This is a genomic window from Psychroflexus salinarum (genome assembly GCF_042677225.1).
Taxonomy (GTDB): domain Bacteria; phylum Bacteroidota; class Bacteroidia; order Flavobacteriales; family Flavobacteriaceae; genus Psychroflexus; species Psychroflexus salinarum.
The window spans coordinates 57,672-254,729 of sequence record NZ_JBHTIV010000023.1; the positions used below are offsets into that span (position 1 = coordinate 57,672).

At 35.2% G+C, this 197,058-nt stretch carries 165 protein-coding genes, 1 tRNA gene and 1 pseudogene (1 of these 167 cut by a window edge); 103 read left to right on the top strand and 64 right to left on the bottom strand.

Annotated elements, in window-relative coordinates; translation table 11 throughout:
• Positions 1-1,192 carry the 3' portion of a pyridoxal phosphate-dependent decarboxylase family protein gene (locus tag ACFQ0R_RS12440; protein WP_379658702.1) on the top strand. The gene continues 197 nt to the left of window position 1, outside the view, so 1,192 of the gene's 1,389 nt are visible here — the last part of the coding sequence; its start codon lies off the left edge, out of view; the stop codon is at positions 1,190-1,192.
• 184 nt (positions 1,193-1,376) lie between these two features.
• Here the strand turns inward: ACFQ0R_RS12440 and ACFQ0R_RS12445 are convergent, their stop codons facing one another.
• Positions 1,377-1,910 (bottom strand): DUF2911 domain-containing protein, encoded by a 534-nt coding sequence (locus ACFQ0R_RS12445; protein ID WP_379658703.1) that lies wholly within the window; start codon positions 1,908-1,910, stop codon positions 1,377-1,379.
• A gap of 232 nt (positions 1,911-2,142) precedes the next feature.
• On the opposite strand from ACFQ0R_RS12445, the gene gyrB reads away from it, so the two are divergent.
• The 4 genes from gyrB to secDF all read left to right on the top strand — a co-directional run bounded on the left by gyrB (position 2,143) and on the right by secDF (position 9,279).
• A complete protein-coding gene (gyrB, locus tag ACFQ0R_RS12450; RefSeq protein WP_379658704.1) occupies positions 2,143-4,083 on the top strand; it encodes a DNA topoisomerase (ATP-hydrolyzing) subunit B in 1,941 nt (646 codons plus the stop codon).
• A 10-nt stretch (positions 4,084-4,093) separates the two neighbouring features.
• Positions 4,094-5,110, top strand: a complete 1,017-nt coding sequence (locus tag ACFQ0R_RS12455; protein WP_379658705.1) for a DUF6588 family protein — start codon at positions 4,094-4,096, stop codon at positions 5,108-5,110.
• 26 nt (positions 5,111-5,136) lie between these two features.
• Positions 5,137-6,060 (top strand): malate dehydrogenase, encoded by a 924-nt coding sequence (locus ACFQ0R_RS12460; RefSeq protein WP_379658706.1) that lies wholly within the window; start codon positions 5,137-5,139, stop codon positions 6,058-6,060.
• Between the two features lie 186 nt (positions 6,061-6,246).
• Complete coding sequence (gene secDF / locus ACFQ0R_RS12465; protein ID WP_379658707.1) at positions 6,247-9,279, top strand: protein translocase subunit SecDF; 3,033 nt, start codon at positions 6,247-6,249, stop codon at positions 9,277-9,279.
• 81 nt (positions 9,280-9,360) lie between these two features.
• Here the strand turns inward: secDF and ACFQ0R_RS12470 are convergent, their stop codons facing one another.
• The 3 genes from ACFQ0R_RS12470 to ACFQ0R_RS12480 all read right to left on the bottom strand — a co-directional run bounded on the left by ACFQ0R_RS12470 (position 9,361) and on the right by ACFQ0R_RS12480 (position 12,473).
• The gene (locus tag ACFQ0R_RS12470) at positions 9,361-10,365 is read right to left on the bottom strand and encodes a 3-oxoacyl-ACP synthase III family protein (RefSeq protein ID WP_379658708.1); all 1,005 of its coding nucleotides are present in this window, start codon (positions 10,363-10,365) and stop codon (positions 9,361-9,363) included.
• 134 nt (positions 10,366-10,499) lie between these two features.
• Positions 10,500-11,807: an ABC1 kinase family protein gene (locus tag ACFQ0R_RS12475; protein WP_379658709.1), complete on the bottom strand. Its 1,308-nt coding sequence runs from the start codon at positions 11,805-11,807 to the stop codon at positions 10,500-10,502.
• A gap of 3 nt (positions 11,808-11,810) precedes the next feature.
• Complete coding sequence (locus ACFQ0R_RS12480) at positions 11,811-12,473, bottom strand: TetR family transcriptional regulator C-terminal domain-containing protein (protein ID WP_379658710.1); 663 nt, start codon at positions 12,471-12,473, stop codon at positions 11,811-11,813.
• Between the two features lie 157 nt (positions 12,474-12,630).
• On the opposite strand from ACFQ0R_RS12480, the gene htpG reads away from it, so the two are divergent.
• From htpG to ACFQ0R_RS12520, 8 genes are all read left to right on the top strand, one after another.
• Entirely contained in the window at positions 12,631-14,523 is a 1,893-nt protein-coding gene (gene htpG, locus ACFQ0R_RS12485; protein WP_379658711.1) for a molecular chaperone HtpG, read from the top strand.
• 153 nt (positions 14,524-14,676) lie between these two features.
• Complete coding sequence (gene thrS, locus ACFQ0R_RS12490; protein WP_379658712.1) at positions 14,677-16,623, top strand: threonine--tRNA ligase; 1,947 nt, start codon at positions 14,677-14,679, stop codon at positions 16,621-16,623.
• Positions 16,624-16,683: 60 nt separating this feature from the next.
• A complete protein-coding gene (gene infC, locus ACFQ0R_RS12495; RefSeq protein WP_379658863.1) occupies positions 16,684-17,199 on the top strand; it encodes a translation initiation factor IF-3 in 516 nt (171 codons plus the stop codon).
• 28 nt (positions 17,200-17,227) lie between these two features.
• A complete protein-coding gene (rpmI, locus tag ACFQ0R_RS12500) occupies positions 17,228-17,425 on the top strand; it encodes a 50S ribosomal protein L35 (protein WP_093367423.1) in 198 nt (65 codons plus the stop codon).
• 82 nt (positions 17,426-17,507) lie between these two features.
• A complete protein-coding gene (gene rplT, locus ACFQ0R_RS12505) occupies positions 17,508-17,852 on the top strand; it encodes a 50S ribosomal protein L20 (RefSeq protein ID WP_224464196.1) in 345 nt (114 codons plus the stop codon).
• Between the two features lie 171 nt (positions 17,853-18,023).
• Positions 18,024-18,263, top strand: coding sequence for a hypothetical protein (locus ACFQ0R_RS12510; RefSeq protein ID WP_379658713.1), 240 nt, complete (start codon positions 18,024-18,026; stop codon positions 18,261-18,263).
• A gap of 64 nt (positions 18,264-18,327) precedes the next feature.
• On the top strand, positions 18,328-19,098 hold the full coding sequence (locus tag ACFQ0R_RS12515; RefSeq protein ID WP_379658714.1) for an ABC transporter substrate-binding protein: 771 nt from the start codon (positions 18,328-18,330) through the stop codon (positions 19,096-19,098).
• 69 nt (positions 19,099-19,167) lie between these two features.
• Positions 19,168-19,977 carry an alpha/beta fold hydrolase gene (locus ACFQ0R_RS12520; protein WP_379658715.1) on the top strand — a complete coding sequence of 270 codons (810 nt, stop codon included), beginning with the start codon at positions 19,168-19,170 and terminating at the stop codon, positions 19,975-19,977.
• Here ACFQ0R_RS12520 and ACFQ0R_RS12525 read toward each other — a convergent pair.
• Positions 19,974-20,675 carry a DUF4197 domain-containing protein gene (locus tag ACFQ0R_RS12525; RefSeq protein ID WP_379658716.1) on the bottom strand — a complete coding sequence of 234 codons (702 nt, stop codon included), beginning with the start codon at positions 20,673-20,675 and terminating at the stop codon, positions 19,974-19,976. The genes ACFQ0R_RS12520 and ACFQ0R_RS12525 overlap by 4 nt on opposite strands.
• Positions 20,676-21,437: 762 nt before the next feature.
• Positions 21,438-22,346, bottom strand: coding sequence for a T9SS type A sorting domain-containing protein (locus ACFQ0R_RS12530; protein ID WP_379658717.1), 909 nt, complete (start codon positions 22,344-22,346; stop codon positions 21,438-21,440).
• 176 nt (positions 22,347-22,522) lie between these two features.
• Here ACFQ0R_RS12530 and ACFQ0R_RS12535 point away from each other — a divergent pair, with 176 nt between their 5' ends.
• Together ACFQ0R_RS12535 and ACFQ0R_RS12540 are read left to right on the top strand one after the other, a co-directional pair.
• Positions 22,523-25,957 (top strand): methylmalonyl-CoA mutase family protein, encoded by a 3,435-nt coding sequence (locus ACFQ0R_RS12535; protein ID WP_379658718.1) that lies wholly within the window; start codon positions 22,523-22,525, stop codon positions 25,955-25,957.
• 300 nt (positions 25,958-26,257) lie between these two features.
• Positions 26,258-28,444, top strand: a complete 2,187-nt coding sequence (locus tag ACFQ0R_RS12540) for an amino acid permease (RefSeq protein ID WP_379658719.1) — start codon at positions 26,258-26,260, stop codon at positions 28,442-28,444.
• A 279-nt stretch (positions 28,445-28,723) separates the two neighbouring features.
• Here ACFQ0R_RS12540 and ACFQ0R_RS12545 read toward each other — a convergent pair whose 3' ends face one another.
• Both ACFQ0R_RS12545 and ACFQ0R_RS12550 read right to left on the bottom strand, forming a co-directional pair.
• On the bottom strand, positions 28,724-31,477 hold the full coding sequence (locus ACFQ0R_RS12545) for a cation-translocating P-type ATPase (RefSeq protein WP_379658720.1): 2,754 nt from the start codon (positions 31,475-31,477) through the stop codon (positions 28,724-28,726).
• A 179-nt stretch (positions 31,478-31,656) separates the two neighbouring features.
• Complete coding sequence (locus ACFQ0R_RS12550; RefSeq protein WP_379658721.1) at positions 31,657-40,347, bottom strand: GH36-type glycosyl hydrolase domain-containing protein; 8,691 nt, start codon at positions 40,345-40,347, stop codon at positions 31,657-31,659.
• Positions 40,348-40,822: 475 nt separating this feature from the next.
• On the opposite strand from ACFQ0R_RS12550, the gene guaB reads away from it, so the two are divergent.
• Positions 40,823-42,289, top strand: a complete 1,467-nt coding sequence (guaB, locus tag ACFQ0R_RS12555; RefSeq protein WP_379658722.1) for an IMP dehydrogenase — start codon at positions 40,823-40,825, stop codon at positions 42,287-42,289.
• A gap of 73 nt (positions 42,290-42,362) precedes the next feature.
• Here the strand turns inward: guaB and ACFQ0R_RS12560 are convergent, their stop codons facing one another.
• Positions 42,363-42,890, bottom strand: a complete 528-nt coding sequence (locus ACFQ0R_RS12560; protein ID WP_379658723.1) for an OmpH family outer membrane protein — start codon at positions 42,888-42,890, stop codon at positions 42,363-42,365.
• Between the two features lie 53 nt (positions 42,891-42,943).
• Positions 42,944-43,396, bottom strand: coding sequence for an SRPBCC family protein (locus ACFQ0R_RS12565; RefSeq protein ID WP_379658724.1), 453 nt, complete (start codon positions 43,394-43,396; stop codon positions 42,944-42,946).
• Between the two features lie 114 nt (positions 43,397-43,510).
• Here ACFQ0R_RS12565 and ACFQ0R_RS12570 point away from each other — a divergent pair, with 114 nt between their 5' ends.
• From ACFQ0R_RS12570 to ACFQ0R_RS12600, 7 genes are all read left to right on the top strand, one after another.
• Entirely contained in the window at positions 43,511-45,442 is a 1,932-nt protein-coding gene (locus ACFQ0R_RS12570; protein ID WP_379658725.1) for a peptidylprolyl isomerase, read from the top strand.
• The gene (locus tag ACFQ0R_RS12575; protein ID WP_379658726.1) at positions 45,432-46,292 is read left to right on the top strand and encodes a hypothetical protein; all 861 of its coding nucleotides are present in this window, start codon (positions 45,432-45,434) and stop codon (positions 46,290-46,292) included. The genes ACFQ0R_RS12570 and ACFQ0R_RS12575 overlap by 11 nt, the downstream gene beginning before the upstream one ends.
• Entirely contained in the window at positions 46,273-47,709 is a 1,437-nt protein-coding gene (locus tag ACFQ0R_RS12580) for a peptidylprolyl isomerase (protein WP_379658864.1), read from the top strand. The genes ACFQ0R_RS12575 and ACFQ0R_RS12580 overlap by 20 nt, the downstream gene beginning before the upstream one ends.
• 1 nt (position 47,710) lies before the next feature.
• Complete coding sequence (locus ACFQ0R_RS12585) at positions 47,711-48,664, top strand: AAA family ATPase (RefSeq protein ID WP_379658727.1); 954 nt, start codon at positions 47,711-47,713, stop codon at positions 48,662-48,664.
• Positions 48,665-48,893: 229 nt separating this feature from the next.
• The gene (locus ACFQ0R_RS12590; RefSeq protein ID WP_379658728.1) at positions 48,894-51,161 is read left to right on the top strand and encodes an aconitate hydratase; all 2,268 of its coding nucleotides are present in this window, start codon (positions 48,894-48,896) and stop codon (positions 51,159-51,161) included.
• A gap of 66 nt (positions 51,162-51,227) precedes the next feature.
• A complete protein-coding gene (locus ACFQ0R_RS12595) occupies positions 51,228-51,794 on the top strand; it encodes a TlpA family protein disulfide reductase (protein ID WP_379658729.1) in 567 nt (188 codons plus the stop codon).
• Between the two features lie 46 nt (positions 51,795-51,840).
• On the top strand, positions 51,841-52,323 hold the full coding sequence (locus tag ACFQ0R_RS12600) for a glutathione peroxidase (RefSeq protein ID WP_379658730.1): 483 nt from the start codon (positions 51,841-51,843) through the stop codon (positions 52,321-52,323).
• 3 nt (positions 52,324-52,326) lie between these two features.
• Here the strand turns inward: ACFQ0R_RS12600 and ACFQ0R_RS12605 are convergent, their stop codons facing one another.
• From ACFQ0R_RS12605 to ACFQ0R_RS12615, 3 genes are all read right to left on the bottom strand, one after another.
• Positions 52,327-53,499, bottom strand: a complete 1,173-nt coding sequence (locus ACFQ0R_RS12605; RefSeq protein WP_379658731.1) for a hypothetical protein — start codon at positions 53,497-53,499, stop codon at positions 52,327-52,329.
• Positions 53,500-53,621: 122 nt separating this feature from the next.
• A complete protein-coding gene (locus tag ACFQ0R_RS12610; RefSeq protein ID WP_379658732.1) occupies positions 53,622-54,110 on the bottom strand; it encodes a dihydrofolate reductase in 489 nt (162 codons plus the stop codon).
• Positions 54,111-54,121: 11 nt separating this feature from the next.
• Positions 54,122-54,511 carry a 2TM domain-containing protein gene (locus tag ACFQ0R_RS12615; protein ID WP_379658733.1) on the bottom strand — a complete coding sequence of 130 codons (390 nt, stop codon included), beginning with the start codon at positions 54,509-54,511 and terminating at the stop codon, positions 54,122-54,124.
• 44 nt (positions 54,512-54,555) lie between these two features.
• On the opposite strand from ACFQ0R_RS12615, the gene ACFQ0R_RS12620 reads away from it, so the two are divergent.
• The gene (locus tag ACFQ0R_RS12620; RefSeq protein WP_379658734.1) at positions 54,556-55,650 is read left to right on the top strand and encodes an aminotransferase class V-fold PLP-dependent enzyme; all 1,095 of its coding nucleotides are present in this window, start codon (positions 54,556-54,558) and stop codon (positions 55,648-55,650) included.
• Here ACFQ0R_RS12620 and ACFQ0R_RS12625 read toward each other — a convergent pair.
• The 7 genes from ACFQ0R_RS12625 to ACFQ0R_RS12655 all read right to left on the bottom strand — a co-directional run bounded on the left by ACFQ0R_RS12625 (position 55,647) and on the right by ACFQ0R_RS12655 (position 62,932).
• Positions 55,647-56,615 (bottom strand): L-histidine N(alpha)-methyltransferase, encoded by a 969-nt coding sequence (locus tag ACFQ0R_RS12625; RefSeq protein WP_379658735.1) that lies wholly within the window; start codon positions 56,613-56,615, stop codon positions 55,647-55,649. The genes ACFQ0R_RS12620 and ACFQ0R_RS12625 overlap by 4 nt on opposite strands.
• A 15-nt stretch (positions 56,616-56,630) precedes the next feature.
• Entirely contained in the window at positions 56,631-57,773 is a 1,143-nt protein-coding gene (gene egtB / locus ACFQ0R_RS12630) for an ergothioneine biosynthesis protein EgtB (RefSeq protein ID WP_379658736.1), read from the bottom strand.
• 74 nt (positions 57,774-57,847) lie between these two features.
• Positions 57,848-58,672 carry a thymidylate synthase gene (locus tag ACFQ0R_RS12635; protein WP_379658737.1) on the bottom strand — a complete coding sequence of 275 codons (825 nt, stop codon included), beginning with the start codon at positions 58,670-58,672 and terminating at the stop codon, positions 57,848-57,850.
• A 120-nt stretch (positions 58,673-58,792) separates the two neighbouring features.
• A complete protein-coding gene (locus ACFQ0R_RS12640) occupies positions 58,793-60,490 on the bottom strand; it encodes a NupC/NupG family nucleoside CNT transporter (protein ID WP_379658738.1) in 1,698 nt (565 codons plus the stop codon).
• Positions 60,491-60,493: 3 nt separating this feature from the next.
• Entirely contained in the window at positions 60,494-61,111 is a 618-nt protein-coding gene (locus tag ACFQ0R_RS12645; protein ID WP_379658739.1) for a bifunctional nuclease family protein, read from the bottom strand.
• A gap of 88 nt (positions 61,112-61,199) precedes the next feature.
• Complete coding sequence (locus ACFQ0R_RS12650; protein WP_379658740.1) at positions 61,200-62,168, bottom strand: electron transfer flavoprotein subunit alpha/FixB family protein; 969 nt, start codon at positions 62,166-62,168, stop codon at positions 61,200-61,202.
• 17 nt (positions 62,169-62,185) lie between these two features.
• On the bottom strand, positions 62,186-62,932 hold the full coding sequence (locus tag ACFQ0R_RS12655; protein WP_379658741.1) for an electron transfer flavoprotein subunit beta/FixA family protein: 747 nt from the start codon (positions 62,930-62,932) through the stop codon (positions 62,186-62,188).
• 155 nt (positions 62,933-63,087) lie between these two features.
• On the opposite strand from ACFQ0R_RS12655, the gene ACFQ0R_RS12660 reads away from it, so the two are divergent.
• From ACFQ0R_RS12660 to ACFQ0R_RS12670, 3 genes are all read left to right on the top strand, one after another.
• Positions 63,088-64,065, top strand: coding sequence for a pyruvate dehydrogenase complex E1 component subunit beta (locus ACFQ0R_RS12660; protein WP_379658742.1), 978 nt, complete (start codon positions 63,088-63,090; stop codon positions 64,063-64,065).
• Between the two features lie 65 nt (positions 64,066-64,130).
• Entirely contained in the window at positions 64,131-66,623 is a 2,493-nt protein-coding gene (locus tag ACFQ0R_RS12665) for a DUF5686 and carboxypeptidase-like regulatory domain-containing protein (protein WP_379658743.1), read from the top strand.
• Between the two features lie 72 nt (positions 66,624-66,695).
• Positions 66,696-67,673 (top strand): hypothetical protein, encoded by a 978-nt coding sequence (locus tag ACFQ0R_RS12670; RefSeq protein WP_379658744.1) that lies wholly within the window; start codon positions 66,696-66,698, stop codon positions 67,671-67,673.
• A 774-nt stretch (positions 67,674-68,447) separates the two neighbouring features.
• Here the strand turns inward: ACFQ0R_RS12670 and ACFQ0R_RS12675 are convergent.
• Positions 68,448-68,681, bottom strand: a complete 234-nt coding sequence (locus ACFQ0R_RS12675; RefSeq protein WP_379658745.1) for a hypothetical protein — start codon at positions 68,679-68,681, stop codon at positions 68,448-68,450.
• Between the two features lie 11 nt (positions 68,682-68,692).
• Positions 68,693-69,736 carry a hypothetical protein gene (locus ACFQ0R_RS12680; protein WP_379658746.1) on the bottom strand — a complete coding sequence of 348 codons (1,044 nt, stop codon included), beginning with the start codon at positions 69,734-69,736 and terminating at the stop codon, positions 68,693-68,695.
• Between the two features lie 126 nt (positions 69,737-69,862).
• On the opposite strand from ACFQ0R_RS12680, the gene ACFQ0R_RS12685 reads away from it, so the two are divergent.
• The 6 genes from ACFQ0R_RS12685 to ffh all read left to right on the top strand — a co-directional run bounded on the left by ACFQ0R_RS12685 (position 69,863) and on the right by ffh (position 76,450).
• A complete protein-coding gene (locus tag ACFQ0R_RS12685) occupies positions 69,863-70,384 on the top strand; it encodes an RNA polymerase sigma factor (protein WP_379658747.1) in 522 nt (173 codons plus the stop codon).
• Between the two features lie 43 nt (positions 70,385-70,427).
• Entirely contained in the window at positions 70,428-71,312 is an 885-nt protein-coding gene (locus ACFQ0R_RS12690; protein WP_379658748.1) for a FecR family protein, read from the top strand.
• Positions 71,299-73,827, top strand: a complete 2,529-nt coding sequence (locus tag ACFQ0R_RS12695) for a TonB-dependent receptor plug domain-containing protein (RefSeq protein ID WP_379658749.1) — start codon at positions 71,299-71,301, stop codon at positions 73,825-73,827. The genes ACFQ0R_RS12690 and ACFQ0R_RS12695 overlap by 14 nt, the downstream gene beginning before the upstream one ends.
• A gap of 132 nt (positions 73,828-73,959) precedes the next feature.
• Entirely contained in the window at positions 73,960-74,376 is a 417-nt protein-coding gene (locus tag ACFQ0R_RS12700) for a DUF2141 domain-containing protein (RefSeq protein ID WP_379658750.1), read from the top strand.
• Between the two features lie 122 nt (positions 74,377-74,498).
• Positions 74,499-75,005 carry an inorganic diphosphatase gene (locus ACFQ0R_RS12705; protein ID WP_379658751.1) on the top strand — a complete coding sequence of 169 codons (507 nt, stop codon included), beginning with the start codon at positions 74,499-74,501 and terminating at the stop codon, positions 75,003-75,005.
• 116 nt (positions 75,006-75,121) lie between these two features.
• Complete coding sequence (ffh, locus tag ACFQ0R_RS12710) at positions 75,122-76,450, top strand: signal recognition particle protein (RefSeq protein ID WP_379658752.1); 1,329 nt, start codon at positions 75,122-75,124, stop codon at positions 76,448-76,450.
• Between the two features lie 39 nt (positions 76,451-76,489).
• Here ffh and ACFQ0R_RS12715 read toward each other — a convergent pair whose 3' ends face one another.
• The 6 genes from ACFQ0R_RS12715 to ACFQ0R_RS12740 are packed head-to-tail and all read right to left on the bottom strand — an operon-like array spanning position 76,490 to position 80,542.
• Positions 76,490-76,906, bottom strand: a complete 417-nt coding sequence (locus tag ACFQ0R_RS12715) for a YkvA family protein (RefSeq protein ID WP_379658753.1) — start codon at positions 76,904-76,906, stop codon at positions 76,490-76,492.
• Entirely contained in the window at positions 76,869-77,936 is a 1,068-nt protein-coding gene (locus ACFQ0R_RS12720) for an AI-2E family transporter (RefSeq protein ID WP_379658754.1), read from the bottom strand. Before ACFQ0R_RS12720 ends, ACFQ0R_RS12715 begins: the two co-directional genes overlap by 38 nt.
• 3 nt (positions 77,937-77,939) lie before the next feature.
• Positions 77,940-78,365, bottom strand: a complete 426-nt coding sequence (locus ACFQ0R_RS12725) for a VOC family protein (RefSeq protein WP_379658755.1) — start codon at positions 78,363-78,365, stop codon at positions 77,940-77,942.
• Between the two features lie 23 nt (positions 78,366-78,388).
• Positions 78,389-79,090 carry a pseudouridine synthase gene (locus ACFQ0R_RS12730; RefSeq protein WP_379658756.1) on the bottom strand — a complete coding sequence of 234 codons (702 nt, stop codon included), beginning with the start codon at positions 79,088-79,090 and terminating at the stop codon, positions 78,389-78,391.
• Positions 79,091-79,092: 2 nt separating this feature from the next.
• The gene (locus ACFQ0R_RS12735; RefSeq protein WP_379658757.1) at positions 79,093-79,941 is read right to left on the bottom strand and encodes an alpha/beta fold hydrolase; all 849 of its coding nucleotides are present in this window, start codon (positions 79,939-79,941) and stop codon (positions 79,093-79,095) included.
• Positions 79,942-79,978: 37 nt separating this feature from the next.
• On the bottom strand, positions 79,979-80,542 hold the full coding sequence (locus ACFQ0R_RS12740; protein ID WP_379658758.1) for a hypothetical protein: 564 nt from the start codon (positions 80,540-80,542) through the stop codon (positions 79,979-79,981).
• Between the two features lie 111 nt (positions 80,543-80,653).
• On the opposite strand from ACFQ0R_RS12740, the gene ACFQ0R_RS12745 reads away from it, so the two are divergent.
• A complete protein-coding gene (locus ACFQ0R_RS12745) occupies positions 80,654-81,286 on the top strand; it encodes a 7-carboxy-7-deazaguanine synthase QueE (protein WP_379658759.1) in 633 nt (210 codons plus the stop codon).
• A 110-nt stretch (positions 81,287-81,396) separates the two neighbouring features.
• Entirely contained in the window at positions 81,397-83,334 is a 1,938-nt protein-coding gene (locus ACFQ0R_RS12750; protein ID WP_379658760.1) for a CHRD domain-containing protein, read from the top strand.
• A 52-nt stretch (positions 83,335-83,386) separates the two neighbouring features.
• Here ACFQ0R_RS12750 and ACFQ0R_RS12755 read toward each other — a convergent pair whose 3' ends face one another.
• Positions 83,387-83,926: a pyridoxamine 5'-phosphate oxidase family protein gene (locus ACFQ0R_RS12755; protein WP_379658761.1), complete on the bottom strand. Its 540-nt coding sequence runs from the start codon at positions 83,924-83,926 to the stop codon at positions 83,387-83,389.
• 69 nt (positions 83,927-83,995) lie between these two features.
• Between ACFQ0R_RS12755 and guaA the strand changes: the two genes are divergently transcribed.
• Together guaA and ACFQ0R_RS12765 are read left to right on the top strand one after the other, a co-directional pair.
• Positions 83,996-85,525, top strand: coding sequence for a glutamine-hydrolyzing GMP synthase (guaA, locus tag ACFQ0R_RS12760; RefSeq protein ID WP_379658762.1), 1,530 nt, complete (start codon positions 83,996-83,998; stop codon positions 85,523-85,525).
• The gene (locus ACFQ0R_RS12765) at positions 85,525-87,450 is read left to right on the top strand and encodes a LysM peptidoglycan-binding domain-containing protein (RefSeq protein ID WP_379658763.1); all 1,926 of its coding nucleotides are present in this window, start codon (positions 85,525-85,527) and stop codon (positions 87,448-87,450) included. The genes guaA and ACFQ0R_RS12765 overlap by 1 nt, the downstream gene beginning before the upstream one ends.
• A 17-nt stretch (positions 87,451-87,467) precedes the next feature.
• On the opposite strand, the gene ACFQ0R_RS12770 is transcribed toward ACFQ0R_RS12765, so the two are convergent.
• A complete protein-coding gene (locus tag ACFQ0R_RS12770) occupies positions 87,468-88,418 on the bottom strand; it encodes an NAD(P)H-dependent flavin oxidoreductase (protein WP_379658764.1) in 951 nt (316 codons plus the stop codon).
• Between the two features lie 9 nt (positions 88,419-88,427).
• On the bottom strand, positions 88,428-89,621 hold the full coding sequence (mnmA, locus tag ACFQ0R_RS12775) for a tRNA 2-thiouridine(34) synthase MnmA (protein WP_379658765.1): 1,194 nt from the start codon (positions 89,619-89,621) through the stop codon (positions 88,428-88,430).
• Between the two features lie 159 nt (positions 89,622-89,780).
• On the opposite strand from mnmA, the gene ACFQ0R_RS12780 reads away from it, so the two are divergent.
• Positions 89,781-91,094, top strand: coding sequence for a fasciclin domain-containing protein (locus ACFQ0R_RS12780; protein WP_379658766.1), 1,314 nt, complete (start codon positions 89,781-89,783; stop codon positions 91,092-91,094).
• A 70-nt stretch (positions 91,095-91,164) separates the two neighbouring features.
• Here the strand turns inward: ACFQ0R_RS12780 and yidC are convergent, their stop codons facing one another.
• The 3 genes from yidC to ACFQ0R_RS12795 form a co-directional block, all read right to left on the bottom strand.
• Positions 91,165-93,093, bottom strand: coding sequence for a membrane protein insertase YidC (yidC, locus tag ACFQ0R_RS12785; RefSeq protein WP_379658767.1), 1,929 nt, complete (start codon positions 93,091-93,093; stop codon positions 91,165-91,167).
• Positions 93,094-93,204: 111 nt separating this feature from the next.
• Complete coding sequence (locus tag ACFQ0R_RS12790) at positions 93,205-94,809, bottom strand: CTP synthase (protein ID WP_379658768.1); 1,605 nt, start codon at positions 94,807-94,809, stop codon at positions 93,205-93,207.
• A gap of 81 nt (positions 94,810-94,890) precedes the next feature.
• Entirely contained in the window at positions 94,891-95,115 is a 225-nt protein-coding gene (locus tag ACFQ0R_RS12795; RefSeq protein ID WP_379658769.1) for a DUF3820 family protein, read from the bottom strand.
• A 123-nt stretch (positions 95,116-95,238) separates the two neighbouring features.
• Between ACFQ0R_RS12795 and sucC the strand changes: the two genes are divergently transcribed.
• Entirely contained in the window at positions 95,239-96,432 is a 1,194-nt protein-coding gene (sucC, locus tag ACFQ0R_RS12800) for an ADP-forming succinate--CoA ligase subunit beta (protein ID WP_379658770.1), read from the top strand.
• 55 nt (positions 96,433-96,487) lie between these two features.
• On the opposite strand, the gene ACFQ0R_RS12805 is transcribed toward sucC, so the two are convergent.
• From ACFQ0R_RS12805 to rpe, 4 genes are read right to left on the bottom strand one after another with little or no spacing between them, the layout of a single operon-like run.
• The gene (locus ACFQ0R_RS12805; protein WP_379658771.1) at positions 96,488-97,552 is read right to left on the bottom strand and encodes a flavin-containing monooxygenase; all 1,065 of its coding nucleotides are present in this window, start codon (positions 97,550-97,552) and stop codon (positions 96,488-96,490) included.
• Positions 97,553-97,601: 49 nt separating this feature from the next.
• Positions 97,602-98,513 (bottom strand): hypothetical protein, encoded by a 912-nt coding sequence (locus tag ACFQ0R_RS12810; RefSeq protein WP_379658772.1) that lies wholly within the window; start codon positions 98,511-98,513, stop codon positions 97,602-97,604.
• 48 nt (positions 98,514-98,561) lie between these two features.
• Positions 98,562-99,521 (bottom strand): YpdA family putative bacillithiol disulfide reductase, encoded by a 960-nt coding sequence (locus ACFQ0R_RS12815; protein ID WP_379658773.1) that lies wholly within the window; start codon positions 99,519-99,521, stop codon positions 98,562-98,564.
• A gap of 1 nt (position 99,522) precedes the next feature.
• Positions 99,523-100,185, bottom strand: coding sequence for a ribulose-phosphate 3-epimerase (gene rpe / locus ACFQ0R_RS12820; RefSeq protein ID WP_379658774.1), 663 nt, complete (start codon positions 100,183-100,185; stop codon positions 99,523-99,525).
• 118 nt (positions 100,186-100,303) lie between these two features.
• Between rpe and ACFQ0R_RS12825 the strand changes: the two genes are divergently transcribed.
• From ACFQ0R_RS12825 to ACFQ0R_RS12835, 3 genes are read left to right on the top strand one after another with little or no spacing between them, the layout of a single operon-like run.
• Positions 100,304-100,627 carry a DUF6122 family protein gene (locus ACFQ0R_RS12825; RefSeq protein ID WP_379658775.1) on the top strand — a complete coding sequence of 108 codons (324 nt, stop codon included), beginning with the start codon at positions 100,304-100,306 and terminating at the stop codon, positions 100,625-100,627.
• Between the two features lie 42 nt (positions 100,628-100,669).
• The gene (locus ACFQ0R_RS12830) at positions 100,670-101,458 is read left to right on the top strand and encodes a hypothetical protein (protein ID WP_379658776.1); all 789 of its coding nucleotides are present in this window, start codon (positions 100,670-100,672) and stop codon (positions 101,456-101,458) included.
• Positions 101,459-101,462: 4 nt separating this feature from the next.
• On the top strand, positions 101,463-102,077 hold the full coding sequence (locus tag ACFQ0R_RS12835) for a deoxynucleoside kinase (RefSeq protein WP_379658777.1): 615 nt from the start codon (positions 101,463-101,465) through the stop codon (positions 102,075-102,077).
• A gap of 116 nt (positions 102,078-102,193) precedes the next feature.
• Here ACFQ0R_RS12835 and ACFQ0R_RS12840 read toward each other — a convergent pair whose 3' ends face one another.
• Positions 102,194-102,592 carry a pyrophosphohydrolase domain-containing protein gene (locus ACFQ0R_RS12840; RefSeq protein ID WP_379658778.1) on the bottom strand — a complete coding sequence of 133 codons (399 nt, stop codon included), beginning with the start codon at positions 102,590-102,592 and terminating at the stop codon, positions 102,194-102,196.
• 37 nt (positions 102,593-102,629) lie between these two features.
• Between ACFQ0R_RS12840 and ACFQ0R_RS12845 the strand changes: the two genes are divergently transcribed.
• The gene (locus ACFQ0R_RS12845) at positions 102,630-102,860 is read left to right on the top strand and encodes a hypothetical protein (RefSeq protein ID WP_379658779.1); all 231 of its coding nucleotides are present in this window, start codon (positions 102,630-102,632) and stop codon (positions 102,858-102,860) included.
• Positions 102,861-102,935: 75 nt separating this feature from the next.
• The gene (locus ACFQ0R_RS12850) at positions 102,936-103,862 is read left to right on the top strand and encodes a 2-hydroxyacid dehydrogenase (RefSeq protein ID WP_379658780.1); all 927 of its coding nucleotides are present in this window, start codon (positions 102,936-102,938) and stop codon (positions 103,860-103,862) included.
• A gap of 16 nt (positions 103,863-103,878) precedes the next feature.
• On the opposite strand, the gene crcB is transcribed toward ACFQ0R_RS12850, so the two are convergent.
• Genes crcB through pepT form a run of 3 tightly spaced genes read right to left on the bottom strand, consistent with a single transcriptional unit; the run spans position 103,879 to position 106,585 of the window.
• Entirely contained in the window at positions 103,879-104,259 is a 381-nt protein-coding gene (crcB, locus tag ACFQ0R_RS12855; protein WP_379658781.1) for a fluoride efflux transporter CrcB, read from the bottom strand.
• A complete protein-coding gene (locus tag ACFQ0R_RS12860) occupies positions 104,259-105,296 on the bottom strand; it encodes an AraC family transcriptional regulator (RefSeq protein WP_379658782.1) in 1,038 nt (345 codons plus the stop codon). The genes crcB and ACFQ0R_RS12860 overlap by 1 nt, the downstream gene beginning before the upstream one ends.
• 53 nt (positions 105,297-105,349) lie before the next feature.
• Positions 105,350-106,585: a peptidase T gene (pepT, locus tag ACFQ0R_RS12865; RefSeq protein ID WP_379658783.1), complete on the bottom strand. Its 1,236-nt coding sequence runs from the start codon at positions 106,583-106,585 to the stop codon at positions 105,350-105,352.
• Positions 106,586-106,694: 109 nt separating this feature from the next.
• Between pepT and ACFQ0R_RS12870 the strand changes: the two genes are divergently transcribed.
• From ACFQ0R_RS12870 to rlmN, 4 genes are all read left to right on the top strand, one after another.
• Positions 106,695-107,717 carry a quinone-dependent dihydroorotate dehydrogenase gene (locus ACFQ0R_RS12870; RefSeq protein WP_379658784.1) on the top strand — a complete coding sequence of 341 codons (1,023 nt, stop codon included), beginning with the start codon at positions 106,695-106,697 and terminating at the stop codon, positions 107,715-107,717.
• Positions 107,718-107,722: 5 nt separating this feature from the next.
• A complete protein-coding gene (locus ACFQ0R_RS12875) occupies positions 107,723-108,340 on the top strand; it encodes a LysE family translocator (RefSeq protein WP_379658785.1) in 618 nt (205 codons plus the stop codon).
• Between the two features lie 171 nt (positions 108,341-108,511).
• Positions 108,512-109,375, top strand: coding sequence for a hydroxymethylglutaryl-CoA lyase (locus ACFQ0R_RS12880; protein ID WP_379658786.1), 864 nt, complete (start codon positions 108,512-108,514; stop codon positions 109,373-109,375).
• Between the two features lie 45 nt (positions 109,376-109,420).
• On the top strand, positions 109,421-110,467 hold the full coding sequence (gene rlmN / locus ACFQ0R_RS12885) for a 23S rRNA (adenine(2503)-C(2))-methyltransferase RlmN (protein ID WP_379658787.1): 1,047 nt from the start codon (positions 109,421-109,423) through the stop codon (positions 110,465-110,467).
• Between the two features lie 56 nt (positions 110,468-110,523).
• Here rlmN and ACFQ0R_RS12890 read toward each other — a convergent pair whose 3' ends face one another.
• Entirely contained in the window at positions 110,524-111,327 is an 804-nt protein-coding gene (locus tag ACFQ0R_RS12890) for a choice-of-anchor J domain-containing protein (RefSeq protein ID WP_379658788.1), read from the bottom strand.
• A gap of 167 nt (positions 111,328-111,494) precedes the next feature.
• On the opposite strand from ACFQ0R_RS12890, the gene ACFQ0R_RS12895 reads away from it, so the two are divergent.
• Both ACFQ0R_RS12895 and dnaG read left to right on the top strand, forming a co-directional pair.
• Positions 111,495-112,472, top strand: a complete 978-nt coding sequence (locus tag ACFQ0R_RS12895) for a polyprenyl synthetase family protein (RefSeq protein ID WP_379658789.1) — start codon at positions 111,495-111,497, stop codon at positions 112,470-112,472.
• A gap of 146 nt (positions 112,473-112,618) precedes the next feature.
• Entirely contained in the window at positions 112,619-114,571 is a 1,953-nt protein-coding gene (dnaG, locus tag ACFQ0R_RS12900) for a DNA primase (protein ID WP_379658790.1), read from the top strand.
• A gap of 1 nt (position 114,572) precedes the next feature.
• Here dnaG and nadE read toward each other — a convergent pair whose 3' ends face one another.
• Positions 114,573-115,355 (bottom strand): NAD(+) synthase, encoded by a 783-nt coding sequence (gene nadE / locus ACFQ0R_RS12905; protein ID WP_379658791.1) that lies wholly within the window; start codon positions 115,353-115,355, stop codon positions 114,573-114,575.
• A gap of 82 nt (positions 115,356-115,437) precedes the next feature.
• Here nadE and gldB point away from each other — a divergent pair, with 82 nt between their 5' ends.
• From gldB to ACFQ0R_RS12920, 3 genes are read left to right on the top strand one after another with little or no spacing between them, the layout of a single operon-like run.
• On the top strand, positions 115,438-116,394 hold the full coding sequence (gene gldB, locus ACFQ0R_RS12910) for a gliding motility lipoprotein GldB (RefSeq protein ID WP_379658792.1): 957 nt from the start codon (positions 115,438-115,440) through the stop codon (positions 116,392-116,394).
• A 2-nt stretch (positions 116,395-116,396) separates the two neighbouring features.
• On the top strand, positions 116,397-116,750 hold the full coding sequence (gldC, locus tag ACFQ0R_RS12915) for a gliding motility protein GldC (protein WP_379658793.1): 354 nt from the start codon (positions 116,397-116,399) through the stop codon (positions 116,748-116,750).
• Positions 116,737-117,105 (top strand): GTPase, encoded by a 369-nt coding sequence (locus tag ACFQ0R_RS12920; RefSeq protein WP_379658794.1) that lies wholly within the window; start codon positions 116,737-116,739, stop codon positions 117,103-117,105. Before gldC ends, ACFQ0R_RS12920 begins: the two co-directional genes overlap by 14 nt.
• On the opposite strand, the gene yihA is transcribed toward ACFQ0R_RS12920, so the two are convergent.
• The gene (gene yihA / locus ACFQ0R_RS12925; RefSeq protein ID WP_379658795.1) at positions 117,106-117,705 is read right to left on the bottom strand and encodes a ribosome biogenesis GTP-binding protein YihA/YsxC; all 600 of its coding nucleotides are present in this window, start codon (positions 117,703-117,705) and stop codon (positions 117,106-117,108) included.
• An 11-nt stretch (positions 117,706-117,716) separates the two neighbouring features.
• The gene (locus ACFQ0R_RS12930; protein ID WP_379658796.1) at positions 117,717-118,481 is read right to left on the bottom strand and encodes an alpha/beta fold hydrolase; all 765 of its coding nucleotides are present in this window, start codon (positions 118,479-118,481) and stop codon (positions 117,717-117,719) included.
• A 344-nt stretch (positions 118,482-118,825) separates the two neighbouring features.
• Here ACFQ0R_RS12930 and mraZ point away from each other — a divergent pair, with 344 nt between their 5' ends.
• The 15 genes from mraZ (at position 118,826) to ACFQ0R_RS13005 (ending at position 137,991) form a co-directional block, all read left to right on the top strand.
• Positions 118,826-119,281 carry a division/cell wall cluster transcriptional repressor MraZ gene (gene mraZ, locus ACFQ0R_RS12935; protein WP_379658797.1) on the top strand — a complete coding sequence of 152 codons (456 nt, stop codon included), beginning with the start codon at positions 118,826-118,828 and terminating at the stop codon, positions 119,279-119,281.
• Positions 119,274-120,176, top strand: coding sequence for a 16S rRNA (cytosine(1402)-N(4))-methyltransferase RsmH (rsmH, locus tag ACFQ0R_RS12940; protein WP_379658798.1), 903 nt, complete (start codon positions 119,274-119,276; stop codon positions 120,174-120,176). Before mraZ ends, rsmH begins: the two co-directional genes overlap by 8 nt.
• Before the next feature lie 2 nt (positions 120,177-120,178).
• Entirely contained in the window at positions 120,179-120,493 is a 315-nt protein-coding gene (locus tag ACFQ0R_RS12945; protein WP_379658799.1) for an FtsL-like putative cell division protein, read from the top strand.
• Between the two features lies 1 nt (position 120,494).
• Positions 120,495-122,459: a penicillin-binding protein gene (locus tag ACFQ0R_RS12950; protein ID WP_379658800.1), complete on the top strand. Its 1,965-nt coding sequence runs from the start codon at positions 120,495-120,497 to the stop codon at positions 122,457-122,459.
• Complete coding sequence (locus ACFQ0R_RS12955) at positions 122,456-123,919, top strand: UDP-N-acetylmuramoyl-L-alanyl-D-glutamate--2,6-diaminopimelate ligase (protein ID WP_379658801.1); 1,464 nt, start codon at positions 122,456-122,458, stop codon at positions 123,917-123,919. Before ACFQ0R_RS12950 ends, ACFQ0R_RS12955 begins: the two co-directional genes overlap by 4 nt.
• A 3-nt stretch (positions 123,920-123,922) precedes the next feature.
• Positions 123,923-125,143 carry a phospho-N-acetylmuramoyl-pentapeptide-transferase gene (gene mraY, locus ACFQ0R_RS12960; protein ID WP_379658802.1) on the top strand — a complete coding sequence of 407 codons (1,221 nt, stop codon included), beginning with the start codon at positions 123,923-123,925 and terminating at the stop codon, positions 125,141-125,143.
• Positions 125,144-126,487, top strand: a complete 1,344-nt coding sequence (gene murD / locus ACFQ0R_RS12965) for a UDP-N-acetylmuramoyl-L-alanine--D-glutamate ligase (protein WP_379658803.1) — start codon at positions 125,144-125,146, stop codon at positions 126,485-126,487.
• A gap of 6 nt (positions 126,488-126,493) precedes the next feature.
• Complete coding sequence (locus ACFQ0R_RS12970; protein ID WP_379658804.1) at positions 126,494-127,735, top strand: FtsW/RodA/SpoVE family cell cycle protein; 1,242 nt, start codon at positions 126,494-126,496, stop codon at positions 127,733-127,735.
• The gene (gene murG, locus ACFQ0R_RS12975) at positions 127,732-128,829 is read left to right on the top strand and encodes an undecaprenyldiphospho-muramoylpentapeptide beta-N-acetylglucosaminyltransferase (protein ID WP_379658805.1); all 1,098 of its coding nucleotides are present in this window, start codon (positions 127,732-127,734) and stop codon (positions 128,827-128,829) included. Before ACFQ0R_RS12970 ends, murG begins: the two co-directional genes overlap by 4 nt.
• Positions 128,826-130,178, top strand: a complete 1,353-nt coding sequence (murC, locus tag ACFQ0R_RS12980) for a UDP-N-acetylmuramate--L-alanine ligase (protein ID WP_379658806.1) — start codon at positions 128,826-128,828, stop codon at positions 130,176-130,178. Before murG ends, murC begins: the two co-directional genes overlap by 4 nt.
• On the top strand, positions 130,165-130,887 hold the full coding sequence (locus tag ACFQ0R_RS12985; RefSeq protein WP_379658807.1) for a cell division protein FtsQ/DivIB: 723 nt from the start codon (positions 130,165-130,167) through the stop codon (positions 130,885-130,887). Before murC ends, ACFQ0R_RS12985 begins: the two co-directional genes overlap by 14 nt.
• A gap of 9 nt (positions 130,888-130,896) precedes the next feature.
• Positions 130,897-132,291 (top strand): cell division protein FtsA, encoded by a 1,395-nt coding sequence (gene ftsA / locus ACFQ0R_RS12990; RefSeq protein WP_379658808.1) that lies wholly within the window; start codon positions 130,897-130,899, stop codon positions 132,289-132,291.
• Between the two features lie 27 nt (positions 132,292-132,318).
• Positions 132,319-134,175, top strand: coding sequence for a cell division protein FtsZ (gene ftsZ / locus ACFQ0R_RS12995; RefSeq protein WP_379658809.1), 1,857 nt, complete (start codon positions 132,319-132,321; stop codon positions 134,173-134,175).
• Positions 134,176-134,308: 133 nt separating this feature from the next.
• Positions 134,309-137,677 (top strand): S8 family serine peptidase, encoded by a 3,369-nt coding sequence (locus ACFQ0R_RS13000; RefSeq protein ID WP_379658810.1) that lies wholly within the window; start codon positions 134,309-134,311, stop codon positions 137,675-137,677.
• A gap of 161 nt (positions 137,678-137,838) precedes the next feature.
• Entirely contained in the window at positions 137,839-137,991 is a 153-nt protein-coding gene (locus ACFQ0R_RS13005) for a hypothetical protein (protein ID WP_379658811.1), read from the top strand.
• A 522-nt stretch (positions 137,992-138,513) separates the two neighbouring features.
• Here the strand turns inward: ACFQ0R_RS13005 and ACFQ0R_RS13010 are convergent.
• The 4 genes from ACFQ0R_RS13010 to ACFQ0R_RS13025 form a co-directional block, all read right to left on the bottom strand.
• Complete coding sequence (locus tag ACFQ0R_RS13010; RefSeq protein ID WP_379658812.1) at positions 138,514-140,214, bottom strand: DUF885 domain-containing protein; 1,701 nt, start codon at positions 140,212-140,214, stop codon at positions 138,514-138,516.
• A gap of 300 nt (positions 140,215-140,514) precedes the next feature.
• Positions 140,515-140,910, bottom strand: a complete 396-nt coding sequence (locus ACFQ0R_RS13015; protein ID WP_379658813.1) for an ice-binding family protein — start codon at positions 140,908-140,910, stop codon at positions 140,515-140,517.
• Between the two features lie 574 nt (positions 140,911-141,484).
• Positions 141,485-142,168: a hypothetical protein gene (locus ACFQ0R_RS13020; protein ID WP_379658814.1), complete on the bottom strand. Its 684-nt coding sequence runs from the start codon at positions 142,166-142,168 to the stop codon at positions 141,485-141,487.
• A 671-nt stretch (positions 142,169-142,839) separates the two neighbouring features.
• A complete protein-coding gene (locus ACFQ0R_RS13025) occupies positions 142,840-143,643 on the bottom strand; it encodes a sulfite exporter TauE/SafE family protein (protein ID WP_379658815.1) in 804 nt (267 codons plus the stop codon).
• Between the two features lie 131 nt (positions 143,644-143,774).
• Here ACFQ0R_RS13025 and ACFQ0R_RS13030 point away from each other — a divergent pair, with 131 nt between their 5' ends.
• The 3 genes from ACFQ0R_RS13030 (at position 143,775) to ACFQ0R_RS13040 (ending at position 146,425) form a co-directional block, all read left to right on the top strand.
• Positions 143,775-144,224, top strand: a complete 450-nt coding sequence (locus tag ACFQ0R_RS13030; protein ID WP_379658816.1) for a GatB/YqeY domain-containing protein — start codon at positions 143,775-143,777, stop codon at positions 144,222-144,224.
• Positions 144,225-144,278: 54 nt separating this feature from the next.
• A tRNA-Arg gene (locus ACFQ0R_RS13035) sits at positions 144,279-144,352 on the top strand.
• Between the two features lie 288 nt (positions 144,353-144,640).
• Entirely contained in the window at positions 144,641-146,425 is a 1,785-nt protein-coding gene (locus ACFQ0R_RS13040; RefSeq protein ID WP_379658817.1) for an SLC13 family permease, read from the top strand.
• Here ACFQ0R_RS13040 and ACFQ0R_RS13045 read toward each other — a convergent pair.
• Positions 146,400-146,735: a DUF202 domain-containing protein gene (locus tag ACFQ0R_RS13045; RefSeq protein WP_379658818.1), complete on the bottom strand. Its 336-nt coding sequence runs from the start codon at positions 146,733-146,735 to the stop codon at positions 146,400-146,402. The two genes, ACFQ0R_RS13040 and ACFQ0R_RS13045, sit on opposite strands and share 26 nt — an antisense overlap.
• A gap of 309 nt (positions 146,736-147,044) precedes the next feature.
• Here ACFQ0R_RS13045 and ACFQ0R_RS13050 point away from each other — a divergent pair, with 309 nt between their 5' ends.
• The 14 genes from ACFQ0R_RS13050 (at position 147,045) to ACFQ0R_RS13115 (ending at position 163,066) form a co-directional block, all read left to right on the top strand.
• Positions 147,045-148,199, top strand: coding sequence for a hypothetical protein (locus ACFQ0R_RS13050; protein ID WP_379658819.1), 1,155 nt, complete (start codon positions 147,045-147,047; stop codon positions 148,197-148,199).
• A gap of 4 nt (positions 148,200-148,203) precedes the next feature.
• Entirely contained in the window at positions 148,204-149,502 is a 1,299-nt protein-coding gene (locus ACFQ0R_RS13055) for an erythromycin esterase family protein (RefSeq protein WP_379658820.1), read from the top strand.
• A 72-nt stretch (positions 149,503-149,574) separates the two neighbouring features.
• Positions 149,575-151,074: a malate:quinone oxidoreductase gene (locus ACFQ0R_RS13060; RefSeq protein WP_379658821.1), complete on the top strand. Its 1,500-nt coding sequence runs from the start codon at positions 149,575-149,577 to the stop codon at positions 151,072-151,074.
• Between the two features lie 79 nt (positions 151,075-151,153).
• Complete coding sequence (locus tag ACFQ0R_RS13065; protein ID WP_379658822.1) at positions 151,154-151,786, top strand: protein-L-isoaspartate(D-aspartate) O-methyltransferase; 633 nt, start codon at positions 151,154-151,156, stop codon at positions 151,784-151,786.
• 45 nt (positions 151,787-151,831) lie between these two features.
• On the top strand, positions 151,832-152,425 hold the full coding sequence (locus tag ACFQ0R_RS13070) for a DNA polymerase ligase N-terminal domain-containing protein (protein ID WP_379658823.1): 594 nt from the start codon (positions 151,832-151,834) through the stop codon (positions 152,423-152,425).
• A complete protein-coding gene (gene ligD, locus ACFQ0R_RS13075) occupies positions 152,425-153,432 on the top strand; it encodes a non-homologous end-joining DNA ligase (protein WP_379658824.1) in 1,008 nt (335 codons plus the stop codon). The genes ACFQ0R_RS13070 and ligD (ACFQ0R_RS13075) overlap by 1 nt, the downstream gene beginning before the upstream one ends.
• The gene (gene ligD / locus ACFQ0R_RS13080; RefSeq protein ID WP_379658825.1) at positions 153,429-154,241 is read left to right on the top strand and encodes a non-homologous end-joining DNA ligase; all 813 of its coding nucleotides are present in this window, start codon (positions 153,429-153,431) and stop codon (positions 154,239-154,241) included. The genes ligD (ACFQ0R_RS13075) and ligD (ACFQ0R_RS13080) overlap by 4 nt, the downstream gene beginning before the upstream one ends.
• A gap of 199 nt (positions 154,242-154,440) precedes the next feature.
• A complete protein-coding gene (locus ACFQ0R_RS13085) occupies positions 154,441-155,604 on the top strand; it encodes a baeRF7 domain-containing protein (protein WP_379658826.1) in 1,164 nt (387 codons plus the stop codon).
• A 116-nt stretch (positions 155,605-155,720) separates the two neighbouring features.
• Complete coding sequence (locus ACFQ0R_RS13090; RefSeq protein ID WP_379658827.1) at positions 155,721-156,809, top strand: AI-2E family transporter; 1,089 nt, start codon at positions 155,721-155,723, stop codon at positions 156,807-156,809.
• A gap of 12 nt (positions 156,810-156,821) precedes the next feature.
• Positions 156,822-157,364, top strand: coding sequence for a macro domain-containing protein (locus ACFQ0R_RS13095; RefSeq protein ID WP_379658828.1), 543 nt, complete (start codon positions 156,822-156,824; stop codon positions 157,362-157,364).
• 39 nt (positions 157,365-157,403) lie between these two features.
• Positions 157,404-158,639: an APC family permease gene (locus ACFQ0R_RS13100; protein WP_379658829.1), complete on the top strand. Its 1,236-nt coding sequence runs from the start codon at positions 157,404-157,406 to the stop codon at positions 158,637-158,639.
• A 519-nt stretch (positions 158,640-159,158) separates the two neighbouring features.
• Positions 159,159-161,003, top strand: coding sequence for a flavohemoglobin expression-modulating QEGLA motif protein (locus tag ACFQ0R_RS13105; RefSeq protein ID WP_379658830.1), 1,845 nt, complete (start codon positions 159,159-159,161; stop codon positions 161,001-161,003).
• Complete coding sequence (locus tag ACFQ0R_RS13110; protein ID WP_379658831.1) at positions 161,003-162,052, top strand: glutathione synthetase; 1,050 nt, start codon at positions 161,003-161,005, stop codon at positions 162,050-162,052. Before ACFQ0R_RS13105 ends, ACFQ0R_RS13110 begins: the two co-directional genes overlap by 1 nt.
• A gap of 87 nt (positions 162,053-162,139) precedes the next feature.
• On the top strand, positions 162,140-163,066 hold the full coding sequence (locus ACFQ0R_RS13115; protein WP_379658832.1) for a succinylglutamate desuccinylase/aspartoacylase domain-containing protein: 927 nt from the start codon (positions 162,140-162,142) through the stop codon (positions 163,064-163,066).
• 92 nt (positions 163,067-163,158) lie between these two features.
• On the opposite strand, the gene ACFQ0R_RS13120 is transcribed toward ACFQ0R_RS13115, so the two are convergent.
• Positions 163,159-163,362 carry a dodecin family protein gene (locus tag ACFQ0R_RS13120; protein WP_379658833.1) on the bottom strand — a complete coding sequence of 68 codons (204 nt, stop codon included), beginning with the start codon at positions 163,360-163,362 and terminating at the stop codon, positions 163,159-163,161.
• Positions 163,363-163,814: 452 nt separating this feature from the next.
• Between ACFQ0R_RS13120 and ACFQ0R_RS13125 the strand changes: the two genes are divergently transcribed.
• The 7 genes from ACFQ0R_RS13125 to ACFQ0R_RS13155 all read left to right on the top strand — a co-directional run bounded on the left by ACFQ0R_RS13125 (position 163,815) and on the right by ACFQ0R_RS13155 (position 170,169).
• Positions 163,815-165,971 carry an APC family permease gene (locus ACFQ0R_RS13125; protein WP_379658834.1) on the top strand — a complete coding sequence of 719 codons (2,157 nt, stop codon included), beginning with the start codon at positions 163,815-163,817 and terminating at the stop codon, positions 165,969-165,971.
• Between the two features lie 57 nt (positions 165,972-166,028).
• Positions 166,029-166,904, top strand: a complete 876-nt coding sequence (locus tag ACFQ0R_RS13130) for a TolB family protein (protein WP_379658835.1) — start codon at positions 166,029-166,031, stop codon at positions 166,902-166,904.
• A gap of 107 nt (positions 166,905-167,011) precedes the next feature.
• On the top strand, positions 167,012-167,683 hold the full coding sequence (locus ACFQ0R_RS13135) for a gliding motility protein GldB-related protein (protein ID WP_449314344.1): 672 nt from the start codon (positions 167,012-167,014) through the stop codon (positions 167,681-167,683).
• 818 nt (positions 167,684-168,501) lie between these two features.
• Positions 168,502-168,777: a hypothetical protein gene (locus tag ACFQ0R_RS13140; RefSeq protein ID WP_379658837.1), complete on the top strand. Its 276-nt coding sequence runs from the start codon at positions 168,502-168,504 to the stop codon at positions 168,775-168,777.
• Positions 168,778-168,919: 142 nt separating this feature from the next.
• Positions 168,920-169,339: a hypothetical protein gene (locus tag ACFQ0R_RS13145; RefSeq protein ID WP_379658838.1), complete on the top strand. Its 420-nt coding sequence runs from the start codon at positions 168,920-168,922 to the stop codon at positions 169,337-169,339.
• On the top strand, positions 169,336-169,749 hold the full coding sequence (locus ACFQ0R_RS13150) for a hypothetical protein (RefSeq protein ID WP_379658839.1): 414 nt from the start codon (positions 169,336-169,338) through the stop codon (positions 169,747-169,749). The genes ACFQ0R_RS13145 and ACFQ0R_RS13150 overlap by 4 nt, the downstream gene beginning before the upstream one ends.
• Positions 169,750-169,752: 3 nt before the next feature.
• The gene (locus tag ACFQ0R_RS13155) at positions 169,753-170,169 is read left to right on the top strand and encodes a hypothetical protein (RefSeq protein ID WP_379658840.1); all 417 of its coding nucleotides are present in this window, start codon (positions 169,753-169,755) and stop codon (positions 170,167-170,169) included.
• Positions 170,170-170,172: 3 nt separating this feature from the next.
• Here the strand turns inward: ACFQ0R_RS13155 and ACFQ0R_RS13160 are convergent, their stop codons facing one another.
• Positions 170,173-170,724 (bottom strand): 2'-5' RNA ligase family protein, encoded by a 552-nt coding sequence (locus ACFQ0R_RS13160; protein ID WP_379658841.1) that lies wholly within the window; start codon positions 170,722-170,724, stop codon positions 170,173-170,175.
• Between the two features lie 356 nt (positions 170,725-171,080).
• Positions 171,081-171,851 (bottom strand): DUF4382 domain-containing protein, encoded by a 771-nt coding sequence (locus ACFQ0R_RS13165; RefSeq protein ID WP_379658842.1) that lies wholly within the window; start codon positions 171,849-171,851, stop codon positions 171,081-171,083.
• A 500-nt stretch (positions 171,852-172,351) separates the two neighbouring features.
• Here ACFQ0R_RS13165 and ACFQ0R_RS13170 point away from each other — a divergent pair, with 500 nt between their 5' ends.
• The 6 genes from ACFQ0R_RS13170 (at position 172,352) to ACFQ0R_RS13195 (ending at position 177,664) form a co-directional block, all read left to right on the top strand.
• On the top strand, positions 172,352-173,023 hold the full coding sequence (locus tag ACFQ0R_RS13170) for a peroxiredoxin (protein WP_379658843.1): 672 nt from the start codon (positions 172,352-172,354) through the stop codon (positions 173,021-173,023).
• 342 nt (positions 173,024-173,365) lie between these two features.
• The gene (locus ACFQ0R_RS13175) at positions 173,366-174,370 is read left to right on the top strand and encodes a Tll0287-like domain-containing protein (RefSeq protein ID WP_379658844.1); all 1,005 of its coding nucleotides are present in this window, start codon (positions 173,366-173,368) and stop codon (positions 174,368-174,370) included.
• The gene (locus ACFQ0R_RS13180) at positions 174,363-175,139 is read left to right on the top strand and encodes a carbonic anhydrase (RefSeq protein ID WP_379658845.1); all 777 of its coding nucleotides are present in this window, start codon (positions 174,363-174,365) and stop codon (positions 175,137-175,139) included. Before ACFQ0R_RS13175 ends, ACFQ0R_RS13180 begins: the two co-directional genes overlap by 8 nt.
• An 88-nt stretch (positions 175,140-175,227) precedes the next feature.
• Positions 175,228-175,587, top strand: coding sequence for a zinc ribbon domain-containing protein YjdM (locus ACFQ0R_RS13185; RefSeq protein ID WP_379658846.1), 360 nt, complete (start codon positions 175,228-175,230; stop codon positions 175,585-175,587).
• A gap of 25 nt (positions 175,588-175,612) precedes the next feature.
• Positions 175,613-176,290 carry an aspartate/glutamate racemase family protein gene (locus ACFQ0R_RS13190; RefSeq protein WP_379658847.1) on the top strand — a complete coding sequence of 226 codons (678 nt, stop codon included), beginning with the start codon at positions 175,613-175,615 and terminating at the stop codon, positions 176,288-176,290.
• Between the two features lie 126 nt (positions 176,291-176,416).
• Entirely contained in the window at positions 176,417-177,664 is a 1,248-nt protein-coding gene (locus ACFQ0R_RS13195) for an NAD(P)/FAD-dependent oxidoreductase (protein WP_379658848.1), read from the top strand.
• 371 nt (positions 177,665-178,035) lie between these two features.
• Here the strand turns inward: ACFQ0R_RS13195 and ACFQ0R_RS13200 are convergent.
• From ACFQ0R_RS13200 to ACFQ0R_RS13235, 8 genes and pseudogenes are all read right to left on the bottom strand, one after another.
• Positions 178,036-178,209 (bottom strand): annotated as a pseudogene (locus ACFQ0R_RS13200) (helix-turn-helix transcriptional regulator); the annotation flags it as partial.
• Positions 178,210-178,302: 93 nt separating this feature from the next.
• Positions 178,303-178,587: an integrase core domain-containing protein gene (locus ACFQ0R_RS13205; protein ID WP_379658865.1), complete on the bottom strand. Its 285-nt coding sequence runs from the start codon at positions 178,585-178,587 to the stop codon at positions 178,303-178,305.
• Between the two features lie 12 nt (positions 178,588-178,599).
• Positions 178,600-179,076 (bottom strand): transposase, encoded by a 477-nt coding sequence (locus ACFQ0R_RS13210; protein ID WP_379658849.1) that lies wholly within the window; start codon positions 179,074-179,076, stop codon positions 178,600-178,602.
• A gap of 151 nt (positions 179,077-179,227) precedes the next feature.
• Positions 179,228-179,632 (bottom strand): transposase, encoded by a 405-nt coding sequence (locus ACFQ0R_RS13215; protein ID WP_379658850.1) that lies wholly within the window; start codon positions 179,630-179,632, stop codon positions 179,228-179,230.
• 224 nt (positions 179,633-179,856) lie between these two features.
• Complete coding sequence (locus tag ACFQ0R_RS13220) at positions 179,857-180,969, bottom strand: porin (RefSeq protein ID WP_379658851.1); 1,113 nt, start codon at positions 180,967-180,969, stop codon at positions 179,857-179,859.
• A 176-nt stretch (positions 180,970-181,145) separates the two neighbouring features.
• Positions 181,146-184,376, bottom strand: coding sequence for an efflux RND transporter permease subunit (locus ACFQ0R_RS13225; protein WP_379658852.1), 3,231 nt, complete (start codon positions 184,374-184,376; stop codon positions 181,146-181,148).
• A gap of 5 nt (positions 184,377-184,381) precedes the next feature.
• Complete coding sequence (locus tag ACFQ0R_RS13230; RefSeq protein ID WP_379658853.1) at positions 184,382-185,452, bottom strand: efflux RND transporter periplasmic adaptor subunit; 1,071 nt, start codon at positions 185,450-185,452, stop codon at positions 184,382-184,384.
• Positions 185,442-186,770 carry a TolC family protein gene (locus ACFQ0R_RS13235; protein WP_379658854.1) on the bottom strand — a complete coding sequence of 443 codons (1,329 nt, stop codon included), beginning with the start codon at positions 186,768-186,770 and terminating at the stop codon, positions 185,442-185,444. The genes ACFQ0R_RS13230 and ACFQ0R_RS13235 overlap by 11 nt, the downstream gene beginning before the upstream one ends.
• A gap of 559 nt (positions 186,771-187,329) precedes the next feature.
• Between ACFQ0R_RS13235 and ACFQ0R_RS13240 the strand changes: the two genes are divergently transcribed.
• From ACFQ0R_RS13240 to ACFQ0R_RS13255, 4 genes are all read left to right on the top strand, one after another.
• Positions 187,330-188,535 (top strand): DUF4856 domain-containing protein, encoded by a 1,206-nt coding sequence (locus tag ACFQ0R_RS13240; RefSeq protein WP_379658855.1) that lies wholly within the window; start codon positions 187,330-187,332, stop codon positions 188,533-188,535.
• A gap of 74 nt (positions 188,536-188,609) precedes the next feature.
• Positions 188,610-189,734 carry an imelysin family protein gene (locus ACFQ0R_RS13245; RefSeq protein WP_379658856.1) on the top strand — a complete coding sequence of 375 codons (1,125 nt, stop codon included), beginning with the start codon at positions 188,610-188,612 and terminating at the stop codon, positions 189,732-189,734.
• A 65-nt stretch (positions 189,735-189,799) separates the two neighbouring features.
• Complete coding sequence (locus tag ACFQ0R_RS13250; RefSeq protein WP_379658857.1) at positions 189,800-191,164, top strand: HTTM domain-containing protein; 1,365 nt, start codon at positions 189,800-189,802, stop codon at positions 191,162-191,164.
• Complete coding sequence (locus ACFQ0R_RS13255; protein WP_379658858.1) at positions 191,145-193,574, top strand: TonB-dependent receptor domain-containing protein; 2,430 nt, start codon at positions 191,145-191,147, stop codon at positions 193,572-193,574. Before ACFQ0R_RS13250 ends, ACFQ0R_RS13255 begins: the two co-directional genes overlap by 20 nt.
• 134 nt (positions 193,575-193,708) lie before the next feature.
• Here ACFQ0R_RS13255 and ACFQ0R_RS13260 read toward each other — a convergent pair whose 3' ends face one another.
• Both ACFQ0R_RS13260 and ACFQ0R_RS13265 read right to left on the bottom strand, forming a co-directional pair.
• The gene (locus tag ACFQ0R_RS13260; protein ID WP_379658859.1) at positions 193,709-196,006 is read right to left on the bottom strand and encodes a TonB-dependent receptor domain-containing protein; all 2,298 of its coding nucleotides are present in this window, start codon (positions 196,004-196,006) and stop codon (positions 193,709-193,711) included.
• 48 nt (positions 196,007-196,054) lie between these two features.
• Complete coding sequence (locus tag ACFQ0R_RS13265; protein ID WP_379658860.1) at positions 196,055-196,438, bottom strand: hypothetical protein; 384 nt, start codon at positions 196,436-196,438, stop codon at positions 196,055-196,057.
• A 311-nt stretch (positions 196,439-196,749) separates the two neighbouring features.
• Here ACFQ0R_RS13265 and ACFQ0R_RS13270 point away from each other — a divergent pair, with 311 nt between their 5' ends.
• On the top strand, positions 196,750-196,878 hold the full coding sequence (locus ACFQ0R_RS13270; RefSeq protein WP_379658861.1) for a hypothetical protein: 129 nt from the start codon (positions 196,750-196,752) through the stop codon (positions 196,876-196,878).
• Positions 196,879-197,058: the final 180 nt, after the last annotated feature.

Genomic DNA, 197,058 nt, shown 5'->3' on the forward strand with positions numbered 1-197,058 from the left:
TATTTTGGTAAAAGCCGCCGTGCCGGTAGATCATCCAAGACATCTTGCGTTTGTGCCAGCTGCACCAACGCGAGCAGCCGTTTTGTTTGATTTGGTAACTTCTGCCGCTAGTATTCATGGCGCTTACTGGATGACGGGCGGTGGCGGCATATTTTGTGAAAACAGAGCTATGGAATGGCTGGTTTCTCTTACGGGAATGCCAGAGGGAACTTTCGGTGTTTTCACCAGTGGAGGAACGGCAGCCAACCTTTCTGCTATTGTCGCCGCTAGAGAATACTGGAGATCGCTCAATGATGATAATAAAAAACTAAAAGGGTTAATCATCACTTCCAGCGGAGCTCATTCTTCAGTGAAAGCTATGGCACAGGTAATAGATGCCGATATTATCATGGTAGACGATAATGCTGAGCACAAGCTCACTAAAGAATGCCTTGAAAAAGAAATTAAAAACTTATCAGACTTTGATAGAAAACGACTGTTTGCAGTTGTAGCTACAGGTGGAACTACCAATGCTGGCATTATTGATGATTTAGATGGAGTTGCTAAGGTTGCAGAAAGAGAAAAACTTTGGTATCATGTCGATGCTGCCTATGGTGGTGCTGCTTTAGCAGCGCCTTCTGTAAGACATCTTTTCAATGGTATAGAAAAAGCAGATAGTGTAACAATAGATCCTCATAAATGGATGTTTTCCCCTTACGATTGTGGGGCTATTATCTACAAGAATATGGATTTGGCCAAAAATGCTCATTCTCAAAAAGGAGCGTATTTGGATATTTTCAAGGATGAGGGAGCTCAGGGTTTTAACCCTTCAGATTATCAAATCCAGTTGACTAGAAGACTTCGAGGTCTACCATTATGGTATTCACTTGCAATGCATGGAACAGATCGTTATACCAAAGCGATTGAGAGAGGATTAGAACTTGCAAACAACGCTGCTAAGCAGATAGAGCAATTGCCTCATGTGGAGCTTATTCGTGAGCCAGGACTTTCCTGTGTATTATATTCAAGGATTGGTTGGAGCTCAGAAGATTACAGAGAATGGACTTATAAAAATCATGATAGTGGTTTCGCTTTAGTCACACCTACAAAATGGACTTCTGATGAAGGAGAGATTACCTGTGCCAGATTTTGTTTTATAAATCCAGATACCACAGAAAAAGACATCAAGGAGATTTTAGAATCCATGAAATAAATTTATACACCTAGCTTATTCTGAATTTGAATTCAGTTAACTTGAAGGTTTAAGATACATTTCTTAATCCTTCAAGTTAACCTAATGACCCAATTTTTTATTGAAATAAATTTCAATTTATCTGAATTAATTTTGTCTGTGTGTTTTGGACAGGCAGGTCCAGTTGTTAACCACTTCAAGTATATTATTGAGCTTTCTGAATTGGAACCTCTATAAATGTATCGTCCCATCCCATCAATAGGTCGGACCCGTCTACCGAAGGTTTAAACGTGATAGAGAAATTTTCAACAGAAGCAGCTGTTTGTTTCGCAGGGACTGTAGTTCTTAAAATATCTAAAGAATCGTCGTAACTATATGCGCCCCAAACATTTATTTTCTCATTAATGATTATTATCCATTTCTTTTCTTCGGGAATGGTGTAGAGAGAGTAGGTTCCGGCTTCAATTTCAGTTCCATTAAAAAGAACATCTTCATAAAAAGTAATCTCAGTAGCTTCATTGGCGCCAGTTCTCCATACTTTGTTATAAGGAACAAGTTCTCCGAAAATGACACGATCTTTTTTCTTAGGTCTGCTGTAGATAATTCTTGCCAAAGGCGAGTTATCTTGATTCCTGGTGATAACAGCATCCATTGGACTCTTGTCAATATCAGAAAAGTCCTGAGCTGAAGCAGAAAACGTAATTAGAAAAACAATTAGGCAGCTATTAAATAGTTTCATAAGTCAAATTTTTAGACAAGTGTAGTTTTAAGTTTTGTCTTTGTAAGTTTAAATCTTGTTAAAGTAATATTTATACCGTTACAGAAACACCATTCTAAGCTGAATTTATAAAATGAAGGCTTTACTACCGTTTCCAATTTTAACTTCAACAAAATGGATTTAATAGCGTTAACCGTATCAAAAAACACATCCAATTCACTATATTTGTTCGTTGTTAAACTAATAATAAATTATGAGCGAAGAAGTCAAAAAACATAATTATTCGGCTGATAGTATTCAGGCTTTAGAGGGAATGGAGCACGTAAGAATGCGTCCATCCATGTATATAGGAGATGTTGGAGAAAGGGGTTTGCATCACCTCGTTTACGAAGTGGTCGATAACTCTATAGATGAAGCTATGGGTGGTTATTGTGATAAAATTGACTTGATTATAAATGAAGATGGTTCTATCACCACATCCGATAACGGTCGTGGTATTCCTATCGACATGCACAAGAAAGAAGGTGTTTCTGCACTTGAAGTAGTTATGACCAAAATTGGAGCTGGAGGTAAGTTCGATAAAGATTCTTATAAGGTTTCTGGTGGACTTCATGGAGTTGGAGTTTCGGTAGTAAACGCACTTTCTGTAAAGCTACATGCGCGTGTGTTTAAAGACGGCAGAATTTGGGAGCAGGAATATGAAAGAGGTAAAGCGATTTACCCTGTTAAACCTACTGGAGAAACTGAACTAAAAGGGACTGAAATTACCTTCAAGCCAGATTATGAAATTTTTCAAGAATCGGTTGAATTTAAGTATGAAACTCTGGCAAAACGCTTAAGAGAATTGGCTTTCCTTAATAAGGGTATTAAAATTTCAATCGTAGATAAACGTCAAACCGATGACAACGGCGAATACAGAAGTGATAATTTTTATTCAGAAGAAGGCCTAAAAGAATTTATACGTTTCATTGATGCTAACCGCGAGCCAATCATTTCTGAAGTGATTGCGATGGAAGGTGAGAAGAATGATATTCCTGTGGAGGTCGCTATGGTTTATAACGACTCTTACGGAGAAAATCTTCATTCTTATGTGAATAATATTAATACTCATGAAGGAGGAACTCATCTTTCTGGATTCAGACGAGGTCTTACAGCAACTTTAAAAAAGTATGCCGATAACTCTGGAATGCTAGATAAGCTTAAATTTGAGATTACAGGTGACGATTTCAGAGAGGGACTTACAGCTATAGTTTCAGTAAAAGTGTCGGAGCCACAATTTGAAGGACAAACGAAAACCAAGCTAGGTAATCGTGAAGTAACTTCTGCTGTTTCCCAGGCGGTTACTGAAATGTTAGAAATTTATTTAGAAGAAAACCCTAATGACGCCAAAACCATTGTTCAAAAAGTGATTTTGGCAGCGCAGGCAAGACACGCCGCTAAAAAAGCACGTGAAATGGTTCAGCGTAAAACGGTGATGAGTGGTGGTGGTTTGCCTGGTAAGCTTTCAGATTGCTCTGAGACCGATCCAAATGCCTGTGAAGTTTTCCTAGTTGAGGGAGATTCGGCGGGTGGAACAGCCAAACAAGGTAGAGATCGTAATTTTCAGGCTATTCTGCCATTAAGAGGTAAAATTTTAAACGTTGAAAAAGCGATGCAACACCGTGTTTTTGAAAATGAAGAAATAAAAAATATTTACACAGCCCTTGGAGTAACCATAGGAACAGAAGACGATACAAAAGCACTAAACCTTTCTAAATTAAGATATCATAAAGTGATTATTATGTGTGATGCCGATGTGGATGGTAGTCACATTGCCACTTTAATCTTGACTTTCTTCTTCAGATACATGAAAGAACTCATCGAGGCGAGTCATATTTATATTGCAACGCCTCCTTTATACCTGATCAAAAAAGGGAGTAAAAAACGTTATGCCTGGAGTGAGAAAGAAAGAAACGAAATTGCAAACGAATATAAAGGCGGAGTAAGTGTTCAGCGATACAAAGGTCTTGGTGAAATGAATGCCGAGCAACTTTGGGATACCACGATGAATCCAGAAAATAGGATTTTAAGACGTGTTACTATAGATGACTTAGCAGAAGCTGATAGAATTTTCTCTATGTTGATGGGGGATGAAGTTCCGCCTCGTAGAGAATTTATAGAGCAAAATGCTGTGTATGCAAATATCGATGCATAATAGATTATACATGAAAAGCAAAAAACTTCTCTTTATAATTTTTATTCTACTTTCATTTATGAGTTCATACTCTCAAAATGGAATCGAAAATCTGTTATCTTCTGGTTTAGATGATGCTAATAGATTTGCGAATGCCTATACAAAACCAGGCTCTGATGCAGTCATTTATGGACTTGCCAATGGTTGGTACAATACTGCTAAAGTAAAAGGACTTGGAAGTTTTGAGATTTCAGTCATAGGTGGGGTTTCGCAAATAAATGAAGATAAAACTTCATTTGAATTAAATCAAGACGATTATAATTCATTACAGTTTGAATCGGGCAGCAACTCTCAACAAGTTGGGACTGTTTTCGGTCAAAACTCCCCAGATGTAAGTATGAATATTTCAGAGGGAGGTCAAACAATTGGTTCTATTACCCTACCGCAAGGTCTGGGTTCTGAAAACATTGAGTATCTTCCAAATATTATGTTACAAGGTAGCGTTGGTTTGCTATTTGGTACTGAGTTAAAGTTAAGATTCTTACCAGAGGTTGAGGCTAAAGATGTGACTTCACAGTTTTACGGAGCTGGTTTGCAGCATGAGTTTACAAGCTGGATCCCTGGTATTAAAGTATTACCCATCGCTATATCTGGTTTTATTGGTTACAATAAATTTGAAGGTGAATACAGGTTTTCAGAACAATCTACTTTGGTTTCGGGGTCCAATCAGTCTATCCGTACAGACATAGATTCTTGGCATTACGCCTTAATAGCATCTACAAAACTACCTGTAATTAATTTTTATGGAAGCATAGGGACTGTGTCAGGTTCTGCAGATACAAGATTAAAAGGTGAGTACACTGTAAACACAGGAGTTTCACAAATTCAAGGAGCTACACTTGTGGATCCTTTGAATATTAATTACTCAGTTAATGGATTTAGAGCAACTTTGGGAACCAAATTATCATTGGCATTTTTTAAACTAAACATAGATTATAGTTTCCAGGAATTCAATAGTTTAAATGTTGGAGTCAATTTTGGAATTTAAATATTAATTATAAAAATAAATTTAAGATGAAAATTACAGTAGTAGGTGCTGGCGCAGTTGGCGCTAGTTGTGCAGAGTATATTGCAATCAAAGATTTTGCTTCAGAAGTAGTTCTTCTGGATATTAAAGAAGGATTTGCAGAAGGTAAAGCTATGGATTTGATGCAAACAGCAACTCTAAACGGATTTGATACAACTATCACTGGTACAACAGGAGATTACACCAAAACAAAAGATTCTGAAGTTGCAGTTATTACCTCTGGTATTCCAAGAAAACCAGGAATGACTAGGGAGGAACTTATAGGAATAAATGCTGGTATTGTAAAAGATGTAGCAACTCAGCTTGTTAAGCATTCTCCAAATGTTACCATTATTGTAGTAAGTAATCCGATGGATACTATGACTTACTTAGCACACAAGGAATTAAACTTGCCTAAAAATAAAATTATAGGTATGGGTGGTGCTTTGGATAGTGCGAGATTTAAGTACAGATTAAGTGAAGCTTTGGATTGTCCGGCTTCAGATGTTGACGGTATGGTCATCGGTGGACATAGTGATACTGGTATGTTGCCTTTAACTCGATTAGCTACACGAAATAGTGTTCGTGTAACTGAGTTTCTTTCCGAAGAAAGATTGTCGAAAGTTTCAGAAGATACTAAGGTTGGTGGAGCAACTTTGACCAAATTGCTAGGAACAAGTGCCTGGTATGCTCCAGGAGCTGCAGTTTCATCTTTAGTTCAGTCTATTGCTTGTGATCAGAAAAAAATGTTTCCTTGTTCTACACTTTTAAACGGAGAATATGGGCTAAATGATTTATGCATTGGAGTCCCTGTTATTATAGGTAAAAATGGGATCGAAAAGATTGTAGAAATAGAGCTCAATGACGAAGAAAAAACAAAACTGAACGAAAGTGCTGAAGCAGTTAAAAAGACTAATAGTCTTTTGGAATAACTTCAAACTTTTTTAAACACAACAGACCTGACCATCGTCGGGTCTGTTATTTTTTTGTTTAAAAGTATATTTTTAGGGGGTGAAATAGGGTTTCAAAAGTTAAAATTATCTTTAATAAAAAAATTGCCATTTCTATATCGAAAACCTATATTTGCCTGATTTTATAACAGCACTAATAATTTAAAAATGCAGAATAAAGGACTCATTAAGCTATTTGCTATCTTATTTGGTTTGGTAAGTATTTACCAATTGTCATTTACATATATAGCCAATAATGTTGAAGATAAAGCTGAATCTTACTCAGAAAGACAAATCCCCAAGAGTGAAGAAAACTTCACAGAAAAACGAGCAGTTGTTGCAGAACAATACTTAGACTCTATTGGTGACCAGTCAATTTTTGCTGGTATCACTTACAATACTGCCAAAGACAAGGAGCTTAATAAAGGTTTGGATTTAAAAGGTGGTATAAACGTTATTCTTCAAATTTCGGTTGAAGATCTTTTAAGGGGTTTGGCGAATAATTCCAAAGACCCAGCTTTTAATCAAGCCTTAGCAGAAGCACAAGAAGCTAGGAAAAACAGTCAGGACAGTTATTTAGAGCTGTTTTTTGAAGCATTTGAAACCAAAGAAGGAGCGAGCTTAGCTTCTCCAGATGTTTTTGGTACCAAAGCCCTTGCTGATGAGATAAGTTTTGACATGACAAACAGTCAAGTAAGACCTATCATTAATAGAAAGATTGATGAGAGTATAACTTCAGCCTTTGAAGTCTTAAGAGAACGTATCGATAAATTTGGTGTTACACAGCCTAATATTCAGCGTTTAGGAGATTCAGGAAGAATTCTTATTGAATTGCCTGGAGCTAAAGACATAAGCAGGATTCAAAACCTACTACAGAGTACAGCTCAACTTGAATTTTGGGATGTTTATCAAGCAAACGAATTCTCTGATTATTTAGTGAATGCAGATGCAATTATTGCTGAAAACATTAAAAGCGAAGTTGAAAAAACTGAGAATGAAAAAACTCAATCTACAGAGCAAGAAGAAGAAACTACTGATGAAGATGATTTAGAGGATTTATTATCGACTGAAGAAGATACTGACGAAGATCTTTCTAAATCTAATCCATTATTAAGCCTTGTTCAATCTGTCGGACAACCACAAGGTCCTGTTATTGCTTATTTTGCGATAAAAGATACAGCTAAAGTCAATTCTTATTTAGCTATGCCTCAGGTTAAATCTCAATTACCTTCAGGTAAAAAATATGCTGAATTTGTTTGGGGAAAACCACCTAAGGATTCCGAAATTATTGAACTTTATGCACTAAAAGGTAATAGAAATAATGAGCCACAAATGAGTGGTGCAGTAATCACAGATGCACAACAGACTTATGATCAAGTTGGACGTGTTGCTGTAAGTATGCAAATGGACGGTCGTGGAGCGAAAATTTGGGAGGATATGACTGGCAGAGCTTCTGCCCAAGGTTCTCAAATAGCTATTGTCTTAGATGATTTGGTTTACTCCGCTCCTGGAGTTTCGAGTGGTGCAATCTCTGGAGGTAGAAGTGAAATTACAGGTCAATTTACGATTGAGGAAGCACAAGATTTAGCCAACGTATTAAGAGCTGGTAAATTACCTGCTTCTGCTGATATTGTGCAAAGTGAAATTATAGGTCCTTCATTAGGACAGGAAGCTATTGATAGTGGAATACTATCATTCATTATTGCATTGGTTTTCGTTCTAATATATATGATATTCTATTATGGTAAAGCTGGTTTATATGCGGATATAGCTTTAGTAGTTAATATTCTATTCATTTTCGGAGTACTATCAGGTCTTGGGGCTGTATTAACTTTACCTGGTATTGCAGGTATCGTTCTTACTATTGGTATGTCTGTGGATGCAAACGTTCTTATCTTTGAGAGAATTCGAGAAGAGCTAGCTAAAGGAAAGACGCAAGCCGAAGCGATAAGCGATGGTTTCAAAAATGCATTATCTTCTATTCTTGATGCTAACATAACTACAGGTCTTACAGGTATTATTTTACTTACGTTCGGTACAGGACCTATCAAAGGTTTTGCAACCACCTTACTTATAGGTATCGTTACATCACTATTTTGTGCTATATTTTTAACACGTTTATTTATTTCAGGTGGAGGTAAAAAAGGAAAATCACTTCCTTTTTCTACTGGAATCACAAAAGGCTGGTTTCAAAATATAGACATCAATTTCTTGAAAAAAAGAAAAATAGCATATATCATCTCAGCTATCGCTATCTTGATAAGTATTGGGTCTTTAGCAACTAAGGGTCTTAATCAAGGTGTAGATTTTGTTGGAGGTAGAAGTTATACTGTTAGATTTGACCAGGCAGTCAATCCTTCTGAAGTTGAATCTAAACTTGTAGGAGAGTTACAAAGTGTTGAAGCAAAAACATATGGGTCTTCTAATCAACTTAAAATAACCACTAATTTTAAAATTGAAGAAGAGGGAACTGTTATCGATGATGAAATTCAATCAATTTTATTTAATGGTTTACAAGATTATCTGCCTAACGGAATTACACTACAGGAATTTAAAATAGGTGATAGCAATTCTGATAAAGAATACGGTATTATGTCTTCTATCAAAGTTGGACCAACCATTGCAGATGATATTAAGACAGCTTCTTATTATGCTATTTTGGGATCACTTATCGTTGTATTTTTATATATTCTTATAAGATTTAGAAGATGGCAATTTTCTTTGGGTGCGGTAGCAGCTGTTATTCACGATGTGATAATAGTGTTAGGTTTATTTTCTTTATTATATAATGTATTACCATTTAGTTTGGAGATCGACCAAGCTTTTATAGCAGCTATCCTTACAGTAATTGGTTACTCATTAAACGATACAGTTGTTGTGTTTGATAGAATTCGAGAATTCTTTAATGAGCATCCATCTTGGAAAATGGATAAACTTATTAACCTAGCAGTAAGCTCAACAATAAGTAGAACAATAAATACATCTTTGACAACACTTGTAGTATTGATAGCAATATTTATTTTCGGGGGTGACAGTATAAGAGGATTTATGTTTGCTCTTATAATTGGAGTAATCGTAGGTACTTATTCTTCTGTATTCATAGCTACTCCAGTGATGTTTGATTCAGTTAAGAAAAAAGGAATCGATCTAGCGGATAAAATGCCACAAGAGGAGGAACAAAAAGAAAAATTAAAGATGTAAAAATTCATTAATCAAAAAAAAATCCTGTGAAATTATTTCACAGGATTTTTTTTTGATTAAAACTCAATGAGTGATAACTTTTTACCAGCGAATTATCACACTTCCCCAAGTAAAACCACTTCCAAAAGCTGCAAGAACAACTAAGTCGCCTTTCTTTATTTTATCCTCTTCCCAAGCCTCAGTAAGTGCTATTGGAATAGATGCAGCAGTAGTGTTGCCGTATTTCTGAATATTATTATGAACTTGATTGTCATCAAGTCCTAGTTTATTTTGTATAAACTGGGATATCCGTAAATTAGCTTGATGCGGAATAAACATGTCGATATCTTCCTTTGTAAGGTTATTAAAGTCAAGCCCTTCTTTTATAACTTCGGAAAATCTAACAACGGCGTTTTTGAAAACTAACTGCCCGTTCATCTTTGGATAATATGGAATGTCTTCTTGGGGGTTTTCTGCTATAATCTCAGGAACCCATTTCTCAGTCGATGGACCTCTCAAAGATAATTCATCGATATACTCACCTTCAGAATGTAAATGCGTTGAGAGAATACCAGATTCATCATCACTTCTGGTAAGTAAAGCTGCACCAGCACCATCTCCAAAAATCACGGAAACGTGTCTACTTCTATTCGTCATATCAAGCCCTCCGCTGTGATTTTCGCTACCTATGACAAGTACATTTTTGTACATGCCCGTTTTAATGAATTGATCTGCCACAGAGATACCGTAAACAAAACCACTACATTGATTTCTTACGTCTAAAGCTGGGCAGGTTTTAATCCCAAGCTTTTCTTGGATTTGGACACCACACCCTGGAAAATAGTAGTCGGGACTAAGTGTGGCAAAAACAATAAGCTCAATGTCATCTTTATTTATTTGAGCTCTTTCAATAGCCTGCTTAGCAGCCTTTAAGCCCATTGTAGATGTAGAGTTTCCATCACCTTTCTTAATATGTCTGCGCTCCTTGATACCAGTTCTTTCTTGAATCCACTCATCTGAAGTGTCCATCAGTTGACTTAAATCGTGATTTGTAACCACATGTTCTGGAACATACTTTCCTAATCCTATTATCTTAGATTTGTACATATTTTTTTTAATTATTTTGCAATGCAAGGTAAGGATTATTGGGCATCACATAATCTTTAAACTAAAAAGAAAACGCTCTCTTACTTATTTCAAAGAGCGTTTTCCAACCAACCTAACCAATAATCTTAAATATTTTATATATATTTTTTATAATCGTTGATGTCAACCTTTGCGTTTAAGTCATGTAGTAAGTTGTAAAGGCCAAAAAAAGTTCTGTTTATGTAAAGGAAATGCTTACTCCCTCTATTACCATTCATTTTTCTCAGTTCTTTATCACTGCTGTATTTTTCACTCAATCCAGAAACTTTACTCCAAAATTCTTCGTCTCCAAAATCGAATGTGTCTTTATGGAATGGACTCGTAAATAAACTCAGCATTTCATGGAATAAAGCTGAAAAGTATTCAATTTCTTTTTCTGAATCGTCTGGTCTTATGATTTCTAATTCTTTCAATTTCTGAAGAAAAAAATCAGGATTATTAATGTTTTCAGGTTCAGCTAATTCAAAATACGGAGTATAGAATTTATTAGGTATGTTTTTGATACAGCCGAAATCAATAGCAATAAGATTATAATCTTTATCAATTAAAAAGTTTCCAGGATGAGGATCGGCATGAACTTCTTTTAATTTGTGAAATTGAAACATGTAAAAGTTCCAAAGTGTTTGACCAATTTCGTTTCCAACCTCTTCAGAAAAGTCTTGTTTTACAAATTCACTGAGATGCTTACCTTCCATCCAATCCATAGTGATGATTCGCTCACTGGATAGATTTTCATAATACTTTGGAAATTTAAGACCTGGAATTACTGCGCAGGCTTCAGAAATACGCTTACTTTGTTCTACTTCTAGAATGTAATCGGTTTCTTCAATTAATTTATCTTCAATTTCCCTAAAGTATTTTTCAGAGTCTTTTCCTTTTAAATTAAACATTCTTGTCGCGACTGGCTTTACCATCGCCAAATCAGAACTTATACTATCGGCCACACCAGGATATTGAATTTTGATGGCATATTTGTTTCCATCTTTTTCAGCTCTGTGTACCTGACCAATACTGGCTGCATTAACAGATTCTGAAGTAAATTTATCGAATATTTCCTCTGGATATTTTCCGTTATATTTTTTAAAAGTTTTTCTTACCAATGGTGCTGAGAGTGGAGGAACACTAAATTGTGCTAAACTAAATTTTTCTACATAAGCGCTTGGTAATAAACTTTTCTCCATAGAAAGCATTTGAGCTACTTTAAGCGCACTTCCTTTCAGATTCTTTAATCCATCATAAATATCAGATGCATTTTCTTCGTCTAAACTCTCTCTAGTTAGTTCTGGGTTGAAAGCTTTTTTGGAATAATATTTCAAATAGTTAGCTCCAATTTTAGTGCCAGTACCAATAAGTTTTGAGGTTCTACTAAATTTTCCCGTAGGAATTTTATCAATTGTTTTCATCTATTACTTCATTGTTTCTTTGTAGAGAAATTTTCCAAAATCGAAGACTTTCTCTAAGGGTGTATTATCAAAAACATCAAAAATCGTGTTTACAGATTTTTCTATCGCTACATCAGTTTTTTCAAAATCTGCTGATTTGTCGTCTTTCCAAAATTTGAGTAAAAATAAAAACTGAATCCAAGCACCTTCGGAATAAATTTTTTCATTTCGTTTTAAGAAGCTGTAATTTTTTTCATCGTTATCATCTTCAATTAGTTCCTTGGCAAAAGATTTTATATTTCTCCTAAGACCTTTAAGTTGTTTTAAATTTTTAAGATGTTCATCACTTTCTTCGATCACATAAAGAACATAACTTCTATTTGCAGTTAAGATTTCAAAAAAAGTGTAGAAAAAAGTCAACATTTTTTCTCTGCTGCTGTAAGATTCAATCTCTTCATTATTTGTCATTAAAGTATGAGCATTTTCAAAAAAGCTTTCCCAAATCTCTTCCCTCAAAGCTTCAAAGTTTCCGAAATACTTATAAAAATCTTTTTCCTCAAACTTATGATCCTTGGCAAATTTGTAAACTGATTTAGGCGTATGCTCATGTTCTAATACATGATCCATATAATAGGTTAGAATATCAATTTTTGATATTTTCTTTTCAACTTTAGTTTTAGCTGCCATAATAAATAGTTTATATACAAATATAATTACTGTTTAATCTTGAGGCGTCAACTTTAAACGAAATCTTTTGTTAAATATACAGTTTTCTGTCAGTTTGTCATAAAAGGACATGCGGTATTCGGTTTGTTATCAATGTATAAAATCAAATACAAAACATATGGCTACAGGTAATATTAATGTATCAGTGGAAAACATTTTTCCACTTATTAAGAAATTTCTTTACAGCGATCACGAAATCTTTTTAAGAGAACTTATTTCTAACGCAACCGATGCGACTCTTAAAATGAACCATTTAGTTAGAATAGGTGAATCCAAAATAGATATTGGTCAACCTAAAATCGAAATTAAAATAGATAAAGACAATCAAACTCTTCATATTATTGATGAAGGTGTGGGAATGACTAAAGATGAAGTCGAAAAATACATTAACGAAGTTGCTTTCTCTGGAGCTGAAGAATTTTTAGAAAAATATAAAGATTCTGATGCTAAGGATACAGGTATCATCGGTCACTTTGGACTTGGGTTTTATTCTGCTTTTATGGTAGCAAATAAAGTGGAGATAAAAACCAAATCTTGGAAAGACGAGCCAGCAGCACACTGGACCTGTGAAGGGACTACTGAATTTACTTTAGAAGAAGGCGATAAGCTTGAAAGAGGTACTGAAATTGTTCTTCATATCAATGATGATGAGAAAGAATTTCTGGAAGAGCATAGAATTAATGAGCTTTTAATTAAGTATAATAAATTTATGCAAGTTCCTATCAAATTTGGAACTAAAGAAAAAGAACTTCCAAAAGCTGAAGATGCTAAGGAAGATGAAGAGCCAAAAAAAGTGACTGTTGATAACATTATCAATAATCCAAATCCAGCGTGGACTAAACAACCTGCAGAACTAGAGGATAAAGATTATAATTCATTTTATAGAGAATTATACCCAACCCAGTTTGAAGAGCCGTTATTTCATATTCACTTGAATGTAGATTACCCTTTCAACTTAACTGGTATTTTATATTTTCCAAAATTGACAAACGACTTGTCGATTCAAAAGGATAAAATTCAGCTATATCAAAACCAGGTGTTTGTAACTGATAATGTAGAAGGTATTGTTCCAGAATTTTTGACAATGCTGAAAGGTGTTATCGATTCTCCAGATATCCCGCTTAACGTTTCAAGATCTTACTTGCAGGCTGATGGAGCTGTGAAAAAAATCGCTAGCTATATCACCAGAAAAGTAGCTGATAAATTAAAATCACTCTTTAACGATAACAGAGAAGATTTCGAAAAGAAATGGAACGATATCAAAGTTGTAATTGAATACGGAATGCTGTCCGAAGACAAGTTTTTTGAAAAAGCTCAAAAATTTGCATTGTATCCAACTACAGGAGATCAGTATTTCACTTTTGAAGAACTCAAAAATGATATCACTGAGTTACAGACCGATAAAGAGGGAAAACTAGTTGTTTTATATGCATCCAACAAAGATCAACAACACAGTTACATCAAAAGAGCTGAAGCGAAAGGTTATAAAGTATTGCTGTTAGACTCTCCGATTGTTCCTCACTTGATTCAGAAACTAGAGCAAGAAAACGAGCAAAAAGTGTCTTTCGTGAGAGTAGATAGTGATCACGTAGATAACTTAATCAAAAAAGAAACTGAGCAAGTTTCTAAATTGTCTGAAGAAGAAAAAGAAACCGTAAAAACTAGTTTCGAAACCGTTGTGCCTAAAGAAAGATACACGGTTCAGCTAGAAGCGTTAGATTCTGACACAGCACCAGTCATGATAACTCAGCCAGAATTTATGCGTCGTATGAAAGAGATGCAGCAAACCGGTGGTGGTGGAATGTTTGGAATGGGAAACATGCCAGAGATGTATAATCTTGTGGTCAATATAAACAACCCACTGATTTCAAAAATTCTGAAAGCAAAAGAAGATTCCAAAAAAGAAACGCTGATAAAGCAAACTTTGGATTTGGCATTGCTTTCTCAAAACCTTTTGAAAGGCGAGGAGCTCACCAATTTCGTGGAAAGAAGTTTCAAATTGATAAAATAATAACACAGATGTTTTTAGCTACAAAACCACTTCAGAGAAGTGGTTTTGTGTTTTGAAATAATCAGTTTTATCATGATAATAAAGACCTAAACAAACAAGATTTCATGTTGCAAAGAAATATTAACCTAGTATCTTTGCTTAAAATAAATATCAATGATCAATATTACCTTACCAGATGGAAGTGTGAAGCAATATGAGGATGGAACAACACCTATTCAAGTTGCTTTAAGCATAAGCTCAGGCTTAGCTAGAAATGTGATTTCTGCAAAATTTAATGATACTATTGTAGAAACTACAACTCCACTTCATGAAGATGGTAATTTGGTTTTGCTAACCTTCAATGATGATGAAGGTAAACAAGCCTTTTGGCACTCTACATCACACATTTTGGCGCAAGCTATTGTGAAAATGTATCCAGATGTAAATCTTACTATTGGACCTTCTATTGAGAATGGGTTTTATTATGATGTAGATCTTAATGGAGAGGTTATTTCTGAAAATGATTTTCCTAAGATTGAAGCTAAGATGCTCGAGCTTGCTAGAGGGAAGCATGATTTCGAAATGCGTTCAGTGTCAAAATCTAAAGCTTTAGAGTATTATAAATCTAAAAACAATCCCTTCAAAGTTGAATTGATAGAGAATCTTGAAGACGGTGAAATCACATTTTGTGATCATGATGACTTTACCGATTTATGCAGGGGAGGTCATATTCCAAATACGGGTTTTGTAAAGGCTGTAAAGCTGATGAATATCGCTGGAGCATATTGGAGAGGGGATGAGAATAATCCACAACTCACAAGAATTTACGGGGTTTCATTTCCGAAGCAAAAAGAACTAAAGGAGTATTTAGAATTACTCGAAGAAGCCAAAAAGCGTGATCACAGAAAACTTGGAAAAGAATTAAAATTATTCACTTTTTCTCAAAAAGTGGGGCAAGGTTTACCTCTTTGGCTACCAAAAGGAGCAGCGCTAAGAGATAGATTGGAGAAATTTTTGAAAGACGCACAAGAAGCGGCAGGATACCAGCCAGTGGTTTCTCCGCATATTGGTCAGAAGGAATTATATATGACCTCAGGTCATTATCAGAAATATGGAGAAGATAGTTTTCAAACTATTAAAACTCCCCAAGATGGTGAAGAATACCTTTTAAAACCAATGAATTGTCCTCATCACTGTGAAATTTTTAATTCGCAGGCGTGGAGTTACAGAGATTTGCCACAGCGTTATGCTGAATTTGGGACGGTTTACCGTTATGAGCAAAGCGGGGAATTACATGGGCTTACGAGAGTGAGAGGCTTTACCCAGGATGATGCGCATATCTTTTGTATGCCAGAACAATTGGATGAAGAATTCAAAAAAGTAATCGACTTAGTTCTTTATGTATTTGGTTCTTTAGGATTTGAAAACTTCACGGCTCAGGTCTCTTTAAGGGATCCAGAAAATCCTTCAAAATACATTGGATCAGATGAAAATTGGACAAAAGCAGAAGCAGCTATTTTAAATGCTGCTGAAGAAAAAGGACTTAATTATAAAGTAGAGACTGGAGAAGCTGCCTTCTATGGCCCGAAGTTGGATTTCATGGTGAAAGACGCTTTAGGAAGACAGTGGCAGTTAGGAACTATCCAAGTGGATTATAACCTTCCAGAGCGATTTGAATTGGAATACAAGGGAAGTGACAACGAAATGCACAGGCCGGTGATGATACATAGGGCTCCATTTGGTAGCTTAGAGCGTTTTATAGCGATTCTGCTTGAACATACAGGTGGTAATTTCCCTTTATGGTTGATGCCAGAACAAGCTACTATCCTATCAATCAGTGAGAAATATGAAAATTATTCTAAAAAAGTTTTAAGTTTACTGAAAAAACACGAAATTCGCGCTACGTTTGACAATCGAGGTGAGACCATGGGTAAGAAAATCCGTGAAGCCGAAATGAATAAGATTCCTTATATGTTGATTGTTGGAGAAGCGGAAGTTGATAATGATACCGTTTCAGTAAGAAAACATGGCGGAGATGATTTAGGTGAAATGCCTATAGAAAGTTTTGCCAAGATTTTAAATGCAGAGACAGAAAAAGAAATTTATAAATTCGAAGTTTAATTAAAAAAATATTTAGCCATAGCAATACGTAGAAAAAAATCAAGACAGGCCCCGAGGCAGATCAAAGAGAATCCTCATAAAATCAACGACAAGATAAGAGCTCCAAAGGTTCGTGTCGTTGGTGAAAATGTTGACGTAGACATCTATTCACTCAAAGAAGCTTTGGCCATGGCCGAAGAACAAGAGTTAGATTTAGTAGAAATTTCTCCTAAAGCAGATCCTCCTGTTTGTAAAGTTATGGATTACAAGAAATTCTTGTATGAACAGAAAAAAAGAGAAAAACAGCTCAAGCAGAAAACAACCCAAGTAGTTGTTAAGGAGATTCGTTTTGGTCCAAATACAGACGATCATGATTACGAATTCAAAAAGAAAAATGCTGAGAAATTTCTTAAAGATGGAGCAAAATTAAAAGCTTTTGTGTTTTTCAAAGGTCGTTCCATAGTCTTTAAAGATAAAGGTCAAATTTTACTTTTAAGATTAGCTCAAGATTTAGAAGATTTAGCTAAAGTAGAGCAAATGCCAAAATTGGAGGGTAAAAGAATGATTATGATTCTTGCCCCAATTTCTAAAAAATAATTGCGATAATCCTTAATATATATTCCAGATGCCTAAGATGAAAACAAAGTCGAGTGCTAAAAAACGTTTTAAACTTACCGGAACAGGTAAAATAAAACGTAAACATGCATTCAAAAGTCACATTTTGACCAAAAAGTCAAAAAAGAGAAAATTGAAGTTAACTCATAGCGGTTTAGTAGATAAAGCCGATGAGCACAGCATCAAAACTCAATTACGCTTAAAATAAGCAAACAAGGTTAATTATTAATCCATGGAGATAGGCTCATAAAATGTTATTCATAACTGCCTACTACAAAAAACTTTAAAATATGCCAAGATCAACAAATTCTGTCGCTTCCAGAGCCAGACGTAAAAAAATAATGAAGCAAGCAAAAGGATACTACGGACGTCGTAAAAACGTTTGGACAGTAGCCAAAAACGCAGTCGAAAAAGCAATGTTATATGCTTACAGAGACCGCAAGACCAAGAAAAGAAATTTTAGATCACTTTGGATCATAAGAATTAATGCCGCTGCGAGATTACACGGTTTATCTTATTCTCAATTTATGGGAAAAGTAAAAGCTCACAACATAGAATTGAATAGAAAAGTCCTTGCGGATTTAGCTATGAACAATCCTGAAGCTTTTAAAGCTGTAGTCGATCAAGTAAAATAAATTCTAATTTATTATCGCAATTAAAAAAGCACTTGTTTGTAAAAACAAGTGCTTTTTATTTTTAATCAGTCTAATAATGTATTGTAACGATTTGCTTAATTTTTAACAAAATTACTTTCGCTTCTGTCTATATTGGTTTTAAAATCGGAATAATCCTTAAAACTTAATCATATGGCTATCAGATTTGCGAACAATTGCAGCAATTGTAAAAATTTAGTTGAAAAAACATTTTGTAGTAAGCATGAGGTGTTGGTGTCCCAAAAATACACCTGCGATTTATTTGATATGAAAGCTGAACTTAAAAATGAAAGGAGTTGTACGAATTGTGAGAAACACGAAACTTCAAATTGTGCACATCCTTCTAAAGCGGCTCCCGGAATGTTATGTTCTTCCTGGGCACCTTCAGCATAATTAAATTAAAAACATTAAATTTATACCAGCAGATAAATATCTGCTGGTTTTTTTTAGTTAATTTATGAAAGACCAGTTAAACAGAGCCTTACATTTTGATATTACTCCCGGACGCATCGTATGCCTGGTGCCAAGTCTTACCGAAATGCTGGTTGATTTAGGATTACAGGATAAAATTGTGGGCGTGACAAAATTCTGTGTACATCCCAAAGACATCAGGACAACAGCTGAAATTGTTGGTGGGACCAAAACCATTAAGACAGAAAAGATTGAAGAGTTAAAGCCTGATTTTATTTTAGCCAATAAGGAAGAGAATGATTTCGATATCGTTGAAATCCTTTCGAAAGATTATCTAGTTTACGTTAGTGATATAAATTCAATTGAAGATTTACTTCAGTTGATTTGGGATCTGGGTGAAATCTTTGCTATACCGAACAGGTCTAAGCAGCTTGCCGATGACATCAAAACCAGTTTTATCAATTTCAGAAGAGAAGTGAAAAATTATCCAAAACTGAAAGTAGCTTATTTTATTTGGCGAAATCCTTGGATGGTTGTGGGATCATCTACATTTATCGATTATATGCTAAAACTAAACAATTTTGATAATGTGTATGATGACTTGCCGCGCTATCCTGAAGTCAGTATTCATCAATTGAAATCTGTAGATTATGTATTCCTGTCGTCGGAGCCATTTCCCTTTAAAGTCCAGCATAAAAAGGAATTTGAAATGAATACTCACAAAATACACATTGTAGATGGAGAATATTTCAGCTGGTATGGATCAAGGTTAGTTAAAGCCTTCGACTACTTTAAACAGCTCAGGGACAAATTATAAAGTTTTGCTAGGATTCGGAGACTTTATTTCAGTAATCAGATATCTGTGTATATTTGAAAAAATTATAAATTGATACACCATAACATTTATCTTCATAAATCATCTCAACAGTGGGTGACATTTGTGCATGGTGCTGGCGGAAGTTCTTCGATATGGTTCAAGCAATTAAGAGCTTTCAGAGCTCAATTTAATGTGTTGCTTCTCGACCTGAGAGGTCATGGAAATTCCAATCCTAAACTCCAAGATTCTCTTGATGAAAATTATACATTTGATGCTATTACAAATGATATTGTAGAGGTTTTGAACATCAATGGGATTCAAAAGTCTCATTTTGTTGGCATTTCTTTAGGTACAATTTTAATCAGAAATTTAGCTGAAAATTATCCAGAACGGGTCTCTAGTATGATTATGGGCGGAGCAATTATGAAAATGAATGTGAGGTCTAGATTTTTGATAAATGTGGGAGTAATTTTTAAATCTGTAGTCCCTTACATGATTTTATATAAACTGTTTGCTTTTATTATCATGCCCAGGAAGAACCATAAAAAATCCCGGAATCTCTTCGTAAATGAAGCTAAAAAACTTTACCAAAAAGAATTTATCCGTTGGTTTAAATTGACTTCAGAAATAAATCCTTTGTTAAAATTTTTCAGACAAAAAGCTATCGATATCCCTTCTTTATATATGATGGGCGAACAGGATTATTTGTTTTTACCAGCTGTGAAAAAGATTTCTGAAACGCATAAAGAAGCCAAATTGTTTATTTTAAAGAATTGTGGACACGTAGTCAATGTAGAACAACCGAATGTGTTTAATACAAAAGTTATTGATTTTATCAAAAATTTGGAACCCTTACCATATCGACTAGAAACTACTTAGTCTTGTAGAGCAAAAACCCGTCTCAACAGATCTGTAGATCTTTCATTTAAATTATTCCTGATTTGGATTTCTTCTAATCCAATCATTTTGTAAACTCCCTTTAAAGCTTCATTGGTCACATAATCTGTAAGATTTGGATTGACGCTTTTCGTAAAGGGCACTTGGTTATATCTCTGAATCACATTTTCCCAAATTTGGTCCGCGCCAACTTTTTGAAAATTATCTTTCACGATAGGTTTAAACTTTAGGTACAATTCAGTCTGAGTTTTATCTTTCAAATAAGCAGTAGCAGCCGTTTTTTCTCCGAGCAATATGTTCCGCGCCTCTTCAAATGTCATGTCTTGTATAGCATTCAAAAAGATGGGAGTAGCTTCTTTTACGGCTTGTTGAGCAGTGGTGTTGAGAGCTTTGATACCTTCATCAGCCAAATTACCAAGACCTAACTTACGCATGGTGCTTTCGACAGAAGACAATTCTTCTAGAAGCCCAATTCTGACAAGAGAATTATTATAAAAGCCATCTTCTTCAGTTAATTTAGATACTTCTTCATCTACACCCTTTGATAAAGCTTGCTGGAGCCCATTTGCAATTATCTGATCACTAATTACTTCAGACCTTACAATCTCTTTAGAAAGCTGCTCTAGTTCTGAGCAGGAAAAAAGCAATAACATCAAGAATAAAAAAAATATTTTTTTCACTTTTTCACTTATTTCTAGGTTCAATAGTTGTACTGATCTTTAAAGGGAAAAAATACAAACAACTGACCAGTTCAAAGATATCAAATCCAAAGTCTTGTACAAATTAGATTAAATTAACTTGCCGAAGCAGAGCTACTTAAAGTTTACACAATATTCATTGTAGGGAGTTAAAGAGGAGCATTTTTAAATGGGGAGTATATCATTTTGAGTCTTTAGTTGATTATGCTCAAATTAAAACAGATCTTAGCCATAATGTAAGATAATTCAGGTTCGTTTTTCTCAAGATCGAAAATTGTCTTTTCCTGAAATTGGTTAACCAAAATCAATCATTTTATTCAGGATCAAGATGAAAGGCAAACCACAAGACTGTTCAAAAAAAAAGAGTATCAAAACTTAACTTTTGATAACGGCAAAGAGTTTGCTAAGCACTATGAAATAGAAGAGTTGCTTAAGGTAAATATTTGTTTCAATACTTTATACCTCTCAAGGTAAAGGCGTAGTGAAAAATAGAATAGGTTTTATTAGGAGATTTTTTTCATAAGAAAATCAAACTAAGGAACATATAAGAACAGAGAATAAAAATAGAAAGATTACTAAATTACAGCCCTATTATATTAGAAAGTTTAATTATAAAACCTTATGAAGACTAAAAATAAGTTTATTGCACTTATGAGTTAAATAGAGCATTAAATAAATAAGCCTGCAATTCTATTGCAGGCTTATTTTGGTTTATTCAAAATTCATTTATTTGAAAAAATCAAGTTATTTAATAATCTTCTTAACAGCTTTTTGGTTTCCAATTGAAATTTCTACTAGATAAGTTCCTGAATTTAAATTACTAAAATCAACTTCTGCATTTAAACTTTTAGGTGCTTGAGATACTACATTTTGACCCAAAATATTGAAAACATTGATTTTATCAATTGTTTCCAAAGCAACAATGTTTAATTTATCCACCACGGGGTTTGGATATGAACTAATTTTAAGTGAACTAAAATCCGTTGAGGAAAGAGTTCCTTCATCAAATAAAATATCATCAATGTAATAATTATTATTTGCATCAACAGCAAAAAAGTCAATACCTCCTAAAACAGCATCAGCTTGAAAAGCAGCTGGTGTTGGATTAGCTACTACTCCATCGACTGTTAATTGATATGTTGGAGCAGGACTTGCGTCTAAGTCGAAAAATATTGATACATCAAACCATTGTCTTTCTGGATAATTGAATTCATATCCTCCTTGGTCGTCAACTCCAACTCCAGGGTCAATCCCATCAGGATTGAATGTTATATTTCCAGAATTAAACACGCCTGTAATGGTACCATTAGGTAATTCACCTTGGATATTGAAATATCCACCTCTGCCAGTTGGAAGATACATCTTAAATTGTAATGTGTATTGACCAGTAGTTAAGTTTCCTAAATCTAAAATAGCATCTTGTGGTCCAGGACCAGCTCCAATAAATCCAGATTTCGACCCTGAGAATGATTGGTTTGAAACTACTTCTATACTCTCCTCTGGTAAATATCCATCCGACCACGTTCTCCAGACACTAGGATTTTGTTGCTCCATGGGACCTAGATTGTAACTCTCAAAATCATCATCAATGATTTGTGAATTCATGTTTGTTATTAAAAATAATAACGGAATAAATAAGTAAACTTTTTTCATAATTATGATATTTAAATTAATTTATTTACAAATATAGTATTTTTTGTATTAAATGTTTAATCACTTTAGAATACTGGTAAACTTATTATTTCGTTATTCTAACCTTAAATCCTCAGCTTTAAATTGAATATTTCGTAATTTCACACCGCAAAATCTATATATAATTTAATATCATAATGGAGCAACAAAAACCATATACCCCACAACATCAAATTCGAATTGTCACTGCCGCCTCTTTATTTGACGGCCATGATGCTGCTATCAACGTGATGCGACGCATTATTCAATCCACTGGAGTGGAAGTGATTCATCTTGGACACGATAGAGGTGTTGAGGAAGTCGTTAATACTGCTATTCAGGAAGATGTGAATGCGATTGCCATGACTTCTTACCAAGGAGGTCACAACGAATATTTTAAATATATGTATGATTTGCTTCAGGAGAAAGGAGCAGGGCACATTAAAATCTTTGGTGGTGGAGGTGGAGTTATCCTTACAGAAGAAATTGAAGAGTTGATGGAGTATGGGATTACCAGAATTTATTCTCCTGACGATGGGCGTGAAATGGGATTGCAGGGCATGATTAATGACTTGGTCAAACAAGCTGATTATCCAACGCCTAAACTGAAAGCTCCTGAAAAAACCAAAGAAAATTTAGATCAAAAAGACGTTAACACCATCGCCAGATTGATTTCACTTGCTGAAAATCGACACGATGAATTTTTAGAGGTTTTTGAATCTATTCAAAAAAATAATAAAAATAAAGTACCAGTTTTAGGAATTACTGGGACCGGTGGTTCTGGAAAATCTTCTCTAGTCGACGAGTTGGTTCGTCGATTTTTAGTTGATTTTGAAGATAAACAAATCGGGATTATCTCAGTAGACCCCTCCAAAAGAAGAACGGGCGGAGCCCTGCTTGGGGACAGAATTCGCATGAACGCCATCAACTCTCCGCGAGTGTATATGCGTTCGTTAGCAACAAGACAATCCAACCTGGCATTGTCTAAATACGTTCAGGAAGCTGTGGAAGTTATGAAGGCGGCCAACTATGACCTTATCATATTAGAAACTTCAGGTATTGGACAAAGTGATACTGAAATCTTAGACCATTCTGATGTCTCACTTTATGTCATGACCCCAGAATTTGGTGCAGCAACTCAGCTAGAAAAAATTGATATGTTGGATTTTGCTGATTTAGTAGCTATCAATAAATTTGATAAACGTGGTGCCAAAGATGCCTTAAGAGATGTGAAAAAGCAATACCAGCGCAATCACAATCTGTGGGATTCCAAACCAGAAACCTTACCTGTTTATGGAACTATTGCTTCTCAATTTAACGATCCTGGAATGAATGTTCTTTACAAAAGGATCATGGATCAATTGTCAGAAAAAACATCTACATCACTCAAAAGTGATTACCAAATCACCGATGAGATGTCGGAGAAAATATTTGTGATTCCACCTGCAAGAACACGTTACCTTTCAGAAATTTCAGAAAACAACCGTTCTTACGATGAAAAAGCAAACTCACAAGTGGAAGTCGCACAAAAGCTTTACGGAATCTTCAAAACTCTTGAAAGCGCGACTGATTCTAAACTTGAATTAGATAAAAATGGGATCGAAGAAGCGCATTTGAAAGAAGCAACTACTTCAGAAAATGAAACTTTAGTCGATCTGCTCAAAAAAGAATTCGATCGAGTAAAAATGGATTTCGATCCATACAACTGGGAGAAAATTTTAGATTGGGAAAATGTTGTTCAGAAATATACCGATGAGGTTTATACCTTTAAAGTAAGAGACAAAGAAATTAAAATTGATACGTACTCAGAGTCTCTTTCACATCTTAAAATCCCTAAGGTAGCTCTACCAAAATACAAAGCTTGGGGAGATTTGCTCAAATGGTTATTGCAAGAAAACGTACCAGGAGAATTTCCTTATACAGCAGGGCTTTACCCATTCAAAAGAACTGGAGAAGATCCTACGAGAATGTTTGCAGGAGAAGGTGGCCCTGAACGTACAAACCGAAGATTTCATTACGTAAGTGCTGGTTTACCAGCAAAACGTTTGTCCACAGCTTTTGATTCTGTGACGCTTTACGGAAACGATCCAGACCACCGACCAGATATCTATGGAAAAATCGGTAATGCAGGAGTTTCTATTTGCTGTCTGGACGATGCCAAAAAACTTTACTCCGGATTCGACCTGGCTGATGCCATGACCTCTGTGAGTATGACTATAAACGGACCAGCGCCTATGCTGCTCGGTTTTTTTATGAACGCAGCCATCGATCAGCAGTGTGAGAAATACATCAAGGAAAACGGTCTAGAAAAAGAAGTTGAAGCCAAGATCAAAAAGATATACCAAGAAAACGGCAGCGAGCGTCCAACTTATCAGGGTGAACTTCCAGAAGGAAATAATGGACTTGGATTGATGCTACTTGGGGTTACTGGGGATATGGTGTTGCCTGCAGATGTTTACCATGAAATCAAAATGGAAACCATCGCCGTGGTTCGAGGTACGGTTCAGGCTGATATCTTAAAAGAAGACCAGGCTCAGAACACCTGTATTTTCTCAACTGAATTCGCGATCCGTTTAATGGGGGATGTTCAGGAGTATTTTATAAATAACAAAGTCAGAAACTTCTATTCGGTTTCTATTTCGGGTTACCACATTGCTGAAGCTGGGGCTAACCCAATTACGCAACTGGCTCTGACTCTCTCCAACGGGTTTACATACGTTGAATATTACCTGAGCCGAGGCATGGACATCAATAAATTCGGACCTAACCTGAGTTTCTTTTTCTCCAACGGAATCGATCCGGAATACGCGGTGATTGGCAGAGTGGCCAGACGTATCTGGTCTAAGGCTATGCGAGATAAGTATGGTGCGAATTCGAGAGCACAGATGTTGAAATATCACATCCAGACCTCAGGAAGATCGCTTCATGCCCAGGAAATCGACTTTAATGATATCCGTACGACCCTACAAGCGCTATATGCGATTTACGATAACTGTAATTCGTTACACACCAATGCCTACGATGAAGCGATCACCACACCAACAGAAGAGTCGGTAAGACGTGCTATGGCAATTCAGCTGATTATCAATAAAGAATTAGGGCTTGCCAAAAATGAAAATCCAATTCAGGGTTCTTTTATCATAGAAGAATTGACAGATCTTGTCGAGGAAGCTGTATTGCTGGAATTTGACCGGCTTACAGAGCGCGGCGGGGTGCTTGGCGCTATGGAAACCATGTACCAGCGCAGCAAAATTCAAGAGGAAAGTCTGCATTACGAAACCCTTAAACACACGGGAGAATTCCCAATTATTGGAGTGAATACATTTTTGAGTTCCAAAGGTTCGCCAACGGTAAAACCAAGGGAAGTCATCCGAGCTACTGAAGAGGAAAAAGAATACCAGATCAACACCCTTACCAAGTTGCATCATGTTTATGAAGACAGAGCACAGGATCAGCTGAAACGCATTCAGGAAGCTGCTATCAAGAATGAGAACATGTTCGAAGAATTGATGGAAGCCACCAAGTACTGTTCTTTGGGACAAATCACTGAAGCCTTGTTTGAAGTCGGTGGCCAGTACCGTAGAAATATGTAAACTGAGGGCTCTATTTTGCAAGCTTAAGCTTGTAAAATGGGTACGAATCGCTTATTCAGATGAATGAAGTGATTTCGAGATATTATAAAAAAGCCTGCCCCTGATGATATCTTTCAGGGGCAGGCTTTTTTTATGGTTAACCACTGCAATCCCTCACACAGAGTTTTTCAAAAGATTTAAAATAAAGCAGATTTTATTTTTTTCACTGTTTGAGTTTAGGTTAAAAATCATAATTTTAATAATCTGATAAGTATTGTACATGCAATACCTTGAATAAAATTTGCTTAAATAAAGACTGATTTGAATTCGGAACAAAGTAAAAAAACCTTTGGTACTTTTGCTGGTGTATTTACACCAACTACGCTCACAATTTTAGGTGTGATAATGTACATTCGATACTCCTGGGTGGTAGGTAATGCAGGAGTTGGCGGTGCTATTGGTATTGTCTTACTTGCAGTTGCAATCACCTTCACCACAGCGCTGAGTTTGTCCTCTATTACAACCAATGTGCGTATTGGGAGTGGGGGAGCGTTTAGTTTAATCTCTCAATCTTTGGGAGTAGAAATAGGCGGTGCCATAGGTATACCGTTCTATTTTGCTCAGGCCATTGCTGTTGCTATGTATGTTTTCGGGTTTCGAGAAGGTTTACAAATGCTTTTACCAGAGTTTAATCCTTTGATACTTGATGCAGCTGTTTTTTCGGTAATCATGGTGATTGCTTTTATCAGCACAAGTTTCGCATTTAAAATCCAGTATATTATTTTAGGAATTATAGTGCTCTCTCTGGTTTCTATTTTTGGATCACTTTTTATTCATGATTTAAATTATGACTTTCAATGGATCGGAGATTTTGCAGGCTCTGGCGATGGTACGGGAGGTGATTCTTTTTGGATAGTATTTGCGGTGTTTTTTCCGGCTGTTACAGGCGTCATGGCAGGGGCTAATATGTCTGGAGACCTGACCAATCCCCGAAAAAGCATTCCATATGGTACACTTACATCAGTGGTTTTGACTACGATAATATACATCTCTCTTGCTTTTGTAGCAGCTTTAATTGCAAGTCCAGAGGAACTTGTGAACAATTATAATATTTTCATTGAAAAATCACTATATCCTCCTATTGTTTTAGCCGGTTTACTGGGTGCAACTTTATCTTCTGCACTTGGCTCATTTGTGGGAGCACCAAGAATTTTACTTGCTTTAGGCGAAAAAAATATTCTACCCAAAAGTAAATTTATAGCTAAGCGATCATCACGAAGAGGTGAGCCCGTACATGCCATGTTAATTACAGCAGTCATTGTTATTATTGGATTGTCACTTCGAAATCTTAATACCATTGCTCCTTTAATTACTATGTTTTTCATGATTACTTACGCTATGGTCAATGTTATAGTTTTGATAGAGCAATCTCTCAATTTACCCAGCTTTAGACCTACACTCAGGCTGAGTATGATTATTCCTGCTCTGGGAGCTTTGGGTTCTATTGCTATGATGTTTATTTTAAACGTTATGGTAGCTATTTTTTCACTGGTATTCATCATTGTTTTTTATTTATACCTGATGAGCCTGAGGCTTAAATCTGAAGCTGGTGACTCCAGAAGTGGTTTGTTTACAGCTTTAGCAGAATGGGCTACAAAGAAGAGCAACGAGCTAAGAAAAGAGAAGGAGGTAAGGTCCTGGCGGCCGGACCTGTTGGTTCCTGTTATAAGAGCTAAGGACTTAAGAAGTTCATTTAAACTCATTTATTCTATCATAAAGCCTCAAGGGTCGGCAAAGATTTTGCTGCTGAAAAATACAGATGAAAAAGAGCAGAGGTATCTCCAGTCATTTGTCATAAAATCAGTCAGAAAATTTTCTGAGCTGAAATTATCGGCTTCTTATACCATGGTCGATAATGAAGGCTTTAATCCCACCGTAAATGCAAGTATGCAATCCTTAAATGCAGCCTTTTTTAAACCAAATACAATCTTTGTAAGTTTGGATTCTTCCGATTATGTGCCAGAAAATATAAATAAGTTGTATCAGGATACGCGCAAGAATGATTACGGTATGCTTTTGTATATTCCCTATTCTACGGCAAGCCTGGCTATAGAGAAAAGTATTCACCTTTGGTTAAAAAATATTCCGTCAGACTGGAAAGAATCTTTTGACATTGGGAATAATAATTTGTCAATTTTGACATCAATTCTCATGTCTCAAAACTGGAAAGGAACGCTCAATGTTCATGTCGTTTGTGAAGAGGAGAATTGTTTTACTTCAGATGATATAAAGAGATTAAATTATATGGTGAGATTTCCGAAAAATACAAATCTGGACGTGAGGCAAGGGGATTTGAAAGAGCATGTTGCCAGAGGTCGGAGCGCAGATATTAATATTTTTACCACATTTGAGGATATGAAAATTGAAGATATGGTTGAGCTCGTGAATTCATCCAGAATCTCAGGCCTTTTTTGTTTGGACTCTTCGCAAATCAATGCATTGGTTTAGAGAAAAACTATTGAGATAAGAATGCAGGATAAAGATTTTGCTGAATAGTTAGAGTATTTAGAAACGAGCGAACACTTTACAAAGCTTATAAGCGGACTTATATAAATTGACAAAAAATTGATTACAGAGCCAGGAGGGAAAACCCGGTCATAATTAGTAAAAAAGACCCAGTAAAATGATCGCTGAATAATAAGACACATGTTATATATTTCAGAAAGCCCATTACTATCAACTGCAAATAAGACTAATGGCTAATTTTTGTATTATAACTACTAAACTTTAAAATTCCTTCCAAATAGCTTTGATGCTCTGTATAATCACAGTAGGCGTGATACTTGCAATTGCGATGAGTATCCAGATTTTCGATTCGAGTTGCTGAAAAGAAAAAATAGAAGCCAACGCTGGAACAAAATAAGATGTCATTACAGCAGCAAAACACAATGCAATAGCCATCCATACCCATTTGTTACGAGTCACCTGGTTATTGAAGAAATTTTCATTAGCTCCACGCATATTAAAGACATGGATAAACTGACAAAAAGCAAGACTAAAAAAAGCAATATTGTTATTTATAGCTTCAGATTCTCCCCAGACATAATGGGAATAGAGATAAGCACCACTTATTGGTATAGCAATGATGACTCCATAAACTATAATCTGTCTCCAACTTTTTTTGGCAAGAATAGGTTCTTTAGGATCTTTGGGAGGCATTTGCATGACTTTAGAAGTTCCTTTTCCAATTCCTAGCGCAAGTGCAGGAAATACATCTGAGAGCAAATTCAGTAAAAGAAGTTGCAGTGGTAAAATAGGCAGTATAAAAAGTGTAAAACTCATCAAGGCAATAATAAAGATCTCAGCAAGATGATAGGATAATTGGTATACAACAAATTTGCGTATGTTACCGAAGATGATACGACCTTCCCTGATAGCTTCCACAATAGAACCGAAAGCGTCGTCCTTCAGAACCACATCAGAAACTTCCTGAGCTACCTGAGTTCCTCTTCTCCCCATAGCAATACCTATGTCAGCTTTTTTAAGAGCCGGGGCATCATTTACACCATCTCCTGTCATGCCAACAATCTCTCCTTCTTTTTGATAGTGTTTTATCAAACTGAGTTTTTGTCCTGGATCTACTCTAGAGAAGACAAGCGTGTCTTTAATTTTTTCATTGCCTTTCTTTTTCAATTCTACTTGCAGATTCTTCCCATGGAGAACAACCTTATCCTTTACCGCTTCTTCTTCACATAGATGAGTATGTTTAGCCACATTAAAGGCAGTGCCAGGATGGTCACCAGTGACCATAACTACTTTTATTCCTGCTTTTTTTGCTGTTTCTATAGAATCTGCTACTTCTTTTCTTGGAGGATCTAAAAATCCAATTAGGCCAACAAAAACTAGATCTTGTAAGAAATCTTCTTCTTCTTTTCCGTCTGGTAGGGAATCCGTATTCTTAAATGCAAAGGAAAGTACTCGCAAACCGTCTTCTGCAAGAACATTATTTTTATCTTCCCATTCCTTTTTATCATCTTCTGTAATGTTTTTTACTTCTCCATTTATCAGAATACTTTTGGATCGTTTAAGAATTGCTTCTGTTGAGCCCTTCCCAGAAATGTAAAAACCTTCTTCAGTTTTATGAACTGCTCCCATCATCATCGATTCTGAATCGAATGGATCATGAAGCTCTCGGTTGAGTTTTTTGTTTTTCTGATAAAAATCTGAATCAAACCCTTCCACAAACTGTAATAAAGCAATTTCCAGAGGATCTCCGCTAGCCTTAGATTTTTTAATTTTTCCTTTTGGATTGCCCTTCTCTTTTTTAGAGGAATCATCTTCATCATTATCTAAAGAGGCATCATTAGCTAATACAGAAATTTTAAGGATCTGCCTCAAGTTTTTATTCTTAGCTATGTCTTTGGAACCTTTTAGCTTAGGTGGATTTCCTTTTTCCCATTCCACTTTGGTAATATCTTGCTCGGGGAATTGAAAGGTATTAACCGTAAGTTTATTTTCGGTTAAGGTTCCTGTTTTATCAGTAAAAATAACTGTGGTTTCGCCAAGTGTTTCTACAGCTCCAAGTTGTTTTATGAGCACATTTTTTTTGGATAATCGGAACATACCCCTCGCTAGAGCAATACTAGCTACAATAGGTAAGCCTTCAGGAATTGCAGCAATAGACCAAGCGATAGCAGTTTGGACGAGCTGGTAGATCTCTTTTCCTGCAATCCATCCCAATACAAAAAAAGCAGCTGCCATACCTAAAATAACCCAAATGAGGCTACGGGTTAATTTGTTGAGTTTTTGATTGAGCGGGGTTTCTTTTTCGTTTTGATCTTGAACCAAAGCAGAAATATTGCCGACTTCTGTTTCCATTCCAGTTTTAGTCACTATAGCTTTGGATTTGCCTCCAGTCACAGCTGTTCCTTTATGAAGAATATTTATTCTGTCTGCTACCTGCAGCTCTTCTTTTAAAACCTCAGCATTTTTGCTTACAGGAACCGACTCACCTGTGAGTGGAGATTCATCCACTTGTAACTCAGTGGCTTCAATTATGCGTGCATCTGCTGAGACAAAATCACCAGATTCTACGATAAGTATATCACCAGGAACTACTTCTTCTGCATCAATTTGTTTTTTTTTACCCTTTCTAATTACATTAGCTCGAATTTTATCCATTTCTTTAATGGCTTCCATCGACTTTTGAGCTTGAAACTCCATCCAAAACCCTATAATTGTGTTTAAAAGAAGAACTATGAGGATAGCAATTGCTTCAGGTGTGTCTCCAAAAATAAATGCAACTATTGAAGCAACTGTAAGCAAATAAATAACTGGATTATTGATTTGAGAAATCATGATTTCCCAAATAGAACGTTTTTCTTGTTCTTTGAGTTTATTAGGTCCGTGCTCTTCGAGTTTTTTCTTTGCCTCCTCGATGGAAAGGCCTTTTTCAAGGTTGGTAGAAAGGTACTCTACAATTTCTTTCCATTCTTTGCGATATGCATCTTCGAGAGGACTTCCGCTGTTATTTTCTGCCATCTAATTAGAAGTTAGTTGAGTTTCATGAATCAGACCGTAAGAAGTACAAAACATGTAATTTATCTTTGGTATTATTACTCTTATTAGTTCTGAAATCTAGTTTTGAATACAACCTGTTATATAAAAAAATAATTAATCGATTATGAGTTAAATGAATAAAAATATATAATTATTTTAAATTATACCTTTTTAATTGTCAACATAACTTCATGTCTTTGCTTGTCTTTTTTTATGGGGATAATTGCAGGTAAATTTTTGAAAGTTACATATTCTCCATCAATGCTTCCTTCAAGCATACCCGACTGAAGTCCTTCTGGATTTTCTATAGTAATAGAATAAGTTGTTTTGTTGTTATCTAAAACCATATCAATACTATACTCTTTCCAACTTTTAGAAATGGAAGGTTTCAACAAAATGGAGTCGCCATTTAATTGCAAGCCTAAGACAGATTCTAATGCAACTCTGTACATCCATCCAGCTGAACCAGTATACCAAGTCCAGCCACCTTTTCCTGTAAGTGGGGCTTCACCGTAAACATCTGCTGCTACAACAAAAGGTTCTACCTTGTACTTATCTGCTGATTCCTGGTTAAGTGAATGATTTATAGGATTTATCATATTCAAATAATGAACAGCCTTTTCTCCATACCCCATTTCTGCAAATGCTTTGACTGTCCATAAGGCTGCATGTGTATATTGTCCGCCATTTTCCCTAACTCCCGGAATATAGCCTTTGATGTAACCTGGATCTTTATCAGTTTTATTAAATGGAGGTGTGAGTAAACGAATTAAATCGTCATCTTCAGAAACTAGATTTTCTTCTACAGCAGTCAATGCTTGTTTGCTTCGTTCTTCAGAAGCAACTTCTGAAAAAATAGACCAAGCTTGAGAGATAGCATCTATTCTGCATTCATTATTTTTTGAAGAACCAAGAGGTGTCCCATCGTCATAAAATGCCCTTAAATACCATTCTCCGTCCCAGCCTTCTGTGTTGAGTTTTTCTTTAAGATCTGCTGCTAAAGTGTTGTATTCATCTGCCTTAGAAATATCATTCATTATCCGGCAAACTTTTTCAAATCGTATTAAAATATAATAGATAAAAAATCCAAGCCATACACTTTCTCCTTTTCCTTCTTCACCCACTCGGTTCATACCGTCGTTCCAATCTCCTCCACCTATCAGAGGTAGATCATGAATACCAAATTGAAGTGAAATATCAATGGCCTTACAACAGTGTTCATAAAGTGTACCTTTATCTTGAAGTGTATTTGGATGCAGGTAGGCTTCATGTTCAGAAGGCTTAAGATCTCGTGCAAAAATATAGGTTAATTCCTCTTTTAGGATAGATTCATCATTTGTAGATTGTAAATAAAACTCTACCGCATAAGGCAGCCAGAGACGGTCATCTGTAATTTTGGAACGAATTCCTCTCCCTGTTGGAGGGTGCCACCAATGCAGTACATCCCCTTCTTTAAATTGATGTCTGGCATGCAGCAAAATTTGTTTACGGCACAATTGGGGGTTTACATACATTGCGGCAGTGGCGTCCTGCAATTGATCTCTAAAGCCAAATGCTCCTCCAGCCTGATAAAAAGCGGTACGTGCCCAAATTCGGCTGGATATGGTTTGATACATCAACCAACCATTCATCATCACATCCAAGGATTTATCTGGTGTTGTGACTTGAATTTTTGAAAGCAATTTTCTCCAAAAGCCCTTGATATTTTGAAGCTCCGTGTCTGCCTGTGTAATGTCCGAATAATACTGAATGATCGAATCTGCTTCATTTCTTGTTTGGGTTTCTCCCTCCAGAAAGATGAGAGTTACTTCTTCACCAGAAGCTAACTCAAAAATAGTTTGAATTGCGGAACAAGAATCACCCCCTGTCTGAATTCTGTTTTCAAGAAATTCTGTTGAAGTGATCGCAAGTGGCTTGTCCAAAGAGCAATTTCTTCCAATAAATTGCTGACGGTCTGTTGTGAAACGATAACTAGAATCTTGTAAAGAATTGATGACCGAAGTAAATACGGTTCTCCCTGCAAATTCATTATTGTAATTGTTTCTTGCGTATATAGTTTTTCCATCATCAGAAGCTTCCTGAATAACAAATCGGGAAGCGCTTGTTCTTTCAACACCTAAAACCCTCTCTAAATACCTGAATACAGAAAGTTTCTGTATTTCACTTCCGGTGTTTTTCAAAATGAGTTTAGAAATTTTTACGGATTCATTTTCAGGAACGAATTGTATAAGTTTTTGATCTAGATTATTAGAAGTGAGATGGAAGCTTGTGAAACCAAACCCGTGTGTGACATGGTAAAATCCTGGACCAACAACAGGACCAGGTGTAGGTGACCAGTATTTCTTTGTTTTTTCATCCCTAATGTAAAACGCTTCAGAGTGCAAATCTGTAATCGGATCATTAGACCATGATGTTAGTTTATTTTCCCTGCTGTTTTCACTCCAGGTATAACCAGCGCCACGCTCAGAAACTGTAAAACCAAATTGGCTGTTTGCAATTACGTTAATCCATGGTAGGGGAGGAAAAATATGAAAGCCAGTATCTGGATCTTTTTTAATCAGAATATGATATTCTTTTCCATCTTCAGAGAACCCACCATATCCATTAAAGAATTGCAGTTTATGCTGTTTTTCCTTAAATAAATCATCTGTTATAATCTCTGATTCTTTTAGGGGAGAATACTTTGTTTTTTCACCTTCGATATACCATGAATTGGTTTCTGCAGATTCTTTTGTTTTTGAAAAATCAGGTAAGTTTTTGTCAAAAATAGCGTGAGCTACACTGAATAAGAGCGTGAAATCTTCCTCTTTGATTTTATCAGCCCTACATGTAAATACACCTCCTCTTTTATTGAAAACATCCCGCTCAAGTGAAGACTCAATAGCTAACTGAATTGCATCTTGTACTTCATCTATATACCCAGGGGCATGTTCATTTATAATAAGCAGTTCAGATTCTATACCTCGCATTCTCCAGAAAGCATGTGCCTTGAATAAAGATTTCACATGTTTAAGTTGTTTGGTATCATTGATTCGGAATATAACCAATGGAAAATCACCAGATATTCCATATGGCCAAAGGTCATGCTGTTTTTTCTGATTGAGTTGAAGCAGATATTTATTTGTCCTGTACAAGGGGTCTGCATAGTAAATATAAGAAGACAGTTTATGGAAGTAGTGTGCCTGTCTGCTATTTATTGCAATATGATTTAACTGCACCGGCCCATGTACGGCAGCAAGATCAAAAGCCCTGTTAACAGCTTGCTGGCTGTCATAAATATCAGCCATTTGTATAGCCTCATCTCTTGATCTGGCAAAGCCAAGACCGAATGAAATTTTGATTTTTTGTCCGGTATTAAGCTTAACTTTTTTTCGGAAGCTAACGATCGGATCTGATACATTTCCTTGGGAACCTTTAAAACGGTTTCCGTCATCCATTGCCGTTGGATTGCTTAAAGTTCTGCCTTTACCAATAAAATTTGATCTTTCTGTCTCAAATTCCAGCGAATTAGGTTGGTCATGTTCATTGCAAGCAATAGTATGAACGAGCCAAATTGGTTTTTCTTCCTTACTACGTGGTCTTCTTTTAGCCAAAATAGAATGGTGCATTGGTAAATATTCCGTTTCTACAAATAGTTTAGAGAATGTGGGATGCGCATTATGATCAACTATCCTATTTAGCACAATTTCAGCATAACTAGATATCTCAAGAATACGTTCGCGATCAGAATAGTTGGTTAGAGTTAGTCTTCTGAGTTCGATTTGGTGATCGACAGAAACACAAATTTCAGAGGTTGTTTCAATCCAATCGTCAACCCGAGAACATTCAATTTTACCGTTGTGAAACCAGGTATCATATCTGTCTGGTTTTCGTTTAACTGGTTGATGCATTGCAGACCAAAATTTACCATTTTCTGTATCTTTAATGTAAAAGAAAAATCCAAGAGGATCTTCAGTGGGGTCAGGTTTCCAGGAATTTGTCATGATGCCATTTGAAACTGAGTAACCTGTGCCTGCATGAGTTACCATCGCAGAGAAATTGCCATCTGCGAGAGTATGTAATCTTGGGGGACTTATGTCGAGCTCATTTATTCCAGAGTGTTCTGCTGTACTGCTTGCAGACGATTTCACTCTGGGTTCAAGTTCAGCATCAATAGGGTGCGGTTCTTTGATAGGTACTCCTCTGGGTATTCTTTCCTGTAAAATAAGTTCTAAACTTTTTACTGAAGAGTCAGCATGGAAATTATTATTTATAGTCCATCCATTGAGAAAATTATCAAGTGCTATCAGGCTCATGCCGTGATGATGAACCATAAATATTTTTACTATTTTAAAGGGTTCGTCAGCCAACATGTGTGAGGGGGTGTAATCAATGGCATCGTAGAACCCCAAGAGTCCTAAACCGCCAGATTTTTCAATTCTTTTTAAATTTTGAATTGAAATTTCAGAATCCACCATAAGGGCAAGCAAAGAAGCATAAGGTGACACAACATACTCGTCCGCCAAGCCACGTTTTAATCCAAGCCCGGGTACTCCAAATGAGCGATATTGGTATTGCATATCGATATTGAGAAAATAATAAGCACTTTCAGAAAAACCCCATGGAAGATCCCGTTTGTTGCCATATACTTTTTGCCAATTAATTACATTTTTATAAGTATGGCTTAATATAGTATCTTGAAACGAACGCATAAAAAGTAATGGCATTAAGTATTCAAACATGCTTCCACCCCAGGAGAGCAAAATTTCTTCACGATTAATTTTAGTTAGCCTTCTGCTTAATCGAAACCAGTGCTCAACAGGAACATCTCCTTTTGAAATAGCAATATAAGAGGCGATTCTTGCCTCACTTGCCAAGAGGTCATAGGTGCCTTTATCCAGTTGAGCTGTATCTAGGTTATAACCAATACTGAACAAGCCTCTTTTTTTAAGATATAGAAAAGAAAAATCCATATCCTCAATCATTTTTTCTGAAAGTGATATAATATTATTAGCTAGATTTTGCCATTTTTCCAATAGCTGATAACAATCTCGATTATTGTAATTATCCTTAAGTAAAATGCTTAATTCACGAGGAGAATAAGCATGCACATTAATCTCTTCTGGAACGAGCAGGCATTTGTGTTCAGCAATTGCTTTTTTAATTAGCTTTAATGGACTTTCAATCCAAAATAGCATATTCCTGGTTTTTCTGTCATCCATCAAGTCGTCGGTAGAAAGAAGGTTTACAGCACTTAAGTTTACAGCGTCTTGTTTCAAATCTCTAAGTAGATCAAGATTTGTGTGATGATTTAATTTTGCTTCAGAACTTAGTTTTTCAAGCATTAAATTTGTAAAATGAGAAACCTGATTAAAGGAATTTTCAGGAAGTAGATTCTTGTTATTATACTCATCAAAAATTTCTCTTATCGTAAGGAGGGAATCCTGCAAACCGCCTAAAATATTTTTGTTGATACCTCTTGTGTTCATTACCTCTTCAATTGCTTCTTTAACAACAATTAAACTCGCAGCCAGGTTTCCTGAATCTACAGTGGAGATGTATCTGGGGTTCAAAACTTCTCCAAGCCGTGTCTCATACCAGTTAAAAAAGTGACCATTATATTTATCGAGTAAATTTATAGCCTGTAATGATTTTTGTTGCCTTTCTAATAATTCACCTATCGTTATATAGCCCATATTATATGCTACCTGATTGGATACCAGTCCCAAACCCATATTAGTAGGAGAGGTTTTTTCAACAATCGGTAGCGGTGGATCTTCCTGATAATTATCTGGAGGGAGCCAATTATGTTCTTCATTAACAAAACGTTCAAAATAAAACCAAGTACGACGGGCATACATACGAAGTCTTTGCCGGTCTTTTTCATTTACTGTCGTAAATCGTTTTTTTATAGGTTGGCTGATATACCAAACATAAAATGGCGATCCCACCCAAAATAGTGAAAATGGAGTGACAAACCATAGATAAGATGGTGCAATTGCTATAGCGGTTATGAATATGGCAACACCCAATAATATAGGAATTACCATTAAACGAAGATAGGAAATTAGCGAATTTGGACTTTCACCTTCAGAATGAGAAGCTGTTTCCCATTCAAGTAACCCTTTTTTTGATATAAATAGTCGATACAAGGATTTCAAAACAGCATCCAATTGATTGAATGCTTGATGAGGAAAAATTATAACCGTGGATATAGTCTGAACTGTGTTTATTTTCAGATTATCGATAACTTTCTCCATATAAAGTTGCCATCCTACTCTGGCAGGCCGGTTTAACAGATCGCTCGATAGGTTTACATATATTTGAAACGCCAAGATTCCTAGAGTTGCTCCAATCCAAATCCACCATGAACCCGGCAACAAGAATAATCCAGCAATAAAGAAAATAGTTAAGAATAAAAAATTCAATGATCTTCGAAGATTGTCAAATATTTTCCATTTTGACAGAAGGTTTAATGGATTTCGATTTTCCCCGTCTTGTCCAGGAACTTTAGAAAAAAGCCATGCAGCAATTTGCCAATCACCTCTAGCCCATCTATGAGACCTTCTGGTATAACTATTATAAGTGCTAGGATAATCATCAAACAATTCAATATCGGTGGCAAGTCCTGCTCTTAAGTAACCACTCTCAAGAAGGTCATGGGAAAGTATTCTATTTTCTGGAAATTTTTTACATAAAACTTGATTAAAAACCTTGACATCATAAATTCCTTTACCAGTAAAAATTGCTTCTCCTGATAAATCTTGATAAATGTCTGATACAGCTGCAGAATAAGGATCTATCCCTACATTTCCTGAGAATATTTTTGAAAACCATGTATGTCTAGCCGATTCTGGAGAAAAAGAAATACGCGGTTGTATAATTGAATAGCCTCTGGTAATTCTATTCTTTTTAGGATCATACCATGCCCTGTTAAGTGGGTGAGCAATTGTACTTATGAGTTTTTTTGCTGAATCAGGGGGTAATTTTGTATCAGCATCAAGAGTGATTACGAATTGGACTGGATTTGAACTTAATGAATTCAAAAAATCACCTGTAATAAACGTATAAGATGTTTTTGAAGTTGGGTTACAAATCAATGAATTTAATTCTTCCAGTTTTCCTCGTTTTCTTTCCCATCCCATCCAGACATTTTCCACGTTATTCCATAAGCGTTCCCGATGGAGTATAAAAAACCGATTTCCATACTCTGATGAATGTCTGTTATTTAAATCATTAATTGCATTTTCGGCTGTTTTCAAGATTTCATTTTCGCCTTCCAAACTTTTTTCACTTGCATCTCTAAAATCTGTAAGCAAAGCAAATTGAAGGGTGTAATCAGGGTTTGCTAAAGAATGAATTTCTAAATTTTCAATTTGATGCAAAACATCATCTCTGGAGGTTACCATTGTAGGGATAACCACAAGTGTCCTTGATGTAGTGGGTATTTTCTTCCTATAATTCATTTTCGGAAGTACTCTTGGTGATAGCAAAATGTTGAAAACCCTGTTTATAAGCGTTATTGAAAAATCAAGAGCTGGAAAAAAAGCTACAAGAATTACAATTGCTAAAACTGATATTGAAGAATTAATTGCACCAGTCATCTTTAATAAAACCCACACAAATAGTATTGTAAAACAGAAAAGTGTTATTAGGTATAAGTGGAAATGTTTTTCAAAGAGTCTGATAAATCTTTCCCTTATAGGAAATGAATATCCAACTTTTTTAGTAATTTCATCATATCCATCACCTATAAGAAAATAACCGATATGTTGCATAACACGACTATTATCTGGTAACGGCCCATTATCAGCTTTGGGATTTTTCTTTGCCTGTTCTTTTGCTAATTGCAAAGCACAGTTTGAAACCTCGGTTTCTGAAAGGTTTGAACCTCTGCTCAATTTTTCAATGGTTTGTCGATACCTGTCTCTTGTTTGAAAGTCCATTGCTGAGTATTGCTCGGCAGGGTCCATCATAAGAATACGGTCTATTACAGAACAATCCTCCACAAAATCTGACCAATCCGTTTCAGTTATTTCTCGCAAGGAGACGACTGCATTTTGAATATTTAACTGAAGCCTTGACTGTTTTTTTGCTTCTAAAGTAATTGCATCTTCCAGGACTACATTATATTTACTTATGCGGTAATTGAACCAACGTTTTTGCTCTTCTTCAAGCAGGCCTGTAGAAAATAGATGATTATATAACTCTATAAGGTATAACAACCCCAATTTTCCTGATCTAGCTCTTATCCAATTTGATATAGCATGAGAAAATACTCCAGGTTCCTGCAGATTTTTATTATCAATCTCTTTTATGAATTCGTCAACTTCATTTAAGATTTTTTTTTGATCCAGAATATGTGAGGCTTTTTCTGCCAACATTTGTATAAGAAATAAGCGAATCATAATGGGAATGGCCCAAAGCTCACCCAACTTGAGCGTCTCTTCTTCCTGATATGACCGTATATATTCCAACAAGACTTCATTATCTAAAACATTATCAGTATGAATAAGTATGTTGCGTATTACTTCATAAATTCTGGGATAACCTTTATACTCACCTTCCAATAATACGGGAATAGATTTTTGATATGCTCTTGGAAAATCAACAGAAATTTCAACAATCTGTTCCTGAATAATATAAAAATTATCCAGTAGCCATTTTGATGCTGATGAAATTTCTTTTTCAGATTTCAACCTTTTAGAAAGTGTTCGATAAGTTTCATTTAGAATCTGTTTTGAATCTTGAAGAATTGGCTTAATAGGTTTCGGATTACGGTAAGTAGTTGAAACCTTATGAGTTTTGGCCAAATTGATGGCACTCTCTTTCAGAAAACTGATGTTGAACGAAACTGTCTGTTTATCTTTCATATATATAATAATTGAAAGCTGGTATACCCCGCGTTTTCTGTCAATAAATTCTTCAACTAATCAAATTCTGATCAATATTTAAATCAAAACTCAATTACAGATCTCAAGCTTTATTCTTTAACAAAACCAGTAGTCTTGTTAAAAATAATAAAACTTAATTAAATAAGTGCTATTATATTTTTATAATCCTCTGATTTTTAAGGATTAATGATTGTGAGGAATTTTTAAATCAGAATTTTATTTTACTGTAAGTTTTTATTGCTAAGGAAGCATGACAATTCTTAACTCAAACTTATTTTAAATTTTATCAATCTCTATAAAAAGCAAAATTAAGATCTGAAAAAAAACTATTCAGAAATATTCGAAAAGGCTATCGCTTTTCATTTCTAAATTTCCACCTTCAAAACTAAACCTTAAAGTGTCAGTTGTTTGAGTACAAATTATGTATTTTTGCACGCAATTAAATCTAATTGCAATGACAAATTCAAAAGTAAAAGGACTTGGACTTACCTACGACGATGTTCTTTTGGTTCCTGCTTATTCAGACGTTCTTCCAAGGACAGTTAGTATACAAAGCAAATTCACGAAAAATATAAGCCTTAATGTTCCCATAGTTTCTGCTGCCATGGACACGGTCACAGAATCTAGGATGGCCATTGCAATTGCTAGGGAAGGAGGTATAGGTGTTCTTCATAAAAATATGACGATTGATGAACAAGCACTCAAAGTAAGGCGAGTGAAGCGTGCAGAAAGTGGTATGATCATAGATCCTGTTACTTTGCCAATTACCGCAACTGTGAAGGATGCTAATGACAGTATGAGAGAACACAGTATTGGCGGTATTCCTATCGTTGACGATTCTTATAGGTTGATAGGGATTGTTACCAATCGTGATTTGCGTTTTGAGCAAAAAAACGATAGACCTATCAAAGAAGTTATGACTACAAAAAACTTAGTCACTGTAAGCGAAGGGACTTCTCTTAAAGAAGCTGAGGTTATTTTGCAAAAGCATAAAATCGAAAAACTCCCTGTTGTCGATAAAGACAACAAACTGGTTGGGCTTATTACCTTTAGAGACATCACTAAATTAACTCAAAAGCCTTCTGCAAATAAAGACCAATACGGAAGATTGCGTGTAGCAGCAGCACTGGGTGTGACCAATGATATAGTAGAAAGAGCTTCTGCTTTGGTAAAAGCAGGTGTAGATGCTGTAGTAATTGATACCGCTCACGGTCACACTAAAGGCGTGGTTGATGTTTTAAAAATGATTAAAAATGAATTTCCAAAACTAGATGTTGTAGTTGGAAATATTGCCACTGCTGAAGCAGCTATGTATTTGGTTGAAGCCGGGGCAGATGCTGTCAAAGTAGGAGTAGGTCCAGGCTCTATTTGTACCACAAGAATTGTAGCAGGTGTAGGTTCACCTCAACTTTCTGCTGTAATGGAAGTGGCAGAGGCCTTAAAGGGCTCTGGTGTTCCTGTAATTGCTGATGGAGGTATACGTTATACAGGTGATATTCCCAAGGCTATCGCAGGTGGAGCTGATTGTGTGATGCTAGGCTCACTTTTAGCAGGGACTAAGGAATCTCCTGGAGAAACCATCATTTATGAAGGTAGAAAATTCAAATCTTACCGTGGAATGGGTTCTATAGAAGCTATGGACAAAGGATCTAAAGACAGATACTTCCAAGATGTGGAAGCCGACATTAAAAAATTAGTCCCAGAAGGAATTGTAGGTCGAGTGCCTTATAAAGGTGAGTTAGTAGAAAGTATGGTGCAATTTATCGGTGGCCTAAGAGCTGGTATGGGGTACTGCGGTGCTAAAGACATTGAAACGCTTAAAGAGAATGGAGAATTTGTGCAAATCACAGCTTCAGGAGTTATGGAAAGTCATCCTCATAGTGTTTCAATTACTAAGGAAGCACCAAATTATAGTAGATAAATTATAATTCATATATTAAATAAAAAGCTCGAAATGTAAATTTCGAGCTTTTTCGATTCTATGGTTTACTAATTTATTCTGGGATAACTTCTGCATCTTCTTTTACTTCAATCCCTAATTTCTTAAGAACCTTAAGGGTGATGTCAAATTTTGGATCTATGTAAATGATGCTGTTGTTTTCATCAAAAATTTGAGTAAAACCTTCTTCTTTTACAATTGCTTCTATAGCTGTACCTATTTTATTATATAATGGTCTTAGATATTCATCTTGTTGTAGCTGTAACATTTGTGATGAATTTTGTTGCAATTTCTTAAGATCTTCTTCAAGATCAATAATTTCTTTTTGCTTTATTTTTTTCATCACATCGTTCATGCCTTCTTGATCTTTTTCGTTGTACTCAGCAACAACTTCACGATAGGCAGTATACTTTTCTTGTATAGTGCTATCTAGTTTTGCACTATAAACCTTTAGTTTTTCTTCAACATCTTTTATCTCTGGCATCTGAGACAGGATGTATTCATTATTAACGGTACCAACTTTAGTTTGTGCAAAAGAACTTAAGCTAAAAATCAGTAAAGCAATACAAATTATGTGTTTCATTTTTTTTATTTTTTTACAAATAAAGTCAATATATATAATAAAACAAACCTTACTTAATTTGTTTTCACGCTTTTACCATCTTCTATGAAAGCTTTAAAGTCTTGCTGTACTAGTATTGATCTTTTTTTAAATATATCTGGTAGTATTTTACTCACTAGTTTCATGAACCCAGAGAACTTGAATTCACTGTAGGAGGTCCATTTCGTTTTATTTTCACTCAAGGATTCAAAATAATTTTTTTGAATGCTCTCCATCCCTTTCGAGGAATATTTCCCATGCCATTCTTCTGGGAGATCTTTTTTCAATATGGTTTCAGTCATTTTTATAGATTGACCTTCCATATTGATATAAAGTTTTCTCTTACTGCCTACTTCACCATTTTTACCGCTGATGACTCGACTACGTTTAAGACCTCGTTGCCAATGTGGAAGCAAATCAGGGTCTTCAAAGGCTTCAATAATTTCTTTTATGGGTTTATTGATGATGATTGTTGTGGCATATTTCATATGGCAAGATTAGGTTTATCTTTCTAAAATTGAGAAAGTAAGGCACTTTTTTTAAAAAACTTAAACATTGTGTGCATTGGCATTTTTCTTACTTTTGCGCTCAAAATCTTCAGTATGAAATCACTTTTCAGTATTTGTGTATGTCTCATATGTTTTGTTTTTGCAACCAATGCTCAAGTTAATAATGAAGTTCTCTTTAAAATTAATAATAATGAATATAAGGTTGAAGAATTTGTAAACTCTTATCAAAAAAATGCTGATCTAATCACTTCAACTACTGAGTCTGTTGAAGATCACCTTGATCGTTTTATCAATTTTCATCTAAAGTTAAAATCTGCTCATGCTCACCAACTAGATACTCTTCCTTCTTTTAAAAAGGAGTTTGGAAGATATTATAAGCAAATAGCAGATAATTATATTTCAAATGGTGAAGTAACCGAAGCCATGGTGAGAGAAACTTATGACAGAACCAAAACTGAAGTTAGAGCTAGTCATATCTTATTAAACCTTCCTAAATCGGAAGAGGATACAATGGCTGTTTATCAAAAAGCTTTGATGATAAAAAAGCGTATTGAAAATGGTGAAGATTTTGAAAGTTTAGCGAAACAGTTTTCTGATGATCCTTCGGCTAAAGTTAATGGAGGAGACCTTAATTGGTTTAATACTTTTAAAATGGTTTACGAGTTTGAAGATGCGACATATAATCTTCAAGTTGACGAAGTTTCTGACCCTGTGAAAACCGATTTTGGTTACCATATCATAAAAAAGACTGGAGAGCGACCATCCAAAGGTCAACTGAAAACAGCTCATATTATGTTACTTCCTAGTGATTCACTTCAGGATCCAGAAGTTAGAATTCAGAAGATTTATGAGCGATTACAAGATGGTGAAGACTTTCATGAATTGGCAATAAAATATAGCCAGGATCCTAATACGGCTAGCAGTGGAGGTTATGTTTCCTTATTTAGTCTAGGAGGATTAAATTCAAAAGTCTATGAAAACATGTCTTACGAGCTTGAAAATGAAGGCGACTTTACTAAACCTTTCAAGACGAGATTTGGTTGGCATATAGTCAAACTAATTGAAACAATACCTTTACAGCCTTACGAGGAGGTGAAAGATGACTATAAAAAAAAGCTAAAGAGTTCTTCTCGCTCTAAGTTATTGGTTTCTAAAATCAAAAAGGACTTAGAGGAATTATATGAGGTAGAAATTTATGAGGATGGTGAGAAACATTTTTTGGAGTTAATGAGTGAAAACTTTGCAGAAGGTAAGTGGAAATATGAAGCTGATGAAAATTCGACTTCAAATTATATTTTTCGAGTTGAAGAAAATAAGGTAGATTATAAAACCTTCGGAGAGTATTTAGAAAGGCAGCAACGCAGTTTATCCAAATTGCCAGCAAACAAGATTGTTCTACAAAATGCGATTGATGATTTAGTCTATAGTGAACTTCTTGATTACCATAAGACTAAACTGCCAGAGATTGATAAAGAATTTGGAAAGAAGATCGAGGAGTATAAAAATGGAATTTTGATTTTTGATTACATGAGAACCAAGGTTTGGGAACCAGTATCCAAAGATTCTTTAGCACAAATAGAATATTATAAAAATAACAAAAAGGAGTTTACTATTCCTGCAAAAGCAAAAGGTCAACTATACTCTTCCAAGGATAAAAAGTCACTTAAAGCTCTAAAGTCAGAATTGGGAAATAGAAGAAACGCTGACACTTTGGCTATTGAAATGCCAGACGATATCATTGCTGAAGAAGTAACACTAGCTAAAGATTCACAAAAACTTCCAAAGAAATTTAAATTTAAAGAAGGATGGAGTAAAATATATAAGCATTTGGACCAGTTTATGATAATGAATGTTATAGAAGTTGAAATTCCCAGAATTCCAGAATTTAAAGAGGTGAATGGTAAAATTATAAGTATCCTTCAAGAAGAAAAAGAAGAGCATGTTATTTCAGAATTGAGAAAAAACTATGATGTATTAATTAATGATGAAGTACTAAAAATATTAAAAGAAGAACTTGAAAAATAAACACTTAATAGTATTGATTTTGTTTTCGTTTGCTTTAGGGGCCTGTTCTTTTTTTTCAGAAAAAGAAAATACAGGATATGTTGCTAGGGTAAATACCCATTACCTTTCATTTGAGGAGCTTGATAGTAATATTTCAAAAAACCTATCTCAAGAAGATAGCACAATAGCTGCTAAAAGCTATATTCAAAATTGGGCCACAGATAAACTATTGCTCGACAGGGCAAAACTTAATTTACCGGAAGAAAAGCAAATTGATTATAGAGAGCTAGCAAAAAGATACGAAGAGCAACTCTTTAAGAAAGCCTATAAAGACGCCCTTATAGAAAGGGAGTTGAAAGATAAAATTGATTCTAGTGATGTAAATGATTATTATCAAAATAACAAAGCTAATTTTAAGCTCAATGAAGAGTTAGTTCAATTACGGTATTTGCAGCTAAGTAAAAAAATGAAGGCTTTGAAGGACATAAAAAACCAGTTTTTACGTTTTAATCCTGAAGATATGCTATCATTGCAAGAGAAATCCTTAGAATTCAAATCTTTATCGCTCAATGACTCAATATGGGTTCGAGTATCTGAGGCTATCAAAGAATTTAATGAAAGTAAAGATTTACAAATAGATAAGTCTGAATTTTTTAAACCACAAAATTTTATCGAAATAGAAAATGAAAATGATGTATATTACATTTTTATCAAATCAACTTTAAAAAGAAAAGAGGAAGCGCCGATAAGTTATATTAGGCCTACAATAGAGCAAATATTGCTCAACAGAAAGAAAATTAATATTTCTAAGAAAATTGAAAAAGAGATTACAAAAGATGCTACAAAAAATAATGAATTTGAAGTCTATTAATCTAATTACAGTACTTGTAATTTTATTTACAAGTTTGATGGCTACTGCTCAAGTAACTGTTGATGAAAAAGATAATCTACTCAAAAACTCAGACATTGCTCCAGAAGTACTTGAGGCTACTAAAGTAACAGAGGATGGCAGAATAAAAATTGATGGTGTTGCTGCTGTTGTTGGTGATTATCTTGTTTTAGAAAGTGATATTTCTAAAGCATACTTAGATATGAAAAATCAGCAGGTTGGAGAAATCACCTATTGTGATGTTGCAGAGACTATTATGGAAAACAAACTGTTTGCTCACCACGCAAAGCAGGACAGTTTACCATTCAATCCAGCAAGAGTAGAAAGTTTTACTCAACAACAGATAAGTCAGTTTATAAGTCAAGTCGGAAGTATGGAAAGACTTCTAGAGTTTTATAAAATCGATACTGAGTCTGAACTAAGAGAACAACTCAATGAGATCAATACGCAAAGAATGCTTGCGGAGGAAATGCAGGGATCTATTGTAGATGAGGTTGAAATCACTCCAGAAGAGACCAGAGACTTTTTTGAAGCTATTCCCGAAGATGAAATACCTCTTATCAATGATGAGGTAGAATTGGCACAAATTATAGTCAGACCAAAAGTAGGGGAAAAGGAAAGACAAGCGGTTATTGATAAGCTTAATTCTTATAGAGAGGATGTGTTATCTGGAGGAAGTTTTGCTACCAAAGCTGTTTTGTATTCTGAAGATAGAGGCTCTAGAAGTTCTGGTGGAAAAATCACACTTACCAGAGACGATAATTATGTAAAAGAATTTAAAGATGCCGCTTTTAGTCTCCGAGAAGGAGAAGTAAGTAATCCTTTTGAAACAGAATTCGGATGGCATATTTTGACAGTTGATAAAATACGAGGACAACAAGTAGATGTAAGACATATTTTGCTGTATCCAGAAATTAGTTCTGAGGCTATTGAGAAGGCAGAAGAAGAAATTGAAAAAGTCCGAGAATTAATAGTTGACGGTAAAGTGAGTTTTAAAGATGCTGCAAGAGAAGTTTCAGATGAAAAAGAAACAAGAGAAAGCGGTGGGCAACTTATCAATAACGCTACAGGAGATAGGAGATTTGAACTGACTAAAGTAGATCCAGCAATTTATGGTCAAGTTATAGATTTAAAAGAAAACGAAGTTTCTCCTGTTATAAAAGACACAGAGCCGAGAACTGCAAAGGTATTTTTTAAACTGATTACAGTTACTAAAAAAGTACCGGAACATATAGCAGAATTTAGCGAAGACTATACACGTATTCGTGAACTAGCCCTTCAGCAGAAAAAACTGAAAGAAATTAATACCTGGAAAGAAGAAAAAGTTAAAGACACTTACATTAAGATAAATGGAGATTACAAGACATGCGAGTTTGCAAAGTCTTGGATAAAAGAATGATATGTCGGACGTAGCTGATTTAGATGAGTTTGTAAAGAAGTATAAAGTCTTAAAATCTGAGATTGCTAAAGTAATAGTAGGTCAAGATAAGGTTGTAGATACCTTACTGTTATCTATATTTTCAGGAGGTCATTCTCTTTTAGTAGGAGTTCCTGGTTTGGCAAAGACTTTAATGGTAAATACAATATCTCAAGCTCTTGGTTTGGATTTTACCAGAGTTCAATTTACGCCAGACCTTATGCCAAGTGATATTATAGGCTCAGAAATTCTTGATGAGAATAGATCTTTTAAGTTTTTGAAAGGTCCAGTATTTACTAATATTCTATTGGCAGATGAAATCAACAGGACTCCTCCAAAAACACAAGCAGCACTTTTAGAAGCGATGCAGGAAAAGGCTGTTACTGTTGGAGGCAAAAATTACTTATTATCGAATCCATATTTCGTATTAGCTACACAAAACCCTATAGAGCAAGAAGGAACCTACCCACTTCCGGAAGCTCAGTTGGACAGATTTATGTTTGAGGTTAACTTGAGTTATCCGAGCTTTCAGGAAGAAGTGGATGTTGTAAAAGCTACTACTCAAAATCGTGAGGTTAACATTGAAGCCTTGTTTTCAGCTACTGAAATTATTCAACTTCAGAAGTTGATTAGAAAAATGCCAATTGCAGATAATGTTATAGAATACGCAGTAGGCTTAGTGAGTAAAACTAGGCCTGATATAGAGGAAAGTTCAGAATTTATAAATGCCTACGTAGATTGGGGAGCAGGGCCTAGGGCATCCCAAAACTTAGTCCTTGCAGCTAAAACTCATGCTGCAACACGCGGTAAGTATTCACCAGATATTGAAGATATTCAAGCAGTGGCTTTAGCAATTTTGAGACACCGTGTTGTAAGAAACTATAAAGCTGAGGCCGAGAATATTTCAATAGAAGATGTTATAAACAAGCTGTTATAACAATTATTGATACTCAGTCTAAATTATTTTTTTGAGAGACTAAATCTCACTAATTTCTTTTTCGTTTTTATCAATTTATCAATTTTGTTTTGTAAAAAATGTAAATATGATAATTATGTTTATTAAAAATGATATAAGTGTGAAATATTGTTAGAGATCATGCTCTAATCTTACATATTTTCTAAATTCAAGCAAAAACCTTATTTTTGCAATCTAAATTATATAAACTATGGCTTTTGATATCGATATGATAAAGAAAGTGTATAGCCAAATGTCTGAAAGAGTTGAAAAAGCTCGTGAAGCCGTTGGCAAACCACTTACACTTTCAGAAAAAATTCTTTATTCTCATTTATGGGAAAATAAACCAAATCAAAAATTTACAAGAGGTAAAGATTACGTTGATTTTGCTCCAGACCGTATAGCCTGTCAAGATGCGACTGCACAGATGGCTTTACTGCAATTTATGCAAGCTGGAAAAGATAATGTAGCCGTTCCTACAACTGTGCATTGTGATCACTTGATCCAAGCGAAACAAGGCGCAGCAAAGGATTTGAAAAGAGCTAATGAAACGAGTAACGAAGTGTTTGACTTTTTAGAATCGGTTTCTAGCAAATATGGAATTGGATTTTGGAAGCCAGGTGCAGGGATTATTCACCAGGTGGTTTTAGAAAACTACGCTTTCCCAGGAGGAATGATGATTGGTACGGATTCTCACACCGTAAACGCTGGTGGATTAGGAATGGTAGCTATTGGAGTAGGTGGTGCAGATGCAGTGGATGTGATGGCAGGAATGCCTTGGGAACTTAAGTTTCCAAAGTTAATTGGAGTAAAATTAACAGGTGCGCCACAAGGCTGGACAGCTGCTAAAGATGTTATCTTAAAAGTTGCAGAAATCCTTACTGTAAAAGGTGGTACTGGATGTATTGTTGAATATTTCGGCGAAGGTGCTAAAAACCTCTCTTGTACTGGTAAAGGTACTATTTGTAACATGGGGGCAGAAATTGGAGCAACTACTTCTACATTTGGTTATGATGACTCTATGGAGCGTTTCCTAAGAGCAACTGATAGAAATGAAATTGCAGATGAAGCTAATAAAATAAGAGAACACCTTACCGGAGATCAAGAGGTTTATGATAACCCAGAAGAATATTTCGATCAAGTTATTGAAATTGATTTAAGTACGCTTAGACCTCACCTTAATGGTCCTTTTACCCCAGATTTGGCAACGCCAGTGGGAGAACTAGGAGAAAAGGCTAAGAAAAACGATTGGCCAATCAAAGTAGATTGGGGACTTATTGGTTCTTGTACCAACTCTTCTTATGAAGATTTGACAAGAGCTGCATCTATTGCTAAACAAGCAGTTGACAAAAAATTAATACCAAAATCTGATTTTGGTATTAACCCAGGTTCTGAGCAGATAAGATTTACTGCAGAACGTGATGGTTTATTGAAAGTTTTTGAAGACTTAGGTGCCACTATATTCACTAACGCTTGCGGTCCATGTATTGGTCAATGGGATAGAAGTGATAGAAAAGGAGATGAGAAAAACACGATTGTTCATTCTTTCAATAGAAACTTTTCTAAACGTGCAGATGGAAATCCAAACACTCATGCATTTGTAGGTTCACCAGAGATGGTTGCTGCAATTGCGATTGCAGGTCGATTGGATTTTGATCCTATGAACGATACATTGATTAATGAAGACGGAGAAGAAGTGAAGCTTGATGCTCCACAAGGCATTGAATTACCAGAACTTGGTTTTGATGTAGAAGATAATGGTTATCTAGCTCCTAAATCAGATGGAAGTACTATCAATATAAAAGTGAGTCCAGATTCAAATAGAATTCAATTACTCGATCCTTTCGATCCATGGGATGGAGAAAACTTAATGGGTGCGAAATTACTTATTAAAGCGCATGGGAAATGTACAACAGACCACATTTCTATGGCAGGACCTTGGTTGAAATATAGAGGTCATTTAGATAATATCTCAGATAACTGTTTGATAGGAGCAGTTAATGCGTTCAACATGAAAACTAACTTTGTAAAAAGTCAGTTGGATGGCAAGTATGATGCCGTACCAAAAACGCAACGTGCATACAAAGCTGAAGGAATACCTACAGTTGTTGTTGGTGACCACAACTATGGTGAAGGTTCTTCTAGAGAGCACGCAGCTATGGAACCAAGACATCTTGGTGTAAGAGTTGTATTAGTGAAATCTTTTGCAAGAATTCATGAAACCAATTTGAAAAAACAAGGAATGTTAGGAATCACTTTCGACAATGAGAGCGATTACGATCTAATCCAAGAAGATGATACATTCAACTTCATAGATCTTAAGGATTTCACAGATGGCAAACAATTGACAATCGAAATTGTTCATGCTGATGGATCTAAAGATACTATTAAAGCTAATCATACGTATAATGATACTCAGATTGGCTGGTTTAAAGAAGGGTCAGCATTAAATATGATTAAAAAGCAAAACAAGGCTTAATAAATCATTTTTAAATATATTCACAAGAGCTATCTAATATTAGATAGCTCTTTTATTTTAATTACTATGTCGAAAGAAAAGAATTTTTTACAAAAACACTGGAGCAATATCCTTTTCGGAATATTGATTTTGTTGGTCGTTATACCTCAGACTCGCCAGCCTATTCAGGTGTTTCTAAATCGGATAATTGCTTTTAGTCCTACTGAAATCGACGAAACAGATCGAGAAACTTTAAAAGATTATGAATGGTATTTCAAAAATGAAAACAATAAAACTGTAAATTTTACGCAATCTGAAGGAAAGCCATCCTTGGTCAATTATTGGGCAACATGGTGTGCGCCTTGTATTGCAGAAATGCCAGATCTCCAAAAGCTGTTTACAGATTATAAAGATGAAGTTGACTTTTATTTCATCACTTCGGAAGAACCCAAGGTGGTTAGATCTTTTCTTGAAAAAGAAAATTATAATCTTCCAGTGTATTATTTCCTGTCAAGCCCACCTGATTTACTGAAAAGCTCAAGTTTGCCAACTACTTTTCTTATCGATGCTGAAGGTAAAATTATCATTAAAAAGACTGGAGCTGCCAACTGGTATAGCAAAACAGTAAGAGCAACATTTGATAAATTAAAGTAAAGACCAAAGGTAGGGAGTGAGATTATTTTACATTTGAATAAAAAAAATGAGTAACAGTATACACCAGCTTGTCGCCACAGATATAAAAGGAGAAACTTTTGATTTTTCAACCTTAAAAGGGAATAAAGTCATAGTTGTTAATACAGCTTCAAAATGTGGTCTTACACCACAATATGAGGATTTACAAAAGCTATATGATACTTATAAAGACACCAACTTTAAGATTATAGGATTTCCCAGCAATGATTTCATGGCCCAGGAGCCAGGAAATGATCAGGAGATTTCAAAATTTTGTGTTGAAAATTATGGTGTGTCTTTTCAGATGATGGGGAAAATCAAAGTAAAAGGAGAGGATAAGCACGATGTATATCATTTTTTGACAGATAAATCATGGAACAAAAAGATGGATAGTCAGGTAGAATGGAATTTCCAAAAGTACCTTTTAAATGAAAAAGGTGAACTTGAAAAGGTTGTATCTCCACAAACCTCACCCTTAGATCCAGAGATTGTCGATTGGATTAATAGTTAAATTTTAGAAAGCTTCTCCAACACCTATATAAAATCCATTTTCATCTGGAGTGATAGCATAATCAAATCTCAAGTAGACATCTTTTTGTTGAAATAATAAAAATCTTATACCAGCACCAGTAGCCCATTTTATATCATTAGCTTCTAGTTCATTCCAGTTTGAAAACACGTCTCCAGCACTAGCAAATACGGTTGCTCCTAATCGGTTAGAAAATCCAAGATCTAGGGGTAGCATACGATATTCAATTTGTGCAGCGATTTGATTTTCATCACGAAATCTACCACGAAAGTACCCTCTCATTATATTTTTCCCTCCCATTTGTGAAAGTTGATTAAAAGGAACGTCACCTCCAAAATTGAATTCACCGATAAGTTGCATTGCCAGAACGTTTCTTTTGTTGATCGATTTAAAAAAACGAGTATCTGTAACAATTCTACTAAACTCGACACTGCTTTCCCAAAAGGTATTGTAGTCCAAAAAAGCGATTTCACTAAAAAAAGCGTTTCTCTCATTTAGGACATTCCTTCTTTCGTCGTATATAAGTCCAGCACCAAGTCCAAAGTTTGTAGTTCCTTCTGCTCCAAAAGGAAGAGTAAAATCAACATTTTGATTTCTATTATCTGGATCTTCAAAGTTTACATTATTGAGACTTACAAAGTCAGATTCCAGTCCTACATAAAAATTTTCAGCAATTCTTCTCAAGACGCGCTCCCTTATTTTTATTTGTGTAGCATCTACTAAAGCGATGTTCTCTTCTGGGGCTTTATTTCCTATGCCGTAATATTTGATAGGAAATTTTTCAAAATTAAGATCTCCCAGGAAGAACCACTTATCTTCATTTGAATACATAGCGTGATCAATTCTTAACCCAAATTGAGATTTTAATGTAAAGAAGCCATAGCTGTTTATTTCACTCAAACGATTATCTGTATCTTCATTAGCATAATAAATATAAAGTGAAGCAGCTCCAAACTCTATGCCTGTTTCTGGTCTATATCCTATGATGGGATAAGTAAAGAATTGAGATTTCTCTTGTGAAACTGTATCGTTAACTATTCTGTTGACGTACTCTTTAAGAAAGCCAAACGTTTTAGAATCAGAATCTTTTTCCTGAGCTGATGTATTTGTATTAACTATCAAAGACAATAACCCAATAAAAACATAATATTTTCTCATAAAATTAAAATATCCGTCAAAACTAAATTTTTACATAACTTAGTTTAAATTTATAAGAAGTGATTAACAGATAAGAGAAAAACTTTAGCATTTAATTTTGGATTAGCTTCATCATAAAGCTCTCAAGCAGGTTTTATGTAGGTGAGATAAGTGAAATCATAGTTATGACGTTCATCTTTACTATGGTATTCAGAATGGATAAGCTTCCATTTCGACTCATCGATTTCTGGAAAAAAAGCATCAGCTTCAAAAGTGCCGTGAACTCGTGTCAGTTCAATTTTATCAGCATAAGGCAGAGCTTGTTTGTAGATTTCACCACCACCTATGATAAACACTTCCTTTTCTTCTGAACTAAATTTTAGAGCGTCCTGTAGGCTTTGAACAACTTCGACACCCTCCCTTTTATAATCTTTCTGACGTGTAATAACGATGTGCTTTCTGTTGGGTAATAATTTTGGGAATGTTTCAAAAGTTTTACGTCCCATGATAATGTGGTGATGAGAAGTAATGGCTTTAAATCGCTTAAAGTCATCTGGAAGATGCCATATTAATTCATTGTTTTTGCCTAAGGCATTATTTTCTGCAGCAGCAGCAATCATCGTTATTATCATAAGCTTGTATTCTAATCTTTTTTTTGTGTTTCGGTTTCTATGGGGTGTTTTTGATCCACTTTCTTCTGAAGTTTTCTCACCTTTTCAAGCTGTTTTTCTACAAGTCTATTCATTTGTTTTTCCTCCCATTCTTTGCCCATCAACTCATTAACCATAAATACTTTGATCGCATGGACGATAAGAAAGAACAACCAGATGAGTATAGCAGTTACAAACCAATCCATCCCAAGTGGTTTGAACTCAGATTTGTAACCTATAATTACGTTTAATACAATAAAAATAACAGCACCAGCTATAAAAAATACCAAATGAGTCATCAACTTTTTCTTCTGTTTAATGCGTTGATGTGCATTTTCATAAAGTTCTCTAATCTCTGGGTCAATCGTTTTTTTCGTATCCATTTTAAGTATATTAGGAGTTCAAATTTACTAATACTTTTACTTACATGTCTATAACAAGCTTAAAAAAAGAGTTTCCAATCATTTCATCTTATACTTATCTCAATACTCCTTTTACTGGAATCATACCATCAAGCGTCCAGTCTAAAATACATGAACTTGAAGAAGATTATAGATTGAGAGGAAGTCTATTTAGTAATGATTATGAAGAATCTATAGTCGAGGAAACTAAACATCTTATTGCTGAAATCTATAATGCTAAGCTTGATGCTATTGGTCTTTTGAATAACTTTTCAACAGGACTCAATCTTATATTAAATGATCTCCCTGAGCAGTCCAAGATCGTTTTACTTGCTCAAGATTATCCTTCAGTCAATTTGCCTGTGAAGTCCAGAAACTTCAATGTTTTTGAAGTTGATATCAACCTGAACTTATATGAAAACTTGAAGCAAAAATTTGCTGAAGTCAATCCAGATTTTTTCATATTCAGCATGACCCAATATATAAGTGGGATGCAATTAGACTTAAGAGCTTTAGAACTACTAAAAGAAGAATTTCCTAACATCAATTTCATTGCGGATGCGACTCAATATTGTGGTAGTGAAGCTTTTGATTTTGGAGATTCTCCATTTGATGTGTTTGGAACCAGTGGTTATAAATGGCTTAACGCGGGCTTAGGAAACGCATTTTTCCTAATGAAATCGAGTTTTTTGGAAAAATATGAGTTCAAAACTATCGGAAGTAATTCGCTTACAGCCAAACCAGATGGGAAACCAAGACCTGTAGGTTTTTTAGAACCTGGTCATTACGATGTGATAGCTGTAGCCAGATTAAAATTTGCTTTAGAATATCACTATAAAACTCTTGGTATAGAATTTATAGAGTCAAAAATCAAAGAGTTATCAAAACTCGCAAAATCAGAATTTTTGAAACTGAATTTATTAGATACTACAATTATAGATAAACACTCTCATCAAAATATATTTAGTATTAAAGGTGATCAAAGCCTTGTGGATGAACTGAAAGCTAGAGGAATCCTCTCCGCTTTTAGAGGTGGAAGAATACGTGTAGGTTTTCAGTATTTCAACACTAGAAATGACTTGGATGCTTTGCTAGAAGCTGTGAAAGAACTTAAGAGCTAAAGTTTCTTAAACGCATAATTTTTATAAAATCCATTTTCACTTTCAAAAACTTTATCAATACCTAGGTTTGCTTTTGATGCTAACCATTCTACAGTTTCATCATCATATTTTTGAGAGATTTCTGTATGGATGGTTTCCCATGATTTAAAGTTGATGTTAAGATTTAGTTTGTTTATTCTCACCTCTTGTGCGGCTTTACTAACCAAAAAGCTCTTAGCTGTTCCTGTTTCAGGATCGTAAGTTTCCCAATGAAAAAAGGCATCAAGATCAAAATTACCATCCAGTTCACGATTAATTCTTTCTAATAGATTTTTGTTAAAAGCTTCTGTGATACCGTTGGGGTCATTATAGGCATCGAGTACAGTTTGAGGATACTTCTTTTGATCAAATCCCATAAAAAGCAGATCTTCTGGAGACATATTATTTTGAATCTTTTTCAGAAAATCTATAGCATCTTTATGCATCAAATTCCCGATGTTTGACCCTAAGACCAAAATCACTTTTTGTCTTTTATTATAACTGGACAACTGATTTAACACATCAAAGTAGCTTCCTTGTAGAAGTTCAAAATCAACTTTGGGAAATTCATTTTGTAAAGCAGTCCCAAGCTCGTCTAGCACATTCTGACTAATATCTACAGGCAAATAAGTGAAATTAGCCTTAATGTCAGATAAATGATTTAAAAGGAGCTTTGTTTTTTTGCCATCGCCAGCACCCAATTCTATCAAATCAAACCCGTTTTTAAGACTGAATTTTTCAGCAATAGCTGCGGACTGATTTTTTAGGATGTCATATTCACATTCAGTTAAATAATACTCTGGCATAGCCATGATTTCCTGAAATAATTTATCTCCTTTCTTATCATAAATAAACTTGGAGGACAAATGCTTTGGATACTCAGTAAGCCCTGAGATGACATCCTTTTCAAATGCAGTATAGGTGGTTGGTTTTGTTGTAGGTTCCATGTAGTGTTTGTCGAATTATTTTGCTAGCCTTACGCCGTTTTGTTGCCATCTCATATGAGGATGAAAAAAATTTCTGTATGTTTTTCTAGTATGATCGCCTGAGGTAAAAGCCGAACCGCCGCGAAGTACTTTTTGATTAACCATAAACTTCCCATTGTATTCTCCAAGTGCTCCAGGTGCTTTTTCGTAATTGGGATAAGGCAGATAAGCACTTTCGGTCCATTCCCAGCGATTCCCCCAAGAGAATTGGTCTTGTGATACTTCCCATTCAAATTCTGTAGGAAGTCTGTATCCTTTCCATTGGGCAAATGCAGATGCTTCAAAATAAGAGACGTGACTTAAAACATGATTTTGATTTAATTTTTCTAGACCGGATAAGTGAAATTCTTTCCAGCCTTCTTTGGTTTTTTGCCAATATAGAGGGTGTTCTATTTTTTCATTTTGTATCCAGTCCCAAGCTTCAGCATGCCATAGCAAGGGTTTTTTATAGCCGCCATCATTTATAAATTCTAAAAACTCTCCGTTTGTGACCAAACGATTACTTATTTCAAATTTCTGTAAGAAGACTTTGTGAGCTTTGGTTTCATTGTCATAACAAAATCCTTTTTCCTGATGACCTATTTCAAACAGGCCTTCCTCAATACTTAACCATCTTTGTTGTGAATCTTCAGAAGATTTTTCATCAAAATCACTCTTATAAATAGGATAAAGTGGATTATGGCCAAAACAATATTTGATGTCCATCAGGAGTAATTCCTGATGTTGCTTTTCATGATGAATACCAATTTCAACCAATTTCAAAAGTTCTTTTTCTTCTGAAGTTTCAAGTAGTTCTTTCAAAGCTTTAGTAACATAAGTCCTATACCTGAAAATCTCATCTACAGTTGGTCGAGATAAATTTCCGCGATGAGCCCTCATTACTCTATCTCCTTTGGCTTCATAATAACTATTGAAGAGGTAAGGAAAGTTTTTATTGTAAAGCTTGTAGCCTTTTTTGAATTTGGTTAAAACAAACACTTCAAAAAACCAAGTGGTGTGGGCTAAGTGCCATTTAGTTGGAGAAACAAATTCAACAGGTTGAATGACAAAGTCTTCGGTTTGTAAAGGCTTGCAAAGTTCTTCTGAATATGCTCTCGTTTTAATGAATTCTTGAATCATGAAATTGATTATATTTTTAAAATACTAAAAAAATATGTAGTTGAGATGGGTCTAAATAAAGAATTAACCAAAGTTTAAATTGCTACCTTCCCTTTGATGTGAGGATGAGGATCATAATTTTCTAATTTAAAGTCATCAAATTCAAATTCAAAAATCGACTTCACCCCTGGATTTAATTTCATTATCGGTAATGGTCTAGGACTTCTTGATAGTTGAAGTTCAACCTGTTCAAAGTGATTATTGTAAATATGAGCGTCGCCAAAAGTATGAATGAAATCACCTAATTTTAAGTCGCAAACCTGTGCCACCATCATAGTAAATAAAGCGTAAGAAGCAATATTGAAAGGAACACCCAAAAATACATCCGCACTTCTCTGGTACAGCTGACAAGATAGTTTTCCATTGGCGACATAAAATTGAAAAAAAGCATGACAAGGAGGGAGTGCTGCTTTTCCATTGGCTACATTAGTCTCAAAAGATTTTGAAGTATCCGGCATCACGCTAGGATTCCAGGCAGAAACCATCATTCTTCGGCTATTGGGATTGGTTTTTAACGTGTGAATTAATTCTGAAATTTGGTCAATGTCTTCAGAATTCCAGTTTCTCCATTGTTGGCCGTACACAGGGCCTAAATCTCCATTTTTACTGGCCCATTCATTCCAGATTTTCACCCCATTTTCCTTCAAATATGAAATGTTGGTGTCACCTTTAAGAAACCATAGGAGTTCATAAATGATAGATTTAAGATGAATTTTCTTAGTTGTCACCAAAGGAAAACCTTCGTTAAGATCAAACCTCATTTGGTAACCAAACACACTTTTTGTTCCAGTACCTGTCCTGTCTCCTTTTTGGACTCCGTTTTCAAGAATATGCGAAATAAGGTCGTGATACTGTTTCATAAAATTGGGTTTGTTGTATAAAAATAGAAATTTTATTGATTAGACTTGAAAATTTTCAAAGAGAATTCACCAATTAATTTTTGTATTTTCTACTCGTCTGATGATATTTTTTGAGAGGTATTAGCCTATAATCATTCCAGCTATTGTAGCCGACATTAATGAGGCTAGTGTACCACCAATCAGAGCTCTCATGCCAAATTCCGAAAGTGTTTTTCGTTGGCTAGGAGCTAAAGAGCCAATACCACCAATTTGAATACCAATAGAGGCAAAGTTTGCAAATCCACACAGCATATAAGTTGCCATGATGACTGATTTTTCAAAATTCAAGCTGAGTACGTTTGCTGTATTTTTAAGTTCAGCAAGCTGGATGTATCCTACAAATTCACTAGCTACCAATTTGATACCGAGAAGTTGTCCCATCAACATGACATCCTCTTTAGCCACGCCGATTAACCACATTAAAGGTGCGAAAATAATTCCTAAAATAGCCTCTAGAGAAAATTTACCATAAGGTGTGTTTTCAGCCACGAGAGAGTTTAGACTTGTTAATTCTCCTATCTTTTCAAACCCGTAATTTATAAAAGCAATTAAAGCTACAAAAACAAGCAGCATTGCAGCAACATTGGCTGCTAGTTTTAGACCTTCAGTAGTTCCATTGGCTATGGCGTCAAGAATATTTGATCCAATTTTTTCAGAAGAAACTTCAACATTAGTATTTACTTTTTCTTGTTGAGGGTATAAGATCTTTGAAATAACAATAGCACCAGGAGCTGCCATAACAGAAGCAGCTAGAAGGTGTTTTGCAAATGCTAGTCTCATTATAGGATCATCGCCACCAAGGAAACCAATGTAGGCCGCCAGAACCCCTCCAGCAACAGTAGCCATACCACCAATCATGACCAATAGTATTTCTGAACGTGTCATTCGTTCTAGATAAGCTTTTATCATAAGAGGAGCCTCAGTTTGGCCCAGGAATATATTTCCTGCCACACTCAAGCTTTCTGCTCCAGATATTCCTAACAATTTTGAAAGTACCCAAGCTAAACCACTCACAATTTTTTGTATGATCCCAAGATAAAAAAGAATAGAGGTTAAAGCTGAAAAGAAAATGATAGTCGGAAGAATCTGAAATACAAAAATATAACCGTAAGTACTCGTATCCATTAAGTCACCAAGAAGAAACTCAGATCCCGCTGCTGTAAAATCTAGTATTTTCACAAAAATATTGCCTACAAACTCAAAGGCTGATTGTACAAATGGTATTTTCAAAACACCAATAGCCAAAATCAATTGAGCAAGCAAGCCAAAACCTACTGTTTTCCAATTAATTGCCTTTTTATTCTTGCTTAGAATAAAGGCTATCAGAAGAAGGGTAAACATACCTAAAACTCCCCTCCATAAACTATTGAAGCTGAAATTTTGGTTTGCTATAATTACTTTCGAGTTTAACTCATCATCAGAAGCATTGTAAATTTTGGTATTTTGTTTCTTCAGTCGAAGTTGAAATGCTTTTGAGGATAATGTAAATAAAGAGTCAGAAGTGAACTGGATGGCAAACTTGGTTCTATCTAAAGCTCTTAAGTTTGGAATAAGTTCTAACGTATCATTGTTTACTTGGAAGTTACCTTCATAGATAAGTTCTTTCTGAGCATGTTTGATGCTAAATAAAGAATCTTGAAAACTAATAACTTGTTGATCCTCAAAATAAAAAGTTGAATCTTGATTTTGTTCTAATTCTATTTTCCAATTACCTTGAAATGATTGAGAAAAAAGTAGAGTGGGAAGGCACATTAACAGTGCCCAGGTAATGTTTTTCATTCTTTAGCTTCGTTTAGAAATTTCATCACGAATTTTAGCTGCTCTTTCATAGTCTTCGTCATTTACAGCTTTTTCTAAAAGTTCGTTTAGTTTTTTTGTAGTCATTTGGCTAAACTCACTTTTAAAGGAAGATTTTTTTTCATCCATTTTACTATCTCCAGTATTTTCAAGATTATCTGTGCTGTAAATATCTGCGTCTTGATTTTTATCACTGAGATAAATTCCAGCTTTATCTAAAATATTCTTGTAAGTGAAAATTGGAGCATCAAATCTTAATGCTAAAGCTATAGCGTCGCTTGTTCTCGCATCTATAGTTTCTTCAATGCCATCTCTTTCGCAAATAAGGCTAGAGTAAAAAATGCCATCTACAAGCTTATGTATGATGACCTGCTTTATCAAAATTTGAAACCTATCAGAAAAGGTTTTGAATAAATCATGTGTAAGCGGGCGAGGAGGTTTGATTTCTTTTTCTAATGCTATCGCTATCGATTGTGCTTCAAAAGCGCCAATAACAATAGGCAGTTGCCTGTCACTATCCATATCACTCAAAAGTAAGGCGTAAGCTCCATTTTGGGTTTGGCTGTAAGAAATTCCTTTTATGCTAAGTCTAGCTAAGCTCATACTATAATATATTGAAAAAAAAGGCGGTCTAAATTTAAGAGCTGCTTAAATATTAGACCGCCCTTAATAAGGGCACAATTTATAAAAATTATGAGTTATTCGCCTTAAATTCCTTTAGTTTTTCAATCAATTCAGGAACTACTTCAAAAGCATCACCTACAATTCCATAATCAGCTGCTTTAAAAAATGGAGCTTCCGGGTCTGTATTAATGACAACTTTATTTTTAGAAGCACTGATACCAGCCAGATGTTGGATCGCACCAGATATACCTATTGCGATGTATAAATTGGTTGCGACAGGCTTACCTGTTTGTCCTACGTGTTCACTGTGTGGTCTCCAACCCATATCACTTACTGGTTTAGAACATGCTGTAGCCGCGTTAAGAACATCTGCAAGTTCTTCAATCATTTCCCAGTTCTCAGGTCCTTTCATTCCACGGCCAGCAGAAACTACAACTTCAGCATCTGCAATACTCACCTTGTCTTTATTTTTATCGACAGATTCAACATCGATTCCAAAATTATTGTCTGAAAGTTCTGGAGAAAAATCTTCTTCTGAAATTGATACTTCATTTTCTTTAAGTCCAAAAGAATTACTAGATAATCCCAAAACTTTTATATCCGTAGAGATTGAAGTCATATTGAATGCTTTGTTAGTGAAAGCTGTTCTCTCCACTATAAAACCTTCATCTAGATTTGGAAGGGATACCACATTGGAAGTGTATCCAGCTTCTAGATTTACTGAAAGTAAAGGGGCTAAGTATTTAGCATTAGCACTTTGACTAACAACCACAACTTTAGCCTCTTCTTTTTTGGTTGCTTGAGTAATTACTTCGGCGTAAGCATCTGCATTAAATTTCGAAAGTTTGTCATTAGACACTTTCAAAACTTTTTCTACTCCGTAGTTTTTTAGCTCTTCAACGTTTTCTGCATTAACAGTAACAGCCGTGACGCTAGTTCCCATTAAGTCTGCAATTCCTTTGGCATAAGAAGCAACTTCAAAAGCTGCTTTTTTAAGCTTGGCATTTTCTGATTCTGTATATACTAAAACTGACATAAATATTATTTTTTAAGTTATATAGCTTTTGCTTCGTTATGGAGCAAGTCTATTAATCTATCTAAGTTATCCGCATCCACCATAGTGATTTCTCCTTTAGGTTTTGGTTTTCTGAAACTTTTTGATACAGTTAATGTTTCTGCTGAAGACGGTTCAACGACATTAAGCGGTTTTTTTCTAGCCATCATAATTCCTCTCATATTTGGGATTTTAAGATCGCTTTCTTCAACAAGGCCCTTTTGTCCTCCGATAACTAGTGGTAATGAAGATTTTAAAGTTTCTTTACCTCCGTCTATTTCTCTTATAGCAGTGGCAGTATCACCTTCAACCTCAAGGCTAACACAAGTATTTATGAAATTAGCACCGATTAATTTTGCTAGCATTCCAGGAACCATACCGCCATTATAGTCAATTGATTCTCTTCCTGCAATAATTAAATCATACTCACCATCCTTAGCAACTTTAGCTAGTTCTTTAGCTACTTGAAAGCCATCAAGTGGTTCTGTATCAACTCTATGAGCAGTGTCAGCTCCTATCGCTAAAGCTTTTCTTATAGTAGGTTCAGTTTCTTTTCCTCCAACTGTTACAACATCAACAGAAGCTCCTTGTTTTTCTTTAAACCACATTGCCCTTGTTAATCCAAATTCATCGTTTGGATTAATAACAAACTGAACTCCTGTAGTATCAAATTTTGTATCATTTTCTGCAAAATTGATCTTCGAAGTCGTATCAGGAACGTGACTAATACATACTAATATTTTCATGATTTCGATTTTTTTTCTTGAACTTTACAAATATAGTAGTTTTAAGACAAAAATACTATGCATGCATAATAAAATTTTTACAAGTTTATTATGGTATAAAGAAATTTGAATTGCTATTTTTGTGTTTTCTTTTTAATAAAAGTAAATACACATAAATGAGGACAATTCAATTTAGAGAAGCTATTGTAGAAGCAATGAGTGAAGAAATGCGAGCTGATGAATCTATATACTTGATGGGTGAAGAAGTAGCAGAATACAATGGCGCTTATAAAGCTTCCAAAGGAATGTTAGATGAGTTTGGGGAAAAGAGAGTTATAGATACTCCAATTTCTGAGTTAGGTTTTTCAGGAATTGGGATTGGGTCGGCAATGAATGGTAATCGACCAATCATAGAATTTATGACTTTCAATTTTTCTTTGGTTGGGATTGACCAAATCATAAATAATGCTGCCAAGATGAGACAAATGTCTGGTGGGCAATTCAATATTCCTATTGTTTTTAGAGGCCCAACGGCTTCGGCAGGACAGTTGGGAGCTACTCACTCGCAGGCTTTTGAAAGTTGGTTCGCCAACACTCCGGGCCTCAAGGTTGTTGTTCCTTCAAATCCTTATGACGCTAAAGGTCTTTTGAAGTCAGCTATAAGAGATAACGATCCAGTTATTTTCATGGAAAGTGAGCAGATGTATGGGGATAAAGGAGAAGTTCCTGAAGAAGAATATACCATTCCATTAGGTAAGGCAGATATAAAAAGAGAAGGTACAGATGTGACTATTGTTTCTTTTGGAAAAATCATAAAGGAAGCTTATAAAGCAGCAGAGGAGCTGGAAAAAGAAGACATCTCTTGTGAGATTATTGATATCAGAACAGTACGTCCTTTAGATTACGAAGCAATCCTTAAATCTGTAAAGAAAACTAACAGACTTGTGATTTTAGAGGAGGCATGGCCTTTTGGGAATGTTGCTACAGAAATTACTTATAAAGTTCAAAACGAAGCATTTGATTACTTGGATGCACCAATCGTAAAATTGAACACAGCTGATACCCCAACACCTTACTCTCCCGTTCTGCTAGAAGAATGGTTGCCAAATAGTAAAGATGTTGTGAAAGCGGTGAAAAAAGTATTATATATTTAACATATATCAACTCAAATAATAAGCTTCATTTGTATAAGATTGCATTTGAAGCTTTTTTTTATTTAATGAAAAATATTTTATCCTTCATATTCCTGCTTCTGGCATTATCGTCTTTTGCTCAAACCAAAGTTAGTGGTTATGTTAAAGACACTAGTGGAAATCCTATACCCTACGTAAATGTTTTTTTTGAAAATTCATCTGAAGGTACAATATCCGATGAAAATGGGAAATTTTATCTTGAGTCCAATAAAACATATTCAGTATTAGAGTTTTCTTTCATGGGCTTTGAAAATCTAAAGTTACCTCTTGAAGAAAAATCTACTTATAATATAGAAGTACAACTTAAAGAAAATTCTTCGGAATTAAGTGAAGTGATTGTTTACAGTGGAAAAACTTCAAAAAAAAATAATCCTGCTGTGGATATCCTCAAGAAAATTTGGGAAAATAAACGAGAAAATGGTATCAGGAAGTTTGATCAATATCAATTTGACAAATACGAAAAACTTGAATTTGACCTTAACACCATAGATAGTTCTCTTATAAACTCCAGAATTTTTAATGGTATGGCATTCATTTTTGATGATTTGGATACTAATAATGTTACTGGCAAAACATACTTGCCAATATTTTTAAATGAAGCAGCTTCCAAAGTATATGGCAGTAATGTTCTTGATACTGAAAAGGAAATCCTACTTGGGAATAAAAACTCAGGGTTTAATAATAATCAAAATCTTATTGCATTTATAAAAGACCTCTATGCAGACTACAATATTTACGACAATTACCTGAAGTTTTTCAGTAAAAGCTTTGTAAGCCCTTTATCTACAACTGGAGTTGATAACTATAATTACGTTCTTACCGATAGCACTTACATCAAAGATAAATGGTGCTACAATATTGTGTTTTATCCTAGGCGTAAAGGAGAACTGAATTTCAAAGGTGATTTCTGGGTGAATGATACAACATGGGCTATTAAGAAAATCAACCTTTCAATGTCCAAGGGAGCTAATATCAATTGGGTAAAAGATGTATATATAGAACAAGAATTTGATGTCCTTAACGATTCTGTTTTTTTAATTACAAAAGACTTATTTATGACTGATTTTTCTATAAATAAAAAAGAAGAATCTAGGGGTGTCTATGGAAAAAGAACAACGCTTTACGACAATTATATTTTTGATAATCCCAAAGGAAAAGCCTTTTACAAGTATCAGCCAGATGTTTTCAACGAACAAGTTTACAATAGAGATGATGAATTTTGGACTCAAAACAGACAAGAAAACCTGAATAAGGATGAACGTCAAGTTTATAAAATGCTCGATACTCTGCAAACGGTAGATGCTTTTAAAAGACTTTACAATGTGGGGACTATTTTGGCTACTGGATATTGGGAGCAGGATGGTTGGGATTTTGGACCAGTATTTTCAACCTTCGGTTACAATGAAGTAGAAGGAATCCGTTTGAGAATAGGAGGAAGAACCTATTTCACTCAAAATGATACTTGGAGATTACAAGGTTTTTTAGCTTACGGCTTTGGTGATGATAAGTTTAAGTATGGATTGTCTGGAAAGTGGATGATAGATCCAAAAATGAGACTTATTATCGCTGGAGGAAACCGAAGAGATGTTGAGCAACTTGGAGCTAGTCTTACTAATACAGCAGATGTGTTGGGCAGGAATCTTGCATCTTCATCTGTACTTACAGTTGGTTCCAATACTAGTCTTACAAATATCAATCTTACTAGCTTTTCATTAAGTTTTGAAGCTTTCAAAAACTTCAATTTAAGGTTTGAAGGGAACTTTAAGATTTTGGAATCTGCTTCAGATCAGTTTAGCCTTGATTATTTCTCTAATCCTGAAAGGACAGAGACTAAGTCTGTTACAGAACAAGTGGAAATTTCCACAGTAGCCCAGTTTTCACCAGGTCGTGAAACAACAGGTTATGGTGTTGAAAGAGTTACGGTAAATACAGATAAATATCCAGAATTTTTACTTAATTATACAAGAGGCTTAGGAAATATTACTACATCAGACTTTGATTACGAAAAACTTCAGTTCTATTATAGACAACCTATACAAATAGGAGGGTTTGGTAAATTTGTTTCTAGCATTGAAGTTGGGAAAACCTTTGGTAAAGTGCCTTTGAGTTTGCTGGATATAGTTCCAGGAAATCAAACTTTGTTCTCCATACAAGGAACTTTTCCTCTTCTAGACTTCTATGATTTTGTTACAGATACTTATGCAAGTGTCAATTTTGAACATAATTTCAACGGTAGATTCTTTTCAAGGATACCATTTTTAAGAGAATTGGATTTGAGAGAAATTATTTCCGTTAGAGCAGTTTCTGGAAGTATTTCAGAAGAAAATCAATTACTGAACGCTTCTTTTACAAATCCAATATTAAGGGCACCAGACCAGGAACCTTATTGGTCATATAGTATAGGTGTGGATAATATATTTAGAATATTGAGAATAGACTTTCATTTCAGAGGAAATTATAACGATATTCCAGGAGCTAGAAAATTTGGAGTCACAGGTGGCTTTGGGTTCAGTTTTTAAAAAAAATCAAATTAAACGTAGGGTAGATTTTCTTAGTGTTGTTTTATAAATGAACACAAAAACAATTACACTATGAAAATTTTAAAACCGATAGCAGGAATTTTAGGAATAGCACTTCTATTTTCTTGCTCTTCAGACGACTCAAGTACAGATCCTAATACGGGAAACGTACCAAAATCCAACCTGGAGATTAAAGCTACAGCTTCTGGTGCTTCAAGCCAGGCAAAAGCAGAAAATGTAGAAGTATCAGAATTTTTGATTAATATCAAAAATATCGAATTTGATTTCGCAGATGGCTTTGGAATACCTAGTAATTCATCTGGTAGTTCTGATGACGACGATGATAATCTTTCTTTTGAAGAGTTGCCAAATGAAATTGTAGATTATCTAGATGAGAATTATCCTAACGATCCTTTTTGTAAAGGTGAATTGGAAGATGATGACGAGGATGAAGATCCTTACAGATACGAAATCGAATTACAAAGTGGAACTGAAATTTATTTCAAAGAAGACTTTAGCGTGTATGCTATAGATCCTGATGATGAAGGATGTGAAATTGAAGACGAAGAAGATGATGACAGATTTGATTCTGATGATGAATTCGAACTTAGAGGTCCGTTTGAGCTTAACTTAAGTTCTGGTGAGGTGACTGTAGTAGAAGTAGAAATTCCAGTTGGGGAATATGAAGAAGTCGAATTTGAAATGGACAGAAGTAATAACCCAACAAGCGACTTATACCAAAAGTCAATCTTGATGAGAGGAACGATTTCTGGAACACCTTTTGAATTTTTCCATACATTCAGTGAAGATTTCGAAGTAGACTACGAAGATGCAGGTCAAAACCTTGTCATTACAGAAGACAATAACAATACAGTAGTTTTCGAATTTGATTTAGTATCTGTTTTCAACCTGATAGATCTTTCTAACGCTAAAGATGAAAATGGAAATGGAACTATAGAAATTAGTCCGGAAGACAATGACGGCAACAATCAGTTGGCTAATAGAATTAAAAATGCTATAAAAGATTACGTAGATCTTTTAGATGACTAATTAAAGTTTAGGTCTCAATTTTAAAATCTCTGCTACAATTGTAGCAGAGATTTTTTTGTTTATAGTTTTGAGAATTTCTTCCGAATTTAACTCTGTTCTCTTGAATTATCAAGATAGTTGCCTTTTGATTGTACAAACTTAAAAGAGGTGCTTTGAGCTTCGTTTTCACCTGAAGGGTTTGATGAATTTACATGTTTTTAATCATTTATCATTCACAATTTGAATTCATCTCTGGAAGGGATTTTTTTTGAGTTGCTCTGTCAGTTCATTCTCTTTTCCCAAGATATGGTGGCAGCTACAATGAGTTCAAATAATTTGTAGTATTCTTCTATTTTAAGAGTATTGGTAATCTTAGCGTAATTTTTATCAAGATGAGCATAGTCTTTATCTATAATAGCTGTAATGTAATTTAAATATCTTATCGAATGATATATTCCTGTTATCCTTTATGATCTTACTTAGCCAAAAATGGAGGTCTTTTATTAAAACGTAACGGCAGTGAAACAATAATTCACTTCCGTCTACATAATATTCTCGTCTTTTGAATTGGTCTGAAGCCTATATCATTCAGGAAGATCTATGCTTCCCAGCTTTTTCTACCACTAGAGTAGTTTTTAATAATCTTTCAGTAGCATCTTTATCCATTTTATTTTGTTGAAAAGTGCGTGTTTGCTTTACTAACATTATACCTACACATCAGTTTAATTTTTGAGAATAAAAAAAACTGCTTCCCAATCTATCAGGAAGCAGTTTTGATTAGTTTTTAAATCCAATCTAGTGTTCTATCTCTTTTTTGACCTTAGATTTAATCTGGCTTAAGATAATGAGTATCGCAACAATAGGAATCGTTCCTATGAATAGGGTTGTGGTTTCATCACCAGTAATAAGTCTTGAAATAATAAAACCTAAAAAGATAATCCATATAATAAAAATGGCATAGAAAATTGCATTCAATATTTTCAATTTTGCTTTAAGGTCCTCTTGAGAGGGCTTTTCTTTTTCATCCATATTTTATTAGTTTAAATCTTTTCAAAAATTAATAGGCTCTCTTCTCCGGTATCATCGTCTTTATCCAACAATTCAATTTTATTTGGATTTGCAAAAGCTTCAATGAGCCAGTCTTCATCGAGTTCATCCAAAATATCGCTTTCTTGAAAGTCTATGTCAAAAATGAATTCATCTTCATCAATTTCAGCAAACCAAACTCCTGTGAACGTATTGCCGTTAATTATGTTTTCCGCCAAAATTGTATTATTCGTATCGAATGTAAATCTATAATCTTCATATATAAGAGTTTCATTATTTCCATCATCAACAAAATTGATAATTATAAACTGCCCTGAAGTTATGAAAGTAATAAATTGCTGCAATCTGGAAAAGTTGTTATTATTTAAAAGAGTAGGATTGAAACATTCTGTAGGAAGATTCTCAATAGCAGAGTTCAGGTCTAAATTAGATGATATAGATTGAATATTCCCATTAACAGAAATATTTATTGGATATACGATTTGGTAAAAACTATTATTTTGTCTAAGATTTTGTATTAAGTTGAAAAGTTGAGCTCTGTTACCTACTGTTTTTCTAATGGTAACCGCATTATCTGCATCAAAAATATTCACATTTAAAGGGTAATTATACTCTAAACAATTGATCTCAGAACTTCCCTCTACGCTAGCATTTACCGCATCAAATTCAGCTTGATTTTGAATCGGGACCAATTCGTAATTAGGTAAGGAAACATCCACAGGATAGTTTATCGTAATGGTGTAATCTTCAGTTTGAGAGGATAATTCATCAATGAGAGGTTGATAGTCTGAAAGCTGAGTTAAACTAAATGTAGTTTCAGAATTGACAGTCACCTCAAAAGGGAATTCAAGACTTAGACTATTAGAGTTGTCTATAAAATCATCAAAAGCTGTTGGATTTTGGGTGAGTCTAGCTATAAGTTTACTCAACTCACTCTGGCTGGATAAAGTAGTGCTGTTTTCAACTTGTTCAAACAATTCTTCGTCTTGGCAGCTAGCGAACAGGAATATTAATACTATTAGGTAAAAATGTTTCATCGTTTGTAAATTTATTAAAAACCTTCTTACATATAACAAACAAATTTCATTTTACCCTAAGTATGAGATAGGGAAAATTTATATTAAATTGTTTTATATGTGTCTAGAGTATTGCATATTTAGCCTATGGAAAAACAGCTTGTCGATAATGTCTGCGAAGAAAAAGTTTATGAACGTATTTACAATACTTATTCTGAAGTTATAAACAATTATTTCTATTACAAATTTGGAAATCAAGAGATGGCTGAAGAGTCTGTCCAAGAGGCCTTTATAAAGCTATGGGAAAATTGTAGAAAAGTTCCCTATGCGAAGGCTAAATCCTATTTATATACTATTGCCAACAATTTGTCACTAAACAGATACAAGCATAAAAAAGTAGTTCTTAATTATGCTAAGACAGTTCCTCAACAAACGGAAGACAGGCAAAGTCCAGATTATAAAATGGAAGAGGAAGAGTTTAAAATTAAACTAGAGAGAGCAATTCAAGATTTATCAGAAAAGCAAAGAATTGCCTTTTTACTTCACCGTATTGATAAAAAATCTTATAAAGAAATTGCAGAGATCTTGAATATAAGCGTAAAAGCAGTTGAGAAACGAATGCAAAAAGCTCTCGAAAGTCTTCGAGAAAAAATTGAAGCATTTAAGTAGGGTAGGACAAGATTGAGGTGTTATAGTTATAGAATATAATCCGATGAAAAAAAAATACAATTTAGCCGACTGGCTTGACAATAAAGTGGATGATCAGTCTTTAAAAGATACTGATGGTTTTGATACGCTTAAAAAAATCAAATATTATTCAGCTCAATTTGAAAAACCAAATTTCAAAAAAGCGGAAGTATTTGAGGAATTAAAAGATCGACAAAGCAACCAAAAGAAAAAATTTAATTGGTCTATTGCAGCCTCTATTTTATTGATTGTTGGTATTTCTTCATTAGTCTTTATATTATCAGTTAAAGATTTTACTTCGCAAATCAACTCTCAGCAAACTGTTTTATTACCAGATGATTCAAAAGTTATTTTGGCTCAAAATAGTAAGTTTCAATTTAATAATTGGTTTTGGAATTTTGACAGGACAACTAAACTTAAGGGGCAGGCCTACTTTGAAGTAGCTAAAGGAAAAACCTTCACTGTCAAAACTAATTTTGGAAAAGTAAAGGTTCTAGGAACTCGCTTTGATGTAAAATCAAGAGATTCAATTTTTAAAGTTATATGTTACGAAGGTTCTGTAAACGTTATTTTTAAAAATGAAAAAAATACACTTCAGAAAGGTCAGTTTATAACTTATCAAAATGGCGAAAAAATTGAGCAGAGTAATGTCTACAATGAAAAGCCAGAATGGGTGTCGAAAACTCATCAATTTAAAAGTGTAAGCCTCACAGAAGTAATGCATCAGTTAGAAAAAGATTATCAAATAGAAGTAGATATATCAAAAGTAACTGAAGATAAGAGTTTTACAGGAACATTGCCTTCGGATAGCTTATCCCTTGCTTTAGAGATTTTGAGCAAAACTTATCAAATGAATTTCTCAGTCACCAACGAAAATAAATTTATTTTTGTTGACGATGTTCAAGAGTGAATTTAATACAAACATATTTTTTGTAGTTTTTCTGATTTTAATAGGCTACAACCTTCAAGCTCAATCTTTAGATAAGATTGAGCTTGCTGTCTTGTTGAATGAATTGGAGGATGAGCACGAGGTTAGCTTCAATTATTTATACGAGGATTTAGAAAACCTTGAAGTGTTGAGGCCTCCTAGCGTTTTTTCATTAGAAGAAGTGTTAGATTTTATAAGTCAGCAGCTTACTGTAGAATTTACATTCATTTCAGAAACCAGTATTTCTGTAAATTACTTCAGTACTCTTAATTGCCTGAGTTTTTATGACGCTACAACAAGCAAATCTATAACTGGTGTAGAAGTAAGGTTTAATAAACAAAAATTAGGATACTCCAATACTTTCGGTAAAATTTTTATCGATGAATCTATAGATGTATTACAACTTAAATTTGCTCATCCGAATTATTACGATACTGGCATAAATTCTCCAATACAAAATACAGAATCCTGCAAAACTTTCTATCTGTATCCAGAAATTGAACTTGATGAGGTGTTGATAAAGGAATATTTAACCAAAGGTATTTCTCTGAACTCCGATAATAGCTTGAAAATAATTCCTCAAGATTTTGGAGTTTTGCCAGGTCTTATCAATGCCGATGTTTTGCATAGTTTACAATATGTTCCTGGAATTGTAAATACTGAAGAAACTATTGCTCAAATAAATGTTCGTGGTGGAACTCACGATCAAAATCTTGTATTGTGGAATGGCTCAAGGATGTACCAAACGGGTCATTTTTTCGGGATGATTTCAGCAATAAATCCATTGGTAAATCATGAAATCAAAGTCATTAAAAATGGAAGCTCTGCTTTTTATAATGAAGGCGTTTCTTCTGTAATTGATATTTCTTCAAGAGAACATTCTCAAGAATTTAATCGCACTTTGCAATTAGATTTTTTAAGTGCAAATGCTTCCGCAATGTTTGAATTGAATAACAGATCCAACCTTCAAGTTGCGTTAAGGCGATCGTTGACAGATGTTTGGGAATCTCCAACTTATAGCGGATTTACTGACAAAGTTTTTCAGAATACCGAAATTCAAGATCTTCTTCAGGGCAATGATAACAGGATTACAACTCAGCAAGAGTTACAATTTTTTGATGCGTCGCTCCAATACGATTATGAATTTGACTCCGGAGATAAGTTAAATTTGGATGTTTTAGCAATACAAAATGAACTAACATTTGATGAAGTTTTAGAATCAACTTTAGAACAAAAACGTAACGATTTTAAGCAAAGTAATTTTCTAGCCAATTTAAACTATAAAACCGACTGGAGTGATAAACATTCTTCCTCGTTTGCTTTTAATGCTTCCTTGTATGAATTGGAAGCATTTAATCAATCTGTGCTGTCCAGCCAAGAATTGTTGCAAACCAACCAAGTTGTAGATCTTAAATTTAGCCTTAGAGATTCCTACCAACTTTCAGAGCTTTTTACTTACAGTAATGGATTTCAATTCAGTGAAGTAGGAGTTAGGAACAATAATGAAGTTACCTCACCAGAAGTCATAATCAGAGAAAAAGAAGTGCTTAGAACTTATTCTGGAATTAGTGAGCTAACGTATAATTCCAAAAATGAAAAAATAATGACTCGTATAGGAATTCGAGCTAATTATTACTCAGGTTTTGATGATTTAAGGTTAGAGCCACGAATAAATTTTAGTTACCAAGTAAGTCGTTATTGGCGTTGGAATTTACTTGGTGAAATCAAAAATCAAACACTTACACAAGTTATCGATCAGCAACAGGATTTTCTGGGCGTAGAGAAAAGACGCTGGATTCTTGCTGACGAAGAAAACTTTCCAATTATAAACAATCAACAAATTGAGGCCGGTTTTAATTTCAATAAAAGAGGTTGGTTGTTACAAGGGAGTTTATACCACAAAATAGTTGAAGGAATTTCATCTGGGAGTCAGGGATTCCAAAATCAACTAGAATTCTTGCAAATCAATGGAGATTATGAAGTAACGGGAGCAGAGATATTGGTTCAAAAGCGAGTCAATGATTTTAATTTTTGGTTCAATTTTTCTGTAATGGATAATACCTATGATTTCACTGATTTCAATCCTCAGCAATTTGCCAATAATTTAGAGATTACTCAGAGTTCAGCTTTTGGGACAAGTTATACAACAGATCAATTAAAAATCTCACTTGGTGGTCGCTATTTTGCAGGACGACCAACTACTGAGTTAGATTCTGAAAATCCTATCTTAACACCCGAAACCAACCCGCGACTCAATTTTTTAGATCCCAACGAAAGTAATCTCGAGGATTATCTGCAAATCAATTTTACCGCTACTTACCAATTTCAACTTTCCAATTCTTCAATAAAGACTGGTTTCAGTATTTTGAATTTGTTTAATACCAGCAATATCACACAGCAATTCTTTAGACTAGACAACTCCAATACATCTGTGGAAAATGTTAGAATCAAAAGCCTTGAGTTGACACCCAATGCTTTTATTTCATTTCAGTTTTAGGAATTAGACAGGATTTTCAGTTTCTTCTGAATTAAATACCGTTCATCTAGAGCATTCTTCAGTTCATCAATTATTTCAGAATAAAACTAGAGCTCCTCTTTAATTTCGGATTGAACTTAAAACCTGAAGATCATGAAAAATTTAGTAAGATTAGCTTTAATGCTTGTAATGTTTAGTCATCAAAGTCTCGTTGCCCAAGAAAAAACAACACTTATAGTAGAATTTGAAAACATTCAAAATACTTCTGGTACACTTTATATTGGAGTTTTTGAAAAAGAAGATTTTCTCAAAAGGCCGATTTCTGGAAAAAGAATTGATGTAAAAAACACAACTCATAGTATTCAGTTTAAAGATTTGGATTATGGAGTTTATGCAGTTTCTGTTTTTCAAGATTTAAATGGGAATGGTACTTTAGATAGAAATAGCAATGGTATGCCTTCTGAGCCATGGGCAATGTCGGGCGCAGCAAATCCTTTTGCACCTCCATATTGGGAGGATGTGAAATTTACTTTTGATGAAAAGAATAAGATAATTAAACTCAAAATTTGACTTTAAAGCTATAGCCTGATAAACATTTCTCGTGTATATCAGGTTTATTTGGTTATTGTTGATAGAGTAGTCAAAGTTTTTCTTATTTTTGCCGTCCTTAAAATTTATATAAAATATTGATTATGACATTTGATGTGTTGATAGAGATTCCTAGAGGAAGCAGAAATAAATATGAGTATGATTTCAGACTGAAACAAATACGTTTTGATAGAATGTTACATACGTCTATGATGTATCCAGCAGATTATGGATTTGTTCCTGAAACTTTGGCGCTTGATAACGATCCTATTGACGTACTTGTGTTGTTCACAAATCCTGTAGTTCCAGGATGTGTTGCAGAAGTGAGAGCAGTTGGAGTACTTAATATGTCGGATGAAAAAGGTCCTGATGAAAAAATTATTTGTGTTCCAGTAGCAGATCCTATGGGCGATGATGTTCACAAATTTTCTGACTTAAACCCTCACACCATTAAGGAGATTGAACATTTCTTCAGAACTTATAAGGATTTAGAAGATAAAGAGGTGAATATTGGAAACTGGGGTGATGAGAAAGAGGCTAGCGAACTTGTAAATAAAGCTATTGTTCGTTACAAAGAAAGCGATACGGTTGCTCATAATTTCAGTATATAAAGTCATTCACCATTATAAATAAGCACAGACCACTTCATATGAGGTGGTTTTTTCGTATATTAAATCTTCAATATTAGATTTCAAATTCCTATTTTTGCTAAAATTCAATAGAACATATGTTTGATAGTTTAAGTGATAAGTTAGATAAGGCCTTTCATGTATTAAAAGGTCACGGTCAAATAACAGAGGTAAATGTAGCAGAGACACTTAAAGAGGTGAGAAGAGCACTGGTAGATGCCGATGTTAACTTCAAAACTGCCAAAGAGTTTACCAATACGGTTAAAGAAAAAGCTCTAGGTCAAAACGTATTGAAAAGCTTGAAGCCTAACCAGCTTATGGTTAAAATCGTCAAAGACGAATTAACCGAGATGATGGGGGGCGATGCAGAAGGTATCGATTTATCCGGAAGCCCAAGTGTCATTTTAATGTCTGGTCTTCAAGGTTCTGGTAAGACTACTTTCTCAGGTAAACTGGCTAACTTTCTTAAAACAAAGAAATCTAAAAATCCTTTGCTTGTAGCTTGTGATGTTTACAGACCTGCTGCGATCGATCAATTGCATGTGGTTGGAGAGCAAGTAGGAGTTGAAGTTTTTTCTAATAAAGAAGAAAAAAATCCCGTCACTATTGCCGAAGCTGCAATTGCTCATGCTAAGCAAAATGGGCATAATGTTGTTATTTTGGATACCGCAGGTCGACTTGCAGTGGATGAAGTAATGATGAATGAGATATCAGATATCTATAAAGCTGTTCAGCCTCAGGAAACATTGTTTGTAGTTGATGCAATGACAGGGCAAGATGCTGTGAACACAGCAAAAGCGTTTAATAAAGTACTAGATTACGACGGTGTCATCTTAACAAAATTGGACGGTGACACTCGAGGTGGGGCAGCTATCTCCATCAAATCTGTAGTGAATAAGCCAATAAAATTTATTGGTACCGGAGAAAAAATGGATGCTATCGATGTGTTTTATCCTTCCAGGATGGCAGATCGTATTCTTGGCATGGGTGATGTAGTTTCTCTTGTTGAGAGAGCTCAAGAGCAATATGATGAAGAGGAGGCTAGGAAAATCCAGAAAAAAATTGCGAAAGATAAATTCGGGTTTGATGATTTCTTGAAGCAAATTCAGCAAGTCAAGAAAATGGGTAGCATGAAGGATTTGATGGGTATGATTCCTGGTGCTGGAAAAATGATGAAAAATATGGATATAGATGATGATGCTTTTAAGCACATTGAAGCCATGATCCACTCCATGACTCCGCTAGAGAGAGAAAACCCTACAAGCATAAATGCTAGTCGCAAGAAGAGAATAAGTAAAGGCTCTGGAACATCTGTTCAAGAAGTAAACCAACTGCTAAAACAATTTACTCAAATGAGTAAAATGATGAAGATGATGCAAGGCGGTGGTGGAAAGAAGATGATGCAGATGATGAAAAATCTTCAATAAAGTTATTTCAAGATTTAATAATCTAATTATTTCAAGAATCTATTGTTCTTCAATAGATTCTTGTTCAATTTTCCATTCCTCGTAAGACGTTAAATCTTTGTTTATTAGCTTTAATACAAATCCGAATACAGTTAAATCATCTAGATAACCGACAAAAGGTATAAAATCTGGAATAAGATCTAGTGGATTGATGATGTAAAGTATGGTGAAGATCATCGCCGCTAAAGTTTTCCAAGGTGTTTCAGGATAATTTTTCTGTTTTACATCCTTTAAAAACTGAAACATAAGAATGATTTTATCCTTATATTTTTTCCAATCAGGATGGTTTATTTTTGCAAAGAGTTGATCTTTTTTGTCAAGAGCGACTTTAAAATCAGTTTCTGATACAGACTTGATACCATCTTTCACATAATTTTTATCAACTTTCTTTTTCTTCTTCTTGTCTAATATTTTCATTTAGTTTCTTTTCAGCTTCAGATTCAAACTCTCCGTATTCTTTTTTATAGATCATAACTATCAGTAAAAATAAGGATAATAACAATGGTCCAAAAATTAGACCAATAAATCCAAATAATGGAACTCCAATAACCACACCAATTAAGGTGATAAGTGGATGTTCATTGGCCATTTGCTTAAGAACTACCAGTCTTATGATATTATCAGATGAGCCAACGACTATCAAGCCGTAACTTAAAACACCAATAGCAGAAGCGGTATCTCCCTGATAATACATTAATAGAGTTACTGGAATAAAACCTACAGCTGTCCCTATAAAAGGAATCATAGAGCCTATTGTGGTAATCACAAACCAAAACATGGCTTCAGGAACACCGAAAATCCAATAGCCAATTAATGAGATAACTCCTTGAAACAATGCTACTAAAGGAATTCCGATTGCATTGGCCTTTACTTTCTTAGCGGATTCAGATGCTATTAATTTCAGATTTTCTACATCTATGGGAATATAAGTCTCCATAGAAATAGTAAGTTTTTTCTCATACAGAAGCATGTAGTATAATAAGAAATACATAATACTTATGGCAATAAAGATCTCAAAAGTACCGCCAGCTAGACCTTGAAGATTGCTTGAAAGCCAGTCAGTTATTGCTGAACTATCTATTTTATCACTGATTTTATAACCGCTGATTTCTTCCAATTGAACAAGCTGTGCTTTTGTAGCTTCAACAACTTTTTCAGAATTTTTAATTGCTTTGCTCACTTTTGAAGATAGCATCAAAATTATACCAAGTACTGGTACTAGTATCAAAATAAAGGAGCCTAACATCAAAATGCTCACGCTTAGAATAGCATTCCAGCCTTTGCTAAGCATTCTTTGCATAAGCCCTTTTAGTAATACATAAAAAGTAACTGCTCCCAGAACACCGGAGATATAAGGTAAGATTTCAAAAAAGATAAGTCCTCCTAAAGCTATTATTATTAAGAGGATGAAAAGTTGCCTTACTAATCTTGGCGAAAGCTTTTCCATTTTTTATTTAGCAAAAACTTGGTTCATATCTTTGAAGCTTTTAAATTCAAGAGCATTTCCACTAGGATCTTTAAAAAACATAGTGGCTTGTTCACCTGGTTTATCTTTAAATCTTATATAAGGTTCAATTACAAATTCTATCTTATTTTGTTTTAACCTATTAGCAAATTCATGAAAAGCATCCCATTCTAGTACAACGCCAAAATGTGGAACAGGAACTTCATGACCATCTACAATGCTAAAAGCATCTGGATTGGGTTGATGACTTTTGTCTTCATGAATTACAAATTGATGTCCAAAAAAATCATAATCCACCCAATGAGAATCACTACGGCCCTCCTTGAAGTCTAGTGTGTTTGTATAAAACGATCTTGCTTTGTCAAGATTATTTACTGGAATTGCTAAGTGGAATGGATTTAGAGAGTTCATTTTATTATGATTTAAAAAGTTTACTAACTTTGATAAAGGTCTTTTACTTCGTCTTTTGTGAGATGTCTGTATTTTCCTTTTTCTAAGTCTAAATTAATGTTTTTTATTCTTGTACGTTTCAAAGTCCTCACCCTATAATCCAAAGCCTCACACATTCTTCTTATTTGACGGTTAAGGCCTTGAGTCAAAACAATTTTAAAGCTTCTGTCCCCTAATTTTTCAACTTCACATTTTCTGGATATAGTGTCCAAAATAGGAACACCATTTCTCATTTTAGTAATAAATTCATCTGTAATCTGCTTATTCACAGTAACAAGATACTCTTTATCGTGGTAATGTCTAGCTCTTAGGATATGATTTACAATTTCGCCATCATTTGTCATTAGTATGAGTCCTTCACTCATTTTGTCCAAGCGACCTATAGGATAAAGCCGAGTAGGATAATTTACAAAGTCAACAATATTATTTTTTTCAACTTTAGAATTTGTAGTGCAAACTACACCTTTTGGTTTATTGACTGCCAAGTAAACCTTTTCTTCAGTTTCGAATTCTACCAAATTTCCGTCAACAGATACCTGATCACCAGGATTTACTTTGGTGCCCATTTCAACGAATTCACCATTGATAGTGACTCTACCCTGCTCAAGGAGTTTGTCTGCTTCTCGTCTTGAACAAAATCCAGCCTGACTTAAATATTTATTTATGCGAATTCCGCCTTCACTCATTTCTATTGTTTTAAAAACATTAAAATATCTTTCCGAATTTCATCCTTATTTAGAGAGTGTCCAGCACCTTCTGTAATTTTAAGTGTAGAATGCTTCAGGTTTTTATGTATTGATTTGGCTGCTGATACTGGTGCAACTCTATCAAACTCATCGTGTATAATCAGAGCTTTTTTTTCAATATTTTTTGAAAACTTTGCTATGGAAAATTCATTAAAATGATAGTCAAATTTCTCTTTGAAAAAGTTATCTAATGCCACCATAAAGTTTTCTTTTAGTCCTAATATTCTTTTGTAATCACTCATAATCGCTGTCATTTCTGAAGGTGCTCCGAGTAAAACTATCTTATCTAGGAAAGTACTTTGCTTTAAATATTGATTGTAAATTATGGTCATCGCACCAACACTATGACCTATTATAAAATCTGGCCGATATAATTTCAGCAAACGGTCAAGACATATTGAATATAAAGGAACACTCAGGATTTTGCCTTCAGAATATCCATGAGCCGGACCGTCAAAGGCGATAATATTATAATCTTCTTTTTGTAGGTCCAGAATTAAATCTTTCCATCTGTAAGTATTGCTGTCCCATCCATGTACTAGGATAGCTGTCTTACTATTGCCTTTCCAGTGATAAATCTGTACTTTATTTGACTCAATTTCTATAGAGGTTGCCTTGGCTTTATTCAAGAACTCTTCCTGCTCAGGTTTTACCTTTCCTTTTCTTGGGGAAGAAAATAATTTATAAGCTTTCAAAACCGCCTTTTCAGGTTTTATTCTGAAAAGCGAGTTCAACCTCAATCCTATAATTTTCGGCAAATACTTTTTGACAATTTTTTTTGAAGCTTTCATATAAAGTGAAAATTATAGATTAATAAAAGGATATAACCTACAAGCTAGGCTCCTCAAATCTTAACCAGAAATATTTAAAAGGAGCTTCGTTTGGAATTTGGTTAGCTTCGATTTTAACTTCAGAATCAAATTTTAGCTTACTAGGTAAGTGCTTTTTATCTATTACAATATAAGCACCTATTTCGTCAATGCTTAATATCACACTATTAATACTGTTTTGAATATTATCGATTTTATAATTTTCATAGATTGTTTTGAAATTACTATCGACGCTTAATCCTTTTTTTGTCTTGTATTTTGGATCTAAAATCTGAATTTCATTAATAGTAAAAAGAGAGTCGTTTTGATAATTAGGTTCAATTACAATAGAAACTTTACCTTCTTTATTGAAGACTTCAATTTCATTAACTCTATTCAATCTGGACTCTAAATCAAATTCAGCAATAGAATCATTTTTCAAAATTGTATTTATCTCATTCACTTGAGTTGTTGGTGTGAGAAGACCCAGCCGATTTTTAGCAATAATTGTTTCAGAATTAGAGCTATCACAACTTGTTGTAATAATTATTAATAAAATGGAAATTACTTGTATAAACTTCATTGGGATTTTTTTTCAAAAATAAATAAAGTCACCAACATGAAAGCATGCTTTAGATTATATAAGTAGAGAATTATGTTTTAATTCAAAACTTGCTTTCAGTATCTTTGCAACATGCAAAATAAAAATATAGAGAAACTTGTACATAAAGGAGTGATGCTTCCGCTGATGGAAGAATTTTACACCATACAAGGAGAAGGTTATCATACAGGGACTGCAGCTTATTTTATAAGAATTGGAGGCTGTGATGTGGGTTGCCATTGGTGCGATGTAAAAGAAAGTTGGGATCCAGAAAAGCATCCGCCAACTCAAATTGGCTCTATAATTGAAAATGCAAAAAAGTACAGTAACACCATAGTCATTACTGGCGGAGAGCCATTGACATGGGACATGTCTCAGCTTACAGAAGGTTTAAAGACAAATGGGCTCAATATTCATATAGAAACTTCTGGAGCTTATGACATGACAGGTGTGTGGGATTGGATTTGCTTATCACCGAAGAAAATAAAACTACCGAAACCTGAAATTTATCCTCGAGTGGACGAGCTTAAAGTCATTATCTATAACAAAAGTGATTTTAAATTTGCAGAAGAACAAGCTGAAAAGGTTAGCGAAAACTGTGAATTATTTTTACAACCTGAATGGAGTGTAAGAGAAAAAATGACACCTCAAATTGTTGAATACGTGATGAAGCATCCAAAATGGAGAATTTCTTTGCAAACTCACAAATACTTAAATATACCTTAAATAAACCCCGGCTTAGTTAATAAGTGTTAATAATTACGCTTTATAACAAAAAATTTAAAACCGTAGCTTTCTATCTTTCGTAACTATGTTAAACAAATAAACATATAATTATGAAAAGATTTAAAAACTTTACTTTACTATTATTCATGAGTGTGATTTTTGCCTCATGTGAAAACGATGACGATTTGAATCCAGTCACAGATCCTATTCTGGATAACACAGAATATGATTTAGAAGAAAGGTCTGATTCGGGAGTGAGTGGTGAAGCAACATTTAGCGAACAGGAAGATGGTTCAGTACAACTTATCTTAGAATTAGAAGGAACTTCAAGTGGAAATTCACATCCTGCTCATATTCACATGAATTCTGCTGCTCAGGGCGGAGACATTATTGTGCCTCTAGAAGATGTAGACGGTGAAACTGGGTTAAGCATCACAGAATTTTCCAGTGATGTGGATGGAAATGCAATTAGTTTTCAAGACATTCAAGATCTTGATGCCTACATCAATGTACATTTAAGTGCTAATGATGATACAGTGGTGGCACAAGGTGATATTGGCCAAAATGACCTTACCGGAGAATCAAAAAGTTACGATTTAGACGAGAGAGCCGTTGATGGTATAAGTGGAACTGTTTTATTTGAAGAAAGAATAAGTGGTGAAGCGCTAGCAACGATTAGTCTAGATGGAACTCCAGATGGTGGCGAGCATCCAGCTCATATCCATATGAATTCTGCTGCAGAAGGCGGAGACATTATTTACACTTTTACACCAGTAAATGGAAGCACAGGTATCAGTAGATCTCATGTTGGAGCTTTAGATGATGGAACTGATTTCGTCTATGCTGATGTCTTGGAAGTCGATGGTTACGTCAATGTGCATTTAAGTGCAGATGACTTAGGAACTATCGTTGCTCAAGGTGACATTGGTGAAAACGAATTAACGGGGGAATCTAAAAGTTACGACTTGGACGAGAGAGCTGTTGATGGTATAAGTGGAACTGTTTTATTTGAAGAAAGAATAAGTGGCGAAGCGCTTGCGACTATAAGTCTAAATGGAACTCCAGATGGTGGTGAGCATCCAGCTCATATCCATATGAATACTGCTGTTGAAGGTGGAGGTATTATTTATAGTTTTAACCCAGTAGATGGTACAACAGGAATGAGTCAGTCTCATGTTGGAGCTTTGGATGATGGAACAGGATTCGGTTATGCAGACGTGCTTGATGTGGATGGTTACGTCAACGTACATTTAAGTTCTGCAGATCTAGGAACGATTGTTGCTCAAGGTGACATTGGTCAAAATGAATTGACTGGTGAAGAGAAAAATTACGATCTCGATGAAAGAGCTGTTGACGGAATAAGCGGTTCAGTCTTATTTCAAGAAAGAGTGAATGGTGATGCTTTAGCAACAATTAGTTTAGAAAACACACCTGATGATGGAATGCATCCAGCACACATCCATATGAACACCGCAGTCGAAGGTGGAGGGATACTTTATACTTTTAATACTGTAGATGGGACAACTGGAATGAGCCAGTCTAATGTAGCAACATTAGATGACGGAACTACATTTGGTTATGCAGATGTTCTGGATGTAGATGGTTACGTCAATGTTCACTTGAGTGCAGATGACTTAGGAACTATAGTAGCTCAGGGAGATGTTGGTCAAAATGAACTGACTGGTGAATCTAAAAGCTATGTTTTAGAAGAAAGAGCTGTTCCAGGAATAAGTGGTACTGTCCTTTTTGAAGAAAGAGTAAATGGAGAAGCACTTGCCACTATCAGCCTTATGGGAACACCAGACGGTGGTGAACATCCAGCTCATATTCACGAAAACTCAGCTTCAGAAGGTGGTGGAATTATATACACCTTCAACCCTGTAAATGGAACAACTGGTATGAGTCAATCGAATGTAGCAGAGCTAGATGATACTACATCTTTTGGTTACTCAGACGTACTTGAAGTTGATGGCTACGTCAACGTGCACTTAAGTGCTGCAGATTTAGGAACTATCGTTGCTCAAGGTAACGTAGGAGCTAATGAATAATAGGTATTACTTTTAAGATTATAATTTAAAAGCGGCCAACTGGCCGCTTTTTTTATGGATTCAAAAATTGTCCTTGCCAGTTATCAGACTTGTCAAATCTTGCCCTAATATGATTTGGCCGTTTGAGCTCTAGAGATTCCATGCTTTCTGGTACTAGTTTTAGTAAGCAGAAATGATGCTCATTTTCTTTATAATCCACTTGATCTGGACTATCAATAGGAGTTCCCGGTGGTATTTTGGTAATAAAATCTTTTTGAGACTTGCCCTGAACTTTGCTCCAATAGGATTCATATTCCTTTCCAGACCTTATTATTTTCATTTTACCTTCAACTTTAACTTGAAGGAGTTTTTTGGGATTATAAAATAAAAGACTAACATTGGGATTAAGTTCAAACTGATTGATTTTGTCACTTCTTTCATCGGTGTACATCACCAATTCAAAATCATCTGTTGTGTCTCTTAAAACAACTGTTCTTTGTGTTGGAGAATTCTCTTCGATGCTAGCTAAACTTGGATAGCGAAAGGGATGTTTCTTTTTAAGGTAACCGAACTTAACTTCATTTTTTAAATCTTCTAAAATCTGATTTAGCATTTTTGTTTAAAATTAAAAAAAGAGAGGGTAAACGGAAGCCAGTTTTATCGCAAATTTATACTTTTGCCTATGCAAAAAAATGTCCTTATTCTCGATTTTGGATCGCAGTACACACAGCTTATCGCAAGAAGAGTTCGTGAACTTAATATCTACTGCGAAATACATCCATATAACAAATTACCTGAAGATTTATCTGTTTTTAAAGCAGTTATCCTCTCTGGAAGTCCTTTCTCTTGTAGAAATGATGAAGCTCCACGGCCAGATCTTAGTCAGATAAAAGGGCATATTCCTTTACTTGGGGTATGTTTTGGTGCTCAATTTATGGCTCACAATTTTGGTGGTGAAGTTGCTGGTTCAAATACACGTGAGTTTGGAAGAGCAAATTTATCCTTCATAAAGGATGGTGAAATGCTTTTTGAAAATATTCTAGAACAGTCGCAGGTTTGGATGTCGCATAGTGACAGTATTAAAGATCTTCCAGATCATTTCGAAAGAATTGCAAGTACAAATGATGTTTTGAATGCGGCTTACAAAATTGACGGAGAAGATACATATGGAATTCAATTCCATCCAGAAGTTTATCATTCAACTGATGGTGCACAGTTGCTGGAGAATTTCTTAGTTAAAATTGCTAAAGTTCCTCAGTCTTGGACGCCTTCTGCATTTGTAGATATGACGGTTTCAGAATTGAAAGAAAAAATCGGAAGCGATAAAGTTATTCTAGGTCTTAGTGGCGGTGTAGATTCTACTGTAGCCGCTACCTTACTTCATAAAGCTATTGGTAAAAACCTGCATTGCATTTTTGTGAATAATGGTTTGTTGAGGAAAAATGAATTTGAATCTGTTTTAGACCAATATAAAGATATGGGTCTTAACGTAAAAGGAGTTGATGCTACCGATAGATTTATGGAAGCCTTAAAAGGAATCTCAGATCCAGAGAAAAAACGTAAGGCTATCGGAAATTCTTTTATTGAAGTGTTTGATGATGAAGCTTCGCTGGTTGAAGATGCTACCTTTTTAGCACAAGGCACTATATATCCTGATGTGATAGAATCTATTTCGGTAAACGGTCCTTCAGCTACAATCAAATCTCATCACAATGTTGGAGGACTACCGGATTTTATGAAATTGAATGTAGTTGAACCTTTAAGAATGCTTTTTAAAGATGAGGTTCGACGCGTAGGGGCAGAGATGGGTATTGATTCAAAATTACTAGGCAGACACCCATTTCCAGGGCCTGGATTGGCTATCAGAATACTAGGTGATATAACCAAAGAGAAAGTCCGTATCTTACAAGAAGTAGATGCGATATTTATAGATGGTCTTAGAGAATGGCATCTTTACGATAAAGTATGGCAGGCAGGAGCTATTCTTCTTCCTGTTGACTCTGTAGGTGTAATGGGTGATGAACGTACCTACGAAAAAGTTGTAGCTTTAAGGGCTGTGGAATCTACAGATGGGATGACCGCAGATTGGGTAGATTTGCCTTATAATTTCTTGCAAAAAGTCTCCAACCAAATAATAAATCGAGTTAAAGGCGTTAATAGAGTAGTATACGATATCAGTTCTAAACCGCCTGCAACTATAGAATGGGAATAATGAAAAATTTTTTGCTAAATATCTTTTTACTGCTTTTTGTTTTAAGTTCAACCGCTCAAGACTTAAAAACATATCAAGCCAGTTCTAATGAAGACCTGGAAGATATTGCTTCTAGGTTTCAGGTGGATATGACTACATTAAAAAAGTTAAACCCGAACATCCAAAATGAAAGGGATCTTTCTAAAACTCTTTTAGTGGTTCCTGCTCAACCAAATTTCAAATTGAATCCAAGAATCCAACTTATTGCTTATGAGGTAAGTCCAAAAGAAACGCTTTATAGCATTTCAAAATCTTATAACCTAAAGGTTAAGGACCTTAGAAGTTATAATCCCTTTCTGTATGAAAGAGAACTGGATTACAACGATGTGATAAGAATACCAACTTATGAGCTGAAAGATAAAGATTTGGACATCAATCAAAGTGTGAAGAACTCGGAATTCAGTACTTTGATGCACTTGGTGCTTCCCAAAGAAACCAAATACGGAATTTCAAGAAAATATGGACTGACTGTAAAAGAATTGGAAGATTTAAATTCAGGAATAGATGAAAAGGAAATACAACCTGGACAATTTTTAAAAATAAAGCGTCCAGTTGATACTTTAGAACGTCGACTACCTAAAAACCAAAACTATGCTTTTCTGAAGGTGGATTCTGAAAATTCAATCAAATCTATTTCTGAAAGTTATGATGTTACAGAAAAAGAGTTACTTGAATCTAATCCTTCTTTAAAATTCGAAGGTATGAGTGAAGGACTAGTTTTGAAAATTCCACAAGTAGAAGAAATAGATTATTCAAAATATGAAGTTTTTTCATTGGAAGATAAGCTAAAGTATTTCAATACTAAAAAAATTGCGGTCATGCTTCCTCTGAATTTGGAAAAAACTGAAATTGATACGATTTCATCAAAATCTTTACTCAAGAATAGTGGTTTGCTAAGAATTTCCTTGGACTTTTATGAAGGAATCCAAATGGCAATAGACTCTGCCAAGACAAAAGGTATTTCTGTAAACCTAGATGTTTACGATACAAAAAATGATCCGTATCATGTAAATCAACTACTGAATGAAAATTTTAAAAATTACCAAGCTGTAGTTGGGCCACTTCTAGACCCAAGTCTTAAGATTGTTGCAAATTATCTTGAGCGAGATAATGTTCCTGTCATATCGCCATTAGTCAATCCGAATTTTGAATTTGAAAATTTATTTAATACTCTTCCTAAAGATGAAGAAATGCAAGAAGTACTCATCACTTACTTGCAAAATACTCATACCGACGAAAATTTAGTTATTCTTTCAGATAGTATTTCAAAACCAATACAAAGGAAATACACTTACACGTTTCCCGAAATGAAAATTGTAAAACAAGCTGAAGATGGTTACTTAAAAAGATCAGATTTAAGACCTCATCTAGATTCCCTTGGTACCAATTGGTTTGTTTTGGAAACACGGAACTTGGGAATTACAGAATCTACTGTTTCTTTTCTAAAGTCTTTTCAAAGAGATGGTTTTGATATAAGATTATTTACTTCAAAAAGAGGTGCTTTTTATGATGATGAGATTTCTAATTACTATTTAAGTGACCTAAGATTTACATTTCCATCAATATCTAAAACGCAACTTATATCAGATGACAAAACACATAACAATAGCTTTTTAGAAAAGCATGGTGTTTATCCCAATCGATATGTAATAAGAGGTTACGATGTAATGATGGATATATTACTAAGGTTGTCTTATGCAAAAACTCTTCAGGCATCTGCAGAAATTAAAGGATTTACAGAGTACGCTGAAAATAAATTTAGTTACAAGAAAAAAGAGTTTACAAAAGGATATGAAAATGATGCTATTTACCTTTTACAATATCAAAAAGGTTTAGAAATAAAAACCTTAGATTTAGCTGAATTTCTAGCTATGGATGCAAACTAGATAAACGTTGATATAATTTAAAACTCAATTGCACTAGCTTCAATCTTTGCAGCTTCAAATTCAGAAATTAAATTTTCCATAATTTTTTTAGCTGGTAAAATTTCGTTTATAAGCCCTGAAATCTGACCAATTTCTAATTCTCCTTCTTCTAAATCGCCCTCAAACATACCTTTTTTGGCTCTTGCTCTGCCAAGTAAGTCTTGGAGATCTTCTTTAGTCGGGGATGTTGAATATAGCTTTACGACATCTTCGTAAAATTTATTCTTAAGCAGTCTCACTGGAGCTAATTCTTTTAATGTCAATCTTGTATCTCCTTCTTTCGCTTTAACTACCTCTTTTTTGAAATTTATATGCGAGGAAGCTTCTTCACTTGCGACAAAGCGTGTTCCAATTTGAGTAGCATCCGCTCCAAGAATCATCGCAGCAAGAATACCTGCACCTGACGCAATACCACCTGCTGCGATAAGAGGAATAGATAGCTCTTTTTTCACCATTGGGATAAGCGTGAACGTAGTAGTTTCTTCACGGCCATTGTGCCCGCCTGCTTCAAAACCTTCGGCGACAACAGCATCTACACCAGCTTCCTGAGATTTTAAAGCAAATTTGACGCTGCTTACCACATGAACAACTTTTATATCATGAGACTTCAGATGAGGAGTCCAGGTTTTAGGATTGCCTGCTGAGGTAAATACTATAGGAACTTCCTCTTCGATAATAATTTCCATAATCTTATCCAGATCTGGATAGAGCATGGGCACGTTGACTGCAAAAGGCTTTGAAGTTGCTTTTTTGCATTTTTGAATATGCTCACGTAAAACATTTGGGTACATTGAGCCAGCACCTATAATTCCTAAACCTCCAGCTTTGCTTACTTCGCTTGCTAATTTCCACCCACTTGCCCAAATCATTCCTGCTTGGATAATTGGATATTTTATATCGAATAACTCTGTGATTCTGTTTTCTTTCATGAGATAATTTTAAGCGATTACACCAGAGCCTATAAGCTCATCGTTTTGATACCAGGCAACAAACTGACCTTCTGAAATAGCAGTTTGTTCATTTTCGAAAATAACATAAAGTTCATTTTTCATCTGGAATAGTTTAGCATTTTCTAAAGGCTGTCTATATCTTATTCTTGCTTTTACGTCCATAGTTTCACCTTCATTTAGGCTTAAGTCTGGACGTATCCAGTGTACTTCATCATTATTTACCCAAAGTCCTTTTTTATGAAGTCCTGGGTGATTTTTCCCCTGACCAGTGTATAAGATGTTGTTTTCAACATCTGTGTCAATTACAAAAAGAGGCTCTTTGGTTCCTCCAATCGCTAAACCTTTTCGCTGACCTTTAGTAAAAAAGTGGGCCCCATCATGAGTGCCTAGCACTTTCCCGAATTCTGGTTTTAAATCAAGCTTTCTGCTGTCTTTTTTTAGTTGAGCAATCAATCCAGAACTGTTCTCTGTCTCTGCTAAATTTTTAAATACTTCGTGTGAGGACTCGATTTCAATAACTTGACCCTTCTTAGGTTGAAGTTTTTGCTGAAGAAAATCTGGTAATTTTACCTTTCCGATAAAACAAAGTCCCTGAGAGTCTTTTTTCTCGGCTGTGATTAAACCTTGTTCTTTAGCGATTGTTCTCACTTCATGCTTTTGAAGTTCACCTACTGGGAACAGGGTTTTTTCTAATTGTTTCTGTGAGACCTGACATAAGAAGTAAGACTGATCTTTATTCTGATCCTTTCCAGCCAATAATCTGTAATAGGTTTTGCCATTCTTCTCAAGGCTATCCTTTTTACAATAATGTCCAGTCGCCACATAATCTGCACCAAGTGAAGTAGCAATGTCCATAAAGACATCAAATTTTATTTCTCTATTGCAAAGCACATCTGGATTTGGAGTTCTCCCTTTTTCATATTCTGCAAACATATAGTCTACAATACGTTCTTTGTATTGTTTGCTTAAATCTACAGTTTGGAAGGGTATACCTAATTTTTCTGCAACCAGCATAGCATCATTGCTATCTTCTAGCCAGGGGCATTCATCACTGATGGTGACAGAATCATCGTGCCAGTTTTTCATAAAAAGACCTATCACTTCATAACCTTGCTTTTTACATAAGTAAGCAGCAACGCTGGAATCTACACCTCCACTAAGTCCCACTACAACTCTTTTCATACTTCAAATTATTGATTTGCAAAAATACAAAAACAATTAAAGAGAAGACACCATACTGTTAAAGCTATAAGATACTTTTATTTTGTTTAATTTATTTTAACGAAAGCTAAACAAAAATGAATTCTTTAAATAATAACTTTAAAAAAAAATGTTATGAAAATGAAAAAAACAGTATTACGATTAATTTTATTTACAGCATTTATTGTAGGATTAAGTTCCTGTTCAGATGATGATGCAGCATCTCCAATTTCGAGTGAGCCTACTACTTTTGAAATTATTGCAGACAGTCCTGATCATACAATTTTGGAGGATTTACTGGTGAGTACAGGTTTAGATGATGCATTAAATTCCTCAACTTTTACCATTTTTGCCCCAACCGACATGGCTTTTGGAAATATTGATACGTCAAGTTTGACAACCGAAGAAGTGACTAATATTTTATTGAATCACGTTGTTGAAGGCGCAGCTGAGTCTTCAGATCTGCAAACTGAATACTTAACTACTTTAGCTACTGAACAATTTACAGGGAATGAAAATAATTTGAGCCTCTACGTTAATGTAGGGACCGACATTACCTTAAATAATTTAGCTACAGTAACGGGTCCAGACCTTTTGGCTTCCAATGGAGTAGTACACGTAGTCAATGAAGTGATTAGCATTCCTGATGTAACTACATTTGCTGCTGCAGATCCAACTTTTGAAACTTTAGTACAGGCGCTAACAAGAGAAGATCAACCTGATTTTGTTGGGACTTTAAGTTCATTTGAAAATCCTGCACCTTTTACTGTATTTGCTCCTACAAATGATGCTTTTACATCTTTGTTAAGTGAGTTAGAATTCAATTCACTTGCAGATATAAGTGGAGAAGTTTTAACATCAACATTAAATACGCATGTTATTGCAAATGCTAATATCACATCGTCTACATTACCTTCTGGAACAGTTGAAACTTTAGGTGAGACTTTTGAACTTAATGGGACAACTATAACAGACCAAAATGGAAGGGCAATTGAAATAGTCGTTACTGATGTTCAAGCAGGAAACGGAATTATACATGTTGTGAGTACGGTAATTCTCCCGGATTTAGGCTTAGAACCTGAACCAGCTCCGAATACTGTAGAAATGACCGTAGATAATGACGGAGCACAGGCTTTTTATGTGAGTAGTATTACGGGTAGTGAGCAGCCAACAAGTTTAGATTCTAATAATAGTACCTGGACACTTACAGAAGGAACACGTTATGAATTAACCATAACAGGTGCTAGTTCACACCCATTTGAACTAAGAAATGCAAATGGAGATGCTCTCTTGAGTCAAAGCGCACAAGGCTCTTTCGAGGCTGATCCTGATGTAAATTTTGTCACTGATGGAATGCAGTTTGATTTTACGCTTACAGCAGAATTAGCTGCGGAAATCAATGATTACATCTGCACTATACATTCAGGGATGAATGGTGATATCAATGTTAATTAATATAGGCTATAGCTTTTAAACATAAAAAGGAGTCCAATTTGGACTCCTTTTTTTTAATTTTATAAGGCAACTATTTCTTGTCTATTTTCTTATTATCATCTTTGTCACCTTGTTTCTTTTTCTGCTGTTCAGCTGCTTGTTCCATTATCTCCTGAAACTTCTTACCGAACTTACCTTTCTTTTTAGGTTTTTTCTTTTTCTCTTCGATTTTGGCTAAGATTTTATTCTCATCTATTATCACATGTTTTATAACTAACATGATACCTATGGTGATCAAGTTTGAAATGAAATAGTATAGCGATAAACCACTCGCGTAATTGTTGAAGAATATAAGCATAACCAAAGGTGCAAAGTACATGATCACTTTCATGTTTGGCATACCTGGTTGTGAGCTTTGCTGCATATTTTGACCTGCAGTCATCTGCGTGTAGAAAAATATAGCAACCGAAGCAAGAATAGGAAATAAGCTTATGTGGTTACCGTAAGCCCATGATACAAGCGGTATATACGTATCCCATTCATAAATAACATCGTAACTCGATAAATCTTCAGCCCATAAGAATCCTTTTTGCCTTAAATCGAAAGCACTTGGGAAAAACTGAAAAAGTGCGTAGAAGACGGGGATCTGTAATAGTGCAGGAATACATCCGGCTAGCGGACTTACACCTGTTTTGCTGTACAGCTTCATGGTTTCCTGCTGCTTTTTCATCGCATTGTCCTTATACTTCTCGTTGATTTCGTTGATCTCTGGCTTCAAAACTTTCATTTTAGCCTGAGACAAGTAAGACTTGTAAGTAATAGGAGAGAGGACAATTCTCACCACAATGGTCATCACAATAATCGCTAAACCATAACTTGGTAGTGAACTGCTTAAGAACCCAAAGAAAGGAATAAAGACGTATCTGTTAATCCATCCGAAAAGTCCCCAACCTAAAGGGACGATTTCATCTAGTTGACGTTCGTAAGAGCTTAAAATTTTAAAATCTGAAGGTCCATGATACCAATTCATGCTCTCAGAAAATTCTCCGTTGTTTAATTTTATAGGAACTTCAGCAAGAAAGTTTTTGGTGAATAAAGTATCCACTTGCTCATCTTGGACCAAGTTTCTTGATGTCATTTTACCACTAGAAAAAGGACTATCTGTAAGTAAAATTGATGTGAAAAAATGTTGCTTAAAAGCTATCCATTCTATTAACTCATCTTTCTCAATTGCTTCATCGCCTTGTCCTGTATAATCGTCTTTATCGCCTTCATAGAGATAAACGATTTCTGTATATCTATTTTCATAAGAAATACTTTTTGCTTTACGCAAGGCTTTCACCTCCCAGGATAAATTGGCGTTCTCTGAAGAAATTAGATTGCTTAAACCTTGGGATCGAATCCCAAAGTTCATCATATAGTCACCTTGTTCTAAACCGTAATAAAATTCAAGAAACTCTATGTCAGAAATTTTAGCTCTCATGCTCAGCGTCTGACTTCCATTTTCTGTACTTAAGTTGGGTTCAAAATAAAGATCGCTAGTGTTATAAGTTCTTCCGTCATTTGCTTCAAAAGAAATATTGAAGTTTGCATTACCATCTTTTATCAAATAAACAGGTTCACCTTTGTAGGTGTCGTGCTTCTTCATTTTGGCTTCAACAATTTGCCCCCCTTTGTTGCTGACTTTAAGTTCTAAAACTTCATTTTCAATAGTTGTAACGGCATCATCTTTTGCGAAATCCTTAATAGCTGAATATGCAAATGCACCATATTCTCTTTTAGCTAACTCACTTTTTACAGAGTCCTGAAGACTAGAACTGGATTCTTGGGCAAGTTCTGGAGTACTTTTAGTTTGATTTAAAGCAGGTTTTTGTTTAGATGTTGACTCAACTTGCTCTGTTTTATTTTCCTCAGGGACTTTGTCTTCAGTTGGATTCATGTACATGACCCAAATTAAGATTAAACCTATAAGAGCAAATCCTATAATAGAGTTCTTATCAAACGTTTTTTTTTCTTCCATTGACTATAAGTATTGTGAAAATTGATTTTTTAAAATCTTTGCAAAAATCAACATTTAATTTTATTTAAGTGTGTTATTGCTGGTTAATTTACTGAAACGATTACGTTTCATCTATTTATGAAATTTTTTAGCAGCTTCAATAAAGCTTAAAAATAGCGGATGTGGGGTGGCCACAGTGCTCTTATATTCAGGATGATATTGAACTCCAATAAACCATGGATGATCTTTCAGTTCTATAGTTTCCACAAGTCCAGTTTGAGGGTTCTTACCGGAGCAAAACATACCGTTTTTCTCCAAATCTTCCACGTAATCATTATTGACCTCATATCTGTGGCGATGTCTTTCAGAAATTTCTGTTGTACCATAAATTTCAGATAATTTAGATCCAGACTTAAACTTACAATCCCAAGCGCCAAGTCTCATGGTGCCTCCCATTTGTTTTAAGTCTTTTTGGTCTTTCATAAGACCAATGACTGGGTATGGGGTGTTAGGGTTCATTTCTTCTGAATTTGCTTTTGCAAGTTTTAAAACATTACGAGAAAACTCAATTACAGCCATTTGGAGTCCAAGACAAATGCCCAAAAATGGAAGATTATGAGTTCTAGCATAATTAACAGCGGCTATTTTACCTTCAATACCGCGTTCACCAAACCCGGGAGCAACAAGGAGTCCGTCTAGCTTATGAAAGATTTTTTCGTTATAATCTTGTTCTTCAGAATTAATCCATACGACATTTACTTTCACGTCATTATAAGCACCAGCATGAATAAAAGATTCTAATATAGATTTATAAGAATCCTGTAAATCTACATATTTACCTACCAAGCCAATTGATAACTCTTCTGTAGCGTTTTTCAATTTGTCAACAAAAAAGTTCCATTTATCAAGATTAGGAACCACATCATCTTTAAGATTTAGTTTTCTAAGTGTGATCGTATCCAGACCTTCTTCAGCCATTAGGTTGGGAACATCGTAAATCGATTCTGCATCTATAGATTGGATGACTGCTTCTTTTTTTACATTACAGAATAAAGCTAATTTACTTCTTATGTCATCATTAATTTGATGCTCTGTTCTACACACCAAAATCTCTGGGGAAATCCCACTTTCCATGAGTGTTTTTACACTATGTTGAGTAGGTTTTGTTTTAAGTTCTTTTGCAGCAGATAGGTATGGAATTAGTGTTAAATGAATCACTAAGGCGTTGTGCTCTCCAAGCTCCCATTTAAGCTGTCTTACTGCTTCTATATATGGTAAAGATTCAATATCTCCTACAGTTCCGCCAATTTCTGTAATGACAATATCGTAGGTGTCATCCTGACCTAATATTTGTATACGTTCTTTTATTTCGTTTGTAATATGAGGAATGACCTGAACGGTTTTTCCGAGAAAATCTCCTCTACGTTCTTTGTCGATGACACTTTGGTAGATTTTTCCTGTAGTTACATTGTTGGCTTGGGATGTGTTAACGTTCAAGAAACGTTCATAGTGGCCAAGGTCAAGATCAGTTTCTGCACCATCTTCTGTCACAAAACATTCGCCATGCTCATAAGGATTAAGCGTGCCTGGGTCAATATTTATGTAAGGGTCTAGTTTTTGAATGGTTACCTTGTAACCTCTTGCTTGAAGTAGTTTTGCTAAAGATGCTGCGATTATTCCTTTCCCTAAAGACGAGGAAACACCGCCTGTTACAAAAATATACTTTGTATCGGCCATTTGTGTTCTAAATTTTGTCTATTCGGGATGCAAAAATATCATTTAATTTTTGCTTTGTATGGATATTAACTCAAAAATACCTTAGCTATTTCTGATTTTTTTCAAAATATACTCTAGACCATTTTCTTTCAATTCTAGCACCTCTTGCATTTGCAGGCCAAGCTTGTTTTCTGGAAATCCTTTTCGCTTAAACCATATCAAATAATATTCTGGAATATCAGAAAGATAATACCCTTTGTATTTACCAAAATGCATTTTGGCATTTGCGAGTTCAACTAAGGCTTTTTTGTAGGTTTCAGAATTCATTAACGTTCAAATGTAAGTATGAGATAGGCTTTTACTCATGTTGCTAAGAAACCCTTTTAAATTATTGTAGCCAAACTTTTAATTATTACTTTTGTGAACCAAATTATATCATAAAACCTGATTATGAATTTACATGAATATCAAGGCAAAGAAATACTAAGCAGTTTTGGCGTAGGTATCCAGAAGGGTATACTAGCAAAAACTCCTAAAGAAGCTGTTGAGGCTGCAAAAAAACTTACCGAAGAAACTGGAACTGGATGGCACGTAATCAAAGCTCAAGTCCACGCTGGTGGCCGAGGTAAAGGTGGCGGAGTTAAGCTGGCTAAAAACCTTAAGGAAGTAGAGCAAATTGCAGACGAAATTTTGGGAATGCATTTAGTTACTCCTCAGACTAGCAAAGAAGGTAAGGAGGTGCACCAAGTTCTTATAACTGAAGATGTTTATTATCCAGGTGATAATGAGCCAGAAGAATACTATATGTCTGTGTTGCTTAACAGAGCAACTGGAAGAAATATGATAATGTATTCTCCAGAAGGTGGAGTGGATATAGAAAGTGTTGCAGATAAAACTCCTGAGAAAATTTTCACAGAAGAAATTGACCCTTCTACTGGAATTTTACCATTTCAAGCTCGTAAAATTGCTTTCAATTTTGGTCTTGAAGGAAAAGCTTTCAAAGAAATGACGAAATTTGTTACCTCATTATATCAAGCTTATGATGGTTCAGATTCTTCGTTATTCGAAATCAACCCTGTTCTTAAAACTAGTGATGATAAAATTATCGCTGTGGATGCTAAAGTGACTTTAGATGATTCAGCATTATTTAGACATAAAGATTACCAAAGCATGCGTGATACGCGTGAAGAAGATCCTACAGAGGTTGAAGCTAGAGATGCTGGTTTAAGCTATGTGAATCTAGACGGAAACGTTGGTTGTATGGTTAATGGTGCTGGTCTTGCTATGGCAACAATGGACTTGATCAAATTTGCTGGTGGTGAGCCTGCTAACTTCCTTGACGTTGGAGGTACTGCAGATGCTAAGCGTGTGGAAAAAGCTTTCAAGCTAATTTTGAAAGATGATAAAGTAGAAGCTATTTTAATCAACATTTTCGGTGGTATCGTAAGATGTGACCGTGTTGCAGAAGGTATTATTGAAGCTTATAAAAACATGGGAGATGAAATTAAAGTTCCTATTATTGTAAGACTACAAGGGACTAATGCCGAGAAAGCTGTAGAATTAATAAACGAAGCTGGAATCAATGTGAAAACAGCAGTTCAGTTTAAAGAAGCTGCAGATAAAGTTCAAGAAGTACTAGCTTAACAGAATTTACTTTATATAATTATAAAACCCTCGATCCGTCGAGGGTTTTTTGGTTTTAAACTGAAATAGGTTCTTTGTTTGAAACTTTGTGTTTGATATAGTCTCCTAAATAATCCGCATCTTTCTTGATGCCACCAAGTGTTGCAGATGCTCGTGTGTGAAGCCACGGCAAACCTATAAAGTACAAACCATCTACATTGCTAACGCCTCTCTCATGAACTGGATAACCATTTTTATCGAGTTCCAACCCTTCAATCCAATCAAATTTTGGTCTGTAACCTGTAGCCCAAACGATATTTTTCACATCGGCTAATTTTGTTTCTTCTGTAATAATAATTTTTTGTTTGGCATCTACAGTTTTTCCAACGGGAATTACATTTCCTTTATTAAGAATCCTTTTCACATCCACTCCAATAACAGGTTGTTTGGATTCACTTATTTTCTTGCCTAGCCATGAATCTTTTCCAAAACTTAGATAGCCAGTTTTAGTAAACCACCACCACAGCGTTTTTCCAAGAAATTCCTGTGGAAGCGTCTTTACATTGGTATCACCAGAGAAATAAACATCACGATCGGTATTTGAAATCTCATCTAAAATCTGATATCCAGAATCTCCACCACCCACTACCAATGCTTTTCCGCTTTGTAATTGATCAGGATTCTTGTAATAATCACTGTGAATTTGAAAAATAGATGAATCTATTTTGGTGTAAAATGGAGGTGTGTATGGAATGTGAAACGGTCCTGTAGCGATGATGACTTGTTCAGCTTCATAAAACCCTTCCTTATGTTTTATGATAAAATAATCAGTTTTATCTTGAATTTCAGTAACCAAAGTTTGAAATTCAATAGGGATGTTAAATTTTTCTACGTAAGCTTTAAAATAATCGGCAACTTCATATTTGTTAGGATAATGTCCTTTTGGTTTTGGAAAATCCATTCCTTTCAGATTATTAAATTCTGAAGGTGTGAAAAGTGTTAGTGAGTCCCAACGTTTTAACCAAGAGGCTCCAACTTCTTCCTCTTTATCTAAGACTAAATAATTTTTTCCCAACTGCTCAAGTTCATAAGCCATTGAAAGTCCAGCCTGAGCAGCACCTATAATTATAAAATCATACATCTTAAAAGTTTTTTAATAATGTAAGCTTTATAAACATTAAAAGCAAGACTTATTCTTTAAGTGTTTGATTAAGTTTAAAGTATTGATTATAAATGTAGAGGATCAAAACTCCAAAGGTTACAGCTACAACTATCAGTATAGTATTGATAATATTGTCTGCAGAAAATGACAATTTGATAAGTATGGTAGAAATGACAAAACCTGAATTTCGAATAACTCTACTAAATTCTTCAGTTTGTAAAAATGAAAAGAGAAGTAAAAGAACATCAATGAGAATTAAAACAGTAAAAAAATCATCAAAAAACACAGTGTTTACGGTCTTTATCGAGGTCGATGAATAGTCTGAACCCGTCAAAGTCTCATAGAACCAATCTCCAAAAGAAAACAAGGCAAGAAAAACAATAGTGGGAACTAAAATGGTTGCAAATACATTTTTTACTTTAATGTGTGATTTGGTTTTATGTGTAATTTTTTCTTTTTCAACTTTATTTTTAGCATTCAGTCTGTAAAACTGAAAAATCAAAAAGAACAATGCCAGAGTAGCTAATATATCTATGGTGAACTGAATATCACCTTCAATAGAAAACCAATCTGAAGAAAATTCTAAATTGGATAAATCATAAAATATTTTCCGAATCAAAATCAGTGTAATAATTTCATATTGTTTCCCTATATAAATGGTGATAGATTTGGGGAGGTAAAAAACTAAAAGATAAACCTCATAAATAAGAATGATTGAAAATGGTGTGTAAATAGCAGAAATCGGACTTATAATTAGATTTCCGTCATATTCACCGAAATCTAGAAGATCAAAATCAATCAACCCGATGATGGCAAGATGAATCAAAAAACTAACGATGGCGGTAATAACAATAACCTTCTCAAGTTTTTCTTTGAGGGTTTCAGAAAGTACAAAAGAATTTAACCTGGAGTAATACTTTTTAAGTTTAGAGTTTCCCATGCTTAAATATAGCTAAATTGCTAATTGTGAATAATCAACAAAACTTAATTAAGCTTTAATATCTTCCATTATCATTTTGGCATGAATCCTAGAATTCTCGATAAACCATTTGTGTGTTTCCATACCTCCACAAATGACACCAGCCAAATAAATGCCATCTACGTTGGTCTTCATGGTTTGCTTGTCATATTTCGGGATAGAAAGTTGGTCATTGCTAAGCTTAATTCCTAGTTTTTTCAAAAACTCAAAATTGGGTCTGTACCCTGTAAGTGCTAAGACAAAATCATTTTCAAGGGTCTGGATTTTTCCTTTTTCGTCTTTGAATTTGACGTAATCTTCTCCAATTTCAGTCAATTCAGAATTGAAATAAGCCTTGATGCTTCCTTCGTTTATTCTGTTGATGACATCTGGTCTTACCCAGTATTTTACACGTTCGCCAATCTGTTCTCCTCTCACAATCATTGTAACTTCAGCCCCTTTCCTATAGGTTTCTAAAGCAGCATCAACAGAAGAATTGCTTGCCCCTACAACAACAACCTTTTGAGTAGCGTAATAATGTGGATCTCCGTAATAATGAGTGACTTTATCCAATTCTTCACCGGGAATGTTCAAATAATTTGGGATATCATAAAACCCTGTAGCGATAACAATGTTTTTGGACTGATACTTCGTTTTTGAGGTCGTGGTTGTAAAAATGTGATCTTCATTAGTCACATTCTGTACTTTTTCAAATAATTGAATATGAATTTGCTTTGCTTCTACGATTCTTCTGTAGTATTCTAGAGCCTCTTGTTTTGAAGGTTTGGAATTGGTACTTACAAAAGGGATGTTATCCAATTCGAGCTTCTCCGATGTAGAAAAGAATGTCATTTTATCTGGATAATTATATAATGAATTCACAAGAGCTCCTTTTTCTATGATGACATAAGAAAGATTTTTCTTTTTTGCCTCAAGAGCGCAAGCAATCCCTATTGGGCCACCACCAACTATTAGAACATCATATGTCATATTACTTATTTATCAAATTTTTCAGATCGTGAATAGTTTGTTTGGGATCATCAGCTTTAAATACATAACTACCTGCTACCAAAACATCTGCACCCATGTTTACCAATTCTTCAGCATTCTTATTGGTAACACCTCCATCTATTTCTATTTTGGTTTTAGCATTCTCTTCTTTAATTAAAGCTTTTAATTGCTTTACTTTTTTAAATGTTCTCTCTATAAAGTGCTGTCCGCCAAAACCAGGATTTACACTCATCAAACAAACCATATCAATGTCATTGATACAGTCTCTCAATAATTCAACGTTAGTATGAGGATTTAAAGCAACTCCAGCCTGCATTCCATGTTGTTTGATGGATTGCAAGCTTCTATGTAAATGAGTACAAGCTTCATAATGAACTGTAAGCATATTTGACCCTAAATCAGCAAAATCTTTAATGTAGCGATCTGGATCAACAATCATCAAGTGGACATCTACAAATTTTTTGGTATGCTTAGTTATTGCTTTCAATACAGGCATTCCAAATGAAATATTTGGAACAAAAACACCATCCATGATGTCAATATGGAACCAGTCTGCTTCACTTTCATTTATAAGTTCTATATCACGTTGCAAATTGGCAAAATCTGCAGCTAGTAGAGATGGGGCAATAAGTTTATCGTTCATGAAAATTATTTTGTGCAAAAATAAGGTTTTACATGTTTAAAACCCTATATATTTATTAAAACGGCTTGCGTTTAAGACGTGTTTAACTGTATTTTGCACTTCAGTTTAGAAGATCTGTATGTGGCAACCTTTAGTTCATTATATCAATCATTTTGTAGTTATTATTGCTATTGCATGGATATATAACCCAAGGCAAGTGTGGAAAGGTTTCTTGATATTACTTTCTACAATGCTTATCGATATTGATCATTTGTGGGCAACCCCAATTTTTGATCCGGACCGTTGTAGCATCGGATTCCATACATTTCATTCTGAAATCGCTATTTTAATTTACATGGCAGGAATGTTTTTATTTAAGAATAAATGGATAAAACTTGCATTTATCGGTTTTGTTTTTCACATCATCACAGATGGTATTGATTGTTTATGGTCAAGTTTTTAGCAGCAATATTTTAATTGGTATCTTTCACATCACTTTAATTCCATGAAACGTCTTTGTTTATTTTTTCTTCTGAATTTATTTTCGTTGGCTTTATGTTCCCAAACAGCGACTTTAGAAGTAATCGATCGCTTACCAGTGGATGCAGACCAATTTTGGGGGGTGGATACCTATCAGCATTTTTATTTTTCTAGGAATAACGTGTTTTACAAAACTGAAAAACAAAAGAAATTTCAGTTTCAGGATTTACAACTTGGCGAACTTGAAGGTGTAGATTTATTAAACCCGCTCAAAATTCTTTTGTTCTATAAAGAAGCTAATACAGTAGTAATTCTGGATAACCGCTTGAATGAAATTGAACGTATAAACTTCAATTTCATTTCAGACTTTAAAACTGTTGATTTCGCTGGCGTTTCCAAAGATAATTTACTTTGGATATTCAATGCAGATCTTCAGCAACTCGAGCTTTTTGACTACGAAAATCTTCGAACTAGAAGCTCTTCGTTACCAATTAATAAAAAAATAATAGAGTTAAGGAGCAACTATAATTTTTCTTGGCTTCTTTACCCTAATGGCTTTTTGAAATTTAATATAAACGGAAGTTTAATTGATCGATTTACTTTTGAAAACGTTATTTCCTTCAATATTTTTAAGAATCAAGTCATGGTTCAAACTGAAAATCACCTCGAGGTATTCACAAAAGACTCTAACAATAAAATCATCTTTAAAAAACCAGAAATTAGCTTCAATCAATTTTATTTCAATGGTGAAAACATCTATATTTACAGCGATAAAGTACTTTATACGTACGAATTTAATATCGTAAATAACTGATTTTATGCACGTTGCAATCGCTGGGAATATAGGAGCTGGAAAAACTACGCTCACCAAATTTATCGCTAAACACTACAATTGGAAAGCAGAATACGAAGATGTGATTGAAAATCCATTTTTAGAAGATTTTTATGAAGATATGAAACGCTGGTCTTTCAACTTGCAGATCTATTTTTTGAATAGCCGTTTCAGACAGATTCTACAAATCCGTGAGAGTAAAATCGATATTATTCAAGATAGAACGATTTACGAAGATGCTTTTATCTTCGCTCCCAATTTGCATGCGATGGGTTTGATGTCCAACAGAGATTTTAATAATTACTCTTCTTTATTTAATCTGATGGAATCTGTAACTGAAGCACCAGATTTATTAATTTACCTTAGAAGCAGTGTACCTAATTTGGTTAAGCAAATTCAAAAAAGAGGCAGAGAGTATGAGAACTCTATATCTATAGATTATCTCAACAAACTCAATGAACGTTATGAAGCTTGGATTCAAACTTATGAAAAAGGGAGATTACTTATCATAGATGTTGACAATTTAGACTTTGTAGATGCGCCTCAAGATTTAGGCTATATTCTCAATAAAATTGATGGAGAAATCAACGGATTGTTTTAAAATCTTCCTTTAATCTTCAAAAGGAATTACAGGCCAATTGTCTCTTTAGAATGTCTTCAAACCTCAATCAAAGATTCATGTAGTTAAGACTTATAGAATCAGTAACTAGATACTAGTTACTGACTCAATTTATTTTCCAAAATCCTTTTGAGATCTGGCTTAAAATAATCAGATCCTTTCAAGACTTTCCCATCTTCTCTATAAACTGGCTTACCATTTTCACCGAGTTTGCTCATGTTACTTCGATGAATCTCATCAAAGACTTCTTCAATTTTATGTTGCATGCCATGAGATATAATTGTCCCACAGAGAATATAAAGCATGTCTCCAAGAGCATCTGCAACTTCTGTAAGATCACCTTGCATAGCAGCATCCAGGTATTCTTCGTTTTCCTCTCTCATAAGTTTATAACGCAACAAATTTTTCTCAAGCCCTAAGTTGGCTTTCTGGGTTTCAGACACGTCCAATCCAAAAGCTTTATGGAATTTTTTTACTTGGTCTAGCGGTTTTTTCATAAGATAATAGAGTATTTTTGCGTAAAATAAAACATTTATGTTTACTCCAGGACGTATCGCCTTTATCATTTTTTTTGTTGTGGCTTTTGTATCGGTTTTGATTTATTCCTATATCAAAGAAAAAGGTTTGCACAGCAAATATTATAAGGGAACTTTATTCGTCTTATTGGGATTCTTCATTTTCATTATTTCATTGATTTTTTTAAGATTTTACTGGAGAGATGATTCTTTATTAGATCTTATAAGAAATATGATGGGTGGCTCTTAATTTGATCTTTTGGATTGAACATTCAATCATTTACTAAATTTGATAAAAGATATAAATTCGATTTAAAAATAAACTATGTCAATACTATTGGTTAGTACTACTAGAAACCCTGACAAATGGTTTTCCACTCTAAAAGAAAAAAATAAGTCGTTAGATATTCAAATTTACCCAGATGTGGAAAGACCTGAAGATGTTGAGTTTGCAATCTCTTGGAAGCATCCAGAAGGGCTTTACAAAGACTTTCCAAATTTAAAGGTTATTGCATCTATGGGTGCTGGTGTGAATCATATTCTGAAAGATGATGAACTTCCTGAAGGTGTAAAAGTGACAAGAATAGTCGATGACCAATTGACAAAAGATATGAGTCAGTTTGTACTTTTACAGTGTTTAGCTGTTTCAAGAAACCTTTTTATTCATCTTCAAGATCAATCCAATAAAAACTGGAAGCCAAAATCTTATCAGACACCAGAGAAAACTAGTGTTGGAATTATGGGTTATGGTGTTTTAGGTCAAGAAGCAGGTAAAGTTTTAAAAGCAAATGGGTTTGATGTTATTGGTTACGCCAATTCTTCCAAAACTGTAGATGGAATTCAAGTATATGGAGCAGACAGACTTGATGATTTTCTGAGCAAAACTCAAATTTTGGTGTGTTTGCTTCCTGTAACATCAGAAACCAAAGGAATTCTAGATATGGATGTGTTCAAAAAACTAAAAGAAAAAGCGTATTTGATAAATGTGGCTCGAGGAGAACATCTAGTTGAAGCAGATCTGATTTCAGCAGTAGATAAAGATATTATTGAAGGCGCAAGTTTGGATGTTTTTCAAGAAGAGCCTCTGCCAGAAACTCATCCGTTCTGGAATCATCCAAAAATACAAATCACTCCTCACGTAGCAAGCATGACTGATCCCGAGTCAGTAGCTAATCAGTTATTGGAAAATTATAAAAGAATGCAAAATGGAGATTCTTTAATGAATGAAGTTGATGTTTCTAAAGGATATTAAACTCGAATTGTTATTATCAAAATCCTTTTTTGATAATAACAATTCCTATTAACACGGCTAATACCCCGAGTAAAAGACTTCCTAAGCCATAAAGAAGAAATTCTGTATAAAGGTTATTTTTAAGTAGGCTCATATTTTCCGCAGAAAAGGTTGAAAAGGTTGTGAATCCGCCACAAAAACCAACGACTAGCAGTAGTTGTAAATTTGGATAGGAAGTTTCAGACTTTAATAACCAACCCATCAAAAAACCTATAAGTAAGCTTCCCAAAACATTTACGGTTAAAGTTCCATAAACATCTAGTTTTGTATCAACTTGATATTTAAAAAACAGATAAATCCAATAACGAGCAAGGCTGCCTAAACCGCCACCTAGGAATACAAGTAGAGCAGATTTCATCAATTTTCAAAAATTGGGATGTAAAAATTAGTAACCCATTCTGCAGGATTCACAGTATCACTTGAATCGACCTGAAATTCTAAATAAGGCTTTAGCGTTTTGTCAATAACAAGTTCTCTCTTTTCGATCGTAGCTTCAGCAATAGAAAGGAGCTCCTTGAGATTGATATAATCACCTTTAAGTTGAGTTTTAAAATATACGTTGCTTCTTATTTGCTTTGATAAAACCTCAAAATAATTTGGTATTGCAACTTGATTTTTTGAACCTATTCCTGCAGAAAATATTATATTTTCTGAGTCATTATAAAAATTTTCAAAAACAATTAGTTTTCCTTTGAAAATATCTAACTCTTGTTGTTTCATAAACTCTTCAATACTTTGAAAAATAGGTTTTGATTTTCTCAAGATGCTATCAAAATTTAATCTTGAAGCAGATGTGGCGTGGAGGATGTAAAAGCCACCAGTTTCTAATTTGCCTATTGGTGAGATATCGTAAACAGAAATTTCCTTGGTTATAGTTTGTTCTAGAGTTTTAAGACTTTGCGTTATTGCTTTTTCAGTAATTTCTAAATGCGTTTTACCTGTGAAAACGTATTCAGTTTTTTGCCAAAAGTTAGCATCTGATTTTAAGTGAACTATGATATTTGAGACATTTTCTGAAGACTCAAATTTCCAACGTATATCAAATTCAGAAGAACTTAACCACGTTTTTAAAACTAGTCTTTGCTGTATTGAATCCTCGTCGAGATTTTTATTCTGAAAATTAATAGCTTCAAAAGTTTCATTTTGCCAGGATAGTGTAGTGTTTTCAAAATCTTCTGCACTACTGAGTCTTGGTTCTGAAGTCGATTTTTGTGGAAAACTAAACCAATTTTCGTAAGTGGATAAATCTTGAATTTTTTGTTCAAATAGCTCTGCAGTAATTGGAGTTTCAAAATTCAAAGTTTTTTCTTCTGGAATTGATATCGTAGCGATGTAAAGTGAGCCAACCACAAAAATGAGGACAATAAGGAAAAAAAGATATTTAAAGAATTTCATGTGCTAAAAATTATTAAGCTAATATACTTAAAATGATATCAGATTTTTTGAATTTATTTTTTGGCTGTGAGTTCTGCAATTTTGACAATTACTTCTGAAGCTTTCACCATACTTTCCAGAGGAACATACTCATATTTTCCATGAAAATTATGACCTCCTGCAAAAATATTTGGACATGGTAAGCCTTTGTAGCTTAATTGAGCACCATCTGTTCCTCCTCTTATTGGTTTCAGGATTGGAGTTATATGGAGTTCTTTCATGGCTTTTTCTGCTATATCTACAATATATTTTATAGGTTCAACTTTTTCTTTCATATTGAAATATTGGTCCTTCACCTCTATGCTGATGTCAGCCTCTTCAATATTAGTATTCATTTTTGCAACTATATCCTGCATCAGTTGTTTTCTAGCTTCAAACTTGTCTTTGTCGTGATCTCTGATGATGTATTTAAGCTCCGTGAGTTCAATACTCCCTGAAATTTTGGATAAATGGAAAAAGCCTTCATAACCTTCAGTAAGCTCAGGAACTTCATCTTTGGGCAAGACATCGATGAATTTCTGAGCCATATACATGGAATTTACCATTTTATTTTTGGCATAGCCTGGATGAACACTAGTACCTTTAAATCTTAAAGTAGCTGAAGCTGCATTAAAATTCTCATACTCTAGTTCTCCAATTTCACTACCGTCCATGGTGTAAGCATACTTAGCTCCAAATTTTTCCACGTCAAAATGATGTGCGCCCCTTCCAATTTCTTCATCTGGTGTAAACCCAACTCGTATCTTACCATGCTTGATTTCTGGGTGGTTCACCAAGTACTCCATGGCCATAATAATTTCGGTCACGCCAGCTTTATCATCTGCACTCAGCAAAGTCGTTCCATCGGTTGTGATGAGGGTTTGACCTTTGTATTGTTTAATTTCTCTAAAATAAGTAGAAGACAAAACAATATTTTTTTCTTTATTTAAGACAATATCACCTCCATCATAATTTCCATGGATCTGAGGATTAATATTTGAAGCTTTGAAATCTGGAGAAGTGTCAAAATGAGAGATAAACCCGACAGTATCCACTTCATGTTCCACATTTGAGGGAAGCGTTGCCATAATGTAAGCATTGTCATCTATTGAGACTTCTTGCATACCAATGCTTTCCAATTCCTTCTTGAGGAGATTGGCAATATTCCATTGTTTTTCAGTGCTTGGTGTAGCGTCGCTATTGGGGTTGCTTTGAGAGTCTATTTTAATATAAGAGAGAAATCTTTCTAAAAGCTTTTGAGAATTGATCATGTACTAGTTGTATTTTATTCAAAAATATGAATTTGAAGCCATTAAACCTTCTTGTTTTCGATTGTCTTCGTGAGATTTGCTTTAATTTTGCAACTAAACTTGAAAAAAGATGTACAAACAGATTATAAGACCCCTTTTATTTCAATTTGATCCAGAATCAGTACATCATTTTAGTTTCAAATCTTTAAGATTTGCTCATCAAGTGCCTGGTATTCCTCAATTTTTGAGATCAAAATTTACCATAGAAGATAAACGTCTTGAAAGGGAGGTGTTTGGTTTGAAATTTAAAAACCCTGTAGGTTTAGCCGCTGGTTTTGATAAAAACGCTGGACTTTTTAAAGAATTATCCAGTCTCGGGTTTGGTTTTATTGAAATTGGAACAGTTACGCCTAAAGCTCAATCTGGAAATCCTAAAAAAAGACTCTTCAGGCTAATGGAAGATTCAGCTATTATTAATAGAATGGGCTTTAATAATAAAGGAGTAGATGAGGCTGTCAAACGCTTAAAGAAAAATACAGATGTAATAATTGGCGGAAACATAGGTAAGAATAAAGTTACTCCCAACGAGGAAGCAGTCAATGATTACGATTACAATTTTGAAGCTTTATTTGATTATGTAGATTATTTTGTAGTCAACGTGAGTTCTCCAAATACACCAAATCTTAGAGCGCTTCAAGACAAAGAGCCATTAACCAGACTTTTAAATCATTTGCAAAACAAGAATCAGAAGAAGTCGAAACCTAAACCTATTTTACTTAAAATTGCTCCAGATCTTACTGAATCTCAGTTATTAGACATTATTGAAATTGTAAACACTACTAAAATTGCTGGAGTCATTGCAACTAATACGACGATTTCCAGAACAGGATTAACCTCGGAAAATAAGGAGGAAATTGGTGGCTTAAGCGGTAAGCCTTTGACTAAATCATCCACAGATGTGATTCGATTTTTATCAGAAAAAAGCAACAAAGCTTTTCCGATCATTGGGGTTGGTGGGATTATGACTGCTGAAGATGCTCTTGAAAAAATGGAAGCTGGTGCAAGCTTAGTTCAGCTTTACACAGGTTTTGTGTATGAAGGACCGAGTCTCATAAAAGCCATAAATCAAGCTATTTTGGATAAAACGTCCTAAATCTTATGCTAGAACAACTTATTCCATTTTTAATTGCGTCTATTTTATTAACGCTTTCGCCAGGACCAGATATCATCTATGTACTTTCACAGAGTCTTGTTGGAGGCTATAAAAAAGGGATGATCATCGCTTTGGGTTTAGTTTCTGGGATTATTATTCATACCTCTCTTGTTGCTTTTGGAGTATCCTTGATTATCAAAAACTCAGAACCTCTTTTTTGGAGCATCAAAGTCGCTGGGGCACTGTATTTACTTTATCTGGCTTATAAAGTCTATTCATCTCCGTCTCAAAATTTCACTCAAGACAAAACTGTGGTTTCTAAAAAATCTGTCTTTTCTGATTTTAAAACCGGTTTTATCATGAATATTCTCAACCCTAAAGTCACGATTTTTTTCTTGGCATTTTTTCCAGGGTTTTTGTGGGACACAGAAAAAGATTTGATGATGCAGTTCTATGTATTAGGTGGTCTATTTATGTTTCAAGCCTTCATGATTTTCAGTTTGGTGGCAATACTTTCAGGTCAATTATCCAAAATTCTGTTCAAATCATCCCTATCCTATTCATTTCTAAAATGGTTTCAAATTTTCACATTTGTAGCGATTGCTATTTTGATTTTACTTTAAAGGACTACTCAAGAGCAGAGCCAACAAAGTGACTATTTGAATTCAACTAATTGCGTTTTCTGATTTAAGGTCTTGATGAATTGATTCCCTTTTAATTATTATAAAAATGCCTGATAGAAAACAAAGTGACTTCCACTTTTAAAAATGCCTTAAAACTGTATATTTGGGCTCATGAAATCAGTTAAACTTATTGAATGTCCCAGGGATGCTATGCAAGGCATCAAGCCTTTTATACCTACCGATGAAAAGGCAAAATATATTCAATCCCTTTTAAAATGTGGGTTTGATACTATAGACTTTGGTAGCTTTGTTTCCCCAAAAGCAATTCCGCAAATGCAAGATACCGCTGAAGTCTTGTCTATGCTGGATCTTTCTCAAACGCAAAGCAAGCTTTTGGCGATTGTCGCTAACAGAAGAGGAGCAGAGGATGCGTCCAAGTTTTCAGAAATCGATTATTTGGGCTATCCATTTTCAATTTCTGAAAATTTCCAAATGAGAAATACTCACAAAACGATTGCTGAATCTGTTGAGGTGCTGAAGTCTATTTTAGAAATAGCTCAAGATTCCAATAAATCGGTTGTGGCCTATTTATCTATGGGATTTGGAAATCCTTATGGCGATCCATGGAATGCTGATATCGTTGGTGAATGGACTGAGAAGCTTGCAGGTCTTGGGGTTGAGATTCTTTCACTTTCTGACACCGTTGGAACTTCTACTCCTGATATAATTAAAGATTTGTTTTCCACACTTATTCCCAAATATCCAGACATGGAATTTGGGGCACATTTGCATACGACTCCAGATGCATGGTACGAAAAAGTTCATGCAGCAACTCAAGCGGGGTGTAGACGATTTGACGGAGCGATCCAGGGTTTTGGCGGCTGCCCGATGGCAAAAGATGACCTCACCGGCAATATGCAAACTGAAAAAATGTTGTCTTACTTCAATTCTAAAAATATTGAAAACTCCATTCGTATGACTAGCTTTGAATCTGCCTACAATAAAGCTTCAGATTTATTTTCAAAATATCATTAATATACTTTTTGGAAGATTCCCTTCTTTTTTATCTAATTTTGCAACGTGAAAAATTCAAAAAAAGACATACGCGCACTAAGCAAAAAAGAATTACAAGATTTCTTTGTCTCTCAGGGAGATAAATCTTTTCGGGGTTCTCAAATTTATGATTGGTTATGGAACAAAGCCACTTATAATTTTGAAGAGATGACCAACTTATCTAAAGAAACCAGACAAATGCTGGAAGATAATTTTGTGATCAACCATATCGAAGTAGATCAGATGCAAAGAAGTAAAGACGGAACAATCAAAAATGCCGTTAAACTTCACGATGGATTTACGGTGGAATCTGTTTTGATTCCGACCATGTCAAGAACAACAGCATGTGTGTCTTCTCAGGTGGGGTGTAGTTTGGATTGTAAATTTTGTGCGACTGCAAAACTTAAGCGCCTAAGAAACTTGAATGCCGACGAAATTTTCGATCAGGTGGTAGCGATAGATAAAGAAAGTAAACTTTACAACGGTATTCCTTTATCCAATATTGTGTATATGGGAATGGGCGAACCATTGATGAATTATAACAACGTCCTAAAGTCTATCGAGAAAATTACCTCACCAGAGGGGCTGGGCATGTCACCACGCAGAATCACTTTATCTACTTCTGGCGTTCCGAAAATGATTAAAAAACTAGCAGATGATCAAGTTAAATTTCATTTGGCTGTGTCTTTGCACTCGGCTATTGATGAGGTGAGAACTCAAATAATGCCTTTTAATGCTAAATTTCCTTTATCTGATTTAAAAGAGTCTCTGATTTACTGGTACGAGAAAACAGGGAAATCAGTGACTTATGAATATATTGTTTGGAACGGGATTAACGATAGAGAAGAAGATATAAGAGCTTTGGTTGACTTTTGTCAAGCCATTCCATGCAAAGTCAATATCATTGAATATAATCCAATCGACGATGGGCAATTTCAGCAAGGCAGTGATAATGCCGTTGCTAAATATGTGAATGCGCTCGAGGCCAATCGGATAACTGTAACTCTAAGGCATTCTAGAGGTAAAGACATCGATGCTGCCTGTGGTCAATTGGCCAATAAAATTAAAGTTTAGACATAAAAAAAGCTCCGATTTAAAATCGGAGCTTTAGTATTAAAAACAATAAATGATTATTGTTTTACAAATTTGAAGGTTTTTGCTTGATCTCCAGAAGTTACTCTAGCAATATAAAGGCCAGTCGATAAATTAGAAACATTTACGTTAGCTTCTTCTGCATTAAGTTTTTGACTTAAAACTTCCTGTCCTAAAGTGTTGAATAAAGAAACATTATCAAGGTTAAAACTAGACTGAATTGACAATTGACCAGCTTTGTAAAAATGAGATAAGTTATTATTCTCGAAACTACCAACACTAAGAGTTTCAGCAGTTAAACTTACATTATCAAAATTGATATAAAACTCATCTGATACATCATGATGTCTGAAAGCAATATAAAGAGTTTCAGAACCATCTAAGTCAGCTAAGTCAAGAGATCTGTCTACTAATGCACCAGCAGCAGCAGGATCATCTCCAAGATTTTCATTTAAACTAACTGTGATTGAGTTGTCCATAAAATCTGCTACAGTATTTCCTGTTGAAACATATACAGTGTAGACTTCTGCAGAAAAAGCAGGGTCTTGTCCACCTGTTTGGTAAGAAAGTGTCAAACCTGAAGCACCTGTAACATCTATAGCGGGAGATACTGAATAATTATCTGGGAATAATGGTCCTTCAGCTGATGTCCAGGATGCAGATGTCATTGTTGGAGTGTCGGGTAAAGCATAAGCGAAAAACACATTACCATCTCCATCTTCATCAATTTGAGTCCAATCTGAAATATCTTCATCATTGAAATCATCAAAAAATAATTGGGTTTGAGCATTCATTGAAAAACTAGCGATAAAAGCTAGCATCATTAAAGTAATTTTCTTCATAGTGTTAAAATTTTAAGGTTAAGTTGTAAAAGTAACAAATTAGATTTGTTAATAAAATTATTAAGGATGTTTTTTAAATTTTAACAAATCAATGATAATTCAATAAATACTGGAATGAAGGATATTTTCAGTTTTTCTTAATATATTAAACTCTATCTTTGTGAGTCTTGAAAACAGTCTCACAAATAAAAGAACCTATAGCTCATGAGATGGAACTTTTTGAAAAAAAGTTCTCCCTTTTTATGTCCTCACGTGTAGCGCTTCTTAATAAAATCACACATTTTATAGTCAACAGAAAAGGCAAGCAAATGCGGCCTATGTTTGTTTTTTTGGTAGCCAAAATGGTTTCTGATGGTGAGGTGAATGATAGAACCTACAGAGGAGCTTCAGTCATTGAATTGATTCACACAGCGACTTTGGTTCATGATGATATTGTAGATGATAGTAATCAGAGGCGGGGCTTCTTTTCTATTAATGCCTTGTGGAAAAATAAAATCGCCGTTTTAGTAGGTGATTTTTTGCTGTCTAAAGGTTTGTTGCTTTCTATCGATAATAATGACTTTGACCTTTTGAAAATCATTTCTGTAGCCGTAAGAGAAATGAGTGAAGGCGAATTACTTCAAATTGAAAAGGCTCGACGATTAGACATAACCGAAGATATTTATTACGAAATCATTCGTCAAAAGACAGCAACACTGATAGCTGCTTGTTGCAGTCTCGGAGCTGCAGCTGTGAGACCAGAATCTGCTGATGTTGAATCCATGCGGAAATTTGGGGAGTTGATTGGGATGGCGTTTCAAATTAAAGATGATTTGTTTGACTATGGTGAGCAAAAAATTGGGAAGCCCACTGGAATCGATATCAAAGAACAAAAAATGACACTTCCACTTATTTACACTTTGAATCAGGTGTCCAAAAAAGATAAAGACTGGATCATCAATTCGGTAAAGAATCATAATAAAGACAAAAAACGAGTAAATGAAGTCATTGGCTTTGTAAAATCTTCTGGTGGTTTGGAATATGCCCAAACCAAAATGAAAGCATTTCAGAAAGAAGCTTCAGAAATTCTTCAGAAATATCCTGAATCTCCTTATAAATCTTCCCTTCAGTTGATGATCGATTATGTGATTGATCGAGAGAAATAAAGTTGAAAAGCTAAATATGCTCGTAAACGTTTAGACCTCACAGGTTTTAAAAACCTGTGAGGTCTAGTCAAATAAATTTTTATCATGAATAAACTGTTTTTTGTCATGTCCTTTTTATTTTATCTTTATTTCAAAATCATATTTCGTTGATCAGTAAAACTACCATAGATAAAGTATTTGATATTTCCCGGGTTGAGGAAGTGATTGGCGATTATGTTCAGTTAAAAAAATCAGGGAGTAACTTTAAAGGATTGAGCCCTTTTACGGAGGAGCGAACGCCAAGCTTTATGGTCTCGCCTGTCAAGCAAATCTGGAAAGATTTCAGTTCGGGTAAAGGAGGTAATGTCGTGGCTTTTTTGATGGAACACGAGCATTATACCTATCCTGAAGCCATAAAACATCTTGCCAAACGCTACAATATCGAAATTGAAGAAACGGAGCAATCTTCAGAAGAAAAGGAAAAAGCCAGCGAGAGAGAAAGCATGTATTTGGTCAATGAATTTGCTAAAAGCTTCTTCGTCAATCAGATGCTGCATACCGATGAAGGAAAATCAGTAGGCCTGAGTTATTTCAAAACCCGTGGATTTACTTCAGAAACCATTGAAAAATTTGATCTGGGTTATTCGCCGGATGAATGGCAAGCTTTTACCGATAAAGCTTTGGAGAAAGCTTACAAATTAGAGTTTTTAGAAAAGACAGGACTCACTATTGTTAAAGGTGAAAAACGATTCGACAGGTTTAAAGGTCGAGTCATGTTTCCTATTCATTCGATGTCTGGTCGAGTGCTTGGTTTTGGAGGACGAATTCTGACCAACGATAAAAAGCAAGCCAAATATCTCAACTCGCCAGAAAGTGAAGTTTATCATAAGAGTAAAGTGCTTTATGGACTTTATCAAGCTAAGCAGACGATTGCTAAAGCTGATAATTGTTATTTAGTTGAAGGCTATACGGATGTTATTCAGTTTAACCAAACAGGGATAGAAAATGTTGTGGCTTCTTCTGGAACCGCCCTTACACCTGAGCAAATCCGCCTGATTAGCAGACTAACTAATAATATTACCGTTTTATTTGATGGGGATGCTGCAGGGTTGAGGGCTTCTATTCGTGGAATTGATTTGATTTTGGAGCAAGGCATGAACGTAAAAGTCTGTCTCTTTCCTGAAGGTGAAGATCCAGATAGTTTTGCAAAAGCAAATTCACAAGAGGATTTACAAGCCTATCTGGATAAAAATGCTCAAGATTTCATAAGATTCAAATCATCACTTCTCATGGAAGATGCTGACAAAGATCCTGTGAAAAAGGCTGAAGTCGTGAGAGATATTGTTAATTCGATTTCGAAGATTCCAGATCAGATCACTCAGGAAATTTACGTTCAAACTTGTTCCAATCTTTTGGATGTTTCAGAAGATGTGTTATTTAGCACCTTGGCGCAAATTCTTGCTAAAGATAGAAAAGAAGCAAGCCGAGGTACAAGGCGAAAACCTCTTGAGGTTGTCAAAGAAACTCATGGATCTACCCCTGTTTCTAAAGTTGATCATCAATACGTTTTGGAGAGAAGTATTATTCAGTTGTTACTAAGGTATGGTGATCAAACCACTATTTTTATTGATTTTGACTTTGATTTTGAAGAGGATAAACATATTGAGGTAAAGCGAGAATATGTTGTTTTTGAAAAGATATTTATTGAGTTGCAGGAAGATGAAGTTGAATTTTCAAATCCTATATTTAAAGAACTATATGATCATATTATTGAAACCTTTGTAAAAGAGCAAAGTCTTAAAATTGACACATTTATAAATCATTTAAAGCCAGAACTCGCTCAGGAAGTCACCTCCATATTGATGGAAAATGAGAAAAATCAACTGCACGATTGGAAGCGACAAGAGATTTTTGTGATTGACAAAAGTGTTTTGGATCCCAGAGAAGTCATGGAGACCATTTTAAATCTTCGCCGTTATCTTATCAGGAAAAAAGTGCAGGATTTAAGTGAAATAATTAGAGATCAAAAAGAAAATGTAGACATAGAACTCATGAGAGAAACTATGGAATACAACGGGTTGGAAGTTTTAATTTCCAATAAACTAAACCGAGTACTCTAAATTAGGATTTAAACTCGTCAGGAATTTCACAAATAGGAATGGGTTGCATTTTATGTTGGTTGGCTGTATTCAATTTCTTATAAAGTTTTAAAACTTCATGTTGTCTGTCAGATAATTCAGAAATATCACCATCAAATTTCATTGCCCATTCCAGCTCATCGTAACTAGCGCCAATCTGGTCTTCGTCCGTTCGATGGTCTCCATGCAGACCATCGGTAGGCTCAGCTTCTTGGATATCATCAATTACGCTTAAACTTTCAGCGAGTTCATAAACTTCACTTTTCATCAAGTCTGCAATAGGACTTAAATCCACACCACCATCACCGTATTTGGTGTAAAAACCAACTCCAAAATCTTCCACTTTGTTTCCTGTTCCTGCTACCAAGTATCCATGAATTCCAGCAAAATAATAAAGAGTTGTCATTCTTAATCTTGCTCTGGAATTGGCAAGAGCAAAATCCTGTAAGTCTTTGTCATCAAGTTCCGGTAAACTTGACTTGAAAGTATCAAAGGTATTGGAAAGGTCAACCTTTACTGAGTTTACATTGGCGAATCTTCCTTCCAGATGTTCAATATGCTTTCTCGCTCTAGAAACCTGAGATTTGTGTTGATGAATAGGTAATTCTACACATAGAGTTGGTTTACCAGTTGTTGCGCAAAGCGCTGAAGTCACAGCAGAATCAATACCGCCAGAAACACCAATTACAAAACCATTTTGTTTGCTTTTTTTCAGATAATCATTCAACCATTCCGTTATGTGGTCAATTGTTTTCTGGGCTTTCATAAGACTAGTTTTAGGCTTTAATACTTACATTTGCATCAAAGATAATTAATCTATTTAGTTACTAAATGTTATCATTAGAAATATGAGGTTTCCTTTAATGTTGTTAAGTCTATTTTTGTTTTTATCAAGTTGTGATAATAATTCAAAATTGAATTCAGAAGCGGAAAATTTAGACATCAATCTTGATGTAGAACGATTTGATCTTCAGTTTGCAAAGACTTCGCCTGATGAACTACCGGCATTAAAATCTAAATATCCCAATCTGTTTCCAAATCAGGTTCCAGACAGTCTATGGATTGCGAAAATGCAAAGTGATTTGCAGCAAGAAATCAATACAGAAGTGCAAAAAGTATTTCCAGATTTTAAGGAAGAAAAAGGAAGAATTGAGCATTTTTTCAAATATGCAAAGTATTATTTCCCAGAGTATAAGATCCCAACTGTATATACTTTAGCGGAGGAAGTGAATTATAAGCAAAAGCTAGTACTTACTGAAGATGCATTATTGATTTCTCTTGATAATTATTTAGGTAATGGCCATAAGTTTTATCAAGGCTTGCCCGAGTATATAGCCTTTCAGCAAGATGTAGAATTTTTAATTTCGGACATAGCTGAAGCTTTTGCAATGCAAAAATTCAATCCCAAGAGGTCTCGAACTTTTTTATCAGATATGATTTATCATGGTAAAATACTTTATTTAAAAGATCTTATGATGCCTTTTGAATCTGATGCTGCCAAGATTTATTATTCAAAAGAACAATTGAAATGGGCAGAAGAAAATGAAACTGAAATTTGGTCTTTTTTTGTTGAACGTAATTTGATTTATTCTACAGACAATCGATTAGAGGACCGTTTCATCAATCTAGCGCCTTATTCTAAATTTTATTTAGAACTCGATAATGAGTCTTCACCAAGAATTGGACAATATATTGGATGGGAAATTGTGAGAGATTATATGGATAAATATCCTAATACAAGCATAAATGAGCTTCTAGAACTCCAATCTGATGTTATTTTTAAAAAATCAAAATATAAACCTTAGTTATGATTGAAAAGAAATCTGAAATCAAAATCAACGTTGTCACCGACGAAAATAGAATACCTGAAAAATTAACGTGGTCTGCGCAAGATGGTGGTATAGATAATGAAGAAGCAAAAGCTGCCTTCTTAAGCATTTGGGATCACAAAGCTCAAGAAACTTTGCGGATCGATCTATGGACAAAAGAAATGCCTGTAGATGAAATGAAAAAGTTTTTTCATCAAATTTTTGTTGGGATGACAGACACTTTCCAGAGAGCTACGGATGACGAGAAAATGACTGCAACAATGAAAGATTTCTGTGATTATTTTGCAGAAAAGCTAGATATCAAAGATTCTAAAGGCGATGCAAAAAAATAAAGCTATAATATTTGTTTATAATGCCAATTCCGGGGTTAATAATTCTTTGCTAGATACCGCTCATAAGTTTTTAAATCCAAAAACTTATGAGTGCAAGTTATGTGAGCTTACCTTCGGTCTTATTTCTGAAAAAAGAAAGTGGAAAGCCTTTAGAAAGCAAAGCGACATCGAAATGGTCTTTTTGCATAAAGATGAATATCGGCGCAAGTTCAAATCAAAATTTGAAAAGCTTTACGATTTGCCAGTTATTTTATATCAAGATAATTACGACTTAAGTCTTCTAATGGGGAAAGATGAGCTTAATCAAATTGAAGAAACCGAAACTTTAATAGAAAAAATTAAGTCTAGAGTATAATTATTTTAAAGTCTCGTTGATCTTTTGAATGTAATCCAAAATCTCATCTCGACCAGTTTTGTTGGCGGATGAAGTGACAAAATAAGGGGGTAATTCTGCCCAGGTTTCTGTTAGTTTTGCTTTATAATCAGCAATGTTTTTGTCTATAGCTTGAGGCTTTAATTTATCTGCTTTGGTAAAAACAATAGAAAAAGGAATGGCATTCGTCCCCATCCATTCTAAGAATTCAAGGTCAATAGGTTGAGGTTCGTGTCTTGAGTCTATCAAGATGAATGTGTTTACGAGTTGCTGACGCTTTTCAAAATAAGCTGTAATATATTTCTGAAATGTTTTTTTCTCCTGTTTGCTGACTTTAGCGTAACCATAGCCTGGTAAATCAACAAGATGCCAATTCTCGTTGATGAGAAAATGATTGATAAGCCTTGTTTTACCCGGTTTGCCGGAAACTTTAGCAAGATTTTTCCTGCCGGTAAGCATGTTGATTAATGAAGATTTACCAACATTACTTCGACCGATGAAAGCGTATTCAGGTAATTGAGAATTTGGACATTTGGTTACATCCGAATTACTCATTACAAACGTTGAGGTTTTAATTTTCATAAATGCAGGTCTTAGAATTTTCTCTTCTCAAGCCAAGCATACAAAATCTCATTAAATTGGTCTGGATGTTCCATCATCGCAGCATGGCCACATTGGTCAATCCAAAATAATTCAGAGTCTGGTAAAAGCTTATCAAAATCTTTAGCCACTTGTGGAGGAGTAACTTCATCTTGTTTTCCCCAGATAATACAAGTCGGCGTTTCCATTGTCGGTAAATCTTTTGACATATTATGCCGAATAGCACTTTTAGCAATAGATAAAGTCCTTATCAGTTTGCTTCTGTCGTTAACTACGCTATAAACGTCATCAATGATTTCTTGAGTTGCTACTTCCGGATTGTAAAATACATCTTGAGCTTTCTTTTTGATGTATTCGTAATCACCACGCTTTGGATAACTTTCACCCATCGCACTTTCGTAAAGACCAGAACTTCCAGTAATAACAAGAGCTTTTACAATTTCAGGGTATAGTTTTGTTGTTAACAAACCTACATGACCGCCAAGCGAATTTCCTACTAAAATGACTTGACCGTAAGATTTAAAATCTATGAATTCCTTGATGTATTTTGTTAGATTTTTGATGTTTGTTTTCAGCAATGGCATATCGTAAAGCGGTAACTCTGGAACGACAACTTTATAACCTTTTTCAGGGAAATAAGTCATAACTCCGTCGAAGTTACTTAACCCACCCATAAGGCCGTGTAAAATGACTATTGGGGTGCCTTCGCCTTTTTCAAAGTATTTAAATTTTCCTTCTTGCTTAATATTTTCTTCCATCAGGTTTTCAGAATTTCAAAAATCAAATATAAAGATATTTGAATAAGAAAAGCCTACAGTTCCTGAGACTTGTCTTTTCAAAATGTAAAAGTGTGTAAATAAGACTTTTAAAACATACATTTTAATAAAATTTCAGTTGTAATCTTCCATTTTTTCTTTAAAAAACAAAATTATATACTTTATCCACAGCAATTTAGCTTCCAGTGAGTTTTTACAACCCTCAGTAATTACTGCTTTCAACAAGTCTTAAAGAGTTCTAAAGGAAAAAGTTATCCACAATGTGGTAGAAAGTGGTAAAAAGTGGTAAAAATTTCGATATATTTGAAATTGAAATCAAACTTGCCATGAATACCCTAATAGGATCTTACGAATGCAAAGTTGACACAAAAGGTCGACTTATGCTACCGTCTGGCTTGAAAAAGCAGATGCTTCCTATTATTGAAGAGGGTTTCGTTTTGAAACGCTCTGTGTTTCAGCCATGTCTGGAATTGTATCCTATGAGTCAATGGAATTTACTCATGGATAAAATGGACGGTTTGAATCGATTCAATAAAAAGAACAATGATTTTATAAGAAAATTTTCCGCTGGCGTGAAAGTGATTGAAGTGGATGCCAGTGGTAGATTATTAATTCCAAAAGACCTTATAAGTTTTGCTGCTATTGAAAAGGAAATAGTGGTTTCTTCTGCGATCAACATCGTTGAAATTTGGGATAAAGAAAAATATGAATCTGTTATTAGCGATTCTGAAGACTTTGCAGATTTAGCTGAAGACGTAATGAATTTTGAAACGAATGAGTGAAGCTTATCACATCCCCGTTCTGCTGAAAGAAAGTATTGATGGCATGTCCATAAAACCAGATGGTATTTATGTGGACGTGACTTTTGGTGGTGGTGGTCATTCTAAAGAAATTCTATCCCGACTCGGCGACCATGGTAAGCTGTACGCATTTGACCAGGATCATGATGCTCAGGAAAACACAATTGAAGACTCGCGTTTTACGCTTATTCAGGCAAATTTCAGATTTATAAAGCGTTTTTTGAAATTAGAAGGAGTCAGAGAAGTGGACGCTATTCTTGGTGATTTTGGAGTTTCTTCTCATCAATTTGATGAAGGAGAGAGAGGGTTTTCTATAAGATTTGATGCTGAATTGGATATGAGGATGGATCAACAGGCCGGGATTAGTGCTTCAGAATTAATAAACACCTACACAGAACAACAATTATCTCAATTGCTATGGCAATACGGGGAAATAAAAATGTCAAGAAGACTAGCTAAAGCTATCGTTGAAGAAAGAGCTGTAAAGCCAATTCAATCTACTTCAGAATTGAATGCTTTGCTTACTCCCTTTTTTCCACCTACAAAAGTGAATAAGTTTTTGGCGCAGGTTTATCAAGCAATCCGAATTGAAGTTAATCAGGAAATGGAGGTCCTTAAAGAGTTTTTACTCCAAACTCCAGACTTAATTAAAAAGGGTGGCAGGTTGAGTTTGATCTCTTACCATTCTTTGGAAGATCGATTGGTGAAGCGATTTATAAGAGATGGTAAATTTTCTGGAGCGCCGGAAAAAGACTTCTATGGAAATATGCTAGTTCCTTTTAAGAAAGTTGGAAAATTAATTACTCCAACCCAAACTGAAATGAAGCTAAACAACAGATCGAGAAGTGCGAAATTAAGAATCGGAGAAAAGTTATAATCATGGCAAATGGTTTAAGTGACATATTAAAAGGTAAATTTTTGGTAAGCGAAGGCGCTTTTACAAATTGGGCTTTTATTGTGTTTTGTGCCCTGTTGGCCATCATAATGATTGCAAGTTCCCATAGTGCTGAGCGAAAAGTATATCAGGTTGCTGAACTCAATCAGCAGTTAAAAGAATTGAGAAGCGAATTTGTTGACACTCGCAAAACTGTGATGCAACAAAAGATGGAGTCTAATGTTGCAAAAAAAATGAAACAGCGCTCTATAGGCTTATCAGATAAACCGCCATATAAAATTTTAGTAAAGTCCAAATAAAATGACGACAGACAAAAGCATTTTAAGGAGGTTTTACATCATAGCTGCAATTTTTGTAGTTGTGTTTTTGATTATGGGTTATAAGCTTTTTGATATTCAGGTAGTTGAAGGTCAAAAATACAGGACTCTAGCGCAGGAAACAGTCTACAGAAACTTCAGCATAGAGCCAAATCGTGGCAATCTCTACGATACTAATATGAACTTGCTAGCGACTTCTGTGCCCAAATATGACATCAGATTTGATGCAGTTACAGTTTCAGAAAGTAATTTTCAGAAACATGCTTCAGCTTTGGCCTCAGAACTTTCTAAGCTACTTGGTAATTCTAAAAGCTATCATCTTCAAAAATTGAAGCGAGCAAGAGAAATCAAAAACAGGTATTTACTTATAGCTAAGCAGTTGGATTATTCAGAATATATAGCTGTACGGGAGTTTCCACTTTTCAATCTTGGGCCTTATAAGGGAGGGTTTATTGCTGAGCAATCCACAGTTCGTGAAAATCCACTTGGAAAAATAGGGGAAAGAACTGTTGGCTTTGGGAATGTAGGTTTGGAGGGTGCCTTTGATGAGTTTTTAAAAGGTAAAAAGGGAAGAAGGCTGAAGCAAAAAATATCTAAAGGTCAATGGAAACCTATAAGTGATGTCAACGAAGTTGAACCTGAAGATGGCTATGATGTTATTTCTACGATTGATGTAAATATCCAAGATGTGGCTCATCATGCATTATTGGAGCAATTAGAACATTTTGAAGCAGACCACGGAAGTGTTGTCGTTATGGAAACTAAAACTGGTGAAATAAAGGCAATATCCAATCTAGGTCGTATTAAAGGCTCTGATAAATATTACGAAAAGCTCAATTATGCTGTTTATGAACCCCATGAGCCGGGCTCGACGTTTAAGTTAATGAGTATGGCAGCTGCTTTAGAAGATAAAGTAATAGATACAAGTACAGTTTTCGATACTGAAAAAGGTATGGTTCAGTTTTTTGATAGAAGAGTCTACGATTCTAAACGTGGTGGGTATGGAAAAATTTCTGCAGCCGAAGCTTTTGAAGTTTCTTCCAATACTGCTTTTGCGAAAATGATTTATGAAAATTACAAAGACCAGCCAGAGCGATTTGTAAACCGTCTCTATAATATGGGGTTAAATGAAAAGATAGGATTAAAAATAAAAGGAGAAGGTAAGCCTCATATTCCTCATCCTCAAGATTCCAATTGGTACGGGACCACACTGCCCTGGATGTCTTTTGGTTATGGTGTTTCTTTAACATCACTCCAGATTTTGACTTTTTACAACGCGATTGCCAATGACGGATTAAAAATCAAACCGAAATTTATCAAGCAAGTAAGAGATAAACACACACTGATTGAGTCCTATTCAGACCCAATAATCGAAGGAAGTATTTGTTCTAAAGAAACTGCTTTGAAACTTCAGGATTTAATGAAGAGAGTCGTAGACAATGGAACGGGTAGCAATATCAGTAATTCTAATTTTTCTATGGCAGGAAAAACAGGGACCTGTCAAACTGAATATTGGATAGAGTCCGGACGATACGTTTCATCATTTGTCGGATATTTTCCTGCTGATGAGCCAAAATACTCATGTATAGTTGTAATTCATAAGCCAAATCCTAAAATTGGCTACTACGGAAGCACAGTTGCAGCTCCAGTTTTTGCTAAAATTGCTCAGAAGATTTTTATCGATACCCCTTTAAAAGATGAAATTTCAAAGGATGCTATCAAAACGAATCTCGCTAATGCTAAGTATGACGATTACTTTGAAATTTCTCAAAAATACAAAACCATAATGCCAGACTTAACTGGTTATCCTGCTATGGATGCCGTTTCAATTTTAGAGAATTTAGGGTTAAAAGTGAATTTGGTAGGCAGTGGCAAAGTTCAAAGGCAGTCAATAAAAAGCGGAACAAAAATTACAAATAACCAAAGCGTAAATTTAATTTCAAGTTGAAAGTTTTAAAAGACATACTATATAAGGTTTCTATTGAATCTGTAAAAGGTTCGACAGCAATAGAGTTGAATCATATTCATTTTGATAGCCGTTTGGTTACAAATCAAGATGTATTCGTTGCTATAAGAGGTGTAGCAGCAGATGGACATATGTTTATTGATGCAGCGATTTCAAAAGGTGCTACAGCTGTTGTTTGTGAAGATCTTCCTTCTGAATTGGCTCCAGAGATTACTTATGTTCAAGTCAAAGATACCAGAGAAGCCTTGGCCTATATGGCATCAAATTTTTACGATAATCCATCCACCAATCTTCAGCTTGTGGGAGTGACGGGAACAAATGGGAAAACTACTGTAAGTTCATTGCTTTATCAGCTTTTTAAAACACTTGGATTCAAAGTGGGTTTGATTTCAACAGTTACTATTAAGGTTAATGATAAGGAGTTTGCTACCAAACTAACAACGCCAGATTCTTTGACAATCAATTCATACCTCAAAATGATGAATGAAGTTGGTGTAGAGTTTTGTTTTATGGAAGTCAGCTCTCACGGAATTGCTCAGCATAGAACTTTAGGACTTGATTTTGCTGGTGGGATTTTCACCAATTTGTCTCAGGATCACTTGGATTACCACAGTTCATTTGCTGAATATAGAGATGTAAAGAAGCGATTTTTTGATCAGTTGTCTAAAGATGCGTTTGCTATCACAAATATTGATGACAGGAATGGTAATTATATGCTTCAGAATACTAAAGCCAAAACTTACGGCTACGGAGTTAAAAACCTTACTGATTATAAAGTCAAAATCTTAGAGAAAAGCTTTTCAGGATTAAAACTGAATATCAATGGTAATGAAGTTTGGTCACGTTTTATAGGAGATTTCAATGCTTATAATTTACTGGCAGTTTATGCAGCAGCAGATTTACTTGATGTGGAACAACTTGAAAATTTACAAACCTTAAGTCAGTTAAAGCCTGTGGATGGGAGGTATCAGCATCATATTTCTGAAACAGGGATTCATGTAATTGTTGATTATGCACACACACCAGATGCGCTGAAGAATGTGTTGCAAACCACCAACGACATCAGAACTCGAAATGAAGAACTTATTACTGTTGTAGGTTGTGGTGGTGATCGTGATAAGACAAAAAGACCACTAATGGGTAAAATAGCTGGTAACTTAAGTACCAAAGTGATTTTCACAAGTGATAATCCTCGCACTGAAGATCCAGATGAAATAATAAATGATATAGAAAAAGGAGTTGAGCCTCAAGATATATTCAAAACTTTAAGCATTACTTCAAGACAACAAGCGATAAAGACTGCTTGCAGTTTGGCTAAAAAAGGCGATATCATTTTGATTGCAGGAAAAGGACATGAAACTTATCAAGAGGTACATGGAAAAAGGTCAGATTTTGATGATTTGAAAATTGTAAAAGAGCTTTTAGCTCAATTTAATAAATAAGATATGTTGTATCACTTATTTGATTTTTTGGAAAGTAATTATGATCTGCCTGGAGCTCGTTTGTTTCAGTATATATCTTTTAGAGCTGCGTCTGCAATTATTCTTTCACTTCTGATATCTACCATTTTTGGTAAACGCATCATCTTATTTCTTCAAAGAAAACAAATAGGTGAAAGCGTAAGAGAGCTTGGTTTAGAAGGACAGAAAGAAAAAGCCGGGACACCAACCATGGGTGGACTTATCATCATATTTTCGACCCTTATACCTGTTTTGCTTCTTTCTCAGTTAGATAACATTTATATCATTCTTTTGATTGTGACTACAATATGGATGGGCGCAATCGGATTTTTGGATGATTATATTAAAACCTTCAAAAAAAACAAAGAAGGATTAAAGGGAAAATTCAAAGTTGTTGGCCAGGTAGGCCTTGGGATTTTCATAGGTGCTGTAATGTATTTCCATCCCGATGTTACCGTCAGATCCGATAATAAAGTAACTACTACCAATAATGTGCAGGTGATTTCTGAAACATCTCCCGAGGAAAAATCAACGACAACGACTATTCCTTTTTTCAAGAATAATGAACTGGATTATTCTAAAGCAATTTCATGGATAAGTGAGGATGCGGCATCGTATGCATGGTTAATATTCATACCTATTGTTATTCTTATTGTGACGGCAGTTTCCAATGGAGCCAATCTTACCGATGGTATTGATGGACTAGCCGCGGGTAGTTCTGCTATTATAGTGCTTACTTTAGGGATCTTTGCCTGGGTATCTGGGAATATCATCTTTTCAGATTATCTCAATGTTATGAATATTCCGAGATCTGGAGAAATGACGATTTTCATAACAGCATTTGCTGGTTCTTTAGTTGGTTTTTTATGGTACAATACTTATCCAGCTCAAATATTCATGGGAGATACAGGTAGCTTAACTATAGGCGGGATTATTGCCGTAATAGCTATTGCTACACGTAAAGAACTCTTAATTCCTATATTATGCGGTGTTTTCTTGATTGAAAATTTATCTGTTATAATGCAAGTTGGCTGGTTCAAATTCACTAAGAAAAAGACTGGAGTGGGGAGACGAATATTTTTGATGGCTCCACTACATCATCATTATCAAAAACTTGGTTTTCACGAATCCAAAATTGTAGTCAGGTTTTGGATTATAGGAATTTTACTGGCCGTTATAACCATTGTCACACTTAAAATCAGATAAATGGAAAAGCTAGTTGTTTTAGGAGGTGGAGAGAGTGGTATAGGAGCTGCAATCCTTGGTAAGGATAAAGGATTCCAAGTTTTCTTGTCAGATTTTTCAAAGATAAAGCCCAAGTTTAAAGCTAAATTAAATTCAGAAGAAATTGAATTTGAAGAAGATGGGCACACCCTATCAAGACTAGAAGCTGTTGATATAATTGTAAAAAGCCCTGGAATATCTGATGATCTTCCGTTAATCCAAAATTTAAGAAAAAGTGGAATCAAGATCATTTCTGAAATTGAATTTGCTTCTTGGTATACTGATGCTAATTTAATTGGAATAACGGGGTCTAACGGGAAGACTACAGTGACAAATATGGTATTTCATATTTTAAAAAATGCTGGTTTATCTGTTTCTATGGCAGGAAATGTAGGTTTCAGCTTTGCAGAACAGGTAGCTAGAAAAAAGGTACATAATTATGTTTTGGAGTTAAGCAGTTTTCAACTGGATGGTATTGATAGCTTTCAGCCACATATTGCTATTTTAACTAGTATAACACCGGATCATTTAGACAGATACCATAATAATTTTCAGGAATATATAGAGTCAAAATTTAGAATTACATTAAATCAAACAGAAGACGATTATCTAATTTATAATAAAGATGATGAAGTAATTACAGGATGGCTGAAGAAAAATTCAGTTCAAGCTAAGTTAGTGCCTTTTACTATGGCAACAATCATAAAGGATCTATCTGCATTCATCAAGGACAACAAAATTAATATCAAACTCAACCAAAATTTATTTACAATGTCAGTAACAGACTTAGCTGTAAAAGGCGACCATAATACAAGAAATGCAATGGCTGCTTCTACCGCTGCTAGATTGCTCAAAATAAGAAAGCAAACAATACGTGATAGCATGGAAAGTTTTCACGGTGTTGAACACAGGCTTGAGCAGTTGGGAAAAATCAACAAAGTAGCTTTTATCAATGATTCTAAAGCTACAAATGTAAATGCTACGTTTTATGCATTAGACAGTATGAATGCTCCTACTGTATGGATTGTAGGTGGTGTGGATAAAGGAAATGCTTATGAAGATTTACTTTCCCTAGTTAATGAAAAAGTGAAGGCAATAGTTTGTTTAGGAATAGATAACCAAAAAATCTATGAGGTATTTAGTAATTGTGTAGATACAATTATTGAGACTCATAATATGGCAGATGCGGTTTCCAAAGCTTATGAACTCACAGAGGAGAATGATGCAGTTCTTTTATCTCCTGCATGTGCAAGCTTTGATTTATTTGAAAACTATGAAGACAGAGGGAGACAATTTAAAAACGCAGTACAAAGCCTTAAAAAGTAAACTATAATGTCAACTGATTCAGGAGTTAAAGAATTTTTCAAAAGCATAAAAGGTGACAAAATGTTGTGGTCTGTAGCCGCGCTTTTGGCTATTTTTTCTTTTATTCCTGTTTATAGTGCTTCAAGTAATCTGGCATATCTCAACGGAGCTAGCGGGAGTACATTTGCTTATTTGGTCAAACATTTCATACATCTAGTGTTAGGTTTTTCAATACTTTATGCAACCCACAAAATTCCCTACCGCTATTTCAGAGGTTTATCCATTATCCTACTACCAATTGTAATCGTACTTTTAATTATCACGTTGTTACAAGGAACAACCATGCAAGGAGCGAATGCCAGTCGGTGGATACAAGTGCCATTGGTTAATTTTTCATTTCAAACTTCAACATTAGCATCAGTGGTTTTGTTGATTTATGTAGCGCGCTATTTATCTAAAATTAAGGATACAGAATACACTTTCAAAGAAACGATTTTACCACTTTGGGTTCCTGTTTTTTTAGTCGTTGGGCTTATTCTGCCTGCAAATCTTTCTACAGCAGCTATCATTTTTTTCATTGTGTTATTACTCACGTTTGCGGGTGGTTATACTTTCAAATATACAGCAGCAGTGGTAGGTTTTGGTATGTTGGCATTGGTTTTATTTGGATTAACGGCCAAAGCTTTTCCGGATTTATTTCCAAACAGAGTGGACACTTGGATCAGTAGAGTAGAAACATTCACTCAGGATGAGCAAACACGTGAACAATATCAAGTTGAGAAAGCTAAAATTGCAATTGCAACTGGTGGGATAACTGGAAAAGGAATAGGAAAAAGTGTACAGCGTAATTTTCTGCCTCAATCGTCATCAGATTTCATTTATGCAATCATCGTTGAAGAAATGGGAATGGTTGGAGGAATAGGTGTGATTTTAGCCTACTTATTTATGTTGTATAGGATAGCTATTATCGTTACAAAATCTGAAACAGCTTACGGCAGATTACTGGTTATTGCAGCTGGGATTCCCATTATATTCCAAGCTTTTGTAAATATAGCAGTGGCTGTTGAATTTTTACCTGTTACGGGTCAAACTCTTCCATTGGTTGGAAGTGGTGGAACTTCCATCTGGATGACGTGTCTGTCATTAGGCATAGTTATAAGTGTAAGTGCAAACAACGAAGTAAAAGCGACAGCTGAAGCCAAGCAAAAAGAAAAAGAAGACAATCTAGCGATTGAAAATCCTCTTGAAGTCCTAAACGAAACGATATGAGTACAAAACGATACATGATTTCTGGAGGAGGAACTGGTGGACATATCTACCCAGCTATTGCTATTGCTGAAGAATTAAGAGAAAGATATCCTAATGCCGAATTTCTGTTTGTTGGTGCAAAGGATAAAATGGAAATGGTAAAAGTTCCAGAGGCCGGTTTCAAAATTGAAGGTTTGTGGATCTCTGGTATTCAGAGAAAACTGACTTTGTCCAATCTTATGTTTCCATTCAAGTTGATGAGTTCAATGCTGAAAGCAAGAAGTCTTGTAAAGAAATTTAGGCCCGATGTAGTCATTGGAACAGGTGGATTTGCGAGTGGACCATTATTAAAAATGGCATCTATTTTAAAAATCCCAACATTGATTCAGGAACAAAATGCATATGCAGGCATCACTAATAAATGGTTAGCTAAAGACGCAAATGCCATTTGCGTGGCCTATGAAGGTATGGAGAAGTTTTTCCCAAAAGAAAAATTAGTGCTCACAGGAAATCCAATACGTAGAGATCTACTTGAAGTGAGAAGCAAAAGAGACTCTGGTCTGAAGCATTTTCAGTTAGATCCTAACAAAAAGACGCTGTTGATTGTCGGTGGTAGTTTAGGCTCACAACGTATCAACGAATTGATAGCTGAAAAAATTTCATTTTTTAAAGATCAAAATCTTCAAGTCATATGGCAATGCGGTAAGCTATACTATGATAGATATGCTTCTTTAGAATTAGAGTCTATTAAGGTCCTCAAATTCATTTCCAAAATGGATTTGGCTTATGCACAAGCAGATATTATTATTTCCAGAGCTGGAGCTGGAGCGGTGAGTGAATTGAGTCTGGTTGGAAAACCGGTAATATTTATACCATCACCAAACGTTGCTGAAGATCATCAAACCAAAAATGCCAAATCTATCGAAGATAAGGAGGCAGCGATAATGTTGAAAGAATCAGATCTGGATGAAAAATTTGAGCCTGTATTTAGTGATTTGATGAATGATATTGAACTTCAGAAAAAACTATCAAATAATATATTGACACTTGCTAAGCCAATGGCTACAAAAGCGATTGTAGACGAAGTGGAACGCATAGAAAAAATAATGAGATGAAAGAGTTAAAGCAATATACACATGTATTCTTGATCGGCATCGGCGGTATCGGGATGAGTGCTTTGGCTAGATATTTCAACCAAAAAGGCTTGATGGTTCTCGGTTATGATAGAACTGAGTCAGCATTGACCAATACCTTATCAGCTGAAGGAATTAATTTAGTTTATACGGAAACTATTAGTAATCAGTTCCAGAATTTATCAAAAGAAACCACGCTTGTTATTTATACACCAGCGATTTCCAATACATCAAAATTTTTTGAATTTTTCAAAAATGAGAATTTTGAAATATATAAACGTTCGTTTGTCTTAGGAGAAATCACAAAGCATCTGCCAACCTTAGCTGTAGCGGGAACTCATGGTAAAACCACAACGTCTGCAATACTGGTTCATATTCTTAAATCTAGTGGAGTAAAACTAACGGCCTTTTGTGGTGGAATCCTTCAAAATTATAAAACCAATTATATCGGTGATGGGGAAGAAGTTGTAGTAGTTGAGGCAGATGAATTTGACAGATCCTTTCTTGAATTACACCCTTCAGCTGCGGTCATAACCTCTATGGATGCAGATCATCTCGATATTTACGAGACCTCACAAAAGTTAGTGGATACCTTTAAGGAGTTTTCGAGATTAGTTCCAAAAGGACATCTTTATGCAAAATTAGGTTTAGACCTTGATGCGCAATTTATTTCAATAGAGGAGGAAGCAGATATTCAAGTCAAAAATATTTCGGTTGAAAACGGAACTTATGTTTTTGATTTCCAGAAAGGAGATATTCGACTTGAGAATTTAGAATTTTCATTACCAGGGCATCATAATTTATTTAATGCCTCCTCGGCCTTGAGTTTGGCTGTCGATTTTTGGCCAGACCTTGCCGATAAGTTTGGAAAAGCTTTGGCTAGTTTTGAAGGAGTGCAAAGACGTTTTAATTACATTTATAAGTCAAGCCATTTTGTAGTGATAGATGATTATGCACATCACCCCAAAGAAATCGACGCTGTTTATCAGGCAATTTCCGAAATGCATCCAGAGAAAAAATCTGTAGTTGTTTTTCAGCCTCACTTATTTTCAAGGACCAAAGATTTTGCAGAAGATTTTGCAGAAAGCTTATCTCAATTTGATGAAGTTAATTTACTGGACATCTATCCAGCAAGAGAGGAACCTATAGAGGGGGTAACTTCTGAATTTCTTCTGAATTTAATACAGCATCCATTAAAACAGTTGATCACTAAAAATGATATTCAAAATAGAATAAAGAGAGCCAAAGATGAAGTCATCGTTTTGCTCGGTGCCGGAGACATAGGAGTAGAAGCAACTAAAATTTCAAATTATTTGCATGAAAGCATTTAAACTACATAACATACGATTGATTTTGATCTTGGGAGTTCTTTTCTTCTTGGTGGGCTTTGCAAATCATCGCCAAAAGTCGAAACCTGTAAAAACTCTAAAGGTTGAATTGCTAGATGCGTCTAAAATTTTCATTACTGAAGTTGAAGTCGAAGCGCTATTGAATGAAGTTTTAAAAGCAAATGGCGATTCATTGATAAATGAAAATCGTCTGGCCACTTTTGAAAATATTTTGGATGCCAACGAAATGATAAAATCCTCTGAAGCATATTACACCTTAGATGGAACACTTTCAGCGAAAATTATTCAAAGAGAACCCATTGCCAGGATTAGGGATAAGGGGTTTTACTATCTGGATGCCGAGGGTTTGGCGATGCCATTATCTGCAAACTACTCACCTAGAGTGCCTTTGGTCTCGGGAGTCAGCCCAAATGAGCTTAAAGAAGTTTATCCACTTTTGGTTAAAATAGAGGCCGATGATTTTTTAAAAAAACATATCATTGCAATCCGAAAAAAATCAGAAAAAAACTTCGTTTTGGAGGTGAGAGACAGGGAATATTTAGTCAATTTTGGTCAAATTTCTTATCTTGACAAAAAGTTGACAAACTATAAAGTTTTTTATTCAAAAGCTTTGGAATACAAGAAATTGGATGACTATAAACGCATAGATTTGCAGTTTGGTAATCAGGTAGTATGTACAACAAAGTTATAATCTACAAAGATGGAAGAAGATAATATTGCAGTAGGCTTAGACATTGGGACAACAAAGATTGTTGCTATGATTGGTCGCAAAAACGAGTATGGAAAAGTAGAGATCTTAGGCATTGGTAGAACCAAAAGTTTAGGTGTGCATCGTGGCGTCGTGAATAATATAACTCAAACTATACAGTCTATTCAGCAAGCTATCCAGCAAGCAGAAGCAAATTCTGGTATTGATGTAAGTGGAGTAACAGTAGGAATTGCAGGACAACATATAAGAAGTTTACAGCATAGTGATTACATCACAAGAAATGATAACGAAGAAGTTATAGAAGATGAGGATATCGACAACTTATGCAATCAAGTTCATAAGCTGGTAATGTTACCAGGCGAAGAAATTATTCATGTTTTACCACAAGAGTATAAAGTCGATGGACAATCCGAAATTATGGAGCCAAGGGGTATGTCTGGCGGACGCTTGGAAGCCAACTTCCACGTAGTTGTAGGACAGATTTCGTCTATTAGAAATATTGGAAGATGTGTTAAGAATTCTGGATTGGAACTCAATGGTATGACATTAGAACCGCTAGCATCAGCAAATTCAGTATTAAGTCAGGAAGAAAAAGAAGCAGGTGTTGCATTAATTGACATAGGTGGTGGAACAACAGATTTGGCGATTTTCAAAGATGGAATTATAAGACATACTGCAGTTATTCCACTTGGAGGTAATGTGATTACTGAAGATATCAAAGAAGGTTGTTCGATCATAGAAAAGCAAGCTGAATTACTCAAAGTGAAATTTGGTTCGGCATGGCCTGGAGAAAATAAAGAAAATGAAATAGTTTCTATTCCTGGATTGAGAGGAAGAGAACCTAAAGAAATATCACTTAAGAATTTATCTAAAGTGATTCATTACAGAGCAGTAGAAATCATAGATCAGGTTTATTTAGAAATTAAAAACTATGGACATGATGAACAAAAGAAAAAATTAATTGCAGGTATAGTTATTACTGGTGGAGGTGCTCAATTAAAGCACTTGAAGCAACTGGTAGAATATGTTACTGGAATGGATACCAGAATTGGTTATCCCAACGAGTATTTAGCAGGTGAAACCGATAAAGAAATTGCAAGTCCACTTTATGCCACAGCAGTTGGCTTGGTTATGGACGGATTGGAACGTAAAGCTCTTGATAAAGCTGAACGCGAAGAACTGGAAGAAGAGCAACAACCTGTGAACGCAGAGCAACAAGCAGAGACTGCTTCAGAAGAAAATGTAGATGGAATTACAGAAGATTCTCATGGGGTAGATGAGAAACAGGAAGTTCCAGAACAACCCAATCAACCAGCCCGACCTAGCAGAAATGTAGTCGAAAAATGGTTTGATAAATTAAAAGATTTTTTAGATAACGCAGAGTAAGAAGTACACCATCCAAAATAAAGAATTATGAGTCAGCAAGAATTTGAAAATATCTCATTCGATCTCCCAAAAAACCAATCCAACGTGATCAAAGTCATTGGAGTAGGCGGTGGAGGTTCTAATGCCATCAATCACATGTTTAGTCAAGGCATTAAGGGCGTTGACTTTGTGATATGTAATACAGATGCACAAGCACTAGAAAATAGTCCGGTCCCAACCAAAATTCAGCTAGGGGTTGACCTTACAGAAGGACTTGGTGCAGGCGCAAACCCAGATATTGGTAAACAGGCAGCAGAAGAAAGCAGGGAAGACCTCAAAGGCTTATTAAGCACCAATACCAAAATGGTATTTATCACTGCAGGAATGGGTGGAGGTACAGGAACTGGTGCAGCACCTGTAATTGCGAGACTTGCAAAAGAAATGGACATTCTTACGGTAGGTATCGTCACTATTCCATTTCAGTTTGAAGGACGTACAAGAAATGAACAAGCTCAGTTAGGTGTTGAAGAACTAAGAAGTAATGTTGACTCACTTATAGTTATCAATAATAATAAACTGAGGGAAGTGTATGGAAATTTAGGCTTTAAGTCAGGTTTTTCAAAAGCTGATGAGGTTTTAGCCACTGCTTCCAGAGGTATTGCTGAAGTTATAACACATCACTACACTCAAAACATTGACTTACGTGATGCCAAAACAGTTTTGAGCAATAGTGGAACTGCTATTATGGGCTCTGCAGTAGCTTCTGGAACCAACAGGTCTCAGATAGCTATCGAAAAAGCACTGGACTCTCCTTTGCTGAATGATAATAAGATTAAAGGAGCGCAAAATGTTTTATTACTTATTGTTTCAGGAACCGATGAAATCACATTAGATGAAATTGGAGAAATAAACGACCACATTCAGGCTGAAGCTGGAAATAGCGCAAACATCATCATGGGTGTAGGTGATGATGAGAGCTTGGAAGATTCTATTTCAGTAACCGTAATTGCTACGGGTTTTAATACTGAGCAACAGGATGAAATCGTCAATACTGAAACTAAAAAAATTATCCACACGCTTGAGGATGATCAGCGTATCGAACAAAACCTCTCTACTGGCAGATTCAAAAAGCAGTCTTCTATAGATATTCCTCAGTCTAGGAGACAAAATCCAGAAGATAGGGATCAATCTAAAGTTGTACATAACTTAGATTCTGAAGACGAGTCTAAAGACAAAACACCAGAAACAGATCAAGCGAATATAAACCATCTGGATGTAGATTTTGAAATTGTAAATGCTCACGAAGATGATTTTGAAATCATTGAGGATAGTCCTGTAAAGGAAGAAGAAAATTCATCTGGAATGTTGAGTTTTGATTTTTCTGAAGACGATGAGAACGAAGATCAACAACCTCAATCTGTAAAAGATATTGAAGTCAATGAGCCAGAAGAGGTAAATTCTTTCAGAAAACATTCAACTCCTGAAGTGAAAAAATATGATTTATCTGAGTTCATGGATGAAGAAGAACCAAAGCCTTCGTCTAGCAAACCAAAACCTAAATCTAAGGAAGAGCCGGAAGAAGTTAAATTCACAAGGCGAACTGTTGAATCTTCACAAACAGAAAGAGAGAGTAGAGATGAAATAGATCCTATGAATACTCCATTGTCCGAGCTTGCTTCAAGAGCAGCAGAACGAAAGGCTAAAATGAAACAATTCAATTATAAATTCAGAAATACTAATAATATTGATGAAATTGAAAAACAACCCGCATATAAAAGAGCTGGTATTGATTTGAATAGCGATCGCTTTGAGGGAAATTCACTTTCTAGAACAAGTGTGGAAGGCGATAAAGACAATTTAAATTTTAGATCCAATAACTCTTTTTTACATGATAATGTAGACTAAACTAAGAGACTATTTTAAATTATAAAGACCAGCGTTATGCTGGTCTTTTTTTTGCTCCTGAGTTTTAACATACCAAGTTTTGTTAACATAATGTTATTAATTAGATTGCGAACCTAATTTAAGAAAACAACTAATGATTCACAATTATTTTAATCGTATTGCTTTGGTATTTTTATTATTTACAGCTTTCGTTTCACATTCTCAAACGGAAATTCAAAAGCAAAGAATTACCTCAAAGTATAACATTACTTTGCTCAATCAATTATCAAATCAATTTTCTTCTGAATCCTCTCTTCAAAATAATAGAATGATAAAAGAGGCTAATCGTCGAAATTTAGAACTTTCACTTTATCTAAAAGATGGGAGTTATGCTGAACTTCAAAAAATTGAAGAAGATGGAAGTCCTATTTACTATCAAACCTATAATGTAGATGCAGCTCGTTCCACAAGAACAGACCATCTAAATATTGGGGGCTCATCAGGTTTCAATTTAGATGGTCAAGATATGGTTGCTTATGTATGGGATGGAGGTCACGCAAGGAGTACACATCAAGAATATCAAAATCCTTTAGGCAATAGTCGAGTTACTGTAATGGATGAGGCTTCAGAAGGACTTGAGCTAAATTTCCATGCAGGTCACGTAACAGGGACAATTATAGCTAGTGGCGTTGTTCCAGATGCTAAAGGGATGGCTCCGCAAGCTAGTGTAAACGGCTATAAATGGAATCAAGATCTATCTGAGGCTACAGCTGCTGCAGCAGAAGGGATGCTTATTTCAAATCATTCTTACGGATTTAGAGCTGATTTAGTTCCAGATTATTACTTTGGAGGATATATATCAGAATCAAGAAACTGGGATATATTACAATATAATGCTCCATATTATCTTATGGTTGTTGCTGCAGGTAATGAAGGAACTTCTTCATACAATAGCTCTCCTCTTGACCCAACTAATTCCCAATATGATAAACTAACTGGACACTCAGTTTCAAAAAATAATTTGGTTGTTGCAAGTGCTAGAGACGCTAATGTAACAGACGATGGAGAGTTAAACTCAGTTTTAATTAGCAATTTTAGTAGTCAAGGGCCTACTGATGATTTTAGAATAAAGCCAGATATAGCTGGTAATGGTCAAGGCGTTTATTCTACCTATGCTAATGGTGATTCATCATACAATTCTATTTCTGGAACATCAATGGCCTCTCCTAATGTTGCTGGTAGTGCGCTATTGTTACAACAACATGCTTTTAATTTATATGGAAATTATTTAAGAGCAGCAACGCTTAAAGGCTTAATTTTACATACAGCGGATGACGCTGGAATGAACGGTCCAGATGCTATCTTTGGGTGGGGTTTAATGAATGCTAAGAGAGCAGCAGAAACAATGCAGCGTAAAGATAATGGTGTCATTATAAATGATTTGTCACTTTTGCCAGGGCAAACTTACACCTTAGAAGTAGAGAGCAATGATGTAGATGATCTTATAGCTTCTATTTCATGGACTGACCCTGCTGGAACCTCTACAACTGAAATAAATTCCAACGATCCAAAATTGGTTAATGATCTTGACATTGTTGTAGAGCAAAATGCTACAGAATATTTACCTTGGAGACTTATAGGTGTAAATATTAACGAAAAAGGAAACAATACAAGAGATCCCTTTGAAAGGGTTGATATTGAAAATGCTTCAGGTACATATACTATAACTGTTAGTCATAAAGGAGATCTTACAAATGAGCAACAAAACTTCTCATTAATTGTGACAGGTCTTTCTTCTGAGCCTGTGGTTTGTGAAGCACTCCCCCCTTCAGGAATAACTGTTGGCGGACTTTCTTCTGAGATGGTGTCTTTATATTGGGACAATGCTCCAGGTGGAGAGTATGACTTCAGATATAGAGAAGAAGGAGCGACCAACTGGACAGAATCTTCACTACAAACCAACGCAATTAACTTAAACGGACTTACTGAATTGACAACTTATGAGTACCAAGTCAGGACTAGATGTGTAACAGAAAACACTTCTTCGGATTATTCTCAGTTGGGTACTTTTACAACTGAAGAATTTATTTTAAGCTATTGTAACTCTCAAGGAGAAACAACTGACGATGAATTCATCTCAAGAGTGAGACTAAATGGTATTGATAATGAATCTGGAGCTGGTCCTGGCTACACAGATTTTACAAATGTTACTACAGATTTAGTAGTAGGGGAAACTTACACTATTACTGTAAACCCACAGTGGGCAGGAACAGTTTATTCTGAAGGTGTAGCAGTTTGGATTGATTTCAATCTAAACGGAGACTTTACAGATTCTGATGAATTAATTTTTTCTAGTAGTCCTTCAATTGACTCAGAAGTGTCAGGGTCATTTACTGTTCCTGCTGGTGCAGTGGAAGGTGAAGTTCTTAGAATGAGAGTTTCTATGAAATATGATGGAGTTCCTTCTTCTTGTGAGAGTTTTACATGGGGAGAAGTTGAAGATTATTCAATCAATCTTCTTCCAGCAGGTAGTTGTAATTTGCTTCCTCCTAGTGGAGATGTAAACCAAACTTTCTGTAGTGAACCATTACTAGAAGAAATTATTTTAGACTCTCAAAATGTTTCTTGGTATAATCAAAGCGTTGGTGGGACAGCATTGGATCCAAACTACATTACTTCAAATGGAGAGATCCTTTATGCTGCAGCTATCGACGGACAATGTGAGAGCGAAGAAAGATTTGCTGTCACTATAAATATTGGAGACGCTGAAGGACCAATGCCAACTCAAGAAATACTAGATGATGTGATTGGGCAGTGTGAAGTTGCAGAGTTAGCTGCGCCTAATGCAGAAGATAATTGCGATGCAGGTGAGATCACAGGAACTACTTCAGTAGAATTGCCAATTACAGAGACCACAGTAATTACTTGGCAATTTGAAGATAGCTCTGGAAATGTTTCTACTCAAACACAAAATATTATTGTTGAGGATACTGAAAATCCAGAAATAATAGTCAATGAAGATATAGTTTTGGAACTAGACGAATCCGGTTTTTCAGATTTAACTATTGATACTGTTGATAATGGTTCTATTGATAATTGTGGAATTGAAAGCCAAGTCTTAAGCCAAGTTCAATTTAATTGTGACGATTACGATAACCAAGTAGATTTTACATCAGTAATTTATACTATAACAGATGTTAACGGGAATGAATCGAGCGTTATATTCAACATTACAATTACAGATCCACTTTCAGCATGTACACTAAGTTCTAATGTTTTTGATAGTGCAGATATCGGTCTTTATCCAAACCCTGTAAGACAAACTTTATTCTTAGAATTAGGAACTTCACAGATATCTGTAGATAAAGTTAAAGTTTACGACATGAGAGGTAAGCAATTAATGACACTAAGCATTAAAGAAAATAACGCTTCTATAGATGTTTCATCATTAGCCTCTGGAAACTATTTCTTAATAATGTCTTCTGGAAAAGACAGTTTAACTAAAAGATTTATTAAGAAATAAATATCAACTAAATAATCTGAAATTATAAAACCCGCATCTTATGATGCGGGTTTTATGTTTTGCTATGTGGCCCCGTCATGACCTAGCGATACGCCAAAAACATAGTGTAATTAAAACATCAGTAAAGAATAGTTAAGCTAGGCAAACTTAAAAATTGAGGCATGACATACAAGCAAGATCAATTATCATCCTATGGCTTAGAAAATATTAACTTTAATTGGGAGAACATATCCAAAGAATCTATAGCAAAAACACCAGAAAAAAAATACTTGAACTTGAGGCTATGTGAAGTTGCTTGTAAAGCAGAAAACTAGAGCCGAATACCTTTCATAACCTGCTTACAAAAAAGTCATCATCTTCTATATGCTAATAGATATTGCTGAAAAGGAGTATAACATCCAAATCAGAAATATGACAAATTCGAGTAATCAAAAGCTTCAAAGAAGAACAAAAAGATACTGTAATCTCAGCCTGTTAAGTACACGGTTGTAGACAGGTTATAGATTTCAAAAATTAGAGCATACAAACAATCTATCTTACAACAAGTTATTGTTCTAAACCCTAAGATTCGTACTGTTATGACAAGGCTTGGCGCAAGAAAGCTCTTTTATTGGGAAAGCTTACATAATTCAAATTTTGAATTTTAGGAAAGTTTATTAAAATTAAAGTTAGAACCTTAAATGAGAGAAGACTGAGAAAATGACAAATATAAAGACAGCAATTGCTGTAGAAACAAATCATATTTTTTAGAAACGTCTTCCGATTCACTTTTGTAATTACTTATCATTTGAGACTGGTCATTTGATACATGTCAAATATATGATCAGCTCCATAACTTATTTCGTTTCTTTTATATAAGCATTGACGCGTTCTTTTAAAATTGGTAAAGTAACCACACCTTGCTCTAAGAGAATTTCATGAAATTCTCTTATGTCGAACTTTTCTCCGAGTTGTTCTTCAGCTTTGATTCTCAGCTCTCTTATTTCTATTTCACCGATTTTATAAGAGACTGCCTGTCCGGGCCAGGAAATATAACGATCAACTTCAGTATTGATATTATGTATTGAAAGCGCTGTATTTTTTGTAAAGTATTCTACAGCCTGCTCCCGTGTCCAGCCCATGGCATGTATGCCTGTATCAATAACTAGTCTGCACGCACGCCATTGTTCATAAGTTAGTTTTCCAAAACGCTCATAAGGTGTGGTATAAATTCCCATTTCGTCTGCCAAAAATTCTGAATATAAACCCCAGCCTTCACCATAAGCTGATAAATACATGTTTCTACGGAATTTTGGGATGCTGTCCCCGAGTTCTGCATTCAATGCGTTTTGCAAATGGTGTCCCGGAACAGCTTCATGAGCCGTTAAGGAAGGCAGCACATACAGCGGACGGTTGGGTAAATTGTAAGTGTTCACCCAATAATACCCAGGTTGCGTATCATTGGAAGCACCAATATATCTTCCGGTAGTATACTTAGGCGCAATGGCATCGGGAACTTTGGCAACACCATAGGGTTTTCTTGGTAAAGTTTTGAAGTAAGCAGGTAGTTTGGCATCAATCTGTTTAGCAATATCGCGTGCTTCCTTTAGAAGTTCATCTCCGGTTTTCGCGTAAAACTGCTCGTCGTTTCTTAAAAATGCGATGAATTCATCCAAATTACCGTCAAATTCTACCTCTTTTAGTATAGATTTCATTTCAGAATTGATACGCTTTACTTCTTTTAAACCTATAGAATGAATTTCTTCTGCTGAAAGGTTTAAAGTCGTGTAATAATTCAGTCTGTTTTGATAGTAAGCTTCACCTTGTGGGCTGTCCGAAACTCCTAAAGTGGTTTTTGTTTTAGGTAAATATTCTGTTTCAAAAAAGGTTTTGATGCGTTTAAATTCAGGAATTACATTTTTTTTAATAGCAATTTTTGCCACTTTGATGACGGAGTCTTTTTGGCGTTGAGATAGAGTAGAGGGTAGATTCTCAAAAGGTTCATAGAAATAACTATCTTCAGGTCGGTCGACAATTTGCGAATTGTAAGTGGACTCATAACCCTCAAAAATAATACGAGGTTGTGTAATGCCTTCACCTAAACCTTTGCGAAGCAAGATAAAATGTTGATCGACATAAGCTGGGATAGCGTTTAGTTTATCTAGATATGATTTTACTTGATCATAAGTGTTGAGATCTCTCACTTGATAAGATAAGCTAAGATGAAAACCTGAATCTGATAACAGCGGATTCAAAAATGCTCTATAGGTATATTGATCTACCGTTTCCTGTAATTTGAACTTTAAAAGCTTTAATGAAATATATTGTGTTTCTTTAAGGTGAGCAGTATCAATTTCTGCTAAATCCTCTAAAAGTTTTTCTGCAAAATCAGCTTCTTGCTTGTAATAGGCTTCTGTGTAAAGTCCTAACGGGTAGTTTTCTTGATCGTAGGCTTTGTGGTTTTGGTAAGTTGAAATTATGGAATCCAAGTTTTGGCTTTGGCTTAAAGCTGAAGCTGACACTAAAAATAAAACTGTAAACGATAGGAAATTGTTCATTAATTTTTTTTTGAAATTAGCATAAAATCAAATATACAGAGAATCAATATGAGGTGTGTACAACCTTAATAAGAATAATTTAATTTTTAGAATCGGATTTGCTGTGTTTTAATTATTCCTATGTTAGTTTTTAAAATGAAGAGAATTTTATTACTAATAAACTGGAATTTTACTTTTCACTCAAAACCGAAGTATAGAATTGAAGAATATTTTACAAACGTATATCAAGGCTGGTTTCATTTTTAATCCTTAATTGAAGTGGAGAAACTGTACCTTTATCCAAAATCACTGCTGTTTGTGCTAGAGCACGCCCGGTAAATGCTGCATCTGTTTGTAGGTTAATTTCAGCCATCGAATACCTTTGAAGTTTGATCTAGCTCCAAAATTAACTTCACGGGCAACTTGCCAGAAAATATTTTCAGCTTTTTCACTACCGCTCAATGTAATATTTACATCTGTGCTCACTGTCAGGTCATCTTCAATTTCGAAAATCCGTACTTCTGATGAATGTCCAGATATGACTAAGTCTGTAGGAACGATAATTGTATTTGTCCATTTATGAAATCCAGTTATGAATGTTGTTGCAGCTGGGCTTATTCCCATATTCCCTGAAATTTCAGATGCAGGACAATTATTTATTGCTGTTTTTGCGAGAACAACATACTCTCCAGAGGATTTTAAGTTAATCTTGTTCATTCCTGTGCTTTTAATTCCTGTTATAATTTTCTATTCATAACCAGAAGTAAGTATAACACCTGTTTTATTTTTTACAGAATTTGTAAAAAGATGCAGTATATTCAGTATTCTTTATAAATTATAAGCTATACTTCAAAAGCTTAATTTTTAATTTTTGACACTGCTCTGCTGGTAGATCCTCTTAAATTTCGATAGTTCCCAAATCTGATTTACCGAAATACAATCTGAGGTTATTAAGTTCTTCTTGCATAATCATTTTACAACGAAGGCTAACCATAGACTTTATATAACAAATCATTTGTTTGATTTAAATTGGAGAGTGTTACGAGTTTAAGAAGTGCTAAATCTCAATGAGTCAGATTCTTACTAGTATAATGATAAGGTTTAAATTCTCAACCAAAGAACTTGATTAAAATTTTAAAGATTGATTACAAAGGCTTTCTAAATTTATTGCAGAAATGTTTGCAACTCAAAATCATTTTTGTGTTTGCTGACCTATTAAGAAATAAGCCATAAACAAAAAAGCCACAATTTAATGTGGCTCTAAAAAAATGAAAAGTTAGTTGAGATGTAATTAATATTCAACTGCACTCCATACAGGATTGGAGTATCCTGGAAATAAAAAGGTCCCACTCATTGTATTACCATTTAGAGTGCCTGTGAACTCATAAACTCCATTTGAAGTAGAAGAATCCATATTGTATTCTAATGTATTACCATTAAGAGACCAAACTCCATAAGTTGTGTAAGTTCCTGGAGAACTAGGCTCGTCATAAACAGTTGTGCCATCAGGATTGAAAATTATATCCGCGTGCCATGTGTAATTAGGGGTTGTGTTATCAAGAGATATAGTAAAATCCCAAGTTGTACCATCTAGTGAAGAAGTATTTAAAGTTATTGGGTTACCATAGCTAGTACCAGTGCTATTTGTTGCATAAACGCGAAAATGATAAGTTGTATTTGCTGTCAAACCTTCCACTAAGCTTGTAAACTCATTAGATGTTTCTGTTGTAATGTTATCGGAAGTAGTAGGATTTTGATTCATACTCCAACAAACTCCCCTAGATGTGACGTCACTTCCTCCATCTGAAGTGACGTCACCACTTATTTCAATTGAAGTGTAAGTAATTTCAGCATTTTGTTCTGTAGTAGTACTAGAAATTTCAGGAGCAGATGTTACAGGCCCATCATCATCATCACAACTGATAAAAAATAAAACAGTAAATATCAAGAGAGCATTCCAAAAATAATTTTTCATAAGATTTAATTTTAAGGTTTGAGTTTCTAAAATTCAGATTATAAAAGTCAAGTAAATAACTTAACTATTTGTTAAAATTAATAAATTATGATGATAAATCACTGTTTAATATAACATATTTTTGTAATTAGTTGAATATCGCCTGATGTTTAAAGATTTTTAGATCACTATTAAATAGTAAATACTTCAAAGTCTTGAAATTTTGATTTTTTTTGTTTCTATTCAAATTTCAACATTTCGAGAGTTGAGTTTCTAGTTTTTTTAAGAAAAAGCTTGAATTTAATTTAGGCTTTAGAAATTGTCATTCTTAATGAATAAATATTCAGAAACATTTTTTGGATATATAAAGGTTTTTTTGGTTCAAGTTTTGAAATACCTGAAATTGAAACTTTGTGTTAGAAAGGTATTTTAAATATGAGCACTTTTTAAGACTATTATATTACTCACTGTTGATGTGAAAGAGTCTTTCTATGTTAAGAAGGATCTTTTGCTTCCAATGTGAAATAGATTTCTTTTATCACTAAAATGACACATCAAATTGGATAACTAGTGCGGATAGAAAAGGAAAGCCAATAAGACTGATGATTTGTAAAAAAGCCAAGATCGAAAAGCAATTTTATGAGTTCTTTTGATTTTGCTAGCAGTTAATAGTTTAAAATACTAGTCCTATACTAATGTGTAAATTCTTTGTAAACAATGTAAATACCCATAAAAAGGACAAACCAGCCAAAGCCTTTTTTAAGTTTTTTACCATCGATGAATTTGTTGAGCCAAATCCCTACAAAAATACCAACGACCGATAGTCCTGTAAATATTCCCAAGAACTTCCAATCGATATCCATATTTTGAACATCGCCTAAGAAACCTATCAAGGATTTAACAGCGATAATCAATAAAGAAGTAGCAACGGCTTTCTTCATAGGGAGTTTGGCCAATAACACTAAAGCTGGAATGATAAGAAATCCTCCGCCTGCTCCAACAATTCCAGTAAGAAATCCAACGACAATACCTTCTATAATTATGAGGGGATAATTGTATTTTATCTCAACTTCTTTGTCTTCCAGCTCATCTTTTTTGTCTGTGATCATGGAATAGGATGCTAAAAGCATGATCAGCGCAAAAAATAGCATGATGCCAATATTTTTGGTCACTTCGAAGTCAGCTATAGTGAAAATGGAATCTGGTATGGCTGGAACCGCATATTTTCTAGTGGCATAAACAGCTAAAAATGCAGGAATAGCAAATACAGTAGCTGTTTTAAAATCTACCAAGCCTTTTTGCATATTACGTAAAGCGCCTACCAAACTTGCTGTACCCACTACAAAAAGAGAATAAGCTGTAGCTGTAACGGGGTCTTCTGAAAGTAAATATACCAACACTGGAACTGTAAGAATAGAGCCTCCGCCTCCAATTAACCCAAGTACTACTCCTATGATAAGTGCACCAAAAAAACCTAATAATTCAATTATTTCCATGAGGTAAATTTCATTTTGTAGTGCAAATGTAGAACTAGACCAAAGCTGGTGCAGTAACTTTGGTTACATTGAAAGTAAGGCTTTAAATTGATATTGAAAAATTATTATTTATCTTAGCGAAAAAATTATAAATGGCACTGGAACAAGAGGTAATGCAAAAAATGAAAGAAGCAATGAAGGCAAAAGATTCTGTTGCTTTAGCTTCTTTACGATCCATAAAAAGTGAAATCTTAAAAGCTAAAACAGCATCCTCTAGCAAGGAAGAAATTCCTGAAGCTGAGGAATTGAAATTGGTTCAAAAACTGGTAAAGCAACGAAAAGATAGTGCTGATTTGTACTTAGAGCAAGACCGTAAGGATTTGGCTGAAGCAGAATTGGCTGAAGCTAAAATCATTGAACAATTTTTACCAGCTCAGTTAAGCGAGGAAGAAATTGATAAAGAAGTCAAGTCCGTTATCGAAGAAACGGGTGCTGACTCTATGAAGGATATGGGAAAAGTAATGGGAATGGTTTCCCAGCGCCTGGCTGGAAGAGCTGACGGAAAAACAATTTCAAAAATTGTGAAAGGCAACTTGTCTTAAACTATTTTATTGTAATCTTGCAATTAATAGATTTCTGTCTTCACAGAAATTTGAGGCCGCGTGGCGCAACTGAATAGCGCATCAGATTTCGGCTCTGAGGGTTGGGGGTTTGAATCCCTCCGCGGTCACGAATAAGTCAAAATACCCTATTTAAAATCGAGCTTGCTTGAAATTTTAAATAGGGTATTTTGATTTTCAAAGCGGAACGCTTTGGGATGCACAAAGTGAATCCTTGATTAAAACGATAAGCAGAAAACCACGCTTTTGCTCATAATGAATTTCTTTGTCACAGATACAAGCAAAAACGGAACGCTTTAGGATGCACAGAGTGAATCCTTGGAAAATAATTAGATAAAAGGCTTAAATAAAGTTCGCTGATTTATTTAATTTTTCTTTATTTATCCTAAATTTTATAAATGAGTACAGAAGCTTACATCACGCTAGTAGTTATTGCACTTAGTATGTTCTGCTACATCAGAGAAAGCATTCCAGTAGATCTGGTAGCCATTGGCATTATGGTAAGCTTAGTGACCACCGGTGTAATTGATGCAGATAAAGCGATTTCTGGTTTTGCCAATCAAGCTACTCTGGCAGTAGCCGCTATGTTTATATTAAGTCAGGCGTTGATTAAATCTAATTTAATCGACTTGTTAGTTCCTTTCATGCAAAAATTACTGGGCAAAGGATATCCAAATTCCATATTTAGAATGGCATTTATGGTGAGCGGAATTTCAGCATTTATAAACAATACACCTGTAGTAGCAACCTTTATTCCAGTGGTAAACAGGACTACAAAAAAGCTTAAACTCTCTCCTTCCAGGTATTTAATACCACTTTCCTATCTGTCTATTTTCGGAGGGTGTTGCACTTTAGTGGGTACTTCCACCAACTTACTTGTTAGTGGAATGGCATCGGATAGGGGATTTGAAGGCTTTAATATGTTTACCCTGGCGCCCATTGGACTTTGTTTGTTTACAGTAGGATTGCTGTATTTGATGTTTGCTGGCCGTTACTTTCTTCCAGACCAAGGAACAAAAGACGTGATGGAAGAGCAGGAAGAAACAAAACGGTTTTTAGCAGAAGTCAGGCTAAACAAGAAGCCCGAGGAACAGGAAATGGGTTTAAACAATTTATTTAAGGATAAAGACATAGAAATCAAATACTACAAAAGAGATAACGCAACTGAAGATAAACCAGATCAGTCTAAAAAATTAAAAGAAAATGACTCGCTATTGATAGAAGGTTCTCTTAAGGAAATCAACAAATTGATTAAAAATGACTATTTCAGTCTAACAGAAGAATTTGAAGATAAAGAATTTCCCGATGAGGAAACTCGCATGATGGAAATCATCTTACTTCCAAATTCAGACATTATAGGTCAAAAGCTCTCAGAGGTCGATTTCCTAAACCGATACAATTCCAATGTTATAGGTATTCGCCAAAGAGGTAAAAAACAACTTTCTGATTTAAAGGAAGTCAAGCTACAGGCTGGAGATATACTAGTCTTACTAACCAATGAAAATGGATATCAACTCCTGCAAGAAAGTCAGGAAAAACGAAATTCACCATTTATCTCTGTTAGTGAGCAGATCATAAACGAAATAAACCCAAAGAAGCTATATATTTCAATTTCAGTAATTCTATCTGTCATTCTTCTGGCTACTTTCAATATTTTACCTTTGGTTATTTCAGCTTTTGCAGGGATTGTTGTTCTAAATATCCTTGGGGTCATCAATATGCAGGAAGCCTATCGGGCGATTGACTGGAAAGTGATTTTTCTGCTGGCCGGTTCCTTAAGTTTGGGGGAAGCAATGACCAGCAGCGGTCTTTCTCAGAATATAAGTGACCTGCTCATTGGTACCACAAGTAATTTTCAAAGCAAAATGCTTATGATCGGCATTTTTTATCTGATAACTTCCCTGCTCACAGAATTGATGAGTAACAATGCTTCTGCAGCTTTAATGGTGCCCATAGCATTCTCTGTTTCTTCAAGTCTGGATATCAATATCTTACCTTTTTTAGTAACTATAGCCGTGGCTGGAAGTGCGAGTTTTATGACGCCCATTGGTTATCAGACCAATACGATGGTTTTTAGTGCCGGTAAATACAAGTTTTTTGATTTTACAAAAGTAGGGGCTCCACTTAATTTGCTGTTCCTGGTTTTAGCCAGTATACTTATTCCTTATTTTTACCCGTTTTAAAGCGTTCTTCAATTTCAGAATCATCGTAAAACCGATTTAATTTTTTTTGTAAAAGCTGATAGCGAATAATACCAAACGTCAGTAAAAAAGCACTGATGACAAATAAGGCGTAGCCTACCCAGCTCAGGGGTTCAAAGTCTTCCAGTTTCACAAAGGCTATACCCGCGATAATCAGGTAAAAACTGGTGCGGATGTAAGAAAAAAAGGTTCGCTCATTGGCCAGCGTGGTGCGTTCCATGGCCAAAAAATCGCGTAGAATTATTTTTTCATTATTCCTGAAGTCACTTCTAAATCGTCTAAATTTTTTCATTGTTAATCTTTAAAATGCATTTCAATTTAATGAAAAGTATGGGATTTTTAAATCTTCTTATAATACTCTTAAAAGTTTTGAATTTATTTCATTAATATCTATTTTAAACAAACACTAAGTATTTCATAATAAATTATGATTAATACGCTGTTTTTAAATTGGATTATCAAAAAAGTTTAGTCATCAAAGCCTGGCTTCAGCGGGTTATTTATTTGGGTTTTCTGAATTGGAATATAACCCAAACCAAGTTTGAGTGAAATGACGAAGTTTTAGTGTTTTACTAAAATATAAGATTTAAACCTTTTATCAATGAATGACATAGAACAGACTACTGCGAATGCAAAATCGCTGATGAAGAACTTTTCAAAACGAACAGGACTTGATCCTGAAAATGGACAGATCAGCCAGCGCTATCTCTGGACCGATGCTTTTGCTCTACTCAACTTTTTAGCGCTTAAAAAAAGGGATGGAAGTAATGAGAACCAGGACTTAGCTTTAAAACTCATCCATGAAGTTCATCATCATTTAGGAAAATTCACACCAAACGACCCCAGAACCGGTTGGATAAGTGAACTTCCTGAAGAAAAAGCGAAGAATCACCCCGCGGTAAAAGGTCTTCGAATAGGAAAGCAACTTCCCGAACGTAAACATGAAGAATCTTATAATCAGCAGCTGGAATGGCAAAGGGATGGACAATATTTCCATTACCATACCCGCTGGATTGCAGCATTATTAAAAGCCGGCGAATTATTAGAAAAAAAAGAATTTGCCAAATGGGCAGCAGAACTCAGTTTAGCAGGCTCTTATTTTATCATTCATAAAAATAATGATATAAGCATGCACTGGAAAATGAGTGTAGATCTTTCCCGACCTCTGGTTCCGGCTATGGGAGCACATGATCCTTTGGAGGGTTTACTTTGTGCCTTACAGGCACGGGAAATGTCAGAGTTGTACAATGAGGAATTTGATATTTATATCGAAGATCTAAAATTACTCTGCCAATATTCCAACTGGCAGATGGAAGATGCGTTAGGAATTGGCGGTTTACTTTTAAATGTCATTCGCGCAACAGAACTTCAGAAAAAAATTGATTTGCCCGATTCTGTAAAACCGGAAAGACTGCTAAGAGTTGTAGAACAAAGCCTAAAGGCTTTTTATAGATCTTATGAACCCGAAAAATCGGCAAAGTATAGGCTGCCCTTTAGAGAATGTGGACTTTCACTAGGGCTTCGCTGTCTACAAGGAAATTTAGAATTCCTGGAAAAGAATGGTTTAAAACCAGACATCGCCTCCAAAATCTGGAGTATTGCCGATGAAATAGAAGCCTTTTGGCTTAGTCCTGAACATACGAAGGTGTCCACATTTCAGGATCACCTGGATATCAATGAAGTGAGTCTGGCAGCTAGTTTGCTTGCTCAAAATGCCCCTAATATTTACACCAGAACACACTCATTAAAACAATGAAATTATGAAAGATTCAATTACTGCAACACTACTGGAAAATAAAAATGATTTTAAGGATAAAGAAGGTTTAGACGCCTTGATCCAGTCCATCAAAGACAAAAAAATTGTGATGATGGGCGAAGCCTCTCATGGTACTCATGAATACTACAATTGGAGAGCCAAAATCTCTAAGCTATTGATGGAGGAACATGGTTTTGATTTTGTAGCGGTTGAAGGGGATTGGCCCGCCTGTTACGAACTCAACCGTCATGTCAAAAATTATGAAGATGCCGAAGAAGAAACGAAAACGGTTCTTAAGGAATTTAAAAGATGGCCATCCTGGATGTGGGCTAACTGGGAAGTCCATGAATGGGCACAATGGCTAAAAAAATTTAACAAAGAGCTTCCTTCAGATCAGCGTAAAGGCTTTTACGGCCTGGATGTGTATAGCCTTTGGGAGTCGCTGAATGCTGTTATGGAATATCTGAAAAAGGAAGATCCTTCAGCTTTGGAAACCGCAAAAAAGGCCATGCGCTGTTTTGAGCCCCATCGCGATGAAGGTGGACAAAAATATGCATTGTCTACAAGGTTAGTTCCCGAGGGCTGCAGCAGAGAAGTGACTCAGTTACTTTCAGAAATTCGTAAAAATGCCACGAATTACAATTCAGACCGGGAACATGCGTTTAGCACCGAACAAAATGCACTAGTCACCAAAAACGCTGAAAAGTATTATCGCATCATGGCTTCCGGAGATGAATCTACCTGGAATCTTCGAGACCGGCACATGATGGATACCCTTAACCGACTTATGAAATTTCACGGTGAAAATGCCAGGGGAATTGTCTGGGCACATAATACGCATATAGGTGATGCTTCTTTTACCGACATGGCCGGACAAGGATTATATAATATAGGAGAACTTGGGCGAAAGGAATACGGTAAAGATAAGGTATCGCTCATTGGTTTTGGCAGTTACCAGGGCAGCGTACTTGCAGGAAGTGCATGGGGCGCACCGGTAAAAGAAATGGAACTGCCGGAAGGACGTGAGAATAGTTGGGAAGATATATGTCATCAAGCTGGCGATCAGTTTCACATTAACATGGATGACCTTAAACACATTCCCGAATTACAAGAAAGGATTGCACACCGAGCAGTCGGTGTAGTTTATAACCCAAAACATGAACGCTTTGGAAACTATGTGCCCACAATAATACTTGAACGTTATGATCACTTTTTGTTTTTTGATAAAACACAAGCTTTAAATCCTATAGATGTTTCTGTTGAGGATTCTAAAATCCCTGAAACCTATCCTTATGGCTTGTAAGTCATAAGGTGTTTTTAAAGAGCTTAAAATCACAAAAAATCATACTATTAATTGAAAACAAATTCAGAAAAAATGAGTAAAATAAACTCAGACAAAACTTACGATTTGGTTTGCATAGGAGGTGGAATTATGAGTGTGACTCATGCTTTGTTGCTTAAAATTTTAAACCCCGCCTGTAAAATCTTAATTCTAGAAAGGCTTTCCGAAACCGGGCAGGAAAGCTCCAAAACCATGAATAATGCAGGAACAGGCCATGCCGGTAATTGTGAACTCAATTATACTAAAGTAAAAGAAGACGGCAGCCTTGATATTTCCAAAGCACTTGAGGTATCTCATGATTTTGAATTGACCAAGCAGTTCTGGAGTTATCTCATCAAAGAAGACTTTTTATCACATCCAGACGCTTTTGTGTTTCCAACACCCCATTGCAGCTGGGTGCATGATGAAAAACAGGTCAGACTTCTCAAAAAAAGATATGAGGCTATGAAAAGCCATGTCGAATTTGAGGACATGGAATATACCGAAGACTTTGACAGCATGCGTGAATGGTTTCCGCTTATCATGAGAAACAGGAATGAAAATGAGCCTCTGGCTGCAACGCGTGTAACTCACGGAACAGAAATTGATTTTGAAAAGGTCACCGAATCCTTTACAAACCTCTTGAAAAATAAATTTGATGTTGATATCCTGCTAAATCATGACGTAGAGGATGTCAACAGAACTGCTGAGGGCTGGACCGTAGAAGGTAAAATCAGATCTGAGGATAAGTCCTTTGGTTTTGAAACTGAAAAAATTTTTATAGGCGCCGGAGGCGGAGCCCTGCTACTGCTGCAAAAGTCAGAAATTGAAGAACATGAACATTATGGTGGTTTTCCCGTGAGCGGAAAATGGCTGGTTTGTCAGAATGAAGAACTCATCAAAAAACACGATGCCCAGGTCTATTCTAAAGCAAGTGGAAATAACCCACCGATGTCGGCTCCACATTTGGATACACGTCACATTGATGATAAAAAAGCGCTTTTGTTTGGTCCTTTCGCAGGTTTTAGTACCAAATTTTTAAAAAAAGGGTCTTCCTTAGACCTTCCCTACTCTGTTAGTTTTGAAAACATTCCTACCTATTGGGGGGTCTTCTGGAAAAACCTTAACCTCACCAGGTATCTTGTAGAACAGGTGGTGACCGGAAAAGATGCTCAAATGGATGAATTGAGAAAATTTATAAAGGATGCTAAGTCTGAAGACTGGAAAATGCAAACGGCAGGACAAAGGGTTCAAATTCTTAAGCAGAGTAAAGCAGAAGGAGCTTTGCTGGAGTTTGGTACTGAAGTCGTTTCCAATACAGACGGAACCGTTACAGCTTTACTGGGAGCTTCTCCGGGAGCATCAACTGCTGTAAAAATTGCTTTAGATATTATAAAGCAGGAATATCCGGATTTACTGAATTCAGACGAAGTCAAAACTAAGCTTGATCGCATGATTCCATTTTGGAATAAGCCTGTGGAAGGAAACGAAGATGAATTTAGAAAAACACGTAAGCAATGCCTGGAGAAACTGGATTTAACGCTTACAGCTTAACCGTATTTTGAAATGTTTCTGACTTTTCAAATTGAACAAATTACATAAGAAATAAATAGTTTAACCTTAAAAACACGACATGATGAGCACAAAAAAAGACATGATAGAGCGTCAACTTAAAAAAAGAGGCATTGAGGACCAAGCGGTGATAAGTGCTATGCAGGAAGTGGACAGGAGGCTTTTTGTACCTGATGATGAGAAAGACAAAGCTTATGAAGATAGTCCTTTGCCCATAGGTAAATCTCAGACAATTAGTCAGCCTTATATCGTTGCTTATATGGCTCAGGTTCTTGAACTGAAAGATAGTGATAAGGTTCTTGAAGTGGGGACTGGCTGTGGTTATAATGCGGCTGTTTTATCACGCTTAGCCAAACAAATTTATTCAGTTGAGATAATAGAATGGCTGGCCGATTTGGCTAAAGAAAATCTGGAAAAAACAGATTACGACAATATAGAGACTCGACACGCTGATGGCTATGAAGGCTGGCCTGAAGAAGCACCTTTTGATGCGATTCAACTCACGGCAGCTCCTAAAAAAATTCCCGAAACACTAAAAAAGCAACTGAAGATTGGCGGTAAGCTTTTAGCACCTGTAGGAACGGCTTCTCAGAAGTTAATTCTTATCGAAAGACTGGAAGAGGATAAATTTAAGGAGGAAACTTTACTGATGGTAAGATTTGTGCCTATGACTGGGCGAGCTCAAGAAGATTAAACATTTGTATCTTCAAATGTGTGACTCATTTCAAAAGCAAAAAAGATGGATAGTAAATCATATAACGAAAAACGAAATTTTGACAAAACCGACGAACCGAAGGGAGACAAAAAGACAAGCAGTGGTGACCAGCCGATTTTCGTCATTCAAAAACACGATGCAAGTCAACTTCACTACGACTTCAGAATAGAGATAGATGGCACCTTAAAATCCTGGTCTGTTCCTAAGGGACCAAGCACCGATCCCAGTGAAAAACAGATGGCGATTCCAACCGGAGATCACCCTATTGATTATGCCGATTTTGAAGGCGTAATTCCAGAAGATGAATATGGTGGAGGAACGGTTATGATTTGGGATAAGGGAAAATTTGAAAATACAAAAAAAGATGACGAAGGAAATCCAGTGGACCTTAAAACCTCTTTTGAAAACGGAACTATTGAAATTGATTTGAAAGGAGAAAAACTCAAAGGAGGTTATGCTTTAGTCGAGATGGATAGCGGTAAAATGGAAGGCAACTGGCTACTCATAAAAATGGATGATGAGGAAGCTGATGCTCGTCGTAATCCAACAAACACAGAACAAAAGAGCGTAGAAACGGGAAGAACCTTAAATGAAATTGAAAAGGAAGAAAGCGACTGATGAAATTATTGAAAGACCTTATAGAGCAAGACGTTTTTGAAAAAGCTAAGGAGAAAAAATTTCCAGGCTTTATAAAGCCTATGCTAGCTACACTAACTGATGATTATTTCAATGATTCTGAATGGATTTATGAAAGAAAACTAGATGGTGAGCGCTGTGAAATCTTAATTGAAAACGCCAAGGTTTTTATCTATTCCAGAAATGAAAAGAAACTGAATTCTGCCTATCCTGAACTGGTTGAGGCTCTGGAAAAAGAAAAATATCCCAATCTTATTCTGGATGGTGAAATAGTCACTTTTGATGGAGATTTGACCAGCTTTAGCAAATTACAGAATCGAATGCAACTCAAGAATTCAGAGGATGCTAGAAAATCTGACGTAAAGGTTTACTTGTATGTGTTTGATATTATGTATTATCAGGACTATGCGATTGATCAGTTTTCTTTGAAAGCACGCAAAAAAATATTGAAAGCAGCACTAACTTGGGATGATCCCGTCAGGTTTGTCGCTCATCGTAATGAAGATGGTAAAGCCTTCCATAAAGAAGCTTGCCAGAAAGGCTGGGAAGGCATCATTGCTAAAGACGGGGAGTCCACTTATGTGCATAGCCGCAGCAAAAAATGGCTCAAGTTTAAATGCGCGAAAAGTCAGGAATTGATTATAGGAGGTTTCACAGAGCCCGAAGGAGAACGTCTGGGTTTTGGGGCTCTGCTTGTTGGCTATTACGAGGAGAATGCACTTATGTTCGCCGGAAAAGTCGGAACCGGATTTGATGACGAGTTTCTTAAGAAATGGCGAGAAAAATTTAATCAGATTGAACAGGACTTCAGTCCTTTTGAAAATTTTGATAACGACGAAAACGGAGCCAATCACTGGATCAAACCTAAATATGTTGGAGAAATCGGTTTTACAGAATGGACTGATGATAATAAATTACGCCACCCTCGATTTTTAGGCATTCGCGATGATAAAGAAGCAGAGCAGGTAACTAAAGAAGTTCCAGAATGAAAATAGAAGACATTGACATATCAAACCCCGAGAAAACGATTTTTCCAGACAGGGAAATTACCAAACTGGATCTGGTAAACTATTACGAAAAGATCGCTGACAAAATGCTGCCTTATCTCAAAGATCGTCCGCTCACTCTTCAGCGTTTTCCCGATGGAATTGATACTAACGGATTTTATCAGAAAAATGCAGCTGACTATTTTCCTGATTATATTGAAAGAATCTCCATAGAAACCAAACAGGGAAAGAACACACAAGTGATTTGCAATGACAAGAAAACGCTCATCTATTTAGCAAATCAAGGGGTGGTAACTTTTCATACCTGGTTGTCAAAAAAAGATGAATTACAAAAGCCTGACAAAGTCGTGTTTGATTTAGACCCCCCAAAAAATGCTTTTGAAAAAACAAAAGATGCCACGCGAAAAATTGGGGAATTCCTCAAAAATGAAGGGAAAGATGCACACGTAATGACAACCGGGAAAAGTGGATTTCATATATGGTATGCTGTCAAACGAACTAAAGATTTTGATGAGAGACGAGAAGAGATTAAAGAGCTAGCTGAAAAAATGAAAGAAAAACATCCCGATATTATCACCACGGCTACTAGAAAGAACAAAAGGGATGACAAGGTTTTTGTCGATTACCTTCGCAATGCTTATGGTCAGACTTCGGTTTGTCCTTATTCTCTCAGATCTATACCCTCTGCTGGTGTAGCCACACCAATTCGGTGGGATGAATTATTAAAAATAGAAAAGGCAGACCATTATACTTTTGATAATATATTTAGACGTTTAGGGCAAAAAGACTAATTCCGATTTCTGAAAAACTACTTTTTAATAATTATTAGTTCTGAAAAATTTATTTCACATAATTTGAAACATAAATTTTAAAATTTGATTCTCTTTAATTATCATTAAAGTATTCTTAAATACTTTACCACAGATCAAGTAATCCTTAAATTAAGTTCGTAGAATTTTTTATTAACTAATAATTTAAAAACTGAAATAAATGGCAATTATAACAAAACAAGAAGTCTTAAAATTAGCAAATAAGCAGAGTGCGAGTTGTATTTCTATTTATATCCCAACTCACCGTGCAGGTTCGGAAACATTAGAAGGGAGAGATAAAATGAAACTAAAAACTCAACTTAAGCAGGTCAAAGTGAAGTTAGAAAAACAAGGTTTGAGCGATAAAGAGATAGAGGAAATGGTCAAGCCAGTAGATGAGTTAGTGAATGACAATGAATTTTGGAGACATCAATCTGATGGTTTAGCTATTTTTCTTTCTGAAAATACATTCAAACAATATACACTGCCCATTCATTTTGAAGAGTTTAATTATGTATCCGATGAATTTTATCTAAAGTCACTAATGCCTTTATTCAATGGAAACGGTTTATTTTATCTTCTTACACTAAAGAATGACGAGGTTAAATTCTATGAAGGTACACGTTATACCATGACAGAAGTTATTACTCCTGAAGAAGTTCCGTCAAGACTGGAAGATGTTGTTGGGTATGATTTTGAGCAGAAAAACCTTCAGTTTAGATCTGGGCAGCAAGGCGATAATAAATCTGGAATGTATCATGGTGCCGGAGAAGGAAAAGCTGAAGAATTAAATGAAATGAAACGCTACTTCAGAGCTGTAAATGACGGTATCATGACGATGCTTCATGATGACCAAAAGCCGCCATTAGTTGTGGCTTGTCAGGATTTTCAATTTCCTGTTTATAAAGAAGTCAACACTTATCAAAACCTACACGATGAGCATATTTCCGGAAATCCAGAAGATAAAGATATAAATCAACTTCATGAAGAAGCTTGGAATCTATTAGAACCTTATTTCAGTAAGGATCGTGAAGAAAAGTTAAACTTATATTCTGAATATATCGGAACTGGCAAAGCTACAGCAGATGTAAATATGATTATAAAATCTGCAATTGAAGGGAGAATAGACAGCTTATTTGTACAAAACGGTGCTGAAATTTTTGGTGAATATGATAATAATAGTCAAGTAGTGAATATTCAAGACGAACTCACAGAGAACAATATTTCTTTACTCAACCTTATCGCCATCAAAGTATTTGAAAAAGGTGGTACTATTTACATAATGGAAGAAGAAAATATGCCAGATGAAAATCATAAAAAAGTAAATGCTTTATATAGATACTAGTTTATCTTAAGTCACATCTTTTAAATGGCAGGTAATTATTGTCTAATTTATATTTAATTAGACAATAATTACCTGCCATTTCTTTTCTAACTTTATATCTATTCAAAAATTAAAAAATGGCTTTAGGCAGTAAACTACAAAAAACTAATAGTGTCTTATTTTTTTGTTTCCTTTTAATTGTAGGATTATACTATGGATCCTCTTTTTTAATACCACTTACATTTGGAATATTTTTCACCACTTTGATTCTTCCAATCAGTGATCTTTTCGAAAAAAAATTAAAATTTGGGAGAATCCTTTCATCTTTCATCAGCACATTCATTTTATTCTTAGTTGTTGGAGGACTTTTCTTTTTGTTGTTTAGACAATTCAGCTTATTTGTAAACGATCTTTTGGAAAGAAAAGAGGATGTTCTGGGCTTTGTTGAAAACTTACGTGAACAAATCGTTCATTTAACGGGAATTACATTGGAGCAACAAGAAGAAGTGTTTAAGGATAAAATTTTTGGAATGATCCAAGAGTTACAGAAGCACTTGTCGAGTTTATTAAACAATTTTGTAGATATTTTGATGAGTTTCCTTCTTATGCTGATTTATGTTTTCTTATTTCTAATTTACAGAGATCAATTTTTCAATTTTTTCATGAGGTATGTATCCAGCACTAATAAGAGCGGAGCAGAAACAATTATCAAAAAATCAAAAAATGTAGCCAACAGATATTTGTGGGGAAGAGTTCAGGTCATGATTGTGTTAGCAATCATGTATACAATAACCTTTATTGCCTACGATCTTGAGTACTCTGCACTCCTTATTATTTTTGGTGTTTTGGTGACTATTATTCCGTATATAGGTCCATTTGTAAGTGGTCTGTTGCCCATATTATTTATGATAGTCTTCAGCGATAATTCTACAGAAATAATTTCTTTTGCTGTCATTGTACTTGTCATTCAATTGATTGAGAGCTATGTATTAGAACCTATAATTATAGGTTCTGAAGTCAAGCAAAGTCCATTATTTGTGATTATAGCTGTAGTATTAGGCGGGTTGATATGGGGTTTTGCAGGATTAGTATTATTTGTGCCTTTATTTGGGGTAATGAAAATCATTTTTGACAATACAGCTGGACTTGAACCCATAGGCTTATTAATAGGTTATAATAGTGATAAACCTTCTGAAGGTGACAAAAAAGACGAAAAAATCGAATAATAGAAAGCTAATATGGAAAGAGCAATTTCAGGAGTAAAAATTGAATGTTTAAAAGGAGATATTGCTGCGCAAAATGATATTTTAGCAGTGGTAAATGCTGCTAATGCTCTGCTTAAAACAGGCGGCGGTGTAGCAGGTGCTATACATCGCGCTGCTGGACCTGGTCTTTATGACGAATGCAGATCTTTAGCACCTATCAATCCAGGAGAAGCTGTTATTACTGGAGCTTACAGACTTCCAAATGAATATGTTATCCATTGTCTGGGTCCTGTTTATGGCAGGGATCAACCAGAGGATGAACTACTAGCTGACTGTTATCGTAACGCACTGAAAATTTCAGAAGAAAAGGGGATTAAGTCTATTGCCTTTCCAGCTTTATCCACGGGTGCTTTTGGTTATCCTTCAAAAGATGCGGCTAAAGTAGCTTTCAAAACTATTTCAGAACTGCTTTCAGAGTTAAAAGCTGTTAACAAAATTCGGTTTGTACTTTATGATGAAAAAGATCTGGAGATTCATGAAGACATTTTATCCAAACTTTACACTTTAGTAGATTAGAAAAATTTAATTATGTTAAAACTAAATTGAATTCCTAATATGAGCAATAACAAACTCAAAAGAACACTTGGATTATGGGATATCTTGATGTTTGGAATAGGAGGGATTGTTGGCGCAGGCATTTATGCTATTATAGGAGAAGCAGCAGCTTTAGGGGGTAATATGCTCTGGCTAAGTTTTGTAGTGGCTGCCTGTGTAGCTCTTCTCACAGGCTTAAGCTATGCTGAGTTTGTAAGCAGGTTTCCAGATTCTGGTGGAAGTTTCGAATATATAAAACAAAGTTTAGGACACAAAGCTGCTTTAGTAATGTCTGTCTTGATGATGTTTACAGGTATAGTAGCGGCGGCGGCTATTGCTATAAGTTTTGCCAGCTATCTTACTAGACTTCTAGAGTTTCCATCTTGGATTATCGTTATTGCTATTGTAGGACTCATGGCTTTATTCAACATTTTTGGAGCAAAGTATAGTTCATATTACAATTCATTCGCAACAATAATTACATTGCTGGGCCTTGCTGTTGTTATCCTCGTTTGCATACCCGATATTGGGAATACAGATCTCACACAATTCAACAATTTTGGATGGAATGGCATATTGGCTGGAAGTGCACTTATCTTTTTTAGTTATGTTGGCTTCGAGGATTTAGTAAAAATGGCTGAGGAAACTAAAAACCCTGAAAAGGTAATGCCTAAAGGTGTTCTCTTAAGTGGAATAGCTGTCTTGTTAATTTATGTACTTATAGCAATAAGTGCGGTGAGTGTTTTGGATTGGAATAAACTAGCTCAAGCTGAAGGACCATTAGCAGCAGTTGTCCAAGCAAAATTAGGAACAATTGGTGCTACTGGGCTAGTAGTCGTGGCTTTATTTGCAACCAGTAAGACAATTTTGAGTAATATATTGGGGACTTCACGATTGCTATATGATGTTGCTAGGGATAGTGATATTGGATGGCTCAAGAAATTTACTACAATTTCTGGTATTGGAAATGCTCCAAATTATGCTATTATCGCTATCGCTCTTGTAGCTATCGCCTTCGGTTTACTAGGGAACCTTAAACTAGTAGCGAGCATAAGTAATATTTTTATCTTCATCGTCTTTGGTATGGTAAATTTCTCTATGCTTGTTTTTCGCTATAAAAATAAAGGAAAACAAAAGGCTCCTTTTCATATCCCGCTGAATATTAAAAATATCCCTGTTCCAACTATAATAGCTTTAGCAACAATACTTATTCTTTTTGGCTATAACATTTATAATTTAACACAAGGCAATTTATGATTTAACTATCGGAAACACCTAGGATAAAAAACATGTCAACTGAGATTTTATTTAAATCGTTCATAGTTTAAATTTCTATCATCATCATCATCATCTATAAAAAAACTTTGAATATGCCTATACATCTTTAGCTAATTTGATGCAAGGTATATTACATATTGTTTTATTAGCTAAAGTACGTCATGAGGTGGCAAGACCTGATTCTAAAAGCTATTGTACAAAAAACATTAGTACTTGCCTTTGATAATATCAAAGAGGAGAGTGCCGTGATAATTTTGATTGATATTTTATAAAATATAACCTTTATACGCTTCCTCTTAAATCAATTTCATTTCTGCAGTTGCTCACAAATCTTTATTCTGAAAGTATTCTAAAGCTTTTTAGCAAATCTCATAAATAAATACTAAAATAATTTTGGACTTGAATAATACTTAATTATTTAATAATTTAAATGAAATCAACATTCAATTCGATTACATTAATAATTAAACTACTATTAAATTTTTTTAAATAACACAAATGCTAAACATATCTGAGTTATCAAAGGAATCTATAAAACAGATTTTAAAAACACTTGACGAAGATGGAAAAATAGGTGCCACGCTTCCCGGAGGCGGTTTACTTCATATTGAAGAAAATCTACCGTATCTGATAGTTTACCGAGAGCGTGAAGATGATGCAGGAACAGAAAGACTGGTCTTAAGTGAGGCTTCTTATCTCTTGATTGGTCAAGAAGATTTTGAACATTATCAAAATTTAATTTTTGCACTTATTGAAAGACTTTGTACCAAATTCAAGTCTTACTTGGTTTTTGAAATTTATGCAGGAGAATCAAATTCGTGTTTTACCATTAAAGCTCCTGTCAAAAAAATTACGAGTTCAGTTAAGATTTTAGAAGAAGAACTCAATCATATAAATAATAATTTCAGAGGTCTTGATTTAAAGACTGAAGTAAAAGACACTCCTCATCGACAAAAGGAAGGAGATCCTGAACTTCTTAGTATTAATGACGCAAAAAGACTGGGAGCAGTAGTTGTAGGATTGGAAATTCCTCCAGTCTATCGAGGCGATGAGGAAAAGGTCTTTCCTGTTTTTTTAAGGCAGTTCAAAAACTTTCTGGTTGACTGTATGCATAAAGCCATTTATGATTATGTGAGAGTGCATACCTCTTGCAGAATGGAAAGTCATCTTTCTTTGGGAAGAGAACATCTCAAAGACAAAGTTTTTGAGATAGATAAAGCGCTGGCAAAAATTGAACGCTCTTATCAGTTTTTATGGCTGGTCTCGCCTGCAAATATTCATAGTATCAAGACTACCTTCTTTGAGAGTGACTATGAAAAGGTTTTAGACTACCATTATCGTATACTGCCTATAGATCCTGATGTTCTTAAAAGAGAACTTTATAATCTTAGAATTGAAGATATAGACGACCCGGCAATGTCTCACATATTTAGAGAAAAACGTGAAGAGCTGGATCACCAAATTACTATGCTGAACGAAAGAGGATCTAAAAATTTCTTTTACAATAGCATTCGGCTTTACAAAGGAATAAGTCGAGAACTAAATGAAGAAGCAAAAGCTATTCTCAATGAAGTAAGTGAGGACGATGAATATGAAGATGATGATTATATAGATGCAAAAGGCTTTGCCAGTCTGGCACGAAGAGAATTTGATTATTTCGCGAAGCAAAATAAAGGTTTCAAAAGTAAAATTCACATCCGTAAGGATGTAAATATTATGATGGTCAATAAAGGTGAGCTGTATGTACCTGCTGATTATAAAATGAAAAGGATCGAAGCTCAGGCACTTATTCAACACGAGGTGGGTACACATGTTCTTACATATTTTAATGGTATGGAACAGCCTTTGGAGTTGTTGAGCAGTGGCTTAGCAGATTACGATCCATTACAAGAAGGATTGGCAGTAATGTCAGAATATATGGTAGATGGACTTACTCCCAATCGACTAAGAACCTTAGCCGGGAGAGTCGTTGCAGGTTCTGCAAGACTGAACGGTGCAGGATTTCAGGAAATTTTCAGACTTCTAAAAATAGAATATGGATTTTCCGCTGAGCGGTCTTTCAATATAACTTCGAGGATCATGCAGGGTGGTGGGTTTTTAAAAGATATTATTTATTTAAAAGGTCTCGTAGAGCTTCGTGAGCACCTCCAGGAAGGCGGAGATTATGAATCTCTTCTGGCAGGAAAATTTGCTTTAAAACATACTAAGATCGTACAAGAATTGACCGAAAGAAAAATATTGAAAACTGGAGCGCTGAGGCCAAGTTATTTGTTGACTGAAGATGTTACTGAAAAATTAAATTTAATCAGAAATGGGTTATCCATTTCAAAAATGACAACATAATGAAAATTTGTTTTGTTTTAAACGATATAGAAAATGAAAGGTATGGAACCTCAATTATGGTAATGAATAGAGCTCACGCTCGTGGCCATGAGGTTTATGCCATGGGTATAGGTGATTTTAATTTTCACCATGGAGCACCTATTAGTATTAATAGCACACAAGTGCCTGAAGATGCAAAAATTAATTCTGCTCAGGATTACCTCGATGCGTTGAAAAGTTCTAAAGCTCGTAAGAAGATAATTACTTCCACTGAACTGGATGTACTATTTATAAGAAATAATCCTACTGAAGAAGGTTCTGGTCGGGAATGGGCTGAGCATGCTGGTATTGCTTTTGGAAAGCTAATACAGCAGCAGGGGGTTTTAGTTTTGAATGATGCGTATGCTTTATCTCAAGCCTTTATAGATAAACTCTATTTTGAGGAACTTCCACCAGAAATAAAACCTAATTCATTGATTACCAGAAATAAGGATGATATTCTAAAATTTTGGGAGGAGAATGATAAAAAAATGGTTTTAAAACCTCTTGAAGGCTCCGGAGGTCAAAATGTATTTCTAATAGATGAAAATGAAAAAAACCTCAATCAAATTATTGAAACTATAAGTCAGGATGGATATATCATTGCTCAAGAATTTTTGCCAGAAGTGAAAGATGGTGATGTCAGGGTTTTATTAATGAATGGCCGCGTTATGGTCAATGATGGAAAACAGTCTATCATAAGACGTGTAAGTGGTGAAGGTGAATTCCGTAGTAATTTTGCACTTGGAGCTACTGCAGATACCAGCGATCTTACCCCTGCAATGAAACGAATAGTTGAGCTAACCGCACCAAAACTGATAAGCGATGGACTCTTCTTTGTAGGACTAGATGTTGTAAATGATAAGCTGATAGAAATTAATGTTTTAAGTCCAGGTGGTATGGAGCATTTTGAAGAGGTAGGTCTCCCGGATTTTACTGAAATTATAGTTCAAGCTATAGAACGTAAAGTTGAATATAAAAATCTTTATGGTCATCTACTAACCAATAAAGAGATTGCCTGTATGGAATAATAATTCAACTCTAGACTGATATTTAGTAATATCAATTTAAAGACTAAAAAACTTGTATAGATAATTGAAAAATTTAACACATAAACTATGAGTCAAGAAACCGACAATCAAATCCCAAGAATTATAGGAGAATACACCAGCAATAAAAAAGGCCCTTTACTTTTTGTTACTGCAGGTATTCATGGAAATGAATCCAGTGGAGTAAAAGCATTAGAAGAAGTGTTTGAACAGTTAGAAAAAGCAAAACCTGAAATTGAGGGAAAGATTGTGGGTGTATCAGGAAATCATAAAGCTCTCAATCAGAATAAACGCTATATTGACGAAGATCTCAACCGAGTCTGGACCAAAGAAAACATTCAGCAGAAAAAAGCGGAAACCCACGAGCAAAAAGAAATGTGGGAAATTATTGGGATTTTAAATCAATATCCTGAAGAAGACTATACTAAGCGTTATTTTCTGGATTGTCACACTACTTCTTCACCAAGCCTTCCCTACGTTTCAGTTCAAGTTGTAAATGATAATGATGAATGGGCTCATAAATTTCCAACTTATATTATACGCGGATTTAGCGACATCATTACTGGAGATATAGATCATTACCTAAGTCGAATCGGGATGACGGGTTTTGTCTTTGAAGCAGGACAACATGAAGATGAAACTTCGGTTGAAAATCACGAAGGTGTCATTTGGCTAGCTTTAAAAGAAGCATGCCAGATAAATCTTACAAAGATTGAAACTTCTCCGGAATGTGTAAATCGGTTTGCTGAAAAAAATGCTCCTGAACAGAAAACTTTTGAATTGATTCACAGACATGGTCTTGAAGATTCCGATGTCTTTGAAATGGAACCTGGGTATGAAAATTTTCAAAAAGTTGAAAAAGGAGAACTCCTGGCCAAACAAAATGGAAATGAAATAAAGAGTAAATGGAACGCACGCATATTTATGCCCTTATACCAATCTCAGGGAAACGACGGTTTTTTTATCATTGAAGAAGTAGAATACACTTCAAATTGAAACTTAATAAGACTTTTGATTAAAAAATTAAACATTAAAAAAGCAGCAAGATTGAAAATCTTGCTGCTTTTTTATTTATCAGTTAAATTGATTTAACTTTCTATTTCAAAAGAAACTTTTGCATTTACTGCGTAAGAAACTATTTGATTATTAGTCACATTGGCATTCATTTCTTTTACATAAACCGATTTAATATTTTTTACGGTTTTTGAAGCTTCTGTAACTGCATTTTGCGCAGCGTCATCAAAACTTTTGTCTGAAGTTGCTATTACTTCTATAACTTTTACAATACTCATAATGTTTATTTTTATTGGTTCACTACTAAAATAACAAAAACAGAGAGGAAACTTATTGTATTTAACGATATATAACAAAAAGCTAAAATCTTATCTTAAATAAGAGTCTATGGACTTGAATTTTAGTCTATGATTTATTATTTTTATAGATTAATTCTGTCCATATGAGGTTTAATAAAGTACGTATTCTTGGTGTTATATTAATAACATCATCAGTCTTCACTCTTTATCTTTATGAGAATAACGAGTATGATTTCTTACTCGGTATATTTTCAGCAATAGGAACCGCTTTAATTGTTTTTGGACGATTCAATATTCTTAAAAGAGAAGATTCACAACAAGGTCGATAATTTTCTGATTAAACTTATCTGTTTTCATCAAAGAGCACTTTTACTTTTTTAATGAAATTTATTAGTTCATTTGTAATTTCTATTTAATCATTACCTGTCGTTTTGAGTAACCCCAAAGAAAAAAAACCTTCATTAACACGGACACTTTCCTTGAGAGTAGCCTTAAGTATAGGTGTAGGAATTATGGTAGGTGCAGGAATTTTTGTTTTTCCAGGAATAGCTTCCGGAGAGGCAGGGCCAGCCGCTATTTTATCTTTCTTACTTGCCGGCACAATTGCCCTTATTGTTGCTTTATGTACAGCAGAGCTTGCTACAGCAATGCCTTCTAGTGGTGGAGGATATTATTTTGTTTCCAGAACTTTTGGACCTTTTTGGGGAATGCTCATCGGTATAGGACAATGGTTAGGTCTTGTTTTTGCCAGTGCCTTCTATCTTTATGGTTTTGGGAGTTATTTGATTGACTTACTCAAAGAAATCGGATATCAACCTGGAGATCCTATCATTCTCATTGGATTAGCTACAGCTATTCTTCTAACTTTCATCAATATTTTTGGAACCAAAAGTGCTGGTAAATTACAAAACAATGTTGTTCTTATACTTACTGGAATTTTGACGCTTTTATTTCTTTATGGAGTACTCCAAGCTCTAGGAATTATTGGTGAAGCTAGTTTGCCTTCACCTTTTGCACCTAATGGTTTTAGCCCAGTTTTTGGTGTTTCTGCACTTATCTTTACTTCTTATCTCGGTTTTGTACAGATAGCAACTATGGGAGGAGAAATCATCAATCCGCAGCGTAATCTTCCACGTGCTTTGGTCGGTAGTGTGCTTATCGTCCTCATCCTTTATCTTTTAGCCATATTTGTTACGAATAGTGTGCTTCCTGTAGATCAACTTGAAGAACTTGGAGAAACTGCTATTGTTGAAGTCGCTAGAAGCCTCATAGGTGACATTGGTGCTCTGGTAGTTCTTTTTGCAGGATTATTGGCTACCTTTTCCAGTGCGAATGCTTCAATCTTAAGCTCTTCCAGAACTATTTTTGCATTGAGTAAAGATGGGCTTGTGCCCAAGTGGGTTTCTGTCATACATCAACGTTTTGGCACACCACATCGAGCAATTTTCTTGGTTGGTTTACCTATTGCAGGAATTCTTTTTGTGGGTAATCTAGAGGTGTTAGCAGAGACTGCGTCTTTACTTCATCTGATTATTTACGGCCTTATTTGTGCGTGCGTTTTGAAGTTACGAAAAGAAGCTCCCATTTGGTATGTGCCAGGATTTAAAACCCCAGGATATCCTGCTTTACCAGCAGTGGGAATGCTGGCAGGATTTGGACTTATATTTTTCATGAAACCTTTATCAATTATACTTGGCGGAGCTGTTCTGCTGGTGAGTGCCATTTTTTATTTCGTTTATGCCAGAGGTAAAAAACTTTCCGATCCTAGTCCTCCTCATATTGATCCTAAATTACGTAAACCAAGGATTTTACTTCCAGTTTCTCTTCCTTTAGAAAAATCTATTCCTCTAGCTATTCTTAAAGGATTCACCAACCTGGAAGTGTTATTGCTGGGGTATAAAGAATTGAAAGAACAGACAAGTCCGGAACAGTATGAGGAGGAAGATGATGGTGAAACACAGGCAGAACTCAATGAAACTAGGAAAGATTTGGAAGATGAAGGATTTGATGTTAAAACTGAATTAGTATTTACTCCTGATATCACTCAGGCTATAGATAATGTGATTTTAGAGTATGACTGTCAAGCACTACTGGTTGTTAAGCCCATAGAAGAACTAAACCGTCTGCTTATTCCTGTATATGATATCAACCAAATCAGTAAAAGTTTTGCGACGGTTATTTACGAACTGACTAAAGCCAGTAACTTACCTGCAACATTGATGATTATCGAAAGTAAGGAAGATTCTGAAAACGATGAGGTAAAAGATAGCTCCGCAATAAATCGAGAAGCAATGAAAAGACTTCGGCAAGCAGGAATAGATAAAAATCAAATCAAGAGCAGTTCTGTACAGGTAAGTGATATTTCTGAAGCCGTAAAAGAAAAAAGCAAGCCCGATGACCTTGTCATTTTGGTGGAAGCCAATGCTAAAGAGCGGGAAAATTTTATCAATAAAATTAGGGTGGAGATCAGTGATAAAATAGATTGCCCATTACTCGTTGTTCTAGAGGAACGAAAACAGGAAGAAGACTCAGAGCCTAAGGATAGCCCAGCAGAGGAGGTGGAGAAAGAAGATGAAAATGACAACTAAAATTTAATTTCAGACGCTTACGATTTGTTCAAGTTTAATCCTTTTAAGTAGAAATGCATGTCTGTAAACAAAGAAGAACAAATTAATTCAATTTTAGAAATTTATGATCTAACAGCTCATAAAAGAGAAGTCATCTATTCTGAAATTGGACATTTTGAAGCACCTAACTGGAGTAGAAATGATGAGTACCTTCTTTTAAATAGTGATGGTCATCTCTTTAAATTGGGCTTAAAGAGCAGAGAGAAAAAAAATGTAGATACTGGTTTTGCCAAAGATTTAAACAACGACCATGGCATTTCACCAGACGGGACACAGATTGTAATTAGTTCTGCTGATGAAGTCCCTGCAAAGGATAAAGAACAGTGGCTTACCTCAAAAATTTATTTACTGCCAGCTTCAGGGGGTGCTCCAGAAATTGTCACTCCTAAAGACCCTTCATTCTGGCACGGATGGTCGCCAGATGCAAAGACTTTGGTCTATACAGCCAAACGAAACGATAGCTTTGATATTTATAGCATCGGGCTTAATGGAGGAGAAGAAATAAGACTGACAGATGGAAAGTGGCTTGATGATGGACCAGATTATTCTCACGATGGAAAATACATTTACTATAATTCTATGCGATCTGGAAGCATGGAGATCTGGAGAATGAATGCAGATGGAAGTCAAAAAATCCAACTTACCAATGATGTTTATTCCAATTGGTTTCCGCATCCTTCGCCAGACGGCTCTTCTTTTGTGTTTTTATCCTACCTCAAAAATCAAGGCGATGCTCATCCGCCAATGAAAAAAGTAGCCTTAAGACTTTATGATTTGGAAACGAAAACTATAACAACCTTATGTAAATTTACCGGAGGGCAAGGAAGCATTAATGTACCCTCATGGTCACCAGACGGAAAAAGATTTGCTTTTGTCTCTTATGAAGAAAATTAATCTTGAATACTTTTTTGGCCAGTTGAATTTATAAAACTCAAAGAGTCGAACTTCTCAATATAATAAAATCATTTCCTGGATATTTCGAATCTCAAAAACAATTGCTTTTGGAGGCGAGAAATCATACTTCGACCTACAATACATATTTTAATAAAATAAAGGATAGTTACCCTTCAGCAGGTTTTCCGCCCACCTATTTGTCCATTGGATTTTTTAATACACAGGGTCGAATGATTTATCCAAATACGGTTTTTATTGGATTAGAAGCATCTATTAAAACCGATTCTACAAACTATAAAGAATTTCCTGAAAATTATTCTTGGTTACAAAGAGAACAAGCCAGCTATAAAGATCTAGGCTTTATTATTGTTCATGAAAATTTACACACCCTTCAAAAAAATAATTTAAGCGATAATTCTATCTTAAACCAAGCTATTGTTGAAGGGGCAGCTGTTTTTTTAACTGAATATTTTTGTGGTAAAGAAAGTTTAATTGGAGACGCTGGAATAAATAAAATGATTGATTATGCGAAGGCAAATAACAAAACACTATGGATAGAGTTTAAAAATGATTTAAGCCAACCTGGAAAATTCTCCGAATGGTTTTGGAATGATGATTCAAAATACCCTTACTCAATGGGGTATTATATGGGATATATGATTTGTAAATCCTATTATGAAAACAGCGCAAACAAAAAGAAAGCTATTAAAATTTTAATTGAAGCTAAAGAATCAAAAACTATTTATGAACAAAGTAAATACAGCCAAAATAGCATGTAACATCTATATAGCAAATAGCACTAAGGGATAGACCTGAAGTTTTGGTGAAAATCAAAAAATTAAAACATAAACTGATAAGGTAAAGTTCTATTTGCATACTATTTACCATACCAAAGAGCCGTTATGTGCAATACATTAAAGATCTAAAATTCGATCACTACTCCCTGACAGACATTTAAGAGAGCTCTTTTACATGCTGACGATCTGATTAATTAATTTGGTTTATCTTTACTCTATCTAAGTTTTACAAATCTATCCAATTAAAAAGAGTACTCTTTTCCTGTAAAAGTAGTACTCTTTTTGCTTTAAAAGACTAGTCTTTTTATGACTTCCGACCTGATGAATTTACTCTTTCTTCTGCTCGATTTATTTCTCTTGACTTGATCATGTAAATGTGTTAAGCTGAGACGATTTTAGGCGGTGCAGAGGGTTAGTTATAGATACCAGTAGTTGCACATCCTGCTGTAAAAAGGACTAACCCATGTTAATAGTTTTCCAGGAGAGATGAAGAAGAAGGAAAAGATCGAAGAAAGCTTTGACTATGTTTGGTTTGACACGCTTTCTGATTAATCGATTTTCTATCTCTGATAGGTTTATAGTTCAAAGAGTTATCCAAAAGGATACTCACGGTTGTGTGGATAAGTTTCTTTAAAAAACTGTAATTAATTGAATTTGATGTTTTAGTTTAGTAAATGTAAAAATCTCATCTTTAAAATCTGTTATTATATTGAAAACGGATAAAAGACAGGGGCTTAAAACGATATGATAAGACAGCCGATCACTATAAGCTAAAAAATAAACTCATACTATAAATCAAAATGAAAATCAATCTTAATAAAAAACGACTGTACACCAACCTTTTCTTAGGAACATTGTGGATATTCTTAGGTGCATCTTATTTTATCTTCGGTGAAACAATGTCATGGATTGGCTATATGTATTTGATTTTAGGCATTCTTTACTTAGCGCATTTTTTATATGATTTTAAGCATCAATACCTTATTATAGAAAAGGGTAGGATACAGAAGAACGTTCTATATAGCTTCAAGAATAGTATTGAACTCAGTGAAATTGAGGAAATCAAAAAAAAATAGGCGGAGATTATATCTTGAAATCACAAAGAATAAATCTTAAAATAAACCCAGATTTAATTGAAAAAGAATCACTTGAAAAGCTGAATCAGTTTTTAATGAACCTGGATGTGCCTTCAGAAAAAACATTTTTAACAAGTTGAAAATGAAAATAGGATTTAATAAAACAAGACTTAGTGCACACCTCATTCTGGGTTTTGTATGGATAATAATTGGTATTTTAAACTTAAGCTCTAAAGATTTGGAGAATTGGATTGGTTATGTTTTTATAATTTTAGGTGTTTTATACCTGGTACATTTTTTTTACGATAGGAAGAATAAATATCTGATCATAGAAAATGGAATGATTACAAAAAACATACTTTACGGTTTTAAGAACAAAATGGATTTAGATGCAATCCAGGAGATCCAAAAAGTAAAAGGCAATTATATTCTAAAATCAAAGACACAAAAATTGAAAATCAACCTGGATTTGATCGATAATTCATCCTTGAATAAGCTAATTGAGGTACTAAGAAACCTAAATCTGCCATCAGAAAAATCTTTTTTAGCAAGCTGGAAATGAAAATAAAATTTACTAAATCAAGACAATATACAGATCTATACCTTAGTTTTTTATGGTTTGTGCCGGGTACTTACTATCTATTCTTAACGGATTACACAGAGCTTTCCAATTATTTTTATATGGCAGCTGGTGTGGCAGGCTTTGCTGTTTTTTTGTATAATAAAAAGCATCAATACCTCATCATTGAAAATGGAACGATCACAAAAAACATCCTTTACGGGTTCAGGAATAAAATAGATATAGATAAAATTCAGCAGATAGAGAAAGTCAATAACAAGTACATTCTTAAATCAGACACGAAAAAAATCAAAATCAAACTCAATTTTATTGAGAAGGAATCTCTAGATAAATTGAACAACTTTCTAAAAGAGTTGGATTTACCTTCAGAGAAAATCTCTTTAGCAAACTAAAGCATGAGAATAAAATTAACGAAGAAAAAACTATACACTCATCTTATTTTAGGCTTGGTATGGTCAGGCTTTGGAGTTATTTATATTTTACTAAATGATGAAAATGTAAATTGGCTGGGTATAGGATTTATCGCCATAGGCTTATTTGATATCCTGCACTACGTATACGACAGTAAACATCAATATCTACTTATTGAAAACGGGGTAATCAGGAAAAATATTCTTTATGGATTCAAGAATAAAATTGATATAGATGATATTCATCAAATCAAAAGTGAGGGAGGAAACTATATTCTAAAGTCCGATTTAAATACCTTCAAAATCGATCCGGGTTTAATCGAAAAGAATTCTCTGGAGGACTTAAACAAGTTTTTAAAAGACCTGGATTTACCTTCAGATAAAAACTTTTTAACAAGTTGAAGTTTATTCCAACTCATATTTTTTCATCTTAAGCTCTTTTAATATATCCCAGCTTTTTCCATTGTGTTTGAATAGAAACAGGCTTTTTGCAACAAAAACAGCTTCAAAACTACGCTGGCTAAATTCTGACCAGGCTTCATCAAATCTTTCCTTGCTGAGGTCTCGATAGGCAATTGTTATGTGAGGATTCATTTTCTTTTTTTCACCTTCAGGTTTCTTTTCTATGAACTCCCTAGTCACTTCAATTAGTTTTTCATGAAGCTCAACTATAGGTCGGGAATGTAAGACGTCAATATAAATAACTTTAGAATTGAATGAACCAAAACCAGATAGCACAACTCGAAAAGGAATATGCTGTTTTGTAAATTCTTCTAGTTGTTTTATGAATTTGTTTTCGTCCTCTTCATTCACATTAAATGGAATTTGTAAGGTGATATGAGGCGGAAGCCTTAAAGCATGTTTAGAATCAAAGCGATTGGCTATTTCTTTTTTCAGTTCGGTGATTCCATTTTTTAAATCTTCAGGAGGGATAAGAGCTATAAAATACATACTCATAACTTGTGTTTCTTGTTTTAAAGTACAATGAACTACGAATTTTGGTCAGTTTGTATAGTTATGGTTTTATTAAAAATGAATATCTTAAACAGCAGAGTTCGACTGCATGAAAAAATATATTCTTCTTTTTTCAATTTTAATTATTTCACTAACCTCCTGTATGTCAAATTCAGTTCAGAATTTAGGAGATGTTCGTTTTACCATACTTGCTGTAGTGCTTGCTGTTGCAGTTTTGAGTGCTTTTATATCGAGGAGATAAAAGAACTTTAAGTTCTGAAATTAGCACTACACTAAAATTACATCTAAATGAAAAACCACTCTAAAAGAGTGGTTTTAATATTATATGCTTCAAAATTTTAAAGCACTATCAAATCAAGGCTAGTTGTTACACCCACTTCGACTGTGACGTCGTCAATAGTTGATGTAAGACCGCTTTCAGAATCAACCAGTACTGTGTAGGTTCCTTCAGGAACTCCATAAAGTAAAAATTCACCTGCATCATCTGTATAAGCACTGATTTCTTCACCTGAAACATCATTGGTTGCAGTAACTTTAGTTTCAGTATCAAAAGGTTCAACAGAACCAGCTATAGAGCCGCTTTCTGCACTTGTTGTGATACGAATAACAGGCTTAAGCAAGTAGCCACCGTTACCCTGAGCTACAATAGATTCATCGACTTTGAAATCCATGATAAATTCATACAGCACACCTGGCAGCAAATCATAATTCACATTCAATTTTAAACCAGACTGTTGAGCGCTTGGGGTCTGAAGGCTTACTGCTTCACCACTGTCTAGAACAATACTGTTTTCTGTTCCTAAAACTAGACGCACCTGACTTAGATCTCCAGAAGGAATGTCTTCGTTGACTAGATCTACAAATTCACCACCAGTGAGGGTGAGCAAATCATATATCCCTGCATTGGTTTCTAATAACACAATCTCCCCGTCAACTATTGCTTCAACTCCAACGACATCTATGTATACATTGTCATAATCTCCTGGTGCATCCACTAAGCGTACAGACATACCTGATGTGCCTTCTGCGGAGCTGTCATCAGAATCACAGCTGATCATTGTAACAGATATTACAAATACACTTAGAATAATTTTTAATAAATTTTTCATTCCTTTTATTGATTTAAAATTAAGTAGACAAATACTGTCTACTATTACTATAACAATTCAAAAGCAGTTGACCCTAGCTTAAACACAAACATTTATTCACATAAGCTTATAAACTCCTCTCTATGTTTTTAGGGGCAGCTAAATCAGATATAATAAAGATTTGCTGAGATTGGGTTTTGATTTTAAATAGAAATATCAATTTTAGGCTTACAATCAAATTTGAAAGATGAATACTGTAGTAATATGGAGCTACAAGATGATAGGTCAAGTTGTGTTTGGTTAGGGAAAACTCTACACTCTGTTACTCTTATTCAGAATGATAGTTTTGTATTTCGAGGAGAAATCTTTTGTCATCGGTTAAGAGGTATGTTTATTCTTTTGAAAGGCTCTATTAAATAAACAGTCAATTAATTCCATAAATAACTATTCGTTGTAACTATTGTTACTTTTAAAACGATAGCTTAAGCTTATGTTTGCACTGTAATAAAAAAGAAAAAACTATGGAAGATTTAAAAAACGCTGAACAACATCAAGACATGAATACTATGCCGAGAATCGGAGATCAGGCTCCAGATTTTGAAGCAGTAACCACTACAGGTAAAATGAAAATGTCTGATTTTGCTCCAGACAAGTGGATTGTGATGTTTTCACATCCTGCAGATTTTACACCTGTATGTACTACCGAAATGAGTGGATTTGCTGAGCGTAAAAAAGAATTTGAAGCTCTTAATACCGAATTATTAGGTTTGAGTATCGACTCGATTCATTCTCATATTGGCTGGGTGGATAGTGTGAAACAAAACACTGGAGTATATATGGACTTTCCAATTATAGCCGATATTGATATGAAAGTTTCTAAGCTTTACGGAATGCTACAACCCAATGAAAGTGAGACTGCAGCCGTAAGAGCAGTATTCTTTATAGACCCAAGCAAAAAAATAAGACTGATCATGTACTATCCACTAAATGTTGGTAGAAACATGAATGAAATCTTAAGATGTCTTGAAGCACTTCAGTTTTCTGATGAAAATAGTGCTGCATGCCCATTAGACTGGAAGAAAGGTGACAAAGGAATTGTTTCTCCACCAAAAACGTTAAAAGATTACGAAGCTAGACTTGAAGATGACTCTGTTGAAAAAACGACCTGGTATCTAGCTAAGAAACAGTTTTAAGATGTGTTTTAGGTTATGTTGATTGTGAAAAGCGGAGGTTAGGTCTCCGCTTTTTTTTTTGTTATTTAGATTCCTAAGCGTTGGGAAAGCCTTTTTGTTCGTACGAGGAATCTTTATGTTTTCATTTCATAATCAAAGAATACAATAAATGTCGAACACAGAGTACTCAATACTGAATCAAGAAATTTGGAAAAAATCATAAAGGCAGAAGCTTATCTTTAGATCAGAATTTAAAGAGTATTCATCTCAGAAAACTTGATTTCTGACTCACGACTCCTTGTAACTTTAGTTACCATCAGATTCACAGACTCTGCGTAACTTGCTATCACAAATGTACTTATCATGAAATGGACCTTAATCACTTTAGTTATAGCGTTGAGCCTGGCATCCTGCAAAAAATCTTCTGAAGAAGATAAAGCAGATTACGTCAAGTTAAAATCAACGGATTTAAATTCAGAAGAAATAGCGGTAAAAGGAAAAACGCTTATGGAAAATAAGTGTTACCTGTGTCATAGTCCAGAAACTGTGCAAGGTTCTATGATTGCCCCACCCATGGTAGCTTTAAAAATGAGATATTCTAATGATGCAAAATCTAAAGAAGAGTTTATAGCAGACATTTGGAGTTTTGTAGAAAAACCTACTGAAGATAAGGCCAAACTTAAAGGAGCGGTGAAGCGTTTCGGAGTCATGCCTTACCAGCCTTATGCTCAGGAAGATATTGAAGTTATTGCAGCTTTTATGTATGATTATGAAATTGAAGAACCTGAGTGGTTTCAAAAACACTGGAAAGATGAGCACGGTGGCAAGCGTAAAAGACAAAGAGGTAAAGCTACTGGCAATCTTCCAAAACCACAGCAAACCTATGCCGATATTGGAATGTCTTACGCTAAATCTACCAAGGCGACTTTAGGTAAAAACCTGATGGGAGCGATCCAGAAAGAAGGTGTGCTTCATGCACTTTCGTTTTGTAATGTTCAAGCGATGCCACTTACAGATTCTATGTCTACCAAGCATAATGCGACTATAAAGCGAGTTTCTGATAAGTACAGAAATCCTAAAAATGAAGCAAATGAGGAAGAGTTGAAATATATTTCACTATACAAGCAGATTTTAGAAAATGGGGAGGAGCCAGAGCCTATTGTAGTAGAAGAGAATGAGAAAGTAAATTTCTACTACCCAATTGTGACCAACGATATGTGTTTAAAATGCCATGGAACTCCTGATAAAGAAATTCAGTCTGAAACTTACGAAAGAATTAAAACACTTTATCCAAAAGATAAGGCAATAGGCTATAATGTGAACGAAGTAAGAGGAATGTGGAGTATAAATTTTGATAAGAATGAATAAAGTATTTATTGCGATTTCGATTTTGTTTCTGTTTACAAGTTGTCAAAAGCAGTCTAAGGAAAAAGAAGTTGAAAATGAAGATATATCGGCTCACTGGAGTTATGATGGTGAAACAGGGCCAGAGCATTGGGCAGAACTTGAAGGTCAAACCAATTGTGATGGAAATTTTCAATCACCAATCAATCTAGTGAATTTTAAAGTAGCTGAAAACCTTCAGCCTATAGACTTACATTATTCTAAAGAAACTATTCTCCATGATGTAGCCAACAATGGACATTCCATACAGTATGATTTTGAAGCAGGTGATTTTTTGATTCATGAAAGCGATACCTTTCACTTGAAGCAATTTCATTTCCATGAGCCTGCAGAACATCTTATCGAAGGAGTTCGTTATCCTTTAGAAATCCATCTAGTCCATCAAAATGATTCAAAAGAATTTGTAGTGCTTTCTGTGATGGCCAAAGAAGGAAAAAACAGTGAACCTTTTGAGCTTTTAGAAAGTTACCTGCCTATCAAAAAAGGAGAAACAAAATTGATCAAGAAGCCGTTCGATATTTCTCAAAATCTACCACAGCACAAAGGCTACTTTTCTTATGAAGGTTCTCTTACGACACCGCCTTGTTCTGAGGAAGTGACCTGGATTGTGTTTAAAGAAGCCATAGAAGTTTCGCTGGAGCAGGTAGAATTATTGAAATATCTCATGCCAATCAACAATTATAGGGACGAGCAGCCACATCATGGAAGAGTAGTGCGTTCAACTTCCTTTTAGTAAAGAATTCAGTCTGATTAATTCTTTACTAAGAAAAAGATTAAACGCATTTTTGAGCCTGAAATAAATTTTTTTAAAAAAAACTACCATGTCAGAAGAAATGAAAGAATGCCCAAACTGTAAATCACCTTACGGATATGCTGTTGGGCAAGGTATTTATAACTGCCCGGAGTGTAGTTTTGAATGGAATGCCGACGAAAAGGAATCCACAGAAAACGAAGCAGAAAACAACGAACCTGTCATAAAAGATGTTAATGGAAATGTACTTGAAGATGGTGATAGCGTCGTCGTAGTAAAAGACCTGCCAGTGAAAGGTTTTCCAAAACCATTGAAAGCAGGAACTAAAGTAAAAAATATTCGCCTCACAGATGGCGACCATAATATAGACTGTAAGATAAAAGATTTTGGAGCTATGGCTTTAAAATCTGAATTTGTCAAAAAAGCTTAATTTAATATAACCTAAAACCTTTATCATGAAACTATTGGGACTTATAGGAGGAACCTCTTACCATTCAACTTTAGAATATTATAAGGCTATCAATGCAAAAGTTATTGAGCGAAATGAGACAAATTCAAATCCGGAACTTTTACTTTACAGCATTAATATGGATGTGATGAGGCGTCAAAATACAGACGAAATAAATTCGACTTACCTCAATGCTGCCAAAAAACTCCAGCAAGCAGGGGCAGAAGCTATAATTATTTGTGCCAACACTCCACATATGGCTGTTGAATTTGTCCAATCTCAAATTGAAATTCCGTTTCTACACATTGGTGATTCAATAGGAGAGGAAGCGGTTAAACGTAATTACAAAACATTACTACTTCTCGGAAACAGACCTACTATAACAAAAGATTTTTTGAAGAATTATCTTACCGAAAATTATGACTTAGAGGTAATAATTCCTGAGGAAAAAGCCATCGAAAAGTCTCACTATTTTGTTTCTAAAGAGTTGACAAAAGGAAAATTTTCTAATGAAGCAAAGGAATTCTATAAGGTACTTATAGAAAAGCATAAAGACAAAATTGATGCAGCAATTTTAGGATGTACAGAATTACCAATTCTACTTAAAGATGAAACTTCACATACTCCTTTTTTAAAAACTACCGATTTACATATTCAAACTGCAGTTGATTTTATAGTGGATTAAATACATTTTATTTAATTAATAATCAGAATTTTAAGTAGTTATAGATTTCAGGATATTGAAAATTTGTGTAACTTTAGTTACTCTATAACTTGTCGCAATTAATTATCTTTAAGAAAATTAATCAAAATGAAATCAAAATATTCAGTTTTAATAATTGGAGGAGGAACAGCGGGAATAATGACAGCTGCACAACTCCTTAAAAAGGATTCCAGTCTTTCGATTGGGATTATTGACCCAGCAGATACACATTATTATCAGCCTGCCTGGACGCTTGTAGGTGCCGGAACCTACAATTTTGATGATACTGCAAAACCAATGAAGGAATTAATTCCTAACGGTGCAGAATGGATACAGGACTATGCTACAGGATTTGATGCTGATAAGAATCTAGTCAAGACCAAAAATAGTGGAGAGATTAGTTATGACTATCTCATTGTAGCACCCGGATTGGTGATGGATCTTAAGCAAATAGAAGGTTTAGAGTCAGCTTTAGACAAAGGAGTTGTGTGTAGTAATTATACAGATTCTAAACATACCTGGGAAGTGCTTAAAAACTTTAAAGGTGGTAATGCAATTTTCACCCAGCCAACCACTCCCATAAAGTGTGGTGGAGCACCACAAAAAATTGCTTATCTGGCAGCAGATTACTTTAGAAAAAACAATATAGATTCTGAAGTTGTATTCGCTACACCAGGATCTGTGCTTTTAGGAGTTGATGAAATAAATGAAACTTTAAAAAAGGTTGTAGATAGATATGGTATTCACTTCAAACGTTTTTATGCTCCAGTTAAAATTGACGCGGATAAAAAAATCGTTACGTTTAAGTATGTTGGAGAAGATAAAAGCGAACTAAAAGCTAATAATAAAATCAAAGAAAAAATATCTGGCGAAACCATAGAAATGCCCTTTGATATGTTGCACTTAGCTCCACCACAAGCTGCGCCAAAATTCATAAGAGAATCCAATTTGGTAAATAAAGAAGGGTGGTTGGACGTAAATATCAATTCATTACAACATAATTCTTATCCTAATATTTTTGGGCTTGGAGATGTCGCAGCACTTCCTACAGCCAAAACAGGAGCAGCTATAAGGAAACAAGTGCCAGTAGTTATTGAAAATTTGATGTTTTTAATGAACAATAAACCGGCAAGTAATACAGATTATCAGGGCTATTCCTCATGTCCTTTGGTGACGGGTTATGGAAAAATGGTTTTAGCAGAATTTGATTATGAAAACAATTTTACTCCAGATCCAAAACTTAAGCAGATGCTTATTTTTGATTCATCCAAAGAACACTGGAGATTATGGATGCTCAAAAAGTATGGTCTTCCATACCTTTATTGGAACAAAATGATGAAAGGCGAAGACGTATAAATCATATTTCGTTTATAGTTCACACAAGCAGAATCTTAACAGGATTCTGCTTTTTTTTTGAGCTTATCCCACTATACATTTAAGTCCGCATCTTTTTTGAGCTTTCTATTACTTACGGCTTAATTTATACTGTTCGTTTTGTCACTTAGACAGAGAAGCTCTTTTTGCTTTGACAAGGAGAGATTCTCATTGGTTAAGTATAAAAAAACAGTTGACGAAAAGGCTCTCTGTCTGCTTTAAACGAGCAGATAGAATGGTAGTGAATCTTAAGAGGCTTTGGTATTAATATATAAGTTTTGTGTAAAGTGTATTTTCGACATAAACAAATTCAGAAGAGTTAAAAAAAAATCGGTTTGTTCATGATTTCCATTTTACAACTCATTATCATAAGACTTGCGGATCAACTCTGCTTTCGAATTGATTTCCAAAACTTTATAAATGTTCTTGATATGACTTCTCACTGAATCCAGAGAAATGAATAAGTCTGAGGCGATCATTTTATAACTTTTACCTTTTACAATACCGGTGACGATATCGAGTTGTCTTTCGGTGAGTTGACTTTTGGATTTTGGTTTGTAGTAATCTGACCTTCCCTAAATAGCGTTGACCGTTTTGGTTAATATACTAATTGATTATTTTCATAATTCTATGGGACAATTATGAGCCTGAGGCTCTTCATTTGGGTTTAAGCTATGTTGCTTCAATGCCTCTTTGATTTTATAATTACCATCAGCATATATGATCGTCATCGGTCTTTCTTGGCTATCCAAATTTAAAACATAATTTTTAAATTCTTTTGGGGTTTTCCCACTCAAACTATCATGTTGTCTTTTAGTGTTATAATGCTCTACAGCTTTCTTGGCTTTGGCTCGTAAAACTCTTAAGTTATCAATATACCATAGGTTTAAATATTCGTTCTTTATAGTACCGTTTACTCATTCAGCAAAGGCATTATCTTGAGCTTTCATACCCATGCTAAGCTTTATTTCAGCATCACTAAGCATTCTTTTATAAGCAGTACTGCCGTATTGAGAGCTACGATCTGAGTGGTGAACCATGTCTTTTGCTTCAGAAGGACTTATCTGTTTCAAAGCCATTTTCAATGCTTTTATGTTGCTCTCTTTACGCATATTATTGCTTACATTATAACCTAGAATTTCCCTGGTGTAAACATCTATTATAAAGACTAAATAATAAAATGTGCCCTCAATATCAAAATAAGTAATATCACTTTGAAGTACTTGACAGGCTCTTGTAACCATCATTCCTTCTATTAAATTAGGATAGTTCAAATGCGTTGGTATAGTTGTCCTTCTGTAGTTTTTAATAGTTCGTATTCGATAACCTAAATCCATAAAAATCTCGCAAAACTTGTCTCTTCCCATATATTTGGGCTTGAGTGTTTTGTACATTTTCTCTACCCCACAACCTGGGTGTTCTTCTCTTAAGATGTCTGCTTATGTGACTAAGTCCATAAGTTCAGTATCAAAATTTAGTTGTCTTTTTCGTGCTTGATATATAGCTTGTTTACTAATGTTCAAACAACGATAAAGCGCATTAAGACTATAATCTAGTTCTTCTTTGTGGTCTTGGAACCACCAGAGTGTGGGGTGTTTGAATTTTTTTGATGTCGATATCATAGTCCTGCTTTGCCAGTTCTATCATCTTTTCCAGATAATCGATATTCATTTGCTTTTGACCTAGAGCCTGTTCCAGTTCACTTATGCGAGCCTGCATTTTATTAATTTTATCCATCTGACTATCTTTAAACTCAACAACTTTTACTGATTTCTTGTTGTATTTTGAATATTTGTAGATCCAATTATAAATCGATTGATTTGAAATATCGTAAATCTTTTCTAATTCGCAAACTGAATGCTTTCCTGATTCATAAAGTTTGACTATTCGAAGCTTAAAATCTTCTGAATAAATCTTTCTTGGTCCTAAACGTTTTCCGCTTTTTATCATCTTTAAAATGGTTTTAAAACGGTCAACCTATATCAGGGAGTGACACTATTTGGCTTTGTTTTTTACCCGATTTACCACCCACTTCTTGAGCGCCCGTCTTTGTGTTACTGGCTGGGGCTTCGGCCTTTTTTGTTCAATAAAGAATGATAAAGTATAATTATTGAATGTTCTGCTGATAGACAGAATGTATCAAAATGACAATTCCGAGTTTACTTAAAAACAAACTAACCTCCAATCATTTCCATAAACTGAATCGCTACAGATCCTCCTACGAAAAAGTTGGAAGTAGTATTGTCGTTGGGAGTTTCAAAAATGGCATCTTGACTTTCAAACCAGCGAGCTTCAAGTCTGCAGGCCAGGTTGGGAATGGGAGAATAATCTACATTTACAGACAGGCCGGTGGTTTTAAACCCGTTGGGCGTCGCAGTTGGAATAATTACCCCGTTTTCATCCTGATAATATTCTGCTCTCAAAGCAGTGCTCCAGGTTTCGTTTATGATATATTGTCCTATGACTACGGGAGTAAACCATAAGTCATGACTTGAACTATTTTTTTCTTTTTGTTGAGCCCCAAAGTCGAAGCCAGCTAAGAGATTAAAGCTTTCAGCTATTTGGAATTGACTGTACATGTTGCTGAAATAACGCATACGTCGAGTAACATCTGGATCATCTGTACCTATAAATGTACTCCAGTTTAGCGTCAACTTATCTGAAGCGGAATAATTGAGTTGAGTACCAAAAGAAGGAAATGAGTTGCCTTCCAGTCTTTGTATACGTTGCCAGCCATTGACCATGAGTCCGGTTATTTCCAATTTATCTGTCGCTTGATAAGTTAATTTCGCACCAGCCAAAAAATAAGGGGAACTTTCTGCAGAAAGTGATCGCGTCAATGTTAAGTTATTTAATGAAATAGCACTCTCAAATCCTAAATGCGAAGGGAAGATCCCCACATCAAGCCATAAATTTTGACTGGAAGTTAAGGCAACACCAACATTAGCTTCAAAAACATTTTTAAAAACACCGGATTCCTGAGCGTAATTGTCGTTGGCGTAAGTGCCTGCCTGTAGTGCTAAATTCGCTCGGTATCTGGAGTGATCCAGGCCAAGCTTTATTAGACCTAAGTTTAAATTGTATTCGTTATGTCTATTGTGATTAAAAAGAAATGACTGTCTTTTATTGCCCTGAGGTTCATTGAAGTCATACATATAAAATGCATCGACAAATCCATAAATGCTCAGCGATGGCTTCTCTTCCCATGCTTCATTTACTTGTGAGTAAGTATTTATGCTGAATAATAGTAAAGCTAAGAGATAAGTGTTTTTAAATAGTTTTTTCATTCTGATTTGAGTTGAAATTGAATCTCCAATTATATAATGAATTCAAATTTAACATTAAATCACAAAACCCCGCGTTCGGGATGAAAGTGAATATACCATAAAACACAAAAGCCTAGATTTTTAAACCTGGCTTTTGTGTTGCAGACTTGTAACGGGCAGCCTGCTAAAACGCTCTGTTATTTATATTTTTTCTTCATTACTACATAAAATACAAGGGGTACAACAATTAGGGTTAAGAAAGTGGACACGATGGTTCCGCCCATTAACGACAGGGCTAGTCCTTGAAAAATAGGATCAAAGAGTATAGCGACAGCTCCAATAACGACGGTTCCTGCGGTTAATAATATTGGTGTGGTTCTCACAGCTCCAGCCTCAATAATAGCTTGCTTAAAGGCAATGCCTTCGTTGAGACGGATTTCTATAAAATCGATAAGCAATACTGAGTTACGCACCATAATTCCCGCCAGGGCAATCATACCGATAAAGGAGGTAGCGGTAAAAAAGGCGTCAAAAATCCAATGCGCTAATACTATTCCTATCAATGATAGCGGAATAGCAATCATCATCACAATAGGAGAGCGGAAGCTTTGGAACCAGCCAACAATCAACATGTAAATAATGAAAATCACTCCTAAGAATGCTATACCGAGATCTCGGAATACTTCCAGCGTTATTTGCCATTCTCCATCCCATTTCACCGAGTAATCTTCTGTATCTACTGGGATATCGGTGTATAATTCTTCTATAGAATATCCTTCTGGCAAATGCATATCTTTGAGGTATTCTTCCATACCCAGAATGGCGTAAACAGGGCTTTCTAGTTCTCCAGCCATTTCTGCAGTGACATAAACTACGCGACGTTTGTTTTTTCTGTAAATGCTTTTTTCTATAGGCTGTTCCACCAAACTCACAAGATTTCCAATGTTTACCATATGGCCTTGTTGTGATTTGACTTTAAGTTTTAATAAATCTTTTGTAGATGACTTTTCAGCATTGGGAGTGTAGTAAGTGATGCTCACCTGTTCTCGTTCATTTTCTCTGTAAGCCATGCCAATAGAAGCATTTCCAAGACTTAATCGCATCGTTTCAACTATTTGCTGAGTGCTTACTCCTTCTAAATTAGCGCGTTCGGTGTCTACTACAAACTCAACCTCAGTTTGTTCGGCTTCAACTCTCCAGTCGATGTCAACCACATCCTGAGTTTCCTGTAAAATACTTTTGACATTCTCAGCAATTTTGATTTGCTCTTCGTAATCAGGTCCATAAATTTCAGCTACGATAGTAGATAAGACCGGAGGTCCTGGTGGAACTTCTACAATTTTGATAGCGGCGCCATAGCGGTCTCCAATCGCTTTTACGTCTTTTCTAAAGGATTTTGCAATATCATGACTTTGGGCACTACGTTCACTTTTGTTGGTGATATTAACCTGAATATCTGCAAGGTGCTCACCGTCTCTCAGGTCATAATGCCTCACCAGACCGTTGAAAGTAATGGGTGAAGCTGTGCCAACGTAAGTTTGATAATTGACGACTTCCTCACGGTTTTTGACATATTCTGCAATTTCTAAAGTAACAGCTTGAGTACGTTCCAGAGGAGTTTCCTCTGGCATGTCGATCACAATTTGAAATTCATTTTTGTTATCGAAGGGAAGCATTTTCACTAAAACCGATTCATTTAAAAACAAAAGCACCGAAGCGATGAGAAGAATGACCGTACTTCCTATAAAGAGCCAGCGTTTCCTGGAGCTTTCCAGAAGTGGTCTTTGAACTTTTTCGTAAATCTTATAAATTCTGGTAGACTTTAATTTTTCGTCACCAAGTTGATCTGCTTTCTTGATAGCCTCTTCATCATCTTCTTCGCCATCGTCTGGTTTGCCATCTCCTTTTAAAAAGTAAAAGGCCAGATAAGGCACAACGGTAAGCGCTATGAATAAAGAAAGAATCATAGTGATAGAAGCGCCAATAGGCATAGGACTCATATAAGGTCCCATAAGTCCACTAACAAATGCCATGGGCAATACAGAGGCAATCACGATGAAAGCAGCCAGAATGGTAGGGTTACCTACTTCGTTGATAGCGTAAATAGCGGCGTTTCGCAAGGATCTTTTTTTCATCTTGAAATGCCGGTGCATATTTTCAGTGATGATGATAGAGTCGTCCACCACAATACCTGTGATAAAAATGAGTGCAAAAAGGGTAATTCTATTTAAGGTATAATCGAATAAATAATAACTAAGCATGGTTAAGGCGAAGGTCACCGGTACCGAAATAAACACCACAAGTCCGCCACGCCAACCCATAGATAGCATCACTACTAAAGTCACAGCGATGATAGCACTTAGCAGGTTAAAGAGTAAATCAGAAACTTTGTTTGATGCAGTTTCTCCATAGTTTCGTGTGACTTCTAGCTTTACGTCTTTCGGGATAATATAGTTTCCCCAGCGCTCTTTCTGAGCTATAATCTGATCGGCTACCTGCATGGCATCTGAGCCTTCTCGCTTGGCTACAGATAAAGTGACAGCAGAATAGGAGGAAGGCATCTGAGCCTGTTCAGCACTTGCAGCACCAAATCCAAATTCTACATAGTTTTTTGGATGTTCTGCTCCTTCTTCCACATCGGCAATTTGATGCAGATAGACAGGTCTATTGTCATAAGTGCCTACGACAATTTGTTTTAGGTCCTTTTCAGTTTCAATGAATTTTCCTGTGGTAATGAGAAGGTTTTCATCCTGATTCTGAATGTTACCGCTCTTAGATTTGGAATGATTGGCCTGAATCATTTGAGTGACACTTAAAATGTCCAGATCATAAGCTGCTGCTTCCTGATGGTTAAATTTTATTTTTAGTTCACGACTTCTCCCTCCAATCACTTCAGTGGAAGCAACATTCTCCACTTTCTCAATTTCTAAAAGAAGTTCATCAGCGATTTGCTTAAGGCGGTAGTCATCATATTTTTCACTGTAAAGTGTAAGGCCTACCACTGGAACATCATTGATAGATCTGGTTTTGATAAGAGGCTGGGAAACCCCTTGTGGAATTTCATCCATATGCCGCATGATTTCATCATGAAGCTTTACATAGGACCGTTCAATATCCTCGCCAACGTAGAATTGAGCAATGAGCATACCTTGTCCCTGCATAGAGGTGGTATGAACATATTCAATTCCGTCGATATTGGAAATCACACGTTCTAAAGGAATAATGACTTTAGATTCAATTTCTTTGGGGCTTGCACCAGGATAGCTAACAAAAATATCAGCCATCGGTACGTCTATTTGAGGCTCTTCTTCTCTTGGAATCAACATGGTTGCGTAAATACCTACTCCCATGAACACCACCATCATCAAAAGGGTGATTTTAGAAGTTAGAAATGCGTTGGCTAGTTTTCCAGCAATACCATTTTTCATAAGATCTAGTAGTTTACGTTTATGCCGTTATAAAGCTTGGAATCGGCTGAAATGACAACGGGTTCAGCTTCGCTAAGTCCAGATAAAATCTCAATATGTTCACCGTAATCTGCACCAACTTCGACCCATCTAAGCATGGCTTTGTTGTCCGGACTTACTACAAACAGCCCCTGCAAGCTGCCGCGTCTCATGAGTGCAGGTTTAGGAATGAAAACCCCTTGATCCAAAACGTCTGTGACCAATTGAATTTCGGCTTGCTGACCAGAAAATAACTCGATATTATTCTCGTTAATCAGTTTTGCTTTCACAAGATATTGTCCACCTGAATTGAGAGAGGAAGAACTTATTTCAGAAATCTGAGCATCGATTACCTGTCCATCGTTGGATACTTTAACAGTAGCCAGCTGCCCTTTTCTAAGCGCAGGAATTGCTCGTTCTGAAACTGAAAAGTGAAATTCAAAAGCATTATCCACTTCCATCTGTAATATAGGGTATTGCGGGTTTGCCAAATCTCCTTCCTGAGCTGATTTTGAAGTAATCAAACCCTCAAAAGGAGCTCTGATGTTGAAATATTTTAATTCGGATTCAACTTCGTTCAACTGACTTTCAACTGCTGCTTTTTGGCTTTTTACCGAGTTATATTTCAGTCTGATAGACTCCAGTTCTTTTTCTGAAACGCTATTTTTCTTTCTCAAGTTTTTATAGCGTTCGTAGTCTTTTTCAGCATTTTCCAATGTTGCTTTCACTTCTTCAAGTTTAGCTGAGAGCTGAGCTTGTTTTGAAATAAGGTCATCGCTATTCAGCTTAACAAGCAATTGATTTTCTTTAACTTCATCTCCCACCTCTACCAGAATTTTATCAACATAGCTGGAAGCTCTGGACTGGATATTTACTGATTTTGAAGACCTAATTTTCCCCTTATGAGTTAAAAGCTGAGGTAAGCTGGTTACGGGGTTTTGAACTTCTACATTAACGACTTCTGGCTGGGATTTTTCACTTTGTGTTTCTTCTCCACAGCTCATTAAGCTTAACGAAAAGAATGAAATAAAGAATATAGGTAATAGTTTAGTTTTCATAGGAGTAATTGTTAGCTAAAAATTGAACATATAACTGAGCATAATTAAATTCGAATATGGATTGATTGTAAGCGAGTCTCATGGCAGACTGTTGCTGTTCTGCCTGAAGCAAATCAGTAGTTCTTTCCAGTCCTTCATCAAACCTATCTTTTCTGATTTTGTAAACTTTCTCTGCTTGTTCTAAAGAGAGTCTGTTTCTGTTGAGTTTCTGTTCGGCTTCTCGAAATTGTCGTTTTGCTTTTTCCAATTCCATGTAAGATTGTGAGGCGTACATAGAGGCTTCCAGTTGAGCCTGGTCCAGACTTGCATTTTCCTCCTGCAGTTTTGCGATGTTCTTGCCACCTTCAAAAACAGTCCAGTTGAGAGATGCCCCTACAAAAAAGTTTCTGGAGTCTGTGGTAAAAACTTCGTCAGAAAACCACTGGACATTTCCAAAAGCATTAAGCGTTGGCAGAAAGGACAGCTTTGAAGCTGTTTGCATTTTGGATTGTGCTTCTGTTTGCAAATCGACTGCCAAGATATCTTCTCTGGTTTCAAGCTGGTTTTGATCTTTCAAAGCAACTACATTGAGATGGAGTTCAGAATCTGGTTTTACAATCGCATTGGAATCTTTATTCATCAGGAAAAGGAGGTAATCTGAAATAGTTTCAAGCTGATTGGATGCTGCGATGTACTCATTTTCGACTTCGTTTAATCTGACTTCTGCATTCAAAACATCGGGCATCACCAGTAAACCTTCATCATAAAAGTTCTGTATATCTTCATAATTTTGTCTGGCAATTTCTCTGGTTTGCTCAAGTACTTCAACGCCTTTGTAAGCCAGTTGAAGCTGCATATACAGTTTTTCTACTTCTACTAAAAGTGCTTTTTCTTCAAATTTATTCTTAAGCTCTTGTGCTTCCTTCTGAGCATTTAATGCAGAACGTTGCGCCCATTTATCCAGGTTGATGAGTGGCTGCTCTATTTTCAAGGCAGTCGTAAAGTTGGAAATGGCGCTCGGATTGTTCAGGTTGTCAATCTGGAAATCCTGTTCTGTGAAAATCCCCTGGTTTAATAAAGTACCAAACGCCTGTACAGGATTATTGGTTCTGTAAAAACTATGAGATACACTAAGCTGAGGTAAAAACGCAGCATTGGTTTGCCTGTATTGTGCTCTTATTTTTCTGAATTTACTTTCGTTAACCTGAAGCGACCTATTGTCTTCAAGCACTTGATTCTTCAATTCTTCTAAAGTAAATTTTAGTTCTTCCTGAGCTTGTATTTGACCAAGGCTAAATAAAGCCGTTAAGACAGTGATTAATTTTATATATGCATTCATTTTCTTTTGAATTTGGAATTGCAAAATTAGAGATTAAGATACGCATTGAATGTAACAAATGTTCTATTAAGCAGGTTTGTTAATTTTCTAATTTTTTATCTAAACGAAGAATACAACCGACTTTCGAGAAGAGATTTTTCTCTCTACTGTTTTTTAAATTAAAAAGACAAACTGATCTCTCACGTTTCACCACTCAGAATTCATTTTGCTATCTTGATTGAAGTGATTAACCTTTAATCTTGAGACACAGGTGACCTGCTGGTGCTGGATAGCCGCGTAAAACAGTCTTTTCTTTTTAACAGCTGAGAATGAATAACAAGGAGTAAAAAAAAATGAATGTTTGAAAATAAACTTTTATAAATTTCTTGCTTCTTATATAAAATACTGGAGGTTAATGCTTTGCTGAGACCTCATATGGCAGCAAATAGTTTAGGTCCAAATTTTAACTATTGTTATTTAAACTTAATATAAATAATATTTGTTGAATTCGTAAAGAGTTTTATATTTGCCGAGTATTTATAACAAGTCTAAATTAAAATAATCAAATTAAAATCAAAAAATGAAAAGATCAAATTTAATTTTCAGCTTATTTCTAGGATTTACAACTTTACTTTTTACATCCTGCAGTGATGATGACACAGATATAATCAATCCTGGTGTAGAAGTTCCAGATACTTACAGCTTTGATCGTAATGGAAACTCTACGGTTAGTTATGACGGTCAAACTACCAGAATCTTAATGGCAGATGAATTTAAAGCTTCCTTGCTGGATAACAGTAAAACTGAAGCTGATTTACTTGCTATGTACGCACACCAGGCTGGTGATAATGATTTTTCTCAGGAAAGCTTAAATGCATCAGGTAAAAATTTAAGAAGCAAGACGGCAGCATCCAGGGATTATTTCTCGGCAAATTCAACGGAAGCAAATGAAATTAAAAATCAGGTGGATAGCTGGATCAGTGCTCAAGTTAATGAAGTGTTTGCCAACTGGAATACAATCGCTGAGCCAGGTTTGGCTGGACAAATACAGGAAGCAGGTGGTGGAAGCATTAGATATGTAAACGCTAAAGGACTTGAATATAACCAGGCTATTATCTTAACGCTTTTAGGAGGAGTTATGACAGATCAAATGCTCAATAACTATTTAAGTCCGTCTGTTTTAGATGAGGCTAACAATGTCGAAAATAATAACAGCGATGTAACTGCGGAAGGTGCTAATTACACTACCATGGAGCATAAGTGGGATGAAGCATTTGGCTATCTATATGGTACTGATAATAAAGATAACCCTCAGCTTGGCCAGGACCAATACCTGAATAAATATCTAGGAAGAGCTGAAAATGATCCAGATTTTTCCGGGATTGCTCAAGACGTATATAACGCTTTCAAATTAGGTAGAGCAGCTATTGTAGCTGAAGATTACGAACTAAGAGATGCACAAGCTGAAATCATCAGAGAAGAGATTTCTAAAGTAATAGGTATCCGGGCGGTATACTATCTTCAACAAGCTAAAACAGGTTTAGTAAATGACAAAGGTGCTGCTTTCCATGATTTGTCTGAAGGTTATGGGTTTATCAATAGTTTACAGTTCACAAGAATGCCAAACTCTGAAGCTCCATACTTTAGCAAATCTGAAGTTGATGCCATGCTATCTGCTTTGATGGAAGGCAATGGATTTTGGGATGTTACAGAGGAGACTTTAGATAATTTCTCAAGCCAAATAGCTGATAGATTCAACTTTACGGTTGAGCAGGCTGGAAGCTAATCTAGGATTAGTTTAAGACTAAACAAGTGCTTAGAAGCACCCTTACTTTTTATATTTTCAAAAAAATGAACGTGATGAAGAAAATCATTTTAGGTCTGTTTACTTTAGCAACTGTAGTTTTGATAGTTGCCTGTAGTTCAGACGATACTGATTCTGAAAATTCAACCAATGATGGGTTTGATCGCTCAGCTATGCTTAGCAACTGGGCAGACAATATCATCATTCCAAGTTACGCTAACTTGAATGTCCGGCTCAATGCCATGGTAGATGCTAAAAATAATTTTACTGCTGAACCATCACAGGTAAATCTTGAAACTTTGAGAGAATCCTGGAAAGATGCCTATAAAGCATGGCAGCATGTAGAAATGTTCAATATAGGTATGGCGGAAAGTACCAACTATATTTTTCAAATGAATGTATATCCAACCAATACGATAGATATTCAGCAAAATATCGTCAATCAAAATTATGATTTATCCAGCGTCAATAATAATGATGCAGTAGGTTTTCCAGCTCTGGATTACATGCTTTACGGTCTGGCCGATACTGATGCCGAATTGCTTGAGTTTTATATAAATTCAGCCGATGCAGAAGGTTACAGAGGGTATTTATCTGATCTGATCGATAGAATGCAAACTTTGACGCAAACTATATTAGACGATTGGAATAATGGTTACAGAGATAGTTTTGTAAATAATACAGATAATTCTGCTACAGGATCTATCAACTTGGTAGTTAATGATTTTATTTTTTACTACGAAAAAGGATTTAGAGCGAACAAGTTTGGGATTCCGGCGGGTAATTTTTCTCCAACTCCTTTACCAGATCGAGTAGAGGCTTATTATAATGGTCATTTGTCTAAGACCCTGGCACTTGAAGGAATGGATGCTATTCAGAATTTTTTCAATGGAATTGCTTTTGAAAGTGGCAATAATGGCCAAAGCCTGGACGATTATCTTGATTTTCTAAATACTATAAAAGAAGGTGAAGACTTAAGTGCTTTGATTACTAATCGATTTAATGAAGCAGAAGCCAAAATCGAGACCTTGAACGAAAGTTTTGCAGAGCAGGTTGAAACCAATAACGTAGCCATGACGGAGACCTTTGATACCATTCAGCTAGCAGTTGTGCTATTAAAAGTTGATATGCTTCAGGCATTAGACATCAGTGTTGATTTTGTTGATGCAGACGGAGATTAAACTATCATAATTACAATAATTTAAATAAGGGATTTTCAAAGTTTTGAAAATCCCTTTCTATCCTTATGTTGAACCGATTCACTGTTTACTTTAACCAACAAACTTCAGCTGCTCCCTTGTCTGTTTTCAGAATAGGATTTGGATTGATGATGCTTATCAGTATAATTCGATTTTGGAGTTATGGCTGGATTGAAAAATTATATCTCGATCCTAAATTTCATTTTTCATATTATGGATTTGAGTGGGTGAAACCCATTGGTGACTGGACCTATCTTATTTTCATTATCTGTGGACTTTCTGCATTATTTGTCGCTTTAGGTTTAAAATATCGCTTATCCATCATATTATTCTTTTTGAGTTTTACTTATATAGAATTCATGGATAAGACGACTTACCTCAACCATTATTACTTCATCAGTATTTTGAGTTTTCTGATGATATTCTTACCAGCCAATGCGTATTATTCTATTGATAATCTTATAAGAAAAAAGCAATACCTGCTTATCCCCAGGTGGACTATCGATTCTATAAAACTGCTGCTGGGCATGGTGTATTTTTATGCAGGCTTAGCCAAGATCAACAGCGACTGGCTGTTTAAAGCCATGCCGCTCAAAATTTGGCTGCCCTCCAAATATGATTTACCATTCATAGGGGAGAATCTGATGCAGCAATCCTGGTTTCATTATGCCATGAGCTGGTCTGGAATGTTCTATGATTTATTGATTCCTTTTTTATTACTGTATAAACGGACTCGACTATTTGCCTTTGTTTTGGTGGTATTTTTTCATGCCTTCACCAGAGTGCTTTTCCCTATTGGCATGTTTCCTTACGTCATGATTGTGGGGAGTTTAATATTTTTTGATGCAAAAGTGCATTATAAAATTATTGGTGTCCTTCGAAACCTATTTAAGCAGTTCAATATTAAATCGAAATCGATTGTAACTCAAACATTTTCTTACCACTATCAGAAGCAGGTAGTTACGGTGTTGGCGGTGTTTTTTATAATTCAATTACTTATGCCATTTAGATACGCCTTGTATCCAAGTGAACTATTTTGGAGAGAAGAAGGTTATCGGTTTTCCTGGCGGGTGATGCTGATGGAGAAACGAGGCTATGCTTATTTCAAAGTTGTGAATCCTGAAAAGGGAACTTCTTTTTATGTGGATAACTCAGATTTTCTCACATCGTTTCAGGAGAAACAGATGAGTACACAACCCGATTTCATTTTGGAATACGCACATTATTTAGCTGAACAATTCAAAGCCCAGGGTCACGAACCTATTGAAATTTATGTAGAAAGCTTTGTAGCTCTCAATGGCAGAAGAAGTCAGCCTTACATAGATCCTGATGTGGATTTATTAAAACAATACGAATCATTCAAGCCTAAGCCTTGGATTTTACCATTTAAAGATGAGATTAAAGGACTTTAGTATTCTTATGTTAGTGAGTTTATTTTCAGTACTAGGTTGGTCACAAACCTATCAAATTGAAGGTTATGTGTACGACCAAGCTCAAAAAAAGCCTGTAAATGAAGTTAATGTATACGACAAAGACAAAGGCATTTTAGCTCAAACCGATGCTTCCGGCTATTTCGAATTTGAAACTTCAAAAAAACAACTAACACTGGTTTTTTATGGGTTTCAGTTTCAAATCCTTGAAAAACATATCAATGCTGATGCAGATACCAATTTAACCATCAATTTGGAGCCTTTATCTGAAGAACTTTCTGAAGTTCAAATTATCGCTCAAAAGGAAAAAGTGTTTGAACTCAACCGACTCAAAGATGTAGAAGGCACTGCTATTTACGCTGGTAAAAAAACCGAAGTTATACAAGTAGATCAATCCATGGCTAATTTAGCCACCAACAACGCTCGCCAAATTTATAGTCAGGTGGCAGGCTTAAATATTTTTCAGAATGATGATGGCGGATTACAGCTGAATATTGGTGGTCGAGGACTCAATCCCAACCGAACAGCCAATTTCAATACGCGCCAAAACGGCTACGACATTAGCGCTGATGTTCTAGGCTATCCAGAAAGTTATTACACCCCGGCTTCTGAAGGTTTGCAACAGATACAAATTATAAGAGGCGCAGCTTCACTTCAATATGGAACTCAGTTTGGTGGACTTGTGAACTTCATTATGAAGGAGCCTAATCCAAATAAGCCACTTGAAGTTATTACAAGGAACACAGGGGGCAGTTATGGCTTGTATACCAATTTCACAAGTTTGAGTGGCACCAAAGACCAATGGAGCTATTACACCTATGTCAATTATAAAAGAGGGGATGGATTCAGACCCAATTCTGAATATGAGTCTATCAATATGTTTTCGCATTTGGGCTATGAATTCAATGAGAAAACCAAACTTACTGGTGAAGTGACTTATATGAATTATCTGGCTCAGCAATCAGGAGGTCTAACCGATCAAATGTTTGCAGAAGATCCTTTCCAAAGCAATCGGGAGCGCAACTGGTTTGAAGTAGACTGGTTGTTGTATAACTTAAAATTAGCTCACGAGTTTTCAGAACAGACCAATTTCACCTTCAACTTTTTTGGGTTAAATGCTAAACGAAGTGCCTTAGGTTTCAGAACCAACAGAGTTAACCAGATCGATCCCAATGAAGAACGGGATTTGATTGTAAGTGATTTCAGCAATTTTGGGTTTGAAGCGCGACTGCTAAGTGAATATGAAATTTTTGACAAAGACGCTACTTTTCTGATTGGTACAAAATATTACAATTCAGATAACCAGGAGCAGCAAGGAGCAGGTTCAGATGGCTTTGGGCCAGATTTCAGCTTCAGAAATGATGAATTTCCTGGCTATCCTAACCAATCTGAGTTTGATTTACCCAATACTAACATCGCCCTATTTGGAGAGAATATTTTTTATATCACTGATGAATTTTCGGTGACTCCAGGCTTTAGATTTGAATATATAAAAACGGAAAGCGATGGGTTTTTTAGAAGAATTAATACCGATGCTGCCGGAAATGTGATTGATGACCAGACGATTCAAGATCAACGAAGCTTTGAACGCTCCTTTGTTCTCTTAGGAACGGGGATGAGTTATAAGCCGAGCAGTGCGTTGGAACTTTATGGGAACATTTCAGAAAATTACCGTTCGGTGACTTTTTCTGATATTAATATCAGCAACCCTGCTTTTGCTGTAGATCCAGATATTACCGATGAAGAAGGCTTTACAGCTGATATAGGTGCAAGAGGAAACTTTAATAATTTCATATCTTATGATGCCAGTGCGTTTCTTTTGTCTTACCAGGATAGGATAGGTTTTGTTCAAAAAGTTCTGGACGACAATCGAGTCATAAGTGAAAGGGGAAATGTGGGGGATGCCGTTATTTATGGGGTAGAATCTTTATTCGATTTCAACTTAAAAAAGATTTTCACGCTAGGATCTGCTTATGGCCTTAATGTGTTTGTGAATACCTCTTTCATTACTTCAGAATATACAAATTCACAGCAGTTAGGCATCGAAGGAAACGAAGTAGAATTTGTTCCCGATCTTAATTTAAAAACCGGCTTTAGGTTTGCGTACAAGGATTTTACGGCTAGTATGCAGTACACCTATTTATCAGATCAGTTTACAGATGCTACCAATTCTGTGGATGGAAGCATAAGTGGTGTGATAGGAGAAATACCACAGTATGATGTACTGGATTTCTCCATGTCTTATCGCTATAAAAACTTTAAACTTGAAACAGGGGTCAATAATCTTTTAGATGAAGCCTACTTCACAAGAAGGGCAACGGGTTACCCTGGACCAGGAATTATTCCTTCCGCTCCACGAAACTGGTATGCTACATTTGTAATTGAATTTTGAGTATTAAAAACCAAAAGCCAGAAAACCAAGGAAAGAGAGAGTAGCGACTGAAACTCCTTTTCAGACCATGATATTCCAGCTTTTGACTTAAAGACTAGTAAAATGACAGCGTGTAAAAACGCCATCAGAATCAATTAAAACTCATACTTTACAAAGACAGTGAAATTCTGACCTGGATCGGTGAGGCGTTCCATTCCGCTTAAATTGGCATTGGCCTGATTTCTAAAAGCGAAATTCAAGTGATCGTAATACTGCTGATCAAATGCATTCAACACGGCACCACCCAGGTTAAGGCCAGGAAACAACTCATACCCCAATCGAAAATCAACCAGTTCGTAGCCAGGTGTTGCCTGATTTTCTCCAAAGGATGTTGCCAGTTCATCTTGCTGACTTACGACTCTTAAGTCGGTGGCAGCCCAGAATTTGTTTTTATTGTATTGCAAGCTGAATTTGCTGCGCAACGGAGGAGTGAGTGGGAGAGATTCGCTGAGGTCCTCGTTTCTGGCATATACATAGGCAGCTTCGGCATCAAATTGAAAGTTGTTTAAGAAATTCACGCCAAGACTGGCTTCAAAACCAGTTTTGTAAGCTTCATCCAGATTTCTGAAGACCTTTGGGTTTAATGGTTCCTGATTGGGCATAAACTTTCTGGTTTTGGTAGGATCTATAATGGCAACGATATAATTCTCGAAGTGAGAAAAATACACGGAAGCGCCCCAGTCTAGTCTGTTAATAGCGCCATCAAATGTTTTCTTACCTGTATAGGCAACTTCAAACTGATTATTCACTTCAGCATCCAGGTTGGGGTTCCCGATGTATTCAAACGGATCCTGACCCACCTGGAAGTGATTGATGAACCGTTCAATCATGTTGGCAGAACGCACTCCACGGCCAAAAGCAAACTCCAATTGATTATCTGCATCCAGTAGTTTCTTAAGCGATACAGTTGCACTGAAATTGTGCTCTGTTCTGCTTCCTAAACCTGGATAGTAAGCCTGAAAATCTGTTGCAGGATCCTGAATGTCTGAACGGACTAAATCATAACGTACTCCAGCATTAAGCACCGTTGAGGAGTTGAGTCTGTAGCGAGATTCTGCAAAAAATCCGTAGTCATTGATAAAGGAATCCTGCCAGATTTTATCTGTCAGTTCTAAAGGTGGGGTGATGGGCATTCCCATCATATTAAGCTTGATGAGCCGATTTCTGGTTCCATCTCTACTGATTAACAGGGCATCGGTTCCTGTGAATAAGGTCCAGAACTCATCGAGTTTCCATTCCAGTTCAAATCGGCCACCAGCAGTCGTCGCTTCGACAGGAGAAACGGCTTCCACTGTATTAAAATTGCTTCGTCTGCTATTGCTCATCAGGTGATCTACATAAGAATAGTAGGCTTTGGCCTGAATTTTTTGCAGGGTCTTTCCTGGTCTTTTTTTGAAATAATCCAGGGACAGCATAGAAGAATCGTCGTAATCTGAATCCATGGGTAAGGAAGCATGAAGCACATCTCTACCGAAGGATTGTCTCCAGTGCAGTTGTAAACGCTCCAAACTAGTAAAGTTATAGCCCATTCGCAGACTGTAATCTATGCTTCTAAAGGAAGAAGGGATTTCTCGACCACCTCCATCTTCGTAATTGCCAAAATCCCGGTAACCATACATGCCAACGACATCGAATTTTTCTTCTGCATACTGGAGACGAACCATGTTGACCAGTGAGTTACCATTGGTTTCATAACCAGTGGATGCACTTCCTGATAGGCCATATTTTCCAATCTCCGGCCGTTTGGAAACCATATTGATCAATCCGCCAAAAGTAGCGCCATATCTCATGGTGTAGGGGCCTCGAACCACTTCAATTTTTGCAATATCTTCCGGCATGACATGAGTGGTGATGGGATCCATTCTGTTGGGGCAGGCGTGCATCACTTTGGTTCCGCCATCGTACTGAATGTTTAACTGTTCATATTGTGAAGCTCTGAAAGATGGATCTATGGCATAATTCCCTCGCTTGATGAGGCCAAATCCGTTAATATCCCGGAAGAGGTCTGCTACATTTTTGGGCTGACTTACTCTTTCGGTTAAGTCTGGAGTGGTGATGTTCATCACTGGATCCTGGAAGATTTTCCCTGTAACCAAAACTTCTGTCAGTTCTGTGTTTTGAGCTTCCAGGTAAATAACTTCAGGAGTAAAGGAGTTTATTTTTAAAACTCGAGGACTGTAGCCTATATGACTGATGCGGTAAGTCTTACCGATGTCGAGTTTCAGAATCTTGTTTTCAGTGATGCGGTAATCTTCTTTGTTATTTTGACTGGTGGCATAAACCCCGGTAAGGGTTTCTTTGGTTTGTGCGTCCTTTACTTCTATGGTTTTAGTTTGTGCAAGAAGCATGACAGAACCAGCCACAAAAAAGATGACGCTTAATATTAATTTCATGTTTAAGCATTTGATGTTTAACTCTTATGTTTTAAATAAAATGTGTTGTTAAACATGAGCTGCGGGTGGCTTAAAACTGCTCTTCGGATAATGAAAGTTGTAAAGTGAAGTATAAAAATAGGAAGGTTTCTTTTTGGAAATAAGAGCATCTACACTAAGACCTGTTTCAAAATCAGTAGTTGTGAAAACAAGTTCACTTTCCAGAAAAACAGACGCATTTTTTGGAGTGTCGGGTTCTTTTTTATCGAGAACGTCCCCAAGAAAGCATTTACCATCACACTCGAGATCAGGTTGATCTGTATTCTCACAGTAGCTTTCTATAAAGTTATCGGTGAACACCATATAATAGGATAGCCAGAATGCGGACTTCACAGTGAATAGGAGCACAGTAAGACTTAATGCAAGCGCTATATGTAGTTTGAGGGTTTTCACAATGCAAAAATAAATAGAAGATTTGCTCTGGTTTGTGATTGAAGTCACATTTCAGAAAGTTTCTTTTTAATATGTTGAAAAAACACGCTAAAGCAATCAAGTGAATCCGAAGCTTTAAGTTATCCACACTATTGTAAACTGCAGTACCTGCTTATAGTTAAGAATATATCAGCGTATCTCAAGTTTAGAATTTCTTTTAACAGAGTATGGCCTATGTCATACATTATCCCTACTGTATCTACGGGGAAGCTATACTTATGCTCCGCTTTTATTCTAGGGCTACAATCTTACTAAAAAAGATATTTTACTCCATGGCGGTATTCCAAAGCGCTGTTATTCAGAAATGCATCGATGCCACAGACCAGGAAACAGGCTCAATGGGTTATGAGCTGTTGAATTTTACGGGTGAAGCTTATAAAGTACGATTAAGCACTAATTAGATCTTAAAATGAATAACAGGAATTCGATAAGCGTGATGAAAATATGCGTTTATCCCGTGAATATTTGAAATAAACGTGTATTTTTATCGACATATAACCAGTTGCATTTAATTGAGACGCCTTTTTGGAACGGCTGTAGTTCTGAAGATTTATAAGGATGATATAGGCACGTTAGTGCTC

What these genes read in the sequence shown, in the direction of transcription:
- ACFQ0R_RS13210 (WP_379658849.1), bottom strand. Translation starts at nt 179,076, where the DNA reads ATGTACAAAACACTCAAGCCCAAATATATGGGAAGAGACAAGTTTTGC.
- ACFQ0R_RS13095 (WP_379658828.1), top strand. Translation starts at nt 156,822, where the DNA reads ATGGAAAGAGCAATTTCAGGAGTAAAAATTGAATGTTTAAAAGGAGAT.
- ACFQ0R_RS13105 (WP_379658830.1), top strand. Translation starts at nt 159,159, where the DNA reads ATGCTAAACATATCTGAGTTATCAAAGGAATCTATAAAACAGATTTTA.
- ACFQ0R_RS12835 (WP_379658777.1), top strand. Translation starts at nt 101,463, where the DNA reads ATGCACGTTGCAATCGCTGGGAATATAGGAGCTGGAAAAACTACGCTC.
- ACFQ0R_RS12530 (WP_379658717.1), bottom strand. Translation starts at nt 22,346, where the DNA reads ATGAAAAAAGTTTACTTATTTATTCCGTTATTATTTTTAATAACAAAC.
- ACFQ0R_RS12755 (WP_379658761.1), bottom strand. Translation starts at nt 83,926, where the DNA reads ATGCTAAATCAGATTTTAGAAGATTTAAAAAATGAAGTTAAGTTCGGT.
- ACFQ0R_RS12560 (WP_379658723.1), bottom strand. Translation starts at nt 42,890, where the DNA reads ATGAAACACATAATTTGTATTGCTTTACTGATTTTTAGCTTAAGTTCT.
- murG (WP_379658805.1), top strand. Translation starts at nt 127,732, where the DNA reads ATGAGTACAAAACGATACATGATTTCTGGAGGAGGAACTGGTGGACAT.
- ACFQ0R_RS12745 (WP_379658759.1), top strand. Translation starts at nt 80,654, where the DNA reads ATGCAAAATAAAAATATAGAGAAACTTGTACATAAAGGAGTGATGCTT.
- ACFQ0R_RS13185 (WP_379658846.1), top strand. Translation starts at nt 175,228, where the DNA reads ATGTCAGAAGAAATGAAAGAATGCCCAAACTGTAAATCACCTTACGGA.
- ACFQ0R_RS13070 (WP_379658823.1), top strand. Translation starts at nt 151,832, where the DNA reads ATGGATAGTAAATCATATAACGAAAAACGAAATTTTGACAAAACCGAC.
- htpG (WP_379658711.1), top strand. Translation starts at nt 12,631, where the DNA reads ATGGCTACAGGTAATATTAATGTATCAGTGGAAAACATTTTTCCACTT.
- ACFQ0R_RS13145 (WP_379658838.1), top strand. Translation starts at nt 168,920, where the DNA reads ATGAAAATAGGATTTAATAAAACAAGACTTAGTGCACACCTCATTCTG.
- ACFQ0R_RS12720 (WP_379658754.1), bottom strand. Translation starts at nt 77,936, where the DNA reads ATGGAAAAGCTTTCGCCAAGATTAGTAAGGCAACTTTTCATCCTCTTA.
- ACFQ0R_RS13160 (WP_379658841.1), bottom strand. Translation starts at nt 170,724, where the DNA reads ATGAGTATGTATTTTATAGCTCTTATCCCTCCTGAAGATTTAAAAAAT.
- ACFQ0R_RS12470 (WP_379658708.1), bottom strand. Translation starts at nt 10,365, where the DNA reads ATGTACAAATCTAAGATAATAGGATTAGGAAAGTATGTTCCAGAACAT.
- ACFQ0R_RS12675 (WP_379658745.1), bottom strand. Translation starts at nt 68,681, where the DNA reads ATGGATGAAAAAGAAAAGCCCTCTCAAGAGGACCTTAAAGCAAAATTG.
- ACFQ0R_RS12535 (WP_379658718.1), top strand. Translation starts at nt 22,523, where the DNA reads ATGGAGCAACAAAAACCATATACCCCACAACATCAAATTCGAATTGTC.
- thrS (WP_379658712.1), top strand. Translation starts at nt 14,677, where the DNA reads ATGATCAATATTACCTTACCAGATGGAAGTGTGAAGCAATATGAGGAT.
- ACFQ0R_RS12665 (WP_379658743.1), top strand. Translation starts at nt 64,131, where the DNA reads ATGAAAAATATTTTATCCTTCATATTCCTGCTTCTGGCATTATCGTCT.
- ACFQ0R_RS12985 (WP_379658807.1), top strand. Translation starts at nt 130,165, where the DNA reads ATGAAAGCATTTAAACTACATAACATACGATTGATTTTGATCTTGGGA.
- ACFQ0R_RS12830 (WP_379658776.1), top strand. Translation starts at nt 100,670, where the DNA reads ATGAAACGTCTTTGTTTATTTTTTCTTCTGAATTTATTTTCGTTGGCT.
- crcB (WP_379658781.1), bottom strand. Translation starts at nt 104,259, where the DNA reads ATGAAATCTGCTCTACTTGTATTCCTAGGTGGCGGTTTAGGCAGCCTT.
- ACFQ0R_RS13010 (WP_379658812.1), bottom strand. Translation starts at nt 140,214, where the DNA reads ATGAACAATTTCCTATCGTTTACAGTTTTATTTTTAGTGTCAGCTTCA.
- mraZ (WP_379658797.1), top strand. Translation starts at nt 118,826, where the DNA reads ATGAATACCCTAATAGGATCTTACGAATGCAAAGTTGACACAAAAGGT.
- ACFQ0R_RS12810 (WP_379658772.1), bottom strand. Translation starts at nt 98,513, where the DNA reads ATGGGAAACTCTAAACTTAAAAAGTATTACTCCAGGTTAAATTCTTTT.
- ACFQ0R_RS12545 (WP_379658720.1), bottom strand. Translation starts at nt 31,477, where the DNA reads ATGGCAGAAAATAACAGCGGAAGTCCTCTCGAAGATGCATATCGCAAA.
- ACFQ0R_RS13090 (WP_379658827.1), top strand. Translation starts at nt 155,721, where the DNA reads ATGGCTTTAGGCAGTAAACTACAAAAAACTAATAGTGTCTTATTTTTT.
- ACFQ0R_RS13120 (WP_379658833.1), bottom strand. Translation starts at nt 163,362, where the DNA reads ATGAGTATTGTAAAAGTTATAGAAGTAATAGCAACTTCAGACAAAAGT.
- ACFQ0R_RS13100 (WP_379658829.1), top strand. Translation starts at nt 157,404, where the DNA reads ATGAGCAATAACAAACTCAAAAGAACACTTGGATTATGGGATATCTTG.
- ACFQ0R_RS13065 (WP_379658822.1), top strand. Translation starts at nt 151,154, where the DNA reads ATGATGAGCACAAAAAAAGACATGATAGAGCGTCAACTTAAAAAAAGA.
- ACFQ0R_RS13245 (WP_379658856.1), top strand. Translation starts at nt 188,610, where the DNA reads ATGAAGAAAATCATTTTAGGTCTGTTTACTTTAGCAACTGTAGTTTTG.
- ACFQ0R_RS13255 (WP_379658858.1), top strand. Translation starts at nt 191,145, where the DNA reads ATGAGATTAAAGGACTTTAGTATTCTTATGTTAGTGAGTTTATTTTCA.
- ACFQ0R_RS12605 (WP_379658731.1), bottom strand. Translation starts at nt 53,499, where the DNA reads ATGAGAAAATATTATGTTTTTATTGGGTTATTGTCTTTGATAGTTAAT.
- ACFQ0R_RS12460 (WP_379658706.1), top strand. Translation starts at nt 5,137, where the DNA reads ATGAAAATTACAGTAGTAGGTGCTGGCGCAGTTGGCGCTAGTTGTGCA.
- yihA (WP_379658795.1), bottom strand. Translation starts at nt 117,705, where the DNA reads ATGAAAATTAAAACCTCAACGTTTGTAATGAGTAATTCGGATGTAACC.
- ACFQ0R_RS12850 (WP_379658780.1), top strand. Translation starts at nt 102,936, where the DNA reads ATGTCAATACTATTGGTTAGTACTACTAGAAACCCTGACAAATGGTTT.
- ACFQ0R_RS12655 (WP_379658741.1), bottom strand. Translation starts at nt 62,932, where the DNA reads ATGAAAATATTAGTATGTATTAGTCACGTTCCTGATACGACTTCGAAG.
- gldC (WP_379658793.1), top strand. Translation starts at nt 116,397, where the DNA reads ATGATTGAAAAGAAATCTGAAATCAAAATCAACGTTGTCACCGACGAA.
- ligD (WP_379658824.1), top strand. Translation starts at nt 152,425, where the DNA reads ATGAAATTATTGAAAGACCTTATAGAGCAAGACGTTTTTGAAAAAGCT.
- rpe (WP_379658774.1), bottom strand. Translation starts at nt 100,185, where the DNA reads ATGAACGATAAACTTATTGCCCCATCTCTACTAGCTGCAGATTTTGCC.
- ACFQ0R_RS13015 (WP_379658813.1), bottom strand. Translation starts at nt 140,910, where the DNA reads ATGAACAAGATTAACTTAAAATCCTCTGGAGAGTATGTTGTTCTCGCA.
- mraY (WP_379658802.1), top strand. Translation starts at nt 123,923, where the DNA reads ATGTTGTATCACTTATTTGATTTTTTGGAAAGTAATTATGATCTGCCT.
- ACFQ0R_RS12690 (WP_379658748.1), top strand. Translation starts at nt 70,428, where the DNA reads ATGAAAAAAAAATACAATTTAGCCGACTGGCTTGACAATAAAGTGGAT.
- ACFQ0R_RS12845 (WP_379658779.1), top strand. Translation starts at nt 102,630, where the DNA reads ATGTTTACTCCAGGACGTATCGCCTTTATCATTTTTTTTGTTGTGGCT.
- ftsA (WP_379658808.1), top strand. Translation starts at nt 130,897, where the DNA reads ATGGAAGAAGATAATATTGCAGTAGGCTTAGACATTGGGACAACAAAG.
- pepT (WP_379658783.1), bottom strand. Translation starts at nt 106,585, where the DNA reads ATGATCAATTCTCAAAAGCTTTTAGAAAGATTTCTCTCTTATATTAAA.
- ACFQ0R_RS13050 (WP_379658819.1), top strand. Translation starts at nt 147,045, where the DNA reads ATGAATGACATAGAACAGACTACTGCGAATGCAAAATCGCTGATGAAG.
- ACFQ0R_RS12550 (WP_379658721.1), bottom strand. Translation starts at nt 40,347, where the DNA reads ATGAAAGATAAACAGACAGTTTCGTTCAACATCAGTTTTCTGAAAGAG.
- ACFQ0R_RS12670 (WP_379658744.1), top strand. Translation starts at nt 66,696, where the DNA reads ATGAAAATTTTAAAACCGATAGCAGGAATTTTAGGAATAGCACTTCTA.
- ACFQ0R_RS13175 (WP_379658844.1), top strand. Translation starts at nt 173,366, where the DNA reads ATGAAATGGACCTTAATCACTTTAGTTATAGCGTTGAGCCTGGCATCC.
- gldB (WP_379658792.1), top strand. Translation starts at nt 115,438, where the DNA reads ATGAGGTTTCCTTTAATGTTGTTAAGTCTATTTTTGTTTTTATCAAGT.
- ACFQ0R_RS12750 (WP_379658760.1), top strand. Translation starts at nt 81,397, where the DNA reads ATGAAAAGATTTAAAAACTTTACTTTACTATTATTCATGAGTGTGATT.
- ACFQ0R_RS12770 (WP_379658764.1), bottom strand. Translation starts at nt 88,418, where the DNA reads ATGAAAGAAAACAGAATCACAGAGTTATTCGATATAAAATATCCAATT.
- ACFQ0R_RS13230 (WP_379658853.1), bottom strand. Translation starts at nt 185,452, where the DNA reads ATGAAAACTAAACTATTACCTATATTCTTTATTTCATTCTTTTCGTTA.
- ACFQ0R_RS13000 (WP_379658810.1), top strand. Translation starts at nt 134,309, where the DNA reads ATGATTCACAATTATTTTAATCGTATTGCTTTGGTATTTTTATTATTT.
- ACFQ0R_RS12705 (WP_379658751.1), top strand. Translation starts at nt 74,499, where the DNA reads ATGACATTTGATGTGTTGATAGAGATTCCTAGAGGAAGCAGAAATAAA.
- ACFQ0R_RS12640 (WP_379658738.1), bottom strand. Translation starts at nt 60,490, where the DNA reads ATGAAAAACATTACCTGGGCACTGTTAATGTGCCTTCCCACTCTACTT.
- ACFQ0R_RS12780 (WP_379658766.1), top strand. Translation starts at nt 89,781, where the DNA reads ATGAAAAAAACAGTATTACGATTAATTTTATTTACAGCATTTATTGTA.
- ACFQ0R_RS12660 (WP_379658742.1), top strand. Translation starts at nt 63,088, where the DNA reads ATGAGGACAATTCAATTTAGAGAAGCTATTGTAGAAGCAATGAGTGAA.
- ACFQ0R_RS12970 (WP_379658804.1), top strand. Translation starts at nt 126,494, where the DNA reads ATGTCAACTGATTCAGGAGTTAAAGAATTTTTCAAAAGCATAAAAGGT.
- ACFQ0R_RS12880 (WP_379658786.1), top strand. Translation starts at nt 108,512, where the DNA reads ATGAAATCAGTTAAACTTATTGAATGTCCCAGGGATGCTATGCAAGGC.
- ACFQ0R_RS12920 (WP_379658794.1), top strand. Translation starts at nt 116,737, where the DNA reads ATGCAAAAAAATAAAGCTATAATATTTGTTTATAATGCCAATTCCGGG.
- ACFQ0R_RS12650 (WP_379658740.1), bottom strand. Translation starts at nt 62,168, where the DNA reads ATGTCAGTTTTAGTATATACAGAATCAGAAAATGCCAAGCTTAAAAAA.
- ACFQ0R_RS13030 (WP_379658816.1), top strand. Translation starts at nt 143,775, where the DNA reads ATGGCACTGGAACAAGAGGTAATGCAAAAAATGAAAGAAGCAATGAAG.
- mnmA (WP_379658765.1), bottom strand. Translation starts at nt 89,621, where the DNA reads ATGAAAAGAGTTGTAGTGGGACTTAGTGGAGGTGTAGATTCCAGCGTT.
- ACFQ0R_RS13250 (WP_379658857.1), top strand. Translation starts at nt 189,800, where the DNA reads ATGTTGAACCGATTCACTGTTTACTTTAACCAACAAACTTCAGCTGCT.
- ACFQ0R_RS12510 (WP_379658713.1), top strand. Translation starts at nt 18,024, where the DNA reads ATGGCTATCAGATTTGCGAACAATTGCAGCAATTGTAAAAATTTAGTT.
- ACFQ0R_RS13165 (WP_379658842.1), bottom strand. Translation starts at nt 171,851, where the DNA reads ATGAAAAATTTATTAAAAATTATTCTAAGTGTATTTGTAATATCTGTT.
- ACFQ0R_RS12695 (WP_379658749.1), top strand. Translation starts at nt 71,299, where the DNA reads ATGTTCAAGAGTGAATTTAATACAAACATATTTTTTGTAGTTTTTCTG.
- ACFQ0R_RS12945 (WP_379658799.1), top strand. Translation starts at nt 120,179, where the DNA reads ATGGCAAATGGTTTAAGTGACATATTAAAAGGTAAATTTTTGGTAAGC.
- ACFQ0R_RS12950 (WP_379658800.1), top strand. Translation starts at nt 120,495, where the DNA reads ATGACGACAGACAAAAGCATTTTAAGGAGGTTTTACATCATAGCTGCA.
- ACFQ0R_RS13085 (WP_379658826.1), top strand. Translation starts at nt 154,441, where the DNA reads ATGGCAATTATAACAAAACAAGAAGTCTTAAAATTAGCAAATAAGCAG.
- ACFQ0R_RS13040 (WP_379658817.1), top strand. Translation starts at nt 144,641, where the DNA reads ATGAGTACAGAAGCTTACATCACGCTAGTAGTTATTGCACTTAGTATG.
- ACFQ0R_RS12815 (WP_379658773.1), bottom strand. Translation starts at nt 99,521, where the DNA reads ATGACATATGATGTTCTAATAGTTGGTGGTGGCCCAATAGGGATTGCT.
- ACFQ0R_RS12930 (WP_379658796.1), bottom strand. Translation starts at nt 118,481, where the DNA reads ATGGAAGAAAATATTAAGCAAGAAGGAAAATTTAAATACTTTGAAAAA.
- ACFQ0R_RS12840 (WP_379658778.1), bottom strand. Translation starts at nt 102,592, where the DNA reads ATGAAAAAACCGCTAGACCAAGTAAAAAAATTCCATAAAGCTTTTGGA.
- ACFQ0R_RS13225 (WP_379658852.1), bottom strand. Translation starts at nt 184,376, where the DNA reads ATGAAAAATGGTATTGCTGGAAAACTAGCCAACGCATTTCTAACTTCT.
- ACFQ0R_RS13060 (WP_379658821.1), top strand. Translation starts at nt 149,575, where the DNA reads ATGAGTAAAATAAACTCAGACAAAACTTACGATTTGGTTTGCATAGGA.
- ACFQ0R_RS13240 (WP_379658855.1), top strand. Translation starts at nt 187,330, where the DNA reads ATGAAAAGATCAAATTTAATTTTCAGCTTATTTCTAGGATTTACAACT.
- ACFQ0R_RS13215 (WP_379658850.1), bottom strand. Translation starts at nt 179,632, where the DNA reads ATGATAAAAAGCGGAAAACGTTTAGGACCAAGAAAGATTTATTCAGAA.
- ACFQ0R_RS13260 (WP_379658859.1), bottom strand. Translation starts at nt 196,006, where the DNA reads ATGAAATTAATATTAAGCGTCATCTTTTTTGTGGCTGGTTCTGTCATG.
- ACFQ0R_RS12890 (WP_379658788.1), bottom strand. Translation starts at nt 111,327, where the DNA reads ATGAAGAAAATTACTTTAATGATGCTAGCTTTTATCGCTAGTTTTTCA.
- ACFQ0R_RS12685 (WP_379658747.1), top strand. Translation starts at nt 69,863, where the DNA reads ATGGAAAAACAGCTTGTCGATAATGTCTGCGAAGAAAAAGTTTATGAA.
- murC (WP_379658806.1), top strand. Translation starts at nt 128,826, where the DNA reads ATGAAAGAGTTAAAGCAATATACACATGTATTCTTGATCGGCATCGGC.
- ACFQ0R_RS13155 (WP_379658840.1), top strand. Translation starts at nt 169,753, where the DNA reads ATGAGAATAAAATTAACGAAGAAAAAACTATACACTCATCTTATTTTA.
- ACFQ0R_RS12600 (WP_379658730.1), top strand. Translation starts at nt 51,841, where the DNA reads ATGAGTAACAGTATACACCAGCTTGTCGCCACAGATATAAAAGGAGAA.
- ftsZ (WP_379658809.1), top strand. Translation starts at nt 132,319, where the DNA reads ATGAGTCAGCAAGAATTTGAAAATATCTCATTCGATCTCCCAAAAAAC.
- ACFQ0R_RS13180 (WP_379658845.1), top strand. Translation starts at nt 174,363, where the DNA reads ATGAATAAAGTATTTATTGCGATTTCGATTTTGTTTCTGTTTACAAGT.
- ACFQ0R_RS12570 (WP_379658725.1), top strand. Translation starts at nt 43,511, where the DNA reads ATGAAATCACTTTTCAGTATTTGTGTATGTCTCATATGTTTTGTTTTT.
- ACFQ0R_RS13110 (WP_379658831.1), top strand. Translation starts at nt 161,003, where the DNA reads ATGAAAATTTGTTTTGTTTTAAACGATATAGAAAATGAAAGGTATGGA.
- ACFQ0R_RS13195 (WP_379658848.1), top strand. Translation starts at nt 176,417, where the DNA reads ATGAAATCAAAATATTCAGTTTTAATAATTGGAGGAGGAACAGCGGGA.
- ACFQ0R_RS12585 (WP_379658727.1), top strand. Translation starts at nt 47,711, where the DNA reads ATGTCGGACGTAGCTGATTTAGATGAGTTTGTAAAGAAGTATAAAGTC.
- ACFQ0R_RS12735 (WP_379658757.1), bottom strand. Translation starts at nt 79,941, where the DNA reads ATGAAAGCTTCAAAAAAAATTGTCAAAAAGTATTTGCCGAAAATTATA.
- ACFQ0R_RS12870 (WP_379658784.1), top strand. Translation starts at nt 106,695, where the DNA reads ATGTACAAACAGATTATAAGACCCCTTTTATTTCAATTTGATCCAGAA.
- ACFQ0R_RS13130 (WP_379658835.1), top strand. Translation starts at nt 166,029, where the DNA reads ATGTCTGTAAACAAAGAAGAACAAATTAATTCAATTTTAGAAATTTAT.
- ACFQ0R_RS12875 (WP_379658785.1), top strand. Translation starts at nt 107,723, where the DNA reads ATGCTAGAACAACTTATTCCATTTTTAATTGCGTCTATTTTATTAACG.
- ACFQ0R_RS12445 (WP_379658703.1), bottom strand. Translation starts at nt 1,910, where the DNA reads ATGAAACTATTTAATAGCTGCCTAATTGTTTTTCTAATTACGTTTTCT.
- ACFQ0R_RS13150 (WP_379658839.1), top strand. Translation starts at nt 169,336, where the DNA reads ATGAAAATAAAATTTACTAAATCAAGACAATATACAGATCTATACCTT.
- ACFQ0R_RS12765 (WP_379658763.1), top strand. Translation starts at nt 85,525, where the DNA reads ATGAAAAATTTTTTGCTAAATATCTTTTTACTGCTTTTTGTTTTAAGT.
- ACFQ0R_RS13020 (WP_379658814.1), bottom strand. Translation starts at nt 142,168, where the DNA reads ATGAAAAATTATTTTTGGAATGCTCTCTTGATATTTACTGTTTTATTT.
- ACFQ0R_RS13115 (WP_379658832.1), top strand. Translation starts at nt 162,140, where the DNA reads ATGAGTCAAGAAACCGACAATCAAATCCCAAGAATTATAGGAGAATAC.
- ACFQ0R_RS13170 (WP_379658843.1), top strand. Translation starts at nt 172,352, where the DNA reads ATGGAAGATTTAAAAAACGCTGAACAACATCAAGACATGAATACTATG.
- ACFQ0R_RS13220 (WP_379658851.1), bottom strand. Translation starts at nt 180,969, where the DNA reads ATGAAAAAACTATTTAAAAACACTTATCTCTTAGCTTTACTATTATTC.
- ACFQ0R_RS13140 (WP_379658837.1), top strand. Translation starts at nt 168,502, where the DNA reads ATGAAAATCAATCTTAATAAAAAACGACTGTACACCAACCTTTTCTTA.
- ACFQ0R_RS12610 (WP_379658732.1), bottom strand. Translation starts at nt 54,110, where the DNA reads ATGATAATAACGATGATTGCTGCTGCTGCAGAAAATAATGCCTTAGGC.
- ACFQ0R_RS13005 (WP_379658811.1), top strand. Translation starts at nt 137,839, where the DNA reads ATGACATACAAGCAAGATCAATTATCATCCTATGGCTTAGAAAATATT.
- ACFQ0R_RS12515 (WP_379658714.1), top strand. Translation starts at nt 18,328, where the DNA reads ATGAAAGACCAGTTAAACAGAGCCTTACATTTTGATATTACTCCCGGA.
- ACFQ0R_RS12740 (WP_379658758.1), bottom strand. Translation starts at nt 80,542, where the DNA reads ATGAAGTTTATACAAGTAATTTCCATTTTATTAATAATTATTACAACA.
- nadE (WP_379658791.1), bottom strand. Translation starts at nt 115,355, where the DNA reads ATGAAAGCCCAGAAAACAATTGACCACATAACGGAATGGTTGAATGAT.
- ACFQ0R_RS12475 (WP_379658709.1), bottom strand. Translation starts at nt 11,807, where the DNA reads ATGAAAACAATTGATAAAATTCCTACGGGAAAATTTAGTAGAACCTCA.
- ACFQ0R_RS13055 (WP_379658820.1), top strand. Translation starts at nt 148,204, where the DNA reads ATGAAAGATTCAATTACTGCAACACTACTGGAAAATAAAAATGATTTT.
- rplT (WP_224464196.1), top strand. Translation starts at nt 17,508, where the DNA reads ATGCCAAGATCAACAAATTCTGTCGCTTCCAGAGCCAGACGTAAAAAA.
- ACFQ0R_RS12620 (WP_379658734.1), top strand. Translation starts at nt 54,556, where the DNA reads ATGTCTATAACAAGCTTAAAAAAAGAGTTTCCAATCATTTCATCTTAT.
- sucC (WP_379658770.1), top strand. Translation starts at nt 95,239, where the DNA reads ATGAATTTACATGAATATCAAGGCAAAGAAATACTAAGCAGTTTTGGC.
- ACFQ0R_RS13045 (WP_379658818.1), bottom strand. Translation starts at nt 146,735, where the DNA reads ATGAAAAAATTTAGACGATTTAGAAGTGACTTCAGGAATAATGAAAAA.
- rsmH (WP_379658798.1), top strand. Translation starts at nt 119,274, where the DNA reads ATGAGTGAAGCTTATCACATCCCCGTTCTGCTGAAAGAAAGTATTGAT.
- ACFQ0R_RS12730 (WP_379658756.1), bottom strand. Translation starts at nt 79,090, where the DNA reads ATGAGTGAAGGCGGAATTCGCATAAATAAATATTTAAGTCAGGCTGGA.
- egtB (WP_379658736.1), bottom strand. Translation starts at nt 57,773, where the DNA reads ATGATTCAAGAATTCATTAAAACGAGAGCATATTCAGAAGAACTTTGC.
- ACFQ0R_RS12825 (WP_379658775.1), top strand. Translation starts at nt 100,304, where the DNA reads ATGTGGCAACCTTTAGTTCATTATATCAATCATTTTGTAGTTATTATT.
- ACFQ0R_RS12455 (WP_379658705.1), top strand. Translation starts at nt 4,094, where the DNA reads ATGAAAAGCAAAAAACTTCTCTTTATAATTTTTATTCTACTTTCATTT.
- ACFQ0R_RS12480 (WP_379658710.1), bottom strand. Translation starts at nt 12,473, where the DNA reads ATGGCAGCTAAAACTAAAGTTGAAAAGAAAATATCAAAAATTGATATT.
- ACFQ0R_RS12625 (WP_379658735.1), bottom strand. Translation starts at nt 56,615, where the DNA reads ATGGAACCTACAACAAAACCAACCACCTATACTGCATTTGAAAAGGAT.
- rpmI (WP_093367423.1), top strand. Translation starts at nt 17,228, where the DNA reads ATGCCTAAGATGAAAACAAAGTCGAGTGCTAAAAAACGTTTTAAACTT.
- ACFQ0R_RS12860 (WP_379658782.1), bottom strand. Translation starts at nt 105,296, where the DNA reads ATGAAATTCTTTAAATATCTTTTTTTCCTTATTGTCCTCATTTTTGTG.
- ACFQ0R_RS13270 (WP_379658861.1), top strand. Translation starts at nt 196,750, where the DNA reads ATGGCGGTATTCCAAAGCGCTGTTATTCAGAAATGCATCGATGCCACA.
- ACFQ0R_RS12635 (WP_379658737.1), bottom strand. Translation starts at nt 58,672, where the DNA reads ATGAAACAGTATCACGACCTTATTTCGCATATTCTTGAAAACGGAGTC.
- ACFQ0R_RS12680 (WP_379658746.1), bottom strand. Translation starts at nt 69,736, where the DNA reads ATGAAACATTTTTACCTAATAGTATTAATATTCCTGTTCGCTAGCTGC.
- ACFQ0R_RS12645 (WP_379658739.1), bottom strand. Translation starts at nt 61,111, where the DNA reads ATGAGCTTAGCTAGACTTAGCATAAAAGGAATTTCTTACAGCCAAACC.
- ACFQ0R_RS13190 (WP_379658847.1), top strand. Translation starts at nt 175,613, where the DNA reads ATGAAACTATTGGGACTTATAGGAGGAACCTCTTACCATTCAACTTTA.
- gyrB (WP_379658704.1), top strand. Translation starts at nt 2,143, where the DNA reads ATGAGCGAAGAAGTCAAAAAACATAATTATTCGGCTGATAGTATTCAG.
- ligD (WP_379658825.1), top strand. Translation starts at nt 153,429, where the DNA reads ATGAAAATAGAAGACATTGACATATCAAACCCCGAGAAAACGATTTTT.
- murD (WP_379658803.1), top strand. Translation starts at nt 125,144, where the DNA reads ATGGAAAAGCTAGTTGTTTTAGGAGGTGGAGAGAGTGGTATAGGAGCT.
- ACFQ0R_RS12790 (WP_379658768.1), bottom strand. Translation starts at nt 94,809, where the DNA reads ATGGCCGATACAAAGTATATTTTTGTAACAGGCGGTGTTTCCTCGTCT.
- ffh (WP_379658752.1), top strand. Translation starts at nt 75,122, where the DNA reads ATGTTTGATAGTTTAAGTGATAAGTTAGATAAGGCCTTTCATGTATTA.
- ACFQ0R_RS12615 (WP_379658733.1), bottom strand. Translation starts at nt 54,511, where the DNA reads ATGGATACGAAAAAAACGATTGACCCAGAGATTAGAGAACTTTATGAA.
- ACFQ0R_RS12580 (WP_379658864.1), top strand. Translation starts at nt 46,273, where the DNA reads ATGAATTTGAAGTCTATTAATCTAATTACAGTACTTGTAATTTTATTT.
- ACFQ0R_RS12725 (WP_379658755.1), bottom strand. Translation starts at nt 78,365, where the DNA reads ATGAACTCTCTAAATCCATTCCACTTAGCAATTCCAGTAAATAATCTT.
- guaB (WP_379658722.1), top strand. Translation starts at nt 40,823, where the DNA reads ATGACAAATTCAAAAGTAAAAGGACTTGGACTTACCTACGACGATGTT.
- yidC (WP_379658767.1), bottom strand. Translation starts at nt 93,093, where the DNA reads ATGGAAGAAAAAAAAACGTTTGATAAGAACTCTATTATAGGATTTGCT.
- ACFQ0R_RS13025 (WP_379658815.1), bottom strand. Translation starts at nt 143,643, where the DNA reads ATGGAAATAATTGAATTATTAGGTTTTTTTGGTGCACTTATCATAGGA.
- ACFQ0R_RS12565 (WP_379658724.1), bottom strand. Translation starts at nt 43,396, where the DNA reads ATGAAATATGCCACAACAATCATCATCAATAAACCCATAAAAGAAATT.
- ACFQ0R_RS12805 (WP_379658771.1), bottom strand. Translation starts at nt 97,552, where the DNA reads ATGTATGATTTTATAATTATAGGTGCTGCTCAGGCTGGACTTTCAATG.
- ACFQ0R_RS13235 (WP_379658854.1), bottom strand. Translation starts at nt 186,770, where the DNA reads ATGAATGCATATATAAAATTAATCACTGTCTTAACGGCTTTATTTAGC.
- ACFQ0R_RS12715 (WP_379658753.1), bottom strand. Translation starts at nt 76,906, where the DNA reads ATGAAAATATTAGACAAGAAGAAGAAAAAGAAAGTTGATAAAAATTAT.
- ACFQ0R_RS12795 (WP_379658769.1), bottom strand. Translation starts at nt 95,115, where the DNA reads ATGAATTCTGAAACCTACAAAAAAGCCTTAGTTGAACTCGCAAATGCC.
- ACFQ0R_RS12700 (WP_379658750.1), top strand. Translation starts at nt 73,960, where the DNA reads ATGAAAAATTTAGTAAGATTAGCTTTAATGCTTGTAATGTTTAGTCAT.
- guaA (WP_379658762.1), top strand. Translation starts at nt 83,996, where the DNA reads ATGCAAAAAAATGTCCTTATTCTCGATTTTGGATCGCAGTACACACAG.
- ACFQ0R_RS12590 (WP_379658728.1), top strand. Translation starts at nt 48,894, where the DNA reads ATGGCTTTTGATATCGATATGATAAAGAAAGTGTATAGCCAAATGTCT.
- ACFQ0R_RS12595 (WP_379658729.1), top strand. Translation starts at nt 51,228, where the DNA reads ATGTCGAAAGAAAAGAATTTTTTACAAAAACACTGGAGCAATATCCTT.
- secDF (WP_379658707.1), top strand. Translation starts at nt 6,247, where the DNA reads ATGCAGAATAAAGGACTCATTAAGCTATTTGCTATCTTATTTGGTTTG.